The sequence below is a fragment of the Agrobacterium sp. P15N1-A genome (assembly GCF_044626815.1).
In the GTDB taxonomy this organism is placed as follows: Bacteria; Pseudomonadota; Alphaproteobacteria; order Rhizobiales; family Rhizobiaceae; genus Agrobacterium; species Agrobacterium leguminum.
Genome location: NZ_JBIUPF010000002.1, coordinates 384258 through 613167, shown reverse-complemented (window position 1 = coordinate 613167; position 228910 = coordinate 384258). Strand labels below are relative to the sequence as shown.

211 protein-coding genes and 1 tRNA gene (2 of these 212 only partly in view) are annotated in these 228910 nt (G+C 60.3%); 111 read left to right on the top strand and 101 right to left on the bottom strand.

Annotated elements, in window-relative coordinates:
• The 3 genes in view from ACIK7D_RS10925 to ACIK7D_RS10915 are tightly spaced (at most 21 nt apart) and all read right to left on the bottom strand, a layout consistent with a single transcriptional unit that may run on beyond the window.
• Positions 1-748 carry the 5' portion of a transglutaminase domain-containing protein gene (locus tag ACIK7D_RS10925; RefSeq protein WP_400156282.1) on the bottom strand. 74 nt of this gene lie to the left of the window's left edge, so only the first 748 of its 822 coding nucleotides appear in the window; it begins with the start codon at positions 746-748; the stop codon falls past the left edge of the window.
• Between the two features lie 21 nt (positions 749-769).
• The gene (locus tag ACIK7D_RS10920; RefSeq protein ID WP_400156281.1) at positions 770-1711 is read right to left on the bottom strand and encodes an alpha-E domain-containing protein; all 942 of its coding nucleotides are present in this window, start codon (positions 1709-1711) and stop codon (positions 770-772) included.
• A 3-nt stretch (positions 1712-1714) separates the two neighbouring features.
• On the bottom strand, positions 1715-3124 hold the full coding sequence (locus ACIK7D_RS10915) for a circularly permuted type 2 ATP-grasp protein (protein ID WP_162936596.1): 1410 nt from the start codon (positions 3122-3124) through the stop codon (positions 1715-1717).
• 444 nt (positions 3125-3568) lie between these two features.
• Between ACIK7D_RS10915 and ACIK7D_RS10910 the strand changes: the two genes are divergently transcribed.
• From ACIK7D_RS10910 to ACIK7D_RS10895, 4 genes are all read left to right on the top strand, one after another.
• Complete coding sequence (locus ACIK7D_RS10910; protein WP_400156280.1) at positions 3569-4465, top strand: DMT family transporter; 897 nt, start codon at positions 3569-3571, stop codon at positions 4463-4465.
• A 180-nt stretch (positions 4466-4645) separates the two neighbouring features.
• Positions 4646-5263: a L,D-transpeptidase gene (locus tag ACIK7D_RS10905; protein ID WP_137003900.1), complete on the top strand. Its 618-nt coding sequence runs from the start codon at positions 4646-4648 to the stop codon at positions 5261-5263.
• 241 nt (positions 5264-5504) lie between these two features.
• Complete coding sequence (locus ACIK7D_RS10900) at positions 5505-5894, top strand: DoxX family protein (RefSeq protein WP_162936597.1); 390 nt, start codon at positions 5505-5507, stop codon at positions 5892-5894.
• A 161-nt stretch (positions 5895-6055) separates the two neighbouring features.
• Complete coding sequence (locus ACIK7D_RS10895) at positions 6056-6964, top strand: DMT family transporter (RefSeq protein WP_400156279.1); 909 nt, start codon at positions 6056-6058, stop codon at positions 6962-6964.
• 231 nt (positions 6965-7195) lie between these two features.
• Here ACIK7D_RS10895 and ACIK7D_RS10890 read toward each other — a convergent pair whose 3' ends face one another.
• Positions 7196-8668: a DEAD/DEAH box helicase gene (locus ACIK7D_RS10890; protein ID WP_080816057.1), complete on the bottom strand. Its 1473-nt coding sequence runs from the start codon at positions 8666-8668 to the stop codon at positions 7196-7198.
• A gap of 505 nt (positions 8669-9173) precedes the next feature.
• On the opposite strand from ACIK7D_RS10890, the gene ACIK7D_RS10885 reads away from it, so the two are divergent.
• Positions 9174-12848 carry a response regulator gene (locus tag ACIK7D_RS10885; protein ID WP_400156278.1) on the top strand — a complete coding sequence of 1225 codons (3675 nt, stop codon included), beginning with the start codon at positions 9174-9176 and terminating at the stop codon, positions 12846-12848.
• A 31-nt stretch (positions 12849-12879) separates the two neighbouring features.
• Here ACIK7D_RS10885 and mnmD read toward each other — a convergent pair whose 3' ends face one another.
• Entirely contained in the window at positions 12880-13647 is a 768-nt protein-coding gene (gene mnmD / locus ACIK7D_RS10880) for a tRNA (5-methylaminomethyl-2-thiouridine)(34)-methyltransferase MnmD (protein WP_174025363.1), read from the bottom strand.
• Between mnmD and ACIK7D_RS10875 the strand changes: the two genes are divergently transcribed.
• From ACIK7D_RS10875 to ACIK7D_RS10835, 9 genes are all read left to right on the top strand, one after another.
• Positions 13646-14854, top strand: coding sequence for an NAD(P)/FAD-dependent oxidoreductase (locus ACIK7D_RS10875; protein WP_400156277.1), 1209 nt, complete (start codon positions 13646-13648; stop codon positions 14852-14854). The two genes, mnmD and ACIK7D_RS10875, sit on opposite strands and share 2 nt — an antisense overlap.
• A gap of 96 nt (positions 14855-14950) precedes the next feature.
• Positions 14951-15658 carry a DUF1045 domain-containing protein gene (locus ACIK7D_RS10870; protein WP_003524263.1) on the top strand — a complete coding sequence of 236 codons (708 nt, stop codon included), beginning with the start codon at positions 14951-14953 and terminating at the stop codon, positions 15656-15658.
• Between the two features lie 204 nt (positions 15659-15862).
• Positions 15863-16786: an allantoinase PuuE gene (gene puuE, locus ACIK7D_RS10865; protein WP_400156392.1), complete on the top strand. Its 924-nt coding sequence runs from the start codon at positions 15863-15865 to the stop codon at positions 16784-16786.
• A complete protein-coding gene (uraD, locus tag ACIK7D_RS10860) occupies positions 16786-17283 on the top strand; it encodes a 2-oxo-4-hydroxy-4-carboxy-5-ureidoimidazoline decarboxylase (RefSeq protein ID WP_400156276.1) in 498 nt (165 codons plus the stop codon). The genes puuE and uraD overlap by 1 nt, the downstream gene beginning before the upstream one ends.
• 53 nt (positions 17284-17336) lie before the next feature.
• On the top strand, positions 17337-17627 hold the full coding sequence (locus ACIK7D_RS10855; protein WP_035220685.1) for a nucleotidyltransferase family protein: 291 nt from the start codon (positions 17337-17339) through the stop codon (positions 17625-17627).
• Positions 17624-17986 carry a DUF86 domain-containing protein gene (locus tag ACIK7D_RS10850; protein ID WP_035220083.1) on the top strand — a complete coding sequence of 121 codons (363 nt, stop codon included), beginning with the start codon at positions 17624-17626 and terminating at the stop codon, positions 17984-17986. Before ACIK7D_RS10855 ends, ACIK7D_RS10850 begins: the two co-directional genes overlap by 4 nt.
• Before the next feature lie 3 nt (positions 17987-17989).
• The gene (locus tag ACIK7D_RS10845) at positions 17990-18490 is read left to right on the top strand and encodes an ureidoglycolate lyase (RefSeq protein WP_127757907.1); all 501 of its coding nucleotides are present in this window, start codon (positions 17990-17992) and stop codon (positions 18488-18490) included.
• Positions 18487-18843, top strand: coding sequence for a hydroxyisourate hydrolase (uraH, locus tag ACIK7D_RS10840; RefSeq protein WP_137452854.1), 357 nt, complete (start codon positions 18487-18489; stop codon positions 18841-18843). The genes ACIK7D_RS10845 and uraH overlap by 4 nt, the downstream gene beginning before the upstream one ends.
• 5 nt (positions 18844-18848) lie before the next feature.
• Positions 18849-19592 carry a metallophosphoesterase family protein gene (locus ACIK7D_RS10835; RefSeq protein ID WP_400156275.1) on the top strand — a complete coding sequence of 248 codons (744 nt, stop codon included), beginning with the start codon at positions 18849-18851 and terminating at the stop codon, positions 19590-19592.
• A gap of 3 nt (positions 19593-19595) precedes the next feature.
• Here ACIK7D_RS10835 and ACIK7D_RS10830 read toward each other — a convergent pair whose 3' ends face one another.
• On the bottom strand, positions 19596-20888 hold the full coding sequence (locus ACIK7D_RS10830) for a serine hydrolase (protein WP_400156391.1): 1293 nt from the start codon (positions 20886-20888) through the stop codon (positions 19596-19598).
• 189 nt (positions 20889-21077) lie between these two features.
• Here ACIK7D_RS10830 and ACIK7D_RS10825 point away from each other — a divergent pair, with 189 nt between their 5' ends.
• The gene (locus ACIK7D_RS10825) at positions 21078-21662 is read left to right on the top strand and encodes a TetR/AcrR family transcriptional regulator (RefSeq protein WP_400156274.1); all 585 of its coding nucleotides are present in this window, start codon (positions 21078-21080) and stop codon (positions 21660-21662) included.
• Positions 21659-22003: a multidrug efflux SMR transporter gene (locus tag ACIK7D_RS10820; RefSeq protein WP_110756171.1), complete on the top strand. Its 345-nt coding sequence runs from the start codon at positions 21659-21661 to the stop codon at positions 22001-22003. Before ACIK7D_RS10825 ends, ACIK7D_RS10820 begins: the two co-directional genes overlap by 4 nt.
• A gap of 289 nt (positions 22004-22292) precedes the next feature.
• Here ACIK7D_RS10820 and ACIK7D_RS10815 read toward each other — a convergent pair whose 3' ends face one another.
• The 4 genes from ACIK7D_RS10815 to puuD all read right to left on the bottom strand — a co-directional run bounded on the left by ACIK7D_RS10815 (position 22293) and on the right by puuD (position 27101).
• Positions 22293-23426, bottom strand: a complete 1134-nt coding sequence (locus tag ACIK7D_RS10815) for an alpha-hydroxy acid oxidase (protein ID WP_059754267.1) — start codon at positions 23424-23426, stop codon at positions 22293-22295.
• 79 nt (positions 23427-23505) lie between these two features.
• Positions 23506-24225 (bottom strand): sulfite exporter TauE/SafE family protein, encoded by a 720-nt coding sequence (locus ACIK7D_RS10810; protein WP_400156390.1) that lies wholly within the window; start codon positions 24223-24225, stop codon positions 23506-23508.
• 306 nt (positions 24226-24531) lie between these two features.
• Positions 24532-25842: a guanine deaminase gene (gene guaD / locus ACIK7D_RS10805; RefSeq protein WP_400156273.1), complete on the bottom strand. Its 1311-nt coding sequence runs from the start codon at positions 25840-25842 to the stop codon at positions 24532-24534.
• Positions 25839-27101, bottom strand: a complete 1263-nt coding sequence (gene puuD / locus ACIK7D_RS10800; protein WP_400156272.1) for a urate hydroxylase PuuD — start codon at positions 27099-27101, stop codon at positions 25839-25841. The genes guaD and puuD overlap by 4 nt, the downstream gene beginning before the upstream one ends.
• A 505-nt stretch (positions 27102-27606) precedes the next feature.
• Here puuD and ACIK7D_RS10795 point away from each other — a divergent pair.
• The gene (locus tag ACIK7D_RS10795) at positions 27607-27945 is read left to right on the top strand and encodes a hypothetical protein (RefSeq protein ID WP_003524238.1); all 339 of its coding nucleotides are present in this window, start codon (positions 27607-27609) and stop codon (positions 27943-27945) included.
• Here the strand turns inward: ACIK7D_RS10795 and ACIK7D_RS10790 are convergent.
• The 5 genes from ACIK7D_RS10790 to ACIK7D_RS10770 all read right to left on the bottom strand — a co-directional run bounded on the left by ACIK7D_RS10790 (position 27921) and on the right by ACIK7D_RS10770 (position 34865).
• On the bottom strand, positions 27921-28850 hold the full coding sequence (locus ACIK7D_RS10790; protein ID WP_020810938.1) for a LysR substrate-binding domain-containing protein: 930 nt from the start codon (positions 28848-28850) through the stop codon (positions 27921-27923). The two genes, ACIK7D_RS10795 and ACIK7D_RS10790, sit on opposite strands and share 25 nt — an antisense overlap.
• 237 nt (positions 28851-29087) lie before the next feature.
• On the bottom strand, positions 29088-29942 hold the full coding sequence (gene xdhC, locus ACIK7D_RS10785; RefSeq protein WP_400156271.1) for a xanthine dehydrogenase accessory protein XdhC: 855 nt from the start codon (positions 29940-29942) through the stop codon (positions 29088-29090).
• A 195-nt stretch (positions 29943-30137) separates the two neighbouring features.
• On the bottom strand, positions 30138-32477 hold the full coding sequence (xdhB, locus tag ACIK7D_RS10780; protein ID WP_400156270.1) for a xanthine dehydrogenase molybdopterin binding subunit: 2340 nt from the start codon (positions 32475-32477) through the stop codon (positions 30138-30140).
• Positions 32478-32480: 3 nt separating this feature from the next.
• A complete protein-coding gene (xdhA, locus tag ACIK7D_RS10775; protein WP_400156269.1) occupies positions 32481-33950 on the bottom strand; it encodes a xanthine dehydrogenase small subunit in 1470 nt (489 codons plus the stop codon).
• A 138-nt stretch (positions 33951-34088) separates the two neighbouring features.
• Positions 34089-34865, bottom strand: a complete 777-nt coding sequence (locus ACIK7D_RS10770) for a 3-hydroxybutyrate dehydrogenase (protein WP_080816112.1) — start codon at positions 34863-34865, stop codon at positions 34089-34091.
• A gap of 232 nt (positions 34866-35097) precedes the next feature.
• Between ACIK7D_RS10770 and ACIK7D_RS10765 the strand changes: the two genes are divergently transcribed.
• The 4 genes from ACIK7D_RS10765 (at position 35098) to sbmA (ending at position 39914) form a co-directional block, all read left to right on the top strand.
• Positions 35098-36159 (top strand): LLM class flavin-dependent oxidoreductase, encoded by a 1062-nt coding sequence (locus tag ACIK7D_RS10765; protein ID WP_080816120.1) that lies wholly within the window; start codon positions 35098-35100, stop codon positions 36157-36159.
• Between the two features lie 54 nt (positions 36160-36213).
• Positions 36214-36966, top strand: coding sequence for a type I methionyl aminopeptidase (map, locus tag ACIK7D_RS10760; protein ID WP_065655656.1), 753 nt, complete (start codon positions 36214-36216; stop codon positions 36964-36966).
• A 296-nt stretch (positions 36967-37262) separates the two neighbouring features.
• Positions 37263-38453: an MFS transporter gene (locus tag ACIK7D_RS10755; RefSeq protein WP_400156268.1), complete on the top strand. Its 1191-nt coding sequence runs from the start codon at positions 37263-37265 to the stop codon at positions 38451-38453.
• Between the two features lie 183 nt (positions 38454-38636).
• A complete protein-coding gene (gene sbmA, locus ACIK7D_RS10750) occupies positions 38637-39914 on the top strand; it encodes a peptide antibiotic transporter SbmA (protein ID WP_080816126.1) in 1278 nt (425 codons plus the stop codon).
• A 50-nt stretch (positions 39915-39964) separates the two neighbouring features.
• On the opposite strand, the gene ACIK7D_RS10745 is transcribed toward sbmA, so the two are convergent.
• Complete coding sequence (locus tag ACIK7D_RS10745; RefSeq protein WP_400156267.1) at positions 39965-40948, bottom strand: polysaccharide deacetylase; 984 nt, start codon at positions 40946-40948, stop codon at positions 39965-39967.
• Between the two features lie 149 nt (positions 40949-41097).
• Here ACIK7D_RS10745 and ACIK7D_RS10740 point away from each other — a divergent pair, with 149 nt between their 5' ends.
• The 5 genes from ACIK7D_RS10740 to ACIK7D_RS10720 all read left to right on the top strand — a co-directional run bounded on the left by ACIK7D_RS10740 (position 41098) and on the right by ACIK7D_RS10720 (position 45623).
• The gene (locus ACIK7D_RS10740) at positions 41098-41682 is read left to right on the top strand and encodes an NnrU family protein (RefSeq protein ID WP_269313932.1); all 585 of its coding nucleotides are present in this window, start codon (positions 41098-41100) and stop codon (positions 41680-41682) included.
• A 155-nt stretch (positions 41683-41837) separates the two neighbouring features.
• Positions 41838-42509: a tetratricopeptide repeat protein gene (locus ACIK7D_RS10735; protein WP_127757759.1), complete on the top strand. Its 672-nt coding sequence runs from the start codon at positions 41838-41840 to the stop codon at positions 42507-42509.
• 132 nt (positions 42510-42641) lie between these two features.
• Positions 42642-44072: a ribosome biogenesis GTPase Der gene (gene der, locus ACIK7D_RS10730; RefSeq protein ID WP_003524225.1), complete on the top strand. Its 1431-nt coding sequence runs from the start codon at positions 42642-42644 to the stop codon at positions 44070-44072.
• A 211-nt stretch (positions 44073-44283) separates the two neighbouring features.
• Positions 44284-44892 carry a DUF2026 domain-containing protein gene (locus tag ACIK7D_RS10725; protein WP_127757760.1) on the top strand — a complete coding sequence of 203 codons (609 nt, stop codon included), beginning with the start codon at positions 44284-44286 and terminating at the stop codon, positions 44890-44892.
• Positions 44893-45011: 119 nt separating this feature from the next.
• Complete coding sequence (locus ACIK7D_RS10720; RefSeq protein ID WP_162936604.1) at positions 45012-45623, top strand: hypothetical protein; 612 nt, start codon at positions 45012-45014, stop codon at positions 45621-45623.
• A 187-nt stretch (positions 45624-45810) separates the two neighbouring features.
• Here ACIK7D_RS10720 and ACIK7D_RS10715 read toward each other — a convergent pair whose 3' ends face one another.
• Both ACIK7D_RS10715 and ACIK7D_RS10710 read right to left on the bottom strand, forming a co-directional pair.
• Positions 45811-46860 carry a bifunctional monoglucosyl/glucuronosyl diacylglycerol synthase gene (locus tag ACIK7D_RS10715; protein ID WP_400156266.1) on the bottom strand — a complete coding sequence of 350 codons (1050 nt, stop codon included), beginning with the start codon at positions 46858-46860 and terminating at the stop codon, positions 45811-45813.
• A gap of 172 nt (positions 46861-47032) precedes the next feature.
• On the bottom strand, positions 47033-47953 hold the full coding sequence (locus ACIK7D_RS10710; RefSeq protein WP_400156265.1) for a sugar kinase: 921 nt from the start codon (positions 47951-47953) through the stop codon (positions 47033-47035).
• A 255-nt stretch (positions 47954-48208) separates the two neighbouring features.
• Between ACIK7D_RS10710 and ACIK7D_RS10705 the strand changes: the two genes are divergently transcribed.
• The 3 genes from ACIK7D_RS10705 (at position 48209) to ACIK7D_RS10695 (ending at position 51186) form a co-directional block, all read left to right on the top strand.
• Positions 48209-49873: an alpha-glucosidase family protein gene (locus tag ACIK7D_RS10705; protein ID WP_400156264.1), complete on the top strand. Its 1665-nt coding sequence runs from the start codon at positions 48209-48211 to the stop codon at positions 49871-49873.
• Positions 49870-50328 (top strand): aminoglycoside 6'-N-acetyltransferase, encoded by a 459-nt coding sequence (gene aac(6') / locus ACIK7D_RS10700; protein WP_400156263.1) that lies wholly within the window; start codon positions 49870-49872, stop codon positions 50326-50328. The genes ACIK7D_RS10705 and aac(6') overlap by 4 nt, the downstream gene beginning before the upstream one ends.
• Before the next feature lie 306 nt (positions 50329-50634).
• On the top strand, positions 50635-51186 hold the full coding sequence (locus tag ACIK7D_RS10695) for a hypothetical protein (RefSeq protein WP_400156262.1): 552 nt from the start codon (positions 50635-50637) through the stop codon (positions 51184-51186).
• Between the two features lie 66 nt (positions 51187-51252).
• On the opposite strand, the gene ade is transcribed toward ACIK7D_RS10695, so the two are convergent.
• Complete coding sequence (gene ade, locus ACIK7D_RS10690) at positions 51253-52947, bottom strand: adenine deaminase (RefSeq protein ID WP_080816150.1); 1695 nt, start codon at positions 52945-52947, stop codon at positions 51253-51255.
• 278 nt (positions 52948-53225) lie between these two features.
• On the opposite strand from ade, the gene ACIK7D_RS10685 reads away from it, so the two are divergent.
• Positions 53226-54170 (top strand): HD-GYP domain-containing protein, encoded by a 945-nt coding sequence (locus ACIK7D_RS10685; protein WP_400156261.1) that lies wholly within the window; start codon positions 53226-53228, stop codon positions 54168-54170.
• Here the strand turns inward: ACIK7D_RS10685 and ACIK7D_RS10680 are convergent.
• Complete coding sequence (locus ACIK7D_RS10680) at positions 54167-54679, bottom strand: GNAT family N-acetyltransferase (RefSeq protein WP_174025325.1); 513 nt, start codon at positions 54677-54679, stop codon at positions 54167-54169. The genes ACIK7D_RS10685 and ACIK7D_RS10680 overlap by 4 nt on opposite strands.
• Entirely contained in the window at positions 54676-56865 is a 2190-nt protein-coding gene (locus tag ACIK7D_RS10675; RefSeq protein WP_065655671.1) for an anthranilate synthase, read from the bottom strand. The genes ACIK7D_RS10680 and ACIK7D_RS10675 overlap by 4 nt, the downstream gene beginning before the upstream one ends.
• A 282-nt stretch (positions 56866-57147) precedes the next feature.
• Here ACIK7D_RS10675 and ACIK7D_RS10670 point away from each other — a divergent pair, with 282 nt between their 5' ends.
• Positions 57148-58071 (top strand): extensin family protein, encoded by a 924-nt coding sequence (locus ACIK7D_RS10670; protein WP_400156260.1) that lies wholly within the window; start codon positions 57148-57150, stop codon positions 58069-58071.
• 55 nt (positions 58072-58126) lie between these two features.
• Here the strand turns inward: ACIK7D_RS10670 and ACIK7D_RS10665 are convergent, their stop codons facing one another.
• Positions 58127-60367, bottom strand: a complete 2241-nt coding sequence (locus ACIK7D_RS10665) for a TonB-dependent hemoglobin/transferrin/lactoferrin family receptor (protein WP_400156259.1) — start codon at positions 60365-60367, stop codon at positions 58127-58129.
• A 358-nt stretch (positions 60368-60725) separates the two neighbouring features.
• On the opposite strand from ACIK7D_RS10665, the gene ACIK7D_RS10660 reads away from it, so the two are divergent.
• Entirely contained in the window at positions 60726-61247 is a 522-nt protein-coding gene (locus tag ACIK7D_RS10660) for a TIGR00645 family protein (RefSeq protein WP_003524933.1), read from the top strand.
• A gap of 100 nt (positions 61248-61347) precedes the next feature.
• Complete coding sequence (locus tag ACIK7D_RS10655; protein ID WP_080816165.1) at positions 61348-62064, top strand: helix-turn-helix transcriptional regulator; 717 nt, start codon at positions 61348-61350, stop codon at positions 62062-62064.
• A 30-nt stretch (positions 62065-62094) separates the two neighbouring features.
• On the opposite strand, the gene ACIK7D_RS10650 is transcribed toward ACIK7D_RS10655, so the two are convergent.
• The 3 genes from ACIK7D_RS10650 to ACIK7D_RS10640 all read right to left on the bottom strand — a co-directional run bounded on the left by ACIK7D_RS10650 (position 62095) and on the right by ACIK7D_RS10640 (position 64632).
• Positions 62095-63246, bottom strand: a complete 1152-nt coding sequence (locus tag ACIK7D_RS10650) for a DUF2333 family protein (protein ID WP_080816169.1) — start codon at positions 63244-63246, stop codon at positions 62095-62097.
• A 238-nt stretch (positions 63247-63484) separates the two neighbouring features.
• The gene (locus ACIK7D_RS10645) at positions 63485-63937 is read right to left on the bottom strand and encodes a pseudoazurin (RefSeq protein WP_080816172.1); all 453 of its coding nucleotides are present in this window, start codon (positions 63935-63937) and stop codon (positions 63485-63487) included.
• Between the two features lie 113 nt (positions 63938-64050).
• On the bottom strand, positions 64051-64632 hold the full coding sequence (locus ACIK7D_RS10640; protein ID WP_400156258.1) for a thymidine kinase: 582 nt from the start codon (positions 64630-64632) through the stop codon (positions 64051-64053).
• Between the two features lie 20 nt (positions 64633-64652).
• Here ACIK7D_RS10640 and ACIK7D_RS10635 point away from each other — a divergent pair, with 20 nt between their 5' ends.
• The 5 genes from ACIK7D_RS10635 (at position 64653) to ACIK7D_RS10615 (ending at position 68962) form a co-directional block, all read left to right on the top strand.
• Entirely contained in the window at positions 64653-64910 is a 258-nt protein-coding gene (locus ACIK7D_RS10635; protein ID WP_400156257.1) for a hypothetical protein, read from the top strand.
• Positions 64911-65018: 108 nt separating this feature from the next.
• A complete protein-coding gene (locus tag ACIK7D_RS10630; protein WP_400156389.1) occupies positions 65019-65921 on the top strand; it encodes a choline ABC transporter substrate-binding protein in 903 nt (300 codons plus the stop codon).
• Positions 65922-66206: 285 nt separating this feature from the next.
• Positions 66207-67058, top strand: a complete 852-nt coding sequence (gene choW, locus ACIK7D_RS10625; protein WP_059754593.1) for a choline ABC transporter permease subunit — start codon at positions 66207-66209, stop codon at positions 67056-67058.
• Positions 67055-68101, top strand: a complete 1047-nt coding sequence (gene choV, locus ACIK7D_RS10620; protein WP_080816180.1) for a choline ABC transporter ATP-binding protein — start codon at positions 67055-67057, stop codon at positions 68099-68101. Before choW ends, choV begins: the two co-directional genes overlap by 4 nt.
• A gap of 540 nt (positions 68102-68641) precedes the next feature.
• Positions 68642-68962, top strand: a complete 321-nt coding sequence (locus tag ACIK7D_RS10615; protein WP_003524068.1) for a helix-turn-helix transcriptional regulator — start codon at positions 68642-68644, stop codon at positions 68960-68962.
• 131 nt (positions 68963-69093) lie between these two features.
• On the opposite strand, the gene ACIK7D_RS10610 is transcribed toward ACIK7D_RS10615, so the two are convergent.
• Complete coding sequence (locus ACIK7D_RS10610) at positions 69094-70269, bottom strand: DUF3095 domain-containing protein (protein WP_400156256.1); 1176 nt, start codon at positions 70267-70269, stop codon at positions 69094-69096.
• 285 nt (positions 70270-70554) lie between these two features.
• Between ACIK7D_RS10610 and ACIK7D_RS10605 the strand changes: the two genes are divergently transcribed.
• From ACIK7D_RS10605 to queF, 4 genes are all read left to right on the top strand, one after another.
• Positions 70555-71661, top strand: coding sequence for a branched-chain amino acid ABC transporter substrate-binding protein (locus tag ACIK7D_RS10605; protein ID WP_080816186.1), 1107 nt, complete (start codon positions 70555-70557; stop codon positions 71659-71661).
• A gap of 68 nt (positions 71662-71729) precedes the next feature.
• Positions 71730-72131 (top strand): glyoxalase superfamily protein, encoded by a 402-nt coding sequence (locus tag ACIK7D_RS10600; RefSeq protein ID WP_269313920.1) that lies wholly within the window; start codon positions 71730-71732, stop codon positions 72129-72131.
• 155 nt (positions 72132-72286) lie between these two features.
• The gene (locus ACIK7D_RS10595) at positions 72287-73189 is read left to right on the top strand and encodes a cation diffusion facilitator family transporter (RefSeq protein WP_400156255.1); all 903 of its coding nucleotides are present in this window, start codon (positions 72287-72289) and stop codon (positions 73187-73189) included.
• A 16-nt stretch (positions 73190-73205) separates the two neighbouring features.
• Positions 73206-73670, top strand: coding sequence for a preQ(1) synthase (gene queF / locus ACIK7D_RS10590; RefSeq protein WP_080816191.1), 465 nt, complete (start codon positions 73206-73208; stop codon positions 73668-73670).
• Positions 73671-73695: 25 nt separating this feature from the next.
• Here queF and ACIK7D_RS10585 read toward each other — a convergent pair whose 3' ends face one another.
• Positions 73696-74448: a DUF2076 domain-containing protein gene (locus ACIK7D_RS10585; protein WP_400156254.1), complete on the bottom strand. Its 753-nt coding sequence runs from the start codon at positions 74446-74448 to the stop codon at positions 73696-73698.
• Positions 74449-74548: 100 nt separating this feature from the next.
• Complete coding sequence (locus tag ACIK7D_RS10580) at positions 74549-75139, bottom strand: HupE/UreJ family protein (protein WP_142779573.1); 591 nt, start codon at positions 75137-75139, stop codon at positions 74549-74551.
• 236 nt (positions 75140-75375) lie between these two features.
• Here ACIK7D_RS10580 and ACIK7D_RS10575 point away from each other — a divergent pair, with 236 nt between their 5' ends.
• Positions 75376-75957, top strand: a complete 582-nt coding sequence (locus ACIK7D_RS10575) for an ATP-dependent Clp protease proteolytic subunit (RefSeq protein ID WP_003523060.1) — start codon at positions 75376-75378, stop codon at positions 75955-75957.
• A 72-nt stretch (positions 75958-76029) separates the two neighbouring features.
• Here ACIK7D_RS10575 and ACIK7D_RS10570 read toward each other — a convergent pair whose 3' ends face one another.
• The gene (locus tag ACIK7D_RS10570; RefSeq protein ID WP_137003863.1) at positions 76030-76299 is read right to left on the bottom strand and encodes a pentapeptide MXKDX repeat protein; all 270 of its coding nucleotides are present in this window, start codon (positions 76297-76299) and stop codon (positions 76030-76032) included.
• 185 nt (positions 76300-76484) lie between these two features.
• Between ACIK7D_RS10570 and ACIK7D_RS10565 the strand changes: the two genes are divergently transcribed.
• Complete coding sequence (locus ACIK7D_RS10565) at positions 76485-77033, top strand: sigma-70 family RNA polymerase sigma factor (protein ID WP_080816204.1); 549 nt, start codon at positions 76485-76487, stop codon at positions 77031-77033.
• Positions 77030-77674: an NrsF family protein gene (locus ACIK7D_RS10560; RefSeq protein ID WP_400156253.1), complete on the top strand. Its 645-nt coding sequence runs from the start codon at positions 77030-77032 to the stop codon at positions 77672-77674. The genes ACIK7D_RS10565 and ACIK7D_RS10560 overlap by 4 nt, the downstream gene beginning before the upstream one ends.
• A gap of 63 nt (positions 77675-77737) precedes the next feature.
• On the opposite strand, the gene ACIK7D_RS10555 is transcribed toward ACIK7D_RS10560, so the two are convergent.
• Positions 77738-78820 (bottom strand): esterase-like activity of phytase family protein, encoded by a 1083-nt coding sequence (locus tag ACIK7D_RS10555; RefSeq protein WP_400156252.1) that lies wholly within the window; start codon positions 78818-78820, stop codon positions 77738-77740.
• Between the two features lie 276 nt (positions 78821-79096).
• Here ACIK7D_RS10555 and ACIK7D_RS10550 point away from each other — a divergent pair, with 276 nt between their 5' ends.
• From ACIK7D_RS10550 to leuA, 4 genes are all read left to right on the top strand, one after another.
• Positions 79097-80275 (top strand): benzoate/H(+) symporter BenE family transporter, encoded by a 1179-nt coding sequence (locus ACIK7D_RS10550; RefSeq protein WP_400156251.1) that lies wholly within the window; start codon positions 79097-79099, stop codon positions 80273-80275.
• A gap of 34 nt (positions 80276-80309) precedes the next feature.
• Positions 80310-80579 carry a BrnT family toxin gene (locus ACIK7D_RS10545; protein ID WP_137003859.1) on the top strand — a complete coding sequence of 90 codons (270 nt, stop codon included), beginning with the start codon at positions 80310-80312 and terminating at the stop codon, positions 80577-80579.
• Positions 80560-80802, top strand: coding sequence for a type II toxin-antitoxin system BrnA family antitoxin (brnA, locus tag ACIK7D_RS10540; protein WP_170985846.1), 243 nt, complete (start codon positions 80560-80562; stop codon positions 80800-80802). Before ACIK7D_RS10545 ends, brnA begins: the two co-directional genes overlap by 20 nt.
• Before the next feature lie 318 nt (positions 80803-81120).
• On the top strand, positions 81121-82830 hold the full coding sequence (gene leuA / locus ACIK7D_RS10535) for a 2-isopropylmalate synthase (RefSeq protein WP_127757781.1): 1710 nt from the start codon (positions 81121-81123) through the stop codon (positions 82828-82830).
• A 200-nt stretch (positions 82831-83030) separates the two neighbouring features.
• On the opposite strand, the gene ACIK7D_RS10530 is transcribed toward leuA, so the two are convergent.
• Positions 83031-83981 (bottom strand): metallophosphoesterase family protein, encoded by a 951-nt coding sequence (locus tag ACIK7D_RS10530; protein WP_400156250.1) that lies wholly within the window; start codon positions 83979-83981, stop codon positions 83031-83033.
• Positions 83982-84047: 66 nt separating this feature from the next.
• Here ACIK7D_RS10530 and ACIK7D_RS10525 point away from each other — a divergent pair, with 66 nt between their 5' ends.
• The gene (locus ACIK7D_RS10525; protein ID WP_137003857.1) at positions 84048-84539 is read left to right on the top strand and encodes an NUDIX domain-containing protein; all 492 of its coding nucleotides are present in this window, start codon (positions 84048-84050) and stop codon (positions 84537-84539) included.
• 16 nt (positions 84540-84555) lie between these two features.
• On the opposite strand, the gene ACIK7D_RS10520 is transcribed toward ACIK7D_RS10525, so the two are convergent.
• Positions 84556-85548 carry a glutathione S-transferase family protein gene (locus tag ACIK7D_RS10520; protein WP_262533464.1) on the bottom strand — a complete coding sequence of 331 codons (993 nt, stop codon included), beginning with the start codon at positions 85546-85548 and terminating at the stop codon, positions 84556-84558.
• Between the two features lie 295 nt (positions 85549-85843).
• On the opposite strand from ACIK7D_RS10520, the gene ACIK7D_RS10515 reads away from it, so the two are divergent.
• Together ACIK7D_RS10515 and ACIK7D_RS10510 are read left to right on the top strand one after the other, a co-directional pair.
• On the top strand, positions 85844-86413 hold the full coding sequence (locus ACIK7D_RS10515) for a GNAT family N-acetyltransferase (RefSeq protein WP_400156249.1): 570 nt from the start codon (positions 85844-85846) through the stop codon (positions 86411-86413).
• 336 nt (positions 86414-86749) lie between these two features.
• A complete protein-coding gene (locus ACIK7D_RS10510) occupies positions 86750-88063 on the top strand; it encodes an MFS transporter (protein ID WP_269831400.1) in 1314 nt (437 codons plus the stop codon).
• A 59-nt stretch (positions 88064-88122) separates the two neighbouring features.
• Here the strand turns inward: ACIK7D_RS10510 and ACIK7D_RS10505 are convergent, their stop codons facing one another.
• Complete coding sequence (locus ACIK7D_RS10505; protein ID WP_400156248.1) at positions 88123-89088, bottom strand: MBL fold metallo-hydrolase; 966 nt, start codon at positions 89086-89088, stop codon at positions 88123-88125.
• Between the two features lie 87 nt (positions 89089-89175).
• Here ACIK7D_RS10505 and ACIK7D_RS10500 point away from each other — a divergent pair, with 87 nt between their 5' ends.
• Positions 89176-90129 (top strand): LysR substrate-binding domain-containing protein, encoded by a 954-nt coding sequence (locus ACIK7D_RS10500; RefSeq protein WP_400156247.1) that lies wholly within the window; start codon positions 89176-89178, stop codon positions 90127-90129.
• A 199-nt stretch (positions 90130-90328) separates the two neighbouring features.
• On the opposite strand, the gene ACIK7D_RS10495 is transcribed toward ACIK7D_RS10500, so the two are convergent.
• The 5 genes from ACIK7D_RS10495 to ACIK7D_RS10475 form a co-directional block, all read right to left on the bottom strand.
• Positions 90329-90742, bottom strand: a complete 414-nt coding sequence (locus tag ACIK7D_RS10495) for a GNAT family N-acetyltransferase (protein WP_400156246.1) — start codon at positions 90740-90742, stop codon at positions 90329-90331.
• Positions 90743-90831: 89 nt separating this feature from the next.
• A complete protein-coding gene (locus tag ACIK7D_RS10490; RefSeq protein WP_400156245.1) occupies positions 90832-92916 on the bottom strand; it encodes a hypothetical protein in 2085 nt (694 codons plus the stop codon).
• A 1-nt stretch (position 92917) separates the two neighbouring features.
• Positions 92918-95728 (bottom strand): DUF4159 domain-containing protein, encoded by a 2811-nt coding sequence (locus ACIK7D_RS10485; protein WP_400156244.1) that lies wholly within the window; start codon positions 95726-95728, stop codon positions 92918-92920.
• Positions 95725-96651: a DUF58 domain-containing protein gene (locus ACIK7D_RS10480; protein ID WP_400156243.1), complete on the bottom strand. Its 927-nt coding sequence runs from the start codon at positions 96649-96651 to the stop codon at positions 95725-95727. Before ACIK7D_RS10480 ends, ACIK7D_RS10485 begins: the two co-directional genes overlap by 4 nt.
• A 36-nt stretch (positions 96652-96687) precedes the next feature.
• Complete coding sequence (locus ACIK7D_RS10475; RefSeq protein ID WP_065113889.1) at positions 96688-97698, bottom strand: MoxR family ATPase; 1011 nt, start codon at positions 97696-97698, stop codon at positions 96688-96690.
• Between the two features lie 175 nt (positions 97699-97873).
• Between ACIK7D_RS10475 and ACIK7D_RS10470 the strand changes: the two genes are divergently transcribed.
• Genes ACIK7D_RS10470 through ACIK7D_RS10460 form a run of 3 tightly spaced genes read left to right on the top strand, consistent with a single transcriptional unit; the run spans position 97874 to position 100391 of the window.
• Positions 97874-98503 carry a DUF1285 domain-containing protein gene (locus ACIK7D_RS10470; protein ID WP_127757792.1) on the top strand — a complete coding sequence of 210 codons (630 nt, stop codon included), beginning with the start codon at positions 97874-97876 and terminating at the stop codon, positions 98501-98503.
• Complete coding sequence (locus tag ACIK7D_RS10465) at positions 98500-99138, top strand: CoA pyrophosphatase (protein WP_137003848.1); 639 nt, start codon at positions 98500-98502, stop codon at positions 99136-99138. Before ACIK7D_RS10470 ends, ACIK7D_RS10465 begins: the two co-directional genes overlap by 4 nt.
• On the top strand, positions 99135-100391 hold the full coding sequence (locus tag ACIK7D_RS10460; protein ID WP_400156242.1) for a CCA tRNA nucleotidyltransferase: 1257 nt from the start codon (positions 99135-99137) through the stop codon (positions 100389-100391). The genes ACIK7D_RS10465 and ACIK7D_RS10460 overlap by 4 nt, the downstream gene beginning before the upstream one ends.
• Before the next feature lie 24 nt (positions 100392-100415).
• Here ACIK7D_RS10460 and ACIK7D_RS10455 read toward each other — a convergent pair whose 3' ends face one another.
• The 3 genes from ACIK7D_RS10455 to hemF form a co-directional block, all read right to left on the bottom strand.
• Positions 100416-100601 (bottom strand): DUF1059 domain-containing protein, encoded by a 186-nt coding sequence (locus ACIK7D_RS10455; protein WP_003523091.1) that lies wholly within the window; start codon positions 100599-100601, stop codon positions 100416-100418.
• A gap of 227 nt (positions 100602-100828) precedes the next feature.
• Positions 100829-101098, bottom strand: a complete 270-nt coding sequence (locus ACIK7D_RS10450) for a hypothetical protein (RefSeq protein WP_127757794.1) — start codon at positions 101096-101098, stop codon at positions 100829-100831.
• 123 nt (positions 101099-101221) lie between these two features.
• Complete coding sequence (gene hemF / locus ACIK7D_RS10445) at positions 101222-102133, bottom strand: oxygen-dependent coproporphyrinogen oxidase (protein ID WP_400156241.1); 912 nt, start codon at positions 102131-102133, stop codon at positions 101222-101224.
• A 129-nt stretch (positions 102134-102262) separates the two neighbouring features.
• Between hemF and ACIK7D_RS10440 the strand changes: the two genes are divergently transcribed.
• Positions 102263-102538 (top strand): hypothetical protein, encoded by a 276-nt coding sequence (locus tag ACIK7D_RS10440; RefSeq protein ID WP_003523094.1) that lies wholly within the window; start codon positions 102263-102265, stop codon positions 102536-102538.
• Positions 102539-102599: 61 nt separating this feature from the next.
• Here the strand turns inward: ACIK7D_RS10440 and ACIK7D_RS10435 are convergent, their stop codons facing one another.
• Positions 102600-104252, bottom strand: a complete 1653-nt coding sequence (locus ACIK7D_RS10435; RefSeq protein ID WP_400156240.1) for a Na/Pi cotransporter family protein — start codon at positions 104250-104252, stop codon at positions 102600-102602.
• Positions 104253-104424: 172 nt separating this feature from the next.
• Entirely contained in the window at positions 104425-104898 is a 474-nt protein-coding gene (locus tag ACIK7D_RS10430) for a tRNA (cytidine(34)-2'-O)-methyltransferase (RefSeq protein ID WP_400156239.1), read from the bottom strand.
• 234 nt (positions 104899-105132) lie between these two features.
• Between ACIK7D_RS10430 and ACIK7D_RS10425 the strand changes: the two genes are divergently transcribed.
• From ACIK7D_RS10425 to ACIK7D_RS10415, 3 genes are all read left to right on the top strand, one after another.
• Positions 105133-106008, top strand: coding sequence for a phosphodiesterase (locus ACIK7D_RS10425; RefSeq protein WP_020808605.1), 876 nt, complete (start codon positions 105133-105135; stop codon positions 106006-106008).
• A 380-nt stretch (positions 106009-106388) separates the two neighbouring features.
• Entirely contained in the window at positions 106389-108239 is a 1851-nt protein-coding gene (locus ACIK7D_RS10420; protein WP_400156238.1) for an ABC transporter ATP-binding protein, read from the top strand.
• A gap of 340 nt (positions 108240-108579) precedes the next feature.
• Positions 108580-110448 (top strand): ABC transporter ATP-binding protein, encoded by a 1869-nt coding sequence (locus ACIK7D_RS10415; protein WP_080816267.1) that lies wholly within the window; start codon positions 108580-108582, stop codon positions 110446-110448.
• A gap of 9 nt (positions 110449-110457) precedes the next feature.
• Here the strand turns inward: ACIK7D_RS10415 and ACIK7D_RS10410 are convergent, their stop codons facing one another.
• Positions 110458-111390 (bottom strand): endonuclease/exonuclease/phosphatase family protein, encoded by a 933-nt coding sequence (locus ACIK7D_RS10410; protein WP_137452902.1) that lies wholly within the window; start codon positions 111388-111390, stop codon positions 110458-110460.
• 309 nt (positions 111391-111699) lie between these two features.
• Between ACIK7D_RS10410 and petA the strand changes: the two genes are divergently transcribed.
• From petA to ACIK7D_RS10385, 5 genes are all read left to right on the top strand, one after another.
• Positions 111700-112278, top strand: a complete 579-nt coding sequence (gene petA, locus ACIK7D_RS10405) for a ubiquinol-cytochrome c reductase iron-sulfur subunit (RefSeq protein WP_080816272.1) — start codon at positions 111700-111702, stop codon at positions 112276-112278.
• 14 nt (positions 112279-112292) lie between these two features.
• Positions 112293-113615, top strand: a complete 1323-nt coding sequence (locus ACIK7D_RS10400) for a cytochrome b N-terminal domain-containing protein (protein ID WP_080816276.1) — start codon at positions 112293-112295, stop codon at positions 113613-113615.
• A 22-nt stretch (positions 113616-113637) separates the two neighbouring features.
• Positions 113638-114549 (top strand): cytochrome c1, encoded by a 912-nt coding sequence (locus ACIK7D_RS10395; protein WP_080816279.1) that lies wholly within the window; start codon positions 113638-113640, stop codon positions 114547-114549.
• Between the two features lie 81 nt (positions 114550-114630).
• Complete coding sequence (locus ACIK7D_RS10390) at positions 114631-115023, top strand: GFA family protein (RefSeq protein WP_400156237.1); 393 nt, start codon at positions 114631-114633, stop codon at positions 115021-115023.
• Between the two features lie 92 nt (positions 115024-115115).
• A complete protein-coding gene (locus tag ACIK7D_RS10385; protein ID WP_003494623.1) occupies positions 115116-115658 on the top strand; it encodes an adenine phosphoribosyltransferase in 543 nt (180 codons plus the stop codon).
• Positions 115659-115701: 43 nt separating this feature from the next.
• Here ACIK7D_RS10385 and ACIK7D_RS10380 read toward each other — a convergent pair whose 3' ends face one another.
• The 3 genes from ACIK7D_RS10380 to ychF all read right to left on the bottom strand — a co-directional run bounded on the left by ACIK7D_RS10380 (position 115702) and on the right by ychF (position 118040).
• Complete coding sequence (locus ACIK7D_RS10380; RefSeq protein WP_003523106.1) at positions 115702-116169, bottom strand: MaoC family dehydratase; 468 nt, start codon at positions 116167-116169, stop codon at positions 115702-115704.
• Positions 116166-116639, bottom strand: coding sequence for a MaoC family dehydratase (locus ACIK7D_RS10375; protein WP_400156236.1), 474 nt, complete (start codon positions 116637-116639; stop codon positions 116166-116168). The genes ACIK7D_RS10380 and ACIK7D_RS10375 overlap by 4 nt, the downstream gene beginning before the upstream one ends.
• 297 nt (positions 116640-116936) lie before the next feature.
• On the bottom strand, positions 116937-118040 hold the full coding sequence (gene ychF, locus ACIK7D_RS10370) for a redox-regulated ATPase YchF (RefSeq protein WP_035260423.1): 1104 nt from the start codon (positions 118038-118040) through the stop codon (positions 116937-116939).
• A 241-nt stretch (positions 118041-118281) separates the two neighbouring features.
• Here ychF and clpS point away from each other — a divergent pair, with 241 nt between their 5' ends.
• Complete coding sequence (clpS, locus tag ACIK7D_RS10365) at positions 118282-118593, top strand: ATP-dependent Clp protease adapter ClpS (RefSeq protein ID WP_026363868.1); 312 nt, start codon at positions 118282-118284, stop codon at positions 118591-118593.
• A 3-nt stretch (positions 118594-118596) separates the two neighbouring features.
• Here clpS and ACIK7D_RS10360 read toward each other — a convergent pair whose 3' ends face one another.
• From ACIK7D_RS10360 to ACIK7D_RS10340, 5 genes are all read right to left on the bottom strand, one after another.
• A complete protein-coding gene (locus ACIK7D_RS10360) occupies positions 118597-119049 on the bottom strand; it encodes a GNAT family N-acetyltransferase (protein WP_137003842.1) in 453 nt (150 codons plus the stop codon).
• A 7-nt stretch (positions 119050-119056) separates the two neighbouring features.
• Complete coding sequence (gene pth / locus ACIK7D_RS10355; protein WP_080816291.1) at positions 119057-119773, bottom strand: aminoacyl-tRNA hydrolase; 717 nt, start codon at positions 119771-119773, stop codon at positions 119057-119059.
• A 106-nt stretch (positions 119774-119879) separates the two neighbouring features.
• A complete protein-coding gene (locus tag ACIK7D_RS10350) occupies positions 119880-120593 on the bottom strand; it encodes a substrate-binding periplasmic protein (protein WP_400156235.1) in 714 nt (237 codons plus the stop codon).
• 16 nt (positions 120594-120609) lie between these two features.
• Positions 120610-122997 (bottom strand): putative bifunctional diguanylate cyclase/phosphodiesterase, encoded by a 2388-nt coding sequence (locus ACIK7D_RS10345; RefSeq protein ID WP_400156234.1) that lies wholly within the window; start codon positions 122995-122997, stop codon positions 120610-120612.
• A 297-nt stretch (positions 122998-123294) separates the two neighbouring features.
• On the bottom strand, positions 123295-123903 hold the full coding sequence (locus ACIK7D_RS10340) for a 50S ribosomal protein L25/general stress protein Ctc (protein WP_003522887.1): 609 nt from the start codon (positions 123901-123903) through the stop codon (positions 123295-123297).
• Positions 123904-124208: 305 nt separating this feature from the next.
• On the opposite strand from ACIK7D_RS10340, the gene ACIK7D_RS10335 reads away from it, so the two are divergent.
• The 3 genes from ACIK7D_RS10335 (at position 124209) to adh (ending at position 129049) form a co-directional block, all read left to right on the top strand.
• Complete coding sequence (locus ACIK7D_RS10335; RefSeq protein WP_400156233.1) at positions 124209-126293, top strand: putative bifunctional diguanylate cyclase/phosphodiesterase; 2085 nt, start codon at positions 124209-124211, stop codon at positions 126291-126293.
• A 105-nt stretch (positions 126294-126398) separates the two neighbouring features.
• The gene (locus ACIK7D_RS10330; RefSeq protein WP_003522885.1) at positions 126399-127358 is read left to right on the top strand and encodes a helix-turn-helix domain-containing protein; all 960 of its coding nucleotides are present in this window, start codon (positions 126399-126401) and stop codon (positions 127356-127358) included.
• Positions 127359-127531: 173 nt separating this feature from the next.
• Positions 127532-129049, top strand: a complete 1518-nt coding sequence (gene adh / locus ACIK7D_RS10325; RefSeq protein WP_127757805.1) for an aldehyde dehydrogenase — start codon at positions 127532-127534, stop codon at positions 129047-129049.
• 132 nt (positions 129050-129181) lie between these two features.
• Here adh and ACIK7D_RS10320 read toward each other — a convergent pair whose 3' ends face one another.
• Positions 129182-131446: a methyl-accepting chemotaxis protein gene (locus ACIK7D_RS10320; RefSeq protein ID WP_400156232.1), complete on the bottom strand. Its 2265-nt coding sequence runs from the start codon at positions 131444-131446 to the stop codon at positions 129182-129184.
• 189 nt (positions 131447-131635) lie between these two features.
• Here ACIK7D_RS10320 and ACIK7D_RS10315 point away from each other — a divergent pair, with 189 nt between their 5' ends.
• Genes ACIK7D_RS10315 through ACIK7D_RS10300 form a run of 4 tightly spaced genes read left to right on the top strand, consistent with a single transcriptional unit; the run spans position 131636 to position 135104 of the window.
• The gene (locus tag ACIK7D_RS10315; RefSeq protein ID WP_400156231.1) at positions 131636-132475 is read left to right on the top strand and encodes a glycosyltransferase family 2 protein; all 840 of its coding nucleotides are present in this window, start codon (positions 131636-131638) and stop codon (positions 132473-132475) included.
• 20 nt (positions 132476-132495) lie between these two features.
• A complete protein-coding gene (locus tag ACIK7D_RS10310) occupies positions 132496-132783 on the top strand; it encodes a lipid-A-disaccharide synthase N-terminal domain-containing protein (protein ID WP_031233742.1) in 288 nt (95 codons plus the stop codon).
• The gene (locus ACIK7D_RS10305) at positions 132758-134266 is read left to right on the top strand and encodes an ArnT family glycosyltransferase (protein ID WP_400156230.1); all 1509 of its coding nucleotides are present in this window, start codon (positions 132758-132760) and stop codon (positions 134264-134266) included. Before ACIK7D_RS10310 ends, ACIK7D_RS10305 begins: the two co-directional genes overlap by 26 nt.
• A complete protein-coding gene (locus ACIK7D_RS10300) occupies positions 134256-135104 on the top strand; it encodes a phosphatase PAP2 family protein (protein ID WP_400156229.1) in 849 nt (282 codons plus the stop codon). The genes ACIK7D_RS10305 and ACIK7D_RS10300 overlap by 11 nt, the downstream gene beginning before the upstream one ends.
• A 251-nt stretch (positions 135105-135355) precedes the next feature.
• Here the strand turns inward: ACIK7D_RS10300 and ACIK7D_RS10295 are convergent, their stop codons facing one another.
• The 6 genes from ACIK7D_RS10295 to lgt form a co-directional block, all read right to left on the bottom strand.
• On the bottom strand, positions 135356-136288 hold the full coding sequence (locus tag ACIK7D_RS10295; protein WP_003522877.1) for a ribose-phosphate pyrophosphokinase: 933 nt from the start codon (positions 136286-136288) through the stop codon (positions 135356-135358).
• A gap of 221 nt (positions 136289-136509) precedes the next feature.
• Positions 136510-137259: a hypothetical protein gene (locus tag ACIK7D_RS10290; protein ID WP_400156228.1), complete on the bottom strand. Its 750-nt coding sequence runs from the start codon at positions 137257-137259 to the stop codon at positions 136510-136512.
• An 89-nt stretch (positions 137260-137348) separates the two neighbouring features.
• The gene (locus ACIK7D_RS10285; protein ID WP_400156227.1) at positions 137349-138500 is read right to left on the bottom strand and encodes a M24 family metallopeptidase; all 1152 of its coding nucleotides are present in this window, start codon (positions 138498-138500) and stop codon (positions 137349-137351) included.
• A 1-nt stretch (position 138501) separates the two neighbouring features.
• On the bottom strand, positions 138502-139296 hold the full coding sequence (pgeF, locus tag ACIK7D_RS10280) for a peptidoglycan editing factor PgeF (protein WP_400156226.1): 795 nt from the start codon (positions 139294-139296) through the stop codon (positions 138502-138504).
• Between the two features lie 151 nt (positions 139297-139447).
• On the bottom strand, positions 139448-140548 hold the full coding sequence (locus ACIK7D_RS10275) for a class I SAM-dependent methyltransferase (protein WP_400156225.1): 1101 nt from the start codon (positions 140546-140548) through the stop codon (positions 139448-139450).
• A gap of 15 nt (positions 140549-140563) precedes the next feature.
• The gene (lgt, locus tag ACIK7D_RS10270; protein ID WP_035239431.1) at positions 140564-141376 is read right to left on the bottom strand and encodes a prolipoprotein diacylglyceryl transferase; all 813 of its coding nucleotides are present in this window, start codon (positions 141374-141376) and stop codon (positions 140564-140566) included.
• 308 nt (positions 141377-141684) lie between these two features.
• On the opposite strand from lgt, the gene ACIK7D_RS10265 reads away from it, so the two are divergent.
• From ACIK7D_RS10265 to ACIK7D_RS10250, 4 genes are all read left to right on the top strand, one after another.
• Entirely contained in the window at positions 141685-141948 is a 264-nt protein-coding gene (locus tag ACIK7D_RS10265) for an accessory factor UbiK family protein (protein ID WP_003522871.1), read from the top strand.
• Between the two features lie 427 nt (positions 141949-142375).
• On the top strand, positions 142376-142876 hold the full coding sequence (locus tag ACIK7D_RS10260) for a YbjN domain-containing protein (protein ID WP_003522870.1): 501 nt from the start codon (positions 142376-142378) through the stop codon (positions 142874-142876).
• A gap of 1 nt (position 142877) precedes the next feature.
• Entirely contained in the window at positions 142878-143696 is an 819-nt protein-coding gene (gene proC, locus ACIK7D_RS10255) for a pyrroline-5-carboxylate reductase (RefSeq protein WP_400156224.1), read from the top strand.
• Between the two features lie 12 nt (positions 143697-143708).
• Positions 143709-144050, top strand: a complete 342-nt coding sequence (locus tag ACIK7D_RS10250) for a tRNA-binding protein (protein ID WP_003522868.1) — start codon at positions 143709-143711, stop codon at positions 144048-144050.
• Between the two features lie 172 nt (positions 144051-144222).
• On the opposite strand, the gene ACIK7D_RS10245 is transcribed toward ACIK7D_RS10250, so the two are convergent.
• The 4 genes from ACIK7D_RS10245 to ACIK7D_RS10230 form a co-directional block, all read right to left on the bottom strand.
• Positions 144223-145602 (bottom strand): ATP-binding protein, encoded by a 1380-nt coding sequence (locus tag ACIK7D_RS10245; RefSeq protein ID WP_400156223.1) that lies wholly within the window; start codon positions 145600-145602, stop codon positions 144223-144225.
• A 31-nt stretch (positions 145603-145633) separates the two neighbouring features.
• Complete coding sequence (locus ACIK7D_RS10240; RefSeq protein WP_003522866.1) at positions 145634-146347, bottom strand: response regulator; 714 nt, start codon at positions 146345-146347, stop codon at positions 145634-145636.
• A 2-nt stretch (positions 146348-146349) separates the two neighbouring features.
• On the bottom strand, positions 146350-146853 hold the full coding sequence (locus ACIK7D_RS10235) for a MarR family winged helix-turn-helix transcriptional regulator (protein ID WP_127757814.1): 504 nt from the start codon (positions 146851-146853) through the stop codon (positions 146350-146352).
• 242 nt (positions 146854-147095) lie between these two features.
• Positions 147096-147695 carry a DUF1236 domain-containing protein gene (locus ACIK7D_RS10230; RefSeq protein WP_080816328.1) on the bottom strand — a complete coding sequence of 200 codons (600 nt, stop codon included), beginning with the start codon at positions 147693-147695 and terminating at the stop codon, positions 147096-147098.
• A 230-nt stretch (positions 147696-147925) separates the two neighbouring features.
• On the opposite strand from ACIK7D_RS10230, the gene ACIK7D_RS10225 reads away from it, so the two are divergent.
• The gene (locus tag ACIK7D_RS10225) at positions 147926-148570 is read left to right on the top strand and encodes an MBL fold metallo-hydrolase (RefSeq protein ID WP_400156222.1); all 645 of its coding nucleotides are present in this window, start codon (positions 147926-147928) and stop codon (positions 148568-148570) included.
• 145 nt (positions 148571-148715) lie between these two features.
• Here ACIK7D_RS10225 and ACIK7D_RS10220 read toward each other — a convergent pair whose 3' ends face one another.
• The 4 genes from ACIK7D_RS10220 to ACIK7D_RS10205 all read right to left on the bottom strand — a co-directional run bounded on the left by ACIK7D_RS10220 (position 148716) and on the right by ACIK7D_RS10205 (position 151813).
• Positions 148716-148931, bottom strand: coding sequence for a cold-shock protein (locus ACIK7D_RS10220; RefSeq protein WP_003494703.1), 216 nt, complete (start codon positions 148929-148931; stop codon positions 148716-148718).
• A 444-nt stretch (positions 148932-149375) separates the two neighbouring features.
• Positions 149376-150278, bottom strand: coding sequence for a DMT family transporter (locus ACIK7D_RS10215; protein ID WP_400156221.1), 903 nt, complete (start codon positions 150276-150278; stop codon positions 149376-149378).
• A 150-nt stretch (positions 150279-150428) separates the two neighbouring features.
• Positions 150429-150740, bottom strand: a complete 312-nt coding sequence (locus ACIK7D_RS10210) for a hypothetical protein (protein WP_080816331.1) — start codon at positions 150738-150740, stop codon at positions 150429-150431.
• A 146-nt stretch (positions 150741-150886) separates the two neighbouring features.
• Positions 150887-151813, bottom strand: coding sequence for an EAL domain-containing protein (locus tag ACIK7D_RS10205; RefSeq protein WP_059757465.1), 927 nt, complete (start codon positions 151811-151813; stop codon positions 150887-150889).
• A gap of 211 nt (positions 151814-152024) precedes the next feature.
• Here ACIK7D_RS10205 and ACIK7D_RS10200 point away from each other — a divergent pair, with 211 nt between their 5' ends.
• Positions 152025-153227: a pyridoxal phosphate-dependent aminotransferase gene (locus ACIK7D_RS10200; protein ID WP_127757816.1), complete on the top strand. Its 1203-nt coding sequence runs from the start codon at positions 152025-152027 to the stop codon at positions 153225-153227.
• A gap of 58 nt (positions 153228-153285) precedes the next feature.
• Here the strand turns inward: ACIK7D_RS10200 and ACIK7D_RS10195 are convergent, their stop codons facing one another.
• On the bottom strand, positions 153286-154392 hold the full coding sequence (locus tag ACIK7D_RS10195) for a calcium:proton antiporter (protein ID WP_065655735.1): 1107 nt from the start codon (positions 154390-154392) through the stop codon (positions 153286-153288).
• A gap of 194 nt (positions 154393-154586) precedes the next feature.
• On the opposite strand from ACIK7D_RS10195, the gene ACIK7D_RS10190 reads away from it, so the two are divergent.
• Positions 154587-154853, top strand: a complete 267-nt coding sequence (locus tag ACIK7D_RS10190) for a DUF2188 domain-containing protein (RefSeq protein WP_003522857.1) — start codon at positions 154587-154589, stop codon at positions 154851-154853.
• A gap of 58 nt (positions 154854-154911) precedes the next feature.
• Here the strand turns inward: ACIK7D_RS10190 and ACIK7D_RS10185 are convergent, their stop codons facing one another.
• The gene (locus ACIK7D_RS10185) at positions 154912-155856 is read right to left on the bottom strand and encodes a LysR family transcriptional regulator (RefSeq protein WP_003522856.1); all 945 of its coding nucleotides are present in this window, start codon (positions 155854-155856) and stop codon (positions 154912-154914) included.
• An 89-nt stretch (positions 155857-155945) separates the two neighbouring features.
• On the opposite strand from ACIK7D_RS10185, the gene ACIK7D_RS10180 reads away from it, so the two are divergent.
• Positions 155946-156983 carry an NAD-dependent epimerase/dehydratase family protein gene (locus ACIK7D_RS10180; RefSeq protein WP_400156220.1) on the top strand — a complete coding sequence of 346 codons (1038 nt, stop codon included), beginning with the start codon at positions 155946-155948 and terminating at the stop codon, positions 156981-156983.
• Complete coding sequence (locus tag ACIK7D_RS10175; RefSeq protein WP_400156219.1) at positions 156983-157372, top strand: DUF6220 domain-containing protein; 390 nt, start codon at positions 156983-156985, stop codon at positions 157370-157372. Before ACIK7D_RS10180 ends, ACIK7D_RS10175 begins: the two co-directional genes overlap by 1 nt.
• Positions 157373-157425: 53 nt before the next feature.
• Here the strand turns inward: ACIK7D_RS10175 and ACIK7D_RS10170 are convergent, their stop codons facing one another.
• From ACIK7D_RS10170 to trxB, 4 genes are all read right to left on the bottom strand, one after another.
• On the bottom strand, positions 157426-158538 hold the full coding sequence (locus ACIK7D_RS10170; protein WP_003522853.1) for an alkene reductase: 1113 nt from the start codon (positions 158536-158538) through the stop codon (positions 157426-157428).
• Between the two features lie 127 nt (positions 158539-158665).
• The gene (locus ACIK7D_RS10165) at positions 158666-158956 is read right to left on the bottom strand and encodes a helix-turn-helix transcriptional regulator (protein WP_003522852.1); all 291 of its coding nucleotides are present in this window, start codon (positions 158954-158956) and stop codon (positions 158666-158668) included.
• Between the two features lie 599 nt (positions 158957-159555).
• On the bottom strand, positions 159556-160452 hold the full coding sequence (locus ACIK7D_RS10160; RefSeq protein ID WP_020011327.1) for a LysR family transcriptional regulator VtlR: 897 nt from the start codon (positions 160450-160452) through the stop codon (positions 159556-159558).
• Between the two features lie 24 nt (positions 160453-160476).
• On the bottom strand, positions 160477-161451 hold the full coding sequence (trxB, locus tag ACIK7D_RS10155; protein ID WP_020811380.1) for a thioredoxin-disulfide reductase: 975 nt from the start codon (positions 161449-161451) through the stop codon (positions 160477-160479).
• A 266-nt stretch (positions 161452-161717) separates the two neighbouring features.
• Between trxB and ACIK7D_RS10150 the strand changes: the two genes are divergently transcribed.
• Positions 161718-162185: an Lrp/AsnC family transcriptional regulator gene (locus tag ACIK7D_RS10150; RefSeq protein ID WP_020811379.1), complete on the top strand. Its 468-nt coding sequence runs from the start codon at positions 161718-161720 to the stop codon at positions 162183-162185.
• A gap of 25 nt (positions 162186-162210) precedes the next feature.
• On the opposite strand, the gene ACIK7D_RS10145 is transcribed toward ACIK7D_RS10150, so the two are convergent.
• A complete protein-coding gene (locus tag ACIK7D_RS10145) occupies positions 162211-163266 on the bottom strand; it encodes a glycosyltransferase family 4 protein (protein WP_400156218.1) in 1056 nt (351 codons plus the stop codon).
• A 90-nt stretch (positions 163267-163356) separates the two neighbouring features.
• Complete coding sequence (gene greA / locus ACIK7D_RS10140) at positions 163357-163833, bottom strand: transcription elongation factor GreA (protein WP_003522847.1); 477 nt, start codon at positions 163831-163833, stop codon at positions 163357-163359.
• 221 nt (positions 163834-164054) lie between these two features.
• Between greA and ACIK7D_RS10135 the strand changes: the two genes are divergently transcribed.
• The 3 genes from ACIK7D_RS10135 to ACIK7D_RS10125 all read left to right on the top strand — a co-directional run bounded on the left by ACIK7D_RS10135 (position 164055) and on the right by ACIK7D_RS10125 (position 168026).
• On the top strand, positions 164055-165287 hold the full coding sequence (locus ACIK7D_RS10135; protein WP_400156388.1) for a putative DNA modification/repair radical SAM protein: 1233 nt from the start codon (positions 164055-164057) through the stop codon (positions 165285-165287).
• Positions 165287-166735: a UdgX family uracil-DNA binding protein gene (locus ACIK7D_RS10130; protein WP_400156217.1), complete on the top strand. Its 1449-nt coding sequence runs from the start codon at positions 165287-165289 to the stop codon at positions 166733-166735. The genes ACIK7D_RS10135 and ACIK7D_RS10130 overlap by 1 nt, the downstream gene beginning before the upstream one ends.
• Positions 166736-166886: 151 nt before the next feature.
• The gene (locus ACIK7D_RS10125) at positions 166887-168026 is read left to right on the top strand and encodes a GGDEF domain-containing protein (protein WP_400156216.1); all 1140 of its coding nucleotides are present in this window, start codon (positions 166887-166889) and stop codon (positions 168024-168026) included.
• Positions 168027-168106: 80 nt separating this feature from the next.
• Here the strand turns inward: ACIK7D_RS10125 and ACIK7D_RS10120 are convergent, their stop codons facing one another.
• From ACIK7D_RS10120 to ACIK7D_RS10110, 3 genes are all read right to left on the bottom strand, one after another.
• On the bottom strand, positions 168107-168295 hold the full coding sequence (locus tag ACIK7D_RS10120) for a hypothetical protein (protein ID WP_400156215.1): 189 nt from the start codon (positions 168293-168295) through the stop codon (positions 168107-168109).
• Positions 168296-168595: 300 nt separating this feature from the next.
• On the bottom strand, positions 168596-172084 hold the full coding sequence (gene carB, locus ACIK7D_RS10115; RefSeq protein WP_003522842.1) for a carbamoyl-phosphate synthase large subunit: 3489 nt from the start codon (positions 172082-172084) through the stop codon (positions 168596-168598).
• A gap of 157 nt (positions 172085-172241) precedes the next feature.
• On the bottom strand, positions 172242-173063 hold the full coding sequence (locus ACIK7D_RS10110) for a LytTR family DNA-binding domain-containing protein (protein ID WP_400156214.1): 822 nt from the start codon (positions 173061-173063) through the stop codon (positions 172242-172244).
• A 92-nt stretch (positions 173064-173155) separates the two neighbouring features.
• On the opposite strand from ACIK7D_RS10110, the gene ACIK7D_RS10105 reads away from it, so the two are divergent.
• Both ACIK7D_RS10105 and ACIK7D_RS10100 read left to right on the top strand, forming a co-directional pair.
• Entirely contained in the window at positions 173156-173542 is a 387-nt protein-coding gene (locus ACIK7D_RS10105; RefSeq protein ID WP_400156213.1) for a DUF2306 domain-containing protein, read from the top strand.
• A 99-nt stretch (positions 173543-173641) separates the two neighbouring features.
• Positions 173642-174574, top strand: a complete 933-nt coding sequence (locus tag ACIK7D_RS10100; protein WP_400156212.1) for a neutral zinc metallopeptidase — start codon at positions 173642-173644, stop codon at positions 174572-174574.
• A gap of 40 nt (positions 174575-174614) precedes the next feature.
• On the opposite strand, the gene ACIK7D_RS10095 is transcribed toward ACIK7D_RS10100, so the two are convergent.
• A complete protein-coding gene (locus ACIK7D_RS10095) occupies positions 174615-175094 on the bottom strand; it encodes a DUF2938 domain-containing protein (protein ID WP_400156211.1) in 480 nt (159 codons plus the stop codon).
• Positions 175095-175384: 290 nt separating this feature from the next.
• On the bottom strand, positions 175385-177475 hold the full coding sequence (locus ACIK7D_RS10090; protein ID WP_127757305.1) for a methyl-accepting chemotaxis protein: 2091 nt from the start codon (positions 177473-177475) through the stop codon (positions 175385-175387).
• Positions 177476-177804: 329 nt separating this feature from the next.
• On the opposite strand from ACIK7D_RS10090, the gene ACIK7D_RS10085 reads away from it, so the two are divergent.
• Positions 177805-179202 (top strand): MATE family efflux transporter, encoded by a 1398-nt coding sequence (locus tag ACIK7D_RS10085; RefSeq protein ID WP_080816355.1) that lies wholly within the window; start codon positions 177805-177807, stop codon positions 179200-179202.
• 38 nt (positions 179203-179240) lie between these two features.
• On the opposite strand, the gene carA is transcribed toward ACIK7D_RS10085, so the two are convergent.
• Entirely contained in the window at positions 179241-180446 is a 1206-nt protein-coding gene (gene carA, locus ACIK7D_RS10080; protein ID WP_003522834.1) for a glutamine-hydrolyzing carbamoyl-phosphate synthase small subunit, read from the bottom strand.
• A 335-nt stretch (positions 180447-180781) separates the two neighbouring features.
• On the opposite strand from carA, the gene ACIK7D_RS10075 reads away from it, so the two are divergent.
• The gene (locus ACIK7D_RS10075) at positions 180782-181234 is read left to right on the top strand and encodes a GatB/YqeY domain-containing protein (protein WP_127757303.1); all 453 of its coding nucleotides are present in this window, start codon (positions 180782-180784) and stop codon (positions 181232-181234) included.
• A gap of 282 nt (positions 181235-181516) precedes the next feature.
• Here the strand turns inward: ACIK7D_RS10075 and ACIK7D_RS10070 are convergent, their stop codons facing one another.
• On the bottom strand, positions 181517-181846 hold the full coding sequence (locus tag ACIK7D_RS10070) for a BrnA antitoxin family protein (RefSeq protein ID WP_127757302.1): 330 nt from the start codon (positions 181844-181846) through the stop codon (positions 181517-181519).
• Positions 181809-182102 (bottom strand): BrnT family toxin, encoded by a 294-nt coding sequence (locus ACIK7D_RS10065; protein WP_127757301.1) that lies wholly within the window; start codon positions 182100-182102, stop codon positions 181809-181811. Before ACIK7D_RS10065 ends, ACIK7D_RS10070 begins: the two co-directional genes overlap by 38 nt.
• A 174-nt stretch (positions 182103-182276) precedes the next feature.
• On the opposite strand from ACIK7D_RS10065, the gene dnaG reads away from it, so the two are divergent.
• The 3 genes from dnaG (at position 182277) to ACIK7D_RS10050 (ending at position 187827) form a co-directional block, all read left to right on the top strand.
• Positions 182277-184262 carry a DNA primase gene (gene dnaG, locus ACIK7D_RS10060; RefSeq protein WP_127757300.1) on the top strand — a complete coding sequence of 662 codons (1986 nt, stop codon included), beginning with the start codon at positions 182277-182279 and terminating at the stop codon, positions 184260-184262.
• A 393-nt stretch (positions 184263-184655) separates the two neighbouring features.
• Entirely contained in the window at positions 184656-186710 is a 2055-nt protein-coding gene (gene rpoD, locus ACIK7D_RS10055) for an RNA polymerase sigma factor RpoD (RefSeq protein ID WP_003494761.1), read from the top strand.
• Between the two features lie 196 nt (positions 186711-186906).
• Positions 186907-187827: a DUF930 domain-containing protein gene (locus tag ACIK7D_RS10050; RefSeq protein ID WP_170985849.1), complete on the top strand. Its 921-nt coding sequence runs from the start codon at positions 186907-186909 to the stop codon at positions 187825-187827.
• Positions 187828-187854: 27 nt separating this feature from the next.
• Here the strand turns inward: ACIK7D_RS10050 and ACIK7D_RS10045 are convergent, their stop codons facing one another.
• Entirely contained in the window at positions 187855-190407 is a 2553-nt protein-coding gene (locus tag ACIK7D_RS10045; protein WP_400156210.1) for an HWE histidine kinase domain-containing protein, read from the bottom strand.
• A 253-nt stretch (positions 190408-190660) separates the two neighbouring features.
• Here ACIK7D_RS10045 and ACIK7D_RS10040 point away from each other — a divergent pair, with 253 nt between their 5' ends.
• Positions 190661-191083, top strand: coding sequence for a secondary thiamine-phosphate synthase enzyme YjbQ (locus ACIK7D_RS10040; protein WP_400156209.1), 423 nt, complete (start codon positions 190661-190663; stop codon positions 191081-191083).
• A 151-nt stretch (positions 191084-191234) separates the two neighbouring features.
• Entirely contained in the window at positions 191235-191570 is a 336-nt protein-coding gene (locus ACIK7D_RS10035; protein ID WP_003522828.1) for a hypothetical protein, read from the top strand.
• A gap of 183 nt (positions 191571-191753) precedes the next feature.
• On the opposite strand, the gene ACIK7D_RS10030 is transcribed toward ACIK7D_RS10035, so the two are convergent.
• Entirely contained in the window at positions 191754-192497 is a 744-nt protein-coding gene (locus ACIK7D_RS10030; RefSeq protein ID WP_127757296.1) for an SIMPL domain-containing protein, read from the bottom strand.
• A gap of 180 nt (positions 192498-192677) precedes the next feature.
• Here ACIK7D_RS10030 and ACIK7D_RS10025 point away from each other — a divergent pair.
• A tRNA-Ile gene (locus tag ACIK7D_RS10025) sits at positions 192678-192753 on the top strand.
• 174 nt (positions 192754-192927) lie between these two features.
• Here ACIK7D_RS10025 and ACIK7D_RS10020 read toward each other — a convergent pair.
• Complete coding sequence (locus ACIK7D_RS10020) at positions 192928-193299, bottom strand: hypothetical protein (RefSeq protein ID WP_400156208.1); 372 nt, start codon at positions 193297-193299, stop codon at positions 192928-192930.
• A 211-nt stretch (positions 193300-193510) separates the two neighbouring features.
• Positions 193511-194143: an outer membrane protein gene (locus ACIK7D_RS10015; RefSeq protein ID WP_003522825.1), complete on the bottom strand. Its 633-nt coding sequence runs from the start codon at positions 194141-194143 to the stop codon at positions 193511-193513.
• A gap of 444 nt (positions 194144-194587) precedes the next feature.
• Between ACIK7D_RS10015 and ACIK7D_RS10010 the strand changes: the two genes are divergently transcribed.
• On the top strand, positions 194588-195040 hold the full coding sequence (locus tag ACIK7D_RS10010; protein ID WP_003522824.1) for a hypothetical protein: 453 nt from the start codon (positions 194588-194590) through the stop codon (positions 195038-195040).
• Positions 195041-195251: 211 nt separating this feature from the next.
• Positions 195252-195812: a dual specificity protein phosphatase family protein gene (locus tag ACIK7D_RS10005; RefSeq protein WP_059756755.1), complete on the top strand. Its 561-nt coding sequence runs from the start codon at positions 195252-195254 to the stop codon at positions 195810-195812.
• Positions 195813-195958: 146 nt separating this feature from the next.
• Here the strand turns inward: ACIK7D_RS10005 and ACIK7D_RS10000 are convergent, their stop codons facing one another.
• Positions 195959-197206: an AGE family epimerase/isomerase gene (locus ACIK7D_RS10000; protein ID WP_400156207.1), complete on the bottom strand. Its 1248-nt coding sequence runs from the start codon at positions 197204-197206 to the stop codon at positions 195959-195961.
• A gap of 192 nt (positions 197207-197398) precedes the next feature.
• Here ACIK7D_RS10000 and metH point away from each other — a divergent pair, with 192 nt between their 5' ends.
• The gene (gene metH, locus ACIK7D_RS09995) at positions 197399-201172 is read left to right on the top strand and encodes a methionine synthase (protein WP_400156206.1); all 3774 of its coding nucleotides are present in this window, start codon (positions 197399-197401) and stop codon (positions 201170-201172) included.
• Between the two features lie 69 nt (positions 201173-201241).
• On the opposite strand, the gene ACIK7D_RS09990 is transcribed toward metH, so the two are convergent.
• Entirely contained in the window at positions 201242-202573 is a 1332-nt protein-coding gene (locus tag ACIK7D_RS09990) for an MFS transporter (protein ID WP_080816410.1), read from the bottom strand.
• Between the two features lie 78 nt (positions 202574-202651).
• Positions 202652-203428 (bottom strand): AAA family ATPase, encoded by a 777-nt coding sequence (locus ACIK7D_RS09985; RefSeq protein ID WP_400156387.1) that lies wholly within the window; start codon positions 203426-203428, stop codon positions 202652-202654.
• 333 nt (positions 203429-203761) lie between these two features.
• Between ACIK7D_RS09985 and ACIK7D_RS09980 the strand changes: the two genes are divergently transcribed.
• Positions 203762-204406, top strand: coding sequence for a hypothetical protein (locus ACIK7D_RS09980; protein ID WP_400156205.1), 645 nt, complete (start codon positions 203762-203764; stop codon positions 204404-204406).
• Positions 204407-204450: 44 nt separating this feature from the next.
• On the opposite strand, the gene ACIK7D_RS09975 is transcribed toward ACIK7D_RS09980, so the two are convergent.
• The 6 genes from ACIK7D_RS09975 to ACIK7D_RS09950 all read right to left on the bottom strand — a co-directional run bounded on the left by ACIK7D_RS09975 (position 204451) and on the right by ACIK7D_RS09950 (position 210704).
• The gene (locus tag ACIK7D_RS09975) at positions 204451-205494 is read right to left on the bottom strand and encodes a zinc-dependent alcohol dehydrogenase family protein (protein WP_400156204.1); all 1044 of its coding nucleotides are present in this window, start codon (positions 205492-205494) and stop codon (positions 204451-204453) included.
• A gap of 95 nt (positions 205495-205589) precedes the next feature.
• On the bottom strand, positions 205590-206648 hold the full coding sequence (locus ACIK7D_RS09970; RefSeq protein ID WP_400156203.1) for an ABC transporter ATP-binding protein: 1059 nt from the start codon (positions 206646-206648) through the stop codon (positions 205590-205592).
• Between the two features lie 12 nt (positions 206649-206660).
• Positions 206661-207443, bottom strand: coding sequence for an ABC transporter permease (locus ACIK7D_RS09965; RefSeq protein WP_400156202.1), 783 nt, complete (start codon positions 207441-207443; stop codon positions 206661-206663).
• Positions 207440-208324, bottom strand: coding sequence for an ABC transporter permease subunit (locus ACIK7D_RS09960; protein ID WP_080816421.1), 885 nt, complete (start codon positions 208322-208324; stop codon positions 207440-207442). Before ACIK7D_RS09960 ends, ACIK7D_RS09965 begins: the two co-directional genes overlap by 4 nt.
• Before the next feature lie 104 nt (positions 208325-208428).
• On the bottom strand, positions 208429-209535 hold the full coding sequence (locus tag ACIK7D_RS09955) for an ABC transporter substrate-binding protein (protein ID WP_020009254.1): 1107 nt from the start codon (positions 209533-209535) through the stop codon (positions 208429-208431).
• Positions 209536-209825: 290 nt separating this feature from the next.
• Positions 209826-210704: a MurR/RpiR family transcriptional regulator gene (locus ACIK7D_RS09950; protein ID WP_080816423.1), complete on the bottom strand. Its 879-nt coding sequence runs from the start codon at positions 210702-210704 to the stop codon at positions 209826-209828.
• Between the two features lie 175 nt (positions 210705-210879).
• Here ACIK7D_RS09950 and ACIK7D_RS09945 point away from each other — a divergent pair, with 175 nt between their 5' ends.
• From ACIK7D_RS09945 to ACIK7D_RS09910, 8 genes are all read left to right on the top strand, one after another.
• Positions 210880-211653, top strand: coding sequence for an N-formylglutamate amidohydrolase (locus ACIK7D_RS09945; protein WP_400156201.1), 774 nt, complete (start codon positions 210880-210882; stop codon positions 211651-211653).
• Between the two features lie 225 nt (positions 211654-211878).
• Positions 211879-213393 carry an amino acid permease gene (locus tag ACIK7D_RS09940; protein ID WP_137452948.1) on the top strand — a complete coding sequence of 505 codons (1515 nt, stop codon included), beginning with the start codon at positions 211879-211881 and terminating at the stop codon, positions 213391-213393.
• A gap of 66 nt (positions 213394-213459) precedes the next feature.
• Positions 213460-214827 carry a glutamine synthetase family protein gene (locus ACIK7D_RS09935; protein WP_400156200.1) on the top strand — a complete coding sequence of 456 codons (1368 nt, stop codon included), beginning with the start codon at positions 213460-213462 and terminating at the stop codon, positions 214825-214827.
• Between the two features lie 18 nt (positions 214828-214845).
• On the top strand, positions 214846-216234 hold the full coding sequence (locus ACIK7D_RS09930; protein WP_149900146.1) for an aldehyde dehydrogenase family protein: 1389 nt from the start codon (positions 214846-214848) through the stop codon (positions 216232-216234).
• Positions 216231-217376: an iron-containing alcohol dehydrogenase gene (locus ACIK7D_RS09925; RefSeq protein ID WP_309578940.1), complete on the top strand. Its 1146-nt coding sequence runs from the start codon at positions 216231-216233 to the stop codon at positions 217374-217376. Before ACIK7D_RS09930 ends, ACIK7D_RS09925 begins: the two co-directional genes overlap by 4 nt.
• Before the next feature lie 379 nt (positions 217377-217755).
• Complete coding sequence (locus tag ACIK7D_RS09920) at positions 217756-218472, top strand: AAA family ATPase (RefSeq protein WP_400156199.1); 717 nt, start codon at positions 217756-217758, stop codon at positions 218470-218472.
• A gap of 145 nt (positions 218473-218617) precedes the next feature.
• Positions 218618-219265, top strand: a complete 648-nt coding sequence (locus tag ACIK7D_RS09915) for a TetR/AcrR family transcriptional regulator (protein WP_080818665.1) — start codon at positions 218618-218620, stop codon at positions 219263-219265.
• 46 nt (positions 219266-219311) lie between these two features.
• Positions 219312-220517: an MFS transporter gene (locus ACIK7D_RS09910; protein ID WP_174025234.1), complete on the top strand. Its 1206-nt coding sequence runs from the start codon at positions 219312-219314 to the stop codon at positions 220515-220517.
• Positions 220518-220587: 70 nt separating this feature from the next.
• On the opposite strand, the gene ACIK7D_RS09905 is transcribed toward ACIK7D_RS09910, so the two are convergent.
• Positions 220588-221976, bottom strand: coding sequence for a L,D-transpeptidase (locus ACIK7D_RS09905; RefSeq protein ID WP_174025232.1), 1389 nt, complete (start codon positions 221974-221976; stop codon positions 220588-220590).
• A 155-nt stretch (positions 221977-222131) separates the two neighbouring features.
• Here ACIK7D_RS09905 and ACIK7D_RS09900 point away from each other — a divergent pair, with 155 nt between their 5' ends.
• From ACIK7D_RS09900 to ACIK7D_RS09890, 3 genes are all read left to right on the top strand, one after another.
• Complete coding sequence (locus ACIK7D_RS09900; protein ID WP_400156198.1) at positions 222132-222965, top strand: aldose 1-epimerase family protein; 834 nt, start codon at positions 222132-222134, stop codon at positions 222963-222965.
• A gap of 127 nt (positions 222966-223092) precedes the next feature.
• On the top strand, positions 223093-223431 hold the full coding sequence (locus tag ACIK7D_RS09895) for a TIGR01244 family sulfur transferase (protein WP_400156197.1): 339 nt from the start codon (positions 223093-223095) through the stop codon (positions 223429-223431).
• 48 nt (positions 223432-223479) lie between these two features.
• A complete protein-coding gene (locus tag ACIK7D_RS09890; protein ID WP_003494829.1) occupies positions 223480-223821 on the top strand; it encodes a RidA family protein in 342 nt (113 codons plus the stop codon).
• A 268-nt stretch (positions 223822-224089) separates the two neighbouring features.
• Here ACIK7D_RS09890 and ACIK7D_RS09885 read toward each other — a convergent pair whose 3' ends face one another.
• The 4 genes from ACIK7D_RS09885 to ACIK7D_RS09870 all read right to left on the bottom strand — a co-directional run.
• The gene (locus tag ACIK7D_RS09885) at positions 224090-224854 is read right to left on the bottom strand and encodes a HugZ family protein (RefSeq protein ID WP_400156196.1); all 765 of its coding nucleotides are present in this window, start codon (positions 224852-224854) and stop codon (positions 224090-224092) included.
• Positions 224855-224921: 67 nt separating this feature from the next.
• Positions 224922-226589 carry a thiamine pyrophosphate-binding protein gene (locus ACIK7D_RS09880; RefSeq protein WP_400156195.1) on the bottom strand — a complete coding sequence of 556 codons (1668 nt, stop codon included), beginning with the start codon at positions 226587-226589 and terminating at the stop codon, positions 224922-224924.
• Positions 226586-227788, bottom strand: coding sequence for a CaiB/BaiF CoA transferase family protein (locus ACIK7D_RS09875; RefSeq protein ID WP_400156194.1), 1203 nt, complete (start codon positions 227786-227788; stop codon positions 226586-226588). Before ACIK7D_RS09875 ends, ACIK7D_RS09880 begins: the two co-directional genes overlap by 4 nt.
• Positions 227789-228040: 252 nt before the next feature.
• Positions 228041-228910 carry the 3' portion of an alpha/beta fold hydrolase gene (locus tag ACIK7D_RS09870; protein WP_400156193.1) on the bottom strand. Its footprint extends 108 nt past the window's final position, so only the last 870 of its 978 coding nucleotides appear in the window; its start codon lies beyond the right edge, outside the window — the gene reads right to left on this strand; the stop codon is at positions 228041-228043.

Genomic DNA, 228910 nt, shown 5'->3' with positions numbered 1-228910 from the left:
CGATCCGCATGCCCGATATCGGCGCGCAATCGCGGTAGCAGAGGCCCGATGCGATGCGCACATAGCGGCCGTCGGGGCAGATATTGTTGGCGGCGTCGAAGCCCACCCAGCCCAGCCCCTGAAGATGCACTTCGGCCCAGGCGTGGGTGGCCGTCTGTTCCTCCACTTCTTCCATCATCAGATAACCGGAAACGTAACGGGCCGGCAGGCCCATCAGCCGGGCGGCGGAAATCAGGATATGGGCGTGGTCCTGGCACACACCCTTGCCCGCTTCCAGCGCTGTTTCCGCCGTGGTTTCGATATCGGTCGCGCCGGGCACATACTCCACCTTGCGGTGAATATTTTCCATGAGGTCATGCAGGCGGGCCAGCTCGCTGTCGCCGGCGCTCACCTTCACCAGTTCGCGCACGAGCTTTCCCGGTTTGGTGCGCGGCGTCTCGCGCAGGAAAAGCCACAGCGGCGCATTGCCGATGTGGTAACCGAACACACCCGCCTTGTCCTCGGTGTTCACGGTGCCGCTCGCCACCACCTTCACCCGCTGCTGCGGGCCTTCCGTTTCCACCAGCGCAACGCGGTTGCCGAAATGGTCGTCATAGGTCACTTCGACGGTGGCGCCATCGACCGAGACATCCCAGTTCTCCACCGTCTGGCCGGGGCCGGTCTGCGGCGTCAGGCGCAGCCGCTGCAACGCATAGGGCATTGGCTCGTCATAGACATATTCCGTCGTATGGGTGATTTTCAGACGCATAAGCTGTCCCCGTCCACGCGCTTATTGATAAAAGCGGTAGCCTTCCGTGATTTCCTGTCCCAGTTGCCCGTTGCGATGGACGAATCTTTCCAGAAACTCGTGCAGACCTTCGTCCATCACCCGGGCGATGGTCGTCGCGCGCAGGCTGTCGCGAATGCTCTCGGCCGTTTCATGCGCCTTGTGCCTCTCGCTGTAATCCTCGGCGATGTAATTGAGGTTGCTGGCGATCTTCTCGTAACAATAGGCAAGCGAACGCGGCATGCGGCCATTGAGGATGAGGAAGTCGGCAATATTGGCCGGCTTGTATTCCGCATCGTAGACCCAGCCATAGGAGCGGTGCGCCGAGACCGAACGCAGGATGGATTCCCACTGCGCATTGTCGAGCGACGACCCCACATGCGCCACAGCCGGCAGCAGCACGTAATATTTGACGTCGAGAATGCGGGCGGTGTTGTCGGCCCGTTCGATGAAAGTGCCTATGCGGGAGAAATTATAGAGATCGTTGCGCAGCATCGAGCCGTGGAAAGCGCCGCGCACCAGGCCGGCGCGGTGTTTGATGCCATCGATGATTTGCGGCATGTCCGCCGCCTTTATCCTGCGGTCGAGACTGGTCTTCAGCTCAATCCAGAATTCGTTGGTCGCTTCCCACGTCTCGCGCGTCAGCGCGGTGCGCACCATGCGGGCATTGTTGCGGCCCGCCTCGATGCAGGAGAGGACGCTCGACGGGTTGGCCTTGTCGCGCAGGAGATAATTGATCGCATCCGCCGTCGTTACCTTGTCATGCGTTTCGAGAAACGCCTCGTGGACGCCCGCACTCTGCAACACGCCGTCCCAGTCTTCATCGCCGCTGCCCGAGCGCGTCAGTGAAACGCGCAGACCCGCATCGATCAGCCGGGCGATGTTTTCAGCGCGCTCGATGTACCGGAACATCCAGTAGAGCCCGTTTGCCGTTCTGCCCAGCATGGCTTAATCCTCCAGTACCCAGGTGTCCTTTGTGCCGCCGCCCTGGCTGGAATTGACCACTAGCGAGCCCTGCTTGAGCGCGACGCGGGTCAGGCCGCCGGGAATGATCTTCACCTTGTCCGACACCAGCACGTAAGGGCGCAGATCGACATGGCGCGGCGCAATGCCGTTTTTCACCATGATCGGCACGGTGGAAAGCGACAGCGTCGGCTGCGCGATATAGTTGGAGGGGCGGGCTTTGAGCTTTTCGGCAAAGAGCGCCCGTTCCTTTTTCGATGCGGTGGGACCGACCAGCATGCCGTAACCGCCCGAACCGTGAACTTCCTTGACGACGAGGTCGGCGAGGTTGTCCAGCACGTATTTCAGACTGTCCGGCTCCGAACAGCGCCAGGTCGGCACGTTTTCCAGAAGCGGCTTGCGGCCGGTATAGAACTCGACGATCTCGGGCATGTAGGAATAGATCGCCTTGTCGTCGGAAATGCCGGTGCCGGGGGCATTGGCGATGGTGATGTTGCCGGCGCGGTAGACATCCATGATGCCGGGCACGCCAAGCGCCGAATCCGGCCGGAAGGTCAACGGGTCGAGGAAGTCGTCATCGACGCGGCGGTAAAGCACGTCGATGGCCTCATAACCGCGGGTGGTGCGCATCTTGACCTTGCCGTCCATGACCCGCAGGTCGGAGCCTTCCACCAGCTCCACGCCCATCATGTCGGCGAGGAAGGAATGTTCGTAATAGGCGGAATTATAGATGCCGGGCGTCAGCACCGCGACGCGCGGCTTGCCGGAACAGCCGGGCGGGGCGAGCGAGGCGAGCGATTGCCGCAGCAGATAGGGATAATCCTCCACCCGCCGCACGCGGTTTTCATGGAAGAGTTCCGGGAACATCTGCATCATCGTTTCACGGTTTTCCAGCATGTAGCTGACACCGGAGGGCGTGCGGGCATTGTCTTCCAGAACGTAGAACTGGTCTTCGCCGGTGCGGACGATGTCCGTGCCGACAATATGGGTGTAGACGCCGCCGGGCGGGGTGAAACCGATCATTTCCGGCAGGAAGGCTTCGTTTTTCTCGATGATTTCGCGGGGAATGCGGCCGGCGCGGATGATTTCCTGCTTGTGGTAGATATCGTCGAGGAAAGCATTGAGGGCGAGGACGCGCTGTTCGATGCCCTGGGCCAGTTTGCGCCACTCGCGTCCGGAGATGATGCGCGGGATGATATCGAAGGGGATCAGTTTTTCTGAACTGTCGGCATGGCCGTAGACTGCGAAAGTAATACCGGTTTTTCGAAAGATGTTTTCCGCGTCTTTTGATTTCTGGATCAGGTGCGCCCTGTCCTGTCGGCTGTACCACTCGTTATAGTTTTCATATGGGCTTCGCGGCGTGTCGTCCGCATTTATCATTTCGTCAAATGCCAACTTCGATGTCCCCTTTTTTGCCATATGAATACAACGCCAAATGCAATGCAAGAACTATGCGGAGCTCCCTGCGAAGATTTTTCACCGCTCTAGAGTTTTAAAAAAGAAGCGTTTTTTCGGTTTCAGCCTATAAATGCGGCATTGGCAAATTGGTTGCGCGGGGATGAGGCGCGTATCGGGGTGACGGTGCTGTGTGCGCCGTGGGCGAATGCATAAATTTTAGTCGGTCGCTTTCGGTTGATGAATATCGGGCGTCGCATCAGAAAATCTGAAAGATGCGATCACGAAAACACCTTTGACCTTTCGCCGGGATGCGGATACCGCCTTGCTGAATAACCCGGTTCGATCCTTCGCCGGTTTGCGTGAAGCCGCAGAAATATCAATTCGCCGCCTTTCCCGCGCCGTGTCCGGTTACGGGGTTCGTGCGGCACAGGGGATGTTCCCATGTCGCTCGACCGTCTGGCTCCGGCCATCTTCGTCTTTCTCTGGTCGACCGGCTGGGTCACCGCCAAATATGCGGTCTATTATACCGGACCGCTGACCTTTCTCTGTCTGCGCTATCTGCTGGCGGGGGCGCTGCTGTGGGCGATCTGCCGCTTTTCCTCCATCCAGTGGCCTGAGCGGCGTGCCGATCTCTTCCGGGCGATCCTGTCCGGGGTCTTCCTGCACGGTCTTTATCTCGGCATGATCTGGTGGGCGATAGGGCAGGGCGTGCCGGCGGCGATCGGCGGTATCATCGCCGGTCTGCAGCCGCTGATGACGGCGGTGGCCGCCCGCTACATGATCGGCGAAAGGATCTCGCCCTTGCAGCGCGCCGGCCTGCTCATCGGCTTTGCCGGCATTGCCATTGCCGTGCTGCCGAAGGTCATGGCCACCGGTGCTGTCGGCCTGTCTGTGCCGCTCTACGCCGTGGCGGTGAATGTGCTGGGCATGACTTCGGTTACCTATGGCACGCTCTATCAGAAGAAATATGTCCATGGCGGAAACATCATGGCGGTGGCCACGCTGCAATATGTCGGTGCGCTGCTGGTCACCGTGCCCTTCGCGCTTCTGCTGGAGGATGGGCATGTGGACTGGAGCCTCGGCCTTGCCGCCACGCTCGCCTGGTCGGTGGGTGCGATCTCCATCGGCGCCGTGGCGTTGCTTCTTTATCTGATACGCCGCGGGCAGGTCTCGCGGGCCGCCTCGCTGATCTATCTGGTGCCGCCGCTTGCGGCCGTGGAAGCAGCACTGCTTTTCGGGGAAACGCTGACACCCGCCATGATTGCCGGCACCGTTCTGGCGGTGACGGGGGTTTATCTCGCCAATCGCAGACCTGCCGCAGCGATTGCCGCACGTTAGAGCGTTTTCGCTTTTCTTCGAGTAGCGAAAGCGCCCTAACTCTTTGTTTTGCTGCATTTCCGGATGGAAAACCGGGCTCCACTTTTCCTGGAAATGTCCTAATTACCACAACCGCATATTAGGGGTTTGTTAACCATAAAATTATACCTCTCGTTAATCACATGATTTGGCGGGGGTTACATGTCTATTTCACGTCGTGGTGTTCTGTTCGGATTGCCGCTGTTTCTGGCCGGCTGCGCGAATACCGGCATCGGCCAGCAGAGGCTGAATTATGCGGCAAAGCCGGAGGAGAAATTCCCGCTTCCCGCCATGCATCTCGACAAGGTCAAGCCGGAGCTTCGCCGGCAGGAAGTCACCTACGATACCAGGCACCCGGCCGGAACGGTTGTGGTGGATACGCCGGCGCGGCGGCTTTATTACGTTTTGGGCGATGGGCGCGCCATGCGTTACGGCGTCGGTGTCGGCCGGCAGGGTCTTGCGCTGAAGGGCGATGCCTATATTGGCCGCAAGGCGGAATGGCCGTCCTGGACACCGACCGCGAACATGATGCGCCGCGATCCGCGCAATCTGAAGTTTGCCGGCGGCATGGCGGGCGGCCCGAACAATCCGCTCGGCGCACGCGCGCTCTATCTCTATCGCGGCGGCAACGACACCATGTTCCGTCTGCACGGCACCAACCAGCCGCAATCCATCGGCCACGCCATGTCGAGCGGCTGCATCCGCATGCTGAACCACGACATCATCGATCTTTACAGCCGCGTGCCGGTCGGTTCGAAGGTCGTCGTCTTGCAGGCGTGAGGAAGAGGCGGATTTTTCCGCCTTTGCCACGTCAGAAAATGCCTGTATCCTTGAGTTGATTTTTTCGGCAGATGGTCAATTTTATGCTGGGAAATCAACCATGTGTAGAATGCCTCCCTTTCTGTATTTAAGGGAGTTCTGCTATATCGGAAACGTGATTTCCGGTGTTCGAGACGTGTATCCATAAAGGGTTAAATGCACTGTATCGAGCGCGGCACCACTTCAACGGGGACACATGAACATGGCAACTTTCGACTCTCTCTCCCGCTATCGCCCGCAGGCACTCGGGGCGCTGCGCATCATGACGGCGCTGCTTTTCGTGGCGCATGGAACGCAGAAACTGTTCGGTTTTCCGGCATCGCAGATGGAAGGCTCGCTGCCGACCCTGATGCTTGTAGCCGCACTGCTGGAATTCGTCGGCGGCATTCTCGTGCTGATCGGCCTGTTCACACGACCCGTCGCCTTCATCCTGTCCGGCCAGATGGCGGTCGCCTATTTCATGGCGCATGCGCCGAGCAATTTCTTCCCGGCCCTGAACGGTGGCGACGCCGCCATCCTGTTCTGCTTCATCTTCCTCTATCTGTTCGTTGCCGGTCCGGGCGCCTTCTCGGTGGATGAGCGCCGGGCCTGATTGCCCGACCCGTCATCGATCTCTTTTGCAGAAGCTCCGCATGGTCATGCCGTGCGGAGCTTTTTTTAGCGAGGGATTAAAACTTCGGCCGTGGCCGAAGCATAGATGCTTGTTTTCGGGTTAAGAACGGGCCATCCTGAACGCAGTTGGAAAATCGATCCGTGACCTCCCAGAACCCCATCGCCCGCGAATTGCTGTTTCTCGCCCTGTTGTCCACGCTGTGGGCCGCATCCTATACCTTCATCAAGATCGGGGTGGAGACGATACCGCCGATCACCTTCATCGCATCGAGAACCCTGATCGCCGGTCTGCTGCTCTTTGCGGTGATCCGGCTGCGCGGGCTGCGCCTGCCCACGGATCTGGCGACGTGGCGGCTGTTCTTCATTCAGGCCTGCATCAACAGCGTTCTGCCCTTCACGCTGATCGCCTGGGCGGAACAAAGCATCGATGCCGGTCTTGCCGTCATTCTCAATGCAACGACGCCGATCTTCACCTTTCTTCTAACGGCACTCGTTATCCGGCACGAGCCGGTCAGCGGGCGCAAGCTGTTTGGCACCATTGCCGGCATGACGGGCGTGTGCCTCATCATCGGCGTCGAAGCGCTGAGCGGCGCGGGCGAGGCGATATGGAGCCAGCTCGCCGTGCTGACGGCGGCTTTTTTCTATGCCTGCGCGGCTATTTTCAGTAAAAATTTCAAAGGGCTCGATCCGATCATGCCGGCCGCCGGCTCGCTTATCTGCGGCGCTGTTTTCCTGTTGCCCGTGAGCCTGATCGTCGACCGGCCCTGGACGCTGTCGCCTTCGGCGGCGTCACTGACGGCGCTCCTGTGCCTCAGCGTCTTTTCGACCGCGCTCGCCTTCATGATCTATTTCCGGCTGATGCAGACGCTGGGCTCCGTCGGCACCACGTCGCAGGCCTATCTCAGGGTGCCGGTCGGCGTCGCCATCGGCATGGCGTTTCTGGGGGAAATGCCGACGCCTGCCATGTGGGTGGGGCTTGTCTGCGTCATCGCCGGCGTGCTGGCCATGACCCTGCCGTCACGGCGTCGTCCGGTCGCGCAGGGTAGTTGAAGGGAAAGAAAAGCCCCGCTGGCCGGATGTGGCTGCAGGGCTTGATTGGCGAGTGCTCGCCACTTGTTTCTTCTCCCCGAGGGGGAGAAGTCCGCGGCAGCGGGATGAGGGGGCGCCCTCGCCGGATCATGGAGACCTTACCCCCTCATCCGACCCTTCGGGCCACCTTCTCCCCGGCGGGGAGAAGAAACGCCCGGCAATGCCGGGCGTCCTTAGTCCACTCAGAGCAACTTAGCGGTTACGGCCGCGATGGCCGTTGCCGGAAGCGCGTTTTTCCTGGCCGTTGCCGCCGGCAGGGGCGTGGCGGTTGGCGCCGCTGCCGCCGGGCTTGCGGGCCGGGCGGCGGTGCTTGCGCGGGCCGGCCGGGCGGCCTGCTTCGCCTTCAGCCTGCTTGACGCGCTTGAAGTCGGAGGTGACTTCCAGATCGTTGTCCGCGTCGCGCGGCGCATGGTGGCGCGAGGGGCGGGATTCGCCGTTGTGACGGCCGCCTTCGCGGGGACCACGCTGATGGCCGCCATTATTGTTGCGGCCGCCGCGGTTGTTGTTGGGGCGTGTCGGGCTGGCAAGACCGGCCGGACGTTCGCCGGAGGCGACCGGAATATCGATCTTCATCAGCTTTTCGATGTCGTGCAGCAGGCGGGTTTCGTCCGGTGCGCAAAACGCAATGGCGATGCCGTCGCGGCCGGCGCGGGCGGTACGGCCGATGCGGTGAACATAGGCGTCGGGCACTTCCGGCAGGTCGTAGTTGAAGACGTGGGTGACGGCCGGAATGTCGATGCCGCGGGCTGCGACGTCGGTTGCCACCAGCACCTTGATCTCGCCATCCTTGAAGCCCTTGAGAGCGCGCTCGCGCTGGCCCTGGCTCTTGTTGCCGTGGATGGAGGCGACCTTGAAGCCGATATGTTCGAGATGCTTGTAGAGCTTCTCCGCACCATGCTTGGTGCGCAGGAACACGATGGCGCGGCCATCCGGGTTTTCGTTGAGCGACTTCTTCAGAAGCTCGGTCTTGTCGTTCTTGCCGGCGACGAAGTGAACATATTGCTCCACCTTGTCGGCTGCCTTGCCGGGCGGGGTCACTTCCACCTTGAGCGGATCGGTCAGGTAGCTGTGGGCGAGATCGGCGATCGCCTTCGGCATGGTGGCCGAGAAAAGCAGCGTCTGGCGCTTGGCCGGCACCATCTTCGAAATCTTGCGCAGATCGTGGATGAAGCCGAGATCGAGCATCTGGTCCGCTTCATCGAGCACCAGATAGGTGACCTTGGAGAGCGAGATGGCGTTGCGGGCGATGAGGTCCAGCAGGCGGCCGGGGGTCGCCACCAGAATGTCCGTGCCCTTTTCGAGCTGAAGCTGCTGCTTGTTGATCGACGCGCCGCCAACCACCTGGTTGATACGCAGCGGCGTCTTCTTCACGAAGGAGCGCAGGTTTTCGCCGATCTGGTTCACCAGCTCGCGCGTGGGGGCGAGGATGAGGGTGCGGCAGGTGCGGTTTGCCGGGCGGTCCGCCTGCTTCATCAGCATTTCGATGATCGGCAGGCCGAAAGCGGCGGTCTTGCCGGTGCCGGTCTGTGCGAGGCCGATCAGGTCACGGCCTTCGAGCAGCAGCGGAATGGCCTTTGCCTGAATGGGAGTAGGGGTCGTATAGCCAAGCTGGGTAACGCTGGCCACGATCTTTTCGGAGAGGCCGAGTTCGCTAAAACTGGTCAATATAATGCCTTTCGGGGCGCCAAAAACCAATCGTCCGGAACAGGGCTGCTGTCCGGCGGTTTCGGCGTCAAGAACCCCGCGTGAATTGGGAACTTGTGGGTTGGAATAACTTTCTGCGCATCAGTGCGGCACATGCCGTCTTCTGTATTCTTTGCGCTTTTCCTTCATGCGGGCCAGATTCCTTTTTAAGGACGTCTTTCCGGTCATACGCTGCAGCTCACGCGGCTGCCGAAGGTGAAAGCTTGAGGGCCATGTGGGCGTTTTGTGCGTCAAAGTCAAGCGATAGTTTTGTAACGCCGCCGCTGGAGGGTGCATGGCAGCCATGCGTACCGGTAGCCGGCGATTACCGGGACGGCACGGGCGAACGCGAAGAATTATGGTTAAAAAAGGGTAACGGCCCCCTCGGATACATAGCAAAGATCGATTTTCTCACATAACGTTTTTTGCGATGGCGTCCGGAAATATTTGATTCGACAGGAATGGACTGCAAGGTGTGGAGTATCGATTGACCGAAGGCTGCGGGTTGCTCGAAAAGGCTTGCAGGGCCGTGGCCGCCCTGGACCTGCCCGCGTGCATCAAGGACAGCGAACTTCGCTATATCGCGGTCAATTCCGCCTATGCCCGGGTCATGGGGCGTCCGCCCGGGGCATTCAAGGGACACACCAGTCTTTCCCTTTCCGCCGATATACGCGATGCCGAGCGCGAGGACAGGGAGCGCCGTTCGCTGGTCTTCGCCACGGATGAGATGATTGCCTGCCATGGTGGGGGCGCGTCCGGGCCATACACGCTTCGCTGCGAACGTTTCACCGGTGACGACGGCAATCTGTTCCTGTTCGAAGCGTTCGAGGACATGCCGTCCGCCACCGTGGAGGTTTTTCCGCAAGCCGACAGCGCTTCGGACCTGCTGTTCGGCAGCGGCGTGATCGATCTCGTCGACGCGGGTATCGTGATTTATGACCGCGAAAACCGGCTGGTCTACTGCAATACCCGCTTCAGGGAATTCTACGGCGCGCTCGGCGTCGACCTGAAGGCCGGCGTCCCGCTCGAGACGTTGATGAGGGCGATTTATTTTTCGAGCGGCTATCGCGATGCGAAGGACGGTGATCCGGCGTTCGAAGGGTGGATGCAGGAGCAGCTACGGGATTTTTCACTGCCCTATCTCGAAAGGGTGGAGCAGTTTGCCGATGGCCGCTGGGTGCGCATGGTCAACAAGCGGCTGGAAAACGGCATGCTGGTGGGGCTGCGGGTGGATGTCACCGAGTTCAAGGCGCATGAGACGCTTCTGAGCACGCAGATCCGTGAGACCTGGCTTCTGCGCGCCGCGCTTGAGCAATTGCCGGTCGGCGTTTTCCTGAGGGATCAGGACAGGCGGCTGACCTTTGCCAATGCGGCCTATGAGAAATTTCTGGGCGGCAGCCTCGCCGATCATATCGGCAAGACCGAATGCGAGATGTTTCCGGAGGAAGGCCCGCAGTTCCAGCGGGAAAACGAGCATATTCTGCAAACGGGGGAAGCCATTGAAAAGACCGGAAGCGTTCCGCTTTCGGATGGCGGCGCCATTCCCGTCATCACAAGGCTCGGCCGGGTCGCGACGCCGGACGACGAATACTATCTGGTGGGCTCGGTCACCGATGCCAGCCTGCTGCAGGACCGGGAAAAGGCGCTGATCGCCGCGCAGGCCGAGGCTGAGGCGCTGCACCGCCAGCTCGAAGCGGTTCTTCATGCCCTGCCGGTGGGCGTGCTGCTGCTCAGCGCCGATCTCGTCATCGAATATGTCAATCCGTTCTTTTATGAGGTCTGGGGCGAGATCGGCGGCGAGAAGTCGCTTGTCGGCAAAACTTATCGCGAATTCATGGAGATGAATTTCGACAGCGGCCTTTATGACTATGGCGACAGGCCTTTCGATGAGGTCTATGGCGAGCGGGTGCAGCGGCTTCTGAAGGAGGAGGTCTTTGCGCCCCGCGAGGTGCGCAGCAAAAGCGGCAAGGTCACGGTCATTTCGAAAACCCGGCTCGAAGGCGGAAAAATCCTCAGCACCTATGCCGACGTCACCGATGTACGCATGCGCGACGTCGAGATCGGCAAGGCGAAGGCCGAACTGGAGCGGGTCGGCGAATATATGCAGGGCGCCACGCGCGCCATGGCGCAGGGGCTGGTGCTGGTCGAGCAAGGCACGATCATCATGTCCAACGAGGCGATGGCGCGTATGTTCGACGTGCCGCCGCATCTTCTGGAAAAGGGCTGCAACTGGTCGGGTTTCTTCGCCCATTGCGCCGGGCGCGGCGATTTCGGCACGGCCGGGGAGGCTGCGGAGACGCTGCGCGCCTGGAGGGAGAATATCGCCGCCAACCGGCCGTTTTCCTGGCTCATCCATGTCGCCGGCAAAAGCTGGCTCAATCTGGAGGCCACCAACAGTTCCGGCAATTACTGGCTCATCATCGTCACCGATGTGACCGAGATGAAGCTGCGTGAAGAGGAATTGCAGCGGCTGCTATCGCGTGCGGAAGCGGCGGATCGGGCCAAATCGGAATTTCTGGCCAATATGAGCCATGAAATCCGCACGCCGATGAACGGCGTTCTCGGCATGGCGGAGCTTCTGGCCAAGTCCAATCTGGATACGCGCCAGAAGACCTTTACCGATATCATCGTCAAATCCGGCAATGCGCTTCTGACGATCATCAACGACATTCTCGATTTCTCGAAGATCGAGGCCGGGCAGATGAGGCTGCGCAGCGTGCCTTTCGATCCGGCGGAGGCGGTCGAGGATGTGGTGTCGCTGCTGTCCTCGGCGGCGCTTGAAAAGGACATAGAGCTGATCGTCCGGATCGATGCTTCCGTCTTCGGCAAGGTCATCGGCGATGCCGGCCGCTTTCGGCAGATCGTCACCAATATCGTTGGAAACGCCGTCAAGTTCACCGAAATGGGGCATGTGCTGGTCGAGCTTTCGGCACGTTCGGCGGAAGCCTCCGAGGCCATCCTGTCACTGCGCGTCGAAGACAGTGGCATCGGCATTCCGGCCGACAAGCTCGAAACCATCTTCGACAAGTTCAGCCAGGTCGACGGCTCCGCCACGCGCCGGCACGAGGGAACGGGGCTGGGACTGGCAATCACGGTCGGTCTCGTCGGCCTGTTCGACGGTGCGATCAAGGTCGTCAGCGATGTCGGCAGGGGATCGACCTTCGAGGTCAATATTCCGTTTCAGGTGACCGAGAGACAGCGCGATCTCCCGCTTCTTTCCGTGGCGATCGACGATATTCGCGTGCTCGTCATCGACGATAACGACGTCAATCGCCGCATATTGACGGAGCAGTTGCGCAGTTGGGGCATAGACGGCCACGCGGTGGAAGACGGGCCTTCCGGCATCGCCGTGCTTGAGGAGGCGGCGTCTCTCGGGTTTTCCATCGACGCCATCGTTCTCGATTATCATATGCCTGTCATGAACGGGCTGGATGTGGTGGAACGGATCCGGGCGGATGCGCGCTTTGACGACATCGCCATTGTTTTCCTGACCTCCATGGATGTCGTCGGTGACGAGACGCTGTTCACCGATCTCAATGTACAGGCGCATCTAATGAAGCCGGCGCGGGCGCGGCTCCTGCGCTCCACCCTGTTCGACGTGGTGCGGGATGTGCGGCTGAAACGCGCCCGGCAAGCGCCGGTCCCGCGTGAAACAGGTCGCGGTGACGGCGCCGTCCGGCCGGAAAAAGGCTCGGCCGAAAGAAAGCAGCGCGATGCCGTATCGACGGCGGTGCCGGCGCGGCATCGGCCGAGCCTTGTCGATGTGCTGGTGGCCGAGGACAATGACGTCAATCAGATCGTCTTCACCCAGATATTGCAGCAGGCGGGTCTGCGCTTTCTGATCGTCGGTAATGGCAAGAAGGCCGTGCAGGCTTGGCAGGAGAATAATCCCGCCATCATCCTGATGGATGTCTCGATGCCGGTCATGAACGGACATCAGGCGACGCAGGCCATCCGCGCCGCGGAACGGACCGCCGCCGACGGCCGGCATGTGCCGATCATCGGCGTTACCGCCCATACGCAGGAGGCGGATCGGGAACTATGCCTGGAGGCGGGCATGGACGATTATCTGTCGAAGCCCATCAGCCCGGAAACGCTCGAAGACAAGATCGCGCAATGGCTGGGCGACAACATGCCGCGCCGCGACGTGCCGGGCGTGTGAGTTTTCGACTGGAACACGCTTCTGCTTGGCGTCAGTCGGAGGGTTTGGTCCCGCAGAGCATTTCCCGCTTTCCGGCAAAACCTTTCCGGCGCTCCAGCTCAAAACCGGCGGCGATGAGGTTGCGGCGAACGAAGCCGGCGGCGGCATAGGTGGCGAATGTGCCGCCGGGCGCCGTCTTTGCGAAAAGCGCCTGCATGATTTCCAGCGACCACATGTCCGGATTGCGCGCGGGTGCGAAGCCATCGAGGAACCAGGCGTCGAAACTTTCCTCGCTTGCGGAAATGCCGGCGAGCGCCTCGCCACAGACCACTGTCAGGCGCGTTTCGTCATCGAGCTGGATTTCGACCCGTCCTTTCGGCTCGGCGGGCCAGAGGGCGGTGAGTGCCTTGCGTTCGGCATCCACTTCCGGCCAGCGGGAAAGCGCCCGGTCGATTTCCTCCGCCTTCATCGGGTAGAGTTCGAAGGAGATGAAATGCAGCCTGGAGCGGCCGTTGCGCATCTCTTTCCGCATCTCTTTCCATTGGCGCCATGTCTCGCAGAGGTTAAGCCCGGTGCCGAAGCCCAGTTCGCCGATGCGAAATGTGCCCTCCCGTTCGAGCCAACGCTCTGGCAGGCCGTTTCCGGAGAGGAAGACATGGCCGCATTCCAGCCGGCCATCCGTCTGGCAATAAAAATGGTCGTCAAAGGCCAGTGAATAGGGCATATCCCCGTCACGCCAGTCGAGCGCGGTGGGGGTTTCCCCGGCCGGTGAACCGGCCGCTGCGCCGGTCTCTGTGATATTTTCGTTGGAATGTTTCATGGCTAAAGCCGATAATCCCGCTTTCGAACAGGGTCAATCTCCAAGATTGCCGGCTTCCGTGCCGCTTCTCGTCGTCGGTGGCGGCATCATGGGGCTGTGGGCCGCCGTCAAGGCGGAAAGGCTCGGCATCGATACATTGCTGGTGGAGGCGGATCGCCCCGGCGACGGCGCCAGCGGCGGGCTGCTGGGTGCGTTGATGCCGCATATGCCGGACCGCTGGTCGGACAAGAAACAGTTCCAGTTCGATGCCCTGGTTGCGCTGGAAAAAGAGATTGCCGGGCTGGAGGCGGAAACCGGGCTTTCCGCCGGCTACCGCCGCGCAGGTCGTATCATTCCGCTGCCGAAGCCGCATCTGCGCGCCATTGCCGAACGGCACGAACGGGATGCGCTGGAGAACTGGGTGTCGGGCGAGCGCCGGTTCCATTGGCATGTCGGTGACAGTCCTTCGGTCGCGGGCTGGGTGGATGATGCGGCGGGTGAAGCGGGTTTCGTGTTCGATACGCTGGCGGCGCGGGTCTCGCCGCGCGCGATGATCGCCCTTCTTTCGGCTTTTCTCGGCAAGGCGCGGCATGTGCGGCTGGCGGAAGGTTGCCGCGTTCTTTCGCTCGACGTGGATGCCGGGCGGGCGGTGCTGTCGTCGGGCGACGCGGTTTCTTTCGGCCATGTCATCGTCGCCAACGGCCATGGTTCCTTCCCCCTGGTCCGCGACGCCCTCGGCCTGGAGGCCGGCGTGACGCTGGGGCAGGCGGTGAAGGGGCAGGCGGCACTTCTCGACGCGGCAGCCGACCCGGCGATGCCGGTCGTGTTCCTGAACGGTCTTTATATCGTACCGCATGAGGATGGCACCGTCGCGATCGGCAGTACCAGCGAAGATTGTTTTTCCGATCCCTTCAGTACCGATGAAAAGCTCGAAAAACTGCTGGCGGATGCGTCTGCCGTTGTTCCCTCGATTGCCGGCGCGCCGGTGCTGGAACGCTGGGCCGGGCTGCGCCCGAAGGCGGTGGGGAGGGATCCGATGGTGGGCACGATCCCTGGCCATCCGAGGCTCGTTGCGCTGACCGGCGGCTTCAAGGTCAGCTTCGGGCTTGCGCATTTTCTTGCCGATGCGGCGTTGCAGAGCGTGTGCGGTCACACACCTGTCATCCCCTCGGGCTTTCACCTTCAACAACACGTGAGTATTGCCGTCGCGGACTTTAGAAAGCTCTGATCAGGCCGCTTACGTCGTTAATCTGTCACGCAAATCACTTATCTGCTGGCCTGCAACGAGGCCGGTTTGTCCGCTTTTGCGGCGAGGTGACAGCGCATGCGATACGCCATTCATTTCACGCCTTCCCCCAATGACCCCCTGACGCAGGCGGCCGCCGCGTGGTTGGGGCGCGATGCCTATTCCGGTCAGGCGGTGGAGCCGCCGGGCATGATCGATCTCGGCATGCAGGAGATTTCCTACCATACGGCGCTGCCGCGCCGTTACGGTTTCCACGGCACGATCAAGGCTCCCTTCCGTCTTGCGGAGGGCCATTCCGAGGCCGCGCTTCTGCGCGACCTGATGTATTTTTCCGGCAGGCAGGAGCCCTTCACGCTGCCGCAACTGGTGGTGGCAAGGCAGGAGAATGTCTTCAGCCTCGTTCCCGAGCGCCCCTGCGAAGTGCTGCATTTTTTTGCCGCCCGCGTGGTGCAGGAATTCGACCGTTACCGGGCGCCGCTCTCCGACGCGGAAATCGAGCGCGCGGATCCGGACCGGCTTTCGGCATCGCAGCTCACCAATCTGCATCGCTGGGGCAGCCCGCATGTGATGGACGAGTTCCGGTTCCAGATGTCGCTGACCGGCGGTGTGGAAGCGTCCAGCAGCCAGAGGATAGAGCGGGCCGTGCGCAAGGTTTTCGAGCCGCTGCTGACGCGGTCCCTGCAGTTTTCCAGCCTTGCGCTTTTCATCGAGGATGAACCGGGCGCGCCTTTCCGGGTACACTCGCTTCACCCCATGGGCCGCGTTTCTGCCCGAAAGATCGCCTGAAGAGCGCGTCGGAGTAATCGTATACAAAAAAGCATCGGAATGTCGGCAAGATTGATCTCGACATTCCGGATGCGGATGCTACCGTCCGGATATCGCATATCTGAAGCGTGTGTTCTCCCCGTTCCGGGTCATCGCGCTTCGGAGGTCTGTTTTATGTCTCCCGAAATCGGTTTCCGCCTTGGGAGAGATGGTCTGGGTGGCTGCATGATTTCCGAAAATTACTCCCGCAATCTGGTGGGCTATGGCCGCAATGTTCCCGATCCGAAATGGCCGGGCGGCGCGCGCATCGCCGTGCAATTCGTCATTAATTACGAGGAGGGCGGCGAGAGCTGCATTCTCGACAATGACAAGGCATCGGAATCGCTGCTGTCGGAAATCGTCGGCGCCCAGCCCTGGCCCGGCCAGCGCAACCTGAACATGGAATCGATCTATGAATATGGCTCGCGCGCCGGCTTCTGGCGGCTGTGGCGCATGTTCACCGGGCTCGGCGTCACCACCACCGTTTATGGCGTGACCGCCGCCATGGCCCGTAACCCGGAAGCCGTTGCGGCGATGAAGGAAGCGGGTTGGGAAATCGCCAGCCACGGTTATCGCTGGCTGGAATATAAGGATTTTTCCGAAGAAGAAGAGCGCAAGCATATAGTCGAAGCCGTGCGTCTGCATACGGAGGTGACCGGCGAGCGTCCCTATGGCATGTATCAGGGCAAGCCGTCGGACAATACGCTGCGCCTTGTCATGGAAGAGGGCGGTTTCCTCTATTCGTCGGACTCCTATGCCGACGATCTGCCCTATTGGGTGAAGGGAGCGAAGGACGAGCCTTTCCTGATCATTCCCTATACGCTCGAAACCAACGATATGCGTTTCGCCACGCCGCAGGGCTTCAATTCCGGCGATCAGTTCTTCACCTATCTGAAGGATGCTTTCGACGTGCTTTATCAGGAGGGCATCGAAGGCGCGCCGAAGATGATGAGCGTCGGCCTGCATTGCCGCCTTGTCGGCCGTCCCGGCCGCGCGGCAGCCCTTCGCCGTTTCATCGAATATGTGCTTGGCCATGAGAAAGTGTGGATCCCGCAGCGCATCGAGATCGCCCGTCACTGGCATGAACATCATAAGCCGGAGGTGCTTTGATGGTGACGCGTGAGGATTTTGTCACCCGTTTCGGCGGCGTCTTCGAACATTCGCCTTTCATCGCCGAACGGGCCTATGACGCCGGCGGAGCGGGCCTGGAACTGACGGCGAAGGCGGTTCACGCCGCGCTTAGCGCGCAGTTTCGCGCCGCTTCCGAGGCGGAAAGGCTCGGCGTTTTGCGGGCGCACCCCGATCTGGCCGGCAAGCTGGCGATTGCGGGTGAGTTGACGGCCGACAGCCGCAACGAACAGGCCGGTGCGGGGCTGGACCGGCTTACCCCCGAAGAGCACGCCCGTTTTACCGAATTGAACGGCGCCTATACCGAAAAATTCGGCTTTCCCTTCATCATCGCGGTCAAGGGGCTGAACAGGCACGATATTCTTTCCGCCTTCGAGACGCGCATCGGCAACGGCGCGGCCGAAGAATTTGAGACGGCGACGGCGCAGGTGGAAAAGATCGCCTGGCTGCGCCTTTCCTCGATGCTGCCGGAAGGCTGAATTGGCGAGTGGTGGCCGTTCTGCTAGAATCGCGCCGTCTGGAGATGAAGATCATGAGACCGTCCGAGGTGCTGGAAAAGAACAGGGAAGCGATCCGCGAAGCGACGAAACGCTTCAACGCGGCCAACCCGCGCGTATTCGGCTCCGTCGCCCGTGGCGAGGACCGGCCAGACAGCGATCTCGACATTCTGGTGGATGCCCTGCCGGGCACAACACTGTTTGATCTCGGCGGTTTGCTGGAGGAATTGAAGGCGCTGCTTGGTGTGGAGGTCGACGTCGTCACCTCAGGCGGCCTGCATTCGGATATACGGGCGCGCGTTCTGAAGGAAGCCAAAGCGGTATGAGTACGGATCGGCTTCTGCTCTATCTGAAGGAGATGGATGTTGCCGCCTCCAGAATACAGGATTTCATTCAGGATATGGATGAGGCCGCTTTTTCCTCCGACACGCGGACGCAGATGGCGGTCATGATGGGTCTTGCCCTGATTGGCGAGGCGGTCGCGAAGCTGGACAAGCACTACCCCGCATTTTTACAGCAGCACCCGGAAATCCCCTGGATCAAGATGAAGGGTATGCGCAATCTGATCGTGCATGATTATTTCCGGGCGGAGCTCTCGGTCGTCTGGAAAACGATAACGCAGAGTATTCCGGATTTGCAGGCGCGTCTGTCCCTCCTCCGAAACTGGCATGCCCAAGGTGAATGACATTTGACTGATTTTCTCGACATAAAACCTCTCACCAGAGAGGCTTTCGCATCCTTCGGTGATGTGATCGAAACGACACCCTCTTCCATGCGGCATATCAATGGCGGACAGACCGAGCGGCACCATGCGCTCGCAGCCCCCGAGGCGGCGGGTGAGGGCGCGCGTGTCATCCTCAATATTTTCCGCGGGCAGCCGCGCGCCTTTCCGCATCAAATCGAGATGATGGAACGGCATCCGCTCGGCAGCCAGAGTTTTTCGCCGCTTTCCGGCCGGCCTTTCCTCGTGGTCGTCGCCAATGACGATGGCGGCCGGCCCGGTCGGCCACAGGTGTTTCTGGCGCGGGGCGATCAGGGCGTGAATTACCGCCGCAATGTCTGGCATTATCCGCTGATGCCATTGCAGGCGGTTTCGGATTTTCTGGTTGCCGACCGCGATGGGCCGGGTAACAATCTGGAAGAGTATTTTTTCGATAAGCCCTATATGATCGCGGAGCCCAAGCCATGACCGGTTTGACCACCCATGTCCTCGATGCCGCCCAGGGCACGCCTGCCGAAGGGCTGACGATCGAGCTCTACCGGCTCTCCGGCGATCGGCGCGAGAAGCTGAAGACGGTGCAGACCAATAGCGACGGCCGTGTCGACGGCGGGCCTCTGCTTGCCGGCGACGGTTTCAAGGCCGGCGAATATGAGCTGGTTTTCCATGCCGGCGATTATCTGCGCGGCAAGGGTGTGGCGCTGCCGGAGCCCGCCTTTCTCGATATTATTCCGATCCGTTTCGGCATTGCCGATGAGAGCGGCCACTACCATGTGCCGCTTCTGCTTTCGCCCTATAGCTATTCCACCTATCGAGGAAGCTGATTGCCATGATCTTTGCCGCCATTGCCGATATTCACGGAAACTGCGCCGCGCTTGAAGCCGTGCTGGAGGATATCGCGAGGCTTGGCATCAAGGACATCGTCAATCTCGGCGATTGTTTCAGCGGCCCGCTGGAAGCGGGGTTTACCGGCGATGTGCTTGTTAGCAACTGGATTCCCAGCATTCGCGGCAATCATGACCGGGAACTGATCGAGCGTGCGCCGGAAGAGATGGGAAGCTGGGAAAGGCCGGCGCATGCGCAGCTGAGCGCCGCCCATCTGGACTGGCTGCAAACCCTGCCGTTCAGCATGGTGTTCAAGGATGTCGCCTATTGCTGCCATGGCTCGCCGCGTGACGATCTGGAATATTGGCTGGAAACGCTGTCGCCGGAAGGCGTTCTGAAATTGCGGCCGCTGGCCGAAATCGAAGCCATGGCGGAAGGCATCACCCAGCCGCTGATGCTGTGTGGCCATACCCATATTCCCCGTACCGTGCAGCTTTCCGACGGCCGGCTGATCGTCAATCCCGGCAGCGTCGGCTGCCCCGGCTGGAAGGACGACACGCCTTTCGACCATCACGTCGAGGCCGGTCATCCGCTTGCCACCTATGCCGTGCTGGAGGAGACCGGGCGCGGCTGGCAGGTCTATTTCCGCAATATCCGTTACGACAATATGGCCATGGCCGAGATGGCGAAGGTCAATGGGATTCCGCATCTGGCCGATGCGCTGGCGAGCGGTTGGCTCAAGCGCTGATCCTCACCCCTCGCTGGTCATCACCACGCAGGAATAAGATTGCGCCTTCAGTTCCTTGCAGGCGGAAACGGCCGAAGACTGGTCTTCGAAGCCGGTGAAGCGGGCGCGGTAGAGCGTTGCCGATCCGCTTTGCACGGCTTCGGTGTAGGGGGCTATCCCGGCATAATTTCCGGCGATGTTGGAGCGGGCATTGGCGAGCAGCGAGCGGGCGGCGGCTTCGCTGTCGGTGGCGGCGATCTGCACTTCCCAGCGGCTTCTCTGGCTGGCGGAGGCCGCCGCGGGAGCCGGCCGCGGGATGGCCGAAACCTGCATCATGTCGGCCATCTGGTTATTCGCCGTGGCGATCTGCATGGCGACCGGATCCTGGCGGCGCTCCGCGAACATCGGCAATGGTACGGAGGCGGGCGGTACTGAAGCGGCGGGCGCGGCTGCAGGCGTCACAGCAAAGGTGCGGCTGACATTGGCGCTGGCGACGAGCTGTTCGGTGTTGCGGCTTCTCGATGCCTGCGGCACGGCCTTGTCGAGAAGGGCGGCCATCTGCGCATCGCGGCTGCGCGCGGTCTTGCCGCCCAGCACGACGCCGACGACGCGGCGGCCATTGTGATTGACGGCGCTGACGAGGTTGAAACCGGAAGCATTGGTATAACCGGTCTTGATGCCGTCCATGCCCTGATAGCGATACATCAGATTGTTATGACCGCGAATGCGTTTTCCCCGGAAGCTGAAGGATTCCATGGCGAAGAGGTCATATTCCTTGGGAAAGTCGCGCTGCAACGCAAGGCCAAGCTTCGCCATGTCACGCGCCGTCGTCACCTGCGATTTGCTGGGCAGGCCGGAAGCGTTGCGGAACACCGTTTTCGACATGCCGAGCTGGCGAGCCTTGCGGGTCATCATCTCGGCGAACCTTGCCTCGGAGCCGCCGAGATGATCGCCCATGCCTTCCGCCATGTCGTTGGCGGATTTGACGATCATGCCGTAGACCGCCTCGCGCACGGTGAAGGTCTGCCCCTGGCGCACATAAAGCTTCGAGGGGATAACGGCTGCGCCGTTCCTGGACATCTTTATCTTCTGGTCCCAGCGAAGCCGGCCGGCATGCAGCGCCTCGAAGGTCATGTAAAGCGTCATCATCTTGGTGAGCGAGGCCGGGTGGTTCAGCACATCGGCATTGCGGGCGGCCAGAACCTTGCCGGTATTGGCATCCATGATGAAATGGGCGTAACCGGCCTGGGCGGGCGATGCCTGCAATGAGAGGATCGCGCAAAAGAAGGCGATTGCGAAGACCCATGCACCCGCCATTCCCCGTTTGATCGTTCCCGACATAATCCACCCCTTTTGTTCGGCCGCCGCGATGGGCGAAGTTTTACTGACACTTTCCGGCAACAAAACCGCTAAAACTTTAGAGATCGCTTTCATGCTTAATTAAGTATGAATTTCAAGCCGGCGGCAGCCCTCACAATTTCCTTGCAAAGAAACCAACCGTCCGGTATGTTTCGAAATATGAAAAATGCACATGAACGGAAAAAGCAGCCTGAGGTCGTTCGCCGCAGTCTTCTCGATTGCGCGGCGAAACTCGCTGCCGAGCAGGGTGTTGCAGCACTTTCCGTGCAGGCGGTGGCCGATGCGGCGGGAGTGACGAAGGGTGGGTTGTTTCATCATTTCGCCTCCAAGCAGGCTTTGCTGGAGGCGGTGATGGCGGACCTTCTTTCGGCGCTGGACGCGGAAATCGACGCGCTCATCTCACAGGATTGTGAAGCTTACGGATGCTTCACGAGGGCCTATGTGAACGCGGTTTTTTCCGATCGCGACCGGGAATCGGGCAGGCAATGGGCGGCATTGTCGGTGTCGATGGTCGGTGAACCGTCGCTCAGGCGCATGTGGACCAGCTGGTTCGAAGGGCGTCTCATCCGTCATAAGGAAACGGATGAGGGGGTGGTATTGGAACTCGTCAGGCTTGCGGCGGACGGCATCTGGTTTGCCGATCTTCTGGCCGATGACGGCAGGGCAGGTGGCGACAGGGCGGCTCTCAGAGCCCGGATGATCGCCCAGACGACAAAGGAAACGGAACGATGAACGCGGCACTTTTCACCTATGGGGCGCTTGTCGCGGCCATTATCTGTGAGGTCATCGCGACCTCATTCCTGCAGCAGTCGCAGCAATTCACTAGGTGGCTGCCGACGGTGCTGATGGCGGTATTTTACGGCGCGGCCTTTTATCTGCTGTCGTTCACGCTACGCGTGATCCCTGTCGGGGTTGCCTATGCGATCTGGAGCGGGCTCGGCATCGTGCTGATTTCCGGCATCGGTTATTTCGTGTTCCGTCAGACGCTGGATATTGCCGCCGTTATCGGTCTCGGTTTCATCATCACCGGCGTGGTGATCGTGAATGTGTTTTCGAAGACGGTGGGGCATTGAGAAATTTTTCTCGATTTCTGTTGCGTAAATTCACCCTTTGTTCTATCTGTATGTAAATCGAAAAACCGGCTGCGCATGAGTGCGGTCTCCTTTCTTGGAGGCACGTATGCGCAATGCTCTGTCAAAATTTCTTCTAAAACGCCGACGCCGTTGGAAGCTGTATTTCAAAGGATTGTCAAAGCGAGTCTTTAGCATTCTTGTTGATCGGATGCTGGAGAAAGTCATTGATTGGATTATTTTGCCGTCCGTCGTCGCTATCTCTAGTTTGTTTCCGAACTTTAGCGACGATTTAAGCCAGAACGCTGCGGTCCACATCTGTAATCAGCCGCTTGCCGCAAAGCGCCATGCTGACATCCATCTCCTTGCGGATGATCTCCAGTGCCGTGGTCACGCCCTGCTTGCCATCGGCACCGAGACCATAGAGGAAGGGCCGGCCGATATAGGTGCCTTTGGCGCCGAGCGCCACGGCTTTCAGCACGTCCTGACCGGAGCGAATGCCGCCATCCATGTGCACCTCAACCCTGTCGCCGACGGCATCGACGATCTTCGGCAGCATGGCGATGGAGGAGTGGGCGCCATCGAGCTGGCGGCCGCCATGGTTGGAGACGATGATGGCGTCGGCGCCGGTATCGAGCGAGGCGCGTGCATCCTCCTCGTCAAGGATGCCCTTGAGGATAAGCTTGCCGCCCCAGCGTTCCTTGATCCATTCGACATCCTTCCACGACAGGCGCGGATCGAACTGCTCCGCCGTCCAGGAGGAGAGCGATGACAGGTCGGAGACGTTTTTGGCGTGGCCGACGATATTGCCGAAGCTGCGGCGCTTGGTGCGGGCCATGTCCATGCACCATTTCGGCCGGGTCGCCATCTGCCAGATATGTTTCGGGGTGAATTTCGGCGGTGCGGAGAGGCCGTTGCGAAGGTCCTTGTGACGCTGGCCGAGAATTTGCAGGTCGAGCGTCAGCACCAGTGCGGAGCAGCCAGCGGCCTTTGCTCGGTCGATGAGATTATTGACGAAATCCCGGTCCTTCATCACGTAGAGCTGGAACCAGAAGGGTTTCGAAGTGACGGAGGCGACATCCTCGATGGAGCAGATGCTCATGGTGGAGAGCGTGAAGGGCACGCCGAATTCCTCCGCCGCTTTTGCGGCCAGCATTTCGCCATCGGCATGTTGCATGCCCGTCAGCCCGGTGGGGGAGAGCGCCACCGGCATCGAAACCTTCTCGCCGACCATTTCTGTGGCAAGCGACCGGTCGGTCATATCCACCAGCACGCGTTGGCGCAGCTTTATCTTGGAAAAATCATCCTCATTGGCGCGGTAGGTGCCTTCCGTCCACGCGCCGCTATCGGCGTAGTCGAAAAACATTTTTGGCACACGGCGCTGAGCCTGTTGCTTCAGGTCCGCTATGGTCAGAATTTTGCCCATGGATAAAGCCTTCACATTTGAATGATGGCTTCACATAACATGAATGGGACGGCTGCAACATCAAAATCGACAGGGCTCATCACCAGAAAGCCCGCAAAAACAGCTCGGCTCCCAGTATGAGCAGGCTGATGAGGAACCAGCGCCGGAATGTGGCGGGGCTGACGATATAACGGATCTTCTGGCCAAGCCACATTCCGGCAAGGGCCGGCAGAACGGCCAGCGCGGATAGCGACAGATGCTCGATGTGAAAGGCATTCTGGGAGGCTAGGCCGGCGGCGAGCGCAATGGTCGAAACGGTGAAGGAAAGGCCGAGCGCCTGCACGAGATCGTCCCGGTTGAAACCGAGCGACTGGATATAGGGCACGGCGGGCACGACGAAAATTCCGGTGCCGCCAGTCAGCAGGCCGGTTGTCAGCCCTATGGCCGGCGAGAGCCTGGATTCCAGCCGCGCCGGAACGGAGAGGGGTTTGGCGAAGAGGCTGTAGGCCGCGTAAGCCGCAAGGCATAATCCGAGTGCCGAGGTGGTCCAGACGCCGGTGCCTGCCGTCATCAGCCGGATGCCGATGAGAGTGCCGGCGGCGATGGCGATCATCATCGGCCACAGCCGCGCGACGATGGCCCTGAAATCCGGCCCGGCCAGCAATTGCCAGATATTGGTGACGAAGGACGGCAGGATGAGCAGGCCGGCGGCAACGACGGGCGGCATGAAAAGGCCCAGCACGCCCATGGCGACGGTCGGCAGCCCCATGCCGGTCACGCCCTTGACGATGCCGGCGACGATGAAGGTCGCGAAGACCATGAGCATGGTGGTTGTGTCCAAATCCGGCACGGTGCACTCCAGAGGTCATTCGCATTTCGGCCGGGATGGCGTCGGGCGATCACTAAGAATCGAGCGGGTGCAGCTCGTTTCTTCTCCCCGCCGGGGAGAAGGTCGCGGCAGCGGGATGAGGGGGCAAGGGCAACGATAGGCCGAGAGCTTGCCCCCTCATCCGACCCTTCGGGCCACCTTCTCCCCGGTGGGGAGAAGAAAGAGGCGGCACACGCTCGATCCAATATGTGACGGATGTAAACGAGTTAGCAGCTTTATGTTTCGGCCCCAGCCGAACTATGCCAGCACGCTTTTCATCGCCTTGCCGGCCACATAGGTTTCCACCACGGTGCGGTCGTCGCCCATGGTCAGCATCAGGAAGAGTTCCTCGGTCAGGCTGTTCACCACTTCCATCTTCAGCGCCATGGCGGGTGTCGAGGAAGCGTTGAGCACGGTGATGTCCGCGTCCGTGCCGGCCTCCAGCGTACCGATGCGGTCGACCATGGACAGCGCTTCGGCATTGCCGCGCGTCATCAGATACCAGCTTTCCAGCGGGTTCAGGCGCTCGCCCAGCAATTGCTGGATCTTGTAGGCCTCATCCATGGTGCGCAGCATGGAATAGCTCGATCCGCCGCCGATGTCGGTGGCAACCGCGATACGAACAGGCTTTTCGCGCCGTTGCAGCTTCTTCATCGGAAAGAGGCCGGAGCCGATGAAGAGGTTCGAGGTGGGGCAATGTACGGCCACCGCGCCGGTTTCCGACAGCACGTCCGCTTCGCGCTCCGAGAGGTGGATGGCGTGGCCGAGCAGGGTCTTGTTGCCCATCAGGCCGTATCGCACATAGATATCGGTATAGTCGGTCGCTTCGGGGTAAAGCTCGCAGGTGTATTTGATCTCGTCCAGATTTTCGGACAGATGCGTCTGGATGAAGAGATCGGGAAACTCCTGCGCCAGCGCCTGGGCGGCTTCCATCTGCTTCGGGGTGGAGGTTATGGCGAAGCGCGGCGTGATGGCGACGTGGTTGCGGCCCTTGCCGTGCCAGTCGGCAATCACCTGGCGCGTCTCGTCATAGGAGGTTTCCGGCGTGTCCAGCAGGCCCTGCGGGGCATTGCGGTCCATCATCACCTTGCCGCCCACCATCAGCATGTTGCGCTTCATGGCCTCCGTGAAAAAGGCGTCGGCGGAGGTCTTGTGCACGGAGCAATAGGCAGCGGCGGTCGTGGTCCCGTGGCGCAGCAGCTCGTCGTAGAAATGCGTGGCGATGCGCTGGGCATGGGCGGTTTCGACGAAGCGGCATTCTTCCGGGAAGGTGTAGGTGTTCAGCCATTCCAGCAGGTTGGCGGCATAGGAGCCGATGACCTGCATCTGCGGGAAATGCAGGTGCATGTCGATGAGGCCGGGCACGATGAGATGCGGCCGGTGATCCTTTTCCTCGACGTCTTCGGGGGCTGCCTTACGGATATCGGCATATTCGCCGATGGCGGCGATCCTGCCATTTTCGATCAGCAGGCCGCCATCTTCGATATAGAGATAGCTTTGCGTATCGTCGATTGCGAGCGGCGCGCGGCGGAAGCTCAGCAGGCGGCCACGCAGCAGAACCATGCTCATTCAGTCTTTCCTTCGGCTTTTCCTGCCCCGGAAACCGCACTTTCATACCATGCGGTCAGCAGCTTGCGCTCATCCGGGGTGATGGCGGTGATGTTGCCGGGAGGCATGGCATGGCTGCGGCCGGCTTGCAAATAGATTTCGCGCGCATGGGCGGCGATCTGTTCGTCGGTTTCGAGCTTCACCGATTTTGGTGTGAAGGGCACGCCTTCCCAGACAGGCTCGGCCGCATGGCACATGGAACAGCGGCCCTGAACCACATCGCGCGCCTTGGTAAAATGAGCGTCGCTGACGAATTGCTGCTGCATGGGGGAGAGGGTCGCGGCCTTCTGCTCCTCCTCGCCGGTCAGCACTTTCGGCACGGTGGAAAGCCACATGATGACGATGAAGATGAGGGCGGTCAGCAGCCAGGTCCAAGTCGGCTTGCCCTTGCGGGCATGGGTGGTGTTGAACCAGTGGCGGATGGTGACGCCCATCAGGAAGACAAGTGCCGCAATGATCCAGTTGAACTCGGTCGCGAAAGCCAGCGGATAATGGTTCGACAGCATGAAGAAGATGACGGGCAGCGTCAGGTAGTTGTTGTGCAGTGAACGCTGCTTGGCGATGCGGCCATATTTCGGGTCCGGCGTCCGTCCGGCAATCAGGTCTGCGACGACGATCTTCTGGTTCGGAATGATGATGAAAAACACATTCGCCGACATGATGGTGGCGGTAAACGCGCCGAGATGCAGGAAGGCGGCGCGGCCGGTGAAGACCTGCGTATAACCCCATGCCATCGCCACCAGCGCGACATAGAGCACGATCATCAGGCCCCAGGTATTATTGCCGAGCGGCGATTTGCAGAGGAAATCATAAAACAGCCAGCCGATGGCGAGCGATGCCAGCGACAGACAGATGGCCTGGAACTGGGTGAGCGCCAGCACGGAATGATCGATCAGGAAGAGATCCGCCCCGCCGTAATAAACGATGCAGAGCATGGCGAAACCGGAAAGCCAGGTGACGTAGCTTTCCCATTTGAACCATGTCAGGTGTTCGGGCATCTGGGCAGGCGCAACCAGATATTTCTGGATGTGATAAAAACCGCCGCCATGCACCTGCCACTCCTCGCCATAAGCCCCCGGCGGCAGATGCGCCCGTTTGACCAGCCCGAGATCGAGCGCGATGAAATAAAAGGACGAGCCGATCCAGGCGATGGCGGTGATGACGTGGAGCCAGCGGACGGCAAAGGCCATCCATTCCCACGCAATGGCGTATTCGTACATGCGGTTCCCCTGATCCTTGTGCAGCGCACCTTGCGAGAAATTTGACCTTTAGGAAAGGGAAAAGCAGAGAGCCGGAGGTGATTGTTCACAATCTGACGCCTTTTGTGTCCGCAATCGCTGTTGAGTTCATTCTGCGTAAGGATTGGCCCGGTAAAGTTGCAGCCGCTTATTCCTGTCGCATAGTTTGTGCTTAGCTGGCTAACGCGACTCAGCTATTATCCTTTGTGCAGTCTGCCGATGTGCTAAAATATAAGGCTGCGGAGTCCTGCGGGGCGCCTTGCCGGAAATCATTCCGGTTTCGCGCCGATGCGCAGGGTTTCCATGACATGTTTCGCTGGCGGTTCTTCCGAAAGCGGGCGCTGCGAACCCTGGGTGGGGGCAGATCAGGGGGCAGGTATCGCAGTTCCCGGTGCCGTTGTGTCCGGGTGGGTGTTGATGTGAAATTAGAATAAAGGGACGCAATGATCTTCCGGCAGCCGCCGTTGTTTCAACGGAGACCATGCCGATGCGCCTTGTTCTGACGGTCCTCTTCCTGTCTCTGGCGTTCAGCGCCACCGCGCTTGCCCATGAATCCCACAAGGGGTTCAAATATGAAAGCTATTGCTGCAATGGCGACGCCGAAACCGGCGACTGCCAGATGATCCCCACGCGCAGCGTCCGCGTGACCCCCGATGGTTACGAGGTCTCGCTCGCACCCGGCGATCACCGCATGGTCACGCGACGCCATGTCTTCAACTGGTCGCAGCGCGAGGCAAGACGATCCGAGGATGGCGAATATCATCTCTGCCTGTTTCCGGATGAGGACACGCCCCGCTGTTTTTATGCGCCGGACATGGGGTTTTGAGGCAGTTGCTGCGGCCGGCTTTCCTCGATCCGCTTCAATATCCAGTCGCGGAACAGCCTGATCTTGCGGATGTTCCGGCGGTTTTCGGGGTAGACCAGCCAATAGTTCTTTCCTTCGCTGCTGAGGTGCTCGAAGGGTTGATAAAGGCGGCCGAGCGCAATCTCATCGGCATAGAGTTCCGGGGTGAGCATGGCCACCCCCTGGCTGGCGATCGCGGCGGCGGCTTCGAAGGCCTGCACATTGAGGCGGCTGCGGGGATAACGGTCGAGGCCGGGATTTTCAACACCCACTTCCCGAAACCATTGGCTCCACCAGATGTCGCCGGGATCGATGATGCGCAGGCGCAGCAGGTCTTCCGGTTTGTGCAATCCGCCGATGCTTTCGGCAAGGCCCGGATGCAGCATCGGCGTGTAAACGCCGCGCAGCAATTGATGGTAGATCAGCCCTTTGCCGTTGTCTTTGCTCCAGCGAATGGCGACATCGCAGTCCGACTGGGAAAAATCGATCAATGCGCTTGATGTGTCGAGCCGCACGGCGATCGAGGGATGTTCGAGCTGGAAAGCACCCAGATGCCGCGAAAGCCAGCGTGAGGCGAAGGTGGCGGTGGAATGGATTGTCAGGGTCGCGTCGGACGTGTCGCGCACATTGTCCACGGCCTCCCGCAGATTATTGAAGGCTTCCGCGACTTTCGGCGCAAGTTTCTGCCCGGCCTCGGTCAGCGAGACCTGCCGCGCCTTTCTGATGAAGAGCGGCTCGCCAATATTCTCCTCCAGCAGCTTCACCTGATAGCTCACCGCCGTCTGGGTCATGCCCAGCTCTTCGCCGGCCTTGGTGAAGCTCAGATGCCTTGCGGCAGCTTCGAACACCCGCAGAGCGTTCAGGGGAAACTGGCGGGACATTTTCATGGATAAATTCTCTTTATGCCAATTGCCGAAGGTTTCATTGGTTTTTCTCCGGAAAACAGAGCATTTTTAGCTCAATTCATCAACTGAGCTTCTGACATTTTTGAATGGAGACGAACATGCGCACAGCACTCTTGCGCGCGTGGTCCCACCTGCATGCGGGTCTGCGGACAGCGGAACGGTTTACTCTTGAAAGCCTTCAACCCGACAATCTGGCGGATGAAAGCCTGCCGGAGGGGCTCAGGCGCGATCTTGGCCTTGAGGATGGCCGCGTCGATTTTCGCTGCGACGGATTTCGGCAGCGGAAAATGCTTGCAGCAACTCGGCTGCCACAAGGGCCGCTATGACGGCGGGGCGTTTGTCCCTGACGCTTGTGCCGCCGATGGGCAGGGTGAGCTTTGCAAGGCGGGAAGGGGGCTCTCCTTCCCGTTCCAGCCAATGGGCGAAGGTGGCGCGTTTGGTCTTCGAACCAATCATGCCGACATAGGCGAGATCGTCGCGGGCAAGCGCTTCCTTCGCGATGAGGAAATCGAGCGCGTGATCGTGGGTGACGATGATGGCCGCCCCGTTTGCCGGGATTTTCGGAACGAATGCTTCCGGCATGGGGGTCAGTATGGACGCCACCACTGAGGGAAGATCGTGCAGCTCGCTTTCGCGGGTTTCCACCACCGTCAGGGTCAGGGGCAGAAGCGACAGGGCATCCGCCAGTGCCTTGCCGACATGACCTGCGCCAAAAATGAAGACGGCGGGCTGCTGTTCGGTTTCGCCCTTCAGCCGCGCCTCAAGCCCGGCAGCGATCTCCGCCGTTATCCGCCGGAAGCGGATGAGGGTGCGACCGCCGCAGCACTGGCCTATTTCCGGCCCTAGCGGAATATCCATGCGGTCTTCGGCAGCACCTGTTCGCAGCATGGCGCGGGCGTGGTCTATCGCCATATATTCGAACTGCCCGCCGCCGATGGTTTCCCACAGGTCAGCCTGTGAGACCAGCATGAAGGTGCCGGCCTCACGCGGGGATGAGCCTTTGACGGACTCGATTTCGACGAGGATTGCGGGGGTAGGGCGGGCTAGGAAAGTGGACAGGGGGGTGTCAGGCATTGAGGCTGGCCCCCTCATCCGGCGCTTTGCGCCACCTTCTCCCCGGCGGGGAGAAGAAACCCGGAGCACTGGCCCTGCCCACCTTACATGCTTTCAGGAAGTGCGAGACAGCACGGCAAATTTCTTCTCCCCGCCGGGGAGAAGGTGGCCCGAAGGGACGGATGAGGGGGCGAGGCCGCATGGGTACGTCCTCCCTCACACCTTCTTCAACCGTTCCACCGCCATCAGCACCCGCTCCGGCGTTGCCGGTGCATCAAGCCGCGGGCAGACCTTGTAATCGGCGACGGAGGCGACGGCCATGGAGAGGGCTTCGAGAACCGAGATCGCCAGCATGAAGGGCGGTTCGCCCACGGCCTTGGAACGGCCGATGGTGGGCTCGGCATTTTCCGCCCATTCCGCCAGCTTGACGCTAAAGCTCTTCGGCCGGTCGGAGGCGAGCGGGATCTTGTAGGTGGAAGGCGCGTGGGTGCGCAGCCGCCCCTTGCCGTCCCACCACAATTCCTCCGTGGTCAGCCAGCCCATGCCCTGCACGAAAGCGCCCTCGATCTGGCCGATATCGATGGCCGGGTTCAGCGATTTGCCGACATCGTGGAGAATATCGGTGCGTTCCATCAGGTATTCGCCGGTCAGCGTATCGATCGACACTTCCGAGCAGGCCGCGCCGTAAGCGAAATAATAAAACGGCGTGCCCCGGCCGGCGGCGCGGTCCCAGTGGATTTTCGGCGTCTTGTAAAAACCGGCGGCGGAAAGCTGCACGCGGGCGAAATAGGCCTTTTTGATGAAGTCGTTGAAGGCGATTTCCTCAATGCCGATGCGCACCCGGTTCGGCAGGAAGACGACTTCCTCTTCCGGCACGTTCCAGTTCTCAGTGGCGAATTTGACCAGCCTTTCGCGGATCTGGCGTGCGGCGTCATAGGCCGCCATGCCGTTAAGGTCGGTGCCGGAGGAGGCGGCGGTGGCCGACGTATTCGGCACCTTGCCCGTCGTCGTGGCTGTAATCTTCACCCGGCCGATATCCACCTGGAAGGCATCGGCCACCACCTGCGCCACCTTGGTGTAGAGGCCCTGGCCCATTTCGGTGCCGCCATGGTTCAGGTGAATGGAGCCGTCATTATAGATATGCACCAGCGCGCCGGCCTGATTGAAGGCGGTCATGGTGAAGGAGATGCCGAATTTGACAGGGGTGAGCGCGATGCCCTTGCGGATGATCGGGCTGGTTTTGTTGAACTCAATGATCGCATCACGTCGTGCGCGGTAGTCACTGGAGGTTTCCAGCTCCTCGACGACACGGGCGATGATGTTGTCTTCGACTTCCTGATGATAGGGCGTCGTGGTGCGGCCGGAGCCGGTCTCGCCGTAGAAATTCAGTTTGCGGATATCGAGCGGGTCCTTGCCAACGGCATAGGCGATTTCCTCGATGAAACGCTCCGCTCCCAGCATGCCCTGCGGGCCGCCGAAGCCGCGAAAGGCGGTGTTGGAGACGGTGTGGGTTTTCAGCGGCCGCGAGGTGAGATGCACATGCGGGTAGAAATAGCTGGAATCGGCATGGAATAGCGCGCGATCCGTGACCGGGCCGGACAGATCGGAGGAAAAACCGCAGCGCGCGGCATAGGTGGCGTCGACGGCGTGGATGCGGCCTTCTTCATCGAAACCCAATTCGTAATCGACGCGGAAATCATGGCGCTTGCCGGTGGCGCTCATGTCCTCGTCGCGGTCCGGGCGGATTTTCACGGCCCGGTTCAGCTTCTTGGCAGCGATGGCGCAGAGGGCGGCGAACTGGTTGCCCTGCGTTTCCTTGCCGCCGAAACCGCCGCCCATGCGGCGCACCTGCACCGTGATTGCGTTGGACGGCACCTGCAGGATGTGGCTGACGATGTGCTGGATTTCGCTCGGATGCTGGGTGGAGCTCCACAGCGTCACCTCGTCATCCTCGCCCGGCACGGCCATGGCGATGTGGCTCTCGAGATAAAAATGCTCCTGCCCGCCGATCCGCATCGTGCCGGTGAGGCGGCGCGGTGCGACATCCATTTCCAGCTTGGCATCGCCACGCTTGAGTGTCATCGGATCGATGACCAGCGCGCCGCCATTTTCAATCGCCGTATCGATATCGGTGAAATGCGGCAGGTCCTTATAGGTGATCTTTGCCTTGCGGGCCGCCTTTCTAGCGATATCGCGGGTTTCGGCAAAGACCGCGAAGATCGGCTGGCCGTGGAATTCCACCTTGGTTTCGGCCAGCAGCGGCTCGTCGTGACGGCCGCCGGAAGAAATGTCGTTTTCGCCGGGCACGTCCTTGGCAACCATGACCCAGAGCACGCCGGGTGTTTTTTCCACTTCCGAGAGGTCCATCGAAACGATTTCGGCATGTGCCCGGTCGGAAAGGCCGAGAGCGCCGTGGATCAATCCGGCGGGTTCGGGAATATCGTCGATATATTCGGCGCTGCCGGTCACATGCTTATGGGCTGAATCGTGCCGGAGCGAGGCGTGCATCGGGCCGTCGATTTCGGTCTTGGTCTTGTCGAAGCTTGTGGTGTCCATGGTTCAAGCCTCCTCCAGTGCAAAACGCACAAGTTCCTGCTTTTGCCCCGAAGTCTCGAGGAAAAACCGCGTCAGCAGGTTCTTGGCCGTCAGTTGCCGATATTCGGCAGTCGCCCGCCAGTCGGTCAGCGGGGTGAAATCTTCGTCCAGCACATCGCGCGCCGCATCGATGGTTTCCTGCGACCACGCCTTGCCGAGAAGCGCCGCCTCCAGATGCGCGGCGCGTTTCGGCGTGCCGGCCATGCCGCCGAAGGCGATGCGGATGTCTTCGACCGCGCCGTCGGCATCGAGCGTCAGGTTGAAGGCGCCGCAGAGCGCGGAAATATCCTCGTCGCGCCGTTTGGAAATCTTGTAGACGGCATAGCTGCTTTCCGGCTTCCGAAACGGAATGAAAAGCTTTTCGACGAATTCGCCGCTCAGCCGGTCCTGTTTGCCGTAATCGATGAAATAGCTTTCCAGCGGCAGGCTGCGGTTGCCGGAGGAGGAGCGCAAGGTCAGCGTCGCCCCCAGTGCGATCAGCGCCGGCGGCGTGTCGCCGATGGGGGAGCCGTTGGCGATATTGCCGCCGATGGTGCCCATATTGCGTACCTGCTCGCCGCCGAGGCGGTCGAACAGCCGGGCAAGCGGCGGAAAATGGTCTGCAATGGTCTTGAAGGCCTGGCTGTAGGTGACGCCAGCGCCGAGTGTCACGCCCTCTTCATCCACGGCGATGGTTTGCAGATCCCCGAGATTGTTGATGAAGATCACCGGGTTCAGCGCCCGCATCTGCTTCGTCACCCACAGGCCGACGTCGGTGGAGCCGGCAACGATGATCGCTTTCGGTTCAGCAGCGTAAATCTCGGTCAGCTCGGCCAGTGTCGCCGGAATGATGCTGCGATCCTCGCCGTGGGTAACGGTGATCGTTTCATTGGCGCGGATCGCCCAGAGCCTTGCCATGATATCGGTGCGGTCGCGTTGCAGCGGGTCGAACAGGGCGCTCGGGCGCGCAGCGGCGATTTTTTCGGCGGCGCGGACTATCGGCTCATAACCCGTGCATCGACAGAGATTGCCTTGCAGCGCCTTTTCGATGTCGGCGCGGCCGGGGTTTTCACTGGCAAGCCACAGGCCGTAAAGCGACATGATGAAGCCCGGCGTGCAGAAACCGCATTGCGAGCCGTGGAAATCCACCATCGCCTGCTGCACGGGGTGCAGCGTACCGTCGCGCGCGGCCAGATGCTCCACCGTCACGATATGGGTGCCGTGCAGCGAGCCTAAAAAGCGGATGCAGGCATTGACGCTTTCATAACGCAGCGAACCGTCCAGCAGCCGCCCGACCAGCACCGTGCAGGCGCCGCAGTCGCCTTCGGCGCAACCTTCCTTGGTCCCGGTCAACCGCTTGCTGATGCGGAGATAATCGAGAAGCGTGTCTGTCGGTCCGAAATCCTTCAGCGAGATGGTTTCGCTGTTGAGGATGAAGCTGATCGCGTCGTTCATGCAATGCCCTGCTTTTTTGACCGGCTGCCGAGCCGGTTTCTTGTCATTATCCCTGCGCATCATATGCACGCCGCCGCGCGCATATCGATTTCCGTTTTGGCAATTCATTGTTTCCAAAACGGAAAGAAAGTTCGGCAATTATTGCGCCGTCCAGCCGCCATCCACGGAAATATGGGTGCCGGTGATGTTGCTTGCGGCGTCGCTTGCCAGAAACAGTGCGGCGGCGGCCACATCGTCGACGGTGACGAACTGCTTGGTCGCCTGCAGTTCCAGCATCACGTCGTTTTTCACCGCTTCTTCGCTGATGCCGCGCACCTTCGCCATTTCCGGTATCTGCTTTTCAACAAGCGGTGTGAGCACATAACCTGGACAGATGGCGTTGACGGTAACCCCGGTCTGCGCAAGCTCGAGCGCCGCCGTCTTCGTCAGGCCCATGATGCCGTGCTTGGCCGCCACATAGGCCGATTTGAACGGCGAGGCGACGAGACCGTGGGCGGATGCGATGTTGATGATACGGCCTTTGCCGGCCTTCTTCATCAGCGGTATCGCAGCCCGCATGGTATGGAAGGAACTGGTCAGATTGATGGCGATGATCCAGTCCCATTTTTCCGTCGGAAACTCCTCGATAGGCGCGATATGCTGGATGCCGGCATTGTTGACGAGCACATCCACAGAGCCGAGTTTTTCGTGCGAGGATTGAATGAGATCGGCGATCTCGTCCGGTTTCGTCATATCCGCGGGGTGATAAAGCACCCGCCCGCCGCTTTCCGCTTCCAGCAAAAGGCGAAGTTTTTCGATCTCGTCCTCATCGCCGAAACCGTTCAGCACGATATTGGCACCCTCCCGCGCAAATCGCTGCGCAATCGCAAGGCCGATACCGCTTGTAGAGCCCGTCACGATAACTGTCCGATGCATGCTTTCCCCTTTTTGCATTACTTCGCACATGTTTAAGCAAGGTATGCCCAAAGGGGGCGGGCTGGCAATCGCCATTTCGGGCGCCATTTCGGGGGAGCCCGGTTGCGCGGTGAAACAGGCCGCGCCCATCCATTTTTTCGAAGCTAAGCATCCAGATTTTGCGCCAGATTCTGCATTTGCCTGCCGGTGCTTCCGTCCCTATCTCTGAGGCAAGCAAACAGAGGTATCATCTATGGAACTCGGTCTTTACACATTCGCGGATGTCAATCCCAACCCCGCCGATGGCCGTGGGCCAGAAGGCGCGCGCCGGCTGCGGGAGCTCATCGAAGAGATCGAGCTTGCCGATCAGGTCGGGCTCGATGTCTTTGGCCTCGGGGAGCATCACCGTCCGGATTATGTCGTCTCCTCGCCCTCCACCGTGCTGGCGGCGGCGGCGGTGAAGACGAAGAACATCCGCCTGACGAGCGCCGTTTCGGTGCTGAGTTCGGACGATCCGGTGCGGGTGTTCCAGCAGTTTTCGACCGTCGATCTCCTCTCGAACGGCCGCGCCGAAATCATGGCCGGGCGCGGGTCCTTCATCGAATCCTATCCGCTGTTCGGTTACGATCTCGAGGATTACGATGTGCTCTTCGCCGAAAAGCTCGATCTGCTTTTGGCGCTGCGGGAGCAGGAAATCGTCACCTGGTCCGGTACCAAGCATCCCGCCATTAACGGGCGCGGCGTTTATCCGCGTCCCTTGCAGGACCGTCTGCCGGTGTGGATCGCCGTTGGCGGCACGCCGCAATCGGTGGCGCGGGCTGGCGCCATGGGTCTGCCGGTGGCGCTTGCCATCATCGGCGGCGAATATCGCCGCTTTGCGCCTCTGTTCGATCTTTACCACGAGGCCGCGCGCCGCGCCGGGCAGGAAAAGACCAAGCTGCGCACCAGCATCAATGTGCACGGCTTCATTGCCGACACCACCGACAAGGCGGCGGACCAGTTTTATGGCCCGCAGGCGGAGGTGATGAACCGCATCGGCCGCGAACGCGGCTGGGGGCCGACGAACCGCGCGCATTTCGACGCCGCACGCGGGCCGGAGGGCAATCTCTTCCTCGGCGAGCCGGAGCTGGTGGCGGAAAAGATCATCAAGGCGCATGGCGTGTTCAGGAATGACCGCTTCCTGCTTCAGATGGCCATCGGCCTGATGCCGCACGATCAGATCATGCGCGGCATCGAGCTTTATGGTACGAAAGTCGCCCCGATCGTCAGAAAAGAATTGACGGGGAGCGCCGATCCGGTGAAAGCCACGGCCTGATGATTGCCAAGGCGGGCGTTTTGAGACCCGCCATACAGAACGACGGACAGAGACATGGTCATTTCCACCGAAGAAGAACTGGTTCTGCTGAAGGACATCGGCCGTTTGTGCGCCGTCGCGATGCAGACCATGGCGGACGCGCTGGAACCCGGCATCACCACGGCCGAGCTGGATGCCATCGGCCGCAAGGTGCTGGAGGACAACGGTGCGCAATCGGCGCCGGAATTCTGCTACAAGTTTCCCGGCGCGACCTGTATCAGCGTCAATGAGGAAGTGGCCCACGGCATTCCGGGGCCACGCATCATCAAGGCGGGCGATCTCGTCAATATCGATGTCTCGGCGGTGAAGAACGGCTTTTTCGGCGACACGGGATCTTCTTTCGCCGTGCCGCCGGTGAAGAAGGACATCGAGCGCCTCTGCCGCGATGGCAAGCGCGCCATGTGGACGGGCCTGCAGCAGGTGAAAACCGGCAGGCCTTTCGCCGATATCGGCAACGCCATCGGCGCTTTTGCCAAAAAGAACCGCTATACGCTCATCACCAATCTCGCCAGCCACGGTATCGGCCGCTCGCTGCACGAGGAGCCGAAGGAACTGGCGACCTGGCCGGACAAGGACGAGCGCCGCATCATGCAGGAAGGCATGGTGTTCACCGTCGAGCCGTTTCTCTCGACGGGCGCCTATTGGGCCGAAGACGGCGATGACGATCCCTGGACGCTCTATAGCGATCCGAGCGCGCCGACGGTGCAGTATGAGCACACCGTGGTTGCGACGAAGAACGGGCCGCTGGTGCTGACGCTTGCGGAGTGACAGCTACACCTGCCTCCGTCACCCTCGCTTTTAAGGTCGGAGCGAGCGCGTGCCGCTTGTTTCTTCTCCCCGAGGGGGAGAAGTCCGCGGCAGCGGGATGAGGGGGCAAGCTCTCCGAAGTCCGGCAACGTTCCCCCTCATCCGACCCTTCGGGCCACCTTCTCCCCCTCGGGGAGAAGAATACACGGCACCCTCGGAGCGCACCGACGCTCACCGCGTGACCGATAAAGGCGGCTTATGACGCCGATCAAAATAACTCGCTTGTCCCTTATCCGCCCCGTTGCGATAAGCCATGCATGAGCATCGACAAGCCACTTTCCGCCAGACATCTGACTGCACTCGGATTTTCCGGGGCCTTGATGATGGCCTCCGCCATGGGTTTCGGCCGCTTTTCCTTCACCCCCATTCTGCCGGGCATGATGGCGGATGTTCCGCTCTCGGCGGGGGATGCGGGGATCGTGGCGGCGGGTAACTTCGCCGGTTATCTGGCCGGGGCGGTTCTGGCGGCCTATTCGTGGGGTTCGGGGCGGGAACGGCTGGTGGCGCTTTGCGGCCTGTTTTCCACCGGGGCATTGTTACTTGCCATGGCCGCTTTCAACTCCGTTGCGGCCTTCACCGTCATCCGGTTTCTGGCCGGCGTCGCCAGCGCGTTGACCATGATATTCACCTCGCAGATCGTTATCGGCCATGCCGTCAAAGCGGGCAGGGACAGCGTTCAGGCGCTGCATTATGGCGGCGTCGGCGCCGGCATCGCGATCTCCTCGCTTGCGGTCTATCTGATCGGCGTCGTTTTTGACGGCGGCGGTTCCTCGTGGCGGCAGGAGTGGATCGCAGGTGCTGTCTTTTCCTTCATCACATTCATTCTCGTCTGGCGGGTGCTGCCCGCAGGCCCGCCGCGACATGCATCCTCGGTGGCGGAGCCGCCGCTCCACTGGACGCGGCCGCTCTTCCTGACGACGCTGGCCTATGGGCTTTTCGGCTTCGGTTATGTCATCACCGCCACCTTCATCGTGGCGATTGCCCGCATGGCCGCCGCCGGTGCTTTCGTGGAGTTTCTGGCCTGGTTCATCACCGGCTGCGCCGCCGCCATTTCGCTTTTCCTCTTGAAACCGGTCTTGAAATCGCAGGGGCTGAAACGCGCCTTCGTCATTGTTCTTGCCTTCGAAGCCGTCGGTGTTTTCGCTTCCGTCATGCTGCCGCCGGTGCCGGGTGTTCTCGTCGGAGGCCTGCTTCTCGGGCTGACCTTCATGGTCATCACCGCCTATGGCCTACAGCTCGGCCGGGAATTTGCCGGACCGAGCCCGCGTCGTGCCTTTGCGCTGATGACGGCCGCTTTCGGCACGGGCCAGATTGTCGGGCCGCTGGCCGCCGGCTGGATTGCCGAGGCGACGGGAAGTTTTACCGCGCCCAGCGTTCTTGCTTCCGCTGTGCTCGTCGTCAGCATTCTGCTGATGTTGCCGGTGCTCGCCACGGAGCGGCGGCGCTAGGTTGCGGGCCGTCTTTTCCTGTCTCTAATTCGGTGTTTCCGGCGGGCATCGCCCGCCATCTGCGCCTTACATCTTGTTAAGGTCAGCGCTTCTTCATTGCTGTGCACAAATTTCTGCCCTAGGTTCGGGCCAATAAGTGCTTCGCCAATAATGGCTGATTTCAAACGCGCGTGAGTTCGAAACGTGTTTCATTCCTTCTTTCCCAAACCGAAAATCTTCTTCACGTCGGCCGCGCTGTGGACAATCGTGTGCATCGTTGTCTGGTACAGTGTCGGCCCGCAGATCGGCGCGGCCATCGGCCTGCCGCCATTGGCGCCCGGACAGACCGCGCCCATCGGGCTCGCCTATTTCTTCTCGCCCGACAATCTTTGGTTCTATCTCTATTTCACGATCTTCGTCGCCATATTCGGCATTACATGGCAGCTGGTCGCGAAGGATCACCCATGGACCGCATGGTCGATCTGGGGATCGGCCTTCATCATTTTCATCGCCTATTTTGCGGTGCAGGTTTCCGTGGCGCTGAACAACTGGCGCGGCCCGTTCTTCGATCTTCTGCAGAATGCGCTCGCCAAGCAGGGCGACGTGACGGCCGCGCAGTTTTACGATTATCAGCTCAAGTTCCTTGAGATCGGCGCTGTCGGCGTGGTGATGAATGTGGTGACCGCCTTCTTCACCAACCATTATGTGTTCCGCTGGCGTACGGCCATGAACGACTACTACATGTCGAAATGGGACAAGCTGCGCCATATCGAGGGTGCATCCCAGCGTATCCAGGAAGATACGATGCGGTTCGCCAATATTCTCGAAGGGCTGGGCGTCACGCTCATCAATTCCGTGATGACGCTGGTGGTGTTCCTGCCGCTCCTGTTCCGCATGTCCGAACATGTGGGCGACCTGCCGGTGATTGGCGCCATTCCGCACGCGCTTTTCTGGCTGGCGATCGTCTGGTCGATCTTCGGCACCGCGCTGCTTGCGCTTGCCGGTATCAAGCTGCCGGGGCTTAACTTCCGCAACCAGCGTGTGGAGGCGGCCTATCGCAAGGAGCTGGTTTATGGCGAGGACCATGCCGACCGGGCCGATCCCGTAACGGTGCGGGAGCTGTTCGCTAATGTGCGCAGAAACTATTTCCGCATGTACTGGCACTATCTCTATTTCAACGTGGCACGTTATTCCTACGGCCAGCTCGATGCGATCTTCCTGAACTTCATCCTCATTCCGACATTCGTTGCCGGGCGGATCACCATGGGCATCTGGCAGCAGATCGCCACGGCCTTCGGTGAGGTCAGCAATTCCTTCCAGTATCTGGTGAATTACTGGTCGACGATCATCGAACTGCTTTCCATCCACAAACGTCTTGTGGCCTTCGAAGCCGCGATTGGAGACAAGCCGCTGCCGGATATTGATGAGCGCTATCTGCGACGCGAGGCCGAGGACGGCGAACTGGCGGCGAACCGCCCCTGAGCAAACAAAAAGGCGGCCAGACGGCCGCCTTTTTCATGAATCGAGAGGCTTCACCCCTCGGTCTTCTGCTTCTTCCGCGCCTCGATCATCGGCATCGCCTCGGCATAGCTCACACAGGCGACATCGGTCTTCTGGCAGACCTCGCGCAGCAGCCGTTCATAGGCGTTCCAATAGGCGCCGCCATTCATCTTCACGAAGTGAAAGCCCATCTGTAGCGGAATGCGCTCGCCATTATATTGCCTGTCGAATGCATTGCGGAAAGCCGTATAGGCGCGGTCCTCGAATTCCTTCGAACGATCCGGCGTCTCGACGCCGATGGAGTGGCGGATGAAGAGATTGTAGTCCATGGCGATGATCGGGCGGTTGCCCGGACCTTCGGGAATGAGCGGCAGGCCGAAATGCTCTATGCCGTCGCGCTCCACCGGCCATTCCGGTCCCTTGGTAATGCTGGTGGCGTCATAAACGAAACGGTGCTTTTTCTGCGCTTCGGTCAGCGCCGGCCCCTGCGAGAGATAGGGCGCGCGGAACCCATTGATCTTTTTCACCATCTCGCGCCAGCCTTCGGGCTCCTCGCCCTTCTTGCCGATCATCTGCCAGGCATTTTCCAGTGTGCTGGTGAAGGTGGTGAATTCGCCGTCCCATTGTTCGGCGGTCCATTGCCCGCCATCGAAATGGCCGCAGGTGTGGTTGCCGATTTCGTGACCCTCGCGATAGGCGGCCCAGATGTTTCTGAGCCTTGCCTCCACCTCTTCCGGCGACTGGCCGAAACCGACATTGGAGCGACCCGCCTTCTGGCCGGGTCCCTGATAGGTCTTGGCGCTGGTCTTCCTGTCCATCACCAGCGTGCAGGCCAGGAAATAGGTGAAATGCGCGCCGACTTGCTTGCCCGTCGCCCGGCTTCTTTCCCACAGCGTATTGTCGCCCGCACCGTCGAAGGAGACGATGACGAGCTGCTTCGGCTTCTCAGCCTCCTGCGCAAGAGCGGGAAGGGCGGCGAGAAGCGACAGGGAAAAGGCGGCAAATGGGCGAAACATCAGTTATCCGTCATATGAAACACCGTGGCCTTTTGCGGGTGGAATAAGGCGAAGCTTTGAATAGTCTGGCGTTTTCGTGACTTTCGGCCTAATTCCTGTTGCAGCTTGCGGTGATAGGGCCGCTTCGTTCCACCGGGGGACCGTGTTTCATGCTTTTTCTCGCACTCTGTCTTGCCTTGTTTTTGCTGACGCATCTTTTGAAGGTGGTCGCACCGCAATTTCGCGCGCGGATGATCGCGTCGATGGGCGAAGGCCCTTTCAAGGGCGTCTATTCGCTTGTCAGCCTCATCACGCTCGGCCTCGTCATCTATGCCTTTGGCGAAGCGCGGCAGGAAACCGGAATGGTGTGGTATCCGCCGGTCTGGACGAGCCATCTCGCGGTGACCCTGATGCTGCCGGCGATGATCTGTCTTATCGCCAGCCTCATCCCGGCTGGCCACATCGCAGTGAAGACGAAGCATCCCCTCATCCTCTCGGTCAAGATCTGGGCGCTCGCGCATCTTCTGGCCAATGGCGAGACGTCTTCCATCCTCCTTTTCGCATCGTTCCTCGCCTGGGGCGTGGTGATGCGGATTTCGCTGAAGCGCAGGGAACGGGCGGGCGAAAAAGTGGTCCGGGACTTCGTTTCAGGCCGCTACGATCTGGTGGCCATTGTCGGCGGCATCGTGCTCTGGGGTGCTTTCATCCTGAAACTGCACGAATGGTTGATCGGCGTTCAGCCCATCGTCCTGTAGGAAATCAACGTTTCCCCCTTACATATCAGGCAAAATAGGCTAGAAGGCCGACCATGACCCGGTCGGTCTTGCTTTTGCTGACCCGGGTAAGCGGCTTGGTATGTCCGCGAACGGATGGATCGGCGACGATCTCCGCGCGGGTAACGGAGAATTTGATGGCAAACGAAAATGATACCTTTATCCGCGAAGTGAACGAGCAGATCCGCTCCGAGCAGCTGTCGCGCTTCTGGGGCCGTTACGGTATCGTGGTCGTGGGTGCGGCCGTTCTCGTGGTTCTCGGCGCCGCTGGCGCCGGTATCTACGAATACTGGAACACCAGCCGCGCTTCCAATTCCGGCGACCAGTTCCTTGCGGCGCTGAAGCTCGCTTCGGACAACAAGACGGATGAGGCGTTGAAGGCCTTCGCCGATCTCGAAACCTCCGGTCATGGCAATTATCCGGTTCTGGCGAAGTTCCGCTCAGCCACGCTGCTGTCGCAGAAGGGCGATGCGGCCGGCGCCATCGCCGCCTTCACCGCCATCGGCAACGATACGTCCGCACCGCAGGTCTTCCGCGATACCGCCAAGGTGCGCGCCGCCTGGCTGCTGGTGGATAACGGCACCTATGACCAGGTCGTGGCGCTGGCGGAGCCGCTCAGCGCCGAGGGCCAGACCATGCGCGCTTCCGCCCGTGAAGCTCTGGGTCTCGCCGCCTACAAGGCCGGCGATTTCGCCAAGGCGAAACAATGGTTCGAGCAGATCGTCAGCGACACGCAGGCGCCGCGCAACGTGACGAACCGCGCGCAGATCATGCTCGACAATATCACGGCTTCCGGCAAGGCTGCCTAACGCCGCTGCGCCACGCAGGATCGCGCCGGCATTCTCCGCATTGCCAAAGCGATCCAACTCATTATTTTACGCATGTCCTTTGCCCAAAACAGGTAACGTTTTGGGCAGACGTGCTTTAAGGAACCAGGATCAATGAGCTTCACCGTCGCCATAGTCGGGCGCCCCAATGTCGGCAAGTCCACGCTTTTCAACCGTCTCGTCGGAAAGAAGCTGGCGCTGGTGGACGATACGCCGGGTGTGACCCGCGACCGCCGCCCCGGCGAGGCGAAGCTTGTCGACCTGCGTTTCACCATCATCGATACCGCCGGTCTGGAGCAATCCGGGCCGGAAACGCTTCAGGGCCGCATGTGGGCGCAGACCGAAGCGGCGATTGACGATGCCGATGTGACGCTGTTTGTCGTGGACGCCAAGGCGGGCCTGACGCCGGCCGACGAGACGCTGGCGGAGATGCTGCGCCGTCGCGGCAAGCCGGTGGTGCTGGTGGCCAACAAGTCCGAAGCGCGCGGCTCGGACGCCGGTTTCTACGACGCCTTCACGCTCGGTTTAGGTGATCCCTGCCCGATCTCGGCCGAACACGGTCAGGGCATGATCGACCTGCGCGACGCCATTGTCGAGGCAATCGGCGAAGACGTCGCTTTCCCGCCTGAGGTGGATGAGGCGGAAACGGATATCGTTCTGCCGCGCAGCGAGCCGGGCAGCGAGGACGAGGAAGACGAAGAGCCGGTTTACGATGAGACCAAGCCGCTGCGCGTCGCCATCATCGGCCGGCCGAATGCGGGCAAGTCGACGCTGATCAACCGCTTCCTCGGTGAAGACCGTCTGTTGACCGGCCCGGAAGCCGGCATTACCCGCGACAGTATTTCGGTCGAATGGGACTGGCGCGGCCGCACCATCAAGATGTTTGACACGGCCGGCATGCGCCGCAAGGCCAAGGTGACGGAGAAGCTGGAAAAGCTTTCGGTGGCGGATTCGCTGCGCTCCATCCGTTTTGCCGAAACCGTGGTGATCGTGTTCGACAGCACCATCCCATTCGAAAAGCAGGATTTGCAGCTGGTCGATCTCGTCATCCGCGAAGGCCGCGCCGCCGTGCTTGCCTTCAACAAATGGGATCTGGTGGAAGACCCGCAGGCCTATCTGGCCGATCTGCGCGAGAAGACCGAGCGGCTTCTGCCGCAGGCGCGCGGCATTCGTGCCGTGCCGATTTCCGGCCAGACGGGTTATGGCCTCGACCGGCTGATGCAGAACATCATCGATACCGACAAGGTCTGGAACCGCCGCATCTCCACCGCCCGCCTCAACCGCTGGCTGGATTCGCAGACCACGCAGCATCCGCCGCCGGCCGTTTCCGGCCGTCGCCTGAAGCTGAAATATATGACGCAGGTAAAGGCCCGCCCGCCGGCCTTCATGATTTCCTGCACGCGGCCGGAAGCTATCCCGGAAAGCTATACGCGTTATCTGGTGAACGGTCTGCGCAAGGATTTCGACATGCCGGGCGTGCCGATCCGTGTGCATTATCGTGGGTCTGACAATCCGTTCGAGAGCAAGGCGAAGAAGAGGCGGTAATCGGCCTTCGGTTTTAGGGCGCAACGATGCGGCATATTTCTTCTCCCCATCGGGGAGAAGGTGGCCCGAAGGGCCGGATGAGCGGGGCAACCTCTCCGTATACTGCTGGCCTCGCCCCCTCATCCCGCTGCCGCGGACTTCTCCCCCTCGGGGAGAAGAAACAAGGGGCGTCCGCTCGTCCCAATTTCACGGTTTTGAAGAGTAAAAGACCATGCTGATCAAGCAGACCGACTATCACCGGATTTACCGCGTCATCAACAGCCTGCTCATCAGCCAGAATGCCGATCCCGCCTCGGCCTCCATGTATTTCAGCACCTTCGGCGCCTTCATCCTGCAGCAGCATTACAAGGTGAAGGCGGTGCCGAAGGGCGGGCTTGCGGCCTATAATCTTGGTGGAACCGTGCTGCTGTTCGCCGATCACCGCGAAGACGGTTATGTGACGGGCGCGGGCGAGAACTTCCACTGCTGGGTGGAGGCGGATGGCTGGGCGATCGATTTCATGGCCCCGGCATTTTCGGAAGGCGCCGATGGGCTTTCCGTGCCGGCGAAAATGTTCCAGCGGCCGCTTGTCGCCATGGCGGCATCCATCAACGATCTCGGACAATCCGGCGATTTCTTTTACCGCTCCGAGCCTGAAGCCACGGCCAAGCGCTTTGCCGACTGGCACAAACAGGCGATGATCGGCGATATGGCGAGCGTTGCCGCCAACTGGTTCCGCAAGTCACCGAAACAGATGGCCGCATCGCTTTCGGTAACGGATCGCGACGGCAAGGCGCGGACCGTGCCGCTTTCCGGCCAGATGCTCACGGGAGCATGGTGAAGGCAGGTCACGCCGCGCAGTGTTGATCCAAGGTTTTGTCAGCAAAAGGTCTTTTGATTTATAAAGCCAATGTTGCTACGCAGGCTGGGCTTCAACAGCGACGGGATTGACGTGTTCCTATGGCCGATGACACCATTTCAATAAGCTTCACGCCCGATCCGAAACATGTGCCTGACTATGTCCACGGCTATCAACATCAGGCCTATGAAAATTACAGCATGATTTTCGACAAGGCCTGGGCTCGCCATTTTGCCTCGGCGAGAGTGAAGCTGTCGATATTTGCGGGAGTGGCTGCCGGTTTCATCTATTCCATAAGCCTGCCGTGGTTTCCGGGCGTCTGGCCGGTTGTCGGTTATTGGGTGTTTGCACCCGCACCGTTTGTGGCCCTCACCATCTGGTACATTATCTGGCAAGGCGCCAGACGGGAGATGAAATCCTACTACGAGGTCCTGGCACATTGGAATATTGCCAATGATCGGATGTATTCGCCTCACACAGAGGTCGAGATAGGACCCGAGGGCTACAAGCAGGTCACAAGACTGGACACCGTGCAGTTGAGCTGGGCGCGCTATCATCTCGCACTCACGCCGCCCGACAGTCTGGTGCTGGTTTTCCACGGGACGGTGGCCGTCATACCCAACAGCGCCCTGCCGATTGCTGCAAAGGACATCATCGAGAAGATCAATCACTGGTGCGCAGCCCAGCAGAAAGAGCTTCTTCCCTTATCCTGAAGCAGCATCTGAAAATGGCGGTGTCATCCGGAAACAGAGGACGGCCAGCGTGTTCTCGCGGCAGCCGCCTGACGTCAATCAGCAGCCCGACCCCGTTCTAAAGATAACGGCAGTCGCGTCCTGATTGCCTTGTGACATTCCCGCTTCGTTTCGTCCACCGTTCCCGAATAGAATCTCGGGGATCGCCTCATGCAAGTTGAGAACGGGATAGCAGCGGCAGGGATTTTCCGGCGGCGTGGATGACGTTGTCGAGGAATTGCCGCGAGGCTTTTTCCCAGCTGTAGCTTCTGGAAAGCGCCAGCGCCTCCTGTGGCGAACAATTCAGGGCCGCGAGACAGGCATCGCGAAGATTATCATCCAGCGCACCGGCGGCAGGGTTGCCGCCGAGGATGTCGATCGGTCCGGTGACGGGGAAGGCGGCCACGGGCACGCCGCTTGCCAGCGCTTCCAGAATGGTGTTGCCGAACGTATCGGTTTTGGAGGGGAAAACGAAGACATCGGCCTGCGCATAGGCATCGGCCAGCTCCTCACCGGTCTTGACGCCGGTGAACAAAACGTCCGGATATTTCTCCTGCAATTCATGGCGGGCGGGGCCATCGCCGATGACCACCTTCGAACCCGGCAGGTCCAGCTCCAGAAATTCCGGCAGGTTCTTCTCCACCGCCACACGTCCCACCGTCATGAAGATTGGGCGCGGCAGGTCGAAAGGCAGCTTTGCTTTCGGGCGGGGATGGAAAAGCTCCGCATCGATGCCGCGGCTCCAGCGCTTCAGGTTGCGCACGCCGCGCGCTTCCAGTTCGGTCTCAAGGCTCGGCGTTGCCACCATGCAGGTGTTGCCGCCATTGTGGAACCAGCGCACGAAGGCGTAAAGCCAGCTTTCCGGCACGGGGAAACGCGCCGCCACATATTCCGGAAAGCGGGTGTGATAGCTGGTGGAAAAACGCATGCGGTTCTTCACGCACCAGCGCCGCGCCATGAAACCCAGCGGCCCTTCCGTCGCAATATGCACGAAGGAGGGCTGGCTTTTTTCGATCTCCGCCGCCACACGGCGATAACCGGCAACCGAAAGGCGGATTTCCGGATAGGTGGGGCAGGGGATGCTGTAAAAACTCTGCGGCGTGACCATGCGCACATCGACGCCGAGCCGCGCGAGTTCGGTATTGGTGTTTTCTATAGAGCGAACCACGCCGTTGACCTGCGGGTGCCAGGCATCTGTGACAATCGTGATTCTCGTCATGAAACACTGATCCTGCTCATCTGCGCGCGGGCGAATCCCCATTGCCCGGCTTCTGCCCGTATATGCGGCGTGCGTGTTACAGGATCATGTCAGGGTGTGTGACGGCGGGGAAGCGTGGTTTGCGCGCAGAGATTTGCGGTTGTCCACGGCGCTCCCCCGGTGCGACGGAGCCTTATCCCACCAGCGGCAGCAGCTCGGGGCTGATCAGCGCGCCGTGGTGACCGATGACGGTTGCCGCCGCCCTTGCGGCGAAGGTGGCCGCTTCCTCCGGCGAACTGCCGGTCACATAACGGGCAAGGAAAGCGCCGTTGAAGCTGTCGCCGGCGCTTGTCGTGTCCACCACGTCCACAGCCTTCACTGCCGGTGCGTGACTGCGGCTGCCGCTGAAATCGAGCGTCGCGCCCTTGGCGCCGTCCTTCACGACGATGTTCTCGACGCCCAGCGAACGGTAGCGGTCGATGGTCGCTTCCACGGAGACATCGCCGAAATGGCTCGCCTCGTCATCGAAGCTCGGCATGACAAGCGTTGCGGCGCGTGCGCCGTTGGAGATGGTCTCGAGCATCGTATCCTTATTCGCCCACAGACGCGGGCGGATGTTGGGGTCGAAGACCACCAGCTTGCCCGCTGCCCTGGCGCGGCGCAGTTCGGCGAGGAACGTATCGACATCATGGGCGGAGGCGAGAATGGCGAGCGTGATGCCGGAGAAATAGACCACATCGGCGCTTTCCACCGTCCTGCGCAGGTGGTCCGCATCGGCGGCCAGCTGCCTTGCGGCGGCGGCGTTGCGCCAGTAGCTGAAGGTGCGCTCGCCGTCCTTCAGGTTGATGAGGTAAAGGCCGGGCGTGCCGCCCTTTATGCGGCGGATTTTCTCCGTGCCGATGCCGGCTTCCGCGATGAAGGTGAGCATGTCTTCAGAGAGAGGATCGTCGCCGAGTGCGGTGAAATAATCGACCGACCAGTCGCCCGGCAGGCAGGCCCGGGCATACCAGGCGGTATTGAACGTATCGCCGGCAAAACCCTTGCGCAGCAGCCCGTTGCCGGCCTGCGACAGTTCCACCATGCATTCGCCAATCGACAGAAACCGTCCGCCCACGCCGTCATCCTCCCGTTTTTTCCAGCCATGCGGCTTACGACGAGTGCGCGCCGCTGACAAGGGCGGTTGTGGCCGTTTGTGCATGTGCGAAGTTCCGGTTTACGCGGCGGCGACAGCTTTATATTCTCGTGCCACGGCGCTTTCGCTTTTCTTCGAATCGCGAAAGCGCCGTGTCTCTTTTTTACGCATGTCTCTTTCCCAAAACCGCGTCACACTTTTGGGAGACATGCGCCGGCCACCATCAGGAGATCGCCCATGCCGCTAACCCATGCCCCGGTCCACAAACCCCAAGCGCAATCGGACTGGTGGAAGGGAGCGGTGATCTATCAGGTCTATCCGCGCTCGTTTCAGGATACGACCGGCGACGGTTTCGGCGATCTTGCCGGGGTAACGAAACGCCTGCCCTATATCGCCTCGCTCGGTGTCGACGGCATCTGGCTCTCGCCCTTCTTCACCTCGCCCATGGCCGATATGGGGTATGACGTTTCCGATTACTGCAATGTCGATCCGATGTTCGGCACGCTTGCCGATTTCGACGCGCTGATGGCAGAGGCGCACCGTTTGGGGCTGAAGGTCATCATCGATCAGGTCATCTCGCACACGTCGGACCGGCATCCCTGGTTCGTGGACAGCCGGGCGAGCCGCACCAACAGCAAGGCCGACTGGTATGTCTGGGCCAATCCCAAGCCGGATGGCACGGCGCCCACCAACTGGCTTTCCGTTTTCGGCGGCCCGGCATGGGAATGGGACGGCGTGCGCAAGCAATATTACATGCACAGCTTCCTCGCCTCACAGCCGGATCTCAATTTCCACAATCGCGAGGTGCAGGATGCGCTCCTCGAAACCGTGCGTTTCTGGCTGGATCGCGGGGTGGACGGTTTCCGGCTCGATACCGTCAACCATTATTTCCATGACAAGCTTTTGCGCGACAACCCGCCGCTTTTCGACGAGGAAAGTTTCGGTCTCGATGCTTCCGACGTCAATCCCTATGGTATGCAGGACCATCTCTACGACAAGACGCGGCCGGAAAACGTGGCTTTCCTGAAGCGTTTTCGCGGGCTGCTCGATGAATATGACGGCCGCGCCACGGTGGGCGAGGTGGGAGACGGGGCGCGGTCGCTGAAGACGGTGGCGGCCTATACGTCCGGCAATGACAAGCTCAACATGTGCTACACTTTCGACCTGCTGGGGCCGGATTTCAGCGCGAAGCATCTGCGCGCCTCGGTCGAGACCTTCGGCAAGGTGGTGACGGATGGCTGGGTGTGCTGGGCCTTTTCCAACCACGATGTGGTGCGCCACCTCAGCCGTTTTTCCGAAAGCGCGGAGGAGCAGATGCGGGTGGCGAAGCTTGCCATCTGCGTTCTCGCCAGCCTGCGCGGTTCCATATGTCTCTATCAGGGCGAGGAACTGGGTCTGACCGAGGCGGAACTCGCCTTTGAGGATCTGCGCGATCCATACGGCATCCGCTTCTGGCCCGCCTTCAAGGGGCGGGACGGATGCCGCACGCCGATGGTGTGGGAGACCGGCAAGCCGAATGCCGGTTTTTCAAGCGCTGAAAAGCCTTGGCTGCCGGTGCACTATGTTCATGCCATGCAGGCTGCGGACGCGCAGGAGCGCAAGCCGGACTCGGTTCTGAACCATTACCGCGCGGTTTTGTCCTTCCGAAAAGGTCACGGCGCGCTGCGCGACGGTGATATGCATTTTATCAAGACCAATCTCGATGTGCTGGCCTTCACGCGCCAGAAGGGCGATGAAAAACTGCTCTTCGTTTTCAACCTCACCCGCGAACCGGTGGAATTCCCGATACCGAAGGCCATGCGGATCACCGATATACTGCCGATGCCGGGTTTCGCACCGCTATTCGATGCGGGTGTCGTGAAGCTCGATGAGCTGGATGTGTTTTGCGGGGTCGTTGCATGAACGGGCAATTTGTCATCGAGACGGCTGGCGGAGCATCGCTCGATGAGTGGTCGCTTCTGCGGCACCGTTTGTGGCCGGATGCTTCACCCGCCGAACACCGGGTGGAGTTGCAGGGCGTCTCCGACAATGAGATTGGATTTATTGCCTATGATCCGGCGGGCATGGCCATCGGTTTTGCTGAAGCCAGCCTGCGGCACGATTACGTCAACGGATGCGACACCTCGCCCGTGGCGTTTCTCGAAGGCATTTATGTGGAGGAGGCATTTCGCAAACAGGGCGTTGCGGCTGCTTTGATTGCCGAAGTAACCCGTTGGGCGACCAGCAAGGGTGTGAGCGAGCTTGCTTCCGATGCCGATATTTCCAATGTCGATTCACACCGCATGCATGCGGCGCTGGGATTTGAGGAAACGCAGCGGGTGGTTTATTTTCGCAAGTCTCTGCCTCTGGGTTCATAACCTCCCGGCATTGTTCAGTCAGCCGATGATGTCAGTCTTCGCGGGCGCCTTCCGGCGATCACATGCGTTGCCATGATCGCGTCTTGGGTGGTGAATAGTACTATTTAAGTATTGATGAAATTTATAACATTTTCAAATTGGATTAATTCATGATTGGAAATTAAATATATTCATTTTGATAATGGTTACGCAGTAATTTTTTCACATTTACTTCGCTGTTGGCGAGCCTTGGGCAAGCTTCCAGTATTAATCATTGAAACCTACAGATTTTTCGGTCTCCACCCATAAAGTGAAGCAGGGATTGTCATGTCCGTTTCAATCAAGAATTTCAATCAGCCCAATACCGCGAATTCCACCTCGCCGCGCGCCAAAGCTAAGGCCGCCCCTCCATCCATCCGAGAGGTCTTCCTTTCCGGACAATCGGCAGCCCGCGCATCCACACCGAAACCAGCCACCAAAACCTCGTCAGCCGACTATATCGCATCGCCCGACTTCATGCGGAATCTGAGGGCCAAGCTTTCCCTGGCGGGGGACGATCCGGCGCAATATCTGCGCGCCCGGTCGATGATGAGCGCTCTCGAGCGTGGGGCCTTGCAGGTTTCGAACCCCACCCAGGGCAAAACGATCAATGCGTGGGATCCGAACCAGAAAAACGCCAAGCCGACGACAGCCACCGACATTGCCAAGACCAACTGGGTGGATTTCCTCAACACGCAGCTGAAGCGCAGCGAAGACGGTGCGCTTTCCAGGGATGGAAGCGGCAGCTATGTCGACAATGCGACGGGAAAACACGCCTATTTTGGCAGGGTCGCGGGCAAATATTATTACGTCACCTGGCCTTCGGAGACGAAAGCATGAGGCCGCTCTCGCGGCCTCAAAATGCGGATTGAGCGTTTTCCGCTGCCTCCGGTCGGCAAGCCACGGTCAGATCAGCGCAAACCGGTCCACATCCACCATGCCCATATCGGAAATCTTCAGATGCGGGATGACGGGCAGGGGCAGGAAGGCGACCTGCAGGAAGGGTTCTTCCAGTGTCGTGCCGAGCGCATAGGCCGCTTTTCTAAGCGTGTGCAGCGTGTCTCGAACGGTCTCATAGGGTTCGAGGCTCATCAGCCCGGCGACGGGCAAAGCGATCTCGCCCGTCACCCTGCCGTCTTCCACCACCACGAAGCCGCCCTTGATTTCGCCGAGACGGTTGGCGGCCAGCGCCATGTCGTCTTCGCTCACGCCGACGACGCAGATATTGTGGCTGTCATGGCCGACGGTGGAGGCGATGGCGCCCTTTTTCAGGCCGAAGCCCTGAACGAAACCATTGGCATGGTTGCCGTTCTTGCCGTGGCGTTCGATCACGGCGACCTTGATGATGTCGTTCTCAAGATCGACGGTGGTCTGGTTGCCATCCGTCGGCAGCCTGTAACGGCGATGCTCGGTAATGATCTTGCCGGGAAGCACGCCCATGACAGGGCTTTCGCCCTCCGTGACCGGCACGCCGAAATGCGAGGCGAGCACGGGTCTTGCCTTGACGCTGTCGAGGCCGACGGGTGCGACCGGTTTGCGCGTGGCAAAAAGAGCGTCATCGACGATCCGCCCGCCGGAAAGCACCATGCTCGCCTTGCAGTTCTGCAGGCTGTCGACCACCACGAGATCGGCGCGCCAGCCTGGTGCGACAAGGCCGCGGTCGCGCAGGCCGAAGGCTTTTGCGGCGGAAATGGAGGCGGCGCGGTAGATGGCGAGCGGTTCCACGCCGCTGGCGATCGCTGTGCGGATCATATAGTCGAGATGGCCCTGTTCGGCGATGTCGAGCGGGTTGCGATCATCCGTGCAGAGGGCCAGATAGGGCGACAGGCGTTCGGTGATGATCGGCATCAGGGCGTGCAGGTCCTTCGAGACCGAGCCTTCGCGCACCAGAATATGCATGCCCTTGCGGATTTTCTCCAGCGCCTCGGCAGCACTCGTGCATTCATGTTCGGTGCGGATGCCGGCGGCGAGATAGCCGTTCAGCGCCGTGCCGGAGAGAAGCGGTGCATGCCCGTCGATATGCTGGCCCTGGAACGCCTCGAGCTTCGCCATGCACACCGGATCCTTGTGGATGACGCCCGGAAAATTCATGAATTCGGCAAGCCCGATGACCTTTGGATGATCGCGAAACGGCAGCAGCTTCTCGATGGGCAGATCGGCGCCGGCGGTTTCCAGATGGGTGGCGGGCACGCAGGAGGAGAGCTGCACGCGGATATCCATGATGGTTTCCATGGCGCTGTCGAGGAAGAACTGAAGCCCCTCCACGCCCAGAACATTGGCGATCTCGTGCGGGTCGCAAATGGCGGTGGTAACGCCATAGGGCAAAACGCAGCGGTCGAATTCGTGCGGTGTCACCAGCGACGATTCGATATGGAGATGCGTGTCGATGAAACCCGGAACGACGATCTTTCCGGAAATGTCGATTTCCTGTCGCCCCTTGTAGTTTTCGCAGGTGCCGACGATGGTGTCGCCACAGATGGCGATATCCGAAGCGACGAGTTCTCCGGTGACGAGGTCGAAGAAGCGTCCGCCCTTGAGAACCATGTCCGCCGGTTCACGGCCCGTACCCTGATCGATGCGCGTTTCAAGTCTGGAATTCATGCGGGTTTCTTCGGCTCCTGATTTACGTCGTATGCGAGAATTTTCACTATTTACATTCTGTGGTTGTTTCTTGGTCTATTCGGATTGATTCTTTGAGTTTTAAATATATCCAGAGTAAAAAATTTTCATATTTGTGTTATCTAATCTTCCGAGGTGCAAGTTTAGGCAGGGTTGGGAAGACTTGACTTCACCTTTATAGTTTAGCCGGTTGCGCGCCGACATTTTTACGAATTACGGTTTCAGGTTATCATTCCCGGGAAGGAAAATAAAAGCATCTGATGCTCAAACGAATTTCCACCCAGCAACTGACGATTGGCATGTTTATCGAAGCGGTCGAAGGAACGCTTTCGAACCAGGGATTTTTAAAGCGGCACCGCTTTCTTTTGCGGCACGAGGAATTAATGCGTCAATTGAAATCAAGCGGCGCCGAAAGCATCGTCATCAACACGGCCAGGGGATACGATACCGAAGGCAGCGCGCGTTCCGTGGCGGTTTCGTCGCAACCGGGCAATTGCCCGGAAACCGTCGCTGCGGTTACCCACGCCGTACGCTCGGCCGCCGATGCGATTGCCGAGACCTTTGCTTCCGCAGAAGCCGGCGGTGGTGTTTCGCTGAAGGGCATGGCTGCGGCGGCGGGCAAGATTTCCGATGCCGTACAGTCGAACCCGGCGATTTTCATCGGCGTCACCCGCCTGAAATCGAAAGATGAAACGACCTTCGTGCACTCGGTCTCCGTCAGCGGGCTGATGATCCTCTTCGGCAATTATCTCGGGCTCGACAGGGGAACGGTCAATCTGCTCGGCATCAGCGGGTTGCTGCATGATATCGGCAAGGTGGAAATCCCCTCATCGATCCTCAACAAGGCGGAAGGGTTGAGCGCCAGCGAGCGGGAAATCATCAATCTCCATCCCGCATTCGGCCGGGATATATTGTCGCGCAATGTGCAGATGCCGGAGATGGTGCTCGATGTCTGCTTCAATCATCATGAGCGGATGGATGGCGGCGGTTATCCGAGCGGCCGTGCGGGCAGCCAGATCAGCTTCTATGCGCGTATCGCGGCGATTTGCGACGTCTATGACGCCGTCACCTCGGTCAGGCCCTACAAGAAGCCGTGGACGGCGAATGACGCGCTGACCTGGATGCTGCGGCGGGAAGGGCATTTCGACATGCAGCTGCTGAAGAAATTCGCGCTGTGCATTTCCGCCTCGCTGCCGAGGGGTTAGTTGCCGAAGATGATCGCCATGTTCAGGCTGTCGATGTAACGCCCGTCGATCAGAACGGCATCACGGCCCCGGCCTTCATGCACAAAGCCGATCTTTTCATAAAGCGCGATTGCCCGGGCATTGTCCGCATGCACGCTCAGTTCCACACGGTGCAGCCCGCATTGACGGGCGGCATCGAGCGTCTGCCGCATCAGCTGTCCACCCAGCCCCTTGTCGCGATAGGCCGGCAGGATGCCCATGCCGAGCGTGCCGCGATGGGCATGGGTGGGCCTGCTCTCGCGGCGAATATCGCACCAGCCGACCACCTTGCCATCCGCAATCGCCACGAATTGCGGATGGTCGTTCTCGATCATGTCGAGAACGAAGGCGCGGACCGAATCGAGCGGCGGCGCCTCCAGGAAGCTCAGATATTTCCGCTCACGCGACACCGCATCGAGAGCACGGTGAAAACTTTCAACGTGCTCCGCCCGGATGGGTTCGATGCTGATGGCGTCGGCAGCAGCCATCATGCCGCCTTCGTCTTCGCCTTGCGGGTCAGATGCACCACGACGTTTTCGATCATGCGCATGCCGGCGTCCTGGCCGAGCGTCATGATTGATTCCGGGTGGAACTGAACGGCGGCCACCGGTTCCTTGGCATGTTCGATGCCCATGATCGTGCCGTCCTCGCTTTCCGCCGTGATGATGAAATCACGCGGAAGGGTGGAGGGGTCGGCGAAGATCGAGTGGTAACGGCCGACGGTCACTTCCTTGCCGAGACCGGAGAAGACGAGACCGGGCTCCAGCACGCGGATGCGTGAGGGCTTGCCATGCATCGGCACCGCAAGCTGGCGAAGTTCGCCGCCATAGGCTTCCGCCAGCGCCTGAAGGCCGAGGCAGACGCCGAAGATCGGCAATTCGCGGGCGCGGGCGGCCTTGATCGTCGCCTTGCAGTCGAAATCCGTCGGGCTGCCCGGTCCGGGAGACAGCACGACGAGATCGGGCTGGAAGCGATCGAACACCTCTGCCGCAACCGGCGTTCTGACGGTGGAGACGGTCGCGCCCGTCTGGCGGAAATAATTCGCCAGCGTGTGCACGAAGCTGTCTTCGTGGTCGACGAGCAGGATTTTCACACCGGTGCCAACCTTGGCGGCGTCGCGCTTGGTGGAAGCGGCGTTGGTGGCTTTCGCATCGCGAATGGCGGCGATCATGGCGGATGCCTTCAGCTCGGTTTCGGCTTCTTCTTCCTGCGGATTGGAATCGTTAAGCAGCGTCGCACCCGCACGCACCTCGGCAATGCCGTCCTTGATGCGGATGGTGCGCAACGTGAGGCCCGTATTCATGTCGCCGTTGAAACCGACCATGCCGATTGCGCCGCCATACCAGGCGCGCGGGCTCTTTTCATGGCCCTCGATGAAGCGCATGGCCCAGAGTTTCGGCGCACCGGTGACGGTGACGGCCCAGGCGTGGCTGAGGAAGCCGTCAAAGGCGTCCATGTCATCGCGCAGGCGGCCTTCGATGTGGTCCACCGTGTGGATGAGGCGCGAATACATCTCGATCTGGCGGCGGCCGATGACCTTGACCGAGCCCGGCTCGCAGACGCGGCTCTTGTCGTTGCGGTCCACATCCGAACACATGGTCAGTTCGGATTCGTCCTTCTTCGAATTGAGCAGTTTCAGAATCTGCTCGCTATCGGCAATCGGGTCGTCACCACGCTTGATGGTGCCGGAAATCGGGCAGGTCTCGATGCGGCGGCCGGAGACGCGCACGAACATTTCCGGCGAAGCGCCGACGAGATATTCCTGATGGCCGAGATTGATGAAGAAGGAATAGGGCGAGGGATTGATCGCCTTCAGGCGGCGGGAAATCGCCGACGGATTGCTCTCGCAACGCTCCATGAATTTCTGGCCGGGAACGACCTCGAACAGGTCGCCGCGGCGGAAGCTTTCCTTGGCTTTCACCACCAGTTCGGAATATTCGCCGGGGCGGTGATCGCCCTTGGGCGGGATCGTATCAGTGGTCTTGAAGGGATCGGGCGTAATGTCGGAGGACTTGCCGTCCGTCGTCACGCCGCCCTTTTCGAAATCGTAGCGGTCGATCCAGGCCTTGGCGGAATAGTGGTCAACGACGAGGATTTCGTCGGGCAGGAACAGCACCATGTCGCGCTGGTCTTCCGGGCGCGCCAGCGACAGCTTGATGGCGTCGAACTGGAAGGCGAGATCGTAACCGAAGGCGCCGAACAGGCCGATGGCCGAATCCGCATTCGAATAAAAGAGGTCGACGATGGCGCGCAACGCCGTGAAGACGGTCGGGATTTTCGAGCGTTCTTCTTCGGTAAAGACGCGGTCCGGCTCGTTGACGGTCAGATCGAGACGGCGCGTGGTGGAAGCGCCAAGCGTGAGATCGGGCGTCGCCTTCAGCTTCTCGGTGATGAAGGAAAGCAGCACTTCGCCGCGACCATTATAGGCCTCGATCCACATTTTGCGGCCGAAACAGGAAATGCCGAGCGGCGGATCGACGATGGCCGTATCCCAGCGGGTGTAACGGCCCGGATATTCGTAGTTGGACGAAAAAACCGCGCCGCGATGGGAATCGAGCTTTTCGATATAATTATCGATGGCGCTGGCGTAATCGGCGGGCCGACGCTTTCGGCTGACCTTGATGCCGCCTTTCGTCTCGTAGGTTTCCGCTCCGTCATCCTGAATGATCGTTACCATTTCTCTCATACTTCCCGTTGTTCAGGCCCGATGACAGGCGGCATAATAACAAAAAAGCCGCCTGAAAATTCGGGCGGCTTGGACTTTGTCTGAAGACATGACTGGTCAAGGCCGCGAAAAGCTGCCCCACCACCAGTTAGCAATGTTCTTAGACACGATGTTCATGGGAAAATTGTTAGCGCGCACGATCCGCCTTGGCAAGCGGATTTCGGTGAGGGAATGAACCTTACGGGCCGTCGCGGCGTTGCACTCCTGCCGAAACGGTCAGGAGTGCCCCGAAAAATGCTTCATCGCCTGTGTCTTCTGGTAACAAGCCTCGCATTGATTTCCGCCTCTGAACCGCCGGCGCAGGTGCCGGTGCCGCAACCGAAACCGGGCGCTGGGCAATCCGCCACCCCCTCGGAAAAGCCATCCGACGAGCCGCCGCAAAACCCCACGGAAGCGCCCAAACCGGCCCCGAAACCGCAGGTTCTGGAAGAGCGGAAACCGGATGATGGTAAGACGCCGGCAGACAAGGGGGCCGATGACAGCAAGACAGGCGTCGAAGGCAAGGCGAGGGAGGGCAAAGAGGAGGGCGAACAACGGAAACCGGATGGTGACGCCGCAAAATCGGAGGAGAAGCCGCCCGAGCCAGTGAAACCGGAAGATCCTGCCGCGCTTCAGGCGTGCCTTGGCGCGTTGAAGGATATCGGCGCGGAGTTCAAGCAGCTTGAGCCGATCCGCGATGCGGAGCAGGGATGCGGCATCGAAGCGCCTGTCGAGCTTTCCATGGTTCTACCCGGCATCAAGCTGGAACCATCGGGCACCATGCGCTGCGAAACCGCGCTTGCGCTTTCCCGCTGGACAAAGGAGATGATGGTGCCGGCGGCGGCTCTGGCTATGCCGGAGAAAAAGGTGACGGCCATCGCCAATGCCTCGACCTATATCTGCCGCAACCGCAACAGCGCGGAAAACGGCAAGATTTCCGAACATGCCAAGGGTAACGCCGTGGATATTTCCACGATCGCCTTCGATAAGGCCGAACCGCTGGTGATGAAGCCGCGGGGCGAGGACGGAACGCCGGAAGGCGCTTTCCAGCGCACGATTACCGCCGCCGCCTGCCTGTTCTTCCGCACGGTTCTTTCCCCCGGCAGCGACGCCACCCATCAGGATCACCTGCATCTCGACGTGCTGGAGCGAAAAGGCCGCTATCTCTATTGCCGCTGACAAAAAAGGGGCGACCCGAAGGCCGCCCGACTGGAGATGATGTTTCTGCCCGGTTTTAGAATTTCTGGGTCAGAGAAATTTTGAAGGTGCGTCCGGCTTCCGTATAGAAGTCCACCGGCTGGTTGACGGTGCTGACGGAATTCGGGTTCACGTCGCGAACGCCGACGGCATTCCAGTATTTCCTGTCGAACAGATTGTAGATGCCGGCCTGGATGCGCAGGCCCTTGGTCTGTTCCGGTTCCCACCAGCCGGTCAGGTTGAAGACGCCGTAGCCGGGGGCGTCGAAGGTGTTGGCCACCCTGTCGTCACGCATGCCGGAGGAGAAGACACCGGTAAATTCCGTGCCCCAGACGTCCTGCTCGTAGCCGATGCCGACAACGGACTTGAAGGGCGCGACCGTGCGAATGAATTCGTTGGTGTCGGTGTCCTTGCCATAGGCGTAAGCGAGCGAAGCATGGGCGAAGAAGCCGTTTGCGAGGTCCTTGCGGACTTTGGCTTCGACACCGGAGATTTCGACGTTGTTACGGTTGCGATAGGTGAAGAGCGATCCGTTGCCCCTGCCGCCGAAGCCGGGGAAGAGCGTCGTCGAGGTCGTGTACTGCTCGATGAAGTTCTTGTACTTGTTGTGGAACAGCGTCAGGCTTCCCGTGAGGTCGCCGGAGGCGTAGTTCGCGCCGATTTCGAAACCGTTGCTGGTCTCGAGGTTGAGGGCGGAATTGCCGACCACCGCGTAACCGGAGCTGATGTTGGAGAAATTCAGGTACAGTTCGTTGATCGTCGGGGCGCGATAAGCCATCGACCATTGGGCGAAGAGCTGCAGTTCCGGTGTGACGTCATAGGTCGCGAGAAGCTTCGGCGAGAAGCGCGAGCCGCTGTTGCCGGTCGGCAGGCCGAAAGTTCTGTAGCCGCCATTGCTGGAAACCGAGCCGTCCGGGTCGTAGTCATAGGAATCGAAGCGCAGGCCGGGGGTCAGGCGGAAGCCGTTGCCGAAGGCGATCTCGTCATCGAGATAGAGGCCGAGGCTCTTGCCGCTCACATCAGGCATGTCGGACTGAGAAGAAGACGTCACGCCGGCCGTGTTGGCGTAGAGCTCCTGGCTGAAATCGGTCGTCATGGCATTGCCGCCGAAACGGACCGTGTGCTGCACGCCGCCAAGCTCGAAGCCGGATTCAAGGCCGCCGACGATGCCGAATGCGCTGTTGCGCATGCTGTCTTCGCGAATATAGAGCGAATTGTTGGTCAGGCGGTCACCGGCGCCGGATTCCTTGGAAAGACGCGTCCAGTAGAGCGAGAGATTGGCGGCGTCGATGAAGCCGTCGGTCGAGGGCGCTTCGTATTCGTAATCGAGCGATACGCGATCGCGCTCGGTATCCTCGTAGCCCCGGTAGTCGCCGATCCGGTAGGTCGAGCCCGAAACGCTGACGCCCTGCAGGGTCTTCATGTCGCTGCGGTTTCTCAGCGAATAACGCTCGGCCGTCAGCCCGATGCGGTGACCGCCTTCAAGGTCCTGACGGATCTTGAACATCAGGTTGCTTTCATAGGTGTCGGCGGGATTGGGCTTGGTGCGGCGCGTTCCGTAGACATCGGCCGTACCCTTGTTGTCCGTCTCGTTGCCGCGCTTGTAGGAGCCCTGGAACAGGACCGAGGTATTCTCGATCTTCTTGGCGACGGCGAGCGATCCGCCCACGCTTCTGTCTTCGCTGTCATAGGTGGTCTTGGCCACGCCGCCCCAGTCCCTGCCTTCGCCGATCAGGTCTTCCGGCTCGAGCGTGCGCAGCACCAGCGCGCCGCCGAGAGCACCGGAGCCGATACGGCTGGAATCTGCGCCACGCACCACATCGACCGTCGAGAGCGAGGAAAAATCGAAGCTCGAATTCGTATTGCTCAATGTGGTGGTGGCCTGACCCTGCCGGGCAAAGTTTTCGAAGAAGGGAACGGGAATATTGTCGATCAAGGTGACGACGCGTGCGCCGCCGAGGCCGCGAATGAACAGGCCGCCGGGCCGGCCGGGCTTGGCATCGACGTAATCGACGCCCGGCTCCGTGCTGTTGCCGAGGTCCTTGATGCTGCCGATGTCCTTCTTGCGGATATCTTCCGCCGTGATCTGGCTCGCCAGCGGCGTGTCGGCGACGGCATTGGCGCTTTTGACGCGCTTGCCCTTGACGACGATCCTTTCAAGCGTGGTGGCGCCGTCCGCCTGCGACGCGGCATCCTGTGCCCGCGCGGGGCCGGCAAGCGGCAGAAGAGAGATGGCAGTGCACAGAAGCAGCGCGGAATGCGTGCGCGAAATGGACATTAAGTACCCCCAGGTAGGCGCGCGAATGGGCCACGGCGTGCGAAAGCACGCCGCGCTTGCCGCCGCGGCTGAAACTGTTTTGATTGTTACGGGCGAGCCGATAAGCGAGGACTAAAAAACATGATGATAACTGTCAACATATTATATATGACTTTTTGCATCATGTTTTAAAGCATAACAGTATGTTGCAAAAATATGACGCTTGTCCGCTCTCGAACCTCACGGGTGAATGGGGTGTGAAAACGCCACGGTACGGTCAAAGTCCCGACATTGCCGCTTGCTAGGATATTCGCAGCCAGTTTACATGGCGAAACAAACCATGCCCCAACAATAAACAGATTATTAATCGGATACGGAAATGAAGTCTCTTGAACTGCTCGTTGAGCGGATCATCCTCTCCAGCCGCTGGCTGCTCGTCGTTTTTTATCTCGGGCTCGTCGCGGCACTGGCGGTTTATGCGTTTTCCTTCGCGCTCAAGTTTCTGAAAGTTGCGAAGAACGTTTTCACCTACGACGAAGCGGACATGATCCTCGCCATGCTGGGTCTGATCGATGCGGCGCTGGTCGCCAGCCTGATCGTCATGGTGATGATTTCCGGTTACGAGAACTTCGTCAGCCGCTTCGACGATGCCGATGCCGAGGTTTCCTTTCTGGGCAAGCTCGATTCCGGCAGCCTGAAAATCAAGGTCGCATCGTCGATCGTGGCGATCTCGTCGATCCACCTGCTGCAAATCTTCCTCAACGCCAGTCAATATTCGGACAGCAAGCTGATGTGGTTCACCATCATCCATCTGGCTTTTGTCGTCTCGGCGGTCATGCTCGGTTTTCTGGAAAAACTGATGGCCAAGCCGAAGGACAAATCCGAAAAGCCGGTGCTTTGATCAGGATGGTCCAGCCGATATGAAGGTCGCAACCCCGTTCTGGCCACGCCGCATGTTTCTCGCTCCGGTCGCTGCATCCCGGCGTGTCGAGGGTGTGTGAATGGTGAAGACGGAACGTCAGGCCAGACTTTGCGACGATCTGTCGGCTGCGGCCGACAAATCCCAATGGCTGGAGGCGCTGCGGGAAGTGATGCGCGCCTTCGGTTATGCCTATGTGACCCTTTTGCGGTTACCCGGCGGCCAGAATGCCTATGCCTTGCCAACGGTTGTCGAAAGCAGCCTGCCCGTCTGGGTCGTGAATGCGATGACCAGGGACGGCGCACTTGGGGACTGTCCCGTCATCAAGCGTGGCGCGTCATCGATGATGCCGCAATATTGGTCGCTGCAGGATCCGGATATTGCCTGCGGACCGCTGGTGGATGCGGCGGACTCGCTGAGCAGCATGGGCATTACGTCCGGTCTGATGGTGCCGGTGCACGGCATGTACGGCAACCGGCATCTGATGAATTTCGCGGGCGATCGCGATATTCTGCCGCAAGCCGCGCTCAACGAACTGAGCATGATCGTGCTGCATGCGCTGGAGGTTTATGACCGGCTTTGCCGCACCAACTCAAAAGGTCCGTCGCCGCTGACGAAGCGGGAACTAGACGTTGTGCGCTGGACGGCGCAGGGAAAGACCTCCGTGGAGATCGCCGAGCTTCTGTCCATCTCGGAACACACCGTCAATGCCTATATGAACAACGCCATCCGCAAGCTCGACTGCGTCAACCGCACCCAGCTGGTGGCCAAGACGATACGCCTTGGCCTGATAGACTGATCGACCCTGTCGTTCCCGGCAGGCCTCGCCTTACCGGTCGAGAACCGAGCGAAGCTCGACAAGATTCGAGCGAACCCGCAAAACGTAAAATCCCATGGTGGCGAGGTGCGAGGGCATGATCCAGCCGCTTTCCTCACCATTGGAAATGATCGCCGGCTGAATGCGCAGGGCTGCGCGGGTCTGCAACAGCGTGTCGTTCCACAGGTTGGTCAGGTTACGCTCGCGGATGACCTGCGCGAAGTCCGATCCGGCGGCGGAAAGCACGCCGTAATAGCCGTAGAGCTGGCCATAGGCGAACCAGAAGCGGTCGTCGGCGCGCGTATCGAACCAGCCGCCATTATAGTTTTCCGAACGCTCGCGCAGAATTGCAGACGTGGAGCCGATATCGCCGGCGATACGGTCGATGAACTGGATGAGGTTGTCGGCGCGGGTATCGAAGACGGCCTTGCAGGCGGCGAGCTCGCCGTTGAAGGCCTGGAAGCTGCGGATGGCGGCGCGGTAATAGCTGGGGGTCGGGGTCTTCGGGCCGAAGGGATCGAGACCGAAATACCAGGAATATTCGCTGAACTGCATGTTCCCGCGCGCTTCCTGGAGATTGTTGTTGATGCCGGAGGTTCCGCGCACGCGGCCGAGCGTATCCACCAGTTCCACCGAGGTGCGGCGCACGGCCTGGTTTACGCCACGCTGGAAAGACGCCTTGTTGTCCAGAAATGGCGTGCTGTCCCAGTCCATGCCGAAAAGGCCGAGACGATAGAGCAGCATGGAGGAAATCCATGCGTTCTGGTTGACGTTGAAATCGGTGAGATCGGCGGCCGCATCAACGATGGCCGAACGCTGGCAGACCGGTGCGGACGTGTTCGCGGCGGCACCCGTTGCGCCACCCGCCGGGGCGGCGGCGGGCAATTCCTGCCCGGCAGGCACGGTGCGCTCTTCAAGCTTGTAGCGGGCGACGTAATCCGGGTCGAAATTCGTCCAGACCTGGGTTTGCCAGATGAAATATCCGTAAAAGCCGGCAAGAAAAATGACGATGAGGGCGATCGGACCCTTGATGAGCCAGTTGCGGCCGCTGTACCAGCCATGGGCGGCCATGAAGGGCCACAAAAGCCAGGCGACGAGAAGACCGGCGGCCCTGCCGATGGCGCTGAAGGCTGCCTGAATCAAAGCGGTGATCCGGTCGATCATGTCGTCATAGTCTCCTCTGCCCGTGGGGCTGGACGCCGGAAGAAAAACACGCGGCCCGCCCGCGCCCTTCGGCGCTTCTTATAAACCGCGGTCATTTACTGTCTTCCAGATATGTCCCGGTCAACCGGGATACAACATGATTGCGAAACTTTTCTCAACCTGCGGTCCGCGCCGGCCATTATGGCTTTCCACACCGATTGTGGAGCAACAGCCGCCGCGGAACCGAAGGGATATGTCCTCAAAGGCCGAGCTTGGCGATCTCGTCATTCAGCCGGTCGCGCGCCTTTTTCGGCAGTTTGCCGTTCTTGACTGCGTCGAGATTGGCCGGCGCGGCATCGCCGACCACAACGAGCGCGATCATGCCCATGCCGAGATGCGGTGTGCATTTGACGACGTAGGCGCCTTCCTTCTCGACCGTCAACTTCACCGTCTCGTTCATCTTGCCCTTGAAGTCTGCGACACCCTCGGGGATCATGTCCTTCACGGCTGCCGCATCATGGCCTTTGTCGACCGGGACGAAGGTGATGACGTCGCCGACGGCGGCCTTGACGGTTGCGGGCTCGAAGACCATCGCCTGACCGTCGCTGCCCTTGTTGAGCATCTTCACTTCGATTTCGGCGGCAAGGGCGGGAAAGGCGAAAAGACCTGCGAGAATGGCGAGGCCGGCGAATTTGGCAGTTTTGTTCTGCATAGTTTTGCTCCTGAGAGAAAGCACATCCACGCGAATGTGTCGCCGTCGTCTTAGCCCAGGAGCGGGGGAGCCATCTTTGCGGAAAATCAAATGCGGCAACCGGACGCAGACGTTCACTCGCCCTTGAACGTCTCCACCCAGTGGCGGCGGCAGAAGGAAACATATTTCTCGTTGCCGCCAACATCGATCTGCGCGCCTTCCGTCACGACCTTTCCTTTATTGTCGAAGCGGGCCACCATCGTCGCCTTGCGGCCGCAATGGCAGATGGTGCGGATTTCGCGAAGCTCATCGGCAATGGCGAGCAGTTCTTTCGAGGCGGGGAAGAGCTTTCCCTGAAAATCCGTGCGCAGGCCATAGGTCATGACCGGGATGTTCAGCCTGTCGACAATGTCGGCAAGCTGCCAGACATGGTGTTTGGAGAGAAAGTTGGCTTCATCGACGAAAACGCAGGCGACGGGCGCTTCAGCGTGGAGGGCCGATACCTCGGCGGACAGGTCGGTATTGTCATCGAAGGTCAGGGCGTCGGAGGACAGGCCGATGCGCGAGGCAACACGCCCGACGCCGGCCCGGTCGTCAAAGGCGGCCGTGAAGATCAGTGTGCGCATGCCGCGCTCCTGATAATTGTAGGATGCCTGCAGCAGCATGGTCGATTTGCCGGCATTCATCGTCGAATAATTGAAATAGAGTTTTGCCATTATCCACTCCCGGAGCACCGTTGCATCATTCCGACGTGCGTTTGAATGCTCCAACCTCTTCAATCGGCACACCGTGCCTCACAAACCTGTCGCGGTTTTCCAGCCGATGCTGCATCCAGCGTCTTTTGACGGCGAAGACGCGGATTGAAAAGTATGGCCGTTGGAAAAACACAGATTTCTACGGTCTGCCCTTTTTCGACATTGCACCGCTGAATACCGACATTTTCACCATTTTGTCGCAAACGGTGCGCCAAAGCACGCAAATGCACGCGAGTTGATTGTGTCCGGCAGATATTGATAATGGCAAGGGAACGAAAAAACAGGGAGCAAGCCATATGTTTGCAAATAGAAGCCGCTGTCTGGCCCTGGCCGCAGCAATCTCCTCCATGACGTTCAGTGCGGCCGGCGCTGCGGAACCGGCAAGCTGTGGCACAGTGCGCTTTTCCGATGTGGGCTGGACCGACATCACCGCCACGACGGCGACCGCCACCGTGCTTCTGAAAAGCCTTGGCTATGAAACCGACGTCAAGCTTCTCTCCGTACCCGTTACCTACACATCCCTGAAAAACAAGGACATCGACGTCTTCCTCGGCAACTGGATGCCGACCATGGAAGGCGATATCGCGCCCTACCGCGAAGACAAATCCGTGGAAACGCTGCGGGAAAACCTGACCGGGGCGAAATACACGCTGGCGACCAACGCCAAGGGCGCCGAACTCGGCATCAAGGATTTCAAGGACATCGCCGCACACAGCGCCGATCTCGGCGGCAAGATCTATGGCATCGAGCCGGGCAATGACGGCAACCGCCTGATTCTCGACATGGTGGCCAAGGACAGTTTCGGTCTGAAGTCATTCGAGGTGGTCGAGTCGTCCGAACAGGGCATGCTCTCCCAGGTGGCGCGCGCTGAAAAATCCGGCGAGCCCATCGTCTTCCTCGGCTGGGAACCGCATCCCATGAATGCGAATTTCAAGCTGACCTATCTGACCGGCGGCGACGAGGTCTTCGGCCCCAATCTCGGCGGCGCGACGATCCATACCAATGTCCGCAAGGGTTACGTCGAGGAGTGCCCGAATGTCGGCGCCTTCCTCAAGAACCTGCAATTTTCCCTGCCCATGGAAAACGAGATCATGGGCAAGATCCTGAATGACGGCCTTGAGGGCGAGGCGGCTGCAACCGCCTGGCTGAAGGCCAATCCGGCGGCGATCGAGCCCTGGCTCGCCAACGTCAAGACCAAGGATGGCAGCGCTGACGCCCTGCCTGCCGCCAAGAAGGCTCTCGGCCTCTAAGCCGCAAGACGATGCATGACTGCATCCGGCCTGCGTGGCAGGCCGGATCAGCGGGAAATAACGATGCCCATGCATGACCTTGCCTGTGAATTTTCAGACATTGAAGGTCATGCGCCAGCACCGCGTCCGGCAGTTCCGCTGCCGGCCGTCATTTCTGCATTGGAGCAATCCCGGTGAAACGGGATGACGATGCTCTATTTCTTTGTTGTCTGCGCAATTCCGGACGCAAAACCGCTCTGCACTTTTGCCGGAATTGTTTTAGTTCACGAAAGGTCTTTTCTTACCGTGGAATGGCTCAGCGCTCCTGAAAACCGCCTGCCCGTCGGCCGATATGCCAAGGAGGCCATTGACTGGCTGACCGGCAATCTCGCTTTTTTCTTCGATTGGCTTTCCTTCATTTTCCAAAGCGTCATCAACGCCCTGCTTTACGTGCTGCAGGCGCCGCATCCGCTCATCATCGTGGCGATCCTGACGGCGCTTTCCGCCTGGACGCGCCGCTCCGTCGGCATGCCGGTCTTCACGGCGCTCGGCCTGCTGCTCATCATCAATCTGGGCTACTGGAAGGCGACGACGGAAACGCTGGCGCTCGTCATCGCCGCCAGCGCCGTGTGCATGATCATCGGCATACCGCTCGGCATATTGGCGGCGCGGCGCAAATGGATCTATGCCGGCATGCGCCCGGTGCTGGACCTGATGCAGACCATCCCCACCTTCGTTTATCTCATCCCGGCGCTGGTGCTGTTCGGTCTCGGCATGGTTCCGGGGCTCATCGCCACCGTCATCTTCGCCATTCCGGCTCCCGTGCGGCTCACGCGCCTCGGCATCGTTTCGACGCCGCCGGCGCTGGTGGAGGCGGCCGTCGCGTTTGGCGCCACGCCTTCGCAAGTATTACGCAAGGTGGAGCTTCCCTTCGCCGCGCCTCAGATCATGGCCGGCCTTACCCAGACGATCATGCTGTCGCTGTCGATGGTGGTCATTTCCGCCCTCGTCGGCGCCAATGGTCTCGGCGTACCCGTGGTGCGCGCCCTGAACACCGTCAATATAGCCATGGGCTTCGAAGCGGGACTGTGCATCGTCATACTGGCGATCGTTCTCGACCGGCTTTTCCGCCTTCCCGGCGCGGAGGATGATCTATGAGTGACGCCATCATCTTCGGAAATGTCGATATCGTCTTCGGCGACCGGCCCGATGCGGCGCTGCCGCTGATCGACAGGGGCAGCACGCGTGACGAGATCAATGCCGAAACCGGACTGGTTCTCGGCGTCGCCAATGCCTCGCTCTCGGTCAGCGAGGGCGAGATACTCGTGCTCATGGGGCTTTCCGGTTCGGGCAAGTCGACCCTGCTCAGGGCCGTCAACGGGCTTGCGCCCGTGGTGCGCGGCAATGTCGGCGTGAAGACCAAAACCGGCTATGTCGATCCCTATCGCTCGACGGCGAAAGCGCTGCGCGATCTGCGCATGCACACGGTCTCCATGGTCTTCCAGCAATTCGGCCTTCTGCCCTGGCGCAATGTGGCCGACAATGTCGGCTTCGGGCTTGAGCTTTCCGGCGTGCCGGAAGCCGAGCGCAAGCGCATGGTGGCCGAGCAGCTGGAACTGGTCAATCTCTCCGCCTGGGCCGACCGCAAGGTGGGAGAGCTTTCCGGCGGCATGCAGCAGCGTGTGGGGCTGGCGAGGGCCTTTGCCACCGGAGCGCCGATCCTGTTGATGGACGAGCCGTTCTCGGCGCTCGATCCTCTCATCAGAAGCCGCCTGCAGGACGAGCTTCTGGAGTTCCAGAGCCGGCTGAAGAAAACTATCCTCTTCGTCAGCCACGATCTGGACGAGGCCTTCCGCATCGGCAACCGGATCGCCATGATGGAGGGCGGACGCATCATCCAGTGCGGGACGCCGCAGCAGATCGTCAAGCAGCCGGCCACGCCCTATGTCGCGGATTTCGTGCAGAACATGAACCCGATCTCCATGCTGACCGCCGCCGATGTGATGAAGCGTGGGGTGGACGAACGCAACGGCCAGATGACGGTCGCCGCCACCGCCCGTCCGTCATCGCCGCTGATCGATATTCTCGATGCGCTGTCAAAACATTCGGGCGCGATCGGCGTCGTCGACAATGGTGCGATCGTCGGCACGATTTCCGCCGATGAAGTCGTGGCGGGGCTGACACGTCACCGCAAAAAATAGTGATTCGCCTGTCTGAAAAAGAAAGGGCCTTCCATGGAGGGCCCTTTTTCTGTTTCCAGAAGATCTTCGCGGCGCAAGTTATACCTTCCCACGGTAGCAAAGAATATTTTTGATATCACAAGTTATGCATGAAAATAATTACTAATAAAAATCATATTGCAAACTTAGAGAAAATTGCGCAAAGTTAATCTAGATTCTTTAGCTCGCTGCTAAATTTAAGGTGGTAATAGATTGTCACCCCAAAATCCGGCATCGGGTGTTAAGATTGAGGCGCTCAACTTTTGATCGTTTATTGCTTATAAATACTGCTGCTAATACATGTGTTTATCATGAAATTGACAAAAAACAGGCAAAAAGCTGATAATTTGGTCACAATATTTTAAGTAAATAACCGGTGAAGAATAGTCTTTGAAAGGGACACGATATAAGCAAGATTTAGGTATATACAACGTATCGACTGAATTATAAAAACACCTTTTGGAACACCTATAATAGCCACCATGACCGTCTTTTTCGACTGTCATCAGGAGACTTGAGCGTATGGATAACCAATCTCTGTCGGAACATAGCATCGCCGCTGCAGACTTGCTCTCAGCCATGGCGAATCCCAAGCGCCTGATGATCTTGTGCACGCTGGTGGATACGGAAGTGCCGGTCGGTGTTCTCGCTTCACAGGTTGGTCTCAGCCAGTCCGCTCTCTCGCAGCATCTTTCGAAATTGCGTGCCCAGCGGCTGGTGAAGACACGACGGGATGCGCAGACCATCTACTATTCCAGCAATTCCGAATCCGTGAAAAAGATCCTCGCCTCCCTCGAGGAAATTTACTGCCAGGCGCAGAAGAGCAGCAAGACCGCTGCGTGATCCCACGGCCCTGTTAAGGCCCGGCAGCACCACTCGATTGAAACCGGCGCACGACGCCGGTTTTTCTTTTCAGCCACCTTCGCTGCGTTGCATCCGGCATAGGGATCGGGGGCTGTGTATTGGCGCGGTTTTCAGGCCGGTGCGGCAACCTGTATCTGCTGCTTGAGACGGCTTGCCGCAGCTGCATATCCGCCGTCGGCGCCATCCACGAAATGCATGTGGTCTCTCGAAAGCGGAGACGGAACGATACAGGTCATCAATGCGGCATCCTGTTCGTGCAGGCCGTAATAACAGCTTCCCGAGAGGCGGCCCTGCTCCAGCCGCGCGCGGATTTTTTCGAGCCGTGCGGCGTCGATATCCACCGTCATCTTCAGGCCGTCATCGAATTTCCTGAAATCGGTGTTGCTCGCGACCGAACGCCGGTAGCGTATCGCATTGAACGGTCCGAACGAGAGCCCAGTCACGCTCAAAAGATTGACGAGCAGGGACTCGCCGAGAATGCGAAACGAGCGGCGCATCTTGCCCCAGACATCGTGATAGGCAGCGCCGGCGCGGGCTTCGAGGCCTAGCCCTTCGCGCACGAAACCGAGTTTCGGCCCATCCTCCGGCACGGGGTGGCCGTGTCTTGCGTCCTGTTCAGCCAGATCGACAAGATCGACGACCAGTTGGCGAAATGCCGGCATGTCCCGCGACGGCCCCGGCACGGCGATGATCGACACCACCTTGCCATGGGTGGCTGGAATGGGGTTCCAGCGGCATGAAAGACCGGTGAGATCGGGGCGCTCGCCCGTTTCGGCTGCGGGCAGGGCATATTGCCCCTCCTTCATCCGCGCTTCCGCCCAGCTGTTGCCGCCGCCCGAAAACATGGCGTAGGAAACATCCTCGCTCGCCTGAAAGCGCGCGACACGAATATCGAAGCCATTTTCACGAATATCCTCGACGGGAACCAGCGCCACGCGCATGGCAAGATCGAGATCGTCCTTCACCCAGCGCTGCACATTCGAAAGCGCGGTGCGTGCGACAGAGAGCCCGTGGGGCGGCACCGCGACAGCGGCGCCATCGCCGCCGAAAACGAAGGGCAGATCGTGACGCCCGAGACTGTTCGATACGCCCGATATGACCGCCGCACCCGCCATGTTGACGGCCTTGTAGCGGCCGGTGCCGATTGCCGAGGTAGAATCAATGATATCGGCGATGGCCAGCCCCCACCCCGGCGGCAGGGCGCGATAAAGCGCCGGGTCGGCCACGTCCTCAAAATGCCGGAAGACGGGCAGGCCCGTCAGAAATTCTTCATCTGCTGCGATCATGGCGTATTATCCTCCAGCGGCGGCCAAACGCCAAGCGTTTACGGAAGGTCGATGCCGTCCGTTCAGACGGCGCAATCATGGCCGATCCGGCGATTGATTTACCGCTAATAGAGCTAATCCAGCAAAGTGACTTGCATAAATCATCAAACCTTCCGTATGAGTTGAGTGGAAGGCTCGGAATTCAAAAATGGAACGAGTTTTCGCCGGGAGGCGTCCGATAGTTTCATTCGGTCGGCGCCCATGGCGCTCACCGGGTCCCGCGACCCCCTTTAAGGAGACACCAGGATGAAACTGAAGACATTGACCAGCGTGACGCTTGCAGCGTCCTTCGCATTCGCACCCCTTGCTCATGCCGAAATCGTCATCGGCCTGATTGCGCCACTCACCGGTCCTGTCGCCGCCTATGGCGACCAGGTGAAGAACGGCGCCCAGACGGCAGTCAATGAAATCAACAAGAAGGGCGGCATTCTCGGCGAACAGGTCGTGCTGAAGCTTGCCGATGACGGCGGCGAGCCGAAGCAGGGCGTTTCCGCGGCCAACCAGCTGGTTGCCGAAGGCATCCACTTCGTCGTCGGTCCGGTGACGTCCGGCGTCGCCATTCCGGCATCGGATGTCTTTGCCGAAAACGGCGTGCTGATGGTGACGCCGACGGCGACCGCGCCGGGCCTGACCAACCGTGGCCTTTCCAACGTTTTCCGCACCTGCGGTCGTGACGACCAGCAGGCCGAGGTTGCGGCGAAATATGTTCTCGCCAATCTCAAGGACAAGAAGATCGCCATCATTCACGACAAGGGCGCTTACGGCAAAGGTCTGGCGGACGCCTTCAAGACCACGCTGAATGCCGGTGGCGTTACCGAAGTTCTCTACGATGCACTGACGCCCGGCGAAAAGGATCTCGGCGCGCTGACGGCCCGTCTGAAGTCCGACAATGCCGACATCGTCTATTTCGGCGGTTACCATCCGGAAGCGGGTCTTCTGGTGCGCCAGCTGAAGGATATCGGCTCCAAGGCTGCCGTCATCGGCGGTGACGGCCTGTCGAACAGCGAGTTCTGGAACATCGGTTCGCAGGCTGGCGAAGGCACGATCTTCACCAACGCTTCGGACGCGCTGAAGAACGACGATTCCAAGGCCGCTGCCGAAGCGCTGAAGGCCGCCAACATTCCGGCGGAAGCCTTCACGCTCAACGCTTACGCTGCCGTCGAAGTGCTGAAGGCCGGCATCGAGAAGGCCGGAAGCGCCAAGGATTCCGAAGCCGTCGCCACGGCCCTGAAAAGCGGTGACGCTTTCCCGACCGCAATCGGTAAGGTGACCTACGGCGAAAACGGCGACCTGACCTCGCAGGCCTTCTCGCTGTTCAAGTGGCAGGACGGCAAGATCGTCGCAGCCGAATAAGCTGATCCTACCGGCCGCACCTTGTGCGGCCGGTATCGTTTTACGGCCGGAAAAGGGGTTGGGGCAGCATGGAAGATGCCGGGAAACAGACTGTTGGAGACATCGGCTTCGGGCGGATATTCCCGATCGTCAGAATCTTCGACGAGGCCAAGGCGCGGGAGTTCTATGTCGATTTTCTCGGTTTCGAGGTCGACTGGGAACATCGCTTCGGCGATAATTTCCCGCTTTACATGCAGGTTTCACGGGCCGGGATGGGGCTTCACCTCAGCGGCCATCACGGAGATGCGACGCCGGGCTCCAACATCTTCGCCACCATGCATGGCGTTCACGCCTATCAACAGGAACTGGCGGCGAAAGACTATCGCTTCATGAAGCCGGGCGTTGAAGAACTGCCATGGGGCGATGTGATGGAAGTGACCGATCCGTTCGGCAACCGCATTCGTTTCTGCGAGCAGAAAAGCGAAGAGTGATGTTTTACGCGTGAGCGCAAGGCCCTTGACCTTGTTCTCCGTTTGAACGATAGAACGCGCAAACAGCGAACCGCGCGCACGGAGACCCCGTGCGCGCGGTTCGTGCGTTTTGGCAATTGGTCATGCAATTCGTTCGCATCCGCACGGGGGCAAAAATGAACAGTGAAGGCAACGCTTTGGTCCGGAAGCTCGCATTCTGGAGCATCCCGCTTTCGTTCGGCGTACTGGGTCTCAAACTCGTGGCCTGGTGGGTCACCGGTTCGGTCGCGCTTTTATCGGACGGTCTGGAATCGACCGTCAACGTGGTTGCGGCCTTCATTGCTTATTTCGTCATTCGTTACGCGCAGAAACCCGCCGATGACGACCACCAGTTCGGCCACCACAAGGCGGAATATATTTCCGCCGTCGTGGAGGGTGTGCTGATCGTCGTTGCCGCGCTCCTGATCGTGCAGGAGGCCTGGGGCGGTCTTTTCAACCCGAGGCTGCCGGAAGCGCCGGCCCTTGGTCTTGCCATCAATGCGGCGGCGGGCGTCATCAACGCCGTCTGGGCGACGATCCTGATCCGTGTCGGCAAAAGACACGCCTCACCGGCGCTGGCCGCCGACGGCCATCACATTATGTCCGACGTCGTGACCTCGGCAGGCGTTCTCGTCGGCCTCGTTCTGGCGCTTCTGACGGGTTATGCCATTCTCGACCCGCTGCTCGCCATTCTGGTCGCCATCAACATCCTGTTCCAGGGATCCAAGGTCATTCTGCATTCGCTTGGCGGGCTGATGGACCGGGCCGTGGAACCGGAAGAGGACGAGGCGATCAAGAAGGCCATCGCCGAACATTCCGGCGGTGTGATCGGCGTCCACGAGCTGAGGACACGCCGCGCCGGCTCGGCCGCCTTCATCGATTTTCACGTCGTTGTTCCAGCTGTCATGACAGTGCGTGAGGCGCATGATATTTGCGACCGCCTTGAAGATGCCATAAGGGACGTCATACCGGGCGCCAGCCTTGCCATTCACGTCGAGCCGGAAGGCGAAAAGGCGCATGGCGTCAAAGTGATTGTTTGAAAAACAGGAGTTTTCCATGTCCGTGACGGATGTTTCCGGCCTGTCGCAGCTGGGCACGAAGGTCGATACGCCAGAGAGCCCGGAAAAGGCCGTTCTCGAAAAAGTGCCGAACGGCAATGCCGGCACCGATTACGTGGTGCGCTTTACCGCGCCCGAATTCACCTCGCTTTGCCCGATGACCGGCCAGCCGGATTTCGCCCATATCGTCATCGACTATATTCCGGGGGATTTCCTGGTGGAATCCAAGTCGCTGAAGCTGTTTTTGCAGTCCTTCCGTAATCACGGTGCATTCCATGAGGATTGCTCGGTCTATATCGCCAGGCGGCTGGTGGAGCTGCTGCAGCCGAAATGGCTGCGCATCGGCGCTTACTGGTATCCGCGCGGCGGCATTCCGATCGACGTGTTCTGGCAGACCGGACCGGCCCCCGAAGGCGTGTGGCTGCCGGATCAGGGCGTTCCCACCTATCGCGGTCGCGGCTGATCCGGCTTCTTACGGGACTAAAGGTTCAGGCGAACGAACCGTCGTCGCCTGAATCGACATCCGCGTCGTCGGCGCTGTCGTCGTAGTCGGCCTGCTGGATATCGTCATCGTCGTTGTTCTGCGGGCTGGCGCTGTCGCCGTAATAATTATTGATGACGGTTTCCTCGACTGGCGCGTTGCCGCCAGCATTGCCGCCGCCGAAGGGCGAGCCAAGGCCGAGCGACGACATGTGGCTGCCGAAAATGCCGCTCAGCGAATTGGCGAGCAGCATGCCGCCGGCGACACCGGCGGCGGTGCCAAGCGCACCCTGAAGGAAGCCACCGCCTGCACGCCCGACCGCGGCGGACTGCTGGCTCCACGGGCCGCCGGGTTGCTGGCCGGCTGGCGATCCCCAGGGACCGGCCGTCTGGCCAGCGGTATCGTTGCGCCATGAGGCTTGCGGGGCAGCCTGGGCAGGGGCGGGCGTGGGTGCCGGCGGCTGCGGCTGGCCGGTGCCGAAGATGGAACTGAGAAATCCGCCCTGCGCGGCAGCTTGAGGGGCCGGGTTGGCGCTTTCCAGCGCATGGATACGGTCTTCGAGCTGCTTGATATGGGCTGCCGCCGCTTCCAGCCCTTTTTCCTGAACGATGACCGCCTGGGCGAGATAATAGGGGGCTGCGGGCTGATCGCGCACGGCGTCTGCGATCAATGTTTCCGCCTCGCGGTCACGCGGGGTGGCGGATGCGGTTCTGGTCCTGTCGAACAGGGCCTTGAGAAGCTGGCTTTCTTCCGGTGACATATGATGCCTCCTTACCGTGAAGCGAAAATCCACGATAAGGAGGTAGGCCACAATTCTGGCTTTTCAAAGCGGCCCGAATTTTAAATTTCGGTAATGATCCTCAGCCGCCGAAGGCGAGCGAGAGACCCGCAATCGCCGTCAAGGCGCCGACGGTGCGGCTGGCTGCGGAACCGAAACGGGCAATGCCGAGGCCGAGCGCGATGCCGGCCGCATGCAGGATGGCGGTGGCGATCATGAAGCCGATGCCGAATTGAAGCGCGCCGGCGCTGCCGAGTTCACCGCCATGGGCATGGCCATGGAAAAGCGCGAAAGCGCCAACAACGGCCGCCGCCGCTGCCGTGGGAAGCCTTGCCGCCATGGCAACGAGCAGGCCGAGACCGATGACGGAGGCGAGAATGGCCGGTTCGACGAAGGGAAGCCCGATGCCGTAAACCGCCATCAGGAAGCCGGCGGCCATCGTGCCGACGAAGGCGGAAGGCACGATCCACAACGCCTTGCGGTCGCCCTGCGCCACGGCGATCTGCGAGGCCCAGATGCCGACGGCCACCATCGCCAGAATGTGGTCCGCACCAAAGAAGGGGTGGGAGACACCGGCCATGAAGGAGCCGTGTTCTTCCGGGTTCAAATGGGCGAAAGCGGGCAGGGCGGTAACGCCCAGTGCGGCGGCAGTGAGGCTTAGTCTTTTCAGCATGGTTCCCTCTTGAAATTATGGCCGTCCGCAACGGAATCTTGGGGCTTTCCGCGGCAGGCGGCGCTGCAATGAGGCGTCAACGATATCGCGAAGGCCGACAGGCTGTCCATGCGTCATCTGCCGGGGGTGCTGTTTATTGTTGGCGGGCAAACCTTGCCTTTTTCTCTCATTGCCTTACGTAACAAGTCGCACTATGTCCGAAGGGCATGCACGAATTTTGCTGGAGAGAGCCGTTGATGAACGAAGACGAAGACGACAAGAGCAAGGAACTGCCGATCGGCAAGGAAACGGAAGCGAATCTTTTCAAGTCGCGTTCGATCTTCATCTATGGTGGCATCACGCAGGAACTGGCGCAGAAGGTCTGCACGCAGCTCGTGGCTCTTGCCGCCGCAAGCGACGACGACATTCGCGTTTACGTCAATTCGCCGGGCGGCCATGTCGAATCGGGTGATTCCATCCATGACATGATCAAGTTCATCAAGCCGAAGGTCTATATCATCGGCACGGGCTGGGTCGCTTCCGCCGGCGCGCTGATTTACGTTTCGGTGCCGAAGGAACGTCGCCTCTGCCTGCCGAACACCCGCTTCCTGCTGCACCAACCCTCCGGCGGTACGCGCGGCATGGCGTCCGACATCGAAATCCAGGCCCGCGAAATCATCAAGATGAACCAGCGCCTGATCAAGATCTTCTCCAAGGCCACCGGCCAGAGCGAAGAAAAGATCGCCAAGGATATCGACCGCGATTACTGGCTCGGTGCGGAAGAGGCCAAGGACTACGGCCTCGTCGGCAAGATCGTCGAAAGCCAGTCGGAACTCTGAGTTTTCGATTTTTCAGTCGAGAAAGCCCGTATCGGTGAAAACCGGTGCGGGCTTTTTCCTTTCAGGCCGGTGTTATTTCATCATGTCGCAGGCCTTCATCATGTCGGCCTTTTTCATCTTGTCCATTTCCATGCCGGCCTTGTCCATGCAATCCTTCTTGCTGGCCTTCTTGCCGGCCATGGACATGCCGTCCTTTTTCATCGTCTCCGTCTTCATGGTGTCGTTATGCATGGTATCCTTCTTCATCGTATCGGTTTTCATGCTGTCGGCATGGGCGATGCCCGCGAAGGAAAGAGCGGACAGAAGGGAAGCGGCGGCAATGGCGGTGAAAATGCGGGTCATGAAGGGTCTCCTCTGGACGTCGTTGAATGTCCGCCGGCATCGTGCCGGGGCTCACGATTGTCCATTCGACCGGGAAAGGCCGACCGTTACATCTTCACGCGCTTGTGACGACAAGTTCGGGCGAGATTTTTTTAAAGCCACTATGTAACAATATCCTGCCGATTGCGAATAACCCGATAGTGACGATGACTGGCAGCCCTTCGGAAGAAACACTGAAAATGCTGATGCTGCGTTCCCTCGATGGGGACGAAGGCGCCTACAGGCATTTGCTTCATGCCCTGAGACGGCTGCTGATCGCCTATTACGGCCGGCGCATGGCTGCTGCGGGCAGAGGCGATGTCGAAGATCTTGTGCAGGAAACCCTGTTGTCGCTTCACGCCAAGCGGGAGACCTATGACCGTGCGCGACCCTTCACGGCCTGGTTCTTTTCGATAGCGCGCTACAAGCTCATCGATCACTATCGGGGCCGGGGTACGCGCCTGCTGGCGGAAGTGGAACTCGATGAAACGCTGGAGGCGGAACCCTCCGTCGATGCGGTCACGGCCCGCATGGATGTGGAGCGGCTGCTCGACGAGTTGCCGGAACGGCAACGGGATCTCATTCGAAGGGTGAAGCTCGAAGGTCACTCAATTGCCGAAGCGGCGCAAAAATCCGGCCAGACCGAGCTTGCGGCGAGGGTCGGTATTCACAGAACGCTGAAAGTCCTGGCGGCAAAGTTGCGGGGGGACACGTGAGGAAGACGGAAGACATCATCGATCAACTGGCGGGCGATCTGAAACCCGTACCGGCTTTTGCGCTGGAGCGGAGGCTGGCGTTCGCCGCCTTGCCCGCGCTCGGCGTTTCGCTGCTGCTGATGGTCGTCATTCTGGGGCTTCGCAGCGATATGAATGACGCCATGACCGAACCGGGTTTCTGGGTCAAATCCGCCTATAATGCCCTGCTGGCCGTGGCTGCATTTTTCGCCGTCATGCGTCTTGCCCGGCCGGAAGGCGAGAGGGGCTGCCTGTTTGTGTGGCTTGCGCTGATCTTTGTCGCCATGGCGGTCATCGCGCTCGTCCAGCTTGGATTTGCCGTGCCAGGCACCTACAGGACCCTCATTCTCGGATCGTCGGCGCTGCATTGCCCGTTTTTGATCGTTGCTTTCGCACTGCCGCTGTTTATCGCGAATTTCGCAGCTCTCAAGCGTTCGGCTCCCGCTGATCCCACGCTTGCGGGTTTTGCCGCGGGCATCGCTGCGGGTGCGGCCGGGGCGTGGGTCTATTCGTGGTTCTGCACCGAAAACGGCATGGCTTTCGTGCTGATCTGGTATTCTCTGGGCATCCTGTTGACCGGCATCATCGGCGCTTTTGCCGGTTCCCGTCTGCTCCGCTGGTGAAGGCAAGTTTGCCGATGCCGGCCCGGACATGGTCCAGAGCCGGCATTCTGCTTCTTGCGGATTTCACTGACCCAGATTGGCGGGAATTGCGAATGCCGCAAACTGGGTGAACTGCTTGCCCGTGTTGAAATTGTCGTCGGAGGCGATGACGAAGAGCTGCTTGCCATCCACCACCGGGCCGAAGGCGAAGCTTTCGATATTGTCGATATCGAGGCCAAAATCGCCTTCGTTGATTTCGAACCAGGCCGATTTGGATACGGCGGCGACGGATGCGGGATCGATCTTGTCCTTGCCGAGAATATTGTCGGCGCGGGACATGTCGGCGATGAAGAAGCGGATGTGATTGCCGACACCGGAGGCGAAATTGCGCTCGACAGCGACGAAACGGCCATCCGGCAGGGCCGCGATGGCGGAAAGGCCGTTGTCGTTATATTTCGGCTCGGCGGCGGTCGGGGTCTTCGAGATTGGCTCGGTGACATAGACATGCTCGGCAACCGGCTTCAGCGTCGCCGTGTCGATGACGAGGATACGGGCCGGGCTGCCCGCCTGCGGCGTTGCCTTGGGGCCGTCCTGGGTGAGCGCATTTTCGGTGGCGGCGATCAGCCGGCCGGGCATCAGCGTCAGGCCTTCGAACCCGAGGTTGTTCTGAACGCCCCTGGTCTTGGCGTCATCGACGAGATAGGCGTTTGGCAGTTCCAGCCGCTTCACATCGCTGCCGTCGAGGTCCGAGACGTAAAGCGCCGGCTGGTTCTTCAGATCGCGTTCGGAGGACCAGTAGAGCTTGCCGCCCTTGCGGTCGAGCGCGATGCCTTCCGCATCGATGCCCTTCGGCGCAAAAGCAGCGCCGGTCTCGTCCTTCAATTCGCGCGTGGCGGCGATGTTGAGCGTGGCGGCGCCTTCTGTCACGGCCAGCTCCAGTTCGTAATAACGGGCCGGACCTTTTTCCACGCGGTCGTCGGAAATTGCGAGATAACGTCCGGTTTCGCTGTCAAAGGCGAGATCGGAAATGCCGCCGAAGGTGACGCCCTCGAGTGAGAGGCCCGATGGAACGACGATCTGGCCGAGAAAGGCCGGCGGCGGCGGGGTCTGGGCCGCGGCGGGCAGAGCCGCAAAACAGCAGGCGACGATGGTGACGATGCGGAGCATGGCGGGGTCCCTCTTGTGGCGGATGACCGGTTGCGATGCAGGGAGGATTAGCGCCGTGCCGCTAAACTTTGATGACGTTTTCCATGCTGCCGTACCTGAAGTCTGGCGGCTCATCTTGCCAAGCGGCGTCTTTTTTGATCCTGAATATAATCACGCTTCATCCAAAGCGTGTCGCCATCCCCGGATTCGCGCGTCACGCCTCAGTTTTGTTTCTGCCTGTCGCCAATGCGGACCGCTGCGGTTGTTTGCGACAGGCCGCAGGCCGCAGAGTGCTTCATGCTGAAAGATTTTTCCGTCCAGAGCCTGTTCATGGGCTGCCTCACCGCCTTTGTCGGTTTCGCCAGCTCCTTCGCCGTCGTGCTTCAGGGCCTGAAAGCTGTCGGTGCGACGGATTTCGAGGCGGCGTCGGGGCTGATGGCGCTTTCGGTGGCGATGGGGCTTTGCGCCATTATTCTCTCCGCCGCCACCCGGCTGCCCATCAGCATCGCATGGTCGACACCGGGTGCAGCACTGCTTGCAACCACCGGCGTCATTGAGGGCGGTTTTCCGGCGGCTGTCGGCGGGTTCATCATTTGCGCCATCCTGATCATCATCGCAGGCCTGTTCAGGCCGCTTGGAAAGGCGGTCGCCTCCATTCCCGCGCCGCTTGCCAATGCCATGCTCTCCGGCGTCATCATCGGCCTGTGTTTTGCGCCGATCAAGGCGATCGGCTTCAACCCGGCGCTCGGATTGCCAATCATCCTCGCCTGGATCGTGGTGGGAGCCTTTAAACGGCTGTTCGCCGTACCGGCGGCCCTTGCCGCCTTCGTGCTGGTGATGATTTTCGGCGTCGAAATTCCGGCGGGTGCACTTGATAGCGTGGCGCAATCGCTGACGCCGCCGATGGAGTGGGTGACGCCCGTCTTCAGTCTCCACGCGGTTGTTTCCATCGCGCTGCCGCTCTTCATCGTCACCATGGCCTCTCAGAATATTCCCGGTATCGCGGTGCTGAAGGTCAATCATTACAATCCGCAGCCCGGACCACTTTTCGCCTCGACCGGCTTTTTCTCGCTGCTTTCCGCCCCCTTTGGCGGCCATGCGGTCAATCTTGCGGCGATTACGGCGGCCATGTGCGCAGGCGAGGACGCCCATCCTGATCCAAAGCGGCGTTACTGGGCGGCGATCATCGGCGGTGTCGGCTATATTATTTTCGGTCTTTTGGCGGGCGTGGTCACCGCCTTCGTGGCGCTGGCGCCGCCCATTCTCATTCAGGCGGTGGCGGGGCTGGCACTGGTTGGCGCCTTTTCCGGCTCCGCAGTCGCAGCCTTCAGGGAGCCGGAAACCCGCGAGGCGGCGGCCATCACTTTCCTCATCACGGCTTCCGGCCTTTCCTTCGGCGGCGTTTCCGGGGCCTTCTGGGGCCTGATCGGCGGCGGGCTGATGATGGCGTTGCAGCGGGTGGTGAAGCGTGGTTAGATAGGGAGCTTATTGTTTTAAAGAAATATTATTTATGGATTTCGAATTCGATCCTGCCAAAAGTGAAAGTAACAAAGACAAACACGGAATAGATTTCGTTGAGGCAAGAGCGCTTTGGCTGGACGAGAAAAGACTCGTCGTTCCTCTCGAAACCACGTCGGAAGAGCGGTATATTATGGTCGCCCAGTTACGCGGAAAGTGCTGGAGCGCCATTTATACTTACAGAAATGACCGGTTGCGCATCATCTCCGTCAGGCGTTCCAGAGACAAGGAAAGGCAGCGTTATGAAGACGATCAGCGCTGAAGAATTTGACAGGAAATTCGACGATGGTGAAGATATCGACGACTATCTCGACTGGTCCAAGGCAAGCCGTCCTGGACTGGAAATGGTGCATGTCGATATCGATCTGCCTGAAAAGCTTTTGCGGAAAGTGGATGCGGAAGCGGTGCGCCTTGGCAGGACACGACAATCCCTGATGGCCGAATGGATTGCCGAAAGGCTGGAGAGCGGCAGGCAGGGAAAATAACCGGCGCACGGCACAACATCACTTGTCAGACCGCCAGTCGCTGTTTATACACGTCGCCATGAGCAACCGCATCGCAACCATTTCCGGCATGAGCGCGCAGATTTCTGCGAAGGCCTCGCCGTGCGGTGCACTCTCGCTTCTTAGCCTCGACCTTACACGCGGTTGCCGGGTCCAGTGAGGAGCGCCCGGCGGCCGAAAGCCCGCTGGTGCAAACGCTCCTCATCTCGAAATCTCATTTTATACTGGATTTAGGCCCTGAAGGGCCGCGCATCCGCCGATGGCGAAAGACGCCCGCGGACTGCGCAAGGAGGAAGCGAAATGGACGGCAAGATCACCAATATTTCCAAGGGCATGGCTGACGCGAGCGTGAAGTATCGCCCTTACCCGACCATCAACATCCCTGACCGCACCTGGCCGGGCAAGACCATCGACAAGGCGCCGATCTGGTGTTCGGTGGACCTGCGCGACGGCAACCAGTCACTGGTCAACCCCATGGGCCACGACCGCAAGGCCCGCATGTTCAAGCTGCTGCTCGAAATGGGTTTCAAGGAAATCGAGATCGGTTTCCCTTCCGCTTCGCAGACGGATTTCGATTTCGCCCGCTGGTGCGTGGAAGAAGGCAATGTGCCTGACGATGTCTCCCTGCAGGTGCTGGTACAGTGCCGCCCCGAGCTGATCACCCGCACCTTCGAGGCGCTGGAAGGCGCCAACAAGCCGATCATCCACTTCTACAATTCCACTTCGGAACTGCAGCGTCGCGTGGTGTTCGGCAAGGATGTGCACGGCATCAAGCAGATCGCCGTCGATGCGGCCAAGATGATCACCGACATGGCGGCCAAGGCCGGCGGCGGTTACCGTTTCGAATATTCGCCGGAGAGCTTTACCGGCACCGAGCTGGAAGTGGCGCTGGAAATCTGCAACGCCGTGGTCGAGGTTGTGAAGCCGACGGCCGACAACAAGCTGATCCTGAACCTGCCTTCGACGGTGGAAATGGCGACGCCAAACATCTATGCCGACCAGATCGAATGGATGTGCCGCAATATCGACAATCGCGAAAACGTCATCATCTCGCTGCACCCGCATAATGACCGCGGGACGGGCATTGCCGCGACCGAGCTGGGCCTGATGGCCGGCGCGGACCGCGTCGAAGGCACGCTGTTCGGCAATGGCGAACGCACCGGCAATGTCGACGTCGTGACGCTGGCGCTGAACATGTATACGCAGGGTGTGGACCCGCAACTGGATTGCCGCGATATCGAGCGCATTAAGGACGTCTACGAATATTCCAACGAGATGACGATCCCCGAGCGTCATCCTTATGTGGGCGAACTGGTTTACACTGCCTTCTCCGGCTCGCACCAGGATGCGATCAACAAGGGCATGAAGGCGATCAAGGTCGCCAACCATCCCGTCTGGGAAGTGCCCTATCTGCCGATCGACCCGAAGGATGTCGGCCGCTCCTATGAGGCGATCATCCGCATCAACTCGCAGTCGGGCAAGGGCGGCATCGCCTATATTCTCCAGCAGGATTACGGCATCAACCTGCCGCGCAACCTGCAGGTGGAGTTTCGCGAGGATATCCAGCGCATCACCGATGAAGAGGGTGTGGAACTGCCGGCCAGGCGCATTTATGAGCGCTTCATCGAGCGTTACGTGACGCAGCCGAATGCGCGCATCAAATTCGTCGATCACCACACCTATCCGGCTGGCGATTTCAAGGGCGTGCGCATCGTTGCCGCCGAGATCACCGACAATGGTGAGGTGAAGCGCATCGAGGGCAAGGGAACGGGTCCGATCGACGGGTTCATCAATGCGCTCTCGGTCTATCTCGGAATTGACCTGTCAGTGAATGATTATTCGGAGCATTCGCTGCAGCATGGCTCGAATGCTTCGGCTATTGCCTATGTCGAGATGGAGCATCCGGGCGGGAAGCTGTTCGGGGCGGGGGTCAACACGAATATTGTGGCGGCTTCGCTGGAGGCGATTGTTTCGGCGGCCAATCGGGTGCTGGAAGAGCGGGCAAGGTGAGTGGGCCTTGAGGGTAAGACAGGGCACCCCCCTCTGTCCTGCCGGACATCTCCCCCTCAAGGGGGGAGATCGATCTGCGGGAAAGTTTCGCCCATCTCGAATCTTGAGAATGAAGCGGCGGTAGAGCCTCTAGCCGATCTCCCCCCTTGAGGGGGAGATGCCCGGCAGGGCAGAGGGGGGTAACCCCACCCTCCAGCTCTCTATCCCCCCAGCCGAGAAAACCCCAACGGACGCCCGTTGTCATAAAACACCCGCACATCCTCCAGCGCCACGCCCGTCCCCGTCTCATCAAGGCTGTGCCGTTCGCAGGTAACGTTCCAGGTGCCGGGACCACCGGAAATGTGGAAGAGATTATAGGCCGCGCGCGGTTTTTCCCCACCCGGCCCCTGGCTGGCCGAGGCGATGCCGACGACCGGGATGTGGTCTTCCCCGTGATGCGTATTCAGCCAGTAGACCGTGTTGAGATGGGTATGACCATGCAGCACGAGTTCCGCGCCGCCGACACCGAGCGCCGCGGCGAAACGGCGGATGCCGATCATGCGCTTGTGGGTGGGGGAGGCGCCGCGGATCGGCGGGTGATGGATCATCACCACGCGGAATAGCCCCTGTTCACCGGCTTTTTTCAAAAGCTCCGCCGTGGCGCGGGCCTGCCGGTTGCCGAAATAGCCGGTTGCCGAAAAGGGTGGCGTCGCAATCGAGGTGGAGCAGCCGATCAGTGCGACCGGGCCGCGCACGCGCATATAGGGAAAGATTTTACGGTCGTCGTCCCATTCCGGCGGGTCGCCATCGCCGCGAACATAGGGATACCAGGCCTGCATGGCCTTGTCGTGCGCACCGGAAACATAGGCGTCGTGATTGCCGGGAACGACAGAGGTTCTTTCGGGATCGCCCACTTCCTCCAGCCAGTCGGCGGCGGCGCGGATTTCAATGCCTGTCGCAAGATTGACGAGATCGCCGGTAATAGCCAGATGATCCGGAGACTTTGTCTCCAGATCGTCGAGCAGCTTTTCCAGCGTATCGGTGAAGAGATGCTTGCGACGGTTGCGGTGCCAGTTGACAAAACCGGTGATACGCTTGGATGCAAGTTCGCGGAAAGTGAGTTTTGGCAGTGGCCCTAAATGGACGTCTGAAATATGCGCAAGTTTGAACATGGCGGCAGAGATAACCTATGATATGCCGCGCGTCCAATAAAAGCCGGCAGGCGGGGAGAAACCAGGGTGAATGACGAGACAACCGGGCGGCAGGCCCGCCCGTTCCATATGCGTGTCTTCATCCGTTTTCTGCATTTCGTTTTTCTGTTCACGCGCGGCGCAACCCTTGGTGTGCGTGCGGCCTGTTTCGATGAAAAGGGCAGGATTTTTCTGGTGCGGCACACTTATCTGCCGGGCTGGTATCTGCCGGGTGGTGGGGTGGAGCGCGGCGAAACCCTGCTCGTGGCGCTGCACAAGGAAATCCGCGAGGAGGGCAATCTCGAGGCTGCCTCCAGGCCGGAGCTTTTCCATGTCTATCTCAATCTGGAAGGCAGCAATCGCGATCATGTGGCGCTCTATCGGCTGGAGGTCACCCAGACCGAGCTGAAGAAACCGGATCATGAAATTGCCGAAAGCGGCTTTTTCGACCTGTCGGAGTTGCCCCAAGGGGTGACGGCCGCAACCCGCCGCCGCCTTGCCGAACTTGCCGGCGAAGCGGCGATCGCTGACCACTGGTAACGGCGGCGGCTCTCCGTCAGGAGAGCGCCTCGCGGCCATGGGCCATGGTCAGGTCCAGTTCCGGGCCGACGGGCACGATGCCGGTCGGGTTGATGGTGCGGTGGCTGCGGTAATAATGTTCCTTGATGTGGCGCATATCGACCGTCTCTGGCACGCCCGGCGTCTGGTAAAGATCGCGCAAATAACCCGTCAGGTGCGGATAGTCGTGGATGCGGCGGATATTGCATTTGAAATGGCCGACATAGACGGGGTCGAACCGCACCATCGTCGTGAACAGGCGCCAGTCCGCTTCCGTCTGTTGCGCGCCGAACAGGAAGCGCCGGTCCTTCAGGCGGTCTTCCAGCATGTCGAGCGTTTCGAACACCTTCACGGCATTCTGCTGATAGGCGTCCTGCGTGGTGGCGAAGCCGGCCTTGTAGACGCCGTTATTGACGGTGTCGTAGATGACGTCGTTCAGCGCATCGATCTCGGCGCGCAGCGCTTCGGGATAATAATCTGCCTGCGAGCCGGTGAGATCGTTGAAGGCGGAATTGAACATGCGGATGATTTCCGCCGATTCGTTGGAGACGATGGTGCCGCGCTTTTTATCCCAGAGCACCGGCACGGTGACGCGCCCGGAATATTTGGGGTCTGCTTTGGTATAGACCTGCCAGAGTGTGGAGGAGCCGAAGAGGTGATCCTCGGTCGCGCCCGGCGTGCGCTCTCCCTCAGGCTTGAATTCCCAGCCGTTTTCCAGCATCAGCGGATCGACGACGGAAACGGAAATCAGGTCTTCCAGCTTTTTCAGCTTCCGGAAAATCAGGGTGCGGTGCGCCCAGGGGCAGGCGAAGGAGACGTAGAGATGGTAACGGTCCTTCTCCGCCTCGAAGCCGCCTTCTCCAGAAGGGCCGGGTGCGCCATCCGCTGTAACCCAGTTGCGGAATTGCGAGGCGCTGCGCTTGAAGTGCCCCTTGGTTTCCTTGGTGTCATACCAGACGTCTTTCCATACGCCTTCCACCAGCATGCCCATGACGATCTCCTTGATTGTTCCTTTTGAGCGATCCTAACCGTTCTGCACTCTCCCGCGAACCCGCAAGGCGTTGAACAATGCGTTTCCGGTCCTGTGGGAACTGAATGGGATAGCGCAGAGATTTGTTCTGGACGGGTCGGAATTTTCCTGATAACTGCAATTTTCACAAATCTGAGGAAATTGCTGACTATGATCGAACCACGGATGCTCCGACGACGCTGACGCTCCTGAACGCCCTTACCGGCGCAGCCGTCACCTATTGTCGCATCCGCATTCTGGAAGTTTCGGTCTCTTCATGTCCAAGCACGATCTTGTCTACCTCACCGAGGACGCGTCGCACGACGCCATCATCGACATCATCAACGAAGAAGCATTCGGTCCTGGCCGGCATACCCGTGCCGCAGCGCGCATCCGTGAGCAGGGGCCGCATGACCGGTCGCTGTCCTTCGTCTGCGCCGATGATGGCGAAACCATTGCTTCTGTGCGCATGACGCCGGTTCTGGCGGGCGGGGTGAACGGCCATATGCTCGGGCCCCTTGCGGTGCGGCCCTCGCACAAGAACAAGGGCATCGGCCGGGAACTCGTCCGGATCGCCATTGCCGCCGCCCGGCGGAAGGGCTCCGAAGCCGTGATCCTCATCGGCGATCCGCCCTATTACATGCCGCTCGGTTTCGAGAAGGTCGCTTATGCGGCGCTCGATTTTCCGGGTCCGGTCGACCCGAACCGGGTGCTCGTCGTGCCGATTGGCGATGACGTGCACCAGCGGCTGAAGGGCAAGATCGGCTGGCGCAAATGCGAGGCCGTGATGCCGGTTGCTGCGGGGGAAGATGAGGGTTTTGAGGAGCCGCTCAGGGTTTACGGCTGAGGGAGTATCCGAAGGGGCTTCGTGCTTTTTAGCGCGACATAAAACCCCGTCATTCCGGCCATGAGCCGGAATCCACCAGCCCAAGTCTTCGGGCTGAAAGGACTCTTCTCACGGCGCAGACGCGCCGTGACTGGATGCCGGATCAAGTCCGGCATGACGGAAGGGGTGTTGCGCGCTGTGGCAAACATCGAGACTGCCGTGCACATCTTTTTGTGTGGTAAAATCTTCTTCCGATGGTCTGTCTCGAAACAACGCGTCTCCCTCCACAGAATTCAATTCCGTTTCCTCCGCCTATACGATAGCAAGTCAAAGTCGATTTCTGCAAAGGGGCGGGGCATGACGGCTATTACCATGAACGATGCGCTGGAGCGCGCGGGCGCAGGCGCCTATCAGCGGCGGCTGATGGGCATATTCGGCCTCGTCTGGGCGGCGGATGCCATGCAGGTTCTGGCCGTCGGCTTCACCGCCGCCTCAATTGCCGCCACCTTCGGGCTGACGGTGCCGCAGGCGCTGCAGACCGGCACGGCGTTCTTTTTCGGTATGCTGCTGGGTGCTGCCGGTTTCGGGCGGCTGGCGGATCGGTATGGACGTCGCCGTGTGCTGATCGTCACCGTGGCCTGCGATGCGCTGTTCGGCGTGCTTTCGGTGTTCGCGCCCGATTTTACCATCCTGCTCGTTCTGCGCTTTCTCACCGGTGCTGCCGTGGGCGGCACGCTGCCGGTGGATTATGCGATGATGGCCGAATTCCTGCCTGCCAAAAATCGCGGCCGCTGGCTGGTCTTTCTGGAGGGTTTCTGGGCTGTCGGCACGCTGATCGTGGCGCTGGCGGCCTGGGGCGCCAGCCTTGCCGGTGTCGCCGATGCCTGGCGTTATATATTCGCGGTGACGGCTTTTCCGGCGGTTCTCGGCCTTGGCCTGCGCTTTCTGGTGCCGGAATCGCCGCTTTACCTGCTGCGCAGCGGGCGATTGGAGGAAGCCAAGGCCGTCGTCAACCGCATGCTGGTGACGAATGGGCGCGCGCCGCTCGATGCCGGGACCGGGCTTTTCCAGCCTGACGTGGCCAAGGGGCAGGGGATATTTTCGCCGGCGCTCCGGCAGCGCAGCATCATGATCCTCGCCATCTGGTTCCTCGTTTCCGTTTCCTATTACGGTGTCTTTACGTGGATGCCGGCGAAGCTGGCCGGAGACGGGTTCGGCTTCGTGCGCGGTTATGGTTTTCTGGTGCTGGTGGCGCTGGCGCAGATCCCCGGTTATGCGCTTGCCGCCTATGGCGTCGAAAAATGGGGCCGCAAGCCGACGCTGATCGGTTTCTGCCTGCTCTCCGCGCTCGGTTGCCTGCTCTTCACGCTTGCTTCGGCGGGCGCGATGATCGCCGCCTCGCTTCTCATCATGAGTTTTGCGCTGCTGGGCACCTGGGGCGCGCTTTATGCCTACACGCCGGAGCTTTACCCGACGGAATCGCGGGCCACCGGCATGGGGGCCGCAGGCGCCATGGCAAGGCTTGGCGGCCTGCTGGCGCCGTCTCTGCTTGGTTATGCCATAGCGCAGGGTTTTGGCGTCGCGATCGGCATTTTCGCCGGTCTTCTGGTGCTAGCCGCCATTGCCGCGACGATGATCAATGCGGAAACGCGGCAGGTGGCGCTGAGCTGACGCGTCGTTTCCGCGCAATGACCTGACCCGTTGAGGATCAGGCCATGCTATTTACCACCTTACAGCGCCGTATAATTGACCGGCAGCCAATCGTAATTGGTGCTGTCGGTGCGCACATGGCCGATGCCGGGGAAGGCGATATGCGCGCCGGCCACCAGATATCTGCCTTCCACCGCCTGCCGGAATGCCAGATCGCGCGCGACCACGGCGGCCTTCTGGTCGACGTCGAATTCGATGGTCACATCCGGCTCATCGAACTGGAGGATATCTCCATGGGTGATATCGCCCCAGAAGACGATTTTCTGGCCATCGCTTTCGAGAACGACAGCGCTGTGGCCGGGCGTGTGGCCAGCGTAAAGGATAGAGCCGAGACCGGGAACCGGCGCGGCATTGTCACCGAATGTCTCGAATTTACCGGCGTCGATATAGGGCTGGATGCTTTCCTTGGCTTCGGCATAACCCTTCTTCAGCGCTTCAGGGGCTGCCTTGGCCTTTGCCTCATCAAGCCAGAACCCGGCTTCGCGCGCATTGACCCTCAGCGTCGCATTGGCAAAGACGCGTTTGCCATCTGCCGATAGCCCGCCGGAATGGTCCGTGTGGATATGGGTGAGGACAATGTCGTCTATCTCGTCGGTTTTATAACCGGAGGCCTCGATATTGGCGACGAGCCTGCCGAGGGATGGGCCGAGATAGGTGCCGGTGCCGGCGTCGATCAGCACCAGCCTGTCTCCGGTGTTGACGAGAAATGCGTTGACCGAGGTAGGTGTCTGTTCCGGCAGGAAAGCGTCCTGCAAGACCTTTGCCGCATGTTCCGGCGTGGTGTTGGTGTAAATCTTGGCGAGCGGCAGTGCGATGACGCCGTCTGAAAGCGCGGTGACCTCCACCTTGCCGACCATCAACCGGTAAAAGCCGGGCGCCTGCGTGGCGGCCAAGGGCGCCTTGGCGAATGCGACGGCGGGGGCAACGAAAGGGGCGGCGAAGATGGCGCTGGCGGCGCCTTTGAGAAGTGAGCGACGGGATGGCATTGGGGGCTCCTGGGTTGAGGGAACGTCTTGAAACTTTCCGCACTCCAGCTAAGTGTAGAGAGGTTAGCAATCAAATCGATGTGACTTATGCGAACTATCGATCATTTCAATCTCCGCTCCTTCGACCTCAATCTTCTCATCGCTTTCGATGCGATGATGGAGGAGATGAACGTTACGCGCGCCGCGCGTCGGCTGAAAATCCAGCAGCCGGCCATGAGCCATAATCTCTCCACCCTGCGCACCCTGTTTCAGGATGAGCTTTTCATCCGCGTGGGGCAGGAGATGAAGCCGACGGCACGGGCGCTCCATCTGGCCGGCCCGGTGCGGCAGGCGCTCAGGCAGGCGCAGGCGGCGGTGCTGACGGCGGATGTGTTCGATCCGGCCACCGAGCGCCGCACGTTCCGGCTCGGCATGTCGAGCGAGGTGGAGCTGTTGCTTTTGCCGGATTTGACGGCGCGACTGCGGGAGATTGCGCCCGGTATCCGCATCCTGGCCCGCAGCGGGCAGGAGCAGGAAATTACCGCGATGCTCGATACGGGCGTGATCGACATGGCTGTCGGATGCACCTATTCGAAGGAGCAACGCCACCATTGCGAGCCGCTTTATTCCTCCAGCGTGCTTTGCTGTTTCAACCCGGCCTTGCTCGATCTGCCCAATCCCGTCGGGCTGGACGCCTATATGGAGGCGAAACATGCGGTCATATCGCAGACGGACAGCCTGCATGGCTGCATCAAGGATGCACTGGAACTGAGCGGCTTGGAAATCGATGTCGTCGCGGCCGCGCCGGATTTCCTCTCGGTGCTGGCGACCGCGCGGTCCTCGGCGGTACTGGCGACCGTGTCCTCACGCATCGCGCTGCGTTATGCGCCAATGCTGGGGCTGGAAATAAGTCCCGTGCCGGTGACGCTTAGTTTCCCGCCGGTCGCCATGGTCTGGACATTGCAGACAGATGCGGATGCCGGAGCCCTGTGGCTTCGCCAGCAAATCCGCGAGGCCATGGGCCGAACGGTGGACGGTGGGGTATCGGGGATCGCCGCCTAAAGCATGTCTCCCAAAACTGTGCAGCGGTTTTGGCAGACATGCATAAAAACAAAGAGATAAAGCGCGTCGTATTTAATCTGCTTCCACAGTACACGACAGTTGAAATCATCGACGGCGCTGGGTGTCGTTATACCCCCCTCTGTCCTGCCGGACAGAGGGGGTAACGACGTGCGCGGTCGTCGACGATTTTCAACACCTGCTAGAAACGTTTCTCGAGCCATGTGATCGACTGGCCGGCGGAAAGGGGGCCGAGCGAGCCGATTTTGGTGAAACCGTAGCGCTCATAGGTTCTCAGGGCATCCGGGTTCATCGTGTCGATATAGGCCCCCATGCAGCCGCGCTTTCTGGCCTCCGCCTCCGCCATGGCAAGCAGCTTCGGGCCTGTGCCCTGACCGCGCATGGTTTCCGGCACGAAAAGAAGCTGCACGTAAAGCCAGCCGCGAGCGGTGTGCCCAACCAGACCGCCGGTGACGATATTGTCGTCGTCACGGATGGTGATGTTGAGTTCGCGTTTGTCGCTTTCGCCGAAACGGGCGAGATTATAGGCCACCAGCGGATCGCGAATGGCCTTTTCGGCCTCCGCATCCGGGACGTCGCTCAAAACGAAATTCATGTTCATCTTCCCGGGCCGCCGGGCGGCGGCCGTTTCCCGTTTTCCATTCCGAGACGTGAAACGCCTTGCGCTTTTCGCTGGAAACGCCCTTACCGGCCCTCACGCCACCACAGCGCGGAGAAGGCGAGCAGCAGGGCGGCAAGCCCGGCAAAACCGGCAAAGAGCGGCAGGGTGTTGACGCCTTTCAACACCGTCTCGTCGGTCAGACGTATCAGCATGCGATCCTCGTCGGCAACCCTGATGTCACCCCGCACCGGCAATATATCCGGCAGCGCGATGCGGCCGGAATTATCGGCGACACGGTGCACGCTGCCCCTGGTGGCGTCGGCCAGTGGCTTCAGCGTCTCAGTCGTCGAAATCATCGCCTTGAACTCCGGCGCATCTACCGCGCCGACATGGACGAGGGTGGTGAAATCGCCGTTCTTGATTTCGAACAGGCCGGTTTCGTCCATGCGGCGCTCGATCTTGTAAAGACCGGGCTCGGTGGTGGTGAAGGCCATGTTTTCGGTCTTGCCGGACGGGAAACGCACGCTTGCCTGACCGGGATCGTCGCCGATGGTCTGGCGGGTGATTTCCAATGTGCGGCCATTGGCCCGCGCCGTCAGCGCCTCTTCTTCAAGCTCGGGTTCCTTCATCAGCCAGTGGGCGATGCGGCGATAAAGCGCCACATGCGGGCCACCGCCTTCAAAACCACGCGCCCACAGCCAGCCCTGATCGGACAGAAGCATGGCGACACGGCCTTCGCCCTGACGGTTCAGCACCAGCAGCGGGTCCTGCCCGTCGCCCAGCATAACGGTCTGGCCCTGCGGCGGGTCAACGCTGATGGTGCGGAACCAGCGGCCCCATTGCGGCGGCTCGTTGGCCGATCCATCCAGCCCGCGGGTGACAGGGTGCTTCTTACCCGCTTCCGAAAGGCGAGGATAGAATGCCGCCTGATGCACCTGACCGGTCGGTTGGGCCGGCAGCACGGAGGCGAGCGGCGTCATGGCGATCGAATCCTGACCGGCATGTTCCGGGCCTGCGGCAATCAAGAGCGCGCCGCCCTTTTCGACATATTGGGCGATGTAATCGTAATAGAGGATCGGCAGCACGCCGCGATGCTGGTAGCGGTCGAAGATGATGAGGTCGAAATCCTCGATCTTTTCGACGAACAATTCGCGGGTCGGGAAGGCGATCAGCGAGAGTTCGTTGATCGGCGTGCCATCCTGTTTTTCCGGCGGGCGCAGAATGGTGAAATGCACCAGATCGACCGAGGCGTCGGATTTCAGGAGGTTACGCCAGGCCCGTTCGCCGGCATGGGGCTCGCCGGAGACGAGCAGCACGCGCAGGTTCTGGCGGATGCCTTCGATCAGGTGAACGGCGCGGTTGTTGGCCGCCGTCACTTCGCCGGGAAGCTCGGCGACGGAAAATTCCATGACATTGTTGCCGCCACGCGGAACCTTGAAGCTGAACGGCGTCGGCTGCCCGGGTGTGGCCTGAAGCGTGGCGATTTCTTCGCCGTTCATCTTCACTGTCACTTCCGCCGAGCCGCCGCCTGCGGGGCGGCCGTCATCGAAGACACGCAGCGTCAGCTGCTGTTCCTCGTTGACGATGCCGAAGCGCGGGGCGCGGACGATCTCGATGCGGCGGTCGAATTCATCAGCCTTGCCGGTGATCAGCCCATGCACGGGGGCGCGGAAGCCGAGCGCCTGTTCGGCATTGGGCAGGGCATTGGGGATATCGTGGATCTGGCCGTCGCTGAGGAAAATCGCGCCGCCGACGCGGGACGGCGAGACATCGGAAACCGCGGAGGAAAGCGCCGAGAAGAGCTGTGTCGAGGGCGAATCGCTCTCACCATTGTCGCGGACTTCGACAATGCGCGGTTCGATGCGTGGGAAACGGGACAGCCGGTCTTTCAGCGTCTCCAGCGCCGTATCGGTCATTTGCGGCCGGTCCTGCACGTCCTGGCTCTGCGAGCGGTCAACGATGACGGGCACGATGGTGGAAAGCGGCTCGCGTTCCTCCTGCGTCAGAAGCGGATTGGCGATGGCAGCTAGCAAGGCGGCGAGCGCCAGCCCGCGCAGCCATGCGCCGCGCACGCCGCGCCACAGACCGATGAAGGAAAGCGCAAGAGCGGCGACGGCCAGAACGGCGATCACGATCCACGGCAGAAAGGGGGAGAAGGTCAATGTCATGTCACTGCCCCAACCGTTCGAGAAGTGCGGGAACGTGAACCTGATCGGCCTTGTAGTTGCCAGTCAGCATATACATCATGATGTTGACGCCGGAGCGGAAGGCGTGTTCGCGCTGCATCTCATCCGGCGGCACGGTGGGCAGAACCGGCGCGCCCTGCGGATCGACGGCCCAGGCGCCGGCGAAATCATTGCCCGTTATCATGATCGGCGTCACGCCATCGCCGGAAGAGGAGAGGCCCGAGGTGGTCTTGGCGGCTCCCTGTCGCGATTCCACCCAGAGCGGCGAACCATTGTAACGGCCGGGGAAATTGGTGAGCAGATAGAAGGACCGTGTCAGAACATGGTCTTCCGGGACAGGCTCCAGCGGCGGAATATCGATATTGGCGAGGATCGCCTGCAGGCGTTCGCCATTGGGACTGGTCGCGCCGGTGTCGAGTGAAGAGAATTGGTCGCGCGTGTCGAACAGGACGGTGCCGCCGGCGCGCATATAGGCGTCGATGCGCGAGATGGCGGCGCTGGACGGCATGGGTGCCGTTGCAGAGACCGGCCAATAGATGATGGGATAAAAGGATAGTTCATCCTTGGAAATATCGAGGCCGACCGGCTGGCCGGGTTCCAGCGTCGTGCGCCACGTCAGGAACTCGCTGAGACCCTGGAGACCCTGTTCGGAAATGCGGTCGACATCATCCTCGCCTGTGCGGACATAAGCGAGATGGGTGGTGTCCAGCCGCTCGAAAATCTGCTCGTCGCCGGGTTTCGGATCGTCGGCGCGGGCGTCGGTTGGCGACATGGCGGCAAAGGCGCCAAGCGCCAGAAGCACGGTGGCGGCGGTGGCGCTGCGGGCTTTCGGCAGGCGTGCGAAGGCGCCGTTCATGAAGAGCACGATCAGGCTGTCGGCGATCAGCATCAGGAAGGCGGCGATGAAGAGCGCCGGGCGCAGCGATTTCGCGGTTTCGCCGATCAGGGCTTCGCTGGTGGTGCTGACACCGGCGGCGGACGTGTCGAGCGGGCGCAGCGTCGCACCTGCGGGCAGGAGATTGAGAGCCACGAAACCATCCTCTGTGCCATAGAGGCCGGGGGGATTGTCGAAACCGGTGCGGGGCGGCTGGCCGGCACGCATTTCCAGCGGCCGGGCAGTGCCGATCTCGGCTGAAAGCGCACCTTCAGCCGTCAGCAGCCGGAAGGGCGGAAGGGCGGCAGCCGGGGCGTTTGCGTTGGCGGAAGCACCGCCCGCTTTCGACAATTGCACGATACGGCGCAGCATATCGACGAAATGGCCCGAGATCGGCAGGTCAGACCAGCTCGCCTCAGCGCTGACATGGAAGAGCACGATGCGGCCTGCCTCGACATTACGGGTGGTGACGAGCGGCGTGCCATCGGCAAGGCTTGCCCATGTGCGTTCAGCCAGGTCCGGCGTCGGTTCGGCCAGAACCTGACGTTTGACGAGGACGCCATCGGCCTTCGGCATGCCGGCGAAGGCGCCGAAATTCGGGAAATCGGCAAGCGGTTGCGGCTCGGCCCAGGAGAGCGCGCCGCCAAGCGCGCGTTCGCCCTGTCTGAGTGTTACAGGCACCAGCGGATCGTCGGCCGGGGCTGCGGCAAGGCGCGGTCCGGCAAAACGGATCAGCGTGCCGCCACCGGCGAGCCAGCGTTGCATCGGCTCATAGGTTTCCTGCGGCAGGCGACCGATATCGGCCATGACGATGACCGACGGGTTGGATTGCAGGATTTCCGGGATCGCCTGCGCCAGATCGGCCTGTCGCTGTGGGATGAGATCGGCGAAAGGCTGAAGCGCACGGCTGATATAATAAAGCGGCTGCAGCAGCGGCTGGAAATCATTGCCGGTTTCGCCGGCGAGCAGGGCCACACGGCGGCGGCGGAAACCGTCGTCCAGCAGATGCACTGCGCCCGCCGTCGAAACGCCTTCGAGGGAGAGGCGGGCGAAATCGTTGCGCAGTTCGAAGGGGGCTTCCACCGTTGCGGTTGTTTCGGCCTCGCCGGGGGCGAAGCTGGCTGTGCCATTGGCGAGAATGCGGCCTTGGCTGTCCTGCGCATTGACGGTTATCCGGACGGCTTCGGCGGTATCGAGCCGCGACAGTGTGACGCTCATGGCATCGGCATTGTTGGTGGCGCTGGTAATGGCGGTGATCGCCTTGCCGTCGCCCTTGACGATGCGGAATTCGGCGGGGGAGAGGCTGGCAAGCGTTCTCATCGCGCTTTCATCCTGCGCGGTTTGAACACCATCGGCAATATAGGCGATCGTGCCGGGGGCCGTGCCGTTCAGCGCCTCGGTGATGGCTTCCGCCGTGCGGATACGATCTGGAACGAGCGGCTTCGGCTTTGCTGCGGCGAGCTTTTCCAATGCAACGGCTGTCGTTCCCGGTACGGCGTCATGTTCCGCATCGGCGGTGAAGCTGATGGAGACGGGGCGGTCGGCCCGCTCCGCATCGCCGATCAGGGCCTGAGCGGTGGCCACGCGTCTTTCCCAGTCGGGCGCGGAGGCCCAGCTATTATCGACCACCAGCACCAGCGGGCCGCTGCCGGCGATGCTGTTGTTGCGGGGGTTCACCACCGGATCGGCGAGCGCAAAAATCACGGCGGCGGCAAGCGCCATGCGCAAAAGGGTCAGCCACCACGGGCTTTTGGAGGGCGTCTCCTCGCGTTTCAGCACCGTCGCCAATATCTTCAGCGGCGGAAACACTTCCGCCTTGGGGCGCGGCGGGGTGAGCCGCAGCAGCCACCAGATGGCGGGCAGCGCCAGCAGGCCGAAGAGGATGTAGGGGCTGGTGAAGAGGAAAGGCAATGCGCTCATCGGTGCCCACCGCCTTGCCCACCGCCCTGTGCCGGCGCGCCGGAAAGATACATGTGAACGGCCACAAGCGCCTCGGAAGCCAGATGATCGGTGCGGTGGAAGACGAAGTTCCAGCCGAGACGGCGCAGCGACGAGGACAGCGCCTCGCGTCTTGCGAGATAGGCGCGGGTGTAATCCTCGCGAATGGTCTCGGCGCGGCCGGAAACCAGTTTTTCGCCGGTTTCCGGATCGGTAAACTCGGTGCGGCCGGAATAGGGGAAGGTTTCTTCGGCCGGATCGGCGATTTCCACCACATGGCCACGCAGGCCGCGCCGGGCGAGAGGCGAAATCCGCTCCATCACGTTTTTCGCATCATCAAGAAAATCGCCAATCAGAACAATGTCGCTCGCGCCGCGGATCATGCCCGTTTCCGGCATACCCGTTGTCAGCGGCGCGTGCATGATGGCGGCGGCCAGCCGTTCGGCGGCGTTTCTGGCCGAGACCGGCTCCATGATGCCGGGGCAACCAATGCGTTCACCCGAGCGCGCCAGTATCTCCGCCAGCGCCAGCATCAGCACCAGCGCCCGGCTTTCCTTGGAGACGGAACCGAGGGTGGATTTGAACATCATCGACGGCGACATGTCGGCCCAGAGCCAGATGGTGTGGGCTGCCTCCCATTCCCGGTCGCGCACATAGGTATGGTCGTCGCGGGCCGAGCGCCGCCAGTCGATGCGCGACAGGCTTTCGCCTTCGGCATAGGGGCGAAATTGCCAGAAATTTTCGCCGATGCCGCGTTTGCGGCGGCCGTGCCAGCCGGCGGTGACGGTGTTGGCGATTCGTTTTGCCTCGACCATGCAGTCCGGCACCAGTGCGGCACGCTGGCGCGCGCGCGCCAGAACTTCGCTACCCGGCGTCTTGTCTACGATCTGGCCGATGGATGCCACAGGCACTCCTTTCGCGAAAGGTTAGGCACGCGTCTTTTAATTCTTCGCCTGCTCCACGAGGGCCGCAATCACATCGCGCACCGACATGCCTTCGGCGCGGGCCGCAAAGGTCAGCGCCATGCGGTGTTCCAGCACCGGCTCGGCCAGCGCATGGACATCGTCCAGCGACGGGGCGAGGCGGCCTTCATAGAGCGCACGGGCGCGGGCCGTCAGCATCAGCGACTGGCCGGCGCGCGGACCCGGACCCCAGACAACGTGTTTGTCGGTCAATTTGTTGCCATGGCCGGGGCGGGCGGAACGGACGAGCGAAAGGATCGCGTCCACGACCTTGTCGCTGACCGGCATCTGGCGGATGAGGGCCTGGATTTCCATCAGGCGCTCGGCACCGATCACGCCGCGCGCTTCGCCCGAGGCGGTGCCCGTCGTGTCGAGCAGGATCTGGCGTTCGGCGGCAAGCTCGGGATAACCGACATCGACCTGCAGCAGGAAACGGTCGAGCTGGGCTTCGGGCAGCGGATAGGTGCCTTCCTGTTCCAGTGGGTTCTGGGTGGCGAGAACGTGAAACGGCTTCGGCAGCTCATAGGTCTGGCCGGCCATGGTGATGTGATATTCCTGCATGGCCTGCAAAAGGGCGGACTGCGTGCGCGGGCTGGCGCGGTTGATTTCGTCGGCCATCAGCAGCTGGCCGAAAATCGGACCCTTGATGAAACGGAAGGAACGGCGGCCGTTCTCGTCCTGATCCATGACTTCGGAGCCGAGAATATCAGAAGGCATCAGGTCCGGCGTGAACTGGATGCGGTTGGCATCGAGGCCAAGGACGGTGCCGAGCGTGGTGACGAGCTTGGTCTTGGCAAGGCCGGGAACGCCGACCAGCAGCGCATGGCCGCCGGAGAGGATGGCGAGAAGCGTGTTCTGCACCACTTTTTCCTGGCCGAAAATGACCTTGGAGACCTCCGTGCGGATGGCCGCTATGTCGGAAAGCGCCTTTTCGGCCGAGGCGACGATGGCCTTTTCATCGAGGGTTTCGCCGGTATTCATCACGCCCATGTCGCTCTCCTCATACCTTCGCCGCTGTCGCATTCGCATCCCGGTTTTGCTGGTTGCCAACCGGGGCGGATTTTGCGCTGCATCTAGCTTATTGCTCTCTTGGCCGCTGACAAGCGCCATTCGAATGACTATGTCGTGACTTAGTATTTCCTTATCGGCAAAGCGAGACTCGAATATGGCAGCGGAGACGATAAATTCGGCTGATGATGCGGCGGGGCTTGCGGCGATGATTTCCCGCGCCGCCGAACAGAGCGGTGATGGCAAGCGCGGGCCGGCCCCAGTGGAGCGCTGGAATCCGCCTTTTTGCGGCGATCTCGACATGGAAATCCGTGCTGACGGCACGTGGTTCTACCTCGGGACGCCCATCGGAAGGGCACCTCTGGTGCGGCTGTTTTCTACGGTTTTGCGCAAGGATGAGGATGGTAAAACCTATCTTGTAACTCCTGTGGAAAAAGTCGGCATCCGGGTGGTGGATGCACCCTTCGTCGCCGTGGAAATGACGGTGACTGCGGCTGGTGCGGATGGCGAATCCCTGCTGACCTTTCGCACCAATGTCGGCGACGTGGTGGAGGCGGGGCCGGAGCATCCGCTGCGCTTTGAAATTTTCGGTGAAAACCGCGAATTGAAACCCTATCTTCTGGTGCGCGGCCGGCTGGAGGCGCTCGTCTCGCGGGCCGTGATGTATGATCTCGCGGCACTCGGCGAGGTGATCGACGTGGATGGCGTCGACATGTTTGCGGTGCGCTCGGGCGGGGTGATCTTTCCGGTGATGCCCGCCAAGGAACTGGAACGGCTTTCACAATGACGATGATGACAACGGGCCTCAAGGCTTTTACCGCCACCGATTTCCGCCGCCGGGTGCTGCAGGAAGGCGAGGGCGTGGCCGAGCGGGAAAATGGCGACCACGTGCTCAATCCGGGCGTGGTGCTGTCTGGCAACGGCATCCGGCTGAAGGATGCCGCAGTGCTGATACCGGTTATCGACGATGGCAACGAGGCGCGGGTGATCTTCACCCAGCGCACCGCAACCCTGCGCCAGCATTCAGGCCAGATTTCCTTTCCCGGTGGCGGCATCGATGCCGAAGACCGCACGCCGGAAGAAGCAGCGCTGCGCGAGACGGAGGAAGAGATCGGCCTTTCCAGGTCCTTCGTGGAGACGGTTGGACGGCTGCCGGATTATATTTCCGGGACGGGTTTTCGCATCAAGCCGGTGTTGTCAGTCGTCCGCCCCGGCTTTGATTTAACGCTTAATCCCACTGAGGTGGACGAGGTTTTCGAGGTGCCGTTGTCCTTTTTGATGGACCCGGCCAATCACGGCCGCGGCAGCCGCATCTTTCAGGGGAAGGAGCGGTTTTTCTACGAAATGCCCTATGGCGAACGCTATATTTGGGGCATTACGGCGGGCATCGTGCGAACGATTTACGAGAGGTTTTATACATGAATAGCCTTGCCGGGCGGGACTGGTTTGAAAAACCGGCGCTGAAGCGCATCTTTACGCTTCTGAATGCCGATGGCGGCGAGGTGAGGATCGTTGGCGGCGCAGTGCGCAACGCGCTGATGGACCTGCCGGTGGTCGATGTCGACATGGCGACGACGCTGACCCCTGACGTGGTTGTTGCTCGGGCCAAGGCTGCGGGCATCAAGGCGGTGCCGACCGGCATCGAGCACGGCACGGTAACGCTGGTGATCGATGGCGAAGGTTTCGAGGTGACGACGTTGCGCCGCGATGTCGAAACCAATGGCCGCCACGCACAGGTAGCCTTCGGCACCGACTGGCAGACCGACGCCGAGCGGCGCGACCTCACCATCAATGCCCTCTATGCCGATGAAAGGGGCGAGATCATCGACCTTGTCGATGGTCTTCCTGATATCGAGACCGGCACGGTGCGCTTCATCGGCGATGCGGCGATGCGGATTTCGGAGGATTACCTGCGGATTCTCCGGTTTTTCCGGTTTTTCGCCCATTATGGCTCCGGTCGCCCGGATGCGGACGGCTTGCGGGCGAGCGCGCGGGCCAAAGATAAGCTGGGCACCCTTTCGGCCGAGCGGGTGTGGAGCGAATTGAAAAAGCTGCTTTCCGCCCGCGATCCTTCCCGCGCCCTTTTGTGGATGCGGCAATCGGGCGTGCTGGCGGAAATTCTGCCCGAAACGGAAAAATGGGGCATCGACGCCATCCATGGGCTGGTGGCGACGGAGCAGGCTCTCGGCTGGGCAGTGGACCCGATGCTGCGGCTTGCCGCCATCGTGCCGCCGGACAGGGACCGGCTGGCCGCCCTTGCCGCGCGCCTCCGGCTGTCGAAAGCCGAGGCGACTTATCTTGCCCATTGGGCTTCGGCTCCGGCGGCTGATCCCGAGCTGAAGGAGACGGCGCTCGACCGGCTGCTTTATCGTCAGGGCGTCGAAGGCGTGAAGACGCGGTTGAAACTGGCGCTTGCTTCGGCCCGTGCCGATCTTTCTGCTGGCGACACGGCCATGCAGAAAGTGGCGCGGCTTTCAACTTTGCTGGCGCGGGCGGAAAAATTCCACAAACCGGGCTTTCCGCTGAGCGGTGCGGATGTGATGGCCGCAGGTGTGGAGGCCGGCCCGAAGGTGGGTGAAGTGCTGAAAAGCCTTGAGGAAAAGTGGATCGACGTCAATTTCTCACTCGACCGGGCAGCTTTAACCGCCCGGCTGAAGGATATGCTGGAGAATTGAGGTCAGCGACGGCGGCGTTGCGGCTTAGGCCGCATTTGCCTCGTCGCGAATGCGGGATTTGATGTTTTCGATCATGTTCTCGCGGATGACGGTTTCGCCGTGCGCCGATCGCATATGCTCCACGGTGCGACGCACAACTTCGGCGTCGTCATCTGCGCGCGTGTGCCAGGCACAGCCGGGCACGAGCGTTCCACATTCAAACAGTCTCATGGTCTTGCCTCCCTGTTTTAGAGCGCCATGCGTCCGTTCGGACGCATAAAGGACGCTCTAACATCTTGAGTCTGCACATTCTTCCTGTCGAAAACCGGAATCGATTTTCGACAGGAAGAATGTGCGAGAGCGAGGGACAGCATTCAATTGCCTGCTGTCCCTCCGACAGGAAACGAATGTTCACCGCTTATGTTCCAGAGCGGCGTCTTTCGACCTTATTCAGGCCCCTATTCCGGCATCGCCCAGCACTGGAAAACAGAGGATGTGCCGGCTGCCGGAATTTTTGTACGAGGCATTTCGTCATTGGCTGCCCGCCGTGCCGTTTTTTGTCCGGCAAGGGTGCGCTTTACCTGTTCGACATAAAAGGAATGCGGCAGTTCGCGATCACCCGTGGCGCGCATTTCCGCTGCCAGGCGGTCGATCAATTCCGGGGTATCGATGGATTGCGGCGCTCCCTCGGGGGAAGCAGAGATAGGCATGCTGTTCGAAGTAATCATGACGATAGCTCCTCCAGTACGTCTGCGGGGAGGAGACTATCATTGCCTTGATTTTTCCATAAGTCCTAATTTGCGCTATTTGCGACAAATTGGCTGTTGAGCGTCAAATTCGCGTGAGGTTTTTTAGGGCCAGCGCACCACCGGCGGCAGCGAGGAGAGAATCGATTCGACGTTACCGCCGGTCTTGAGGCCGAAGATCGTGCCGCGATCGTAAAGCAGGTTGAATTCCACATAGCGGCCGCGGCGGATAAGCTGCTCGTCGCGATCTTCTTCCGTCCAGTTCTGGTTGAAATTGGCCCGGACGATTTTCGGATAGACCAGATTGAAGGCGCGGCCGACATCCTGCACGAAGGCAAAATTGGCGTCCCAGCCGCCATTTTGCTCCTGCGGGTGCAGCCAGTCGAAAAAGATACCGCCGATGCCGCGGGCTTCGTTACGGTGCTTCAGGAAGAAATACTCGTCGCACCACGTCTTGTAGCGCGGATAATCGGCAACCGGATGGCGGTTGCAGGTGATTTCGAAGGCACGATGGAAAAGCTGGCTGTCCGGGTCTTCCTGCGTCCGTCTGCGTCCCAGCACCGGCGTCAGATCCGCGCCGCCGCCGAACCAGTGGCTGGTGGTGACGACCATGCGGGTATTCATGTGCACCGCCGGCACATTGGGGTTGACGGGATGGGCGATGAGCGAAATGCCCGAAGCCCAGAAACGCGGGTCTTCTTCCGCACCCGGTATCTGCTTGCGGAATTCCGGCGAGAATTCGCCATAGACGGTGGAGGTGTGGACGCCGACCTTCTCGAAGACGCGGCCTTCCATCATCGACATCTTGCCGCCGCCGCCCTCGCCATTGTCGCGCAGCCAGTCTTTCTGGACGAAACGGCCGGGCTCCTGGTCCGAAAGAGGGCCGGTCAGGTCGTTTTCGAGAGTCTCGAAGGAGTTAACGATGGTGTCGCGCAGATGCTGGAACCAGGCTTGGGCAAGGGCCTTCTTGTCCTCGATGTCGTCGGGCAAGCCCTTCGGCAAGATTGGCCGTTCCATGCGTATTCTCCTTTGGTGAAGTCGATTCCCTGTCGCGTCTAGCAGGTGCAGGCCCCGCGCACAAATTCGACTCGCCAAGTTCACATGCGGGCACTATCTTTATCGATGTAGGTGCCAGAGGTGAATATCATGACGAAATTTACCGGACCGCCGCCCCTGGACGGGCTGAAGCGTAGGATCGCCAATCACCGCAAGGCGCGTGAAGGCTCGGGCGACGACAAGACACGCAATGGCATGTTCGTGCGGCAGACCTTCTGTCTCGGACGCGAGGAAGCCCGCGCCAAGGCGCGCGAATGGTTCGACAGCTTTCCGAAAGCGGCCTACTGGACGGAAGTGGAAAGCTGGCGGCAACTGGAAGGCGACCGCATCGAATTCACCATGCGACGGCTTCCTTCGGCCGATTGAAACTTAGAGCGTTTTCGCATTTCCGGACGGAAAACCGGGGCTGCTTTTCCTGGAAATGCTTTTAGGCGCGAGGCTCGGCATAACGCAGGCGGCTTTCGATCAGCACGCCGCTTTCATCCAGAATGGGATGCGCCACCGTGACGATATGGGCGTTGATGCGTTTGAGGTCGCGCAGCATGTCGAGATGCAGCGAACTGGTCTGCATGCTTTCCGCCAGCCCGTCGCGCAGCCGCTCCAGATGGCGGTTGGAGGACTGTTTTTCGAGGCGGCGTATATCCACCTTGCTTTCCATCAGCCTGCGGGCGAGCTCGAAATCGCCGGTTACCAGAATGCTCTGGGCGGCGCGCAGGTTCTCGATGGTCATGTCGAACAGGGTTTTCAATTCCTCATAACCGTCATCGGAAAATTTGAAGCTGTTCAACACCTTCTTGCGGATCTGCTCGCAAATGCCCTTTTCGATGATATCGCCGATATGCTCGAGGTTGATGGCATAATCGATGATGGCGATCGAACGGCGCGCTTCTTCGTCGGAAAGCCCCTTGCGTCCCAGCTGCGACAGATAGACCTTCACCTCCTGCTGGCGGCGGTCGACCTTGTTTTCGAGCAGGGAAACCTCCTGAAGCGGTGCGAGATCATTATGCTTGAAGGCGTTTTCGGCGCGGATCAGCATCCGCTCGATGCTGTCGCCGACGCTTAAGACTTCGCGGGTGGCGTTGGCAAGCGCCACGACCGGCATGTCCAGCGCCTGCTGGTCGAGGAAATTCGGCCCGTCTTCGGCTTTCGGATCGCCCGGCACCAGCCTTGCCATCAGGTCGGACAGGAGGCCGGAGAAGGGCCAGGCCAGCGCCGCCAGAATGACGTTGAAGATCAGATGAGCATCGACCGGCAATTTTGCGGGCGAAAGCGGCAATTGCTGCAGGAACTCCGCGCCATAGGAGGCGAGTGGCAGGGCGATGAGGCAGCCAATGGTGCGCACCAGAAGGTTGCCCATGGTGATGCGCCGCGCCGAGGCGGGGCCGGAAAGCGTGGCGATGACCGGCGGAATGGCGCCGCCGAGATTGGCGCCGAGAATGAGCACGATGATGAGGCCGGTGGAAAGCGTGCCGGTGGCGGCCAGCGACAGTATGAGCACCACGACGGCGAGGCTGGAAGACGAAACGAAGGCGAGCACGGCGGAAAAGATCAGCGCGACGGGCCACGCCCCGTCAAGCAGGCCGATAAAGACGCCGAGAGCCGGCGAGGCGCGCATCGGTTCTGTCGCGCCGCTCAACAGATGCAGCGACAGAAGCATGAGGCCGATGCCGATCAGCGCCGTTCCGCCGCCCTGCCGGGCGTTGGAACTGCCCTTTTTCAAAACAATGCCCGCAAGGATCAACAGCGGCGACAGCCACTCCACCCCGGCTGCCACGATCCATGCGGTAACGGCGGTGCCGACATTGGCGCCGAGCAGCACCACCTGCGCCATGCGCGGCCTGATGAGGTCTCGTTCGGCAAAGGAGGCGACGGTAAGCGCGGTCGCCGTCGAACTTTGCAGCGCGACGGTGGCGAAGAAGCCGGAAAAGAAGGAGCGCGGACCGTTCTGGGTGCCGGTGGCCAGCACGCTTCGCAGTTTCATGCCGAAGGCGCGGGTGACGCCATCCTTGACCTGGGAAAGGCCGAAGAGCAGCAGCGCGACTGCGCCGAGAAGGTTGACGATGACAATGGTGGATTGCATGCGACGTCTCCTCACACCCGCCGGCGGATGGTTCCGGCGAGCACGATTTTTATTGTCCGGCTAATCAGTATAGGAGCCTCGATGCCCCCGGTACAGGCCGGGTTGCGACAGTTTTGAAGTAAAAACGGTCAAATTTTGTATTTGCCCGAAAAATTGGCGTTAAAAATGGCGCCTATGCCCATGCCACCTGACGCAAAGCCTCGCCGGCGATCATCGCCGCCGACATGGCGACGTTGATGGAGCGCTGTCCCGCCACCATGGGGATGATGATTCGCACCTCTGCCTTTTCATGCACATGGTCGGGTACGCCCGCACTTTCGCGGCCGAAAAGCAGGATGTCATCCTTGCGGTAGGCGATCTTGGTATAGGGCAGGGCAGCTTTGGTGGAGGCGAGAACGAGACGGCGGCCGGTGGTTGCCCGCCATTCCTCGAAACGGTCCCAGCTGACATGGCGCGTCAGCGCCGCCGAGGCGATATAATCCATGCCCGCCCGTTTCAGATTACGGTCGGAAATATCGAAGCCGGCCGGCTCGATGATATCGACGCCGAGGCCGAGACAGGCGGCCAGCCGCAGGATGGTGCCGGTATTGCCGGGAATATCGGGCTGGTAAAGGGCGATCCTGATTTCGGGCATGGTATCGGGCATGGACGTCTCACTGCGATTGGCGTGCCCGTCCGATTATCACGGGCAGGGGCCGGGCGACAGCTATGCTGTGAAAAGTCCCTTTGAGGCGTCGTCCCCGGCCGGATGTTCATTCGCGTGACACACAGGGCGGCTACCCATTCACCAGCGCATCGTCGGGCTTGCCCGGACCATCGTGAATGGTCGGGACAGGCCGTTTCGAGCCGGATTTTCTGCACGCAACAACAGGAGGACACCATGTCCGAACGGGTGAATTTCGTCCATCTGACCGATCTGCATGTGGGCAATCCGCAGGTGCAGGACGATGATCTTTATTCCGAGACCTCGGCCACGCTTTCCGCGACGCTTGCGCAGATCAAGGCGCTCGTGCCGCCGCCTGAATTCATCGTCGCCAGCGGCGATCTGACCAACAGGGGCGATGCCGGCAGCTATGAGGAACTCAAGCGGCTGATGGCGGAAGCGGAACTCGATATGCCGGTGCTCTTCGCGCTCGGCAATCATGATCGCCGCGACGGTTTTTATCCGGTCATGCTCGACCGCCATGAGGATCTGGACGAGCCCTATGACCATGCCGAGGTCATTGCCGGCATCCACATCATTGTCATGGACACCAGCGTTCCGGGCAAGGTCGGCGGTGCTTTCGAGCCGGGGCAGATCGAATGGCTCGAGGACGAACTTGAAAACCACCCCGAACTGCCGAAGCTGCTGGTGATGCACCATGCGCCGGCGCTCGATTTCGACCGCCCGGAGGCGGAGTGGGAATCGCTTTCCTTCGCGGATACCGAGGCGCTGGACGAGGTGCTGTTCGAGCATGATGTCATCGGCATTCTTGCGGGCCACATCCATTACGACCGCATGTCGCACTGGCAGGGCATTCCCGTCGTGGTCGGCATCGGGCAGCATTTCGCCACCGATCCGCTTTGGCTGCATGAAGGCGTGCGCATGCTGTCCGGTGCGTCCTTCGCCATCGGCACGATAAGGGACACGGGGCTGACCGTCACCTTTGCGCCGCAGCCCAGCGATCGCCGGGAATTGAAGCGGCATACGCAGGCCGGAATGGCCGAGTTGATTGCGGGCTATGAAAGCGCAGAGGCGCAGGACGCGGCCGAATAGGGCGACGTGCGCATCGTTTAACGGGCGGAGACCTCGCGGGGTCATCTCCGCCCGTTCGCCTTTGGGCGGCACCTGCGTGTTTTCTCGCGTATTCGGTGTCTTTCCGACTGGTCATTGACTAAATTTTGCGCTACAAGGCCATATCTTCAACACCAGCCAAGGGAGGTTCTCATGCCAAATGACATTCGCATTCGCCTCCCGGCCCCAGTCGTGCCGCTGCTGGCTTAGGTGTTGCTCCGCGGTTCACCCGCGTTTCCCATTTTTTGATTCGTCATGTGGCTGTCACGGCCATATCCAAAGACTTTTCCGTTCCGTCGTGAGCCATATTTGTGTCCGCTCACCATGTCACGATGGAGCGATTGATTGCCGGAGCTTGGCCTATGTTTGGCTGGTTTGAAAAACGCCTCGATCCTTTTCCCTCTTCGGCGCCCTCCGTGCCGCCAAAGAAGCTTTTGCCGTTCCTGTGGCATTATGTGAAGCCCGCATGGCCATGGCTCCTGCTGCTCGGCCTGATGTCCATGGGCATCGCGATTGCGGAAGCCATGCTCTACAAATTCCTCGGCAATATCGTCGACTGGCTTTCCACGGCCAATCGCGAGACGTTTTTTGCCGATGAGGGCTGGCATCTGATCGGCATGGCGGCGCTGGTGCTCTTCGTGCTGCCGCTGATGGGCGCGATCCACACCATGACGATGCACCAGACGCTTGCCGGCAATTTCGGCATGATTGCGCGCTGGAAGATGCACCGTTTCCTGCTGCGCCATTCCATGAACTTCTTCGCCAACGAGTTTGCCGGCCGCGTTTCCACCAAGGTGATGCAGACGGCGCTGGCGATCCGTGAAGTGGCGCTGAAGGTGACCGACGTCTTCGTTTATGCGATCAGCTTCGTCGTCTCGATGCTGTTCATGGTCGCGGCGGCGGACTGGCGGCTTGTCATTCCGCTGCTGGTCTGGCTCGGTATCTATATGGCCATCCTCGCTTATTTCGTGCCGAAGCTCGGCCGGCTGGCGCAGGAGCAGGCCGATGCACGCTCGATGATGACGGGCCGGATCGTCGACAGCTACACCAACATCTCGACGATCAAGCTGTTTTCCCATGCGGGCCGCGAGGAAAGATATGCGCGTGAGGGCATGAACGTGTTTCTCGGCACGGTTCACCGCCAGATGCGCAAGATTTCCGGCTTCAACATCCTGATCGACCTCAACAACGCCCTGGTGCTGTTTTCCACGGCGGCGCTCGGTCTTTATTTCTGGATGCAGGGATCGGTCACGGCCGGTTCGGTCGCCATCGCCATCAGCCTTGCCATGCGCGTCAACGGCATGTCGCAGTGGATCATGTGGGAAGTCACCTCGCTGTTCGAAAATATCGGTACGGTCTATGACGGCATGTCGATGATGACGAAGCCGCACGACATCGTCGACGTTCCGAAGGCGCCTGAGCTCGCCGCCCCGCAGGGCGCGATCCGTTATGACAATGTCCGTTTCCACTACGGCAAGAACAAGGGCGTGATCGACGGGCTGACGCTCGACATCAAGCCGGGCGAAAAGGTCGGTCTTGTCGGGCGTTCGGGTGCGGGCAAGACGACTCTGATGAACCTGCTTCTGCGCTTCTACGATCTGGAAGCGGGCAGGATCACCATCGACGGGCAGGACATTTCCAAGGTGTCGCAGGACAGCCTGCGCGAATTGATCGGCGTCGTGACGCAGGATACCTCGCTGCTGCACCGGTCGATCCGCGACAACATCGCCTATGGTCACCCCGAGGCCACCGACGAGCAGGTGATTGCGGCGGCGAAGCGGGCAAATGCCTGGGACTTCATCGAAACCCTTGTCGACATGCATGGCCGTCAGGGCCTCGATGCGCAGGTGGGCGAACGCGGCGTGAAGCTCTCCGGCGGCCAGCGCCAGCGTATCGCAATCGCCCGTGTCTTCCTCAAGAACGCGCCGATCCTGGTGCTGGACGAGGCGACCTCGGCGCTCGACTCGGAAGTCGAGGCGGCGATCCAGGAAAACCTGTTCTCGCTGATGGAAGGCAAGACGGTGATCGCGATCGCCCACCGCCTTTCGACGCTGACCGAGATGGACCGGCTCATCATCCTCGACAAGGGCCGGATCGTGGAGGCGGGCAGCCATGCGGAACTGGTGGCGATGGGCGGTATCTATGCCGACCTCTGGCGGCGCCAGTCCGGCGGCTTCATCGCCGACCATGAGGCGGAAGTGGCGGCAGAGTAAGGAAAGACGGAGGGCGGCAAGCATGGTTCCCCGCCCTCTCACCTATGATATGTGCGCCAACCTCTCCTCCGTCATGCCGGACTAGATCCGGCATCCAGCCGCGGCGCGTCCGCGCCGTGAGAGGAGTCTTTTGCGATCAAGGACTTGAACGCGCTGGACCCCGGATCAAGTCCGGGGTGACGGTGTGGGGATGCAGCCGATGCGCAAAATATCGCTGGGTCGATTTAAGGGCGGGGAACATTCCCCGCCCTTTTTCATTCCCCGAATGTTACCGAAATATAATCTCTTCCCGAAGCCTTCGCGGCTGTTCCCGCTCTAGGAATCCGCCTATATCCGGATCATGGTTATTACCCGCATCTTCGAGTTTTTCGAGAACTGGATAAAGCCCTTCGCCCGCAAGGACGATTTGCGGCCGCCTGAAAGCACGTTCGCCTTTATCTGGTTTTACATCTCGCAGGCCAAGGCGCCGTTTTTCGCCATGCTGGTGCTCGGCGGGCTGACCGCGGCCATCGAGGCGGCGCTGTTCTGGTTCGTCGGGCGGCTGGTCGATATTCTCTCCACCGTGAAGCCGGAAGAGGGCTGGGCGGGGTTGCTTGCGGCCCATGGCGGCGAGCTGGTGGGCATGCTGGTGCTGATCGGTGTCGTGCGTTTTATCGTCACCATGGTAACGGCGCTGGTGGATCAGCAGATCATCACGCCCGGTTTTTACAATCTGGTGCGCTGGCAATCCTATATGCATGTGGCGCGGCAATCGCTGACCTTTTTCCAGAACGATTTTTCCGGCCGCATCGTCACCAAGGTCTGGTCGGGCGGGCAGGCGGCGGGCGATCTCGTCACCTCGCTGATGGAAAGCGTGTGGTTCGTCGGCATCTATTCCGTTTCCATGCTGTTCCTGATTGGCGGGCTGGACTGGCGGCTTGCGGTCGTCGTCGTCGTCTGGGTGGGGATATTCTCGCTGCTGGCGCGCTATTTCGTGCCGCGCATCCGCTACCATTCCAAAGAAACGGCGGAAGCCGCCTCGATGCTCTCCGGCCGCATGGTGGATGCCTATAGCAATATCCAGACGCTCCGGCTGTTCGGGCGCGACGACGCCAATGACCGCTACATGCGGCAGGGTTTCGACATTTTCCAGCATGCGACCATGACATTCACCCGGTTCATCACCGGCGTGCGCGCCTCCATGGCGCTGCTGTCCGGCGTGATGATCACCTCCATGGCGGCGCTCTGCATCGATTTGTGGCTTTCCGGCAGGATCAGTTCCGGTGCGGTGGCCTTCACGCTGGCGCTGGTGCTGCGCCTCAATTTCCTGCTCGGGCGGCTGATGACGCAGTTCAACGGCATCATGCGCAATTTCGGCACGGTGCAGAATGCCGCCGAGCTGATTTCGCAGCCGATCGGTCTCGTCGATGCGCCGGAGGCGACGGTGCTGGAGGTCAGGAAGCCGGGCATCCGTTTCGAAAATGTCAGCTTCCATTACGGGCGCGCGAACGGCGTCATCGACCATCTCAATCTCGAAATCAGGGCGGGCGAGAAGGTCGGTATCGTCGGACGCTCCGGGGCGGGAAAATCCACCCTCGTCAATCTGCTCCTGCGTTTTTACGATGTCGAAAAAGGCCGAATCCTGATCGACGGGCAGGATATCGCCAGGGTTACACAGGAATCGCTGCGCGCCCATATCGGCATGGTCACACAGGATACGTCGCTGCTGCATCGCTCCATTCGCGACAACATCCTGTTCGGCCGCACCGACGCCACCGAAGCGCAATTGCAGGAGGCGACGCGGCGCGCCAAGGCGGATGATTTCATTGCCAGGCTCGAGGATCAGCGCGGCCGCAAGGGGTTCGACGCACATGTGGGCGAACGCGGCGTGAAATTGTCCGGCGGCCAGCGCCAGCGCATCGCAATCGCCCGCGTGATGCTGAAGGACGCACCGATCCTCGTGCTCGACGAGGCGACGTCGGCGCTCGATTCGGAGGTGGAGGCGGCGATCCAGAGCAATCTGGACGAGCTGATGCAAGGCAAGACGGTTCTGGCCATCGCCCACCGCCTGTCGACCATCGCGGCTCTCGACCGGTTGATCGTGATGGATCAGGGGCGCATCGTCGAACAGGGCAGCCATTCCGATCTGGTCATGCAGGGCGGTCTTTATTCGGAACTCTGGGCGCGGCAATCGGGCGGTTTTCTTGCCGCGGACGAAGCGGCGCAATAAGGCCTTCGGCTATTTCCCGATCATGAAATCCGCCATCAGGCCGTAATGATTGGAGCCGAGGCTGTCGGGCAGGCGGGTGGTTCTCATCAGCGTCGCCGGTTCGCGGGCGAAGATGTGGTCGATGGCGATGCCGAAGCGGCCGGCCTCCGTCGGCCATGTGGCGGGTTCGAAGGTCGCTTTCTTCAGATCGTTGGCGGCGAGGAAAGCGCGCATGTCAGGGGCGATGCTGGCCGAATTGAAATCTCCGGCCAGAATGAGAGGCCCGGTGACGCGAAACAGAATTTCACTCACTTCATCGAGTTCATCGCGATGATAATCATCGAAATAGGGCTTGGTGATATGCCCGGCGGCGAGCGTCAGCTCCGTGCCGTCGAGGTCGATATGGGCTATGGCGAACCGATCCCGCCGAAGATCGCTGAGGCTGTGGAAACGGCCTTCCAGCAACGGTCTTTTTGACAGGATGACCAGATCGCATCCGGGCGTTCCGGTGTAACAGCCAAGCCTGTGCGGATAGGTTTGCTGCAGTCGCGGCAGGGCCGATTTAAGCGCCGCCGCCTCGAAGAGATAGACAGCATCCGCGCCCGATTCGACAATCGTGTCGGCAATTGCATCCGCATTGGCGGCATTGTCCATCAGCACGTTGAAGGAGAGCAGCCGGAAGGGTTTGGCGCCCGGCGCGGGGGTGGCGGATGTGGAAAATTCCAGAAGCATGGCAATGGCATGGATGGCGAGCGCAAGCGACCAGACGACGAGGAGCGCCGAAACCGCGTCGCGCGTCAGCCAGAAAACGAGGCATGAGAGCAGGATACAGACGATGGCGATGTGCAGCTGGAAACTGGTGACGAAGGCGAGAAGCCAGAAATCCGTCACATAACGCAGGCTGGCGACGAAAAGAACGGCAGCCACTGCCGTGGAGACCATGCAAGAGAGCTTCGCCGTCATCCGAATCCCTGCTTTCCGCGCTCTCCCTTGAAGTCTCCTAACATGGTGCATGGATGCGCACAATGTTGCCCGCCTGCCAAGGACGGCGAAAAAATGCGAGCCAAATCGGCCCCTTCCGGCAGAATTACGGCAGCTTTGTGTGCTTTGCTCTTGCCAAGTCAGTCAATATTTTGCGATCAAACACATGACGCGGTTTCTCAAATGCCGCGAGAATGACCAGGACGATGGGACGGAGTTTGTCTTGGATCAAATCATAGCGGGAGGACTCATGCGATTTACGGCAAAAACAGCGCAGAGGATGGTGTAGCGGTGAGCGAGCACGTAACCAATCACGACGCTTCGGGTGAACCGACCCGTCGCGATTTTCTTTACCTAGTGACGGGAATGGCGGGCGCTGTCGGTGCTGCCGCCGTCGCATGGCCCTTTATCGACCAGATGCGTCCCGATGCATCGACGCTGGCGCTCGCCTCCATCGAGGTGGATGTCACGGCCGTCGAGCCGGGCATGTCGCTTACCGTGAAGTGGCGCGGCAAGCCGATTTTCATCCGCAACCGCACGGAGAAGGAAATCGAGGAAGCCAAGGCCGTCGCTCTCGGCGATCTGAAGGATCCCGTGGCGCGCAATGCCAACATCGCCGTCGACGCGCAGGCGACGGATATCGACCGCTCCGCCGGCGAGGGCAAGGAAAACTGGATCGTCATGGTCGGTTCCTGTACCCATCTCGGTTGCGTTCCGCTCGGCCAGGCCGGCGATTTCGGCGGGTGGTTCTGTCCCTGCCATGGCTCGCACTACGATACGGCGGGCCGCATACGTAAGGGTCCGGCGCCGGAAAACCTCGCCATCCCGACATTTGCATTCACATCCGATACCGTGATCAAGATCGGATAAGGGGACAGATATTCATGAGTGGTCATTCCAGTTATCAGCCGTCCACCGGCATCGAAAGGTGGATCGATTCGCGGCTTCCCTTGCCGCGCATGATCTATGACAGCTTCGTTGCCTATCCTGTCCCGCGTAACCTGAACTACGCCTACACCTTCGGCGCGATGCTTTCCGTCATGCTGCTGGTGCAAATCCTCACCGGCGTCGTGCTGGCCATGCATTATGCGGCCGAAACGACGGTCGCCTTCAATTCCGTCGAAAAGATCATGCGCGACGTCAACCACGGCTGGCTGCTGCGCTACATGCATGCCAACGGTGCGTCGTTCTTCTTCATCGCGGTTTACCTGCACATCGCCCGCGGCCTTTATTACGGCTCCTACAAGGCCCCGCGCGAAATCCTCTGGATTCTCGGCTGCGTGATCTTCCTGCTGATGATGGCGACGGGCTTCATGGGCTACGTTCTGCCCTGGGGCCAGATGTCCTTCTGGGGCGCAACCGTCATCACCGGCTTCTTCACGGCTTTCCCGGCCATCGGCGAATGGATCCAGCAGTTCCTGCTCGGCGGCTTTGCCGTGGACCAGCCGACGCTGAACCGCTTCTTTGCGCTTCACTATCTGCTGCCCTTCATGATCGCAGGCGTCGTGATCCTGCACATCTGGGCTCTGCATGTGACCGGCCAGACCAACCCGACCGGCGTTGAAGTGAAGAGCAAGACCGACACGGTTCCCTTCACGCCCTATGCGACGCTGAAGGATGCGCTCGGCGTTTCCGTGTTCCTGATCGGTTATGCCTGGTTCGTATTCTACATGCCGAACTTCCTTGGCCACCCCGACAACTACATCATGGCCGATCCGCTGAAGACGCCGGCGCATATCGTTCCGGAATGGTACTTCCTGCCGTTCTACGCCATGCTGCGCGCCATCACCTTCAACATCTGGATCATCGATTCCAAGCTGGGCGGCGTTCTCGTGATGTTCGGCGCGATCGTCGTGCTGTTCTTCCTGCCCTGGCTCGATACGTCGAAGGTGCGTTCCGCCGTCTATCGCCCCTGGTACAAGATGTTCTTCTGGCTGTTCGTGGTCAATGCCATCATGCTCGGCTGGCTGGGTTCACGCCCGGCGGAAGGAACTGGCCTGATCGGCCTGCTCACCGGCGAGCTGAAAGGCAATTATGTCGGCTATTCGCAGCTCGGCACGCTTTATTACTTCGGTTTCTTCCTCGTCATCATGCCGATCCTCGGTCTGGTCGAAACGCCCCGGCGTATTCCGAATTCGATTACCGAGGCCGTTCTCGAAAAGAACGCCGCCAAGACGGGTGCCGCATCTGCGGCTGCCGAAGTCTGAGCGCGAAGGAAGGATGACGACAATGAAGACGCTTCTCACGAGCATCGCGCTTTTCGCCGCCATCGGCTGTTCCGTCACCGTCGCTTCGGCGGCGGAGGAGAGCCATGATCTCGCCGCCCAGGCCACGCATGCGATCGCCGGCAATCACTTCCCGGTCATCAAGCCCGAGGAGCAGAGCTGGTCCTTTGCCGGACCCTTCGGCAAATACGACAAGGGCCAGCTGCAACGCGGCCTGAAGGTCTATAAGGAAGTCTGCTCCGCCTGCCATTCCATGAGCCTCGTTTCCTTCCGCACGCTGGAGGATCTCGGCTATTCGGAGGAGCAGGTGAAGGCTTTCGCCGCGGAATATGAAGTGCAGGACGGGCCGAACGCCGATGGCGAAATGTACAATCGCAAGGCCGTGCCTTCCGATCATTTCCCTTCGCCTTTCCCCAACCATGAGGCGGCCGCTGCCGCCAACGGTGGAGCGGCCCCGCCCGACATGTCGCTGCTCGCCAAGGCGCGTGGCGTGGAGCGCGGCTTTCCGCAATTCATCATCGACATGATCCCGATCGTCGGTGGTTATCAGGAAGGCGGCCCGGATTACATCCATGCGCTGCTGACCGGATATCAGGATCCGCCGGCCGGCATAAAAAACCCGGATGGTTCGGAGTACAAAGTGTCGGAAGGCACGCACTTCAATCCGTACTTCGTCAGCGCCACTTCCTTAAAGATGGCGCCGCCGATCAGTGCCGATCAGGTAACCTATGACGACGGCGCACCGCAGACCGTGGACCAATATTCCAAGGACGTTGCTGCGTTCCTGATGTGGGCGGCAGAACCGCATCTGGAAGAGCGCAAGCGCACCGGCTTCATGGTCATGGTGTTCCTGTTCATCTTCACGGCGCTGATCTATCTCACCAAGAAATCGGTCTACGCCAACAAGGAACATTGATCGGCATCCAGATGCCTGTCAGTCATTGGCCCCCACGGTCTTCCGTGGGGGCCTTTTCATGTGTCGAGAGGGATGGTGGAAATGAAGACAATTCGTAATGGCGGCTGCCTGTGCGGCTCCATCCGCTTCGAAGCGAAGGGCGAGCCCGGTAATCCGCACACTTGCTCCTGCGATATCTGCCAGCGGCATTCTGGCGCCCCCAGCCTTGCCTGGGTGGAGTTCGAGAAGGATGCGGTGACATGGACGGGAGAGGGCGGCGCGCCTTCGACTTTCCGATCCTCCGATTATTCCAGCCGGGCCTTCTGCCCGAGCTGCGGCAGCACGCTTGGCGCCATCGACGACGCGCCGACGGTTGCGCTGGTCTCGGGAAGTTTCGATGACAGGGACGACGAGGCGCTGCGGCCCCTGTCGCATTCCTTCGAGGATGTCTGCCCGGTCTGGGCGCGGATCGAGGGAATGTCGCAGGCGGAATGAGCGCCGGTCCTTTTTAGTTGGTCCGCAGCCGTCAAGTTGATAGGGTGGTTCGAACCTTCTGATCCATTTCCCTTATCTCAACTGGAAATACCATGACCGTTATCGCTTCGGAGCTTTCCGCTGCCATCCGTTCCATTCCCGACTATCCGAAGCCGGGCATCATCTTCCGGGATATCACGACGCTGCTCGGCAACCCCCGCGCTTTTCGCCGTGCCGTGGACGAACTCGTGCAGCCCTATGCGGGAACGAAGATCGACAAGATCGCCGGCATGGAAGCACGCGGCTTCATTCTGGGCGGTGCGGTGGCGCATCAGCTATCGGCCGGCTTCGTGCCGATCCGCAAGAAGGGCAAGCTGCCGCACACCACCGTCCGCGTCGCCTACAGCCTTGAATACGGCGTCGACGAAATGGAAATGCATGTGGACGCGGTCCAGCCGGGCGAAAAGGTCATTCTGGTCGACGATCTGATCGCCACCGGCGGCACTGCCGAAGGTGCGGTCAAGCTTTTGCGGCAGATGGGTGCGGAGATCGTTTCCGCCTGTTTCGTTATCGACCTGCCCGATCTCGGCGGCCGCAAGAAGCTGGAAGACCTCGGTGTCGAGGTGCGGACGCTGGTGGAGTTTTCCGGCCACTGAGATAGTAACGGGGCAATGGCGACGCTATTGCCCCGATACTTTTCTATTCGAATTCCAGAACGCCGCTCTGGAAGGTCAGCACCGTCTCTCCAGACTGGTTGACGCCCTCGTTAAATGTGGTGTTCAGCCAGACGCCAGCTCTGGATTCCAGCGCTCGGGTGTCGAGCAGGGTCACGAAATAGGTGACATCGTCTCCGGCAAAGACCGGTTTTTTCCATTTCAGTTCGCGAAAGCCGGGGGAGGGGCCGAGTTTGGGCGGCTCAAGGCCCTGTAGCTTCAACCTTTTCACCTCTTTGGCCCAGTGAGAGAGGAAGCATTTCATCCAGCCTGCGCCGGTGTGCCAGCCGGAAGCGCAGAGAGCGCCGAAAACGCTGTTCTTTGCGGCCTCCGCGTCGAGATGAAAGGGCTGCGGATCGAAATCGCGGGCAAAACGGATGATGTCTTCGGCGGAAAAATGCAGCGTATCGAGGGTGACGCGTTCGCCGATGGGAGAAAGTTCTGCCAGTTTCATACTGCAACGCCTCCATTGCCGCGCATCAGGAACATCACGGTGTTTTCCCCGTGCGATACCAGAACGCCGCGCTGGTTATAAAGCTCGTGGCGTAATTTCACGAGGCCGATGCCGGGGCGCGACGCGGAGGGCCGCTGTTCCAGCACGATGGATTTTCCGATAAGCGTATCGCCCGCCAGAACCGGCTTTTTCCAGTCGACGAAATCGATGCCCGGGCTGCCCTGTGAGGTCGAATTCGAGATGTAGCTGTCCGCCATCATCCGCATCAGCAGGCTGCAGGTGTGCCAGCCGGAAGCCGCCAGCCCGCCGAGAATGCTCTGGCGGCCAGCCTCTTCGGAAAGATGCATCGGCTGTGGGTCGAATTCGCTGGCGAAGGCGATGATCTGCTCTGCGGAAATCGATTGTGGGCCTAAAGGAAATTCCCGACCGACGGAAAAATCCTCATAGGCATATGTCGCGACCGGCGTCATGGTTTCCTCCCTTCGCACAGTCAATATCGGCGGCATCTAAAATGATTTTTCCCTTTACGTAAAGGTCAAATCGGGGATGCGATGCGGAGGAATGGGGCGAGCGGGTGCTGCTTGTTCCTTCTCCCCGAGTGGGGAGAAGGTCGCGGCGCCGGGATGAGGGGGTGAGGATCGAGATATTTGGAGAGCTAGCCCCCTCATCCCTTCGGGCCACCTTCTCCCCGGCGGGGGAGAAGAAACCGTGCCGCAATGTTCGGTTACCCTTCTTGGCGGACCTTATCGAAGTCGCCAAAGGCCAGATCAGGTATTGAAGCGGAAGTGGATGACGTCGCCGTCCTGAACCACATATTCTTTGCCTTCGTCGCGAGCCTTGCCGGCTTCCTTCGCGCCGACTTCGCCCTTGAAGGCGACATAGTCGTTGTAAGCGATGGTGTTGGCGCGGATGAAGCCGCGTTCGAAATCGGAGTGGATGACGCCGGCGGCCTGCGGGGCCTTGGTGCCGCGCTCGATGGTCCAGGCGCGGCATTCTTTCGGGCCGACGGTGAAATAGGTGATGAGATCGAGCAGCTTGTAGCCGGCGCGGATCAGGCGGTCGAGGCCTGCTTCTTCGAGGCCGAGGGCGGAGAGGAATTCCTTCGCCTCTTCATCGGGAAGCTGCGCGACTTCGGATTCGATCGCGGCGGAGATGACGACGGATTCGGCGCCCTGGGCCTTGGCCATTTCGGCTACGGCCTTGGTATGTTCGTTGCCGTCGACGGCGTCGCTTTCGGCGACGTTGCAGACGTAGAGAACCGGATGCGCGGTGAGGAGGTTGAGGCCCTGAAGGATGCGCAGTTCCTCGGCATCCAGCGTGGAGAGCAGGGTGCGGACGGGCTTGCCTTCGTTCAGAAGCTTGAGCGAGGCTTCCATCAGCGGCAGCTGCGCCAGCGATTCCTTATCCTTGCCGGTGGCGCGCTTGCGGGTCTGTTCCGTGCGGCGCTCAAGGCTTTCGAGATCGGAAAGCATCAGCTCGGTCTCGATGGTTTCGGCATCGGCCACCGGGTTGATGCGGCCTTCGACGTGGGTGATGTCGTCATCCTCGAAGCAGCGCAGAACGTGAACCACGGCGTCGACTTCGCGGATATTGGCGAGGAACTGGTTGCCGAGGCCTTCGCCCTTCGATGCGCCGCGCACCAGGCCGGCGATGTCGACGAAGGAGATGCGGGTGGGGATGATTTCCTTCGAGCCGGCAATGTCGGCGAGGATTTTCATGCGCGCATCCGGAACCGCCACTTCGCCGGTATTCGGCTCGATGGTGCAGAAGGGATAGTTGGCCGCCTGCGCCGCTGCCGTTTTCGTCAGCGCGTTGAAGAGAGTGGACTTGCCGACATTCGGCAATCCAACGATACCGCATTTGAAGCCCATGGCTTGAAACCTGTCCGTTTGAAAGAATTCGTTGAGGAGCCTTTTGCGGAAACGGCAGGGCAAGGTCAAGCCCGCGGGCCGATTTGTGCGGGCAAAGCCTCTTTAATGGTGCGGAATTTCGGGCAGGGTTGCCGATGCTGCGGTTGCGGCGCAATATGAGCGGGTCAAGCGATCGATCTTTCGTCATCAACGGGGTTTTCCCATGAACAACCGCGATGAGCGACAGGCACGAGCGACCATGATGAGTGACAGTCCTGTCGATCTCAAGCCGAAACCGAAAGTCAAACCGAAGCTGGAGCGGCCGAAGCTCTACAAGGTCATTCTGCTGAATGACGACTATACGCCGCGCGATTTCGTGACCGTCGTCCTGAAAGCCATCTTCCGCATGAGTGAGGAGACCGGCCACCGGGTGATGATGACGGCGCACCGCTTCGGCAGCGCGGTCGTCGTTGTCTGCGAGCGCGATATCGCCGAGACCAAGGCCAAGGAAGCGACAGATCTCGGCAAGGAAGCGGGATTTCCGCTGATGTTCACCACCGAGCCGGAGGAGTGAGCGTTAATCCTGCCGGATCTGAAAGCCCGTCTTGTCCTGCACGAAACCGCAGCTTTCGTAAAAGGCGTGGACCTCCGGACGCTGCCGGCCGGTCAGCAGCATCACCTTGTAGCAGTTCGCCGCAAAAGCCGCCTCGACGGCATGGCGCACCACCGCACGGCCATATCCGCGGCCGCGACGGTTTTCCAGCGTCACCACGTTTTCGATAAGGGCATAGGGGCGGGCGGCGCGCGTCAGGTTCGGAACGATCTGCAGTGTGGCGGTGGCGACTGTTTCTTCGCCTTCGGTCGCGAGAAACACGGTCAGGCCCGGCTGGGCGAGCATGGCCGCGAAAGCCGTGTTCGCTTCTTCTGCCGTCATTTCAGGGTCGGACGGATTGAGCGCCCGGTAAAGGTCAAGCAATCCGGCCAGATCGCCGGCTCCGGCTGCGCGCAGGACGGTGGGCTCCGAAGACATTCGCGATCTAGTCCTTCTTGCTGAACATACGCTTCAGCATTTCGGCCATTGGGCCGGTTTCCGGCAGCTTTTTCGGCTGGGCGCTGTTGCGTGCCTGATGGATGTGGGACTGTGCGGCGGGCTTGGCTGCCTTGGCCGGCTTTTCGGCTTCCGGCTTGCTGCCCGTGGCCAGCGCCAGCTTGTTCATCAGCTGCGAATCCTCGGCTTTCACCAGCATGGCGGCGTTATCGGCAATGGCGTCCAGAAGCGGATCGAGCCAGACCCGGTCTGCCTTGGCGAAATCGCCGAGCACATGGCCGTGCACCCGCTCCTTGTCACCGGGATGGCCGATGCCGAGACGCAGGCGGCGATAGTCCTTGCCGCAATGAGCGTCGAGCGATTTCAGGCCGTTATGGCCGCCATGGCCGCCGCCGGTCTTGATGCGGGCGCGGCCGGCCGGCAAATCCAGTTCGTCGTGGATGGCGATGATGTCTGCCGGCGCAAGCTTGAAGAAGCGCATGGCTTCGCCGACGGACTCACCCGAAAGGTTCATATAGGTCAGCGGCTTCATCAGCAGGACCTTCTCGCCGCCGATCTCGCCTTCGGAAATCTCCGCCTTGAATTTTTTCGACCAGGGCGCAAAGGACGGCAGGCGCTGCAGCGCATCGACGGCCATGAAGCCGATATTGTGACGGTTTCCCGCATATTGCGCGCCGGGATTGCCGAGGCCTGCGATGATCTTCATGGGGCATGTCCGCGTGTTGCCAGATGATGCTGTTGTCACCACCCCGAAAACCGCCGGCTGTCAATCTTTTTATGGATTTGGGGCTTTTATGGAATTTCGGATGGGCTCAGGGGCTGACGAGATTGTAGCGGTCGAATATCCGCTGCTGCGTTCCATCGGCGATCAGCCTGTCCAGCCGGGCCTGTAATTTCGCGATGACCTCGTCGGGCACGCTTTTGTTGCAGGCAAGCCCAAGCTGCTGCCGCGAGAGAGTTATCACTTCGCTGAAAGTGTCGGCGGGCAGGCTTTTGAAGGTGCTTTCAGACATGGGCATCAGGTCGATGCGGCCGGCCTTAAGCTTGTGAAGCGTGATCTCGAAATCCGCGCCGACATCCACCTGCGGGAAACCGAGCTTTTCCAGAAGCGCTTCGGTGTAATCTCCACGCTGGGTTCCCACCCGATATTTCCTGGCATCCTCAAGGCTGGAGGCTTCGATATTCGCGTTGCGGCGCGCCACGAGAATGTTGCGGTCGATATGGATCGGCGAGACCCATTTGAACTGCTTTTCCCGCTCCGGCGTTCTCGCAGCGGCGAAGACGCAGTGCATGGACTGCGTTCTGGCCAGTGCGATGGCCCGCGCCCAGGGCATGACGGCGACCTCGTAGCTGGTGCCGGTGTCCTCGAGCACGGTTCTGAGCTGGTCGAAATAGACACCCCGCACACTGCCGTCGCTGGCCTGCAGATTATAGGGCGGATAGACCTCGGTGGTCAGGAAGAGCTTGGCCGCGCTGGCCGGAGTGGCGAGCGCAAGAAAGATCAGGCAAAAGCGGATCAATCCCATGGCTGCCCCCTGCGGTTCATGCTTGCCGCGCCGCAGCGCGGTTTTGCCCGGACGCCGTGTCGAGTGAGGCGATCAGCCTTTCGACCGGCTGCGGACGTGCGAAGAAATAACCCTGCCCGAAATCTGCGCCTATATCGGTCAGAAGCGCCTTCTGTTCTTCCGTCTCGACGCCTTCGGCAATGACGGCGCAGTTCATCTTGTGCGAGATGGCCGCGATGCCTTCGACCAGCATGCGGTTGCGCTGCCTGATGTCCATCCTGTCGTCGCAGATCGAGCGGGTGAAGGACTGGTCGATCTTGACGATATCGACCGGAAAACGGCTGAGATAGCTGAGCGAGGAATAACCCGTGCCGAAATCATCCAGCGCGATGCGGCAGCCGAGCTGGTGGATGGCATTGAGGATCGCCCGGATTTGCGGATCGTCCTTCATGATAACGGCTTCGGTGATCTCGATGACCAGCCGTCTGGGAAGAATGCCGTGGCGGTGCAGAACGCCGGCAATGCGCGTCGGCAATCCCGGTTCGAATTGCAACGGTGAGAAATTCACCGCCACATAGGTCTGTTCCATGCCCGGCAGGCGCGACAGCCTGGCGAGATTGGCGATAGACTGATCGAGAATGACATTGCCGATGCGGTGGATAGTGCCGTTTTCTTCCGCAAGGCTGACGATCGCGGCCGGGGAAAGCAGGCCCTTGTCCGGATGGTTGAGACGCAGCAACGCCTCGAAACCCGCCGTCTGGCCGGTGGCGAGGTTTTGAATCGGCTGGAAATAGGCCTCGAACCAGTCTTCGGAAAGCGCCTGCGCGATATCCCGTTCCAGTTCGGCATGTTCGCGCGCCCGGTCCATGATCGAACTGTCGAAGACCTGCGAGCCGTTCTTGCCCGTGCGCTTGCGGGTATACATGGCCATGTCGGCATTCTGCAAAAGCTCGGAGGCGCTGGCGGCGTGAAGGGGATAGACCGCCATGCCGATGCTGGCGCTGAGGCGGATGCTGTTGCTTTCGATCTCGAAGGGCGTGTCCAGCATGGCGCAGATGCGCTCGCAGAATTGCAGGGCGCGCTCTTCCACCTTGTCGCCGGCCAGAAGGATGGCGAATTCATCGCCGCCAAGCCGCGATGCGCTGTCCAGCGGCGTCAGCAGCGGTTCGAGCTTCAGCGTGAATTGTTTGAGAACGGCGTCGCCCGCGGCATGGCCGAGATTGTCGTTGATCGCCTTGAACCGGTCGAGGTCTATGAAAAGGCAGGCCAGCTCGCTGCCATTGCGGTCCGCATCGCGGATCTGCAGGTCAAGAATGGCCTCGAAGCCCTGGCGGTTGAAAAGGCCGGTCAGGTGGTCGGAGATGGCCTGCTGGCGGTTGCGCTTTTCCGACTGGCGCAGTTCGGTCACGTCCGTCATGACGCAGAGGCAGGTGCTCTGATGGGCCGCATCGCCGGAATCGAGGGCCTTTTCGAGGATGAGCGCATCCATGACGCTGCCATCCATGCAATGGAAACGCACGGTGATGCCGCTATGCGAGGCATCGGGCAAGGGATGAGCCGTCTTGCGCTGCTGAAAAAGAAGCCTGTCATCGGGATGGATGAGATCGGCGAAATTCAGGCCGAGTATCCGGGTGCGGTCGTAACCGGTCGCCTGCACCCAATAGTCACTGACGGCGGCAATGCGGTCGTGTCTGTCGAGTGAAAACAGCATGGCGGGCGTGCGGTTGTAGATTTCCGTCTTGCGCTCATGCGCATTCTTGATCTCCAGCTCTTCCTTTTCGAGCTGGGTCTGCATTTCGTTGAAGCTTTTCGCCAGCCGGCCGATTTCGTCCTTCGAACGCCAGTCGACGTGGTGGCGCGAGCCGAGACGCCGCGTCGCCTCGATGGCGGCCGCCAGCCGCATCAGCGGGCGGATGACCATGAAACGGTTGCCGGCGATGGCGGCAAGAACGATGGTGAGGACGGCGAGGATGAAAATCGTGATGAAGGCCAGTTCGGTGCGGCTCAAAGAGGTCAGAAGGCTGACATTGTCGTAATAGATCGTCAGTTGCCCGACGGTGACGGAGCCCTTCGTGGTCTTGTAGGTCACTTCGCGTGTTGTCGAGGCTGCATCCTGAATGATGTCGCTGCCGGCCGTCTGGACGATATCGAGCTGGCCGGACGTATCCCTGACCTCGACCATCCTGATCATGGGGTCGGAGATGAGGGTGCCGGTAATCTGGTTTATGGTGTCGTCATCAAGGTCCCACAGGGGCCGGGCCAGCGCCTGCGCATTGGTCGACAGCAGAATCTCAAGGTGGTTACGCTGGCTGCGAATGGCCTCGTGGTAGGAAAGCGTCAGCAAAAGCGTGAAGAGCGGGGCGACCACTGTAAGAAGTGCGCCGGAAACAATCGCGATAAAGCGACTTTCGACGGAATGAGCCATGTTCGATTGCAGCTACCCTTTGCCCCAGACTTGCTGCGCTCCGCTTCGTCCGCCCGGAGGGTTTTGCGAGGATTTTCGGCAAAAGCCTGTTTTCCCACGCATTTCCTCAGCCCGGCCGGTGTTTCACGACAGCGCGAGGGTATCGTTTCATGGAAGTGTTAATCGACACTGAAACGGGTTCCGTATCAGGTGAGGATGGCAAGCTTTCTGGTTTTAAAGTTCATAAAAACTAAAAGGCCCGTTCCGAAAACGGAACGGGCCTCATTGTTCAAAGCTGTCCGGCCTTGCGGCCGCCGATTATTCCTCGGAAGCTTCTTCGGTCGTTTCTTCTGCAACGCCAGCGGCCGGAGCGACGATCGTTGCGATCGTGAAGTCACGGTCGGCGATAACCGGCGTGATGTTCTTCGGCAGCTTCACATTCGAAATGTGGACATTGTCGCCGATCTTCAGACCAGCGAGATCGACCGTGATGAATTCCGGAATGTCGTTGGCCGGGCAGTGGAATTCCACCGTGTGGCGAACGATGTTCAGAACGCCGCCGATCTTGATGTCCGACTTTTCTTCGTTGACGAAGTGAACCGGAACTTCGACGTTGACGAGCGTGTTGCCCGAAACGCGCAGGAAGTCGACGTGCATGGTGAAGTCGCGGACCGGATCAAGCTGGTAGTCCTTCGGGAGAACCTTGATCTTCTTGCCGTCGACGTCGATGATCGCAACCGTCGTCATGAAACCGCCAGCGTGGATACGCTTGGTGACTTCGTTGGTCGAGAGCGCGATAGAAATGGGGGCCTGCTTGTCACCATAGATGACAGCGGGAATCAAACCGTTGCGGCGAAGTTCACGAGAGGACCCCTTACCAACTCGTTCGCGCGCCTCGGCCTTGAGCTCATACGATTCTTTGCTCATGGCAATTCCTTTCGAGGTTATATGGAGAGTTCATGCCGAACGAAGCGGCCTGAACCGGAGAGGCCAAAGGCCATCCCGCCCGCGTTGCCTCCAAGGGTGTCTACACGGGTGCGGGCGCTATAATACAAACGGGGCATAAAGACAAGAGCGGCCCGTTTTTGATGGGTGCCGCTTTATAATTTTATTAGAATTTACTAATTCACTCGCTTGTTGCAACCTTTAATATATGCTTATCCATGCACATAAACCCGGTGAAAACTTGGCGAATGATAAGGCTATGCAAAATTCCAATTGCGTAGATGACAATGCTCAAAGTTCTCCAGTGCCTCACCATCGATCACGACTATCGATACACCGCCGCAGCGGTCTTCGTCTGCATGCTGGGCAGTTTCGTTTCGATGCGCCTTTTTTCGAAAGCACGGCTGGCGACGGGGGTGCAGAAGGTCAACTGGCTGTTTCTGGCGGGCGTCAATGGCGGGGCGGCGATATGGACCACCCATTTCGTGGCGATGCTGGGCTATGTCGCAGCGGGCGATGTCGGATACGATCCCTATCTCACCGGGCTGTCGCTTCTGATCGCCATTACCACGACGACTGCCGGTTTCGGCATTTCCGCCTATGGCGGGCGCAGCGTGCTGGTGGAAGCCGGCGGAGTCGTCCTCGGCCTCGGCATTGCGGCGATGCATTACACGGGCATGGCCGCCTACAATGTTCAGGGCATGATTTTCTGGGATCGGGCCTATGTCATCGCCTCGCTGATATTGGGGGCGGTGCTGGGCGCCATTGCGGTCAATCGCATTTCCCGGCCCCTCAACCGTTTCTGCCAGTATAGCGCGGTGGCGTTTCTCATCCTGGCCATCGCCTCGATGCATTATACCGGCATGGCGTCGATGTCCTTCGCCTTCGACCCGCGCATCGTCATTCCGGAAAACCTGCTGCCGCCGGCGATCATGGGCGGAGGCGCCATTGCGGTGACGCTTCTGCTTCTGGCGCTCGGGCTCTCCACCTATGTCATCGATGCCCAGTCCACCCAGCAGGCGGTTGCCCGCTATCGCCATCTTTCGTTGCACGATCCGCTGACGGGCATTCCCAACCGGGCGGCATTCATCGAACATCTCAATCGCCGCACACGCCATGTCTCGCTCGGCGCGCATACCGCGCTTCTGTCCATCGATCTCGACCGTTTCAAGGAAATCAATGACGTGCATGGCCATGCGGCGGGCGACGCCGTGCTGCGCGCCATCGCCGACCGCGCAAGTTCCGTGCTGAAGACCGGGGAGTTTCTGGCGCGCATGGGCGGCGATGAATTCGTGGCGATGACCCACTCCTATTACACCCGCGCCGACGGCGCGGAATTCGCCCAGCGATTGATCGAGCAGATCAGCAAGCCGGTGGAATGGAACGGACAGACATTTTCGGTCGGCGCAAGCGTCGGCATATCGGTTCGCAATACCGGCTCCATCGATGCCGATACGCTGATGGCTCAAGCGGATGTCGCCATGTACCGCGCAAAAAGCGGCAGTTCCGATACGATCTGCTTCTACGACAAATCCATGGACGAGGCCGCGCGTGAGCGCAATGCGCTTGCCATCGCCATGCGCAGCGGCCTCGCCAATAAAGAGTTCGAGCTTTATTACCAGCAGCAGAACGACACAAAAAGTGGCAGCATCGTCGGTTTCGAGGCGCTTTTGCGCTGGAACCATCCCGAACGCGGCATGGTCTCCCCGGCAGAGTTTATTCCCATCGCCGAACAGACCGGCTTTATCGTCGAACTGGGCGAATGGGTTCTGAGAGAAGCCTGCGCGCAGGCCGCTCAGTGGAAAAAATCGCTCGCCATTGCCGTAAACGTCGCGCCGCAGCAGCTTGCGGATAATGATTTTCCCGACAAGGTTGAGAAAATTCTCGCCGAGACGGGGCTCGCGCCGGAAAGGCTCGAGCTGGAAATCACCGAAGGCAGCATCATCGCCGACCATCGCCATGCGCTCGTCACCATCCGCAAACTCAAGTCGCTCGGCGTCAAGATCGCCATGGATGACTACGGCACGGGCTATTCCTCGCTTTCGACGCTGCAGAGCTTCCCCTTCGACAAGATCAAGATCGACCGCGCCTTCATCGATGGCCTGTCGACCAACGTGCAGTCGGAGGCGATCGTTCGCTCGACGCTCATCCTGGCGCACAGCCTCAATATTCCGGTGCTTGCGGAAGGGGTCGAAACCAAGGCCCATATCGAGTTCCTGCGGCGTGAAGGCTGCCTGCAGGTGCAGGGCTTCTTTTTCGGCAAGCCCGGACCGCTGACCTCCATCGCCAATCTCGTGGACGATACGTTCCTCTCTGCCGAAGATGAAACGGACGTGACCGCCGGCCGGCGTTATTTCAAGGCGGTCCGATAGTCTGGCGCAGCCCGCGGCCGCACCCGGCAAGGCCGGTCGCGAAATTTTTTGTTGAAACATGGCCGCTTCCAGCGCACCATCGCCGAAAAGCTTTGGGAGGAGCGTATGCCGACAGACATCGCCCATGCGGAACGCGTGTATGAAACCGCGCGCCATCGTTCCGCCGCCGCAAGTTCTCCGATTGTCGCCTCTTGGCGTCGCTGCATGGTCAAACATCATCTTGCACCGGAGGAAAACCGCAAGCCGATCTTTCTCAGCGAGTATGAATTCCGCCGCGCCCGCGAAAGTGCGGCCGGCCTGATCGCCGAAAGCACGGATGAACTCGACCGCATTTTCCAAAGCGTCGGCAAATCCGGCTGCTGCCTGCTTTTGACCGATGCGCAGGGCGTTGCGCTGGAGCGGCGCGGCGCCTCGGGCGACGATCGAGATTTCCGGGCACTCGGCCTCTGGTCCGGGGCGGTCTGGAGCGAAGAAAGCGTGGGCACCAACGGTATCGGCACGGCGCTGGTGGATGAGCGCTCGGTGGTGGTCTACCGCGACCAGCATTTCTTCACGTCGAATACCGAACTCTGCTGCACCACGGCCCCTATCCGCGACCACACCGGTCGGGTGACGGGCGCGCTCGATATTTCCACCTGCCGCGACGACATCAACGAGATGACTTTCTCCTTCGTCACCCAGGCGGTGAAGGATGCGGCGCAGCGTATCGAAGGTAATCTTTTCCGCCGCGCCTTTCCGGGTGCGCGCATCGTCGTTGTGCCGAGCGGGTTCGGCGCGGCGCTGTCGCTGCTGGCCGTGGATCAGGACGATCTCGTGCTGGGTGCGACCCGTGCCGCACGCCTTGCACTGAAGCTGGACGACGCCCGCATCGCGCAGGGACTGCCCGCCGCCGACGTTCTTCAGGAACAGCGCCACGATGGCGGTTCCGATCTTGCGGAAGCGGAACGCTCGGCGCTGCGGCGCGTGTTGTCGCGCACCAACGGCAATGTCACGCAGGCCGCTTCCCTGCTCGGCATCAGCCGCGCCACGCTTCACCGCAAGATGAAGAAATTCGACGTGCACTAAGGTGCGTGCGGGTGCGTTCCGGCCAATCATGCCGGATCGAGGCGCCTTTGTCGCAGATGTGAGACAATGTGCGCTGCGGAACCGCGCCGCCCCTCTACCGAACCGCGCCATCTAGGCCCACCTTCCTCCCATGCGGTCCGCTGCGGATCGTTTTCATCAGGGAGGATGAAATCATGAACATTCAGGTTCAGCAGAAAGCGGGCGAAGCGCCCTTCAAGCTGAAATACGGCAATTACATCGGCGGCAAATGGGTGGAGCCGAAATCCGGCCGCTATATGGATAATCTTTCGCCGGTCACCGGCCACAAGATCTGCGAAGTGCCGCGCTCGGACGCATCCGACATCGAGTTCGCGCTCGACGCAGCCCACAAGGCGCGCGACAAATGGGGCAAGACCAGCATAACCGAGCGCTCCAACATCCTGCTCAAGATCGCCCAGCGGATCGAGGACAATCTCGATCTCATCGCCCGGGCCGAAACCTGGGATAACGGCAAGCCGCTGCGCGAAACCACCAATGCGGATATTCCGCTCGCCATCGACCATTTCCGTTATTTCGCGGGCTGCATCCGCGCCCAGGAAGGCACGATCGGCGAAATCGACAACGATACCGTCGCCTATCACTTCCATGAGCCGCTCGGCGTCGTCGGCCAGATCATTCCCTGGAACTTCCCGATCCTGATGGCCGCGTGGAAGCTTGCACCGGCGCTTGCCGCCGGCAATTGCGTGGTGCTGAAGCCTGCCGAACAGACACCGGCCTCGATTCTCATCGTGATGGAACTGATCGAAGACCTGCTGCCGCCCGGCGTCCTCAACATCGTCAATGGCACGGGGCTCGAAGCCGGCAAGCCGCTGGCCCAGAGCAACCGCATCGCCAAGATCGCCTTTACCGGTTCCACCTCGGTCGGCAAGGAAATCATGCGTTATGCGGCCGACAACGTTACCAACATCACGCTGGAGCTGGGCGGCAAGTCGCCGAACATCTTTTTCGCCGATGTGATGAACGAGGACGATGCCTTCCTCGACAAGGCGCTCGAAGGTTTCGCCTTCTTCGCGCTCAATCAGGGCGAGGTGTGCACATGCCCGTCGCGTGCGCTGGTGCATGAATCGATCTATGACCGCTTCATGGAAAAGGCGATCAAGCGGGTTCAGGCCATCAGCCAGGACGATCCGCTCAATCCGTCGACCATGCTGGGCGCACAGGCCTCGCAGGAACAGTTCGACAAGATCATGAGCTATCTGGAGATCGGCAAGAAGGAAGGCGCCAGGGTTCTGACCGGCGGCGACCGCAAGACGCTGACGGGCGATCTGAAGGATGGCTATTACATCCAGCCGACGGTCTTCGAAGGCAACAACAAGATGCGGATTTTCCAGGAGGAAATCTTCGGGCCGGTTGTTTCCGTCACCACCTTCAAGACGGTGGAAGAGGCGCTCGAAATCGCCAATGACACGGTTTACGGTCTGGGCGCAGGCGTCTGGAGCCGCGATACCAACATTGCCTATCGGGCCGGCCGGGGCATCGAAGCGGGCCGCGTGTGGACGAACTGCTATCACGTCTATCCGGCAGGCGCTGCCTTTGGCGGTTACAAGCAGTCGGGCATCGGTCGCGAGACCCACAAGATGATGCTCGACCATTACCAGCAGACCAAGAACCTACTCGTGTCCTACAGCCCGAACAAGGTCGGTTTCTTCTGAGGTCCTCCCCGGAAGCCGGCGAGGGGCTGTGGTGCCAGATCGCCGGCGTGTTCCCAGGGGCTTCGGCCCCTGGGAGCCCGGCTTCAAACAGAAAGGCCGGAGGTTTTGCCTCCGGCCTTTTGTCGTTGCGCTTTATGCCGCGTAACGCTGGTCCCGTTGGCGGGGGCCGCCGACCGAGAACTGCCCCACCTGTTCGGTCAGGCCGTCCGCCTCGCTGGATAGCGAGAAGGCGGCGGCCGTCGTTTCCTCCACCATGGCCGCGTTCTGCTGCGTTACATGGTCGAGTTCGTTGACGGAGGCGTTGATTTCGCTGAGGCGGCCGGACTGTTCGCGCGATGCGGTGGCGATCTCGCCGATCTGGTCGTTGACCGACTGGATGCGTTTCTGAATCTGCTCGAGGCTTTCACCCGTCTTCAGCACCAGCGCCACGCCGCTTTCCACATCGCCCGCCGAGGTGGCGATCAGCGTGGTGATGTCCCGGGCGGCAGCTGCCGATTTCTGGGCCAGTTCACGAACCTCCTGCGCCACAACGGCAAAGCCCTTGCCGGCTTCGCCGGCGCGCGCGGCTTCCACACCGGCATTCAGTGCCAGCAGATTGGTCTGGAAGGCGATCTGGTCGATGACGTCGATGATCTGGCGGATCTTGGCCGACGAGGTCTCGATGCGTTCCATCGCGACGATCGCTTCTTTAACGACGGCCGTGGACTTGTGCGCATCCTGCATCGTGCCCGCCGTCGCCTCGACGGCGACATTGCAGCGCGACAGCGAGAGATTGACGGCCTGCGTCATGTCTCCGAGCGCTGCTGCCGCTTCCTCGAGTGCTGCGGCCTGGCGTTCGGTGCGCCGCGACAGGTCTTCCGACGCGCTTTTCAGTTCGCCGGAGCCGGAGCGGATGGCATTGGCGCTTTCGCCGATGTTGGAGATGGTCGCTTCCAGGCCCGCCATGGAGTTGTTGAAGTCGATGCGCAGATGATCGAGCGACGGCACGAAGGATTTGTCGATGCGGAGATCGAGCCTGCCGGCCGCGAGATTGGCAAGACCGGTGGCGAGTGCGTCGACAGCCTCTTCCAGTTCTTTCGCGCTTCTTGCCTTTTCCATCTCCCGCTGGGCGCGTTCTTCGTCCAGTTCTTCGCTCTTGCGATGGGATTCGGCTTCCATGCGCTGCTTGTCCAGAATGCCCTGACGGAAGGATTCCAGCGCGCGCGCCATGATGCCGATCTCATCGCCACGGGAAACGGCCTTGATCTCGATGTTGTTTTCACCGCCGTTCAGGCGTTCCATCAGCCCCGCAAGACCGGTCAGCGGCTTGGTCAGGCTTGCGGAAACGAAAATGCCGATCAGCGTCATGATCGCAAGCACGGCCAGTGTCGCGACCGTCGCCCAGAAGGCGAGATCGTTGGCGGCGGCGAGAACCTTGCTTTCCTGCTGGCCGATGGCCAGAAGATGCTTCTGTCCGAAGACGGAGACCGGGCGATAGGCATAGAAGATGTTGCCCGCAGGTGTCTGCGCCATCACCGTTCCGGCTTCGGTTGCGTTGGAAAGGGCGGCGAGACTTTGGGAAACGGCGGCATCAGCGCCGCCCGAGAGTACGCCGGCCCGACGTTTGCCGTCGGCGCTCAGGAGAACGGCGTCATCGATGGTCTTGCCGGTTTCCTCGGGCGTTACCACCGCGCCGATGCGATCGGCGGCGATGCGCATGATGACGGCGCCCTTGCGCTGGAGCTGGCCCCAGTTGGAGACGGCGAGCGGCATGCCGATCATGGCCGAATCATTTTCGCCGCCGCTGAAGCCGGTGGTGCTGACGACGCCGTCCTTGCCGGCTTCGATGCGGTCGAACAGCTCCTTGATCGCGGCGTTCTGCGGTTCCGTCACGCTGGTGAGGAAGTTCTTCCCCTTGGTCACGGTGTAAATAATGAGGCCGGTCTTGTCGATCACATAGATGTCGCTGACACGGGTGTTGCGCCAGACGCTGGCGATGGCGGCGTTGATGGTGGCGTGGCGAATGGCGTAAAGCAGTCGCAGGCCTTCGCCGTTGAAGGAGGCGCGCTCCTCTTCGGAGACGCCCTCGCGGCGGAAAGCCTGGATGATCGCATCCCTTTCCGTCGGTACAACGGTGGTCATCGTTTCCAGCGCCTGTGCGACCGCGGCGTTCTGCGACAGTTCGGAAATGCTCTGTTCGACGCGCAAAGTATAGGCGTCAAGCTGCTTGGACTGGTTGCCTGCAACCGTTTCGAGCCTGATTTCGCTGGCGTCGATCAGTCCCGACTTCCCCATCTCGTAGGACAACAGCCCCACGGAAAGACATGAAACCAGCGTCGCGCCCGTGACGAGCGCTGCGAATTTGGCCTTGATCGACAATGATTTAGCTTTGACAGCAGTCGGATTTACACCCGGCATCCTGTTTCCTCCCCCCAAAAAACGTGGCCATACCGTGGCAAAAATTGTTTACGGTCGCGTTAAAAGCGCTGGGAATTGTACGATTATTTCCCGCATACCGTGAAAAAATAGTCGGCCGCCACTGGCGCGTTTCCCGTAATAAAACTGCAATAGAACGGGCGCATATCGAGTGAAGTTCAACGGCTGTTCATGTTCATGCAAGCTTTCCGCACTCCTTCTCTCGCCACTATCAATGATGTCTGCGGACTGAATGCGGACGGATATGACGGAGCCAGCGTGAAACCGAGGCCGGATTTCGCCGTTGTAGTGCCCATGCACAATGAGCAAGCGAGTGTGGAAACGCTCGTGGCGGAGATTTTTGCCGCCTGCCAGCCTGTCGGCGCCTTCGAGATCGTGGTGGTGGACGACGCATCTTCCGACGGCACGGTCAATGCGGTGCTTGCGCTTGGCGACCGTTACCCGATGCTGCGGCTGGTCCGGCACGATCGTCAGGGCGGACAGTCTGCGGCGATCCACAGCGGTGTGCAGGCGGCGCGTGCGCCGGTCATCTGCATGCTGGATGGAGACGGGCAGAACCCGCCGGATAATCTGCCGGCTCTTCTCGCGCCGCTTCTCTCCGCCACCGCTCCCAGCCGGCTCGGCCTTGTGGCCGGCCAGCGTGTCGGCCGGCGCGATACGCTTGGAAAACGCCTTTCCTCCCGCTTCGCCAACGGGCTTCGGGCGCGGATATTGAAGGACGGCACGCGCGACACCGGCTGTGGGCTCAAGGCCTTCCGCCGCGAGGCCTATCTCGCCTTGCCCTATTTCGATCATCACCACCGCTATTTCCCGGCGCTGTTCAACCGCGACGGCTGGCAGGTCACCCATGTCGACGTCACGCACCGGGCGCGGCTGCACGGGAATTCCCATTACACCAATATCGGCCGCGCGCTTGTCGGCATCCACGACCTGATCGGCGTCGCCTGGCTGTTGCGCCGGCGAAAGCGCTCAAGCTGGGCTGAAACTTTCAAAACGGAGACATCGCCGTGAATGCACCGGCTTTATGGTCCATGCTGCATGTGAACAGCTGGAAGGAATTTCTGTGGGTCTGCACCGGCTTCATGGGCCAGATGCTGTTTACCATGCGTTTTCTGGTTCAATGGATTTCTTCGGAACGGGCGAACCGCTCGGTCATTCCGGTGGCCTTCTGGTATTTTTCCGTTCTCGGCGGTCTGGTGCTGCTTTCCTACGCCATCTGGCGGCGCGATCCGGTCTTCATTCTGGGCCAGGCGTCCGGCCTTTTCATCTATGCCCGAAATCTCTGGTTGATTCATGCAGAACGCCGCCAGCATGCATGAGGCGGCGACCCTGCCTTACGCGCAGGCAGGCGATGAGCGCCGATGGCTGACCTTCGCGTTTTCAGCGATTGTCCTCGTAACCGCGTTGCGCGTCCTTGGGCTGGCCTTCAACCGCACCGACCTTTTCGTCGATGAGGCGCAATATTGGCTATGGGGCAGGGAGATGGCGCTCGGCGCCTATTCCAAGCCGCCTCTGATCGGCTGGCTCATTCGCGCGGCAACCGTTCTCGGCGGCGGCGAGGGCACGTTTCAGGTGCGGCTGGCCGCACCCGTGGTGCATGGCGTGGCGGCGGCGGCCATTCTTGCGCTCGGCCGCATGATCTATGATGTCAGGCTGGCATCCCTGGCCGCCCTTATCTATCTGACCCTGCCGGCCGTAACGCTCGGCAGCCTGCTGATCTCGACCGATACGCCGATGATGCTGTTCATCGTGCTGTCGATGATCTCCGTGCGGAAGCTTGCGCTGGCCCGCAGCGAGGGCAGGGCGGCGTTGGGCTGGAGCATCGCCCTCGGTCTCTGCTTCGGCCTCGGGCTGATGTCGAAATATGCGATGATCTATTTTCTGCCCTGCTTCATCGCTGCCGGCTGGCTCTGTGAGGCGTGGCGCGTCCGGCTGCGTGACGCGGCGATTGCTGCGCTCGTCTGCGCTGCCGTCATCGCGCCCAATCTGTGGTGGAACGCGGCGCATGATTTCATGACCGCGCGCCATACGGCGGATAATGCGAACTGGCATGGCGTCCAGCTGAAGATCGGTTCCGCGCTGGAGTTCTTCTTTTCGCAGGCGGGCGTGGTCGGACCATTCGTTTTCGTCGGCATGATCGTCGCAACAATTCGCGCGAAGAATGCCGAAACCCGGGCGCTGATCGCCCTTTCGGTGCCGATCGTTCTGCTGATTACCGCGCAGGGTCTGATGTCACGGGCGCTCGCCAACTGGGCGGTCGGGGCCTATGCGGCCGGCGTGCTTCTGGCGGTGCCGGTTCTGGCGTCGCGGCGCTGGCTTATCGTGTCCACGCTTGTGCTTGGTAGCATCGTGGCCGTCGCGCTGCCGCTGATGACCATTGCCGGAACGCAATTGCGCCTGCCGAAAGGTGAACTGGCGATGGCGCGGTATCTCGGGCGCGCCGAGCTGGTGTCGACCGGCCTGTCACGGGCGCGCGAGGCGGGTGCGGACGCCATCGTCGCTACCGACCGTTCGATACTTGCCGAGCTTTTTTACCAGCTCCGGGATGAGAAGCAGGTGATGACGCGCGCGCTGCCCGAAACCGGCGTGCCTTCCAGCCACTATGCGCTTCTTTACCCGCTGAAACCTAGCGAGGCGAAAAATCCCCTGTTCCTGGCAAGTGCGGATGGCCTGCCGGCCTGCCTTGCCGGCGAGGCGCCGGTCGCCCGCTGGACCGCCGGGCCGGGTTTCCTCGAGGGCAGGGAAATCGGCCTCTGGCGCGTGCTGCCGCGATGCATGCCGGAGGGCAGCAATGGACAATGATCTTTCGCATATGCGGATCACGATCTGGGTGACACTCGCCACATTGGCGCTCGTCATCCTGTTCGCGACCTTTCCCTCGATCGATCTCAGATTCTCCGCCCTGTTTTTCTCGCCCATCGAGCAGCCATGGTCCGGGCGTGAGCCGTTTCCCGAATGGTTGCGGGATACGCTGCGCGAAGGTACGGAGCTTGCCACCCTTCTGGCTTTCGTGATTCTTGTCGGCAATCTTCGGCTGGGCACGCTGCAAAGAACCGGCTGGCGGGTGTGGGCCTTCCTGTGCGGGCCGGTGATCCTCTGCGCCGGGCTTCTCGTCAATGGCGTGCTGAAGGCGACCATCGGTCGCGCGCGCCCATTCAGCGTCGCCGAATTCGGCGGGCAGCAGCTTTTCACGCCGCCTTTCCAGTACAGTGCGCAATGTTATTCGAACTGCTCGTTTTCCTCCGGCGAAACCGCGCTGATCGCCAGTTTCTTCCTGCCGCTCTGCGTGCTCGTCTGGCCCCGGCTGCAACGGCGCGGACGGTTGATGATGGGAAGCATCGCTGCCGGTATGATCGTCCTCATGTCCGGCTTGCGCATCGCGGCCGGCGGGCATTTCCTCAGCGATGTGGTGATGTCAATCCTGTTTTCCGCCCTCACGACCCTGTTTCTCTACCGGGCGCTGGTGATCGGACGTCATCGCCATCTGTTTACCGGCGATGCGGTCACAGCCGATACGGTCAGTATCTGGCGTAACGGTCGCCATGCCGTCCTGACCCGGGTTCGGCGCTGGTGGCCGAAAATCAAGGCCGCAGCCTCACGTCTGCAACGGCCGCCGGATGCGGGCACGGCATCGTCTTAAGAGGAACTTCGAAGTTCGCTTCAATGAGGTGAATGGCGAAGCGCGCCAGACACTCCTGCGTCATCCTCGGACTTGTCCCCGAGGATCTGCGACCTGTTGATTTATTTAACATGACTAGGTCCTCGGCACAGGGCCGAGGATGACGTCGATGGAACCGGCGATTTCAAGATGGACCGCAGCCTGCCCGGAAATCTAAACCGGGCGGCAATTCGCCAAGCCGCAGAATGATTGCCGAGGTCTGCCGCAGCTTCTCAGTCGAACAGGCCGGAAACCGACTGTTCCTGGGCGGTGCGGTTGATCGCTTCGCCGAGCAGGCCTGCGGTGCTGACCACGCGGATATTATGCGCGGACTGGACGCCGGTGGTCGGCTGGATGCTGTCAGTGATGACGAGTTCGCGCAGCTTCGAAGAGGCCACGCGCGCGACCGCGCCGCCGGAAAGCACGCCGTGGGTGATATAGGCGGTGACGCTGGTGGCGCCCTTTTTCAGCAGCGCTTCGGCGGCGTTGCAGAGCGTGCCGCCGGAATCGACGATGTCGTCGATGAGGATGCAGTCCTTGCCGGAAACATCGCCGATGACGTTCATGACTTCGGATTCGCCCGGACGGTCACGGCGTTTGTCGACGATGGCCAGAAGACAGTCGAGACGCTTGGCGAGCGCACGGGCGCGGACCACGCCGCCGACATCGGGCGAAACCACCATGACATTGTTGGTGTCGTAATGGTCCTTCACGTCGCGGGCCAGAATGGGCGCTGCGAAGAGATTGTCGGTGGGGATATCGAAGAAGCCCTGGATCTGGCCGGCATGGAGATCGAGGGTGAGAACGCGGTCGGCGCCGGCTTCGGTGATCAGATTGGCGACGAGCTTGGCGGAAATCGGAGTGCGGGGGCCGGCCTTGCGGTCCTGGCGGGCGTAACCGAAATAGGGAAGCACCGCGGTAATGCGCTTTGCCGAGGAGCGGCGCATGGCGTCGATCATGATGAGAAGTTCCATCAGATGATCATTTGCCGGGAAGGAGGTGGACTGGACGATGAAAACGTCTTCGCCGCGCACGTTCTCGCTGATTTCTACGAATATTTCCTGGTCAGCAAACCGCTTTACAGTGGCATTTCCGAGAGGAACGTTAAGATACTTGCAGATCGCTTCGGCAAGGTGCCGGTTCGAATTGCCTGCGAAAACCTTCATTGCGGCCGCCTGTTTCCATGCCATCGCCTTGCATCACGGGGCTCAATCCACCGTAACCAAGCGTCGTTCAAGGGGAGGAACATCCGGCTGAAAAGCCTTTGCCGGATACGCCTTGTTGCCATGCGCGCCTTAATAGCGCTGTTGCTTCCGATTGCAAGAGGACTCCGCGCTTTCGCAATGATTTTCGTGAAATCTCTGTGACTTCTCCCGCCGTTTTCACCTCATCCCTGTTGAGACTGCTTCCAAGACGAATAGTCGTTGAGTGTTTTTGCGGCGATATCCTGCATGACCCTGTCGGTCACGGCGGCCCATGGATCGCTGCCTTTTGCCGCCACCGTTTCCTGCCCCTGCAGGCGGTGAAGCCGCACGCCATTGGCGTCCAGAATGTCCCAGACGTAGACGACATTGACCTTGGCGCCATCGGCAAAGGCGGAGAAATATCCCTTCAGGATGTTCTCGGCCGAATTGTCGTTGGAGGCCCGGATGGTCAGCCCCTTCGCCCGCGCTTCGGCCCCGAGCTGGCGCGACAGCGGCGTCACCGCCTGAACCGGCGCTCCGATGATCGGCAGGAAGCGGATGGAGTTTGCGGAAGAGGCGGGCGCAAGCGATGCCGTCTGCTGTGCGGGTGCGGGTTGAGCGGCGGCGGGTGGCTGGGCTGCGGTCTGGTTCTGGCGAAGCGGCTCGCCATACTGGCTGCCGTTGGACAGCGCCTGTGCCTGCGCCTGCAGCGAGTTTTGCGGTGCATAGGCGGGCACGGATGTTGCGGTTGCCGGAGCGCCCGTGGGCGCGCGGTCGGCGGCGGCGGCCATCTGGTCGAGATCGCCCTGGGTCACGGGTGTCGATTGCGAGGCATTGTGGCCGACATCCACCTGCGGTGTCAGCGCTTCCGTCGTGTTGCAGCCTGACAGGGCCAGCATCATCGCTGGAACAATGATGGCCGGAAAAAGGGGGGTGAACCCCGTCCGGCTCATGCGATTTTCCCTCTCATGTTCCGCTCCTTCTTGCCCAAGGTGGCGCAATGTAAGGGCGGTTTTCCCGCTCTGTCAAACCCGGCGGCGATTTAAGCTGTGAGAAGATCGAGGTTGTGGCGCGAGAGCGGCTCCGGCGCGCCCTCCGTGGTCAGATAGGTCTGGCCGAGCGTCATGGCCGTGCCGGAATCGGAATCCATCACGATCATATGCACGAAGAGCGTCATGTCGGCGGTGATCTCCTGCGGATTGCCGGCGTGGAACATCTGATGCTCCATCCAGGACGGCGAGAAGCGCGCGCCCAGCGAATAACCGCAGGAGTTCAGCCGGTGACGGGTCAATCCGCGTTCATCCATAACGCGGGCATGGACGTCGAAGACATCGCCGAAGGTCTTGCCCGCCCGCAGCACTTCTTCGATGGCGGTGAGGTTTTGCAGGCAGGCGCTGTAAAGCTCCTTCTGGCGGAAATCCTGTTCGCCGATCGCCACCGTGCGCATCATGGCGGCATGGTAGTGGGCGCTGACACCGGCCCATTCCAGTGTCAGCTGATCCTTGGCGTCGAGCCTGCGGCGGCCGGCCTTGTAACGGCACAGCAGCGCATCCGCGCCGGAACCGACGATGAATTCATTGGCGGGGTAATCGCCGCCGCCGGCCAGAACCGCTCCCTGCATCGCCGCGAGAATCGCGGCTTCGTCCGCACCCGGTTTGATGAGCGGCAATGCCGCGTCCAGCGCCGCATCGGCCAGTTGGCCCGCCTTGCGCGCATAGGCGATCTCGGCCGGGCTTTTGACGAGCCGCAGGGTGCTGACCAGATAGGAAGCATCACTCATCTGGCAGAAGCTGGCGAGCTGATTGTCCAGCAGGCGGGCGACGCGGCCGGTCATGCCGTGGGTGTCGTATTCGACGCCGATCTTTGCACCCAGCAGGTCGAGATCGCTCAGCAGGTTCTTGAGATCGAGCGTCGGGTCGGCATTGGGCCGGTCGACCCAGATCAGGATATTCTCGATGATGGAGGTATTGCGGGCCTGACGCAGATCCGCCGAGCGGGTCAGAAGCGTCATGGAGCCATCCGATTTGACCACCAGCGTCTGGAAGAAGCAGTAGCCGAACGTATCGTAACCGGTCAGCCAATACATGCTTTCCTGCGCGAAAAGCAGAAGGGCGTCCAGTTTCTCCTCGGCCATTTTCGCGAGCAGACGCTCGCGGCGGGCATCGAATTCCGAAAGCTCGAAATGCAGGGCCATGTCAGTCCTCCAGAATTGCGATTGCGGAAATCTGCCGGCCATAATCGGGTTCGGCGCGGTGGGTGGTGCGGCGGTAGGAATAGAAGCGATGTTCGTCGGGATAGGTGCAGAGGCCGAGATTTTCCGCCTTCACACCGGCTTTCGTCAGCCGGTCGATGGTGAATTGCTTGAGGTCGAATAACGCGTGACCTTGCCTTTCCGTCCCGGCGAAATAATCCGCATAGGCCGGATCGATATCGGTGAAACGCGCCACATATTCCGGACCGACCTCATAATTGCTCTGGCTGATCGAAGGGCCGAGCGAGGCGGCGATGCGCTCCCGGCTGGCGCCGAGCGTCGTCATGGTCTCGATGGTGTTTTCGAGCACGCCGAACAGCGCCCCTTTCCAGCCGGCATGGGCCGCACCCACGACGCCGGCTTCCGCATCGGCAAACAGGATTGGGCCGCAATCGGCGCTCAGCACGCCAAGCACGAAACCCGGTGTCGCGGTTACCATGGCGTCGGCCTGCGGGCGGCTGCCATCATAGGTTTCATCGACCACGAGGACATTGGGGGAATGGATCTGGTGTACGGTGGCGAGGCGCTCCGCCGACAGGCCGAACCATTGCGTCACGCGCCGACGGTTTTCCTGCACCCGTTCCGGTTCGTCATGCGAGCCGAGACCGACATTGAGGCCCTGATAAAGCCCCTCCGATACGCCGCCCTGCCGGGTGAAGAAACCGTGGCGGATACGGTTTTTGCTATAGTCGGCGAGCAGGGGACTCTGGAGGGGGAGCGGCAGCGTTGCGTTCTGCATGGTGTGGGAGTTCCTTGGAGAATATCGCTGTTGGCCAGTGAGGTACGGTTAAGCGAGATGTTTCCGGTTGCCGCGGCGTTGCGCGGCGTGTGTGATGCAGTGTGCCTGCTTCGTGTGTCGCGGCGATGTTGGCCCAGAGGTGATTGCGCTGTCAATCCACCGCGCGAAACGGCAGGAGATGAAGCGCGGGACTTGAAACGGCGATGACCTTGAAAAGTTCCCCCATCTTGCCGGCACCTTCGCCGGCGAGGCGGTTGACCGCTTCGGCGATTTCCAGCGTCTGGTCCGGCGTGGCCTTGGCGGCAAGTGCGGCCGCGCGTTCCTTGAGACCGAGGCCATAGAGAAAGTCGCCCTGTCTCAGGGTGCCGTTGACGTGTACACCGGTTGCTTCGGCCGTTTTCACGAGGCTTTCGAAATCGACATGGCTGGTGAGATCGGCTTCGCCGGGATGCGCAAGCGCCGGGTCGAAGGCATGGTTGCGCATGGCCTGCAACGTATCGCCATAACCGGCGACCAGATGGCCGTAATCGATGGCGAGCGCCGTGCCGCCATGGGCGGAGAGGCGCTGGCAGATCGCGGTCATCACGGCTTCGCGGGCAGGCGAAACCTCGAATATGGCGCCAATCGGCTGCCGTTCCGGCTGGGGCGGCAGCAGGGCCGGGTCTATGCCGGCAAGCCCGGTCGAGAACACAAGTTCGTCATTGGCGTCGAGGCTGACGACCCGTTCGCGGAAACCCTGCGGCGTCTTTATGAATTGCCGGATCGGAATGGCGTCGAAAAGCTCGTTGGCGACGAGGAGCAGGAAACCTTCCGGCACGTCGTCGAAACTGTCGTGCCAGGTCAGCCTGTCCGCATGTGCGGCCAGCGTTTCCTTCTGGATGGCGGAAAGGCGGGGGCTGGTTTCGACCAGATGCACCTGCATCGTCTCGTAAAGCGGCGGTGCGATGCGGCAGATGACGCGCAGCATGTCCGACATCATGGTGCCGCGGCCGGGGCCGATTTCCACCAGCTGGGTTTCCAGGGGGGCGCCGTGCCTCTGCCAGGCGTGGACCACGAAAACGCCGAGCATTTCGCCGAAAAGCTGGCTGACTTCAGGCGCGGTGATGAAATCGCCCGAACGGCCGAAGGGCTCGCGGCTCCTGTAATAACCGTGCTCCGGGTCAGCGAGGCAGAGCGAGAAGAAGTCGGTAACGCTAAGCGGACCGTTGAGCCGGATAAGTGATTTGATGCGTTGCGCGAGCGGTGTCGTCATGGCGGGTCATACCGTTCAGGCGCTTTTTGCCGCGCTGCGCGCCCGCAGAACCGCCCAGAGGCCGAGAGCGAACATCGGCGTGGAGAGCACCATGCCCATGGTGAGCCAGTTGCCGGCGAGATAACCGATCTGCGCGTCCGGCTCGCGGAAGAACTCCACGAAGATGCGCGACAGCGCGTAACCGCAGACGAAGATGCCGGTGACGACGCCGGGCGTCTTCAGCGCCCTGAAGGCATAGATGGCGATTGCCAGAACGATGACGAGCACGAGGCCTTCGAGACCCGCTTCATAAAGCTGGCTCGGATGCCGCGCGAAGGGGCCGCCGGTCGGGAAGACGACCGCCCATGGCACGTCGGCGATGCGCCCCCACAATTCGCCATTGATGAAATTGGCGATGCGCCCGAACAGCAGGCCGATGGGTGCTACGGCCGCGACGACGTCGAACATGCTCCAGACCGGAATGCCGTTCTTGCGGGCGAAAAGGATCATGGCGACGGTGGTGCCGATCAGGCCGCCATGGAACGACATGCCGCCGTTCCATATCTCGATCGCCCTGATGGGATTGGCGGCGACCGCGGCGAGATCGTAAAACAGGATGTAGCCGATGCGCCCGCCGAGCACGATGCCGCCGGCTGCCCAAAGGATGAAATCGTCAAGATGCTGCGCCGAGATCGGCGACGTCTCGTTCGGCCACAGGCGATCCGTGCGGGCGAGGCGGCGAGCATAAAACCAGCCGAGCATGATGCCCGCGACATAGGCGATCCCGTACCAGTGGATTGAGAGCGGGCCGAGGGACAGCGCTACCGGATCGATATTGGGGAAGGGCATGATGGCGAGTTGGGTGGGAGCGGCTGACAATCCGTATATTCCGTCATCGTTGCGGGGTGGACAACGGAACAAGCCATTGCCTAAAGGGGCCGGGCGATGATGCTCACCGGTCTCCCTGACGCCAAGGAAAATGGCGATTGCGATGGCGGCGGTCAAGGTGATTCTTCAAGCTCCGGTTCAAGATACCGTAGGTCATGCAGGCTCTTGCGATTTTTCGATTTCGCTTGCAAGGCGGCGATGGAGTGCCTACCTGAAGGCTAGCAACAGCGGGCAAAACGATGCCCCTGAACCGACGAAGGATGAGCGCCATGAGCACGACAGGCACCAACCGTTTTCTGGATGAATTCGCCAAGCTGATGACCGATGCGGCCGGCGCGGCGCAGGGTGTGCGCAAGGAAGCCGAAGCCGCTTTTCATGCGCAGGCGGATCGCTGGCTGAACAGCCTCGATGTCGTCCGGCGCGAGGAATTCGATGCCGTTCGCGAAATGGCCATTCAGGCGCGTGATGAAAACGACGCGCTGCGAGCCCGCATTGAGGCTCTGGAAGCGAAGCTTTCCGCCGCCAAAGACTGATTTTTGGCGCTTTTTCCGAAGGGTCCCGGATCGCTTGCGATTCCGGGACTTTTTGTTTTCGGCCCATTCCGCCCGAAATGACTCCCGGTTGTTAAAAACAGGTCTCCGGCGCGAATTTTTTGGGGCCTGTGGACACTTCCAAAAAACGCAATCGGCAGAGTCGCTTATGTATCTCGCCTGAGGTGATGGGGGAGGAGATATCCACTGTTCAAAAAGCAAAAATGGCGAGGAAGGGGTGGCAGCAGGACTCGGCCATTATACACTGATTTTAAATGATGATTCGAAAAGACCTGGTAAGCTCCAGACAGGGTGAATGCGTAATTCTGGTGGTGTCGGGCAATCGTCTCAAATGTTTATCCCGGTTTGTATGTGCGTTTTGTGCCCGGCGTTCAAAACAGGACATCCCTACCGGCTGAGAAGGTGCCGCATGAGTCTGATAGAATTTGAAATTGAGCGTCAGTCCAATCCCGTGGACATGATCGAGATCGTCGCCGCCTCGAACGACTGGTCGTTCGAACGTTCGGGCGAAGATGAGATCGCCATGACTGTCGCCGGTCACTGGGCCGACTATCACGTCTCCTTTTCATGGATGGAAGAGTTCGAGGCGCTGCATCTTGCCTGCGCCTTCGACATCAAGGTGCCGGACCAGCGCGTCAACGAAGTCATTCGTCTGCTGTCTCAGGTCAACGGTCAGGTGTTGATGGGGCATTTCGATCTGTGGCGGCAGGAAGATGTGGTGATCTTCCGCCAGTCCCTGCTTCTGGCCGGCGGCGCCGAACCGAACAACCAGCAGGTGGAAGTGCTGCTTTCCAGCGCTCTGGAGGCCTGCGAACAATATTATCAGGCATTCCAGTTCGTCGTCTGGTCGGGGCTGGATGCGAAAAGTGCAATCGAAGCGGTCATGTTCGAGACCGTCGGAGAAGCGTAAGATGGTGTATAAGGTTTCCGGGCCGCTCGTCCTGGTGGGCGCCGGCAACATGGGCGGCGCTCTGCTTTCAGGCTGGCTGAAAAAGGGCGTGCCGGGATCGCAGGTCATCGTCATCGATCCGCGCCCTTCCGACGCCATGCGGACGACGATTGCAGAAGCCGGAGCCACCCATAGCGAAAGCGTGCCCGAGGGCGTCAAGGCCGGTATTCTTTTCGTGGCGGTGAAGCCGCAGATGATGGAAGCCGTGCTGCCCTCACTGAAACCTTTGCTGGGCCCGAATACGGTCGTCGTTTCGATTGCGGCGGGCACCACCATCGGCACGTTCGTTTCGCATTTCGGCAAGGTTGCCGCCGTGCGTGCCATGCCCAACACGCCGGCCATGGTCGGGCGAGGCGTCACGGGGGCCTATGCCAACGAGCTGGTGACGCCGGAGCTTAAAACGGTGGTGGACGGGCTGCTGAAAGTCAGCGGCCCGGTCGAATGGGTGGATGCCGAAAGCGATATCGACGCGGTGACCGCGGTTTCGGGAAGCGGCCCGGCCTATGTTTTCTATCTGGTGGAGTGCATGGCCGAAGCCGGCCGCAAGGCCGGTCTGCCGGCGGATGTGGCCATGCGTCTGGCGCGCGAGACCGTGGCCGGCGCCGGCGAGCTGCTGCATCAATCCTCCGACGAGGCGGCGCGCCTGCGCCAGAATGTGACCTCGCCGGGCGGCACCACGGCCGCGGCGCTCTCCGTTCTGATGGCCGAAGACGGCATGCAGCCGCTGTTCGACAGGGCGGTCGCTGCCGCAAAAACGCGCGCCGAAGAACTGGCGGGTTGAAAGGGGCGGGCCATGAGCGGTGAAATTTCCTATGCCGATTTCGAGAAGGTCGATATCCGCGTCGGCACCATCATTGAGGCCGAGCCTTTTCCCGAGGCGCGCAAGCCTGCCTTCAAGGTGAAGATCGATTTCGGGCCGGAGATCGGCGTCAAGAAATCCTCGGCGCAGATCACGGTGCATTATACGCTGGAAAGCCTTGTCGGCCGGCAGGTCCTGGGCGTGGTGAATTTTCCGCCGCGCCAGATCGGCCCTTTCCGGTCTGAAGTCCTGACGCTTGGTTTTGCCGATGCCAATGGCGATATCGTGCTTGCCGCCGTCGAGCGCCCGGTGCCGAACGGCGAGAAAATGTGCTGATGGAACACGACGGCTCAGTGCCGGAGTGACGGAAACGGCAAGTCCGGGTCACACTTTTCGACCCGGTGCTCTAGAGCATTTCCAGGAAAAGTGGAGCCCGGTTTTCCGTCCGGAAATGCGCCGAAACAAGGAGTTAGAGTGTTTTCGCGATTCGAAGAAAAGCGAAAAAACTCTAAGCCGGAATTTTGACGATTACCCGCAATCCACCCATCGGGCTTTCATCGAGCGTCACATCGCCGCCGTGGCTGCGGGCGATATCGCGGACGATGGAAAGGCCAAGGCCGGTGCCCGAAGCATTGAGGTTGCGCGCCTCGTCCAGCCGGAAGAACGGCTTGAACACATCCTCGCGTGAGTTCTCCGGAATGCCCGGCCCGTCATCATCGAATGTCATGATGATGGAACGCGGCGCCTTGCGGATATCGATGTGGAGATTGCCGGCGTAACGCCGTGCATTTTCGGCCAGATTGGCGACGAGCCGGGACAGCGCGTTCGGCCGTGCGATGATCCTCTCGATATTATAAAGCTCGTAGCTGAATTTCTTGCCGTGCAGCTCGAAATCATGACCGATTTTTTCGAGAAGGGCCGGAAGCTCCAGCGTGCCGACATCCTCTTCGACATCGGTGCGGGCGAAGGTCAGATAGGCCTCCAGCATCGACTGCATGTCCTCGACATCCTTGTCGAGCCCCTCGAGGTCGGGATTGTCCCCTGCGAGCGCCAGTTGCAGCTTGAAACGGGTGAGGATGGTGCGCAGGTCGTGGCTGACGCCGTTCAGCATGGCGGTGCGCTGCTCCATCTGCCGTTCGATGCGCTCGCGCATCAATATGAAGGCGAGGCCCGCGCGCCGCACCTCATCCGCACCGCGCGGGGAATAGCCGCTGATCTTCTGGCCCTTGCCGAAGTTTTCTGCCGCCTTGGCGAGCGCTTCGATGGGTTTGATCTGCCCGCGCAGGAAGAGGATGGAGATGGCGATCAGCACCAGCGATGCACCCACCATCCAGACAAGGAAGATATGAGTGTTGGAGGCATAGGCCGAACTGCGGCGGGTGAAGACGCGCAGGGTCTTGTCTTCGAGCTGGATGCGGATTTCCACCAGCGAGCCGTTGCCATAGGTATCGATCCAGAACGGCCTGCCGATCTGCTGCGTCAGCTGATCCGCGAGGATCCTGTCGAGGATCGAAAACAGCGGCTCCGGTCTCGGGGCCGGCAGGTCTGTCTTCGGTTCGATATAGACGCTGAGATCCAGCTTGTCGCGGGCGATGCGGATGACGCGCTGATAGTCGTCTTCTTCCGGGTCCGTCTGCAGCAGCTCGATGATCGCGGCGATGTCGCGCGTTACGGCGGCGGAGAGGCGCTCCGTCACGAGCTGCCAGTGGCGTTCCATGAAGACGGCCGCGACCACACCCTGAAGCAGGATCATCGGCAGGATGATGATGAGCAGCGAACGGGTGTAGAGGCCGGTGGGCAGCCAGTGGCGCAGCCATCTTCCGGAAAGGCGCCAGGCCTTGGCCACGCCGCTGTTTCTGACCGTGCTGAGAAAATCGAGGCTCGCCATGGCCGTGCGTTCGCCCTTCGTTGGGTGCTCGTCAGTCCACGCTCAGGCGGTAACCGATGCCGCGCACCGTTTGCAGATAAACAGGATTGGCAGGGTCGTCCTCGATCTTGCGGCGAAGACGGTTGATCTGCACGTCGATGGTTCTTTCGCCCACTTCCGATTCCGCTTCCACCAGCTCGTGGCGGGGAATGGTATCGCCGGCGCGCAGCGCAAAAAGCAGCATGATCTCCTGTTCGCGATCCGTCAGGCGGATCGTTTCGGGGCCGCGCCGCAATTCCTTTTTGGGAATGGAGAAGCTGTAGGGGCCGAACATGATCTGTTCGATCTTGGGCGTATCGGGCGAGGTATTGCGCCGCAGGATATTGTTGATGCGAAGGACGAGCTCGCGCGGGTCGAAGGGTTTGGCGAGATAATCGTCCGCACCGGCTTCCAGCCCGGCGATGCGCGAATCCGCTTCCGAGCGGGCGGTCAGAAGGATGACCGGCACGGATTTGTCCTCGTTCAGCGAGCGGGTCAGCGAAAGCCCGTTTTCGCCCGGCATCATCACGTCGAGGATCAGCAGATCGAAACGGATGCCCACCATTTTGCGCCGGGCTTCGGCCGCATCGGCAGCCACGGAGATACGATAGCCCTTGTCGCCCAGAAAGCGCTGCAGGAGATCGCGAATGCGGGCATCGTCGTCGACGATCAGGAGATGGGCCGCATCGTCATCCGCCGGTGGACGTTTTGTCGGTGCTGTCGCCATCGTCACTCGTCCTCCACGGTGGTCGTCGTCGGGCTGCGCATCTGCGCCAGGAACTTGCGCACGCAGGCGCGGGCGTCCGGCCCCAGGCCTTCCAGCGCGCGGTCGATCCGGCGCGATTGCGGCTCGCTCAGCGCCAGCGCCAGTTCGCGACCCGTCAGCGTTGGGTAAAGCCTGCGCTGGCGGCGGTCTTCCGGGCCCGCCATCTGGCGGATGTAACCGTCGTCGATCAATTGCTTCAGCACACGGGCAAGGCTCTGCTTGGTGATCTGCAGCGTATCGAGCAGATCCGCCACCGTCATGCCCGGCTGCCGGCTGACGAAATAGACCACCCGGTGATGCGCCCGCCCATATTCCAGTTTCGACAGAATGACATCGGGATCGGACACAAAATCGCGATAGGCGAAAAACAGCGCCTCGATCGTGTCGAAGTCGATCTTGCCGTCGTCAACCTTCGGGAGTGCCGGTGTCTGCCTGGCGGCTGCGGTTTTGAGCGATTGCGGTGGCACTGCGGTTCCTTCATATTCTGCGGCTGTCTGATCATAGGCTGACAGGCGTCGATGCGCCAATATTCTGTAAACATAGCCGAAAATGCGTCCGCTCGGGAGAATGCCGCGATCATTTTCTGTTGCGGTGGATAATATGGCGCGGGTGCGGGTGCAACTGGAATCCTGAGTGGCCTTTACCGGAAATAGAAAAGAGCGCGGAAACTCCGCGCTCTTCATCCGTCTCTTGATGTCCGGTCGTGCGTTTACTGATAGACGTAGACGATCCGTCGCGTCGAAGGTTCGACCAGAACCGGCACATCGTTCACCCGGACGTAACGATATTGATAGTCCGGAATTTCGACGAGACGTGTATCCGAGGGCAGCACGCTACCCACGGCTATATCGCCGTCATAAGTAACGGTGTCTGCGGGATGTTCGTCAATATAGGTCATCACCGATTGCGGCGGATCGACCTCGCCGACGCGGCCGAGATTCGGATCGCCGGCATTGGGTTCGGCCTGTACGCTCGAGGTCGTTTCATAGGTCACCACAGGCACGCTGAGTTCGGAGCGGCGCTGTTCGAGAATGACCGGTGAGCCCTCATACATGACATTCAGATAATCGGCATGGGCCCAGCCGCGCAGGCCGTTGACTTCGATGCGGCACCAGCTGCTGCCTTCCATGCAGCCATCCAGAACCGCATTGCTGCCGCGGGTGGCCAGACCCACTTCGGGATAGTCTTCACCGGGGCCCGAGCGAACGGAAATATCCGATGCGGTGGTGGCGACCATGGCGGCGTTCGCGAAACCGGCCATCAAGGCGAAGGCGCCGCCAGCCATGAGCATTTTAAGCGTCTTGTCCATGTGTCTCACTCCTTTCAAGACTGGAGCTAGAACGTCGCAACCATCGGGGCGTTCCACATTTTTTGCCGGCAATTCCCGTCAAGAACCGAAGATCCATTGCTATCGCACTGTTTCCACGATGATTTTTAGAATGGTACAGTCACTGAAAGCCGGCGTCTTTTCCGCCGCCATTGTGCCGCAACCGGTCGCGGGCTATAGGAGGCGGAGCTTTCAGACAGGAGATACAGGATATGGGAAAATTGCAGGCGGGCATTATTCCGGTCACGCCATTCGAGCAGAATTGCACCATCCTGTTCGATCAGGACACCAAGGAGGGCGTCGTCGTCGATCCCGGTGGGGATGTGGACGTCATTCTCCAGGTCGTTTCTGAAAACGGCATCACGCTGAAGGAAATCTGGCTGACGCACGGGCATCTCGATCATGCCGGCGGTGCTGATGAACTGCGCGCGAAACTTTCCTTGCCGGTCATCGGGCCGCATGAGGACGACCGGCCTCTGCTGGAGAGGATCGAGGTGCAGGCGGAGAAATACGGCATCAGCGGTCTGAAGAATGTGTTGCCTGATACATGGTTGAAGGAAGGCGACAAGGTCTCATTTGGAGACCACGTCTTCGAGGTCTATCATTGCCCGGGTCATGCGCCCGGCCACGTCATATATTACAACCGCGATCAGAACTTCGCCCATGTCGGCGACGTGCTGTTTTCGGGATCTGTGGGGCGCACGGACCTGCCGGGCGGAAACCACGAGCAATTGATGGCGTCCATTCGCGACAAACTCCTGCCGCTGGGTGACGATGTCGGTTTCATCTGCGGCCATGGTCCGGGTGGACGGCTGGGCGAGGAACGGCTCACCAACCCCTATCTCAAAGGGCTCTGAGTGCCAGCCCATTAGAGTTTTTCCGCATTTCCAGACGGAAAACCGGATTCCACGTTTCCTGGAAATGCTCTAAGTCCTGCTGGACCGCACAAAAAAACCCGGCATTCCTGCCGGGCTTCAACTAGAAAAGAAAGCCGTTTTAGGGTCAGCCAGCAATCTGCAGATTGACTGCCTTCGGCCCCTTGCCGCGACGATCCGGTTCCGTGTCGAAGCTCACTTTCTGATTTTCTGAAAGTCCGGACAGGCCAGAAGCCTGTACGGCAGAGATGTGAACAAAGATATCAGCGCCACCATTGTCTGGCTTGATGAAGCCGAAGCCTTTGTCTGTATTGAAGAATTTTACGGTGCCAGTTTCGGCCATGCATCAGGTCCTTTTCGCTCTGCCCGCGTTCAGCTACAGGCAGCATTACAGTTTTGCCCCGCGTGGGCGTTGGCAGGCAGTTTTTGACTATTGAGAAAATGGACCTTCGCAGCGGGAAGTAATGGCGTTCTCATCCAACGTTTTTCGTCCCACCGCCCGAGGTTTATAGCGTCCCCAGTGCGCAAATTTATAGGCCTTCCCATGCTCGCAAATTGCCCGAACCGCGGTAGAGTGATGCGTTTATCGAAAATTGGCAAGCAAAAGTTTTCACGGGCTTTTTGTCAGATAAAAAACCTGCGGTAGAATAACATCGCGCAATCGCATATTTTTTCCGCAGAAGCGACAATTGATGAAATAATTGCCGTTTGCCGCAGGATTTCACGGCAAAATTTGAATGCCCTATCTGGATTTATGGCGGAAAGAGAAAAATAAGTTCTTTTTGCGTCAGGCCGCTCCAGCCATGGATTTTTGCCGTTTGCGCGTCAGTTCCGGCACCAGTTCCACGATCAGGATCGCGACGAATATGATCAGGCAGCCGATATAGCCGGCGCCCGAAATGGTTTCCTTCAGGAACACCGAAGCCAGCAAAGCGCCGAAAAGCGCTTCCGAGGACAGGAATATCGCGGCCTGCGGGGCGGTGGTGTAACGCTGGCCGATGACCTGCAGTACGAAGGCGAGGCCGGAGGAGACGAGGCCGACGTAAAGGATTTCCGCCAGCGACGCCTCGATGGAGGCCATGCTGATCGGTTCGAACACAACGCCGATCATGCAACTAAGAAGGGAGCAAACGGCGAACTGGGTGCAGGAAAGCGCCAGCGGCTTTCCGCTTTCGGAGACGAAGCGCCCGGCCAGCGTGATCTGGATCGCCCAGAAGAAGGCGCAGATGATGCTGAGAATATCGCCCGTGGTCAGTGCCTCGAATGCGCCGCCGGAGAGCAGGAAGATGCCGCCCAGCATCATCAGCGCGCATGGCCAGACGATCCAGTGGGGATGACGGCGGTAAAGCACGACGGCGATGACAGGCACGAAGATGACGTAAAGCCCGGTCAGAAAGCTGGAATTGGTGACGGTCGTGGTCAGGAGCCCGACCTGCTGGGTGGTGGCGCCGCCGAACAGGGCAAGACCCACGAGGATGAAACTGCCGATTTCGCGCCGGCGCGGCGGCGATTTCAGCGACCGTGTTTCCATGAGCGCGAAGGGCAGCACGGCGATGGCGGCGATGGCGAAACGCAGGCCGACGAACCAGAACGGGCCGATGGAGGCCATGGCGGAGGATTGCGCGACGAAGCCGCCTCCCCAGATTGCTGCGGCGAGCAGAAGCAGCATATTGGCCTGAATACGCGTCATTGTTGGCACCAGCATAGCAGGGCCGGAAGATAATTCAGTCGCGGCCGTGGCAAACAGGGGATTTTTGAAATATCGATCCGCGATGCGGATGACTGTTTCCGGGTGCTTTAGCAGCAACCCGCCGGTGCCGCAAGTCGAGGGGAGGGCCGCTTATTTGTAGCGGCGGGCCTCGTCCTTCAGGCTGCGCCGGGTGAGCATCAGGCCGCCAATGCCGAGACCGATGAAGGCTGCGGCCGAAAGGACGATGAGCAGGATGTGGGGACCCGCTTTGGTCGTCGCCGCCACCTGCGGAATGGCGGATGTATGCAGCGTATCGACCGCCTGGGCAGCCGCATTGGCCGAGGTTGCGATGCCGGCGGCCATGGTGACGATGACAAGAAAAGCCGCAACGGCCATCCAGAGGGAAAACAGCGTTCTCTGCGCCCTTAACCTTTCAACGGAAGTCCGATCGTTGGTAAACATGGCTGTCGCCTCTTGCCCCTGTTCTTAAAGGATAAAAGAGGCTTCGAAATGGACGGCTTGGAGACCGAATTCTGGCGTTCCGCGGCATTTATTGCGGCCATATTGTGGCAAAGCCGGTTAGGAGAGCCGTTTGGCCGGGTCTGGCGTCAGAGGCCGCGTTTTCCGAAGGTTCGGGTCTGGCGCAGCGGGTGCGGATCGGCGGGGCGTTCTTCCCGGAAAAATGCCGGTGGCGCAGGGCCTCTTTCCGCCCTTGACGGGGCGAAATATTCACTGCCGAGTTCCGGGAAACGTGTGTCGAAACTGGTCGGTGCAAGTTCGGGCTTTGCCAGCACGTAGCCCTGCATCAACAGGACGCCGAGTTCCTCGCACAGATCGACCTGCCACGCGGCTTCAAGTCCTTCGAAGACCGGCTCTATGCCATCGGCGCGAAACTGGCTGACGATGACGCGCAGAAGGGCGGCTCCTGCCGAATTCTGCATGAAATCGCGCACCCAGCCGGCTTCGAATTTCACATAGTCCGGCTTGATGAGCTTCACCCGGTCGATGTCGGAATCGCCGGCGCCATAGTCATCGAGCGCCACGCGAAAGCCGATATCGTGCATGTGGTAGGCGAAGTCGGCGACCATCTGCGTGTCGGAGGCTTTTTTCTCGGAGATTTCGCAGACGATGCGATCCGCCGTCATGCCGGCCTCGTGGGCGGCAAGACGCATGCGCTCCACTTCCTGGCGCATCTTGGCCGGGGTCTGGAACAGGCCCGGATGGAAGTTGACGAAGATGCGGGCGCGGGACCGGTTGAGCCTGCCGGTGTTGAGAATGTGGATCGTGCGCAGGATGCTGTCGATATTCTCGATGTCTTCAGGCGCGACCAGCGAGAAGAATTCGCCCGGCGTTACCGGCTCGCCATTGCGATGGGGACGCACCAGACCCTCGAAGGAATCGATGTCGAGAATACCGCTCGCCGTGCGGCGGAAAATGGGCTGCAGGGCCGATTTCAGGTTGAAGGTACTATAGGCCGTGGACCATGTGCCATCGACCTCGCGGACAAGACTGGAAAAGATGCTTTTGAGCGCCATTTTTCAACCAGCTATAGAGACACGACCTCTAGGCTCGCGAATGTAGCGTATCAAGCGTTACTTCCGGGTTAAGGAAGGCTTAAATTCTGCGATGCAGCACATAAGCCGGCTTTTGACCTTGAAAGAAGGCCTGTCTTTCGACATAGAAAATGCCGCAGATGACAAGTTTTCCAACCTCTGCCGATGTCAACCCCAATAGGACCGATTAAAAATGGCCTTCCTTGCCGACATTCTCTCCCGCGTAAAGCCATCCGCCACCATCGCCGTTACCCAGAAAGCCCGTGAGCTGAAAGCGAAGGGCCGCGATGTGATCAGCCTTGGCGCCGGCGAGCCGGATTTCGATACGCCCGAAAATATCAAGGAAGCGGCCATCGACGCCATCAAGCGTGGCGAAACGAAATACACGCCGGTTTCGGGTATTCCGGAACTGCGCAAGGCGATTGCCGACAAGTTCAAGCGCGAAAACGGCCTGGATTACAAGCCGGAGCAGACGATTGTCGGCACGGGCGGCAAGCAGATCCTTTTCAACGCCTTCATGGCGACGCTGAACCCCGGCGATGAAGTCGTCATTCCGGCGCCCTACTGGGTGAGCTATCCGGAAATGGTGGCGATCTGCGGCGGTACGCCGGTTTTCGTCGACGCCACGCTGGAAGACAATTTCAAGCTGAAGCCGGAAGCGCTGGAAAAGGCGATTACGCCGAAGACCAAGTGGTTCGTGTTCAACTCGCCGTCCAACCCGTCGGGCGCCGCCTATTCGCATGACGAGCTGAAGGCGCTGACCGATGTGCTGGTCAAGCATCCGCATGTCTGGGTGCTCACGGACGACATGTATGAGCACCTGACCTATGGCGATTTCAAATTCGTCACGCCGGTCGAAGTCGAGCCTTCGCTCTATGACCGCACGCTGACGATGAACGGCGTCTCCAAGGCCTATGCCATGACCGGCTGGCGTATCGGTTACGCTGCCGGCCCGCTGCAGCTGATCAAGGCCATGGACATGATCCAGGGCCAGCAGACCTCGGGCGCAAGCTCGATTGCGCAATGGGCCGCTGTCGAAGCCTTGAACGGCACGCAGGATTTCATTCCGGCGAACAAGAAAATCTTCGAAGGCCGCCGTGACCTCGTCGTCTCCATGCTCAACCAGGCCAAGGGCATCAGCTGCCCGGCTCCGGAAGGCGCATTCTACGTCTATCCGTCCTGCGCCGGCCTGATCGGCAAGACCGCGCCGTCGGGCAAGGTCATCGAGACGGATACGGATTTCGTTTCCGAGCTTCTGGAAGCCGAAGGCGTCGCCGTCGTGCAGGGATCGGCTTTCGGCCTCGGCCCGAACTTCCGCATTTCCTACGCCACGTCGGAAGCGCTGCTGGAAGAGGCCTGCAAGCGCATCCAGCGCTTCTGCGCCGATTGCCGCTGATCGACCGATACAGTCTAGAAGGAAGCCCGGCAGCGATGCCGGGCTTTTTTCGTTTTGGTCATAGCCCCAGAAACAGCAGCATGATGAAGGTGGCGAAGAGAATGAAATGCGTCATTCCTTCAATCGCGTTGGTTTCGCCGTCATTGAGATTGATGGCGGCGGCGATGAGGGTGATGAAGACCATGACGGTCTGAACCGGCGTCATCGCCATGATGAAAGGCTGGCCGGTATAGAGCGCGATACCCTCCATGACGGGCACGGTGAGGATGACCGTCGACAGGGATGCGCCCATGGCGATATTGACCACGGCCTGCATGCGATTGCGCAAGGCGGACCGGAGCGCGGTGAGGATTTCCGGCGATGCCGAGATCGTCGCCACCACCACCGCCATCAGCGCCGGCGGCGCACTGGTGCCCTCGAGGCTTTCGCTTAAGAAGGCCGACATGAATTCCGCCAGCACACCGATCAGCACCACGCCGGCGATGATGAGGCCGATGGAGAGCGGTACGCTGCCTTCGTCCTCCTCTTCCGCATGGCCGTCCGATGCCTGGCCGGCCGGATGCGCCTTGCGTGGATAGGCATAGCTGAAGAAATAGCTGTGCGGGCCGACCTGCATTTTGAGGAACAGTGCGTAAAGCGCGATCATCGCGACAATGGTGAAGGCGGAGTAGACATGCCAGCTTTCATTGGGGATGAATTCCGGCACGATCATCGAAATACCCATGGCGGTGAGGATCATTACGCCATAGGTCTTGCCGGAATCGTCATTATAGGGCTGCTCGCCGTGGCGAAGACCGCCGAGCAGGGCGGCGAGACCGAGAATGCCGTTGATGTCGATCATCACGGCGGAATAGATCGTATCCCGCACTAGAGTGGGCGAACTGGATTCGCTCATGATGATGGCGAGGATCAGCACTTCCACCGCGACGGCCGACAGCGTCAGGATCATGGTGCCGTAAGGGTCGCCGACCTTGGTGGCAAGGATTTCGGCGTGATGGGCAACCCGCATCGAGACGAGGACGATGAGCCCGATCAGCGCGACTGCGGCGATAAGCGCCGCTGTTTTTCCGGCTTCGAATATTGCATGTTCGGCCAGATAGGCGACGATTGCCGCCGGTATCGCCAGCAGCAGCATGCGCTCCTGTTTCAGAATAGAACCCGCCATCGATTTCCCTTCCCCCTGATCGGCTCAGGCTGTGACGTATCGTCCCCCAGATCAAGCAGGATTTGCGCTTGAATGCTTTTGGTAGGATAGTGGTGTTGCAGGACATGCTGCTCATGCCGCGGTGTCCCATCGGGTGCAATGCTTGAAACGCGGTTGTGGTTGCCATGTCGCCTACCGAGACAGGAGGACCATGCATGACCAAAGTGGTATATGAAATCGTCGAACATGACGGAGGCTTCGCCTACCGCATGAATGGCGCTTATTCCGAAACATTCCCTTCTTATGCGGATGCCGTCGAGGCTGCGCGCATCGTCGCCGCCGAACAGCAGGTGGGGGGCGATGACGAGGAAATCAGCTATCAGGATGAGAGCGGCCACTGGCATGAAGAATACAGCCAGGGCGGCGACCGGCCGGAAGCTGAGGTGGTCGACAAGACGACGCAGCAGGCCAGACCGTTTTGATGCGCGATCCGTGGATTCCCAGCAAAGCCGGGATCACTTTGCCGGGAGTTGTTCGGCATTAGCGCCGTTTCGGCGGAGCGCCCGGATCGGTTTCTTTAAGATGACCCTTGAGGCCTTCGACGAGGGCGCTGAACACGGCACGACATCGCGGCGAGGTCTTGAGATTTTCATGCATCGCGACCCATGTGTGGAGCGGGATGTCGATTTTCGGAAGAACCTGAACGAGCCGCGGGTCCTTGCGCGCCAGGCCGATCTGACAGACGCCGATGCCTGCGCTGGCGCGGATCATGGCAAGCTGGGCGAGATTGCTGTCGGCGCGGATTTCAAAGGAAATTTCCTCAATATCGGGTATGTCCGGATCGAGCGAGCGCATCCGCTGGATGGCCGCCCGAATGAAAGGCGTCTTGCGGTCGAAACCGACCATCCGGTGATGGTTCAGATCTTCCATGCTCTTCGGGGTGCCGGCTCTTGCCAGATAGTCGCGCGTCGCATGAAATCCCAGACGAAAATTGCCGATATAACGCATGACGATCGCATCCTGCTGCGGTTCGGTCATGCGAATGGCGATATCCGCCTCGCGCCTTAAAAGGTCTTCCAGCGTATCGGAGAGTGAAAGCTCGATTTCAAGCCGCGGGTGAACCTCCTGCATGGCCGTGATGATCGGCGGCAGCATTTCCACGCCGATGATATCACTTGCGCTGATGCGCACCGTGCCTTCGATCTTGCCGACTTCGCCGGAGGCCGCGCGCATGAGGGCGGCGGTCGTTGCCGCGAGATTTTCCGCATAGGGGCGGAGTGCAAGCGCTGCTTCCGTCGGCATCAGCCCGTGCGGCGAGCGGATGAACAGCGGAAAGCCGACGGCCTCTTCCAGCGCGCCGATGTGACGTCCCGCCGTCGGCTGGGTGATGCCAAGCTCGCGGGCGGCGGCGGACAGCGAACCGTCGCTCAGCACGCTGAGGAAGGTACGATAGAAATCCCAGCTGATGTCACGGTTTCTAGTCATAAGATTTTGTATAGCTGCTCCACTCATTTCGATAATTTCGTATACCGCGGAACGGGACGATACTCCAGCCCACAACAAGGAGTACGGCGATGATATATGAAAACAACGCAAATATAGCGCGGAATGAACGGCCTCTGGCCCTGATTTTGGGGGTGAATGGCGGTGTCGGCAGTCAGGTCTCCAGAATGCTGCAGCAACGGGGATGGCGGGTGAGGGCGATGACGCGCCAGCGGACGTCAACGGGCGCCACGGACGGCGTCGAACGGGTGGCCGGGGACGCCATGAACCGGCAGGATGTGATGGATGCGGCAACAGGCGTGAGCCTCATCGTCCATGCGGTCAATCCTCCCGGATATCGCAACTGGGAAAGCCAGGTGCTGCCGATGCTCGACAATACCATCGCCGCCGCCGAGGCCTGCGGGGCGAGGATCGTCTTTCCGGGTAGCGTCTATAATTTCGGCCCGGACGCCTTTCCGCTCCTGACGGAAGACAGCCCGCAAAAGCCCTTTACCCGCAAGGGCGCATTGCGTGTGGAGATGGAGCGGCGGCTGAAAATGGCGTCGATGCGTGGCGTGCCGGTGCTGATCGTCCGCGCCGGGGATTTCTTTGGGCCGGATGCCAGAAACAACTGGTTTTCGCAGATGCTGGTGAAGCCCGGAAAGCCGGTCCGGAGTGTCCAGAATCCCGCCGCACCCTATGCCGGGCATCAATGGGCCTATCTGCCGGATGTCGCCGAGACCATTGGCCGGCTGCTGGACCGCGCAGGCGAGCTTCCGGCTTTCGCCGTCTATCATATGGAAGGTTTCTGGGATTTCGACGGGCTGCAACTGGTTGAGGCCATCGAGCGGGTTGTCGGGCATCCGGTCAAGAGGCGGCAGCTATCCTGGTCGGGCATCAAATTGGCCGCTCCCTTCGTTCCCCTGTTCCGCGAAGTGCTGGAAATGCAATATCTCTGGCAGATGCCGATCCGGATGAGCAATCGCAGGCTGACGGATTTCCTTGGGACCGAACCCAGAACACAGATCGACATCGCGGTAGCGACGACGCTGGCGAGCCTCGGCTGCCTTGAACAGAGGACGCAGCCGTCGAGCCTTCCGCATCCGGCCGATGCCGGGGGCAGGGTGTGATGGCCGCGGTTGCGAATGGGGTGTCGGCCCGGCGTCGCGTGTTTGCCGTGATTTCGGCAAGCGTGCCGGTGCTGATCTTCGCGCAGGTGCTGCTGGCCGGGCTGTCGATCTATTACGATGGATCGCTGCTTTCGCTGCACAAGGGGCTCGGCTTTCTGATCGCCGTTCCGATCCTGTCGCTGGCGGTTCTCGCTTCTCTATATGACGATCTGCGGCCAAACCTTGCCCGCACGCTGGTCCTGCTTGGTCTTTACTGTCTCCAGGTGGCCCTGATGAGCATCGGTCGGGAAACGGGCAATGGCTTCCTGCAGGCGCTGCACGTGCCCAACGCCTTCGTCATGGGCGCGTTTTCCGATTTTGCCGCGCGGCAGGCGCGAAGCCTGCGCTGAAAGAAAACGCCGCATCGCTTTCGGGCAGTGCGGCGTCTTTGCTTTATCCTTTATCAGGCGAGCGCCGGATAGTCGGTGTAACCTTCGGCTCCGCCGCCATAGAAGGTCGGCTGGTTCGGCTCGTTGAGCGGCGCATCGTTTTTCAGGCGGCGCACCAGATCCGGATTGGCGATGAAGGCCTTGCCGAAGGCCACGGCATCAACTTTGCCGCTTTCAACGGCCTCGATGGCGCTCTCACGGTCGTAGCCATTATTGGCGATCCACAGGCCCTTGCCGCCGGCATTGCGATAAGCAGCCTTGAAGGCGGCATAATCGAAAGGCTTGTCGCCCTGCTTGAAATCGCGCGGGCCGCCTGTTGCGCCTTCAACGACATGGATGAAGGCGAGATTGCGCTTGCCGAGCTGTTCCGCCACGTAATTATAAAGCGGCTGCGGATCGGCTTCGAAAATGTCGTTGGCGGGCGTGACGGGCGAGAGGCGAATGCCGGTACGGCCCGCGCCGATCTCTTCCGCCACCGCATCCACAACTTCGAGCAGGAAGCGGGCGCGGTTTTCGATAGAGCCGCCATAATCATCCGTACGCTGGTTGGTGCTGGATTTCAGGAACTGCTCGATCAGGTAGCCATTGGCGGCATGGATTTCGACGCCGTCGAAACCGGCCTCCAGTGCTGCGCGGGCGCCGCTGCGATAATCCTCGAGGATGAGGCCGATATCGTCGATGGTGAGCGCACGGGGCTCGGAGGTTTCGGCAAAGGCGCCGGTGCCGTCATCATTGATGATATAGGTCTTCGACTTGGCCGGAATGGCGGAGGGCGCGACCGGCTGGCCGCCATGCGGCTGCAGCGAGGTGTGGGAAATGCGGCCCACATGCCAAATCTGCGCGACGATCTTGCCACCGGCGGAATGCACGCCATCGGTAACCTGTTTCCAGCCCGCGATTGCTTCCCGCTTGTAGAGGCCGGGAACATCCGCATAGCCCTGACCCTGCTGGGAAATCGGTGTGCCTTCGGTGACGATCAGCCCGGCCGTGGCGCGCTGCTCGTAATAGGTGGCGTTGAGATTGTTGGGAATGGCGCCCGGCGAACGGTTGCGGGTGAGGGGAGCCATGACGATACGGTTGGCGAGTGCGATATCGCCGGCCTGTGCCGGTTCGAAAAGACTGGTCATGCGACTTCACTTTCTGGTCGGTTGGCGAAATTGCGCGGGGGACGCGCTGTCTTTCTGTCTGGGTGCCGGAATGAAAACCGCCTTGCGGTTTCCGGTCCGACACCCCAAGGCTCAAAGCTTGGGAGGCTCAGAGATTGGCTTGCAGATAATTGCGGAAGGCGTCGATGGTTTCCTCGTTGCGTTCGAAAAACACCCATTGCCCGACCTTTTTCGACCTTATCAGGCCGGCTGCCTGCAGCACCGCCAGATGCGACGAGACGGTGGATTGCGACAGGCCGCTGATCTGAAACTGGTTGGCGCATACACCCATGCTGAGGGGATGCTCCTGGCAGAAGTGACTTTCCGGAGACTTCAGCCATTCCAGGAATTTCAGCCTTGCGGGGTGCGAAAGGGCTTTGAGGATTTCCTCCGGGTTCATCGGTGTTTCTTCAATATCTGGCATGTCCGATATTTATATCGATCATCATCGATATACAAGTCACGTCTCTGTGAGGATCGAGGGGGCGGGCAGGCATTTTCAAAAAAGAAGGCCGCTGGATATCTCCGCGGCCTGATGAGTTTGAAGGTCAAAACCTCCAGAGGGGAACAGCTGTCGCGTGCCTTGGGCGAGCGTGACAGCTGACTAAAATATGGGTGTGGGAATAATGCAAAACAAGGTTGCATCATGCGATATTTCGCCAAATTGGAGAAAATTCTTGCGGGTAAAAAAAGAGGGCCGCCGGATGGATCCAGGGCCCTTTAAGTGTGAAGGTCAAAAACCTCCAGAGGGGAACAGCTGATGCGGTGGAACTGGGAGGAAAAGCCACCGTGTGCATCAGCTGAGAGCGATATGGTGCTTTTTTGTGCACGAAACAACTCTTTTTTGTGCAGGTCAGGCATGCGCACCACGCAGCCCTCGATATTTCCGGTATATTTTATGTGCAAAGCTGAAGAGGAGCGCCTGTGCGCCCCTCTTGCTTCTGCCTTTGTAAGGCTTTGAATTTGAAAGATTATCCTTTGACGTCGATTATTTTAACGTCAGAAGTTCCAGTTACGCGCCTTGGCGACGATGAAGTCGCGGAAAGCCTTCAGCTTTGCAGCGTTTTTCATTTCGTCCGGATAGCAGAAATAGGTATCGAATGACGGAATATCTGCCGCGAGCGAAAGCTGGATAAGGCCCGGATCGCGGCCGACGATATAATCCGGCAAGCAGGCAATACCGATTCCCAGCAGGCAGGCGCGCTTGATCGAGGTCTGGCTGTTGATCTGCAGATGCGGCGTGCGCGTATTGTCGGAAGAACGTCCGGCATTTTCCAGCCAGTTGACGTCGAGCAGATAGTTGGGCGCCGGTTCGCCGAAGGAGATGATGCGGTGGTTGTCGAGATCTTCGATCGACTGCGGTTCTCCATGGCGGTTGATATAGGACGGCGCGGCGTAGACGTGCATGTGCACGGTGAACAGCTTGCGCTGAATGAGGTCCGACTGCTGCGGCTGGCGCAGGCGGATGGCGCAGTCGGCGTGACGCATGTTCACATCCAGCTCCTCATTGTCGAGGATGAGCTGGATCGACATTTCCGGATAGAGCTGCAGGAATTCCTGCACCTTGTCCGTCAGCCAGCCCTGGCCGAGACCGACGGTCGTCGTCACGCGCAGCTTGCCGCTCGGCTTCTCCGTCGTTTCGGTGAGCTGCATCTTGACAGTTTCGAGCTTCAAGAGCACGTCATGGGCGGTGCGGTACAGCAACTCGCCCTGTTCGGTGAGGATGAGACCGCGGGCGTGGCGATGGAACAGCTTGACGCCGACATCCTGCTCAAGCGCGCTGACCTGACGGCTGATGGCCGACTGGGACAAATGCAGCTTGTCGGCAGCGTGGGTGAAAGACCCCGCTTCGGCAGCCGCATGAAAAATGCGCAGTTTATCCCAGTCCAATGGCATTGCCATGCCTACCCTGCCTTTCGGTTATTCCGCTGCGACAGCAAGCGGTTGATGCGCGGTGAGATAACGTTCCGCTTCCAGCGCGGCCATGCAGCCCATGCCGGCGGCGGTGATTGCCTGACGATAGATGTCGTCGGTGACGTCGCCGGCCGCGAAAATGCCTTCCACGTCGGTCGCCGTGGAATCGGGGGCGGTCCACATGTAGCCGTTGTCTTTCAGCTTCACCTTGCCCTTGAACAGCTCGACCGCCGGCGCATGGCCGATGGCGACAAAGACGCCGTCGATGGGGAATTCGCTGATCGCGCCGGTCTTGGTATCACGCAGCTTCACGCCGGAAACGGAAGGCGGCATTGGCGGCTTTGCGGGCGCACCGGTAATTTCGGCGATTTCCGTGTTCCAGAGAATCTTGACGTTTTCCTTGGCGAACAGCCGTTCCTGCAGGATTTTCTCCGAGCGGAAACTGTCGCGGCGGTGCACGACGGTGACCGACTTGGCGATATGGGCGAGGTACAGCGCCTCTTCCACGGCGGAGTTGCCGCCGCCGACCACGATCACATCCTTGTTGCGATAAAAGAAACCGTCGCAGGTGGCGCACGCGGAAACACCGAAGCCCTGGAAATGCTGCTCGCTCTCGATGCCGAGCCACTTGGCCTTGGCGCCGGTGGCGATGATCAGCGTATCGGCCGTCCAGACCTGGCCGGAATCGGTCTTGACCACGAAAGGCCGTACATTGGTTTCAACTTCGGTGACGAGGTCGCTGACGATTTCCGCGCCCACATGCGTCGCCTGTTTCAGCATCTGGTCCATCAGCCACGGACCCTGGATCGGATCGGCAAAGCCCGGATAGTTCTCGACATCGGTGGTGATCATCAGCTGGCCGCCCTGTTCCATGCCGGCGATCAGCACGGGTTTCAGCATTGCGCGGGCCGCGTAGATCGCCGCGGTATAACCGGCGGGACCGGAGCCGATGATCAATACCTTCGTGTGGCGGGCAGACATAGAAGCGTTCCTTTCAATAACGGGGCCTTTCCCTGGCAGCGCCTTTCACCACCGGGCACTGGAGCCGCATGACGGCGGACAGGCCGCAACCCCTTCGTTGCCCGGTATTTAAGGTTGTCTAGTGTCTTTATTCAAGGGCAGCCTTGCGTTACCAACAAGGCAGTTGTGGATGCGCGCGCAATTTTGTGACCGGGCGGTGGCATAATGTTGCGAATCCCGCGCCGAATAGTACAAGGAAGTTCTACAGCTTAACGAGGTACTCCTCCGTGACCAGCGTCGAACTCGATGCCATCGATCTGAAAATCCTGCGCGAATTGCAGCGCGACGGGCGCATGACCAATGTGGAACTGGCCGAAAGGGTCGGTATTTCCGCGCCGCCCTGCCTCCGGCGTGTCCGCAAGCTCGAAGAAGCGGGCGTGATCGAGGGTTATCACGCCATGTTGAACGCGCCGAAGCTCGGTTTCGATCTCGTCGCCTTCTGCATGGTCGGTCTCAAGCGCCAGTCGGATAGCAACCTGAAGGCTTTTGCGGCGGCAACCGCCGGCTGGTCGCTGGTGCGCCAAGCCTGGATGGTATCGGGCGAGAGCGATTTCCTGCTGCATTGCGTGGCGAAAAACCTGACCGAGTTTCAGGATTTCGTCATCGAGGTTCTGACGGCGGACGAAAACGTCGATACGGTGCGCACCATGCTCACCATCCGGCAGGTCAAGCGCGTCGGTCTCGTGGAAATCTGAGCGGCTGGCTTTGCCTTAAGACGCGTTACCCGCGCCGCAAAGCCTCATAGACTTCGCCGAGACTCGTGGCCTCTTTTTCAAGCGGAAATGTGCTGCGTACATGCGAAAGGCCGGCCTTTGCATGGCTCTCGGCAAGAGTCGGGTCGGCAAGATAGGTCCTTATCGCATCCCTGAGCGATGCATAGTCACCCGCCTCGACGACTGCGCCGGTCTCGCCCCTGACGATCATTTCCTCATAGGCGCCGGCGGTGCTCGTGACGACGGCCGTTTCCGATGCCATGGCCTCGAGCGGCGTCAAGCCGAAACCTTCATTGCGGGACGGGGCGACATAGAGCGTCAGCCGCCGGTACCACGGCTTGATGTCGTCCACCTCACCCTGAAATACGATGCGATCCGAAAGGCCGGCGGCCTTGACATCGGCCTCGAGTGCTTCGGCAAAAGCCTTGTGTTCCGCCGTTACGCGGCCGGAAACAATGGCTGTCCATTGCGGATGGGCGGGCAAAAGCTCGATCATGGCGCGCACGAAGAGATCGGTGCCCTTCTGGTGGCGCACCCGTCCAAAGCAGCCGATGAGATATTGTCCCGGCAGGCCGGTTGCCGCGATTGTATCTTCCGGGCCGGTTGCCGGATGGAACAGGTCGGTATCGACGCCATGCATGACGACGCGATGGGGTACTTCCAGAAACGAGCCGGAACGGGTGCTGGTCGCGACCACGGCGTCCATCTTCGAAATCAGAAACCGTGTATAGGCGGAATGCCGCCTCTGTGCGGCCGAGGTGAACAGCAGCTTCACCTTCATGCGCAGCACGTCACGCATGAAAAGACCCGGCAACATTTCGAGGTTGCGCCGGGCATGCCAGATGCGCGGGCCGCCCTGCGGGCCGTCTTGCCAGAGCCGCCACAGATCGCGGAAACGCACATGCGGCAGATGCGGCGGTAAACCCGGTCCAATGACGGCCACCTTCTGTCCCAGCCGGTTCTGCACCGGAATAAGTTGAACGATGGTGGAGGTGACGCCGGAAAGCCTGCGTTTGAAGTTCGGCGCGAGCACCTGCACATCTTTCAGACTGGCGTGGGACAAGATGGGCTTCCGTCTTTGCGGCTAATTCGGGGGATTGAAGACGTCAAGAAAAGCAATGCACCCGCATGGGGCGCATTGCATGTGAGGGCATCAGCCCCACTGAACCGCGAGAATCTCGTAGCCCTTGGCGCCGCCCGGAGCGTTGACTTCGATGCTGTCACCGACTTCCTTGCCGATCAGCGCGCGGGCGATGGGCGAGGAGATGGAGATGCGGCCGGCCTTCACATCGGCTTCCTGGTCGCCGACAATCTGATAGGTCTTTTCCTCGTCGCTATCCTCGTCCACCAGCTTCACGGTGGCGCCGAACTTGATCTTCGAGCCCGACATCTTGGAAAGGTCGATGACTTCCGCGCGTGCGGTCAGGTCTTCGAGTTCGGTGATGCGGCCTTCATTGTGGCTCTGTGCTTCCTTGGCAGCATGGTACTCGGCGTTTTCCGAAAGGTCGCCATGGGCGCGCGCTTCCGCTATCGCCTCGATGATACGGGGGCGTTCCTCCTGCTGGCGCCAGCGCAGCTCCTCCTGCAGCTTGACGAATCCACCCTGAGTCATCGGTACTTTTTCTACCATTTTTTTATCCTTCGCATTCCGGTCGCTTTACTTGCAGACACAAAAAGAAACAGGTTCCGGAGGGGAACTCCGGAACCATGCCAAAATCATAACTGAGCCGACTATATCAGAAGACGACAGCGAAATGCCAGCAAATTTGAGGCGTGCATATTTTAAGGCTTAATCAATGACTTAGCCTATGTCATTGACATTCGTCCATGGAACATATAGTGAACATACCCATGAAGAAGTCGATCAGGCAACGGCTGGCCATTCTCTCCGACGCGGCGAAATACGACGCCTCCTGCGCATCCAGCGGCACGACAAAACGCAACTCCGCAGCATCGGGCGGTCTGGGCTCCACGGAAGGGTCGGGCATCTGCCATGCCTATGCGCCGGATGGGCGCTGCATTTCGCTTTTGAAAATCCTGCTCACCAATTTCTGCATCTATGATTGCGCCTATTGCATCAACCGTTCCTCCAGCAATGTCGAGCGGGCGCGGTTCACGCCGGAAGAGGTGGTTTGGCTGACGCTGGAGTTTTATCGGCGCAACTATATCGAGGGGCTGTTTTTGTCCTCCGGCATCATCCGCTCCTCCGATCATACGATGGAGGAGATGGTGCGCGTGGCGCGGGAGTTGCGCGTTACCCATGGTTTTCGTGGGTATATTCACCTGAAATCCATTCCCGAAGCATCGCCCAGGCTCATCGAGGAGGCAGGGCTCTATGCGGATCGTCTCTCGATCAATATCGAATTGCCGACCGATAGCGGCATTGGCCGTTTCGCGCCGGAAAAGCAGCCCGTCAATATTCGCCGCTCCATGGCCGATATTCGCCTGAAGATCGAGGAGGCCGGGGAGCCGACCGTCCGGACACGCAAGACCAGGCGCTTTGCGCCGGCCGGGCAGAGCACGCAGATGATCGTGGGGGCGGATGGCGCTGACGATAGTACCATTCTCTCCACCAGCGCCCGGCTTTATGGCAGCTACGGCTTGCGGCGCGTCTATTATTCGGCCTTCAGCCCCATTCCCGATTCGTCGAAAAACCTGCCGCTCATCAAGCCGCCGCTGATGCGGGAACACCGGCTTTATCAGGCGGACTGGCTGTATCGCTTTTATGGCTTCGATATTAGCGAGATAACGGCGATCGGCGGCGACGGCATGCTCGATCTCGATATCGACCCGAAACTCGCCTGGGCGCTGAAACATCGCGAACGTTTCCCGGTGGACGTCAATGCGGCGGATCGGGAAATGCTGCTGCGTGTGCCCGGTTTCGGCACCAAGACGGTCGCTTCCATCCTGTCGTCGCGGCGGTTCCGGCGGCGGCGGCTGGAGGATGTCGCGCGTTTCGGTGTTTCCCTGAAAAAGGTGAAGGCTTTCATCGTTGCCGAGGGCTGGACGCCGGGCAAGCTGACCGAGCGGCCGGATTTGCGGGCGATGTTTGCACCGCAGCCTGAACAATTATCGTTGTTGTGATGTATGGCCCGGTTCTGGAAGGGCGGGGCGATTTCGTCGAGTGGCGCGATGCCGCGCGTGCGGCCCTTGCCGCCGATATTCGGCCGGAGACGATTGACTGGCGGTTGCGGGATGACGGGGCAGGGATGCTGGATTTCGCCGGTGAGCCCTTGCCGACGGTCGATGCCGGCAATGGGCAGGTTTCCGTTCCGGCCTCGTTCGTGGCCCTGGCGCAGGCCGTCATCTGCCACGGCGATCCCGGCCGGTTTGCACTGCTTTACCGGTTGTTGTGGCGGCTGAAGCGGGATCGCGCCCTGTTGCAGTTCAAGTCCGATCCGGATGTTGCAGAGGCCCGGTTGCTTGAAAAATCGGTGCGCCGGGATTGTCACAAGATGACGGCTTTCGTCCGTTTCAAGGAGTTGCCCTTGCCGCAGGGGCAGGGCGGGCGACGGCGGTTCGTGGCCTGGTTCGAGCCGGATCATTTCATCGTTGAGCGAACGGCAGCGTTTTTCCAGCGACGGTTTACCGATATGGACTGGCTGATCGCCACGCCAAAAGGGTCCGCCCGATGGGATGGGAGCGAGTTGCAAACCTCGCGGGAGGCGGCCGCGAAGCCTGATCTGACGGACGAGACGGATGAACTCTGGCGGACCTATTATGCCAATATATTCAATCCGGCGCGCCTCAAGATCAAAGCCATGACGGCGGAGATGCCGAAGAAATACTGGAAGAACCTGCCGGAAGCCGATCTCATTCCCGACCTCATCCTCGGTGCGGAGGCGCGGGTGCTGGAGATGGCCGCCAGGGCGGCAAGCCAGCCGCAGCCTTTTCACCATCGCCTGCAGGCTGCGGCCGCCGCACGGGAGATGCCGCAACCCGTGCCGGATGGCACGCTCGCATCGCTGGCGCGGGAGGCTGGCCATTGCACCCGCTGCCCCCTGCATTGCAGCGCCACGCAAACGGTTTTCGGTTCGGGGCCGGAGGATGCGGAAATCATGATCGTTGGCGAGCAGCCGGGCGATCATGAAGATCTCGCTGGAAAGCCTTTTGTCGGCCCGGCCGGCCAGCTTTTCGACCGAACTCTTGCCGATGTCGGTATCGAGCGCAAAAAGCTTTATGTCACCAATGCCGTCAAACACTTCAAATACGAAACGCGCGGCAAACGACGCATCCATCAGCGGCCGAATGCGGGCGAAATGGAGCAATGCCGCTGGTGGCTCAATCAGGAAATCGCGCTTATTCGGCCGAAACTGATCGTTGCCATGGGCGCAACGGCGCTTTATGCGCTGACCGGCGGCAAGGAAAAACTCTCGGAGATTCGGAGCCGTCCTCTGCCGATGGCGGATGGCCGAACGCTTTTTGTCACCGTGCACCCGTCTTATCTCCTGCGCCTTGCCGATGGGCAGGCGAAAGAGGCGGAAATGATGCGGTTCAAGAAAGATATTAGTTTTATTAGAATGTTCGAATGAATTTTTAATTGCTCGCTGGGGATTTATTCAGGTCTCTGGCCAAAACTTGCAGTAGTATCATTTGATAATTATTTATCTGTTATTTTTATTGAAATTTTATACTTTCTATTATAATTGATTTCTCCGAATTTATTTACCGTATGGACAAATCATGTTGGGTGAACTCGACCTTGCGACAGTCATACTGATGCAAAAGTGTTCTTACATCGTTGGGCTTTTGAGTTTTATCTATCTGAAAATGACCAATCGCGGCTTGCGCGGTCCCATCCCCCTTGCGGCGGGTTTCGCCTCGATGGCGATTGGCGCCACGCTTGCCGGTTACGGCGAATGGGGAATATTGTCGCCCGCCTTATGGCGGCTCGGCAGTGTCGTTTTCGGTATTGTGGGGTACGCGCTGATCTGGCTCGGCTTGAAGGCGTTGAGCGATGGGCGTTCCGTCGACCGACGGACCGTATCCCTTGTCTGCCTCATCTCCGTGCTGGCGATGGTGGTCGCGCAGCAGGTGGCGGACAATAATGCGTATCGCGCGGCGCTCTTCAATGGCTGCGCGTCGCTCGCCTATCTCGCCGGGGCATTGGGGCTTTTCGCCAGATGGCGCAGGGAGCCGCTGCTCTCGCGTCTGGCGCTGGGTGCGATCACCGGCATCTCCGGTCTCATTTCGCTATCTGTGGTGAAAAGCGTGCTTTTCCCCGATTATGCCACCCTCAATCTGGTCAATGCATTCTTCTTCATCATCATGCTGAACTTCGCCATTGCCCTGTTCGTGATGATGCTCGTAGCCGAGCGGTCCGAACGCAAACTGCTGGTTCTTGCGAATACCGACCCGCTGACGGGCGTCAAGAACCGGCGTTTCTTCTTCCAGACCATGCCTGCGACGCCCGATCCCGCCGATGCGGCCATGTTGCTGGATATCGATCACTTCAAGTCGATCAACGACCGTTTCGGCCACGCCGTCGGCGATAGCGTGCTGCAGGAAGTGGCGAAGCGCATCGGCGGCAGCATCCGCGGCGGGGATGTGCTGGCGCGTTACGGCGGAGAGGAATTCATCATCTACCTGCCGGGCGCCGGCGTTCGCAAGGCCTGCATGATCGGCGAACGCATTCGCGATGCGATTGCGGTAACCGAGGTCGATTGCGGCGGTCTGCGCGTCGGCGTCACCATCAGCATCGGCGTTGCCGCCACTGGCGAGATGCGCTGCGATCTCCAGACGCTCGCGGAAATGGCGGATCGCGCACTTTACCGCGCGAAGATGGAAGGGCGCAATTGCGTTCGGGAGGCGCAGGCGGCATAGGCGGGGCTGCGGGCCGTCGATCTTTCCGCAGGGCCGCACCGCGTCTTTTTGTCGTGTAGCGTCGTTGTTGCCCTTCGGTCTTAAAAGGGCGGCTTGTCTGCTTCATCCGCCGTGGCACGATGGGACAGGGCCTCTTTCAGAAGAACCTCGATCTGGGCATTGACGCTGCGCAACTCACCGCTCGCGGTGTGCCGGATCATGTTCAATATTGCGGGTTCGATCCGCAGCGGAAAAGCCACACGCTCCGGTCCCGGTGGACGTCCAGCCATGGTCAGTCCTTCAAGGCGGTGCTTTGGCTTATCGGGGCCAGGTGTTCCCATCGCCGGGACCCGATGGCGGGGCGATTCAGCATCTTCATGGAGCATTTGGCCGGAGCTTTGGCAACTGCGCGGCGAATGGCTGCGGGCGATCCGTCATTGCGGAATAGGGACATCATGGGCCTCGTTCGAACCTGATGTTTTGATACCGGCAATGAATTGCAGCAGGATTACGCGATGCAAAACGCCGCGGATATGGTGACCCGCGGCGTTTTGTTTTCATTCAGCGTTGGAACCTGGGGTTCCCGCAGCTTACTGGAAGTAGCTCTGCAGCGGCTTCACTTCCAGATTGCCGGCCTTCAGCGCCTTGATGGCAAGCGCTGCCGCTTCCGCGCCGGCCATCGTCGTATAGTAAGGCACCTTCTGCATCAGCGTCGCGCGGCGCAGCGACTTCGAGTCAGAAATCGCCTTGTTGCTGTCGGTGGTGTTGATGACGAGCTGGACCTGACGGTTGCGGATGGCGTCTTCGATGTGCGGACGGCCTTCCTGCACCTTGTTGATCTTTTCGGCGTTGATACCCTTTTCGGCGAGGAAACGCTGGGTGCCGCCGGTGGCCAGAACCTTGAAGCCGCTTTCCACGAGAATGCGGATGGCAGGCAGAACGCCTTCCTTGTCCTCGTCACGCACCGAGACGAAGACTGCACCGGAGCGGGGCAGGTCGACGCCTGCGCCGAGCTGGCTCTTGGCGAAGGCCAACGCGAAATCGGTATCGAGGCCGATGACTTCGCCGGTCGAGCGCATTTCCGGTCCGAGCAGGATGTCGACGCCGGGGAAGCGGGCGAAGGGGAAGACGGCTTCCTTGACGGCAATGTGCTTCAGGTTGCGCGGATCGGGCTTTTCGCCGTAAGCGGCAATCGCCGGATCGAGCTTCTCGCCGGCCATGACGCGGGCGGCGATCTTGGCGATCGGCGCGCCGATGGTCTTGGCGACGAAAGGCACGGTGCGCGAGGCGCGCGGGTTGACCTCGAGAACGTAGATCGTGCCGTCCTTGATGGCATATTGCACGTTCATCAGGCCGCCGACATTGAGCGCCTTGGCAAGCGCGGTCGTCTGGCGTTCCAGCTCGTCAACGATTTCCTTCGACAGCGAACGGACCGGCAGCGAGCAGGCCGAGTCGCCCGAATGGATGCCGGCTTCTTCGATGTGCTCCATGATGCCCGAGACGAAGACGCTTTCGCCGTCGCACAGAGCATCGACGTCCACTTCCACGGCGTTGGTCAGGTAGCTGTCGAACAGCAGCGGGTTCTTGCCGAGCAGGGTGTTGATCTGGCCGGTTTTGTCGTTCGGGTAACGCTGCTTGATGTCCTCGGGTACGAGGCCCGGAACCGTGTCGAGCAGATAGGTCTGGAGCTGGCCTTCCGAATGGATGATCTGCATGGCGCGGCCACCCAGAACGTAGGACGGGCGAACGACCAGCGGGAAGCCGATTTCCGAAGCGACGAGGCGGGCCTGCTCTACCGAATAGGCGATGCCGTTGTTCGGCTGGGCGAGATCGAGCTTCATCAGCAGCTTCTGGAAGCGGTCGCGGTCTTCGGCAAGGTCGATCATGTCAGGCGCGGTGCCGAGGATCGGGATGCCGTTCTTTTCCAGCGCTTCGGCGAGCTTCAGCGGGGTCTGGCCGCCGAACTGCACGATGACGCCGACCAGCTCGCCCTTTTCCTGTTCGGCGCGCATGATCTCGATCACGTCTTCGGCCGTCAGCGGCTCGAAATAGAGGCGGTCGGAGGTGTCGTAGTCGGTGGAAACCGTTTCCGGGTTGCAGTTGATCATGATGGCTTCGAAGCCGGCATCCTTCAGCGCGAAGGCGGCGTGGCAGCAGCAATAATCGAACTCAATGCCCTGGCCGATACGGTTCGGGCCACCGCCGAGGATGACGACCTTCTTGCGGTCGGAAACCTGAGCTTCCGAGCGGGCTGCGCCAACGAAGGGAATTTCATAGGTCGAATACATGTAAGCGGTGGGCGACGCGAATTCGGCAGCGCAGGTGTCGATGCGCTTGAAGACCGGACGAACATTGAGGCTGTTGCGCAGTTCGGCCACTTCTTTCGGGCGCTTGGACGTCAGGCTGGCGAGGCGGGCGTCGGAGAAGCCCATTGCCTTCAGCATGCGCAGGTTTTCGGCGTCCTGCGGCAGGCCATGCTCGCGGATGCGGGCTTCCATGTCTACGATGGCCTTGAACTGGGCGATGAACCACGGATCGATCTTCGAGTTTTCGTGGACTTCCTCTTCGCTCATGCCCATGCGCAGCGCCTGGGCGACCATGCGCAGGCGGTCCGGCGTCGGCGTGCCGATGGCGGCGCGGATGGCGTTCTTGGAACCTTCGCCTTCCTCATAGCCGGGGATTTCGATTTCATCGAGACCGGTGAGGCCGGTTTCCATGCCGCGCAGCGCCTTCTGCAGCGATTCCGCGAAGGTGCGGCCGATGGCCATGACTTCGCCGACCGACTTCATGGCGGTGGTGAGGATCGGGGAAGCGCCGGGGAATTTCTCGAAGGCGAAACGCGGGATCTTGGTGACGACGTAGTCGATGGAAGGTTCGAAGGAAGCAGGTGTCGCGCCGCCGGTAATGTCGTTCTCAAGCTCATCCAGCGTGTAGCCGATGGCGAGCTTGGCGGCGATCTTGGCGATCGGGAAGCCGGTCGCCTTCGATGCCAGCGCGGAGGAGCGCGAAACGCGCGGGTTCATTTCGATGACGACGAGGCGGCCGTCCTTCGGGTTGACGGCGAACTGCACGTTCGAGCCGCCGGTTTCCACGCCGATCTCGCGCAGCACCGCAATCGAGGCGTTGCGCATGATCTGGTATTCCTTGTCGGTCAGCGTCAGCGCCGGCGCAACAGTGATCGAGTCGCCGGTGTGGACACCCATCGGATCGATGTTTTCGATGGAGCAGATGATGATGCAATTGTCCGCCTTGTCGCGGACGACTTCCATCTCATATTCCTTCCAGCCGAGAACCGATTCTTCAACCAGAACTTCCGTCGTCGGCGAGGCGTCGAGACCGCCCGAGACGATGTCGAAGAATTCCGAGCGGTTATAGGCAATGCCGCCACCGGTGCCGCCGAGCGTGAAGGACGGGCGGATGATGGCGGGCAGGCCGACATGGTCGATGGCCTGAGCGGCAATGGCCATGGCATGGGCCATGTAGCGCTGCTTGCGGTCGGTTTCGCCGAGGTTCCACTGGTTTTCGAGATCGTCCAGCGCCTTGTCGAGATCGGGGCCGGAAAGCTTGCCCTTCAGCTCGGTGCGCGCTGCCTCGTGCTTCTTGCGGTCGGCATCCTTGATTTCGGTGGCGTTGGCGAGCATCGAGCGCGGGGTTTCAAGGCCGATGCGAGCCATGGCTTCGCGGAAGAGGGCGCGGTCTTCGGCCATGTCGATGGCTTCGGGTTTCGCGCCGATCATTTCGACATTGTAACGGTCGAGAACGCCCATGCGCTTGAGAGAGAGCGCGGTGTTGAGCGCGGTCTGGCCGCCCATGGTCGGCAGAAGCGCATCCGGGCGCTCCTTGGCGATGATCTTGGCCACGACTTCCGGGGTGATCGGCTCGACGTAAGTGGCGTCGGCAAGGCCCGGATCGGTCATGATCGTGGCCGGGTTGGAGTTGACCAGGATGACCCGGTAACCCTCTTCCTTCAGCGCCTTGCAGGCCTGGGTGCCGGAATAGTCGAATTCACATGCCTGACCGATAACGATCGGTCCCGCGCCGATGATGAGGATGGACTTGATATCTTGGCGCTTCGGCATGGCTCTCTCGTTCCGCTTTTCGGTTGCGCAAAACACCGGCCAGGGTGGATGATCACCGGCCGGGGGGCGCAATTCAAATGTTTTCAGGCTAGAAGCGGCTTATAGGCAAATGTTTTTGAGAACGGAACCCCATAAATTCCGGAATCGACAGAAACTCTTAACCGGCAGGGGCATGTGCGGTGAAACGGGCCTGGACCGCTGCACTATAGGAGCGGCTGACGGGGATTTCCGTGCCGTCTCTTGTAATGACATGCAGACGACCGGCCTGTTTGCGCAGCGAGACGGCGTCGGCATCGGCAATCCAGTGCGACCGGTGCACCTGCAAGCCCTCGGTCTGGCCTATTTCTTTCAGCGCATCGGAAAACCGCAGCAGAACCAGTTGGCGTCCGCGCGTGGTGACGATTTCAGTATAATGGTCCTGCACCGACAGCCGCAGCAATTCTCCGCGCTTTTGCGGCGGCAGCCGCTCCAGCAGCGGCGCGGTGCCTTTTACCTCGCATTTGGTATCTTCGTCCGTGTCCGTAGCGGTATTGGCCGCTGTTTCGAGCGACTGGCAGGCGGTGAGATAACTCAGCAGGCAGAAGATGGCGCAGAGAGGCAGAGACGACAGGCTGCTTTGCAGAAAGGGGCCGAAACCCATTTCCTTGCCTGAAAAGACCCGGTTCGTGATGGTAAGCAGTAGCCCGATCGGCAGGGCGGCAGTCAGCGAGCCGATCATCATGCGCGTCAGCATATTTTCGATGCTGCCGGCAAGGATGCTGTTGGCGATGATGGAAAAGGATATGGCGAATGTCCAGGCGCTGCCCTGTATGATTGTCCAGTAAAGCAGCCGGTCGGCGAAGCTCATGGTTTCGCTCGTTCCGAAAGGTCCGGTCATGATGAAGATCGCCAGCACGGCGAGAAACGTCAGCCACAGCCTGCGCGATTGCAGGATGGCGTGCATTTCACGAAGCGTGGATTGCAGATATGGGTGATCCACGAAGTTTTCCTGCGGTTGGCGTCAATCCGTTTTTCCTGAGGGCATGTTTTGCCCAAATTGCCGGTGATTTCAACCGAGCCGAAACAGCACCCATGTCACTCCAGCCATTGTTAGACGCACCGCTTGCCGTGCAGTTCCATGTCGCCACCGTCGTGCCTGCGGCCATCCTCGGCGCCTTCATCTTCCTGCGTCCGAAGGGAACCGCCATCCACCGCCTGCTCGGCAAGATCTGGGTGGTGCTGATGGCTTCGACTTCAGTCTCGACGTTCTTCATCCATGAATTGAGGATGTTTTACGGTTTCAGCCCGATCCACCTGCTTTCCGCCTTCACGATATATGGCTGTCTGCAATCGATCTATTTCGCCCGCCGCGGCGATATCAGACGCCATATGCGGATCATGCAGAGCGTTTATCTCGGCGCTCTCCTGTTTGCCTTCCTGTTTCTGACCGTGCTGAAACAAAGACGCAGAGCCGCATGAAAGACTCCGTTTACTGCCTCTGCTTCCTTCCGGAACAAGATGTATTATAGTGCCGTTATAAGGCAGCTTGTTAAAGGCGATATCCGCCGGGAGAATAGCATGGAATGGAGAGGGCGCCGCCAGTCGGACAATATCGAGGACCGGCGCGGCATGTCGGCGGGATCGGGGCCAGGCGGTAGCGATCCTTTTTCCCGTGGCGGAATGCGTGTGCCTATCGGGCGGCGCGGCGGCGGTATCGGTATTGGCGGCATTCTGGTCATCCTACTGATAAGCTGGGTGCTTGGCATCAATCCGCTGACGTTGCTTTCGGGCGGCGATATTTCACTGGATGGCGGCGGCACCACGCAGCAATCCAGCGGCCAGCAGGCTGGCACGCGTCCGCAAGGCCAGTCGTCGGACGAGACGACGGCTTTCGTGCGCACCGTACTGGCCGAGACGGAAGATACGTGGAGCGGCATTTTCCAGTCCGCCGGTGAGACCTATCAGAAGCCGACGCTGGTTCTGTTCTCCGGTCAGGTGTCTTCCGCCTGCGGTTATGCTTCCGCCGCCAGCGGCCCGTTCTATTGCCCGGGCGACCGTAAGGTCTATCTCGACACCAGCTTCTTCAAGGAACTGGACCAGCGTTTCGGCGCAGCCGGCGATTTCGCGCAGGCCTATGTGATTGCGCATGAGGTGGGCCACCACATCCAGAACCTGACCGGCGTTCTGCCGGAGTTCAACCGCCGCCGCCAGTCGATGAGCCAGGTGGATGCCAACAAGATGTCGGTGCGCGTCGAGCTTCAGGCCGATTGTTATGCCGGCATCTGGGGCAAGTTCACCGAGCAGAAGGGCATTCTCGAAACCGGCGACCTCGAGGAAGCGCTGAATGCAGCCCACCAGATCGGCGACGATACGCTGCAGAAGCAGACCCAGGGCTATGTGGTGCCTGACAGTTTCAACCACGGCACCTCGGCACAGCGCGCGGAATGGTTCAAGCGCGGTTTCCAGAGCGGCCGTGTCGAAGATTGCGATACGTTCTCGGCGAATATCTGAGAACCGGACAGGAGAGGGGGCTTTTCAGCCCCCTTTTCATTTAGCGCATCAAAAGCGCCCCGGCATACATGCCGAGGGCGAAAACCGTATGGGCCACGAGGTTGAGAATACGGACTTTGGTGGGATTGGGCGTTTTTGATGCCGCCCAGCCGATGCCAAGACCCGGCTGCAACAGGAACCAGCCGGCACCGACCGTGACAATGCCGACGATCCATGGCTGGATGAAGGATGGATTTGCAAACCACGCAGCCGGCACCACCAGTGCCAGAATAATGCCGTAGAGGATGCCGACGGCATAATGCGAAATCCAGCCGAGCGCCAGTTCATGCTCGTAAGGTGCGGCCGTGGCGATGCTGTCGTGAAAAATCGTGCCTTTCGGCACATGCCAGAACCAGCGGCCGACCGGCGCCCAGTTCGGTGCTGACTGGCCGAAAAACCGGTGCAGCACAATCGCCCATATATCCATAAACACGGTGCCGCCAATGCCCATGGCAATGCCGCGCCAAATCAGTTCCAGCATAAATCCCTCCACATATCATGATTGATCAAGCTCTAGCGGATCGGGCCGGTAGAGAGAACGGGGTATCGTTCGCGCGGCAAATAAAAATGGCCGGATCGGTCCGGCCATGAAAGAGGTTGAAACCTTTCCTCCGTCATGCCGGACTTGATCCGGCATCCAGCCACGGCGCGTCTGCGCCGTGAGGAAATGAGTCTTTCGCGATCAAGGACTTGATCGCGCTGGACCCCGGATCTAGTCCGGGGTGACGGGGTTTGTATGCTTTGCCTCCACCTAACGAGCAAGCGGTTCCCCTAAGCAGCCCGCCCATATTCCGCCTGCCGCCGCGTTGCCGTGGCAAGCTGGAATTGCGCGAGCAGCTCGTTGAGCGCCGCCGCTTCCGAGGCGAGCCCGTGGCTTGCGGCCGTCTGCTCCTCGACCATGGCGGCATTCTGCTGCGTGCCCTGATCGATGGTGTTGATGGCGGTGTTGATTTCCTGAAGTCCGGTTGACTGTTCGCGCGACGACGTCACGATGGCGTCGATGTGGCGATTGATCTCCTGCACTTCGCGGACGATGGTTTCCAGCGCTTTGCCGGCATTGCCGACGAGATCGACGCCGGACTGCACCTGCGATGTCGAGGCGTTGATCAGCGTCTTGATCTCCTTCGCCGCATTGGCGGAGCGCTGGGCAAGCTCGCGCACTTCCTGGGCGACGACGGCAAAACCCTTGCCGGCTTCACCCGCACGCGCAGCTTCCACGCCGGCATTCAGCGCCAGAAGGTTGGTCTGGAAGGCGATTTCGTCGATCACGCCGATGATGTTGCTGATCTCGGACGACGATTTTTCGATGCCCTCCATGGCGCGCACCGCATCTTCGACGATGACGCCGGACTGTTCGGCATTGTTGCGGGCGCGGTCGACCAGACGGCCCACTTCTTCCGCACGGCGGGCGGAATCCTTGACCGTGGTGGTGATTTCCTCAAGCGCCGCCGCGGTCTCTTCCACGGAAGCGGCCTGCTGCTCGGTGCGCCGCGCCAGATCGTCGGCGGACTGACGGATTTCGCCGGCGCCGGCGTCGATGGCGCGGGCGTTCTGGCCGACGGTGCTGAGCGCTGCGTTCAGCTTGGCGACGGAATTGTTGAAATCATCGCGCAGGCGGTCGATGCGTGTCACGAAGGGCGTGTCGATGCGGTAGTTGAGGTCGCCATCGGAAAGATGCGCCAATCCACGGGCGAGCGAATCGACCGCGAACTGGATGTCGGCGGCGTCCTTTGCCGCCAGTCTTTCGCGCTCGCTGCGCTCCCGTTCGGAAAGTGTGCGGTTTTCTTCGGCATCGCCCTCGAGGCGCAGGCGTTCCATGGCGTTCGACCGGAACACGGCGACGGCTGCGGCCATGGAGCCGATCTGGTCGGTGCGCTCCTGACCCGGAATCGCGACCTCGAGATTGCCGGATGCGAGGCCTTCCATGGCTGACGTCATCTGCGTCACCGGGCGAACGATGAAGCGGGACAGCACGGTGGCCAAAAGACCGATCATGATCGCGGCGGCGAGAATTGTGGCGATGGTCGCCGCCAGGCGGAACTGGCCAATGGCGCCATAGGCAACATCGGAATCAACGACAAAGCCGAGATACCAGTCGACCGAGGGCAGGCCGGCAACCGGAATGAAGCTGGCGATCTTGCCCTTGCCGTCGATTTCCGTCTGCGAAATGGCGGAGGAAATGGCCGGCGCATTGACCTTGAAGAGATCGGTCAGCGGCTTGTCGACGAATTTCGGATCGGGGTGAATAAGGATCTTGCCGTCCTTGCTGACGAGGAACGCATATCCGTCCGTGCCGGCATCCACCGACTTGATCATGTTGACCAGCGAATTGAGCGAGAAGTCGCTGCCCGTCACGCCGGCCAGCTTGCCATCGATGGAGACGGGAATGGCGGCGGTGATGATGAGCCCGCCGGTTGAGGCGTCGTTATAGGGTTCGGTCAGAACCGTCTTGCCGGCCTTGACCGCATCCAGATACCACGGACGCTTGCGCGGGTCATATCCTTCCGGCAGCGGCGTTTTGGGGAAGGTGGTGAAGCTTCCCGTTTCGGCATTGCCGAAATAGGTCGACATGAACTGCGCGGTCAGAACGTCGTTTTCCAGAAACCGCAGCTTCGCCTCTTCCTCGGGAAGCTTGGCAAGCGTCTTTGCCACTGTTTCCGTCAGCATGATGCGGCCATTCAGCCAGTTGGCGATGCTTTGCGCGGCCTGCTTGCCGGAAGAATCGATATTTTCCGCAACCGCTTCCGTCGTGACGCGGTGCTGAAGGCTGTCGATGTAGAAGGAAAAACCGGCAAAGGCGGCGACGACAAGCGAAGACGCCGCAAAGAGGATGCGTGTCATGAGATTGGTTTTTTTGGGCAAGCTACACGTCCTTGGAACAGGATGTACCGTTCGGCTCATCTTGTGAAATGGTGGGAAAGACATGCCAGAAAGGCGGGAATATTCTGCATCATGCAGCTTGTGATTTAAAAGAACTACGCGATGTTCTAATGAATAAAGCGGAATGGTAAAATTCAGCTAAATTTATCTTATGTCATGTCGTTTACGCCGAGGCCGGCGCGGGGCCATTCGTTTGCGTAAATTTTGATCACTCATCCGCAAAGGTTGCGTGCAGGAAGGGAATATTTTATTCATCACCATGCTGCCGTTGCGCAATTCGCGGGCAACGGCCAAAGTTCAGGTGAATTACAATGTCTTCGTCGGTTGTTGCAGAAACCGTTCCGTCCGGATCGGGGTCGTGGTTTTCGCATTTTCAGGCTACGCTTGCGCTGGGAATTCCGCTCATCGGTGCGCAGCTCGCACAGCTTGGCATCCATACAACGGATATGGTCATCGTCGGACAGCTTGGCGCTGAAAAGCTGGCGGCCATGGTGCTGGCCGGCCAGTTCTTCTTCGTCGTCTTCATTTTCGGCTCCGGCTTTTCCGTGGCCGTGGTGCCGATGGTAGCGCAGGCCTACGGGCAGGGAGACGCGACGGCGGCCCGTCGCTCGCTGCGCATGGGCATGTGGGTGGCGATCGCCTATTGGGTGCTCGCCCTGCCGATCTTCTTCAATGCCGAGCGCATTCTCATTTCTCTTGGGCAGAACCCCAATGTGGCGGCGCTGACCGGTCATTATCTCGCCATCGCCAAGTTCGGCCTTTTGCCGGCGCTGCTGTTTTATGTCCTGCGCGGGCTCGTCAGCGCCATCGGGCGCGCCGGCATCATTCTTTATGTCACCATCATCATGCTGGTGATGAACGGCGTGCTCGCCTATGCGCTGGTGTTCGGCCATTTCGGATTGCCGGCCATGGGCATGAACGGTGCTGCCGTCGTTGCCGTCATCGTCAATGCCTTCAGCTTCATCTTCATCGTCGCCTATGTGCAGACGCGGGAGGAAACCAGGAAATACGAGCTGTTCGTGCGTTTCTGGCGGCCGGACTGGCATGCGCTCTTCGAAGTGCTGCGCCTCGGTCTGCCGATCAGCATCACCATCCTTGCCGAAGTGACGCTCTTCGCCGCCGCTTCGATCCTGATGGGGCAGATCGGCACCGTGCAGCTTGCGGCGCACGGCATCGCCCTGCAGCTCGCCTCCATCGCCTTCATGATTCCGCTCGGGCTGTCGCAGGCGGCGACCGTGCGGGTGGGCATCGCCCGCGGTCAGGGGGACTTCAAGAACCTCATCCGCGCCTCCATCATGGTCTATGCGATTGCCTGCGGCATTGCCATTTGCGGCGGCATTCTGTTTGCGGCCGTGCCGGAATTTCTGGCGAAATGGTTCTTGGATGCAAAATTGCCAGAGGCGGCGGAAGTGCTCGCCTATGCCAGCAGCCTGGTGGTGATCGCCGGCATCTTCCAGCTGGTCGATGGCATTCAGGCCGTGACGGCGGGCCTGCTGCGCGGATTGAAGGATGCGCGCATTCCGGCGATGCTGGCGCTGATTTCCTATTGGCCGATCGGGCTGGCGCTTGCCTGGACCATGGCCTTTCCGCTCGGCTTTGGCGGGCGCGGCGTCTGGTTCGGTTTCGTGATCGGCCTTTCGACGGCGGCCGTTCTGCTCACCATCCGCTTCGTCCTTCTGGTGAAGCGTGAAATGCAAACGGCCCGCTGAAAAGCGGGCCGTACAATCTTTCCTGATTTTACGAGGTATCAGCGCTCGGCGAGCGCTGCCTCGCCTTGTCTCTCGCGCAGCAGGTTGACGAAGCGGCGGAAGAGATAGTGGCTGTCCTGCGGGCCGGGCGATGCTTCCGGGTGGTGCTGGACGGAGAAGACCGGCTTGCCGACGATGCGCAGGCCGCAATTGGTGCCATCGAACAGCGAGATATGGGTCTCTTCGACGCCTTCGGGCAGCGACTTGGTGTCGACCGCAAAGCCATGGTTCATGGAGACGATTTCAACCTTGCCGGTGGTGAAGTCCTTGACCGGGTGGTTGGCGCCGTGGTGGCCCTGGTGCATCTTCTCGGTCTTTGCGCCGACGGCGAGACCGAGCATCTGGTGGCCGAGGCAGATGCCGAAGATCGGCAGCTCGCTCTTGATGAGGTTCTGGATGACCGGCACGGCATATTCGCCCGTCGCGGCCGGGTCTCCCGGGCCGTTGGACAGGAACACGCCATCCGGCTTCAGCGCCAGAATGTCTTCGGCCGACGTCTGGGCCGGAACGACCGTGACCTTGCAATCCAGACCGGCAAAGAGGCGCAGGATGTTGCGCTTGACGCCGAAATCCACGCAGACGACGTGGTACTTGGCATCGGCTTCGCCGAGCGTGCCGTAACCCTTGTTCCAGACCCACGGCGTTTCCGTCCAGGTGGAGGACTGGCCGGAGGTCGCTTCGATGGCGAGATCGAGACCGACGAGGCCGCTCCAGGCCTTGGCTTCTGCCTTCAGCGCTTCGATGTCGAAGACGCCGTTCGGGTCATGGGCGATGACCGCGTTCGGCGCGCCGTTTTCGCGGATCCATGCGGTGAGCGCGCGGGTGTCGATGCCGCAAAGGCCGATGACGCCGCGGGCCTTCAGCCAGGCATCGAGATGCTTGGCGGCGCGGAAGTTCGACGGATCGGTGATATCGGCCTTGAAGATGACGCCGACGGCGCCGCGACGGGCGGCGGGCGTCAGGTCTTCGATGTCTTCCTCATTGGTGCCGACATTGCCGATATGCGGGAAGGTGAAGGTAACGATCTGGCCGAGATAGGAAGGGTCCGTCAGGATTTCCTCGTAACCGGTCAGCGCCGTGTTGAAGCAGACTTCGGCCTGAACCTTGCCGGTTGCGCCGATGCCCGTTCCTTCAATCACCGTGCCATCGGCAAGAACAAGCATTGCGGTCGGTTTGCGGGTAGTCCAGGGCGCTGTCTCGGTCATCTCGTTCCGTTTCTGCCGCTTCGCACCCCGCCTCTTGAAAGGCAGGGGGTAAGGGGCCATTTTTGTCGCAGGCTTCGTGACATAAAGGGGCGCGCGATAAAGCTCGCGTTCCGACCCTTCGTTAAAATCTCGTGCAGGTGCCGGAAAATAACGAAAGCAGCCCAAGCGGTCAACCGCAGGGCCAAGATTTACGTGGAATTAAACCACCGTATTTTCAAGGTCTTATGCATTTGATTTGCTTGAGCGTGTCTGCTCGTTTATGTCGTTTCGCAAAATGAGGTGGAAAGTTTCCGTATCGAGAAGCTGCGGAAAGCGCTTTCCCAAGGAGAAGAAAAATGATGCGCGACACGTTCGCAAACGCTTTGAAGGACGCATTGAAGGCTCGCGATGCACGCCGCACCTCGACCGTGCGCCTCATCCAGACCGCCATCAAGGATCGCGATATCGCCAATCGCGGCGTGGGCAAGGACCCCGTCAGCGATGAGGATATCATGCAGATCCTGACGAAGATGGTGAAGCAGCGGGAAGAATCCGCCACCATCTATGAAGGCGCCGGCCGCCCCGAGCTTGCCGCTCAGGAGCGCGAGGAAATCGTCATCATCAAGGAATTCATGCCGGAAGAAATCCCGGCCGAGAAGGTGCGCGAACTCTGCCAGGCCGTCATCACCGAGACCGGCGCCTCGGGCCTGCGCGACATGGGCAAGTGCATGAATGCGCTGAAGGAGCGTTATCCCGGTCAGATCGACTTCGCCAAGGCTTCCGGCGTCGTCAAGGATTTGCTGAAGTAAGTTCGGGCATCCTTAAAAAGTAAAGGCAGGGCAGATGTGGGCTGCCCTGCCTTTTTTCTGTCGACGAAAACGCATTCCGGCGGATCAAAATGCGATCCTTCACAGGCTTTTTTCGGGGGACGTGCCTGCGGGCGTCGGCAGATTATACGGAGGTCAATTGCTGCCTTCGCTGATGTTTTTACATCGCCGCTTCGGCTTGCTCAAATTACAAAAACATAATTTTTGGTGATGCTGCGGTGCCATAAATTTGCCCGAAGCAGGCGCAATGGCGATTTGCTGTCTTCAACCCTGCCGCTTTTTCTGTTCATGCACATAATGGCGCAGAACGGCGTTCATACGTGTCTGATATCCTTTGCCGGTGGACTTGAAAAAGTCCACGACGTCCTGATCGACACGGATGGAAATGGATTGTTTGGCTGTGGGGAAAACCACCTCAGCCTTTGACCAGTCGATATCCTCAAAGCCCGCCCAGTCCGGGTCGTCACGTGTGGCGCGTTCGATGTCCTCGTCGGTCATGGCGTCGACGCGCGCCCAGTCGGTTCCATCTTCGCCCTTGGCGATCTTTTTGCGGATTTCATCCGGAGAATATCTGACGATACGTTCTTCGCTCATTTTTCCTCGTCGCCCTTGCTGATATGATCCGGCAAACCTCGCCCCGCATCGTATAAATGATGGCGATGAGATCGTCTGTATCCGGGCATATCGCCAGAATACGACTTTCCCCGTTTTGATCGGAGCGACTTTCCAGATGGGGTTGCGAAAGCGCCCGCGCCGCCCGTGGAAAGTCGATGCCGTGCTTCTGAATATTAATCTGCCGCTTGTTTTCATCCCATTCAAAGGAAATGAAATCTTTCGTCACAATGTCCATGAGCAGCCTGAAACGGGTTCCACTTCAAAGGCCCTCATGCGCCACTTTTGTATGTTCATCTGTATATACATCAATGTCAACACCGCCTGTGAATAGTGGGTATTATTTACCTGCCCGTTTTGTATTGCGGCTTTTCTGCGCTTATATGAAAGACTGGCCTCGAATAGGTAACCCATGCGCTTTTCCAATTCTTTCCTCGATGAGATACGCGACCGCGTGAACATCTCCGATGTGATCGGCCGACGTGTGTCCTGGGACAAGAAGAAGACCAACACGTCGCGCGGGGATTATTGGGCCTGCTGCCCTTTCCATGGCGAGAAAAGCCCGAGCTTTCACTGCGAGGACCGCAAGGGGCGCTATCATTGCTTCGGTTGCGGCGTTTCCGGCGATCACTTTCGCTTTCTGACCGAGCTTGAGGGCCTGAGTTTTCCGGAGGCCGTGCAGCAGATTGCCGATATGGCCGGCATTTCCATGCCGCAGCCCGATCCGCAGGCGGAAAGGCGCGAGCGTGAGCGCACCTCGCTTCAGGACGTCATGGAAATGGCGACGCTGTTCTTTCAGGACCAGTTACAGACCGCGCTCGGTGCGCGGGCGCGGGCTTATCTGCGCGATCGCGGGTTGACCGGGCGCACCATCGAGACTTTCCGACTGGGTTATGCGCCCGATAGCCGCAATGCGCTGAAAGAGCATCTGGCGAGCAAGGGCGTGACGAAGGAACAGATGGAGGCCTGCGGGCTGGTGGTGCATGAGAATGTGCCGGTCTCCTACGACCGCTTCCGCGACCGCATCATGTTCCCGATCCTGTCGTCGCGGGAAAAGGTGATCGCTTTCGGCGGCCGTGCGATGGCCGCGGATGCGGTGGCGAAATATCTGAACTCCAACGAAACGGAGCTCTTTCACAAGGGCAATGTTCTCTACAATTTCGCCCGCGCCCGGCGCGCCTCGCAGGCGGCCGGCGGTTCGGTCATCGCCGTCGAAGGTTATATGGATGTCATCGCGCTCTATCAGGCGGGTGTGGAAAATGCCGTCGCGCCGCTCGGCACGGCGCTGACGGAAAGCCAGCTCGACCTTCTCTGGAAAATGTCGCCGCAGCCGGTTCTCTGCTTCGATGGCGATGGCGCCGGCATTCGCGCCGCCAACCGTGCGGCCGATCTTGCCCTGCCGCATATCAAGCCGGATCGTTCTGTCAGCTTCGCGCTTCTGCCTGACGGAAAGGACCCGGACGATCTCGTGCGGTTGGAGGGACGTGCACCTTTCGACCGGGTGCTGTCTGAAGCCAAGCCGCTGGCCGCGATGATCTGGAGCCGCGAGACCTCCGGCGTCACTTTCGATACGCCGGAAAAACGCGCGCAGCTTGAAAGCCGGTTGCGGCAGATCGTGGCCGTGATCGGCGACGAGACGGTGCGCCGTTTTTACCAGCAGGATATGCGCGACAGGCTGAACGGCTTTTTCCAGCCGCGTTTTCAGCAAAGCGGGGCTCAGAACGGCAATTTCCGCCGCAACGGCGCGCAGCCGGCGGGACGCGGCTTCCAGCGCAATGTGCCGGGACGGGGCGGGGCGATGGCCGCGCCGGCCAGCAGCATTTCAGACCGGCTGGTGCAGTCTGGCCTTGTCAGGGGCTATCAGACAAAGCCTTCTCTCCGGGAAAGCGTTCTTGCCATCACTATCGTCAACCATCCCGAATTGCTGCTCGAGGAATATGACGAGATTGCCGCCATCGACTACGAGAACCGCGATCTGCAGCGCCTGTGGTCGACGGTGCTGACCTATGCGGCGGAAAGTGCGGCGGAGATTTCGCGGGCAGGGCTGATCGAGCGCCTGTCGCAGCAGGGTTTCGAGGTGCTTTTGAAGGCCATGGATCAGCAGGTTCGCAATGCCCGCCTGTGGACGGCGACGGAGCAGGCGGCGATGGAGGATGCGCGCGAGGGTTACGTGCAGGCGCTTTCCCTGCATAAGAGGACGAAATCCCTGCTCTGGCAGAAAAAGGAACTCGAGCGGGAAATCGCCGAGGCGACGGATGACGAACGCGGTACATTGCTGGTGCGGGCGCTGGCCGAAGTGCAGCTGGAAATCGGCCGTATGGAAAATCAGGAGGCGATAATCGATGGTTTCGGGGTCATGTCCGGCCGGGTGAAGGGGCCGGCCGTCGGCCATGGCTGAGGGCGGTCGGCAGAATTGAAAGGTGTTTGGGGTTGCCTTTTGCGGCAGGCGTCCTAAATAGGGGATAGTCTGGTGATAACCCGCAAAATGCGGCTCTTTTTAAGAATTTCCTTGGCTGTCTCGCCCTCAAAGGCTTGACGGGGCGGGAAATAGCGGGAATCACCATTTCAGGAAAAGTAAGGTGGAATGAGCCTTGGCGGATAGAAATTGCATGAGCAAGCATTTCCGGGTGCACTGTCTTTGCATTCTGCCTGAGGCTGCCGTGGTTAATCGGCAATTAAAGATCACTCCGTTAGGTGTCTGACAGTGATTCGCGGCAATGCGCCGGATGCTCAAGGGGCGGACGGCGATGCTGCGGAACAGGTGTTAGCGTCAGGGAAAGCGACGAGATAGATGGCAACCAAAGTCAAAGAAAACGAAGAAGCAGAAAACGAACGCGACGGTGCGACGGACGGCCCGCTTCTCGACCTTTCGGATGACGCGGTCAAGAAAATGATCAAGGCCGCCAAGAAGCGCGGCTATGTGACGATGGACGAGCTGAATTCCGTCCTGCCGTCCGAAGAGGTGACCTCCGAGCAGATCGAAGACACGATGGCGATGCTGTCCGACATGGGCATCAACGTCATCGAGGACGAAGACGCCGAGGAAGCGACCGCGAGCGACGACGACAGCGATTCCGACGGCGAAGAGTCCGAAGGCGGCGAACTTGCGCCTTCCGGCGGAACTGCGCTTGCAACCGCCAAGAAGAAAGAACCGACCGATCGTACCGACGACCCGGTGCGCATGTATCTGCGCGAAATGGGTTCCGTGGAGCTTCTGTCGCGCGAAGGCGAAATCGCCATCGCCAAGCGCATCGAGGCCGGCCGCGAAACGATGATTTCCGGCCTGTGCGAGAGCCCGCTGACGTTCCAGGCGCTGATCATCTGGCGCGACGAACTGAACGAAGGCACGACGCTGCTGCGCGAGATCATCGATCTCGAAACCACCTATTCCGGTCCTGAAGCCAAGGCGGCTCCCCAGTTCCAGAGCCCGGAAAAGATCGAGGCGGACCGCAAGGCCGCCGAAGAGAAGGAAAAGACCCGCAAGCTGCGCGCGCCGACCGGCGATGAGGATGTGACGGACGTCGGCGGCGATGGCCTTCCCCCGGAAGAGGAAGAAGAGGACGACGACGAGTCCAATCTTTCGCTTGCCGCGATGGAAGCCGAACTGCGCCCGCAGGTCATGGAAACGCTCGACACCATTGCCGACACCTACAAGAAGCTGCGCAAGCTTCAGGATCAGCAGGTTGAGGCGCGCCTTGCCTGCACCGGCACCCTGTCTTCCGGTCAGGAACGCCGTTACAAGGAATTGAAGGATCAGCTGATCACGGCCGTCAAGTCGCTGTCGCTGAACCAGAACCGTATCGACAGCCTCGTCGAGCAGCTCTACGACATTTCCAAGCGCCTGATGCAGAATGAAGGCCGCCTGCTGCGCCTTGCCGAATCCTATGGCGTCAAGCGCGACAGCTTCCTTGAGCAGTATCACGGTGCGGAACTCGATCCGAACTGGATGAAGTCGATTGCCAATCTGGCCGCCCGCGGCTGGAAGGAATTCGCTCGCGAGGAAAGCAACACGATCCGCGAGATTCGTCAGGAAATCCAGAACCTCTCCACGGAAACCGGCATTTCCATCGCCGAATTCCGCCGCATCGTTTCGATGGTGCAGAAGGGCGAGCGCGAAGCGCGCATCGCCAAGAAGGAGATGGTCGAGGCCAACCTGCGTCTGGTGATCTCGATTGCGAAGAAATACACCAACCGTGGCCTGCAGTTCCTCGATCTCATTCAGGAAGGCAATATCGGCCTGATGAAGGCGGTCGACAAGTTCGAATACCGTCGCGGTTACAAGTTCTCGACCTATGCGACCTGGTGGATCAGGCAGGCAATCACCCGTTCGATTGCCGACCAGGCCCGCACGATCCGTATTCCGGTGCATATGATCGAAACGATCAACAAGATCGTTCGCACCTCGCGCCAGATGCTGCACGAGATCGGCCGCGAGCCGACCCCGGAAGAGCTGGCCGAGAAGCTGGCCATGCCGCTGGAAAAGGTGCGCAAGGTTCTGAAGATCGCCAAGGAGCCGATTTCGCTCGAAACCCCCGTGGGCGACGAAGAGGATTCGCATCTCGGCGACTTCATCGAGGACAAGAATGCGCTGCTGCCTATCGACGCCGCCATTCAGGCGAACCTGCGCGAGACGACAACCCGCGTTCTGGCTTCGCTGACGCCGCGTGAAGAGCGCGTTCTGCGCATGCGCTTCGGCATCGGCATGAACACGGACCATACGCTGGAAGAAGTCGGCCAGCAGTTCTCGGTCACGCGCGAACGTATTCGTCAGATCGAAGCGAAGGCGCTGCGCAAGCTGAAGCATCCGAGCCGGTCGCGAAAGCTCCGCAGCTTCCTCGACAGCTAAGCGTTCCGCTTCCTTTAAAATTGAACCCGGTCAGTCAGCGCTGGCCGGGTTTTTTGTTTCCCGCACTGGCGAACTCTGCGACAAGCCTTATGTGTGAAAACAGGCGTTCCGCTTTTGCTGGATAAGCCCGGGCTCGATTTGGTTCGATGAGATGCAACAGATTTCGGCAGGCAAATGGCGGAGGGGAGGATGGGCTGTGCCCGTCTCCGTGCTGCTGCATCTTGCCGTCGTCGCGCTTTTCTTTTTCGAGCTGCCGGAGCGGATAGCCGAGCCGCAGGAGCCGGAAAGCATCAGCGTCGATCTCGTGTCGCCGCCCGAGGAGAAAAAGGCGGAAGAGGCCCCGCCGCCGGGTGAAGAGAAGGCGAAAGAGGAAAAGCCGCAACCCCCACCGCCGCCGCCCGCTCCTCCGGCGGAAGAGGCAAAACCTTTGCCGCAGCCGCAGGCGACGTTGCCGGCCATCGCCATGAGGCCCGAGGAAACGCAGGCGGACCCTGAGGACAAGCCGGGCAAGACGGAGGAAGCGGAAAAGATCGAGCCTTCCGAGGAGCCTGCAAGCCAGCCTGAAAAAACGGCTGAGGAAAAGCCCGCAGCTCCTGCCGCCAACAGCGATCTTCAGGCTTCCGCCGCACAGGGGGAGATCGCGGTTTCACCCGTGAAGGAAGAAGCGCAGCCCGATCAGCCGCCTGTGCCGCAGGCCAAGCCGGCTGAGGAAAAGCCGGCGGAAGTGACGGAAAAGAAGCCCGCGAAACTTCCGGCGGCTAAAAACCTCCTGTCTTCGTCCATGCTGTCACCGGCGCAGAGACGCCAGATGTTTGGCGATCTGCCACCGCGTCGCCGCGTCGTTCAGCTTTGCAGTACCGAAGCCCTGGCCCAGATTCAGGGGGCGGGATTTGCCGCCAGGGGCATGATCCCCTATTCGGACACGGGCGGTAGGATTTCCGGTAATTCGATCGATGCTTCCGGCGGCGCGTTCAACACGGGCAATGGCTGGCATGACGTCTCGTTCCAGTGCGAAGTCGATCTGGAAAATTACACGGTGACGGAATTCCGGTTTAAAATCGGAAATGAGGTCAGCCCGGAAGACGCGAAAAAGCGGGGCTTTACGAGATTTCAGTGAGGGTGGGTTTTCCCAATCATTGGTCTCCTAAACCCGTTCCGCATCCCCCACCAGCAGCCCAATGCCTGCCATCAGCGCATCCTCATCATAGGGCTTCCTGATCACCGGCACGGTGCCGAATTCATCCGGCACCATGCTGCCATCCGCATAACCGGTGGCGAAGAGGAAGGGGACGCCGCGGCGGTGGAGTTCGCGGGCGACGGGGATCGAGGTATCTGAGCCGAGATTGATGTCGAGAATGGCGACATCCGGCACATATGTCTTCAATTTTTCAATGGCCATTGCCGACGAGGTTGCCGTTTCGATTGCCTTGATGCCGTTGTCTTCCAGCATGTTCTCGACATCCATGGCGATCAGCATCTGGTCTTCGACGAGTAATACTTTCAACGGCTCCTCCCGGTTATAGCGTCTGGGCTGCGGCGCGGTTTCATCTTCGGTTTGCGTGTCGGCGACTGCCGTGGCCGAGGAAACGTGACGGGAGGGCAGGAGAATTTCCGCCTCCAGCCCATCAGGCAAATAGCGTAACGTGCTGCGTCCGCCGAGATCGTATGGGATGCTGCGGCTGATGAGTGCTGTGCCGAAGCCCGCGCGCGATGGCGGGGGCAGTTTGGTGGGCAGGATTTCGCGCCACTCAATCTCGCAATCGCGGTTCTCGTTGATGGTCCAGCGCACATGCAATTGCCCGCCATTTTGCGAAAGCGCGCCATATTTGGCGGCGTTCGTCGCCAGCTCATGCAGAACAAGAGCCATGACGGAGAAAGCGCGCGAATCGAGCGTCACCTGCGGGCCGGTCAGTTTCACAACGGTTTCCGGCGAGCGATGCGGCGACAGTTCGGCATCCAGAAGATCGCGAAGCGCACCGCCGCCTTCACCGCGAATGATCTGGTCATGGGCAAAGGACAATGCCTGAATGCGGCCCTTCAGCGCTGTCACATATTCCTGCAGGGTCTTGCCCTCCTGCGAGGGATTGCCGACCAGCGATTTGATGATGGCCAGAACATTCTTGACGCGGTGGTTTAGCTCCTCGTTCAACATGCGCTGGCGCACTTCCGCGCGTTCTCTTTCGCCCGCCATCAGCTCACTGTGGTGGAATGCCACCTCGACCAGCGCGATCCTCGCCGCCTCCGCGATCTCCCGGTCGGCTTCCGACCAGGGCTGCGCCTGCAGGCGAACCGTCTCTTTCCAGATCGCAAAGCTCTTGCGCGGGGTAAGGCGGTCGCCCATCGGGCCGGTCTCGTAGGATTTTTCCGGATTGCCAGCCCAGTTCAGGTTTTGCACGATCTCCTTGCGGAAAAACAGCAGGTAGTCGTTTTTCACCTGCGACAGCGGGATGGCGAGCATTCCAGCTGCCGTGCCGGCATAGATTTCGGCCTCCGGTATGGCCTGCGACAGCGCGTGCGTCGCCCAGACCTTACCTTCCGACGTTGAGGCGACGAAGCGCGCCAGCCTTGGAATGGCGTCATGCGGCGGCGTTGCGCCATGGCCGTGCCAGTTGTTTCCCACCCACAGGCCGACGCCATCGCAGGGCATCAGATCGGCAAAATCCTGAAAGCTGTCGATCAGCAGTTCTTCGATGTTGGCGTGATGGGCGGCAAGCCGAAGGAAGCGGTCAAGCGCGGCATGGGCATGGTGGACAGTATCGAGCCTGCGCTTCTGTTTCAGAACCTGCAAATGCATGGAGAAAAACTCTCCGAACATTTCAGCGGCGATCCGGACCGGCATGGTCAGCACGCGCGGGGAATAATGATGGCAGGCGATCAGGCCCCAGAGCGCCCCGTCGACAATCACCGAAATCGACATGGAAGCCGCAACACCCATGTTGCGAAGATATTCGCAATGGATGGGCGAGACGCTGCGCAGATGGGCAAAGGACATATCGAGAGGTTCGCCCGATGCGTCGAGCGCCGGCAGGACGGAAACCCGGGCGCCACTGGCATCGGAGATGATGCGCAATGTATTCTTGAGATAGAGCGCGCGGGCCTGCTGGGGTATGTCGCTGGCGGGGAAATATTGACCGAGAAAGCTCTCCAGCTCCGGCTGCTTCGCTTCCGACACGACCTTGCCGGCGCCGTCTTCCTCGAAACGATAGATCATCACCCGGTCGTAACCGAGCGTCGCCTTTATCAGCCGCGTCGTTCTGGAGATCAGGCTTTCGACACTGTCCGCCTCGCGGATGCGGTCCACCATCTTGCGCGCGGTGCCGAGCGGCTGCGTTTCGCTGCGGGAGGGCTCGAATTCAATGATCGTGGTGGATTTGTAGCGGTGCAGGGAAATATCGAAACTGCGGCCGTCGCTCATTTCCATGGCGGGCAGCATGGCGGGGCGCGTGGTTCTGCCGGTGACGGTGAGCGCATTGCGAAGATCGTGGACGAGCTTTTTGCCGAGCACCTCCTCGGCGGTCCTGCCATTGATATCGCCTTCGACGCCGAGCAGTTCGCGGCAGTTTTCAGAATGCCGCAGCACCATGCGCATGGCGTTATCGCAGGCGATGAGACAGCCGTGCGGTTGAATATAGCCTGGGATGTGGATGGGTTCGCGGTCGCAATTGGTCAGGTCGACATGATAGTCACTGGGGGCCATGAATAAGTCTTTCGCACCCTGTGCCTGTCTTGTACGGGGAATGTTCTGTTCGTCGAGGAACGGGTAAGCTTGAATAATTCATTCTGATAGTGCCAACCCTTCCCCGTTTTTTGCAACCGTGACGCCGGTTTTCCGTTCTGCTTTTATAAGCCGTCGTCACGCAATTGTCGTATCCCTTACGTCATCGGATACAATTTGACATGCTGAAACGTCGGCAGCGCCGATTTTGTTCCAACCCGTTGAAGGAAAAAATGTGCCGCAGAGAAAAATGATCGTCGCCACCCAGGGGCAGGGTCTTTATGAATTCACATCCGAAGCCAAGGCATTCGTCAGCCACGCCGGCGTGGAAGAAGGACTGCTGACGATCTTCGTCCGCCACACATCCTGCTCGCTGCTTATCCAGGAAAATGCCGATCCCGATGTGCGGCGCGATCTCACGGTGTTTTTCTCCCGTCTCGTGCCGCCTTCGGACGATCCTTCCATGCGCTGGATCATCCACACGCTCGAGGGCCCCGACGATATGCCTGCCCATATCAAATCGGCGCTCACCACGGTCTCCATCGGCGTGCCGATCAGCGACGGCAGGCTCGTGCTCGGCACCTGGCAGGGCCTTTATCTTTTCGAACACCGCGATGAGCCGCATCGGCGCGAAATCGTGCTGCATATCTCGCCGTGATAGCTGGATCCGGATTGAGTAGTTCCGCGTTAACCTCCCTGAACGCCTGCTGAACATTCGGTTCTGCTGATATTCAGGCGGGCGGGTCTAGGGTCTCGTCAATCGCCGGGGGATGTTCCCCTGTCGGCAAAGCAACAAACGGAGTGAGTTCATGTTCAGCACCTTCGCAAAAGCCGGCCTGGCTGCCCTCATCGCCCTCGGTGGAATTTCCTTTACTGCGCCGGCGGCTTCCGCAGGCTCGGACGTTCAGTTCAGAGTTCAGGTTCAGGATGGCTATGGCCATCGCCCCGGCTGGGGTCGCCCGGATCGCCCGCGCCGTGGCTGCGCGCCCTGGCTGGCGGAAGAAAAAGCGAGCCGCATGGGCCTTCGCCGCGCCCGCGTCGTTGATGTATCGCCGCGCCGTGTCGTGGTTGCAGGCTTCGACCGTCGCGGCCGTGACCGCGTCGTTTTCGCCAATGAGCGCGGCTGCCCGGTCATCCGCCGCTAATATGTCATCCGCCGCTAACAGCGGCGACCTTATCGATCTGCCGATATCCCCGTACGGTAGATGGATCAAAAATGCCCCTCGCTTGTCCGGAAAGGCAGGCGAGGGGCATTTCATTTCGGGTTATGCGACGGGTGAACGCAAGATGGGGCAGGAGCGGCGCCTGGGCGCCGCCCGCCGTCGATCTTATTGCTCGAGAGCGAAGGTGACGTTGACCACCACGCTGTAGTTGTTCTCACCCGAAGCGATCGGAACGCTGTCGGCTTCCTTCATCATCGAAGCGCGCATCATGCCCGCCGGTACCGGCATCGGGCGTTGCGAGTTTTCGCTGATCTGAATGACCCGGCCAAGCTTCACGCCTGCCGCTTCCGTCAGCGTTTTCGCCTTGGCCAGAGCATCGGCAACGGCCAGCTTGCGGGCTTCGGTCACCGTCGCTTCGGGCTTGTCATTGGTGAAGGTAATGTCGCCGCCCTGGTTGATGCCGAGCTTGACGGATGTATCGAGGATCGTGCCGAGCTTCTTCAGGTCGCGCACCCGCACGGTCAGGCCGTTGGACACCTGATAGCCGGTGATCTCGGGCGCGACATAGACGCCATCCTTGGGTTCATAGTGCTTGTAGAGCGGCTGCACCGAGAAATTGCTGGTCTGCAGGTCGCGGTCCTCGATGGCGGCCTCTTTCAGCGCCTTCAGAACATCGGCAAGCGCCTTGGAGTTTTCGGTCAGCGCCGCAGCCGCGGTCTCCGCCTGCTTGACGACGCTGAAGGACAGGATCGCCATGTCGGGGGCAATGGCCGACTGGCCTTCACCGGAAACACTGATGGTGGCTTCGCGCGGGGTAGCCTCCTGCGCAGACACCTGGGCCGCGAGCGGCATCATGGCTGCTGCGGTCATTGCGGTGAGTGCGAAAAGGCGGGCCGTTTTTGTCTTCATGGTGTTTCCTCGTTGATTGAGTCCCTTTGAAGGGTATTGCCTTAGATTGTGTAGCTAATACGGCGGCACTGCTTTGCGAAAGCATCATTGGCTTGTCGGGCTCAAAAAATTACGTTAGAGCGTGACCCACCGGATTCGAGCCATTGCGAAACCGGTGTTTCGGACCGGTTTTTCCGAAAGGGGCCTGTAGCTCAATGGTTAGAGCCGGCGGCTCATAACCGCTTGGTTGGGGGTTCGAGTCCCTCCGGGCCCACCATTTTACTTTAAAAATCAATTGCTTGTGATGTTTTGCGGCTCTTCGCGAGCGCGCTTCTGTCACGTCTGAGGCGTGATCTCTGCTATGCCGATGGCAAATTCCGGCTGCGGAATGAATGCGTCGGAGCCGATCCGGCGTGCCGATGGGGCAAGCCGGATCGAGAAAACTTTAATGTCAGTTACAAACCCGCATACTTTCCGTATGCCAGCCGCCGTCATAGGAATTGGGAACGCGGCGGTCTTCGAACCAGCAGCGCGGGCGGGGCGGCGGTGGCGGCTCGTAGTAGCGCGGGCCGTTATTGCTGTTGGCGATGGCGCCGCCGATCAGGCCGCCGATGACGCCTGCGGCGAGGCCGCCGGCAATCGCTGCGCCGTCATTGTGGCGGCGGTGTTCGCGATAGGGCGGCGGGGGTGGGCCGCCGCGGTCGTAGCTACGGTCATAGCGCGGGCGATAGGGATAGTCCTGCGCGGCAGCGGTGCCATAGGATGCAAAAATGCTGCCTGTGGCGACCAGCGCGGCAATAGTGGAAAGAATTATCTTTTTCATCGGGGCTACTCCATAAGCCTGCTTCGGGAGATAGAGGCTCATTATGCCCGGATCATGGCACGGGACGGGTGAACGGCCTGTGAATATTCCATTTCAGCACAGTTCATATTTTTCTGATTTCAGAATGTAAGAATTCAAGCCGGTTCAGACTTTCAGTAACGGAAAAGCCCGGCGTATGGCCGGGCTTTTTGTCGAAATCGATTGGTCGCGATCAGAACTTCACGCCGAGACCGACCTTCACAGTGTGCTGGTCGACATCGGTGTTGATGCCGAAGATGTCCTTGTCGCTATAATCGTTGTAGCGATATTCCAGCCTGCCGAACACATTGTCGGTGAAGGCATAGTCCAGACCCGCGCCAACGGTATAGCCGTTGAAAGTGGTGCTGTCCTTGCCGGCGCCGGGCGTTTCGATGAAGCCGCGTGTCGCGGTCCAGCCGGCGGTGGCATAGAGCAGGGCATGGTCGAAGGCATAGCCCACACGGCCGCGAACGGAGCCCTGCCAGTCGGTGCCGATTTCGGTGCCCGCATAGTCATTGTCGTTCCAGTTATAATCGACATCGCCTTCGATGCCGAGGACCAGATTATTGTCGAACTGGTAATTGTAACCCACGAAGGCGCCCAGAATGCCGCCGTCGAAATTATCCGAGGCGACCGGACCGCCCGCCGAAAAATCGCCATTCGCCCAGCCCGCGCCGCCTTGAATACCAAGATAGGGGCCAGACCAGGTGAAGACCGGCAGGGTTTCCTGCGCGACCGGAGGTGCGGGCGTTTCGTAGACGGCATCCGCGGCCATTGCGGTGCTGGCCGACAGGGCCAGGAGTGACGTTACGATCAGCGTTTTCATCGTTTTTCTCCCTGAGCTGACTGACATCCATAGCATAGATTAGCTGCTTTTAATATGGGTCGGGGTTCGGCGGTTCCAAGAGGTGCTCGTGTCCTCCCGGCTTTGCTGGCCGTCTTGCCCCGGATCGCGGCTTTTTATCGCCCCGCCATGCTGTTCTGATGCGGCGAACGTCTTTGGCCGTGTTTGGTTCCCTTCGCCGTTTCGTCAAAAGTCCGGCAGGGCGGCCGGCCGACGTCACGCTTGGTTGTCTTGACAGCACAGGGCGCGACCATAGAGTTGTGGTAGACTATGGCGGTGCCGATGCTTTTCGCTGCATTGCCGGCGGCATGAGCTGCGGTTGAGACTACACCGTTGCGGCTTCCCTGTGAGGGGGATCGTTGCGGGCGGAAAGGGCATGGGAGGATGAGATCGCATGAGGCTTTATTTTAGCGGAGGAGGGGCGACGTGATTGTCGGAGCCGTTCTCAGCGCCATTCTTCTTCTCACCCTCATTGCATTTCCGCGGCATCTCAAATCTGTTGTCATCTGCCTGTTGCTGATCTGGACGGCCACCGCCGCCTTTGTGATTTATGACTGGTGGCGCGGCAACCAGCGGCTTGACCATATCGTCGCGAGCGCCGGATTCGATGCGGCCTGCCCGGATGCGGCATTGCCGATCCGTGTCAGCTTCCGCAACGACAATAATGTCGCCGTACAGCGGCTGACCTATACGCTCGAAGGGTTCGAACCGGCCTTCCGTGCCTCCGTTTCCTTCGATCCCTATCAGGTGAGCGAAAGACGGATCGAGGCCGGGGAGACTTTCTCGGCCTGCCGGGCGTTCCGGATGCGCAACAATGAAAGGGTGGAGCCGCAACGGCTGGAATGGCGTGTCACCGTCATTTCCGCGGAATTCGACTGAGCGGTTCGTGCGGCTGCCGGTTATCACGGCATTTTGAAAATTTTCGCGCCGGTGAGCGGCGGCCGGAAAATCCCTGCATCACAGCGGTTTCGGGTGGATGGGTGAATTGCCATCGTCCGCAACGGAACCGGCTCGGCCAGTCGCTGACTTGTTTTCGTCCATTTGCGATGCCATTTCCCCCTCCATTCGATGAATGTCGCGGGTTGATGTTTTGCGTATTGTTCTGAAGTTTCTGAAAATAACCGCCATCGGCCTTGTCGCCCTGCCGGTTCTGGCGGGTGCGCATATGGGCATCGGTCAACTGACCGGAAATTTTCACGAAGTCATTCCCGGCGAACTCTATCGTTCGGCCCAGCCGAGCGGCAAGGACATTGCGGCCTATGCCAAGGCTTATGGCATCAAGACGATCATCAACCTGCGCGATGAAAAGCGTGAAGGCTGGTATGATGCCGAAAGTCTTGCGGCCAAGAACAACGGCATCCGGCTTGTCGATTATCCGCTGAGTTCAAGCGAAAAGGTCTCGGTGGAAGATTCGGAAACGCTGGCGGCCGTGCTGCGCAATGCGGAAAAACCTGTTCTCATCCATTGCGAACATGGCGCCAACCGCACCGGGCTCGCCTCCGCGATCTATGTGGCCGCCGTGGCCGGCAAGAGCGAGGCGGCGGCCGAGTTCCAGCTTTCGCCCTATTACGGGCATGTGCCGATCCCCGGTATCGGGCGTTATGAAATGTACCAGTCCTGGGACGATTTCGAGGAAACCATCGGGTTTTGAGACGCCGCCAGACATCGTCACCCCGGACTTGATCCGGGGGCCAGTGCGATCAAGTCATTGATCGCAAAAGACTCTTTCACGGCGCAGACGCGCCGTGGCTGGATGCCGGCTCAAGGCCGGCATGACGAACGGTTGCGCAGCGCGCCTCAATAATCCCCGCCGCTTTCCCTGATCACCTTCGTCAGGCTTCCCGTCGCCGGGAAGAGTGGGATGAGGCAGGCCTGAAGCGCGTGGTAGATATCGCCCTTGCCGGGGAACAGCGTGTGGGCGGGAACCAGATCTTCCGTCAATTCCTCGTGCCAGCCGCCATTCTCATGGTCGATGAAGTTGTTGGCGATGGTGCTCCAGATGCGGCGATAGCTGTCTTCATAGAAGTTGTCCGCCGGCAGGTTCTCGTTGAGGAAGTGGGCAGCGCCCGCCGCTTCGGACATGGGCCACCAGAGCTTGGCCCGCTTGTCGGGATTGTCGTTCCAGTCGAGCGTATAAAAGAAGCCGCCCTTTTCCCGGTCCCAGCCGAGCGCCATGGATTGCACGAACAGCGATTTCGCAGCCACCGGCATCCAGTCGTGGCGGCGCTCCCCCAGCACCCATAATTGCAGGATGAGGCGGGCCCATTCCAGCCAGTGGCCGGGGGTGGAGCCGGAAGGGCGGAACATTTCGTTGCCGCGATACTCCTTGTCGAGCGTCCAGTTCTCGTCGAAATGCTCCGGCACACGGAAGTCCAGCTCGCCGGCGCGGCGGCGGATGACGAGATCGGCGATGCGCTCCGCCTTGCTGAGGTAGCTGTTGTCGCCGGTGACCTCATAGGCTGCCATCAGCGCTTCGGTCAGGTGCATATTGGAGTTCTGGCCGCGATAATTCTCGATGGGCGACCAGTCGCGATGGAATTCCTCGGCGATGGCGCCGTGTTTTTCTTCCCAGAAGCGCGTTTCCAGAACCTCGGTAATATCGGCCAGCATCCTGTCGGCCAGCGGGTGGCCGACGGTCTTGGCGGAAGAGGCGGCCAGAAGCACGAAAGCGTGACCGTAACCCTGCTTGGTGGCGTCCACCGGGCCGGCATCGTTCACCTGCCAGAAATAACCGCCATGCTCGCCGTCGCGGTGCCTGTTCCAGAGATAGGTCATGCCGTGATCGACGATATCGCCGCAGCCCGGACGCCCGAGCAGGTGGCCGATGGAGAAGCAATGCACCATGCGGGCGGATGCGTGAATGCCGCGCACGGGGTCGTTTGGCTGCAACGGCGCGCCTTTGGCATCGAGATCGAAGAAGCCGCCGGCAGGGTTGACGGCGCGATACTGGAAGAAATCGAAAAGTCCCTCGGCCTGTTTTACCAGCCATTGGCGATGCCAGGGCAGGGTGTTCCAGTTGCGGCTGTTGTGATCGTCCTCGGGCATTCTCGTCCTCCATGCTGTTTGCTGCTTCGGCTTATATCCTTGCCGTATAAACCTGTCATCTGTCAGCGATATTTCGTAACGTGCCGCAACTGCGCAAAGCCATGCCTGTCCCTTGAAGATATATTGACATAAACATATCTTTATGTGACTTGACGGCTTGCGATCTTGCAAATCGAAATGAGGAGTGTGCCCGTGTTTGACGATCTGTTCGGCCCTGAAGGGGCAAAGCGTGACGGCGCGGAAATTTTCAAGGCGTTGCGCGAAGCTGCCAGCGAACGCATCCTCATTCTCGACGGCGCCATGGGTACGCAGATCCAGGGGCTGGGTTTCGACGAAGACCATTTTCGTGGCGATCGTTTTATCGGCTGTGCCTGTCATCAGAAGGGCAATAACGACCTTCTGATCCTGACCCAGCCGGATGCCATCGAAGACATCCATTACCGCTACGCCATGGCGGGTGCGGATATTCTCGAAACCAACACGTTTTCGTCCACGCGCATCGCGCAGGCCGATTACGAGATGGAAAACGCCGTCTACGATCTCAACCGCGAGGGTGCAGCGATTGTCCGCCGTGCCGCCCAGCGCGCCGAGCGGGAAGATGGCCGCCGCCGTTTCGTTGCGGGCGCCATCGGCCCGACCAACCGCACGGCTTCGATTTCGCCTGACGTCAACAATCCCGGTTTTCGCGCCGTCAGCTTCGACGATCTGCGCATCGCCTATGGCGAGCAGATCGACGGTCTGATCGACGGCGGGGCCGATATCATCCTGATCGAAACGATTTTCGATACGCTGAACGCCAAGGCGGCGATCTTCGCCTGCGAGGAGCGTTTCGAGGCGAAGGGCATCCGCCTGCCGGTGATGATCTCCGGCACGATCACCGACCTTTCCGGCCGCACGCTTTCCGGTCAGACGCCGTCCGCATTCTGGAACTCGGTGCGCCATGCCAATCCCTTCACCATCGGCCTGAACTGCGCGCTGGGTGCTGACGCCATGCGTCCGCATCTTCAGGAGCTTTCGGATGTGGCCGATACCTTCGTCTGCGCCTATCCGAATGCCGGCCTGCCGAATGAATTCGGCCAATACGACGAAACGCCGGAGATGATGGCGCGTCAGGTCGAGGGTTTTGTCCGCGACGGGCTCGTCAATATCGTCGGCGGCTGCTGCGGTTCCACGCCGGAGCATATCCGAGCGATTGCGGAGGCTGTCAAAGGTTACAAGCCGCGCGAAATTCCCGAGCACAAGCCCTTCATGTCGCTTTCGGGCCTCGAGCCTTTCGTGCTGACCAAGGACATTCCCTTCGTCAACGTCGGCGAACGCACCAACGTCACCGGCTCGGCCCGCTTCCGCAAGCTCATCACCGCTGGCGATTATACGGCGGCGCTGGCTGTCGCCCGCGACCAGGTGGAAAACGGTGCGCAGATCATCGACATCAACATGGATGAGGGTCTGATCGATTCCGAAAAGGCGATGGTGGAGTTTCTGAACCTCATCGCCGCCGAGCCGGATATTGCCCGCGTGCCTGTGATGATCGACTCATCCAAGTTCGAGATCATCGAGGCCGGCCTGAAATGCGTTCAGGGCAAATCGATCGTCAATTCCATTTCGCTAAAGGAAGGCGAGGAGAAGTTTCTCCAGCAGGCGCGGCTTGTCCACAATTACGGTGCGGCCGTCGTGGTCATGGCCTTTGATGAGGTCGGGCAGGCGGATACCTATCAGCGGAAGGTGGAAATCTGCGCGCGCGCCTATAAGCTCCTGACCGAGAAGGCGGGCCTGTCGCCGGAAGACATCATCTTCGACCCCAACGTCTTTGCCGTTGCGACGGGTATCGAGGAACACAATAATTACGGTGTGGATTTCATTCAGGCCACCAGAACCATCCGCGAAACCATGCCGCTGACGCATATTTCCGGCGGCGTTTCCAACCTGTCCTTCTCCTTCCGCGGCAATGAGCCGGTGCGTGAGGCGATGCATGCCGTGTTCCTCTACCACGCCATTCAGGTCGGCATGGATATGGGCATCGTCAATGCCGGGCAGCTTGCGGTTTACGACAATATCGATCCGGAACTGCGTGAGGCCTGCGAGGACGTGGTGCTGAACCGCCGCGAAGATGCGACCGAGCGTTTGCTGGAGGTCGCGGAACGTTTCCGTGGCACGGGCGCCAAGGATACGAAGGTTCAGGACCTTTCCTGGCGCGAACTGCCCGTCGAGAAGCGGCTGGAACATGCGCTGGTCAACGGCATTACCGACTATATCGAGGCCGATACGGAAGAGGCGCGCCAGAAGGCGGAGCGCCCATTGCACGTCATCGAAGGCCCGCTGATGGCCGGCATGAATGTGGTCGGCGATCTCTTCGGTTCGGGCAAGATGTTCCTGCCGCAGGTGGTGAAATCCGCCCGCGTGATGAAGCAGGCCGTGGCCGTGCTGCTTCCTTACATGGAAGAGGAAAAGCGCCTGAATGGCGGGTCTGAGCGCAGTGCCGCCGGCAAGGTGCTGATGGCGACCGTCAAGGGCGATGTGCACGATATCGGCAAGAACATCGTCGGCGTCGTTCTCGCCTGCAACAATTACGAGATCATCGATCTCGGCGTCATGGTGCCGACGACGAAAATCCTTGAGACGGCGATTGCCGAAAAGGTGGATGTGATCGGCCTTTCCGGCCTCATCACGCCGTCGCTCGATGAGATGGTACATGTGGCTGCCGAAATGGAGCGGCAGGGTTTCGACATTCCGCTCCTGATCGGCGGCGCAACGACCAGCCGCGTGCATACGGCGGTGAAAATTCATCCGCGTTACGAGGCGGGGCAGGCAATCTATGTCACCGACGCCTCGCGTGCGGTGGGCGTCGTGTCGGCCCTTCTCTCCGCCGAGCAGAAGCCCGCTTATATCGATGGTATTCGCAGCGAATATGCCAAGGTTGCGGAGGCGCACGCCCGCAATGAGCGCGAGAAGCAGCGCCTGCCGCTTTCCCGCGCCCGCGAGAATGCGCACAAGATCGACTGGTCGGCCTATAGCGCCGTCAAGCCGCAATTCTTCGGCACCAGGGTGTTCGAGACTTACGATCTTGAAGAGCTTTCCCGTTACATCGACTGGACGCCCTTCTTCCAGACCTGGGAATTGAAGGGTCGTTTCCCGGCCATTCTCGATGATGAAAAGCAGGGCGAGGCGGCGCGGCAGCTTTACAGCGATGCGCAGACGATGCTGAAGAAGATCATCGACGAGAAGTGGTTCCGGCCGCGCGCGGTGATAGGCTTCTGGCCGGCCAATGCGGTGGGCGACGATATCCGGCTGTTCACGGATGAAAGCCGCGGCGAAGAGCTGGCGACCTTCTTCACGCTGCGCCAGCAGCTTTCCAAGCGCGACGGTCGCCCCAATGTGGCGCTCTCCGATTTCGTCGCGCCTGTCGATAGCGGCGTTGCCGATTATGTCGGCGGTTTCGTGGTGACGGCGGGCATCGAGGAAGTGGCGATTGCCGAGCGGTTCGAGCGGGCGAATGACGATTATTCGTCCATCCTCGTCAAGGCGCTGGCCGACCGTTTCGCGGAAGCCTTTGCCGAGCGCATGCATGAGCGGGTGCGCAAGGAGTTCTGGGCTTATGCACCGCAGGAAAACTTCAACGGCGATGAGCTGATTGGCGAAGCCTATGCCGGCATTCGCCCGGCACCCGGCTATCCGGCCCAGCCCGACCATACCGAAAAGAAGACGCTGTTCGCCCTGCTCGACGCCACCAATGCGGCGGGTGTGGAACTGACGGAAAGCTACGCCATGTGGCCCGGCTCTTCCGTCTCCGGCATCTATATCGGCCATCCCGAGAGCTATTATTTCGGTGTCGCCAAGGTGGAGCGCGATCAGGTTCTCGATTATGCGCGCCGTAAGGACATGCCGATGGAAGAGGTGGAGCGCTGGCTCGGTCCTGTCCTCAATTACGTGCCGACGAACGGCGCGGAGGAAATCGACAGCGCGGCGTGATGGTTCGGTGTGCTGCCATTCAATAAAAAAGCGCGGGTCTTGCCCGCGCTTTTGCGTTCATTGGGTTGTTTAAGACCGCAACGCCGCCAGTTCCTCGATGCCGACATGGCTCTCGACCTCGCTGCCGCGCAGGTAAAGATAGAGCCCGATCGCGAAGGCGAGGACGGCGATGAAGACCAGGTACCAGGCATGGGCCATGGGGTTGACGGCGAGCGCCGTGGTCACGCCAATCGGCGTCAACCCGCCGAAGACGGCATAGGAGACGTTATAGGCGAAGGAGAGACCCGAGAAGCGGACCGAGGCCGGGAAGGCGCGGACCATGACATAGGGTACGGCCCCCGCCATGCCGACCGACAGGCCCATGACGCCGTAAAGCACGAACATGGTTTGAAGCGATGTGCCGGCATAGCTGTAGAAGGTGAAGGTGGCGATGCCGAAGAAGATGCTCGCCCCCATGAAGAAGATGCCGGAGCCGACACGGTCGATCAGCGCGCCGGCGATGATGACGCCAAAGATCAGGAACAGCGTGCCGAAGCTGGTACCGGCTAGCGCCTGTGTCGGGGTATAACCGTAAAGCTTCTGCAGGAAGGTGGCCGTCATCAGCGTCGTGACGACGATGGCGGCCGAGAGAACCCAGGTCAGCAGGGCGGAAATGACCACGCCGCGCATATGGTGCTTCAGCACCAGCCCGAGCGGCAGCTTGTCCGTCAGCGATTTCGACTTCTTCATCTCGGTGAAGATCGGCGTTTCTTCCAGCCAGCGGCGCAGATAAACGGCGATGAGGCCGAAAATGCCGCCGAGCAGGAAGGGGATGCGCCAGGCGTAACCGGCCACGTCTTCCGGTGTGAAGAGCGAGTTGATGGCGAAGGCGATCAGCGAACCCAGCATGATGCCGAAGGAAAGGCCCGATGTGAGGAAGCCGCAGGCGAGGCCGACGCGGCGGAAGGGCACGTGTTCGGCAACGAAGGTCCATGCGCCCGGCACTTCACCGCCGATGGCGGCACCCTGCAGCATGCGCAGGATGATGAGCAGGATGGGGGCGGCCACGCCGATGGTGGCATAGGTCGGCATCAGCGCCATGCCGAGGGTCGAGAGCGCCATCAGCAGGATGGAGAAGGCGAAGACGCGCTTGCGGCCGTAACGGTCGCCATAATGCGCCAGCACGATGCCACCCAGCGGCCGCACCAGATAACCGGCGGCGAAGATGCCGAAGGTCTGGATCATCACCAGCCAGTCCGGCATTTCCGGCGGGAAGAACAGATGGCCGATGACGGTGGCGAAAAATACGAAGATGATGAAATCGTAAAATTCCAGCGCGCCGCCGAGGGCCGAAAGGCCAAGAGTTCTGTAATCCTGACCGTTGAGGGGCCGGGCTGCCGCCGGTGTGGTGGTGGGAGACATGAAGCTGCTTCTTTTCTAAATTACGTATTACTTATGGGCATGCGGCAAGCGCGGCGCGATTTCAAGCCTAATCGACGCTCAATCGCTCAGGTATTTCGAGGGACGATCAAGAAAGCGGCGCAGGAAATTGATGTTCTCCAGCTCGTCATAGAGGCGCTCGGTGATGCCGTCTGCGTCGAAATGATAGATGGTCGCCTCGGGAATGGCCAAAAGCACCGGCGAATGGGTGGCGATGATCAATTGCCCGCCGCTATCGGCGGCGTCACGGATAAGGGCCGCCAGTTCGAGCTGCTTTTGCGGCGAAAGCGGGCTTTCCGGTTCGTCGAGAAAATAGAGGCCGGCGCCATGCAGCCGCTGTTGCATGATATCGAGAAATCCTTCGCCATGCGAACGCCGGTCGATGACATTGTTCCTGACGATCCTGCGAAACGTATCCGGGGTTTCTTCCGGAAAGTCTTCGCCCTTCTTGAGGGCCTTTTCCCGCTCCCAGCGAAAATCGTCCAGCGCATCCTCGTTCTGCCGGCGGATATAACCAAGCACGTCTTCCGCGCGCATGAACATGCGGATTTTCGGATATTTCTTGCGGGCGAAATAGAAGGACTTCGCCACGGTTTCGGCATGCTGAAGGTAGAGGTCGCCGGCAACCTGGCCGTGATTGCCGATGGCATAGGCCGTCATTCCCGCCGCCAGCCCTTCCAGCAGCGTCGATTTGCCGGAGCCGTTATTGCCGGCAAAAAAGGTGATCGGCGTCTTGAACTCGAGGCGTTCCAGATGGCGCAGCGCCGGAACCGAGAAAGGATATTCATCCCGTCCGCCCGGGGTTTCTTTCATGGTTACGCTATCGAGAAACAGCATGTCGCGTTCCTTGTATCTCATCCGTCATGTTCGCCGACGTTGCGCTCTGTCGCATCATCGCGGCGCTATGCTCAAAGCAATTGCGTGTGATTGCGGCTTAACGTGGGGCGCTGTTCGCACCAATGGTTTATAGCGTTGGCGGAGATACGTCATGTCGCATCGTTAGAAGTCCATTTTATTATAAATTAGTGTGTCTAATTCTAAGTAATAAATCGATCTACATTAGACATATGCAATATATATCTTAAATTTAAGATGTTATCGTAAGTATATACTTCAAATTAATTCAGTAATGCCAGTTGTCATCATTCTCGTTGTTTTTGGAGAGAGTGAATGAAGCATATTGCGCTTTTTTCGGTCGCGTTTCTATTTTCCGCGATATTCGTGAGCGAAGCTGAGGCGCGGAAGTCCCGGTTTTTTGCCGTCCCCGGATTCGGCGGCGGCGAGACCATCGATCTTGTTTATGATCTGGCGGACAGAGAGCCTTTTCTTCGCGACGGGGAAGCATTCGACGTTGGTTATCTCAACAGCGGGGATAGGAGCGGTTATGTGCTGTATCGTGGCGAGCGGTACAGCAGGCTCAGCGATGCGGATATCGCCAGGCTGAAGGCGACGCTTGGTTTTGATCCGACGACAAAAGACCGCATGGAGCGGGCGGCGAGGGACAGCGACGCGCCCTGGAACCTCGTGATTATCATAGCGGTCGCAATTGCTGGTATCTTTGTGCTTGTTCACAAGGGCATGCAGCTAGTGCGGTGGATTTCGCGATTGGCGACGATCTCCGCAGTTGCGGGAAGTCAGCGGCAGGAGGAGGAGGACACCCCCGACCCGCTGGAGGTCCGCAAGAAACAACTGGTAAACCGTCAATGGAGCGATAGCCAGACGGATCACGCGGCGCGTATCCCGGCAGCATCGTCGGTCCACGCGTCTGCCCCGGGAGCCGCTCCGGTCCGGACATTCGGACGCAGGAGCGCCTGAGCGGTGCGAAATCCTTAAACCTTAGACGGTCTCAGGAGCCTGCACTATTCGAACCGGTCGATGATGCTGATGCCGCTTTCCCTGAAGCTGTCCATGGCGGGCAGGGCGGTTGCTGCCTCAGTCAGTGAGATGTGGCGGCCGATCAGCTTTTCCGGCGCGAGCCTGCCGCTTTCGATCATCGCCAGCATGTCCTCGTAACGCCACGCCTGCATGCCGTGGCTGCCATAGATCTCCAGCTCATGTGCGATCACCCGCGCCATGGGAATGGCGGGCATGGCGTGGTCTGCCAGCATCAGCCCCACCTGCACATGGCGGCCGCGCCGACGCAGATTGCTGATGGAGTTGCAGCAGGTCTGCGGGTGGCCGAGCGCATCGACAGAGACATGTGCACCACCACCCGTCACCTCGCGAACCGCCTCGGCAACATCGGCAACCGCGCGGCTGTTGATGGTGGCGCTTGCTCCAAGCTGCCGCGCAAGTTCGAGCTTGTCTTCGGCAATGTCGATGGCGACGACCTGCGCGCCGAGGCCGGCGCCGATCATGATGGCGGAAAGACCGACGCCGCCGCAGCCATGGACCGCCAGCCATTCGCCGCCCTTCAGGCGTCCCTGATCGGTCACGGCCCGGAAGGAGGTGGCGAAACGGCAGCCGAGGCCGGCGGCGGTGGCGTAACTCATCGTATCCGGCAGATGCACGAGGTTCTGATCGGCATAATCGATGGCGACATATTCGGCGAAGGAACCCCAATGGGTGAAACCGGGCTGGAACTGCGCCTCGCAGACCTGCTGATTGCCGGAACGGCATTCATGGCAATGGCCGCAGCCGGAGACGAAGGGCACCGTGACGCGGTCGCCGGTCTTGAAGCGGGTGACGTTCTTGCCGACGGCGGCGATCACGCCGGCGAATTCGTGGCCGGGAACGTGCGGCAGGCGAATATCCGGGTCATGCCCCATCCAGCCGTGCCAGTCGCTGCGGCAGAGACCTGTCGCCTTTACCTCGATGACCACGCCGCCATCGGTCGGTTCCGGATCGGGCAGGGACGCAACAACCGGGGTCTCGCCGAACAGTTCGTAAAAAAGCGCGCGCATCATGGCCTCACATCGTTGGTATGCAGGTTCGAAGTCATACCTGCTCTACCATTTCCCGCAAATGGGCGAAGCGGTTTTGCGTCTGGAAAAGCGCTTCAGTCCTTGATGAGCATCAGGTCGCCGGCTGCGAATTTGAGCGTCACCTGCTCACCGACGGCGGGCGGTGCTGTGCCGGGATCGTTGAACATGTCGAAAGACAGGGTGGAACCGCCGAGATCGAGGCGGGTGCGGATGACGGAGCCGAGGAACTGGCTGGAGGTGACGAGGCCGGAAATGGCGACATCGCCTTTCGCATCGCCGCCGAGCGCGCCCGCTTCCGGTCGCAGGGCAAGGGTGATTTTTTCGCCGTTCGCCGCATCGACCGGCTTGTGCAGGGTGATCTGCTGCTCTCCCACACGGATGGTGTTGGATGAGGAATCAACCACGGTGGCGTCGATGAGGTTCAGCGTGCCGACGAAAGAGGCGACGAAGCGGGTCGCGGGCTTGTTGTAGATATCGAAAGGAGAGCCGATCTGGTCGGCGCGGCCGCCATTCATGACGACGATGCGGTCGGAAATCGACAGGGCCTCTTCCTGATCGTGGGTCACGAAAATGGTGGTAATGCCGAGTTTCTGCTGGATCTGGCGGATTTCCTCGCGCAGCGAGACGCGGATTTTCGCGTCGAGCGCGGAGAGCGGTTCGTCCAGCAGAAGCACTTCCGGTTTCGGCGCGAGCGCGCGGGCGAGCGCCACGCGCTGCTGCTGGCCGCCCGACATCTGGTAGGGATAACGGTCCGCGAGATGCTCCAGATGGATGAGCTGGAGCATTTCCTTCACGCGTGCATCGATTTCAGCTTTCGGTTTGCCGGCGACTTTGAGGCCGAAAGCGACGTTTTCATAAACATTCATGTTGGGGAACAGCGCATAGGCCTGGAACACCATGCCGATATTGCGCTGGTTCGGTCTGAGCGCCGTCTGGTCCTTGCCGTTGATGACGATGGATCCGCCGCTCGGGGTTTCGAAACCGGCGATCATGCGCAGCACGGTGGTCTTGCCGCAGCCCGATGGCCCGAGGAAGGAGACGAACTCGCCCTTTTCGATGGCCATGTTGAAATCATGCACGACCTGCACGGAGCCGAAGGATTTCTTGATGTTGCTAAGTGTCAAAAAGCTCATGAAATATTGTCCTCAGGCCTTGGGAGGCGCGCCCTTCTGGTAGCGTGAAACGAGTTGGATCAGACCCAGGCAACCCCAGGTGATGCCGAAGGAAATCACGGCAAGTGCGGCCGGTTCATAGGCGCGGTTGGCGCCAAGCAGCTGCATGTAGGGGCCGAAGGCCGGGCGGTTCAAAAGAGCTGCCATGGTGAATTCACCGATGACGATGGCGAAGGTCAGGAACGCACCGGACAGCACGGCGACCAGAACATTGGGCAGGATGATGCGCGAGAGGATGGTCGTCCAGCCCGCGCCAAGGCTCTGCGCCGCTTCCGTCAGCGTCGCCACATCGATGGTTCGGAGGCCGGTATCGACGGCGCGGTACATATAGGGCAAGGCCAGTGTGGCGTAACCGAACATCAAAAGCAGGTTGGTGCCGAAGCTCGTGCCGGTCAGCGGCAGCCAGCTCGACGTGTTGTAAAGCCGGATGTAACCGAAGACGATGACGATGGCCGGAATGACCAGCGGCAAAAGCGTGATGAATTCGATATAGGGGCGCAGGCTCGGCAGTTTCAGGCGCACCCAATAGGCGGTGGGAACCACCAGCAGCACACCGAAGACGATGGTGAACAGCGCCGTCACCACCGAATAGCTGAAGGTTTCCTGAAAGCGCGGATCGGTCAGCACCCTGGCATAGGCGTCGAAGGAATATTCGCCGCGCCGCATTTTCAGCGAGAAGTTGGTCATGCCGATCAGCGGCAGGGCGAAATAGAGCAGGCCGAAGATCAGCGCGCCCCAGGCGAAGAAACGCTTCATTTCAGCCACCTTTCGCTGCGGGCGCGCAGCCAGATATAAAGCGCATTGGCGATGCCGGTGACGACGATCATACCGAAGGCGAGCGCGTAGCCGAGATGCGGGTTGCCGAGAACGTCGCCGCGAATCTGCGCGAAAAGCAGGATTGGCACGATGTTGAGCGAGGAGCCGGTGAGCGCGATTGCGGTCGCCACCGCGCCGAAGGCGTTGGCAAAGAGCAGCGACATGGTGCCAAGCAGCGACGGCAGCAGGATGGGGAAGGCCACCATGCGCCAATATTGCAGGCCGGTTGCGCCGAGGATTTCCGCAGCCTCGCGCCATTCGCGTTTCAGCCCGTCCAGCGCCGGCGTGATGATGAGGATCATCAACGGTATCTGGAAGAACAGATAGGTGACGGTGAGACCCCAGAAGGACAGGATGTTGAAGCCGAGGAGCCTGAGATCGATGCCGACCTGGGTCTTCAGAAAGACGGTCAGGAGGCCGACCGGGCCGAGCGTGGCGATGAAGGCGAAGGCGAGCGGCACGCCGGCGAATTGCGAAGCGACGCCGGAAAAGGTCAGAAGCGGTCCGCGAATGCGCTGCGGCAATCCGCCCAGCACCACGGCGGCCGCCACGGCAAAACCGATCAGGCAGCCCAGCGCCGCCGAAGCGAGGCTGATCTTGATCGAAATCCAGTAGGCCGCAAGGATGGAGGAGGTGAAAAGCCCGGCGATATTGTCCAGCGTGAAGCTGCCATCCGTCTGCTGAAACGCGCCGATGACGATTTTCATCGTCGGCAGAATCAGAAACAGCAGAACAAAAACGGCAAAAGGTACGATCCCTATCCAGTGAAGAGGCAGTTTTCTGCCCGCGTCGGAAGGTCCGCCGGTGTTGGTCGATGACATGCCTTGTCCCCAAACGCCGCTTTCAAAACGGTCTGTCTATTAAGGTATTCATTATAAAAGAAGCACCCCGGCTTTTTGATCGGCCGGGGTGCGTTTTCAACAGTTTACTTCACGTTCGCGCCGACAACGCTGTCCCAGCCGCCGGTGACGGCAGCCTTGTTGGCGTCGACTTCCTCGAGCGTCGGGAAGATCGCCTTTTCATAGGCTGCTGCGGGCGGCAGGCTGTCGATCAGTTCCTGCGGAACCTTGCCGGCCTTGACCATGGCGTTGAAGCGGATCGGGTGGCAATAACCCTTCAGCCAGCCGAGCTGACCGTCGTCGGAATAGAGGTGCTCCATCCACAGCTTGGCAGCGTTCGGGTGCGGCGCGTAGGCGGAAATGCCCTGCACGTAAACGCCGGCGAGTACGCCCTTCTCAGGAACGACAACTTCCGTCGGCGGGTTGTCGTTCAGCGTCTTCTTCCAGGAAAGGGCGTTATAGTCCCAGGCGATGATGATCGGGGTCGCGCCCTGTGCCAGCGTACCGGCCTTGCCGATGACCGGCAGGAAGTTACCGGCCTTGTTGAGGTCGGCGAAGTACTTCAGGCCGGCTTCACCGGCTTCCTTGCCAGACTTTGCACCGGTGGAAAGACCAGCGGCGAGAACGCCGAGGATCGCCTGGTTGGACGCGCGCGGATCGCCGGCAAGCGCTACCTGACCGGAATATTCCGGCTTCTGCAGGTCGGCCCAGTCCTTCGGCGTGTTCTTGACGAGGTCCTTGTTCACGAACATCGACATGACGCCATAATAGTCGCCGTACCAGTAACCTTCCGGGTCCTTGACGTTGTCGGGGATTTCGTCCCAGGTGGAGACCTTGTAGGGCTGCAGCAGGCCTTCGGCCTTCATCTGCGGGCCGAAAGCGAGGCCGACGTCGACGACGTCAGGAGCCTGCGGGCCCTTGTTGTCCTTGTTCGCCTTGATGGCTTCGACTTCGTCGGCAGAGCCGGCGTCCGGGTTCAGTTCGTTGACGGTGATTTCCGGGTACTTCGCCTTGAACGCGGCGATAACGTCGCCGTAACCGCACCAGTCGTGCGGCAGCGCGACCGTGGTCAGCATGCCTTCCTTCTTGGCGGCAGCGATCAGTTCGGCGCTCGGCTCAGCGGCGGCGATCGCGGTGGAAGCGATGACCAGTGCGGTGGTCGTAGCAAGCAGTCGGCGGCAGTGAGAGATCACTTTTTTCTCCTCTTCGTGTTCTCATATTGCGGACGCTGATACGGATTCTCGATGAAGCTAATGTGACGGCTGGATTGCAATTTATTTATCCGGATTCCGCCACTTTACACTCGTTTTCCGCCATTATCAGGCTTGTGTGCCTGCAATTGCGGGAGTTGCCCGTTGTCGTCCGTTAGATCAGATGCGTTCCCCAGCTTGGTGTTTTCCCCTGCTTTATCGTGCTGGCGGCGATCGCAGGTATCCAATCAGCGTGCGGCATCCGCGTCAAGTCGTATGCCGGCTATGCAAATTCATGTTCTTTGCGGCCTGCGGAACAGCCGCGTCTGTTCGAACAGGCCTTCCAGTGCATTCATGCGTTCCCTGGTTTCATCCCAGGTGCCGCTCTGCACCGCTTCGATCAGGGCTTCGACCACGAACAGGGTGACAACGGAGGAATCCCATGCCGAGGGAGCCTCGATCCTGACGCGGAAAATGTGCAGCGCGTGGCGCGCCACCGGCGATGTCCATTGATCGGTGAAGAGAATGATCTGCACGCCGTTGGCTTTCGCCACTTCGGCCAGCGTCGTCATGTCGTGCTCGTAGCGGCGGATGTCGAAGATAACGAGCACGTCGCCGGCGCTCATGTTCAGCATATATTGCGGCCAGGCGCTGGAATTCGACGACATCAGCGTCGTCTTCGGCCGGATCACCTGCATATGGGTGAAGAAATATTCGGCAATCGCACCGGTGATGCGCCCTCCGACGAAATAGATGCTGCGCTTGCGGTCGGAAAGCAGCGCTGCGGCATTGTCGAAGACGGCGGTGTCTAGATCGCTCAGCGTATCGCGCAGATTGCCGGTGATGGCATCTGCGAAGCGGTTTAGAATATGCAGGCCGGGCGCATTGGTTGCCCAGCGGTCATGTTTGGCGATGGGGCCGGAGATTGTCGCTTCGAGTTCCTGGTGCAGATGCGCCTGGAATTCCGGATAGCCTTTGTAGCCGAGCTTCTGCACCATGCGTGCCACCGTCGGCGTCGAAACGCCGGCATTTTCCGCAATGGTGGTGATGCTGCCGAGGCCGGAGACGGGGTAGTTGCCGAGCAGGCTCTCCGCCAGCCGTTTTTCCGAACGGGTCAGCGCATCATAGTGGGCATGGATGACATCCGACACGGTCGCCGTCGTGCTGCGCAAATTTTTCCCCTTCCGGTCTTCTGCCGGTGCATGGCTAAAATAAACATCTGTGCCAGCTATCGAGTCAATGGGAAAATGAAGAGAAAATTTCAAAATTCCATTTGACACTCGCAATGATGTGAAGAATTCTTTTCGGCATTGACGGAGCGGCGGGGTTTCCGGGCGGGGTTCGTGCATGACGGTGCGGTCACGGTTTTTCACAGAAGCGGAAGGGCAGGCCGTCGGCATCGAGAATGCTGGGGCTAAGGGCGACGTCCTTCTCGTCTGCGAGCATGCCTCCGCCACCATCCCGCAGAAATTCGGTACACTGGGTCTTTCGCCGGAGGTGCTTTCGAGCCATGCGGCGTGGGATCCGGGCGCTCTGGCCGTTGCCCGGCTGCTTTCGGAAAAGTTTGACGCCACGCTCGTCTACCAGCGATTTTCGCGCCTTGTCTACGATTGCAACCGGCCGCCCGAATCGCCTTCCGCCATGCCGGTGAAAAGCGAGATTTACGATATTCCCGGCAATTTCGATCTCAGCGAAGCGGAGCGGTTCGCCCGCACCTCAGCACTTTATGTGCCGTTTCATGACCGGGTGAGCGAGATCATCGCCGCGCGGCAGGCGGATGGCCGCAACGTGGTGGTGGTGACCATCCACAGTTTCACGCCGGTTTATCACGGCCGGTTCCGAAAGGTTGAGATCGGCATCCTGCACGATACCGACAGCCGTCTCGCGGATGCGATGCTGGCGGGCGCGGAAGGGGCCTCGCTTACGGTCAACCGTAACGATCCCTATGGCCCGGAAGACGGCGTGACGCATACGCTGCGGCTGCATGCGCTGCCGGACGGGCTTTTGAACGTCATGATCGAGATCCGCAACGATCTCATCACCAATGAAGGAGAGCAGGCGGCAATCGCCGGTTTTCTCCACGAGCTTATGGGGAAGGCGCTCTCATCTATCGATGAGTGAGGGAGCTATGGCCGGCCGATGGTGAAAACACCGGGGCCGGCTGCCAGATGAGACTGCCGCCATTTTATAAAAACCGGCCATGCAGCCGGAAAAACACGAAGCGGCAAGGGAACAGCAAGTGCGTGCGGCCAATCGCGGGAACTCCCGGGTGAGGCCGGAAACTGGGGCACAATCGGCCAATAACGGCTGACTGGCTTGTTTTTTTCTTATTCAGGAGAGAAGGGCATGGACAGTTCATCGTCAGGCGTCAGCTACAAGAAGGCTGATGCATCCTATTTCGAAAAACGCGGACTATCCCGTTATGCGGGCGTGTGGTCGCTCTGGTCGCTCGGTGTCGGCGCGGTCATTTCCGGGCATTTTTCCGGATGGAATTTCGGCTTTTCCACCGGCGGCTGGGGCGGCATGCTGGTGGCGGGCATCATCATCGCCATCATGTATCTCGGGCTGACATTTTCGATCGCGGAAATGAGCCCGGCCTTGCCGCATACGGGTGCGGCCTATTCCTTCGCCCGCACCGCGATGGGCCCATGGGGCGGCTTCATCACCGGGCTTTGCGAGAATGTCGAATATGTGCTGACGCCGGCGGTCGTCGTCACCTTCATCACGGCCTATGTGAACTCCATTCTGGGCCTTGATCCTGCCTATTCACCCTTCGTGTGGATAGCATTTTACGCGATATTCCTTGCGCTCAATGTCTTCGGGCTTGAGCTTTCCTTCAAGGTGACGCTGGTTATCACGCTGATTTCGCTTGCCGTTCTGGTGTTCTTCTGGATCAGCGCCATTCCCAACATCGATTTTTCGCGTTTCGCGCTCAATATCGGTGTCGGACCTGACGGCAAGGCGGTGGAGCTGCCGGAAGGCGGCGGTTCCTTCTTCCCCTTCGGGTTCTCGGGCGTTCTCGCCACGCTGCCTTTCGCGGTCTGGCTGTTTCTCGCCATCGAGCAGCTGCCGCTGGCGGCGGAAGAATCGGTCGATCCCAAGCGCGACATGCCGAAGGGCATCATCCTCGGCATGGTGACGCTGATGGTTTCGGCCTTCATGATCGTGCTGCTCAACCCGTCCCTGCCGGGCGTCGGCGCCTTCCATCTCGGCTCCTCGCTGGAGCCGCTGCTCGATGGTTTCAAGGCGATCTACGGCGATGGCGGCGTGGTGCTGCTCGGTCTCGTCGCGCTTACCGGCCTGATCGCCAGCTTCCACACGATCCTCTACGCGCAGGGTCGCCAGATCTATTCGCTGTCGCGTGCGGGTTACTTCCCGACGGTGCTGTCGATCACCCATTCCAAATACCGCACGCCATACGTGGCCAATATTTCCGGCGCGATTGTCGGTCTCGCGGTCATGCTCGTCATCTGGTTCGCGCTGGGTGCGGAACAGGGCGGCAGCATCATCGGCAGCGTGCTTTTGAACATGGCCGTATTCGGTGCGATGTTCTCCTACATCATGCAGGCGATTTCCTTCATCCTGCTCCGGAAGAACCTGCCGCATATCGAGCGGCCGTTCCGTTCGCCCTTCGGCATTCCGGGCGCGGTGTTGACTGTTATCATCGCCATCGTCACGCTGCTTTACCAGATCCAGGATCCGAACTTCACCAAGGGCGTGCTCTGGGTCGCCGTCTGGTTTGCCGTGGCGATTGCCTATTTCGCCTTTGTCGGACGCCATCGCCTCATCCTGTCGCCGGAAGAGGAATTCGCGCTGGAGCACAAGCAGGCTGCGGTTGCCGCAGCGGCTGCAAAGGCATGATGTTCAAACAAACGGGCGGCCGCATGCCGGCCGCCCGGTCGCCACAATAAAATGGGAACGGACAAAATGACGAGCTATACATTCGACGCGCTTAAAATGGATGTCGCCGAAGGGCGCATCGACACGGTTCTGGCCTGCCTTGTCGACATGCAGGGGCGTCTGATGGGCAAACGGTTCCAGGCCGAATTCTTCGTCGAAAGCGCCTTTGAGGAAACCCATAGCTGCAATTACGTGCTTGCCACCGACATGGAGATGGAGACCGTTCCCGGCTATAAATCCTCCAGCTGGGAAAAGGGTTATGGCGACTATGTGCTGAAACCCGATCTTTCGACGCTGCGGCGCGTGCCGTGGCTGGAAGGCACGGCGCTGGTGCTATGCGATGTACTTGACCATCACACCCATGAAGAGGTGCCGCATTCGCCGCGTGCGTTGCTGAAAAAGCAGGTGGCGCGGCTGGAGGCCATGGGGCTGAAAGCCTTTATGGCGACCGAGCTGGAATTTTTCCTGTTCGACCAGACCTTCGATGCGGCGCGCGCCAGCGGCTACAGGGGGCTGAACCTCGCCAGTGGTTACAACGAGGATTACCATATCTTCCAGACCACCAAGGAAGAGGACGTCATGCGGGCGCTGCGCAAGGGCCTGCAGGGCGCCGGTATTCCGGTTGAAAACTCCAAGGGCGAGGCGTCTCCCGGCCAGGCGGAGATCAACGTTCGTTATGCCGATGCGCTGACCATGGCCGACCGGCACGCCATCATCAAGAACGCGACCAAGGAGATTGCGTGGTCGAAGGGCAAGGCGGTGACTTTCCTTGCCAAGTGGAATTACAACGCCGCCGGCAGTTCCTCGCATATTCACCAGTCTCTCTGGAGCGCTGACGGCAAGACGCCGGCCTTCCTCGACAAGGACGCCAAACACGGCATGTCGGAGCTGATGCGGCATTATGTTGCCGGGCTTCTCGCCCATGCCAGCGAGATAACCTATTTCCTCGCGCCCTATATCAATTCCTACAAGCGGTTCATGGCCGGCACGTTTGCGCCGACCAAGGCGATCTGGAGCCTCGACAACCGCACGGCCGGGTATCGTCTCTGTGGCGAGGGCACGAAGGGCATCCGCATCGAATGCCGCGTCGGCGGATCCGATCTCAATCCCTATCTCGCGATGGCGGCTCTTCTTGCGGCGGGCATTGACGGCATCGAAAATAAACTTGAACTTGAGCCCGCTTTTGTCGGTGACGCCTATGGCGGCAAGGATGTGCGCGAGATACCCAAGACCCTGCGTGACGCCACTGCCTTTCTGGACGGATCGAAAATGCTGCGCAACGCCTTCGGCGATGATGTGATCGATCATTACGTTCATGCCGGACGGTGGGAACAGGAAGAATACGACCGCCGTGTGACCGACTGGGAAGTGGCGCGCGGTTTCGAACGGGCCTAATCATTACGGGAAAATATCATGACCATGATCCAGAATATCTCGCCCATCGACGGCTCGGTTTATGCCGAGCGGGAGGCGATGTCGCTGGAGGCGGCGCGGGCCGCCGTTTCGAAAGCGCGCAAGGCCCAGAAAGACTGGGCTCGACGTCCACTTGAGGACCGGGTTCAGCTGGTTCTGAAGGGTGTGGCGCGCCTCAACGAAATGGTAGCGGACGTTGTGCCGGAACTGGCGCATATGATGGGCCGTCCGGTTCGTTATGGCGGCGAGTTCAAGGGCTTCAACGAGCGCTCCAATTATGTCGCATCGATTGCGGCTGATGCGCTGGCGCCGCTCGTCATCGAGGAAAGCGGCAATTTCGAACGCCGCATCGAGCGCGAGGCGCATGGCGTGGTCTTCGTCATCGCGCCGTGGAACTATCCTTACATGACGGCGATCAACACCGTCGCGCCCGCTTTGATGGCCGGCAATACGGTGGTCATCAAACATGCGGCGCAGACGTTGCTGGTCGGCGAACGCATGGTGCGGGCTTTTGTCGAGGCTGGGGTGCCTGACGATGTCTTCATCAACGTCTTCCTCGACCATGGAACGACTTCTGCGCTGATTTCCGAGGGCCTGTTCAACTTCGTCAATTTCACCGGTTCGGTGGAAGGCGGTCGCGCCATTGAGCGCGCCGCGGCCGGCACCTTCACCGGCCTCGGGCTTGAACTCGGCGGCAAGGACCCCGGTTATGTGATGGAGGATGCCGATCTCGACGCCGCCGTCGATACGCTGATGGATGGCGGCACCTATAATTCCGGGCAATGCTGCTGCGGTATCGAGCGCATCTACGTCAATGAAAACCTTTACGACGAATTCGTCGAGAAGTCCGTGGCGTGGGTTTCGAACTACAAGCTCGGCAATCCGCTCGAGCAGGAAACCACGCTCGGGCCGATGGCCAACAAGCGGTTTGCCAAGGTGGTGCGGGCGCAGATTGCCGACGCCGTTGCCAAGGGCGCCAAGGCGCTGGTCGATCAGAAGCTTTTCCCGGCCGATGATGGCGAGAGTGCTTATGTCGCGCCGCAGATCCTCGTCAATGTCGATCATTCCATGGAATTCATGACCGAAGAGACTTTCGGTCCCGCCATCGGCATCATGAAGGTCAAGAACGACGATGAAGCCATCGCGCTGATGAATGACAGCAAATACGGCCTCACCGCTTCGCTCTGGACGCAGGATGCGACACGGGCAGCGAGGATCGGCCGCGAAATCGAGACCGGAACCGTGTTCATGAACCGCGCCGATTATCTGGATCCGGCGCTTTGCTGGACCGGCGTGAAGGAAACCGGCCGTGGCGGTTCGCTTTCTGTCCTTGGTTTCCAGAACCTGACCCGCCCGAAATCCTACCATCTGAAGAAAGTCACGAAATGAATATCGTCGCCAACTGGAGCTACCCCACCGCCGTCAAGCTTGGCCGTGGCCGGATCAAGGAACTGGCGGAAGCCTGCAAGACGCTCGGCATCAAGAAGCCGCTGCTCGTGACGGATCGCGGCCTTGCCAATATGGCGATCACCGCGCATGCGCTCGACGTGCTGGAAGAGGCGGGTCTCGGCCGGGCGATCTTCGCCGAGGTCGATCCGAACCCCAACGAGATCAACATGGAAGCCGGTGTGAAAGCCTATCGCGATGGCGGCCATGACGGTGTCGTCGCCTTCGGCGGCGGCTCGGGTCTCGATCTCGGCAAAACCATCGCGTTCATGGCAGGACAGACACGCCCGGTCTGGGATTTCGAGGATATCGGCGACTGGTGGACCCGGGCGGATGCTTCCAAGATTGCGCCGATCGTCGCCGTTCCGACAACCGCTGGTACGGGTTCGGAAGTCGGTCGTGCCAGCGTCATCACCAATTCGCAGACCCATGTGAAGAAGATCATCTTCCATCCGAAGCTCTTGCCGGGCGTCGTCATCTGCGATCCGGAGCTGACGGTCGGCATGCCGAAGGTCATCACGGCCGGCACGGGCATGGATGCCTTCGCGCATTGCCTTGAAGCCTATTCCTCGCCGTTCTATCACCCGATGAGCGCCGGCGTGGCGCTGGAGGGCCTGCGTCTCGTCAAGGAATTCCTGCCGCGCGCCTACAAGGACGGCACGGATATCGAAGCGCGCACCAATATGATGGCAGCGGCGGCGATGGGGGCGGTGGCCTTCCAGAAGGGTCTCGGTGCCATTCACTCGCTCTCGCATCCGATCGGCGCTGTCTACAACACCCATCACGGCATGACCAATGCCGTCGTCATGCCGGCGGTGCTGCGCTTCAACCGCCCTGCCATCGAAGACAAGATTGCTCGCGCGGCCGCCTATCTCGGTATCTCCGGCGGTTTCAACGGTTTTTATGATTACGTGCTGGAACTTCGCAAGGAACTCGGCGTACCGGAAAACCTGACCGCCATGGGCATCAAGCCGGATCGTATCGACGAACTGGCGGCGGAAGCGATCAAGGATCCGAGCTGCGGTGGCAATCCGGTGCCGATGACGCTGGAAAATACCAAGGCGCTTTTTGAGGCTTGCTTTTAAGGAGCTACCTTTATTCATCAGGTTTGTGAGAGGTTGAGAGGGTGCTGCTTGTTTCTTCTCCCCGAGGGGGAGAAGTCCGCGGCAGCGGGATGAGGGGGCAAGCTCTCCGAATTCCGGCAACGTTGCCCCTCATCCGACCCTTCGGGCCACCTTCTCCCCGGCGGGGAGGGAAACAAATGGCAACGTCGTGCCCTGCGCCGGGAGCGAGCTACGTACGATCTCTAATCCAGCCCGCGACGACCCGGTCGCGGGCTTTTCGTTGCGCGGCATAACCGTTCTTAGCCTTTTATTAACCCTGTTCGTTAAGATTATGGAAAGCACCATGAATTGCTTCGGTGCGTGAATGAGCATGAAACGGCTCTGACCAACAGGGGGTATCATGTCAGTCATCACTTTCGCCAACACCAAGGGCGGTGCCGGAAAAACCACGGCCGTGCTGCTTCTGGCAACCGAACTGGCCCGCAGCGGTTACCGCGTGACGGTTCTGGATGCCGATCCGCAATTGTGGATTTCCCGCTGGCACGAATTATCAGGCGATATCGAAAATCTTTCGGTGATTTCGCATGTGACGATGGCATCGCTTGAGGGCCATGTTCGCGAGAATAAAACCAGCACCGACTGTTTCATCATCGATCTGCCGGGAGCGAAGACCCCGCTTCTGACCATGGCTCTCGGCATTTCCGATCATGTGCTGATCCCGGTTCAGGGCTGCGCCATGGATGCGCGCGGGGCCGCCGAGGTTCTGGACCATATCGAATTTTTGAACCGCAAGATGGGCAAGGAGATTGCCCATTCCATCGTGCTGACGCGGGTCAACGCCATGGTGGCGACGCGTTCGCTGCTGCTGGTCAAGATGCTGCTGGCCGAGAAAAAGGTCTCGGTTCTCAACACCCCGATCGTCGAGAGAGCCGCCTATCGCGATATTTTCGACCTTGGCGGCACGCTTCTCTGTCTCGATAAGACCAAGGTGAGCAATATCGACAAGGCGGTCGAGAATGCCAGAGCATTCGCGGACGAAGTGCTTGGCCTGCTGCCGAAACGCCTGTTGCGGCTCGGTACGCCACCCGCGCGCCTTTTCACCCGTAAAGCCGCCTGAAATATTGCTTTCAATTTTCGATCCGTCTGCGGCGCTCATAATCGCAGACGGATGATGCTGCCTCGGACCATTGGCGGCCGTCAGGCTTGCCGGCGTGTCAGTCGTCGCTTTTCCGCGCCGGTTTCATTATTTGCTTGATTTGGAAATGATCGTTTCCTATATTCCGGCCATGAGCAATATCAACCAGACCCTTTCACCGGAACAGCGCCATCGCGGCAGGCCGCGCGAGTTTGACGTCGACCGTGCGCTCGATGGGGCGATCCGTGTTTTTTCGCGACGCGGTTATCATGCCACCTCCGTCGGTGATCTCACCGATGCGATGGAACTGGCGCAGGGCAGTCTTTACAAGGCTTTCAAGGACAAGAAAGCCATCTTCATCGCCACGATGGAACGCTACAGGATCGTGCAGACCGAGCGTTTCGAGGCGGCGGTGGCCGGTTGTGACACCGGTTATGAGCGTCTGAGGGCGGGCCTGATGTTCTATGCGGAACGGTCGCATGGCGGTGTCGGCTCTGACGGATGTCTGGTGGTTGGTGCTGCTGCCGATCTGGCGGCTCTGGATGACGATATTGCAATCGTGGTCGAGCGGGCGGTGAAGGCGAGGGAGCGAATTGTCGCCCGCCTCGTTGCCGAAGGGCAGAAGGATGGTTCCGTGCGTTCGAAGGCCGATCCCGACGATCTCGCCCGGGCGATGCTGTGCATGATGTACGGCATGCGTGTGGTGGGAAAAACGGGGCGAAGCCTCAAAGACATGGTGGCCGTGGTGGATATCGCCATGAAGCTTGCCGATTGATTTTGTGACTATTTAGGAAACGGTTGTTTCCATATTGGAGAAAATGATGACGACGCGTGTAATTGAAGGGGATGATGTCGAGGCAACATCCATTTCCCCGGCCTTGACGTTCCTCTTGGCGACAGCCTGCGGACTGATTGCCGCAAATCTTTATTATGGCCAGCCGCTGGCCGGCATCATCGGGGCGGAGCTTGGCCTCTCTGCCGGCGCTACAGGCTTGATCGTGACCCTGACCCAGATCGGTTACGGTATCGGTCTGCTGTTTGTCGTGCCGCTTGGCGATCTCGTTGAAAACCGCAAGCTGGTGGTCGGTTCCGTCTCGATGGCGGTGCTTTCCCTTGTGGCGGCGGCATTCGCGCCGCATGCGGCCCCGTTTCTGATTGCGGCCTTTCTGGTCGGCGTCAGTTCGGTCGCGGTGCAGGTCATCGTTCCCTATGCCGCCCACATGGCGCCGCACGCCATTCGTGGCCGGGTGGTCGGCAATGTCATGAGCGGGCTGATGGCCGGCATCATGCTGGCGCGGCCGGTTTCCAGCCTTTTGTCGGAAGTGGTCTCCTGGCGTGGTGTGTTTCTGACCTCTGCGGCCGTCATGGCGCTTCTTGCCGTGGTGCTTTTCCGGCTTCTGCCCGCCCGTATGCCCGATGCGCGGCTGAACTACGGGGCCCTGATGGCTTCGATGGGCCGGCTGGCGCTGCACACGCCGATTCTGCGGCGGCGGGCGATCTATCACGCCTTTTTGTTTGCGGCCTTCAGCCTGTTCTGGACCACGACACCGCTTTATCTGAGCGGACCGCATTTCAATCTCAGTCAGGGTGAGATCGCGCTCTTCGCACTGGCCGGTGCCGCCGGCACCGTGGCCGCGCCGATTGCCGGGCGGATGGCGGATCGTGGCTGGACGCGTGCGGCCACCTTCTTTGCCCTGCTGGCGGTGGCACTCTCCTTCGCCGTCACGCATCTTGCGCCCGAAGGCTCGCATCTGGCGCTCGCCATTCTGGTCGCCGCGGCCATCGTTCTGGATTTCGGCGTCACCACCAATCTGGTGCTTGGCCAGCGTGCCATCTTCACGCTCGGAGCGGAATTCCGCAGCCGCCTGAACGGCATCTATATGGCGACATTCTTCATGGGCGGCGCAATCGGTTCCGCCGTGGGTGGCTGGGCTTATGCCGTCGGCGAATGGCAAGCCGCCTCGTGGATCGGTTTCGCCTTGCCGGTGGCCGCCCTGCTGTATTTCCTGACGGAAAAACGCGACTGAAAGGCCATAAATGGAAAAAAAGCCCGGCGGACCAAACCGCCGGGCTTTTTCTTTTTTCTTTCGGTCGATCCTATTCCGCGAATTCGACCACCACGCCGGGGCGGACCATTTTTGCCAGTTCGGTCGCATCCCAGTTGGTCAGGCGGATACAGCCGTGGCTGTTGGTCTTGCCGATCTTCGAGGGTTCCGGCGTGCCGTGAATGCCGTAGGTCGGCTTCGACAGCGCAATCCAGACCGTGCCGACCGGGCCATTCGGACCCGGGGGAATCTGCAGGATCTTGTCGTTCTGGCCCTGCTTGAAGTTGATCTTCGGATTATAGGTGTAGCCGGGATTGAGCGCGATGCGCTCCACCGTGTGCGTGCCGCTCGGCGAGGGCGTATCCGTGGAACCAATGGTGGCCGGATAGGCGGCGATCAGATTGCCGTCCTGACCATAGGCGAAGACCTGCTTGATGCCCTTATGTGCGACGATGCGGGCAACCTGTCCCTTTTTCGTCTCGCCCGGATTGACGACCTTGATGATGGTGCCGGGAACGGAAAAATCGATGCCCGGGTTCAGTTCCTTCAGATAGTTCTCATCCATATGGAAGCGTTCGGCGAGCGCTTCCGAAGTCGAGGTAAAGGACAGAGCGGGCAGCTGCGACTTTTCGGCATAGTCGTCCGGAATGGAGGCGACATAGGGGCCGGCGGCGTCGGCGGCGGTGATGGTGTAGTCGACAATAGGCATGCCGCCGGAAGCGCGCAGACGCTCCAGAATGTCATCGGAATTGTTGGGGTCGAGCTTCTCGCCCGTCATGTCCTGCCAGGCGGCAATCGCCTTGTTGACGTTGTCGCCCATCTTGCCGTCGATCACGCCGGGCGAGATGCCCTCGCGATCAAGGAATGTCTGAAGCGCAACGATTTCCTGGCGCGAGCGATTGACCGGCGTCGTTACCGGCGTATGGCGCTCGATCAGGTGGTCCGGCTGCGGAACGGCGGCCGTGGTGCTTTCGCCCGGCATCGGCTGGCCGAGCGGGCCGCTTTCCACCGCACCGGGTGCGGGAACGGAGCCGGTATAGAAATTCTCGTCGGAACCGTCGCCGCGATATTCGCGGTAATCGCGCACGCTGCCATTGTCCTGATAGCCGTAGTCGCGCTGCGGCTCGCGATACTGGCCGCCGGGGGCCGGCGGATAATAGGTGGTGTCGCGCTGGCGCGCCTGCTGCCGCTGCTGGTAGCCGGAGGGCATTTCGGTGGCGAGAAGATTGCCGTACTGGTCGTAAAACACCGTGCGTCCCATGGAATCGCGGCTGATGACGATATCGCCGCGCTCCGGCATGAAGTCGAGCACGCGACCGTCCGGGGTCACCAGCATCGTCTGCTGATCGCCATAACGCTGCTGCGCGCCAGCCTGTAGCGGGGCGATAGCTGCCACCAGCGCGACTGTCAGACCCAGAGCTGCGTTAAGAAACTGTTTCACGATTCTGCTATCCCTTGCTTGTTCACCGATAAACACACCGCAATCTTGACCCTATTGTGAAAAAGGTGAATTCGCGGTTAATGCAATCTTAATTTCCGTCACGACTAGTAGCGTTTCCGTGATTCATGCGTTTTTACTGCCACAGGGAGGTTGTCTTGCGTTCGTTTCAGGCCGGCAGATCGCCACGCATTTTCCTCGATGAAACCTCCGTTTTCGATATCGGCGCCTGTGTTGTCGATGGCATCGACATCGCGCCCGGCCGCGCCATCCCCGATGATGGCGATGCGCGCATCGACCATTCGCTGGAAGGCTTTCTGTTCACCTGCGGCCCCGACCATATCCGCCATCCCGAGCCGATCCATGGCGACGGTGAGGGGCGTCGATACCCATTGCATGGATCCTTTTCCTCCCATCCCGCGACGGTCATCGCGTTCGATGTTCATGAGTCCAATGCACTGGCGCGCGTCGAGGTTCCCGTGAAGCTTGCCGATGGTGGCACCGCACTTCTGGAACGGACATGGCGTATCGACGGGGAAAGCGGCGAAGTCAGCCTCGATGACCGGATCGTCAACACCTCCGAGCGGCCGATTCCGGTGTTCCTGATGTATCACATGAATATCGGCGCGCGCCTCTTCGACGATGACGTGCGACTTCAAGGCGCGATGTTCGACGGTGGCGGCCACGGCTGGCGTTTCGGCGAAGAGCCGGGCACCGTTTTCTGCGTTCCCGCCGGTGATGACGAGTGGGCGTCGCTCGCGCTCGGACCGATTGCGACCATCGGCGGGAAGACGCTGGCCGTCCGTTTTCGCACGGAAACGCTGCCCTATCTGCAGATGTGGCGCAACCAGCAGGCGCCGGCCAATGTGCTCGGCATCGAGCCGGTTTCGCACCGCTGGGTCGGGCGGAGCGAGCTTGAGGCGGCCGGTGAGTTCAATATTCTCCAGCCGGGTGAAAGCCGCTCCTTCGGCCTGCGTTTTTCCATCGTCTGAATGCCGTACCGAATGAGGACACCGCATCATTGACGCATGGGTTTTGAGCCCTTACATCGGATGCGGATTTCTAAGGGTGGCGAGAGCGTGCCAGCGGCGCGGACGCCGGTTTCAGCGGAGGCATGACATGGATATCAGGCGCATAGACGACGAATATTCGGTAACGGGACAGATCAGCGTCGCCGATCTCGACGAGATCAAGGCGCTCGGCTTCAAGTCGATCGTCTGCCACCGCCCTGATGGTGAAGAAGACGGCCAGCCGCTTTTCGCCGATATTGCCGAGCGCGCAGAGCAGCTCGGTATTACCATCATGCATGTGCCTGTCGGTCGTTATGGCGTCGACGCTGATGCCGTTGCCGGCATGGTGGACGCACTGGACGAATTGCAGCGCCCGATGCTCGGCTATTGCCGTTCCGGCGCGCGCTCGACGGCGATTTACGAAAAGACCCATCACCTGCGCGGCTGATTTTCCGCGCATCATTCTATTTTAAATGCCAATCAACAGGAGTTTTCCATGACCATCAAGCGTATCGAGCCGGGCAAGCGCATGAGCGGCGCCGTCGTTCACGGCAACACCGTTTATCTGGCCGGCCAGGTTGGCGAGGGCACGAGCGTTACGGAACAGAGCAAGTCCGCTCTCGCTGAAGTCGACCGCCTGCTGGCCGCTGCCGGTTCGGACAAGTCGAAGATCCTGCAGACGATCATCTACCTCTCCGACATGTCCACCTTCGGCGAAATGAACGCTGTCTGGGAAGGCTGGATCGACCCGGCAAACCCGCCGGCCCGCGCCACCAGCGGCGCACCATTGGCAACGCCGGACTACAAGGTTGAATTCATCGTGACCGCTGCTCTCTGAGCATCCGTCTGAGTTTTTAAGAAAGGGCCGGGTCGCGGAAAGCGGCCCGGCCTTTTCGATGGGATGGGGTCAAAAACTCTCCCCGTCATGCCGGGCTTGACCCGGCATCCAGCCACGGCGCGTCTGCGCCGTGAAAAGAGTCTTTCACGATCAAGGACTTGATCGCGCGGGATCCCGGATCTAGTCCGGGTGACGGCGCGGCGTGGCGACATGGCCACAAAATGCCAAGTAGAAGCAATTTTCATGTTTTTTGAATCGCTTGCGTCCGTCACCTCACCGGCGAAGCAAGCGACTTCTCAAACTGCTTCAACGTCGTCACCCGCTCCTCAAACCAAAGCCGGGCCAGATCGCTGGCCGAGGCGAGATCGATACCATCCGGGTCGATGGAGGTGATCGTCCAGCGGCCAGCCTTTGCGCCGGCGAGAACGGCGAGCCGGGCCGCTTCGCCCTTGATGGCGTTGAGGCGGATCGCTTCGCTTTCCGCCGCCGCCATCAGTTCGTCTGCGCCTGAGAGATCGGTGCGCAGATCGGCCGGGGTGATGTTGCTGGCGTTGCGGGCCGGGCCGCCATTGATCTGCACACCTTCCGTCCGCAGCCGATAAAGCCTCGTGTCGGGAAGGGAGAGATAAAGTTTCGCTTTGGGGTAGCGGGCAATGTAGCGCGCGATGGCGAGCGGCACTTCATCCGGGCCGATTTGCTCCGCCTTGCCTACCAGTGTCAGGCGCGGCAGCGTCAGCGCGTCACCCTTGCCGAAGGGGGCGAGCGTCAGCGAGATGCGCGCGTCCGCCTCCATGTTGCGGGCATGCAGCGTCAGCCCCGCCGCGAAGAAGAACGGCGTGCCATCCGGTTCGATGCCGATATTGGTTGCGGTCGTATAGGGATAACCGCTGACGGGATCGAGGGTCGCAAGCGCTGCCGTGCGGGAAGTGTGCAGCACATCGCGGGCCACGCGCACGGCCTCGAAAGGCGCGCCGGCCGAGGGCTCGATTTTTGCGCCGCGCGGGGTGATGACTGGAGGGGCTGCATCCGGCATGTCGTTTCCTAAGCTGTATGTTTCAGTCAGGATTTACACCATGCCGGAGCCGTGTCCATGCGTAATATCAGCTTCCGGTCCTGATCTGCGTCAGGGTACGCGTCGGCGTGATGGCTTCCGCATCCAGCTTCACCTCGATGATGGCCGGCTTGCCGCTGGCCCGCGCCCGTTCGAAGGCGGCGGCGAAGTCTTCGGTCTTTTCCACCGTTTCGCCGTGGCCGCCATAGGCTTTGGCAAAGGCGTTGAAATCCGGATTGACAAGATCGGTGCCGCTGACACGGCCGGGATATTCCCGCTCCTGATGCATGCGGATCGTGCCATAGGTGCCGTTATTGACCAGTACCGTGATGATCGGCAGGCCGTAACGGACCGCGGTGATGAATTCCTGTCCGTGCATCATGAAACAGCCGTCGCCGGCAAAGCAGATCACCTCACGCTCCGGGAAAAGGTGCTTCGCGGCGACCGCCGCCGGCAGACCGTAACCCATCGAGCCTGATGTCGGGGCCGATTGCGTGTTGAAGCGGCGGAAGCGGTGGAAGCGGTGCACCCAGGTGGCATAATTACCCGCTCCATTGGTGAAGATCGCATTCTCGGGCACATTGGCCTCGATCCAGTCCATGATCGGACCCATCTGCACCGCGCCGGGGCCGGTCTGCGGTGGGGTGGACCAGTTGAGATAAGCAGCGTGCATGGCGGCCGTGCGCTCGGCCCATGCTGTTTTTGCCGGAAGCGAGATGGAGGAGAGGGCAGCGACGAAATTTTCCGGTGCGGCGCAGATTGCGAGATCGGGACGGTAAACGCGGCCAAGCTCTTCGGCTTCCGGATAGATATGGACGAGTTTCTGCGACGGGTAGGGGATGTCGAGCAGCGTATAACCGGAAGACGGCATTTCGGAGAGGCGGCCGCCGAGCAGCACCACGAGATCGGCCTCCTTGATCTCCTTGGCCAGCGCCGGATTGATGCCGATGCCGACATCGCCGGCATAGGAGGGGCTGAAGTGATCGAACAGCATCTGGCGGCGGAAGGAACAGCCGACGGGCAGCTTGTTGTTTTCGGCAAAAACCTTGAAGCCCGCCACGCTTTCCTCGGACCAGCGGGTGCCACCGATGATGAAGACCGGGCGCTTCGCCTCGCCCAGCATTTTTGCGAAGGCGGCCATCTGCGACGGGCCGGGATGTGCCTCGACCGGAGTATAGGGCTTTGCCTCAGGCGCTTCGACCTCTTCCACCAGCATGTCTTCGGGCAGCGTCAGCACCACCGGGCCGGGGCGGCCGGAGGTGGCCACGGCAAAGGCGCGGGTAACGAATTCGGGAATGCGGCGGGCATCGTCGATCTCGCCCACCCATTTGGCGAATTCGGTGAAGGCGCGGCGATATTCCACTTCCTGAAACGCCTCACGCTCACGCGCTTCGCGCTGCACCTGGCCTATGAACAGGATCATCGGAATGGAATCCTGTCTTGCGATGTGCAGGCCTGCCGAGGCGTTGGTCGCACCCGGTCCACGGGTCACCATGCAGATGCCGGGTTCGCCCGTCAGCCGGCCCCATGTGTCGGCCATCATCGCAGCGCCGCCTTCCTGGCGGCAGACAACGGTTTCGATGCCGCTTTCATAAAGCGCATCCAGCACGGCGAGATAGCTTTCGCCCGGAACGCAGGAAACGCGGGAGACGCCATTGGCCTTCAGCGCTTCGACGATCAATTGCCCGCCTGTTCTTTTCATTCCGGCTGCAGTCATGGCGTCGTGGTCCTTTCGATGTTTTCCAGTTCGGCCAGCACCTGCGCCTGATGTTCGCCGAGCTTCGGGCTGGGGCGTTCATAACGCAGCGGCGTTTGCGACATGATAATGGGTGTGCGGACACCGGGGATGACGGTGCCGTCTTCCGCCTCCAGATCGACGCGGAGGCCGCGCGCCTTCACCTGCGGATCGGCGAACATTTCCTCGATGGAATTGATCGGCCCTGCGGGGACGGCATTCTTTTCGCAGGCGGTCAGAAGATCGCCCTTCTGCCATTTCAGCGTTTCGGTGGAAACGATTTGCCGCACCTCGACCTTATGGGCTACGCGGGCCTTGTTCGTCGCGTAACGTTCGTCATCGGCAATCGCGCCGATGCCGAGAATGGTGCAGAGGCGGCGGAACTGGCCGTCATTACCGACCGCGAGGATCAGGAAACCGTCGGCCGTCGGCACCACCTCATAGGGGGAGATATTCGGATGGGCGTTGCCGAGCCGAACGGGAGGCTTGCCGGAAATCAGGTAATTCATGTTCTGGTTGGCGAGCACGGCCGATTGCACATCGAGAAGGGCCATGTCGATATGCTGGCCTTCGCCAGTGCGGATGGCATGGATCAGCGCCGCCTGAATGGCTGACACGGAATAGATGCCGGTGAAAATATCGGCAACCGCCACACCCGCCTTCATCGGCTGGCCGTCGGCTTCGCCGGTAATCGACATGAAGCCGGACATGCCCTGCACGATATAGTCGTATCCGGCGAGATCGGCATAAGGCCCGGTCTGGCCGAAGCCAGTGATGGAGCAATAGATCAGCTTCGGATTGAGCGCCTTCAGGCTTTCGTAGTCGAGGCCATATTTGGCAAGCCCGCCGCGCTTGAAATTTTCGATGACGACATCGGCGGTGCGCACCAGCCGGCGCACCAGCTCGCAGCCCTCAGGCGTCTTCAGATCGGCGACGATGGAGCGCTTGCCGCGATTGGTGGCATGGTAATAGGCGGCGGAGAGGTTTTCTCCATCATCGCTTTCGACGAAGGGCGGCCCCCATGCGCGGGTATCGTCGCCGCCCTCGGGATTTTCCACCTTGACGACGTCAGCCCCCATATCGGCCAGCATCTGCCCTGCCCAGGGACCGGCCAGAACACGCGCGAGTTCAATGACGCGGATGCCGGAGAGCGGCGGTTTCCTGTTCGGCATGTCGGTCATCGGTCCCCCGGTATTTGTGTCTGCCGGTTTATAGACCGCTGCTTGCCACGTCGCATGTGATTTTATCTCATGGACTTATTCCGTTTTGGAACGGCACTAAACTGGGTCTGACACGGCAGCTTCGACATTCGTTGTGTTTTGAGAGTCCCCTAATTCCGTCATTCCGGCCTTGAGCCGGAATCCAGCCAGCCCAAGTCATTGGGCTGAAAAGACTCTTCTCGCCGCGCAGACGCGCGTCGGCTGGATTCCGGCTCAGGGCCGGAATGACGGGGAGGGCGTTTTACTGTCATCCACGACGCGGCCGCACCAGGCGGCGAAATCCGCTGCTACGGGCTGCCAGCCGATTTCGTTCAAGGTCTCGTGCCGCATGCCCTTGTAGATCGTGTGCTCGACATGGCTGAAACCTGCCTCCCGGAAACGTTCTGCCAGCCAGACGATCTCCCTGCCGTCATTGGTGGCGGCATCCTGATCGCCGCTGACCAGCAAAAGCGGCAATGTCTTCGGCAGGCGCTCGATGAGTTTCGGCGCGCGGTAGGAGAGTTCGAAGACGTCCTGCCACAGGGAAACGCTTGCCTCAAACTGGCAGAGCGGGTCCTCCACATACGCGTCCACAGCCGCCCTGTCATGGCTCAGCCAGTCCGCGTGGGTGCGCTTTTCCGGCATTTTTGCGTTCCAGGCGCGGAATGTCGCCTTCGGCAGGATGGCGCTCGGCACATCCGAGCCCTTCAGCATCTTTTCAAGCCGCAACACGACCTGCGCGAGACGGCCCATGAGGCCGGGATTGAGATTGGAATTCCAGATCGACAGGCCATCAAAGGCATCCGGATGGCTGACGGCGGTGTTGAGCGCCACGAGGCCGCCCATGGAATGGCCGAACAGGATCACCGGCAGGCCGGGATGTCTTTCACCGGCCATCACGCGTATCGCCATGACGTCGGCCACGACTTTTTCAGCACCGTTCCTCCAGGCAAAACGGCCAAGAGGCGCATCCGCCGCTTTCGTGCGACCGTGGCCGCGATGGTCGTGGGCATAGACTTCGAAACCCTGCTGCGACATGACGTCGGCAAAACGGCGGTAACGGCCGGCATGTTCCACAAGACCGTGGCAGATCATGAGCACGCC

Coding starts and splice junctions, on each gene's coding strand:
- ACIK7D_RS09890 (WP_003494829.1), top strand. CDS start 223,480: ATGACCATCAAGCGTATCGAGCCGGGCAAGCGCATGAGCGGCGCCGTC.
- ACIK7D_RS10725 (WP_127757760.1), top strand. CDS start 44,284: ATGCTGATCAAGCAGACCGACTATCACCGGATTTACCGCGTCATCAAC.
- ACIK7D_RS10380 (WP_003523106.1), bottom strand. CDS start 116,169: ATGAAACTGGCAGAACTTTCTCCCATCGGCGAACGCGTCACCCTCGAT.
- ACIK7D_RS09975 (WP_400156204.1), bottom strand. CDS start 205,494: ATGCGCGCGCTTTTTTACGAACTGTTCGGCGAGACCCCGGTTGTTGCG.
- carA (WP_003522834.1), bottom strand. CDS start 180,446: ATGACCGAGACAGCGCCCTGGACTACCCGCAAACCGACCGCAATGCTT.
- ACIK7D_RS10450 (WP_127757794.1), bottom strand. CDS start 101,098: ATGATTACTTCGAACAGCATGCCTATCTCTGCTTCCCCCGAGGGAGCG.
- ACIK7D_RS10435 (WP_400156240.1), bottom strand. CDS start 104,252: ATGCAATCCACCATTGTCATCGTCAACCTTCTCGGCGCAGTCGCGCTG.
- ACIK7D_RS09930 (WP_149900146.1), top strand. CDS start 214,846: ATGACCATGATCCAGAATATCTCGCCCATCGACGGCTCGGTTTATGCC.
- ACIK7D_RS10790 (WP_020810938.1), bottom strand. CDS start 28,850: ATGAAAATGTCCCGCCAGTTTCCCCTGAACGCTCTGCGGGTGTTCGAA.
- ACIK7D_RS10440 (WP_003523094.1), top strand. CDS start 102,263: ATGACGAAATTTACCGGACCGCCGCCCCTGGACGGGCTGAAGCGTAGG.
- ACIK7D_RS10565 (WP_080816204.1), top strand. CDS start 76,485: ATGACTGGCAGCCCTTCGGAAGAAACACTGAAAATGCTGATGCTGCGT.
- puuE (WP_400156392.1), top strand. CDS start 15,863: ATGATTTCCGAAAATTACTCCCGCAATCTGGTGGGCTATGGCCGCAAT.
- ACIK7D_RS10615 (WP_003524068.1), top strand. CDS start 68,642: ATGGATAACCAATCTCTGTCGGAACATAGCATCGCCGCTGCAGACTTG.
- ACIK7D_RS10475 (WP_065113889.1), bottom strand. CDS start 97,698: ATGGGCGTGATGAATACCGGCGAAACCCTCGATGAAAAGGCCATCGTC.
- ACIK7D_RS10545 (WP_137003859.1), top strand. CDS start 80,310: ATGGATTTCGAATTCGATCCTGCCAAAAGTGAAAGTAACAAAGACAAA.
- ACIK7D_RS10585 (WP_400156254.1), bottom strand. CDS start 74,448: ATGTCACCGGAAGAAAGCCAGCTTCTCAAGGCCCTGTTCGACAGGACC.
- xdhA (WP_400156269.1), bottom strand. CDS start 33,950: ATGAACGACGCGATCAGCTTCATCCTCAACAGCGAAACCATCTCGCTG.
- ACIK7D_RS10125 (WP_400156216.1), top strand. CDS start 166,887: ATGTTGGGTGAACTCGACCTTGCGACAGTCATACTGATGCAAAAGTGT.
- ACIK7D_RS10640 (WP_400156258.1), bottom strand. CDS start 64,632: ATGGCAAAACTCTATTTCAATTATTCGACGATGAATGCCGGCAAATCG.
- ACIK7D_RS10520 (WP_262533464.1), bottom strand. CDS start 85,548: ATGGGCATGCTGGTGGAAGGCGTATGGAAAGACGTCTGGTATGACACC.
- ACIK7D_RS10675 (WP_065655671.1), bottom strand. CDS start 56,865: ATGGTAACGATCATTCAGGATGACGGAGCGGAAACCTACGAGACGAAA.
- ACIK7D_RS10390 (WP_400156237.1), top strand. CDS start 114,631: ATGAAGACAATTCGTAATGGCGGCTGCCTGTGCGGCTCCATCCGCTTC.
- ACIK7D_RS10275 (WP_400156225.1), bottom strand. CDS start 140,548: ATGACGACACCGCTCGCGCAACGCATCAAATCACTTATCCGGCTCAAC.
- ACIK7D_RS10430 (WP_400156239.1), bottom strand. CDS start 104,898: ATGCCCGATACCATGCCCGAAATCAGGATCGCCCTTTACCAGCCCGAT.
- ACIK7D_RS10230 (WP_080816328.1), bottom strand. CDS start 147,695: ATGGACAAGACGCTTAAAATGCTCATGGCTGGCGGCGCCTTCGCCTTG.
- ACIK7D_RS10580 (WP_142779573.1), bottom strand. CDS start 75,139: ATGCTGAAAAGACTAAGCCTCACTGCCGCCGCACTGGGCGTTACCGCC.
- mnmD (WP_174025363.1), bottom strand. CDS start 13,647: ATGAAACATTCCAACGAAAATATCACAGAGACCGGCGCAGCGGCCGGT.
- ACIK7D_RS10530 (WP_400156250.1), bottom strand. CDS start 83,981: ATGTTCAAACTTGCGCATATTTCAGACGTCCATTTAGGGCCACTGCCA.
- uraH (WP_137452854.1), top strand. CDS start 18,487: ATGACCGGTTTGACCACCCATGTCCTCGATGCCGCCCAGGGCACGCCT.
- ACIK7D_RS10375 (WP_400156236.1), bottom strand. CDS start 116,639: ATGACGCCGGTCGCGACATATGCCTATGAGGATTTTTCCGTCGGTCGG.
- pgeF (WP_400156226.1), bottom strand. CDS start 139,296: ATGCAGAACGCAACGCTGCCGCTCCCCCTCCAGAGTCCCCTGCTCGCC.
- ACIK7D_RS10595 (WP_400156255.1), top strand. CDS start 72,287: ATGAACAGTGAAGGCAACGCTTTGGTCCGGAAGCTCGCATTCTGGAGC.
- ychF (WP_035260423.1), bottom strand. CDS start 118,040: ATGGGCTTCAAATGCGGTATCGTTGGATTGCCGAATGTCGGCAAGTCC.
- der (WP_003524225.1), top strand. CDS start 42,642: ATGAGCTTCACCGTCGCCATAGTCGGGCGCCCCAATGTCGGCAAGTCC.
- ACIK7D_RS10605 (WP_080816186.1), top strand. CDS start 70,555: ATGAAACTGAAGACATTGACCAGCGTGACGCTTGCAGCGTCCTTCGCA.
- proC (WP_400156224.1), top strand. CDS start 142,878: ATGGTGTATAAGGTTTCCGGGCCGCTCGTCCTGGTGGGCGCCGGCAAC.
- map (WP_065655656.1), top strand. CDS start 36,214: ATGGTCATTTCCACCGAAGAAGAACTGGTTCTGCTGAAGGACATCGGC.
- ACIK7D_RS10810 (WP_400156390.1), bottom strand. CDS start 24,225: ATGGTCTTCGCGACCTTCATCGTCGCCGGCATCGTCAAGGGCGTGACC.
- ACIK7D_RS10225 (WP_400156222.1), top strand. CDS start 147,926: ATGGGAAAATTGCAGGCGGGCATTATTCCGGTCACGCCATTCGAGCAG.
- ACIK7D_RS10070 (WP_127757302.1), bottom strand. CDS start 181,846: ATGAGCGAAGAACGTATCGTCAGATATTCTCCGGATGAAATCCGCAAA.
- ACIK7D_RS10160 (WP_020011327.1), bottom strand. CDS start 160,452: ATGCCATTGGACTGGGATAAACTGCGCATTTTTCATGCGGCTGCCGAA.
- ACIK7D_RS10085 (WP_080816355.1), top strand. CDS start 177,805: ATGTCTTCGTCGGTTGTTGCAGAAACCGTTCCGTCCGGATCGGGGTCG.
- ACIK7D_RS10795 (WP_003524238.1), top strand. CDS start 27,607: ATGCGCCTTGTTCTGACGGTCCTCTTCCTGTCTCTGGCGTTCAGCGCC.
- adh (WP_127757805.1), top strand. CDS start 127,532: ATGAACATTCAGGTTCAGCAGAAAGCGGGCGAAGCGCCCTTCAAGCTG.
- ACIK7D_RS10400 (WP_080816276.1), top strand. CDS start 112,293: ATGAGTGGTCATTCCAGTTATCAGCCGTCCACCGGCATCGAAAGGTGG.
- ACIK7D_RS10350 (WP_400156235.1), bottom strand. CDS start 120,593: ATGGGATTGATCCGCTTTTGCCTGATCTTTCTTGCGCTCGCCACTCCG.
- ACIK7D_RS10000 (WP_400156207.1), bottom strand. CDS start 197,206: ATGCCCGAGGACGATCACAACAGCCGCAACTGGAACACCCTGCCCTGG.
- ACIK7D_RS09940 (WP_137452948.1), top strand. CDS start 211,879: ATGGACAGTTCATCGTCAGGCGTCAGCTACAAGAAGGCTGATGCATCC.
- ACIK7D_RS10205 (WP_059757465.1), bottom strand. CDS start 151,813: ATGGCGCTCAAAAGCATCTTTTCCAGTCTTGTCCGCGAGGTCGATGGC.
- ACIK7D_RS10550 (WP_400156251.1), top strand. CDS start 79,097: ATGCTGAAAGATTTTTCCGTCCAGAGCCTGTTCATGGGCTGCCTCACC.
- ACIK7D_RS10290 (WP_400156228.1), bottom strand. CDS start 137,259: ATGAGCCGGACGGGGTTCACCCCCCTTTTTCCGGCCATCATTGTTCCA.
- ACIK7D_RS09915 (WP_080818665.1), top strand. CDS start 218,618: ATGATCGTTTCCTATATTCCGGCCATGAGCAATATCAACCAGACCCTT.
- ACIK7D_RS09980 (WP_400156205.1), top strand. CDS start 203,762: ATGAAGCATATTGCGCTTTTTTCGGTCGCGTTTCTATTTTCCGCGATA.
- ACIK7D_RS10570 (WP_137003863.1), bottom strand. CDS start 76,299: ATGACCCGCATTTTCACCGCCATTGCCGCCGCTTCCCTTCTGTCCGCT.
- ACIK7D_RS10340 (WP_003522887.1), bottom strand. CDS start 123,903: ATGAGCAAAGAATCGTATGAGCTCAAGGCCGAGGCGCGCGAACGAGTT.
- ACIK7D_RS10285 (WP_400156227.1), bottom strand. CDS start 138,500: ATGGCCCTGCATTTCGAGCTTTCGGAATTCGATGCCCGCCGCGAGCGT.
- clpS (WP_026363868.1), top strand. CDS start 118,282: ATGAGTGACAGTCCTGTCGATCTCAAGCCGAAACCGAAAGTCAAACCG.
- ACIK7D_RS10505 (WP_400156248.1), bottom strand. CDS start 89,088: ATGCCATCCCGTCGCTCACTTCTCAAAGGCGCCGCCAGCGCCATCTTC.
- ACIK7D_RS10610 (WP_400156256.1), bottom strand. CDS start 70,269: ATGATCGCAGCAGATGAAGAATTTCTGACGGGCCTGCCCGTCTTCCGG.
- ACIK7D_RS10120 (WP_400156215.1), bottom strand. CDS start 168,295: ATGGCTGGACGTCCACCGGGACCGGAGCGTGTGGCTTTTCCGCTGCGG.
- ACIK7D_RS10035 (WP_003522828.1), top strand. CDS start 191,235: ATGTTCAGCACCTTCGCAAAAGCCGGCCTGGCTGCCCTCATCGCCCTC.
- ACIK7D_RS10100 (WP_400156212.1), top strand. CDS start 173,642: ATGGAATGGAGAGGGCGCCGCCAGTCGGACAATATCGAGGACCGGCGC.
- ACIK7D_RS10630 (WP_400156389.1), top strand. CDS start 65,019: ATGACGTTCAGTGCGGCCGGCGCTGCGGAACCGGCAAGCTGTGGCACA.
- ACIK7D_RS10030 (WP_127757296.1), bottom strand. CDS start 192,497: ATGAAGACAAAAACGGCCCGCCTTTTCGCACTCACCGCAATGACCGCA.
- ACIK7D_RS10715 (WP_400156266.1), bottom strand. CDS start 46,860: ATGACGAGAATCACGATTGTCACAGATGCCTGGCACCCGCAGGTCAAC.
- ACIK7D_RS09920 (WP_400156199.1), top strand. CDS start 217,756: ATGTCAGTCATCACTTTCGCCAACACCAAGGGCGGTGCCGGAAAAACC.
- ACIK7D_RS09880 (WP_400156195.1), bottom strand. CDS start 226,589: ATGACTGCAGCCGGAATGAAAAGAACAGGCGGGCAATTGATCGTCGAA.
- ACIK7D_RS10855 (WP_035220685.1), top strand. CDS start 17,337: ATGAGACCGTCCGAGGTGCTGGAAAAGAACAGGGAAGCGATCCGCGAA.
- ACIK7D_RS10395 (WP_080816279.1), top strand. CDS start 113,638: ATGAAGACGCTTCTCACGAGCATCGCGCTTTTCGCCGCCATCGGCTGT.
- hemF (WP_400156241.1), bottom strand. CDS start 102,133: ATGGAACGGCCAATCTTGCCGAAGGGCTTGCCCGACGACATCGAGGAC.
- greA (WP_003522847.1), bottom strand. CDS start 163,833: ATGGTAGAAAAAGTACCGATGACTCAGGGTGGATTCGTCAAGCTGCAG.
- ACIK7D_RS10660 (WP_003524933.1), top strand. CDS start 60,726: ATGAAGTCTCTTGAACTGCTCGTTGAGCGGATCATCCTCTCCAGCCGC.
- choV (WP_080816180.1), top strand. CDS start 67,055: ATGAGTGACGCCATCATCTTCGGAAATGTCGATATCGTCTTCGGCGAC.
- ACIK7D_RS10105 (WP_400156213.1), top strand. CDS start 173,156: ATGTCACTCCAGCCATTGTTAGACGCACCGCTTGCCGTGCAGTTCCAT.
- ACIK7D_RS10240 (WP_003522866.1), bottom strand. CDS start 146,347: ATGGCGACAGCACCGACAAAACGTCCACCGGCGGATGACGATGCGGCC.
- queF (WP_080816191.1), top strand. CDS start 73,206: ATGTCCGTGACGGATGTTTCCGGCCTGTCGCAGCTGGGCACGAAGGTC.
- ACIK7D_RS10650 (WP_080816169.1), bottom strand. CDS start 63,246: ATGATCGACCGGATCACCGCTTTGATTCAGGCAGCCTTCAGCGCCATC.
- ACIK7D_RS10490 (WP_400156245.1), bottom strand. CDS start 92,916: ATGACATTGACCTTCTCCCCCTTTCTGCCGTGGATCGTGATCGCCGTT.
- ACIK7D_RS10310 (WP_031233742.1), top strand. CDS start 132,496: ATGCTGCATGTGAACAGCTGGAAGGAATTTCTGTGGGTCTGCACCGGC.
- uraD (WP_400156276.1), top strand. CDS start 16,786: ATGGTGACGCGTGAGGATTTTGTCACCCGTTTCGGCGGCGTCTTCGAA.
- brnA (WP_170985846.1), top strand. CDS start 80,560: ATGAAGACGATCAGCGCTGAAGAATTTGACAGGAAATTCGACGATGGT.
- ACIK7D_RS10165 (WP_003522852.1), bottom strand. CDS start 158,956: ATGAACCCGGAGGAAATCCTCAAAGCCCTTTCGCACCCCGCAAGGCTG.
- ACIK7D_RS10220 (WP_003494703.1), bottom strand. CDS start 148,931: ATGGCCGAAACTGGCACCGTAAAATTCTTCAATACAGACAAAGGCTTC.
- ACIK7D_RS10465 (WP_137003848.1), top strand. CDS start 98,500: ATGACGATGATGACAACGGGCCTCAAGGCTTTTACCGCCACCGATTTC.
- ACIK7D_RS10420 (WP_400156238.1), top strand. CDS start 106,389: ATGTTTGGCTGGTTTGAAAAACGCCTCGATCCTTTTCCCTCTTCGGCG.
- pth (WP_080816291.1), bottom strand. CDS start 119,773: ATGAAGATCATCGCAGGCCTCGGCAATCCCGGCGCGCAATATGCGGGA.
- ACIK7D_RS10175 (WP_400156219.1), top strand. CDS start 156,983: ATGGCCGCGGTTGCGAATGGGGTGTCGGCCCGGCGTCGCGTGTTTGCC.
- ACIK7D_RS10210 (WP_080816331.1), bottom strand. CDS start 150,740: ATGTTTACCAACGATCGGACTTCCGTTGAAAGGTTAAGGGCGCAGAGA.
- ACIK7D_RS10385 (WP_003494623.1), top strand. CDS start 115,116: ATGACCGTTATCGCTTCGGAGCTTTCCGCTGCCATCCGTTCCATTCCC.
- ACIK7D_RS10260 (WP_003522870.1), top strand. CDS start 142,376: ATGAGTCTGATAGAATTTGAAATTGAGCGTCAGTCCAATCCCGTGGAC.
- ACIK7D_RS10215 (WP_400156221.1), bottom strand. CDS start 150,278: ATGACGCGTATTCAGGCCAATATGCTGCTTCTGCTCGCCGCAGCAATC.
- ACIK7D_RS10495 (WP_400156246.1), bottom strand. CDS start 90,742: ATGAATTTCGTTTTGAGCGACGTCCCGGATGCGGAGGCCGAAAAGGCC.
- ACIK7D_RS09875 (WP_400156194.1), bottom strand. CDS start 227,788: ATGACCGACATGCCGAACAGGAAACCGCCGCTCTCCGGCATCCGCGTC.
- ACIK7D_RS10320 (WP_400156232.1), bottom strand. CDS start 131,446: ATGCCGGGTGTAAATCCGACTGCTGTCAAAGCTAAATCATTGTCGATC.
- dnaG (WP_127757300.1), top strand. CDS start 182,277: ATGCGCTTTTCCAATTCTTTCCTCGATGAGATACGCGACCGCGTGAAC.
- ACIK7D_RS10455 (WP_003523091.1), bottom strand. CDS start 100,601: ATGAGACTGTTTGAATGTGGAACGCTCGTGCCCGGCTGTGCCTGGCAC.
- ACIK7D_RS10850 (WP_035220083.1), top strand. CDS start 17,624: ATGAGTACGGATCGGCTTCTGCTCTATCTGAAGGAGATGGATGTTGCC.
- ACIK7D_RS10745 (WP_400156267.1), bottom strand. CDS start 40,948: ATGTTTCGCCCATTTGCCGCCTTTTCCCTGTCGCTTCTCGCCGCCCTT.
- ACIK7D_RS10130 (WP_400156217.1), top strand. CDS start 165,287: ATGTATGGCCCGGTTCTGGAAGGGCGGGGCGATTTCGTCGAGTGGCGC.
- ACIK7D_RS10170 (WP_003522853.1), bottom strand. CDS start 158,538: ATGACCAGTCTTTTCGAACCGGCACAGGCCGGCGATATCGCACTCGCC.
- ACIK7D_RS10755 (WP_400156268.1), top strand. CDS start 37,263: ATGAGCATCGACAAGCCACTTTCCGCCAGACATCTGACTGCACTCGGA.
- ACIK7D_RS09985 (WP_400156387.1), bottom strand. CDS start 203,428: ATGCTGTTTCTCGATAGCGTAACCATGAAAGAAACCCCGGGCGGACGG.
- ACIK7D_RS09935 (WP_400156200.1), top strand. CDS start 213,460: ATGACGAGCTATACATTCGACGCGCTTAAAATGGATGTCGCCGAAGGG.
- ACIK7D_RS10510 (WP_269831400.1), top strand. CDS start 86,750: ATGACGGCTATTACCATGAACGATGCGCTGGAGCGCGCGGGCGCAGGC.
- ACIK7D_RS10200 (WP_127757816.1), top strand. CDS start 152,025: ATGGCCTTCCTTGCCGACATTCTCTCCCGCGTAAAGCCATCCGCCACC.
- ACIK7D_RS10195 (WP_065655735.1), bottom strand. CDS start 154,392: ATGGCGGGTTCTATTCTGAAACAGGAGCGCATGCTGCTGCTGGCGATA.
- trxB (WP_020811380.1), bottom strand. CDS start 161,451: ATGTCTGCCCGCCACACGAAGGTATTGATCATCGGCTCCGGTCCCGCC.
- ACIK7D_RS10485 (WP_400156244.1), bottom strand. CDS start 95,728: ATGAGCGCATTGCCTTTCCTCTTCACCAGCCCCTACATCCTCTTCGGC.
- ACIK7D_RS10470 (WP_127757792.1), top strand. CDS start 97,874: ATGGCAGCGGAGACGATAAATTCGGCTGATGATGCGGCGGGGCTTGCG.
- puuD (WP_400156272.1), bottom strand. CDS start 27,101: ATGTACGAATACGCCATTGCGTGGGAATGGATGGCCTTTGCCGTCCGC.
- ACIK7D_RS10820 (WP_110756171.1), top strand. CDS start 21,659: ATGAACGCGGCACTTTTCACCTATGGGGCGCTTGTCGCGGCCATTATC.
- ACIK7D_RS10460 (WP_400156242.1), top strand. CDS start 99,135: ATGAATAGCCTTGCCGGGCGGGACTGGTTTGAAAAACCGGCGCTGAAG.
- ACIK7D_RS09885 (WP_400156196.1), bottom strand. CDS start 224,854: ATGCCGGATGCAGCCCCTCCAGTCATCACCCCGCGCGGCGCAAAAATC.
- ACIK7D_RS10920 (WP_400156281.1), bottom strand. CDS start 1,711: ATGCTGGGCAGAACGGCAAACGGGCTCTACTGGATGTTCCGGTACATC.
- ACIK7D_RS10020 (WP_400156208.1), bottom strand. CDS start 193,299: ATGAAAAAGATAATTCTTTCCACTATTGCCGCGCTGGTCGCCACAGGC.
- ACIK7D_RS10330 (WP_003522885.1), top strand. CDS start 126,399: ATGCCGACAGACATCGCCCATGCGGAACGCGTGTATGAAACCGCGCGC.
- ACIK7D_RS10555 (WP_400156252.1), bottom strand. CDS start 78,820: ATGCTCCGCATCGTCACCATCGTCGCCTGCTGTTTTGCGGCTCTGCCC.
- ACIK7D_RS10655 (WP_080816165.1), top strand. CDS start 61,348: ATGGTGAAGACGGAACGTCAGGCCAGACTTTGCGACGATCTGTCGGCT.
- ACIK7D_RS10305 (WP_400156230.1), top strand. CDS start 132,758: ATGCAGAACGCCGCCAGCATGCATGAGGCGGCGACCCTGCCTTACGCG.
- ACIK7D_RS10335 (WP_400156233.1), top strand. CDS start 124,209: ATGCTCAAAGTTCTCCAGTGCCTCACCATCGATCACGACTATCGATAC.
- ACIK7D_RS09965 (WP_400156202.1), bottom strand. CDS start 207,443: ATGAAGCGTTTCTTCGCCTGGGGCGCGCTGATCTTCGGCCTGCTCTAT.
- ACIK7D_RS10360 (WP_137003842.1), bottom strand. CDS start 119,049: ATGTCTTCGGAGCCCACCGTCCTGCGCGCAGCCGGAGCCGGCGATCTG.
- ade (WP_080816150.1), bottom strand. CDS start 52,947: ATGAATTCCAGACTTGAAACGCGCATCGATCAGGGTACGGGCCGTGAA.
- ACIK7D_RS10180 (WP_400156220.1), top strand. CDS start 155,946: ATGATATATGAAAACAACGCAAATATAGCGCGGAATGAACGGCCTCTG.
- ACIK7D_RS10680 (WP_174025325.1), bottom strand. CDS start 54,679: ATGATGGCTGCTGCCGACGCCATCAGCATCGAACCCATCCGGGCGGAG.
- ACIK7D_RS10900 (WP_162936597.1), top strand. CDS start 5,505: ATGGCAACTTTCGACTCTCTCTCCCGCTATCGCCCGCAGGCACTCGGG.
- guaD (WP_400156273.1), bottom strand. CDS start 25,842: ATGAGCATGGTTCTGCTGCGTGGCCGCCTGCTGAGCTTCCGCCGCGCG.
- ACIK7D_RS10695 (WP_400156262.1), top strand. CDS start 50,635: ATGTCCGTTTCAATCAAGAATTTCAATCAGCCCAATACCGCGAATTCC.
- ACIK7D_RS09910 (WP_174025234.1), top strand. CDS start 219,312: ATGACGACGCGTGTAATTGAAGGGGATGATGTCGAGGCAACATCCATT.
- ACIK7D_RS10825 (WP_400156274.1), top strand. CDS start 21,078: ATGTTTCGAAATATGAAAAATGCACATGAACGGAAAAAGCAGCCTGAG.
- ACIK7D_RS10425 (WP_020808605.1), top strand. CDS start 105,133: ATGTCCGAACGGGTGAATTTCGTCCATCTGACCGATCTGCATGTGGGC.
- ACIK7D_RS10410 (WP_137452902.1), bottom strand. CDS start 111,390: ATGACGGCGAAGCTCTCTTGCATGGTCTCCACGGCAGTGGCTGCCGTT.
- ACIK7D_RS09960 (WP_080816421.1), bottom strand. CDS start 208,324: ATGTCATCGACCAACACCGGCGGACCTTCCGACGCGGGCAGAAAACTG.
- ACIK7D_RS10815 (WP_059754267.1), bottom strand. CDS start 23,426: ATGGGCAAAATTCTGACCATAGCGGACCTGAAGCAACAGGCTCAGCGC.
- leuA (WP_127757781.1), top strand. CDS start 81,121: ATGGACGGCAAGATCACCAATATTTCCAAGGGCATGGCTGACGCGAGC.
- ACIK7D_RS10500 (WP_400156247.1), top strand. CDS start 89,176: ATGCGAACTATCGATCATTTCAATCTCCGCTCCTTCGACCTCAATCTT.
- ACIK7D_RS10095 (WP_400156211.1), bottom strand. CDS start 175,094: ATGCTGGAACTGATTTGGCGCGGCATTGCCATGGGCATTGGCGGCACC.
- xdhB (WP_400156270.1), bottom strand. CDS start 32,477: ATGGACACCACAAGCTTCGACAAGACCAAGACCGAAATCGACGGCCCG.
- ACIK7D_RS10300 (WP_400156229.1), top strand. CDS start 134,256: ATGGACAATGATCTTTCGCATATGCGGATCACGATCTGGGTGACACTC.
- ACIK7D_RS10720 (WP_162936604.1), top strand. CDS start 45,012: ATGGCCGATGACACCATTTCAATAAGCTTCACGCCCGATCCGAAACAT.
- ACIK7D_RS10685 (WP_400156261.1), top strand. CDS start 53,226: ATGCTCAAACGAATTTCCACCCAGCAACTGACGATTGGCATGTTTATC.
- ACIK7D_RS10705 (WP_400156264.1), top strand. CDS start 48,209: ATGCCGCTAACCCATGCCCCGGTCCACAAACCCCAAGCGCAATCGGAC.
- ACIK7D_RS10345 (WP_400156234.1), bottom strand. CDS start 122,997: ATGGCTCATTCCGTCGAAAGTCGCTTTATCGCGATTGTTTCCGGCGCA.
- ACIK7D_RS10910 (WP_400156280.1), top strand. CDS start 3,569: ATGTCGCTCGACCGTCTGGCTCCGGCCATCTTCGTCTTTCTCTGGTCG.
- ACIK7D_RS10645 (WP_080816172.1), bottom strand. CDS start 63,937: ATGCAGAACAAAACTGCCAAATTCGCCGGCCTCGCCATTCTCGCAGGT.
- ACIK7D_RS09925 (WP_309578940.1), top strand. CDS start 216,231: ATGAATATCGTCGCCAACTGGAGCTACCCCACCGCCGTCAAGCTTGGC.
- ACIK7D_RS10770 (WP_080816112.1), bottom strand. CDS start 34,865: ATGCATCGGACAGTTATCGTGACGGGCTCTACAAGCGGTATCGGCCTT.
- ACIK7D_RS10740 (WP_269313932.1), top strand. CDS start 41,098: ATGCTTTTTCTCGCACTCTGTCTTGCCTTGTTTTTGCTGACGCATCTT.
- ACIK7D_RS10250 (WP_003522868.1), top strand. CDS start 143,709: ATGAGCGGTGAAATTTCCTATGCCGATTTCGAGAAGGTCGATATCCGC.
- ACIK7D_RS09945 (WP_400156201.1), top strand. CDS start 210,880: ATGACGGTGCGGTCACGGTTTTTCACAGAAGCGGAAGGGCAGGCCGTC.
- ACIK7D_RS10045 (WP_400156210.1), bottom strand. CDS start 190,407: ATGGCCCCCAGTGACTATCATGTCGACCTGACCAATTGCGACCGCGAA.
- ACIK7D_RS10830 (WP_400156391.1), bottom strand. CDS start 20,888: ATGGCGGGTGCATGGGTCTTCGCAATCGCCTTCTTTTGCGCGATCCTC.
- ACIK7D_RS10735 (WP_127757759.1), top strand. CDS start 41,838: ATGGCAAACGAAAATGATACCTTTATCCGCGAAGTGAACGAGCAGATC.
- rpoD (WP_003494761.1), top strand. CDS start 184,656: ATGGCAACCAAAGTCAAAGAAAACGAAGAAGCAGAAAACGAACGCGAC.
- ACIK7D_RS10135 (WP_400156388.1), top strand. CDS start 164,055: ATGAAGAAGTCGATCAGGCAACGGCTGGCCATTCTCTCCGACGCGGCG.
- carB (WP_003522842.1), bottom strand. CDS start 172,084: ATGCCGAAGCGCCAAGATATCAAGTCCATCCTCATCATCGGCGCGGGA.
- ACIK7D_RS10265 (WP_003522871.1), top strand. CDS start 141,685: ATGAGCACGACAGGCACCAACCGTTTTCTGGATGAATTCGCCAAGCTG.
- ACIK7D_RS10905 (WP_137003900.1), top strand. CDS start 4,646: ATGTCTATTTCACGTCGTGGTGTTCTGTTCGGATTGCCGCTGTTTCTG.
- ACIK7D_RS10065 (WP_127757301.1), bottom strand. CDS start 182,102: ATGGACATTGTGACGAAAGATTTCATTTCCTTTGAATGGGATGAAAAC.
- ACIK7D_RS10835 (WP_400156275.1), top strand. CDS start 18,849: ATGATCTTTGCCGCCATTGCCGATATTCACGGAAACTGCGCCGCGCTT.
- ACIK7D_RS10600 (WP_269313920.1), top strand. CDS start 71,730: ATGGAAGATGCCGGGAAACAGACTGTTGGAGACATCGGCTTCGGGCGG.
- lgt (WP_035239431.1), bottom strand. CDS start 141,376: ATGCCCTTCCCCAATATCGATCCGGTAGCGCTGTCCCTCGGCCCGCTC.
- ACIK7D_RS10665 (WP_400156259.1), bottom strand. CDS start 60,367: ATGTCCATTTCGCGCACGCATTCCGCGCTGCTTCTGTGCACTGCCATC.
- ACIK7D_RS10515 (WP_400156249.1), top strand. CDS start 85,844: ATGTCCAAGCACGATCTTGTCTACCTCACCGAGGACGCGTCGCACGAC.
- ACIK7D_RS10415 (WP_080816267.1), top strand. CDS start 108,580: ATGGTTATTACCCGCATCTTCGAGTTTTTCGAGAACTGGATAAAGCCC.
- ACIK7D_RS10295 (WP_003522877.1), bottom strand. CDS start 136,288: ATGAAGGTTTTCGCAGGCAATTCGAACCGGCACCTTGCCGAAGCGATC.
- ACIK7D_RS10075 (WP_127757303.1), top strand. CDS start 180,782: ATGATGCGCGACACGTTCGCAAACGCTTTGAAGGACGCATTGAAGGCT.
- ACIK7D_RS10575 (WP_003523060.1), top strand. CDS start 75,376: ATGAACGAAGACGAAGACGACAAGAGCAAGGAACTGCCGATCGGCAAG.
- ACIK7D_RS10670 (WP_400156260.1), top strand. CDS start 57,148: ATGCTTCATCGCCTGTGTCTTCTGGTAACAAGCCTCGCATTGATTTCC.
- ACIK7D_RS10185 (WP_003522856.1), bottom strand. CDS start 155,856: ATGACTAGAAACCGTGACATCAGCTGGGATTTCTATCGTACCTTCCTC.
- xdhC (WP_400156271.1), bottom strand. CDS start 29,942: ATGCCTGACACCCCCCTGTCCACTTTCCTAGCCCGCCCTACCCCCGCA.
- ACIK7D_RS09895 (WP_400156197.1), top strand. CDS start 223,093: ATGGATATCAGGCGCATAGACGACGAATATTCGGTAACGGGACAGATC.
- ACIK7D_RS10190 (WP_003522857.1), top strand. CDS start 154,587: ATGACCAAAGTGGTATATGAAATCGTCGAACATGACGGAGGCTTCGCC.
- ACIK7D_RS10245 (WP_400156223.1), bottom strand. CDS start 145,602: ATGGCGAGCCTCGATTTTCTCAGCACGGTCAGAAACAGCGGCGTGGCC.
- ACIK7D_RS10315 (WP_400156231.1), top strand. CDS start 131,636: ATGTTCATGCAAGCTTTCCGCACTCCTTCTCTCGCCACTATCAATGAT.
- ACIK7D_RS10870 (WP_003524263.1), top strand. CDS start 14,951: ATGCGATACGCCATTCATTTCACGCCTTCCCCCAATGACCCCCTGACG.
- ACIK7D_RS09970 (WP_400156203.1), bottom strand. CDS start 206,648: ATGAGCTTTTTGACACTTAGCAACATCAAGAAATCCTTCGGCTCCGTG.
- ACIK7D_RS09990 (WP_080816410.1), bottom strand. CDS start 202,573: ATGTCTCCCACCACCACACCGGCGGCAGCCCGGCCCCTCAACGGTCAG.
- ACIK7D_RS10875 (WP_400156277.1), top strand. CDS start 13,646: ATGGCTAAAGCCGATAATCCCGCTTTCGAACAGGGTCAATCTCCAAGA.
- ACIK7D_RS10765 (WP_080816120.1), top strand. CDS start 35,098: ATGGAACTCGGTCTTTACACATTCGCGGATGTCAATCCCAACCCCGCC.
- ACIK7D_RS10015 (WP_003522825.1), bottom strand. CDS start 194,143: ATGAAAACGCTGATCGTAACGTCACTCCTGGCCCTGTCGGCCAGCACC.